This window comes from Pseudosulfitobacter sp. SM2401 (genome assembly GCF_042932805.1).
Lineage (GTDB): Bacteria > Pseudomonadota > Alphaproteobacteria > Rhodobacterales > Rhodobacteraceae > Ascidiaceihabitans.
In genome coordinates, this window is record NZ_CP170633.1 from 1,754,717 (window position 1) to 1,982,657 (window position 227,941).

A 227,941-nucleotide genomic window follows, 5' to 3' on the forward strand; every position below is an offset into this window, starting at 1 on the left:
ACATAGGCATCGCCGACTTTGGCCTTTAGTTGCTCGCCAGTTTTTACCAGATAGTCGCCGGGGTACGTGCCTTCGGGAAACGCGACCTCTTGGCCGTGCGCCTCAAGGTAGCGCAGATAGACCGAGCGCGCCAAAACATCGACCTGCCCGCCGCCATCGTTGATGTAATATTCGCGCGTCACATTGTGGCCGGCGAAATCCAGCAAAGAGGCAAGCGCGTCGCCAAAAACCGCTCCGCGCGTGTGCCCGACGTGCAAAGGACCAGTCGGGTTGGCCGAGACATATTCCACCATCACCTTTTTGCCCTGCCCCATTTCAGAGCGGCCAAAATCAGTGCCAGCTTTTAGTGCTTCTGCGACAACACCTTGCCAAACAGACGGGGCCAAACGCAGGTTCAAAAAACCCGGTCCTGCCACATCAGCCGCGGTAATGCGCGCATCGTTCAGCAGCACAGGGGCCAGAATGTCAGCAATGTCGCGCGGTTTCATCTTTGCGGGCTTGGCCAAAACCATCGCTGCATTTGTCGCCATATCGCCGTGTGACGCATCGCGCGGGGGTTCCACGGCGACGTTGTCAAAGCTGAGACCGTCAGGCAATTGCCCCGCCTTTACCATCGCGTCTAACGCGTCGATCACTTGCACACGGATGTCGGCAAACAGGTTCATCTTTTTGGTCCTATATCGAGTTATCTGCGGTGTACCACAGCGCCGCGCAACGTCAACGTCGTGTCAATCGCTTGCAAAAATACGTAGGTGTTCTTGCAGGGCAAAGCGGTCGGTCATTCCAGAAATATAGTCCGACACCCGCCGCGCGATTGCGGTTTTGTCAGCACCTGCCAATTCGGCCTGCCATTCGCCAGGCAATTGCGCCGGTTCATTCAGAAACAGCGGGAACAGATCGTGGATCACCAGCGTCACTTCGGCGCGTTTTTCCATCACCGACGGGGCACGGTACATTTGGGTGAAAAGAAACTTGCGGATCACTTGCAGATCAGCCCAAAGCCCCGGCGAAAACTGGATCACAGACCGGCCCAGATGGCGCACGTCATCGACACTGTTCACACCACTTTCGGCCAGCAAATCGCGCGACGTGGTGATCACGTCACTGACCATCACACCAAACACGCGGCGCAAGGCTTCGTGCCTGCGTTTGTGCAAATCCAGACCGGGATATTTCACGTCCACTTCGGCGTAGGCAGCCCCCACCATCGGCAATTGCGCGACGTCATCGTCGGTGAACAGCCCGGCGCGCAGCCCGTCGTGCATGTCGTGATTGTTGTAGGCGATGTCGTCTGACAGGGCCGCCACTTGCGCCTCTGCACTTGCATGCGTGGCGAGCTCCAGATCATGCTGCGCGTCATATTCGGCCAGCGCATAGGGCAGATCGCCCAGCACGGGGCCGTTGTGTTTTGCGATCCCTTCCAGACATTCCCACGTCAGGTTCAGCCCGTCAAAATCAGCGTAATGCCGTTCTAAGTCCGTCACAATCTTGATCGCTTGGGCATTGTGATCAAAACCACCGTAGGGGGCCATCAGCTCGGCCAGCGCGTCCTCACCGGTGTGCCCAAACGGCGGGTGCCCCAGATCATGGGCCAAGGCAACGGCCTCTGTCAGCTCTGCGTTCAGACCCAAAGCGCCAGAAATCGTGCGCGCAACTTGTGCGACTTCGATCGAGTGGGTCAGGCGCGTGCGATAATAATCGCCCTCGTGTTCGACAAACACTTGGGTTTTGTGTTTTAGCCTGCGAAATGCGCTGGCGTGAATGATCCGGTCACGGTCGCGCTGAAAACACGTCCTGAAACTCATCTCTTCCTCGACCAAGCGCCGTCCCCGCGCGTGATCAGGATTGGATGCAAATGATGCCTGCATTTTTGTGGCAATCCTTGTGGCCTGTCCTGCCACTCTCTATATTGCAGCTGTGGGGCCAATGAAACCGGCACCTTTTGATTAAATCCGGAGCATGAACGATGAATTTGCCACCCAAAGTCACATCTCGTGCGTTTGAACGTCTGGCCGAAATCGGCGCTGCCAATGACGGGCACGCCTTGCGCGTCGCAGTCGAGGGTGGCGGGTGTTCCGGTTTCCAGTATGAAATCGCATTAGACGCCCCCAAAGACGACGATCTGGTGCTTGAAGGTGCAGGGGAAAAGGTCGTGGTTGATTCCGTGTCATTGCCATTTTTGGCCAACGCCGTCATCGATTTCTCAGAGGAGTTGATCGGTGCGCGTTTTGTCATCGAAAACCCGAATGCAACCAGCGCATGTGGATGCGGAACTTCGTTTTCAATGTAATGGCTTAGCCTGCGATGCTCATGCGGCTGAACCCTTCAAAAAACATCTCGAAATCTGCTGAAGAATCCTGTGCAGCGCGTAGAATTTCGCAGCCTTCAGGGCTAACGGATTGCTCGATAATTCCTTGCATGTGATGCCAATCAGAACTGCGTGCCTCGCGCATTTGATACATACAAGCAGACATGGCGCGCAGTGGCCCGACGGTTGAATTCTTGCGATCAAATCGCATAGGCCCGGTTCGAATTTGCGCGTGCTGAACTGGCCGTTTCGCGCAGAGTGCCATCCAGTTTGCAACAAGAAATTCGTGATAATGATCGTCTGCGGGTACGGCTGATGCCCCCTCAACCGCGAAATCAGACAGGCACTCCGTCACGTGATCTTCCCAAATTTGACTGGGTTGATGCCCTGCAAACCGCAGTGCGATGCAAATTTCGGCCAGTAAATCTGTATTTTGATCAAGATAGGCGAGGATTCCCGCAAACTGCAGCGATCGCACAGCAGCGTTGCCCAACTGAGGGTCTTTACGGCCATATTCCGACAGGTAAAACACAATGTGTGTCAGTTCGTAGGCGGCCTTTTTGTTAGGAACCGCAAAGGTGTCGTTGCGTGAAATGAACCGGTGAAGACGCGCGTTCAGCCCGTTGTCCTCAAATTCCACGCCGCGACGCGCCAATAGACGCTGTGCCTCGCCACGTTGCAAATCAGACAATTCCGCCTGCGCCAACTCTTGCTGCGCCACCCAATTGCACAGCTTTGCACCTTGCGTGCCGGCCATTCCAAGGTCTTCGAGGTCAAGGCAGATCGACACTATAAACCGGTAGTATTGCGGAAAGAACGACAAACGCTGGGGCAAGGTTTCATAAAATTCAGCCAATGGTTCCAGTGCACTGGCGTCCATATTTGTCCCAGAACATTCCAAAATGCTCAGCAGTTCGGCGTTTTCCTTAAGCCAGAAAACATCGTCCGCCCCGCGTCGCTGCGTTGCAAACAGCGAGATCAGCGTGCTGGCCTGATCTTGAAACCCAAGACGCCGTTGCGGCGCGTTAAATGCGATGATGTTGCTCATGTGATCAACCTTTCAAATTTCAAATTCAACGCGCCGCAGCTGTTATTAAGAGCCGGAGGAGAACATCTGTGTGCCTTCACCCGCATCGGTTTTTGCGCCCATTGTCGGCGCCGATCCAGACGAGAATGACCCGCTGAGATCGCCGCTGATCATGTCACTGGAGGTCGGGGCAGAGCTGGTCGAAAACAGTTCCACGTGATCGCCTGAGAACATGTCCAAATCGGATGTTTCGAAGGCGGTATTTTCTTTGCGAAGTACGTTCATTTTTGAAGTCCCATTTCAATTATTTCAGAGACTTCAGCGTTGCGCAGAACGACACGTCGTTAACAGACGGGTTCAAGGTTTTGCCGCGCAAACTCGGGTTATCCACATGAGCATTCGCGCCTAATTATTTGGTCGAAAAAGGGAAGCGCGTTCCGAAAGTTTTTCAAATAAATCTTATCCACACCGCTGATTTTATTGAATAATCGTGAATTAGCCCGATTGGTTAACGCGTACCTAATGGGAATCGGTCGCGTTAACCAATCGGGGGAAAACTTTGGTGCGCCTGTGCAAATTCCCCGGCAAATCAGCCTCGCCCCTTGCCCGCAGCGACCGCTTAAGCGATAGCTGGGCTTAAGAATTCGGAGACGCTTATGAAAATCGCGACGTTCAACATCAATGGCATCAAAGCCCGCATTAACGCCTTGCCCGATTGGCTGGACGAGGCGCAGCCCGACGTGGCCTTGTTGCAGGAAATCAAATCCGTTGACGAAGGTTTCCCGCGCGAGATTTTCGAAGAGCGCGGCTATAACGTCGAAACCCATGGGCAAAAATCGTTTAACGGCGTGGCGATCCTGTCAAAACTACCGCTCGAAGACGTCACACGTGGCCTGCCCGGCGATGATACCGACGAACAGGCCCGCTACATCGAGGCAACAGTGGTTGGCGAACGCGAAGCCCTACGCATTTGCGGATTGTACCTGCCAAACGGCAATCCAGTCGAACTCGACGACGCAGGCACCCCCATCGCGGGCGGAAAATACGCGTACAAACTGGCATGGATGGAACGCCTAAAAGCGCGCGCTCAGGAATTGTTGGTCGAAGAAACCCCGTTTCTCATGGCCGGCGATTACAACATCATCCCGCAACCCGAAGACGCCGCCCGCCCGAATGCGTGGACAGAAGATGCATTGTTTCGGCCCGAAAGCCGCAAAGCATTCCGCGATTTGCTGAACCTCGGGTTGACCGAAGCCTTCCGCGCCCGTGACCAGCGCCCGGCGCAATACTCGTTCTGGGACTACCAAGCAGGCGCGTGGAACAAAAATGACGGCATCCGCATCGACCACTTTCTGCTGAGCCCAGCCTGTGCCGACATGATGACCGATTGTGGGATCGACAAAGACATTCGCGCCCGCGAAAAACCGTCAGATCACGTGCCTGTTTGGGTCAATTTGGACGTCTGACGCCAACCGCACCCGCCCATAAAATATGGAATGCCCGACGCAGTCGGGCGCCTTTGGATCAAGTCCCACTGCCCGTCACGTCATAGCGGTACAGCCAGTCGAACGGCTTGATCATCAGGCTCGGGGTCAGTCGGCTGCCCAAACGCATCACCGCATGCGCCCCAAATCGCACAGGCCCATGACGCAGATGATAGCGCCATGCATTGCCGTTTGCGGTTTTGATGATGCGGCTGACGCGCGCCTTGCGCATCACGGTATAGGCCGCCAATGCGGCATCCCCTTGGTGTGCGTTCAAACAACGCCCTAACGCCCATGCGTCTTCTAATGCCATGTTGGCCCCTTGCGCTAGAAACGGCAGGGTCGGATGCGCGGAATCACCAACTAAAACAACACCTTGTTCGCCCCAATTTGTCGCGACAGGATGGCGAAACAACCCCCAAATTGACACGTCTGTGACGGCGCCGATTGTCTGTGCTGCGTCACCTTGGAACTGGGCAAAACGGGCACGCAACTCTTGTGGATCACCTGTGTGGTTCCAGCCTTCGTCGGCCCAAGCGTCGCGTTCTTCGACCGCAACCAGGTTCAAAAACGCAGAACCACGGATCGGATAGCTGACGATATGTTGGCCCGGCGCCATGTACACGTGCGCCTCGGGCCCTTGGTCAATGACGTTTGGCACAACCGCGCGCCACGCCACTTGTTTGGTGAAAAACGCAGAACTTTGCGGGTTCAGCACGCCGCGCGCCACCGAATGGACGCCATCTGCCGCCACGATCAATTCCGCCCGCCGCGTGGTCCCATCGCTCAGCCGCACTTCGGGCATGTCACCCGGAATAACGTCCGCCACATGCGCGCCCAGCACGATATCTGCGCCAGCGCGTTTCGCCGCCCCTTTGAGCAGATCCAACACGTCGGCGCGGTGCACAAAATAGTAACGTTGATCCGCAGCCAATCGCGCCAGATCAAGCCGCGCGATTTCCCCCGCTCGCTTGTAGTCGCGCAATGATACGGCCTGCGCGCGTACACCGCCGCGTGATTTCAACTCTGTCTCTAGGCTCAAAGCCCGCAGAACCACCATGCCATTGGGGCTGATTTGCAAGCCCGCGCCCACTTCGCGCAGAGCGTCCGCTTGTTCCAGGACGGTCACGGATGCACCGGCACGCCCTAGCACGGCTGCCGTGGCCAAGCCGGCGATCCCGCCGCCGATCACAATTGCGCTGCGCACTGTCATGGCATCCCCAAACGAAAAAGGCGCGGCAGAGTTTCCCCCGGCGCGCCTGATGTCTTTGTGCGTTTCACGTCAAGTTCACTCGTCGCGGTGCACTTTTTCGCGCCGCTCATGCTTTTCCTGTGCCTCAAGGCTCATCGTGGCGATGGGCCGTGCGTCCAGACGTTTCAAAGAAATCGGTTCACCCGTGACCGAGCAATAGCCGAATTCATCTTCGTCGATGCGGCGCAGTGCGGCGTCGATTTTGGACACCAGCTTGCGCTGACGATCCCGCGTGCGCAATTCCAGCGCGCGGTCGGTTTCCTCGGACGCACGATCATTGACGTCTGGAATATTGCGTGTGCCATCTTGCAATGCTTCGATGGTATCGCGGCTGCCTGCGAGCAACTCTGATTTCCAGTCCAAAAGCTTGCGACGGAAATATTCCGTCTGGCGGTCATTCATAAACGGTTCATCATCGGCCGGTCTGTAGTCATCCGGCAAGAATGCTTCCTGCTTCATGTCTTTCCCCTCACTACGGCTTGCGCTTGTCATGCTGGCTTCCTTACAATCCAAAACGGGTCGCCCCCTGCGGGTGCATCTAACGTAGCGTTTGGGAATTGTCACTACACAATCCTGCGCGCTTTGGGCTAAAGGTATTGGTAAATAAATCGCGCCAAATTGAGGTAAAATAGATATGAAATTTCAAGGCACTGACAGCTATGTCGCCACGGACGACATGACAATTGCGGTGAATGCGGCCGTCACACTTGAGCGCCCTCTACTCGTCAAAGGGGAACCCGGCACCGGCAAGACCGAATTGGCCAAGCAAGTTGCCACCTCTTTGGGTCTGCGCATGATCGAATGGAACATCAAATCGACCACCCGCGCGCAGCAGGGTCTGTATGAATATGACGCTGTATCGCGCCTGCGTGACAGCCAGTTGGGCGAGGAAAAAGTCCACGACGTCGCCAACTACATTCGCAAAGGCAAGTTGTGGGAAGCGTTCGAGGCGGGCGAAAAAGTCGTGCTGCTGATCGACGAAATCGACAAAGCCGACATTGAATTTCCGAACGATTTGCTGCAAGAGCTCGATAAGATGGAGTTCTACGTCTACGAGACTGGCAAAACCATCAAGGCGGTGAATCGCCCGATCGTGATCATCACTTCGAACAATGAAAAGGAACTGCCCGACGCGTTTCTGCGCCGCTGTTTCTTTCACTACATCCGCTTTCCAGACATGGAAACAATGCGCGCCATCGTCGAAGTCCACCACCCAGGCATCAAGGAACAGTTGCTGACCACGGCGCTGACCCAGTTCTTTGAGGTGCGCGAACAAGCCGGTTTGAAAAAGAAACCCTCGACCTCCGAAGTGCTGGATTGGCTGAAATTGCTACTGGCCGAAGACATGTCGGCCGAGGATCTGAAATCTGGCGGTGCCTCTGCCTTGCCAAAACTGCACGGTGCCTTGTTGAAAAACGAGCAAGACGTGCATTTGTTTGAACGTTTGGCGTTTATGGCCCGGGGTCAGCAGCGCTAGCGCCAACCTCAGATAGCGGAATTTGGGCCAAGGTCGCAAATTCGTTGCAAAAAAGCCGCGCGGGCCCTCTCGGGCGGCTTTGTTTTTTGCTGAAATAAGGCAGATTTGGACAACTGCCCTACTTCTGCCTTATTTCAAAACAACACACGTAAGACGATGTTTGAATTAAAATCAAATACTTGCGGATCATTAGACGACCCTCGATACGCTCATTTACCGCCCATTTTCATAAAATCTGCCACAAACTTGCCTTAATTGAACCCTAAGAAGGTCGGGTTGAGAGGCGACAAGATCTCCAACTGAGGCGATTAAGTAGGCAGGCAGTATTAAATGATTGGTAACGACGCACTCCAAGTGCGCCCGCTGATTGAGTCCGATAAGGATTCATGGGGCCTACTTTGGACCGCTTATCTTGCGTTTTATAAGACAAGTGTGCCTGCGCAGACGTATGACGTCTATTTTCAGCGCCTGCTTGGCGATGACCCACAAGATTTCAACGGCCTTGTCGCCGTTAAAGACGGCCAGTTGGTTGGTCTCACCCACTACCTGTTTCATCGCCACGGCTGGAAGGTCGAAAACACCTGCTACTTACAAGACCTCTACGCCGATCCATCCGTGCGTGGCCTTGGCATTGGACGCGCCTTGATCGAAGCGGTTTACGCTGCGGCCGACGCGGCAAACGCACCAAGCGTCTATTGGTTAACCCAAGACGACAATACGCAAGCGCGCAAACTTTATGACCGCATCGGGACTCTCACGAACTTTATCAAGTACGGGAGAACATGATGCGCCGCTATGTGCTCCCTCTCGCTTTGATGTTGAACGCGTGTATGCCTGTGACCCCGACGGATACGGCGACGCGGGCCAACATCACCGCCTCGACCTTGCCGCCGATGAAAACCTTTGGGGCCCCGCGCCCATCGCGGCCTGCAAAATCCAACGTCGATCTAACCAATGACTTTATTGATCTGTCTTTCCGGTTGGAAAGCGGTCGTGATCTGCCGCTGTTCACCCGTTTTGAAAACCCGATTTCCGTCCGCGTGACGGGCGCGCCACCTGCGTCCCTCGGGTCCGATCTGAACAAACTGCTGCACCGTTTGCGCACCGAGGCTGGCATCAGCATCAGTCAAACCGCCGCGACACAGCCTGCAAACATCACTATTCAGGCCGTTGGCCGTGCAGAAATCCGCCGCGCCCTGCCCCACGCTGCCTGTTTTGTTGTGCCAAATATCGATGATATTTCGGAATACCGCACTGCCAAACGCACGCCCAAGACGAACTGGGCCATCATGCGCGAGCGCAAGAAACTGGCGATTTTCCTACCAAATGACGCAAGCCCGCAAGAGGTGCGCGATTGCCTGCACGAGGAACTGGCCCAAGCGTTAGGCCCGTTGAACGATCTGTACCGTTTGCCCGACTCTGTCTTTAACGACGACAACGTGCACACAGTTCTGACCGGTTTCGACATGATGATGCTGCGGGCCTATTATTCGCCCGAATTGCGCTCTGGCATGACCCGTGGTCAGGTCAAAGCCAAGTTGCCAGCCATTTTCGGTCGCATCAATCCGGGCGGAAACGGGCGTCAGGCGAAATTTGCATCCCGTACGCCGCGCGCGTGGTCACAGGCCATTCAAAAGGCGCTTGGCCCGGGTGCCACGCCACGCGAACGCGGTGTTGCTGCGGATCAGGCGTTGAAAATTGCCACTGCCATGGGATGGCACGATCACCGCCGCGCCTTTGCACACTACGCAAATGGTCGCATTTTGCTGTCCTCCGATCCCAAAGCCGCACAACAGCATTTCCTTGCTGCTGACCGTTATTACGCTGCAACGCCCGGTGCCGATTTGCACCGCGCCTATGTTGCTACGCAACTGGCGGCCCATGCGATCACCCAAGGCGACGGCGATCGTGCCCTGCTGTTGGTTGGGCCCCACATTGATCGTGCCGCGCGCAATGAGAACGCGATTTTGCTGTCGACTTTGCTATTGTTGCGGGCCGAAGCGCTTGATCTGAATGGACGAACAGCCGAAGCACGTACCGTCAGACTGGACAGTCTTGGATGGGCGCGATACGGCTTTGGACCAGATTGGGCCGTGCGGGCCAAGTTGCGTGAAATCTCGTCTCTCAGCCCGCTGAAAAAAGGCCGCACCTAAGGTTCGGAGCTGAACTATGATCGTGATTATCGCAGCCCTTTTGGGGGCGATTGTTGGCGCATTTACGGCCAAGCGCCGCAAAGGTAACACCTTGGATATACTGCAATATGCCGCGGGTTATGCGATGGCGTTTGTTGTGGTTGGCATGATCGCGACAGTCGTTCTGCACCGCTTGGCGGTCTAACATGTTTCTGCCGTTCTTTGACAACTTGCGCAGCGCCGGTGTCCCCGTTTCGATCCGCGAATTCCTGGCGTTTCTCGAGGGCATGAAAGCCGGTCTTGCGACCTATGATGTTGAATCATTTTACTATCTGGCCCGCGTGTCGATGGTGAAGGACGAGCGTAACATCGACAAGTTCGACCGCGCCTTTGCCGCAGCGTTCGACGGGTTGGAACAGATCAGCATCGAACAAGTTCTAGAGGCCGTCGACATCCCGTCTGACTGGCTGGAAAAACTGGCAGAGAAACACCTGTCCCAAGAGGAAAAAGACGAAATCGAAGCGATGGGTGGCTTCGAGAAATTAATGGAGACGCTGAAACAGCGCCTTGAAGAGCAAAAAGGCCGGCACCAAGGTGGCAACAAATGGGTTGGCACGGCGGGCACCTCGCCTTTTGGGGCCTACGGGTACAACCCCGAAGGTGTGCGGATCGGCCAAAAAGAAAGCCGTCACCAGCGCGCCACTAAAGTCTGGGACAAGCGCGAATTTAAAAACTTGGACGACCAAGTTGAACTGGGCACCCGCAACATCAAAGTGGCGCTGAAACGTCTGCGCAAATGGGCGCGTGACGGGGCGCAAGAAGAACTGGACTTGAACGGCACCATCCGTGCGACAGCTGAAAACGGCTATCTTGACGTAAAAACGCGGCCCGAGCGGCGCAACGCGGTCAAAGTTCTGTTGTTTCTGGACGTCGGTGGATCGATGGATCCGCATATCAAAGTGGTCGAGGAATTGTTCTCGGCTGCGCGCACCGAATTCAAGCATCTTGAGCACTTTTATTTCCACAATTGCCTGTATGAAGGTGTGTGGAAAGACAACCGTCGCCGCTGGGATGCCCAGATGAAAACCGACGACGTTCTGCGCACCTACGGCCCTGATTACAAATGTATTTTTGTCGGCGATGCCTCCATGTCGCCCTATGAAATCGCCTATCCAGGTGGTGCCAATGAACATTGGAATCCCGAAAGCGGCCAGGTCTGGCTGGAACGCACGCGCGATCAGTGGAAATCGAGCTTGTGGATCAATCCGATCCCGGAAAAATACTGGTCCTACACCCATTCAATCACCATGATCCAAGAGATCTTTGGCAAAGACGCGATGGTGCCGATGACCCTTGAGGGACTCAGCCGCGGGATGAAAGCGTTGACCCGCTAGCGCGTTCTAAACGCAGGCAATTATCATTTGGACGGCGCGCGCGTTTCAATCTACGCTCGCCGCATGTCGAACGCCCCAATTACGCATATCGATCTGGCAGAGTTCACCGCCGATCCCTACCCCATTTTGGCCAGTATGCGCGCCAAAACTCCGATCACGTTTGTCCCCGAATTGGCGGCCACTTTGATGGTCAAACGCGACGACATTCACGTTCACGAAAAACGCACGCAGGTGTTTTCATCCGTTCAACCGGACGGTCTGATGGTGCAGTTGATGGGCGAAAATATGATGCGCAAAGACGGCGAGGCACATATGGCCGAACGCCGCGCACTGTTTCCAGCCTTGTCGCCGCGCACCGTGAATGATCATTGGAAAGCAATCTTTGAAACGGCAACGCTGGATCTGCTGGCCAAGCTGCGCAAAACGGGCAAATGCGATCTGGTACGCGATTATGCGATGCCGGTTTCGGCCATGGCACTCAAGGCGATCACCGGGTTGGAATCAATGTCAGACGCGGAAATGGACGGGGTCAGTCAGGCGATGATTGACGGCTGCGCGAATTATGCGGGCGATCCGAAATTGACCAAACGCTGCAACCGCGCGACGGCCTTGATCGACGAACACATCAAATATGCGCGCCAAGCCCCGCCCCGGTTTTCGGCCCTACAGGTCATGCAAGACGCAGGCCTGCCTGACGACAGCCAAAGCGCCAACACCAAACTGATTATTTCAGGCGGGCAAAACGAACCGCGTGACGCGATTGCCGGCACGATCTGGGCGCTTTTGAACCACCCCAGCCAGTTGGCGATGATCCAAGACGGGCGCGCAACCTACGGCGATGCGTTTTCCGAATACGCCCGCTGGATGGCCCCCATCGGCATGTCGCCACGCCGCGTGGCCCAAACCGACACCATCGACGACATCACATTCGATCCCGAAGACCGCGTGTTTTTCATGTTCGGCTCAGCCGGTCGGGACGAAGACCACTTTAGCGCGCCCGACACGTTTGACGTGACCCGCAACACCCAAAGCGCGATCAGCTTTGGCGCAGGACCGCATTTTTGCGCAGGGGCTGCTGCAGCACGGTGCCTGATCGCTGACGTCGCATTGCCACTCGCCTTTGCGCATTTGCCAAATTTGCGCCTGACCGGCCCCGTCCCCTACACTGGCTGGGCGTTTCGCGGACCCACAAAAATGCCTGTGGCGTGGGAAATTTAGCAGCGATGCCCCTTTGCCCTGCGCCCAATCAGGCCCATATGTAGACCATGTTGAAACTGACCCCCATTTTACTGGCGATCCTTTATGGCCTTGCGATGTATCGTTTCTCGGCGTGGCAAACGGCCCGGCGTCTTGATTCACAATCAACCGAGCTGACGGACCCGTTGCTGGGCCACATGAGCATGCAAATGGCAAAAGCGCTGGAGATCGAGCGGATCAAGGTTCACATCTACGAAATCCCGCAGATCAATGGCTTAGCTGCCCCTGACGGGCGAATTTTCATCACCCGCGGATTCTACGATAAATTCAAATCGGGCGAAGTCAGCGCGGATGAATTGGCCAGTGTGATCGCACACGAACTGGGGCACGTGGCCTTGGGGCACTCGCGCCGCCGGATGATCGATTTCTCGGGTCAAAACGCGCTGCGAACCGCCCTTGCGATGGTATTGGGGCGGATCATTCCGGGTGTTGGTGTCTGGGTTGCGGGCATGTTGACATCAATGTTGGCGGCAAAACTGAGCCGCGTCGACGAATACGAGGCGGACGCCTACGCCGCCGCGTTGTTGACCAAAGCAGGGATCGGAACAGCGGGTCAAATTTCGCTTTTTGAAAAGCTCGACGCGCTCAGCCAGTCGGGCGCAAACGGCGCGCCTGCTTGGATGCTCAGCCATCCCAAAACATCCGAACGCATTCAGGCTTTGCAAAAATTGCAGAACGCGTGGACGCCGGTTTCAAAATAGATCTATTGCGACAACGCCTTGGCAATCCGTGGCAAACGCGCCTTTTTGAACAGGGCGCGCATCGTCCAATCTTTGCCCGACAGATCGCGCGCTGTTTGCAAGACGCCGTTGGCAACATCCGTGATCACCTCGGGCGAACTTTGCCAGACCTGATGCAGAAACCCGTCAGGGTCCACACGGCTAAGCCCTTCTTCGGCCAGTATATTTCGCGGAAAATCTTTGGCGTTCAGGGTTATGATCCCATCTGCGGATCCAGCAATCGCTGCGGCCAGAACATGCACGTCATTGGCATCAGGCAACCACAATCGCTGCTCAAGTGCCGCGTTGGGTAACACCTCTGCCCGTGGCCACGCCACGCGCAGCATCGCGATTTCAGAGCGCGCAAACACTTCGGCTTCGGGTCCGATTTTCAGCGTCGCGCGCGCCCATTCCTCAAGCACGCGCGGACTGAATTGTGGCTCGAACACCCCGGCCCGCGCCACGCCCATCAGCATCTCGCGCATGACGGTCGGGTACAGAACGCAGGCGTCCAGAAACATTCTCATAGGCGGAAGAACAACGCCTTGAGGTAACCGCTTTCGGCCAGTTGTGGCAGCAACGGGTGGTCCGCGCCGGCAAACCCGGTGTGGATCAGCGATGCACGACGACCGCCGCGCCCGATCCCACGTACGCAGGCGTTGCGGAATTGCGCCAGATCAGCGGCGTGCGAACACGAACACAGACCCAAAATACCGTCAGGTGCCACCAATTGTGCCGCCAGTCGCGCGACTTTTTCGTAGGCGCGCAGGCCTGCTTCGACCGCTTGGCGTGAGGGTGCGAACGCCGGTGGATCGCAGATGATCACGTCAAATTGGGCCCCTTCGGCGCGCAAGGATGTCAGCACTTCGAACGCATCACCTTGGCGGGTCGAAAACGCACCGGATTTGCCCATCGCAGCCGCCCCTTGGGTCGCCAGATCAAGGGCCGGGGCCGATCCATCAACCGCCAAAGCAGATGTCGCACCGCCAGCCAAAGCTGCCAGACCAAAGCCACCCACGTGGCTGAACACATCCAAAACCCGCGCGCCTTTGGATAGGTTTGCGGTGAACGCGTGGTTCGGGCGTTGATCAAAGAACAGGCCGGTCTTTTGACCGCCCGTCAGGTCCGCCATGTAGGTCGCGCCGTTCATTTCAACGGGCAGCGGCGCGTCAGGTGCGGTGCCGATCACGGCGCGCGACACGTCATCGAGCCCTTCGAGAACCCGCGTGCGGCCAGCGGCATTTTTCAAAACTGTCGTCACGCCAGTGACGTCGGCCAAAGCCGCGCACAGCGTTTCCAGATGCACATCCGCCCACGCAGCGTTGGGTTGCACAACGCAAGTATCGCCAAAACGATCAACGATCACACCGGGCAAACCGTCGGCCTCGGCGTGGATCAAGCGATAGAACGGTGCGTCAAACAGCTGTTCGCGCAGGCGCAATGCGCGCGCGATCCGTGTGGCAAACCAGTCGTGATCCAGTTTGGCATCAACATCGGTGTCGAGGACCCGCGCAATGATCTTGGAATTGGAATTCATCGCCACCAACCCGAGAGGCTGGCGCTTTTCGTCCTGCAGGATCGCAAGGCCGCCAGCGGGGATCGCTTTGGTGCGTCTGTCGGTCACCATTTCATTGGCATAGACCCACGGAAAACCATGGCGGATTGCACGGGCATTGGCCTTGGGGAGCATACGCACCACAGGCAATTCGGAGTTCGGGCTGATATCATCAGAAAAGGGCGCTGTCATAGCGCCCTTCCCTAATCTCAATTTCGCGAAAGCGAAAGGTTAGATCTTGTTCAACTGTTGGATCATGCCAAGCTTTGGGTTGGTGAACCCTTCGGCATTGGACAATTCCTGACGGATCACTTCGGCCAGATGGTCGGTGATGCGCACCTTTTGCGTTTGACCGCGGGCCTCGGCGTTGATGGCTTGCTGGCCACCAAAGGCATCCAGATCAGCGTCAACGATGCGAACCTCACCCAAGGCTTGACCGGATTTTGCATCTCGGATCCACAAGGCAAATTTGATCGAGTGTACGCCGCCGGTTGTATAGCGTGCCTTTTCGGTCAAAGCGTGAAAGCGCAGGACTTTGACGTCGAGACGCAAGCCTGCGTCGCCTGCCATGGCATCTGTGCCTTTGGCGAACCCTGTGTCAAAGATTGCTTTGACTTGGGCGTGACGGTTGCCAATCGGGTCTTCGCGCCACACGATATCACCGCCTGGGTAATAGCTGTTGCGTTCGGATACTTTCAAGGATTGTGGCACCAGCACGTTGATTTGCTGTACGTTGAAGGCCGCGCTGAAGTTCGTTGGCGCCGAGGCCAGGAATTGCTGCGCAGGCAGTGTTTCAAATTGCTGAACTTGCGGCGGCACGGTGTCAAAGCGTGCGTTGCGTGTTGCTGTATCCGTTGTCGCACAGGCCGAAACCATTGCGCCAAGGCCAAGCATCATAATCAGTTTCAAAGTTTTCATGTCGTCCTCCAGCCACTCGTTGGCGGCGTTTCCCACTATCGGTTGAACCAATGTATGCGGGCCAATCTGGGCAGGATTGCGACAATTTAAGTCAATTGTTGTGAAACCTTCGCGGCCTTTGTGCGACGTCGGGTTGTATGAGAGAGCACGATCGTAGCGTCAATCACGGGTGCGCGAACGCCAGCCGCCACGTCTGCGCGGGGCGGCCATACCTGCCAGCCCTTCTTGCATCACTTCGCTCATCGGGTGGTCCGGCGCGCCTTCGCCGTATTGCACCAATAGCGCGCGAATGGTTGTGCCGGTGTCTTGTTCCATCGGCAGGCTCAGCGCCCAATCAAGGAAAATCGTGCGGCACTCGGATTTGGTGATCCCGTCGATCCGGTAGGATTCATAGATCAGACCCTTGGGGTCGTTTGGATTGCCCTTTTTCACGAGACACCTGTTCCTACGGTGGCATCAATGATGGCACCCGCCGCTGCATAAGCCGCATTTAGTTTACGTTCCAGCGCCTCGGCACTGTCGGTTTTCAAAGTTCGGCACACGAAACTCATCGCGCCACTCCCTACGTCGCTTGGGTCCAGCACGTCCGTCGTCAAAAGGCGCGCGCAGATTTGTAACGTCCAACACATCTCATAGGTTTGCAGCAATACCTGTCTGTCCGCGTCACTCAGCAGTCTTGCAGCGACACAAGCCACAAGCCCCTCTGCGATCTGGCGTGGGGCATCGCCGCTGATCAACGCGCCAGCTTGGGCCAGCAGTTCGATGTCTTGCATCCGGCCTGCGCCAATCTTGGGCTCCCACACCGACACCGGTGTTTTGGCATCGGCAATACGGGTGCGCATGGTTGCGACCTCGGCGATGATCTTGGCGCTGTCGCGCGCGTTTTGCAGAATGTCGCAGCGCAGGTTTTCGACTTGTTCCGCCAACTGCGGCGCGCCTGCAATCACCTGTGCACGGGTCAGCGCCAGATGTTCCCAAACCCATGCCTGTGTCCGTTGATAGTTGTCAAAACTGGCCCAACTGGTCGCCACAGGCCCTTTGTTGCCGGACGGGCGCAGACGCATGTCGACCTCGTAGAGCCGCCCTTGGGCCATGGGGACGGTCAGGGCGGTGATCATCGCTTGGGTCAGGCGGGCGTAGTATTGTCGCGCCGCCAAGGGGCGTTTGCCGTCCGACATTTCTACGTCAGCGGGGTCGTAAATCACGATCATATCCAGATCAGAGGCCGGATTAAGCGCCCCTGCCCCCAGTGACCCCATCCCCAAAATCACCGCCCCATTGCCCGGAGGCGGCCCGTGGCGCGTCGAAAACTGTGCCACGACTTCGGGCCACAGCGCCTGCAAAACCGCCCGCGCAAGGTCACTATATTGGGCCCCTGCGTCTTGTGGCGTGATCAAGCCGCGCAGCAAATGCACCCCGATCCGGAAATGCCATTCCTTGGCCCAGCGGCGGGTCATATCCAGCTTGGCTTCGTAATCCGCCTCGCGCGCCAGTTCTTGTTCCAGCCCGGCTTGCAACTGCGCCCCCGGCCACGGGCTAAAGAAATCGCCCCCAATCACCGCATCAAACACCGCCGCATTGCGCGACAGGTGCTGGGCCAACGCAGGCGACGTTGCAACGATGTCGACCAGCAAATCCACCAGCGACGGATTGGCGTCAAACAGCGAAAACAGCTGCACGCCCGCGGGCAACCCCTTCAAAAACCCATCCAACGCCAACAACGCCTCGTTCGGGCGCGGGGCTTGGGCCAATCGGGCCAACAGCGCCGGTTTGATCCGTTCGAATGTTGCAGCACCCCGTTGCGTGCGCAGGGCCGGATAGCTTTGCCAGCGTTCGATCAGGTCTTGATCCAAATCATAGTTGACGGCCTCGGCACTGGCATCCGGGGCAAAGAACCCTTCGGTGGCCTCGTGAACTGCATGCAAGCGGCGGTGCAGGTCCGTGACCAGATCAGCGCGGTCCATATCCATCAACCCGGCCAGGCGGTCAAATCCTGCATCCGTGGTGGGCAACGTGTGAGTTTGCGCATCACGCACCATCTGCAAGCGATGCTCAAACGTGCGGTGCGCGGTGTAGTGATCCGTCAGAACCCCGGCCAATTCCGGTTCGACCCAGCCTTTGTCGGCAAGCGCGCTTAGGCTTTCGCAGGTGCCCCGCAGACGCAGCGACGGATCGCGCCCACCGGCGATCAACTGACGGGTCTGGGTGAAAAATTCGATTTCGCGGATGCCGCCGCGCCCCAGTTTCATGTTGTGACCCGACAGGGTGATCGGCCCGCCCAGCCCTTTGTGTTCGCGGATCGCCAAACGCATGTCGTGGGCGTCTTGGATCGCGGCAAAGTCCAGATGCTTGCGCCACACAAACGGGCGCAGAGTTTCGATGAACGCAGCCCCTGCCGCCAGATCACCCGCCGCAGGACGCGCTTTGATGTAGGCGGCGCGTTCCCACGTGCGCCCAAGGCTTTCGTAATAGCGTTCTGCCGCCTCCATCCCCATGCAAACGGGCGTAACAGCGGGGTCTGGGCGCAGACGCAGGTCGGTGCGAAACACGTAACCATCGCCCGTTAGATCATTCAGCAGGCTGCTCATCTGCCGGGTTGCGCGAATGAAACCAGCCCGCGCCTCGCTAAAATCCGCGTGATCAAATCGGCTTTCGTCGAACAGGCAAATCAGATCGATGTCAGAGGAATAGTTCAGTTCATGCGCGCCCATTTTACCCATGGCCAACACGACCACGCCGCCTGCGGTCTCAACGTCATCCTCGGTCAATCCCGGAATTTTGCCACGTTTGATTTGCGCCGCGATCCCTGCACGCAAAGCGGCAGTGCAGGCCGTATCAGCAAGATCCGTGAGCGTGCTGGTGACTTTGTGCAAATCCCACGCCCCGCCCAGATCAGCGAGCGCAGTCAGCAACGCAATCCGGCGTTTGGACCGGCGCAACTGGCTGGCAACCGCATCATAGGGCGCCGCGAGACAGGCGGAGAGTTCGGATTGAACGGCACCGTCGGCATCCTGCAGGGCAGCGGGCAGCCACGCGGCCTCTTTTTCGATCAATTGCCCCAGATACGGACTGCTCCCTGCGGACCCGTGAACAAGCGCCGTCAATTCCGAAGGTAGATCAGCCAAGGCCGCGACAGCGTCACGTCCGCGATCTTCGTTAAATGCGCGAGGTGTACGGGTAAGGGATTTAGCGAGGTTCATAGTGCCCAATCTCTCTCTGGCACGGCGGCGCGTCAATGGCTCTTGCACATCCAATCACGCCCCTTAATTATTACGTCATGAGCAAAAGTTTAAAACGCGTGCGCGCCGCCCTTGAGGCCGCCGGCACAGAAATCACCATCGTCGAAACACCGCTGGCGCGCACTGCGGCAGATGCAGCGGCGGCTGTTCACTGCGACATCGACCAGATCGCCAAGTCGATCATTTTTCGCGGTGAAACCTCTGGCGAGGCGATCTTGTTTGTCACGGCAGGCGGCAACCGGGTCGACGCAGACAAGGCCGCAGCCCTTGCCGGCGAACCCCTTGGCAAAGCTGATGCGGCACTGATCCGCGCCCAAACAGGGTTCGCAATTGGCGGTGTTTCCCCGATCGGGCACATCAATCCGATCCGTGCCTTTATGGATCCGCGATTGCTGGAATTTGATCAAATCTGGGCTGCTGCGGGCACTCCGCACCATGTTTTTGCGGCAACCGGCATTGAAGTTCAGAAATTAAGTTGCGCGCAAGTATCTGATTTTAAATCACAATAAAAGTAAATGTAAAATACATTTACATTAGGACTTGCAGTTTTCGGCCAAATGCCCATTTTGGATAATGTAAACGGCATTCACATCGCCCGGCACACACTAACAAACGCACAACTTGACCCGACTTTAGAAAGGCACGCATATGAACACCATCTCTCCTCCGCTGTCTGACACAGCCTCCGTTCGCCCGGCTGGCTGGTTTACACGCACCGAACAATGGCTTGACGAAAAAGGCAAAGGGGCCTGGATTGCCGCCATGGTCCTTGGGTTTATCTTTTTCTGGCCCATCGGCCTCGCCCTTCTGTTTTACATGATCTGGAGCAAACGCATGTTTTCAAAATCCTGCAACCGTCCCGTCAACGTCAGCCGTGGCATGAACGCCATGCGCTCGACCGGTAACGCCGCTTTTGACAGCTACAAGGCCGACACGCTGCGTCGTTTGGAAGAAGAGCAGATGAACTTTGAGGCTTTCCTTGAGCGACTGCGCGAAGCCAAAGACAAATCCGAGTTCGACCAGTTTATGGACGACCGTGCGGCCAAAAGCACCGATGACGCGTCTGACGCCTAAATCGTAACGCGACTTGCGGCGGCCCTTGCAAAGGGGGCCGTCTTTTCCTGTTCAGCACAAGAGACCCTAGTTCAATGATCCACCTGCCCGACCCCATTCAGCAACCCGGATTTTACGCTGACGTTCCCGGAAAACGCCTGCTGGCGTGGGTGTTTGATGCGATGTTCATCCTGATCCTATGCCTGCTGATCCTGCCCTTCACCGGCTTTTTGGCGCTGTTTATCTGGCCGATGTGGTGGTTGATTGTCGGGTTCGCCTACCGCACCATCACCATCACCACCGGGTCTGCCACATGGGGCATGCGCATTATGGCGATCGAGCTGCGCAATTCGGCCGGCGCACGCCTGAACCTACCCGAGGCCGCCTTGCACACGCTGGGCTACACCATCAGCATCGGCAGCCTGATCATTCAAGCCGTGTCCGTGGTGTTGATGTGTGCGTCCCTGCGCGGTCAAAGCCTGTCGGACCACGTTTTGGGCACCGTCATGATAAACCGGCGTGCGCGGCACTAACCATTTCCTACGGAAGTCCTTGCACGCTGGCCCCGCTGGGGTATCATCCCCGAACACCACGGGATTTTTCATGCGACACACGCTGCCACTTGCGCCACAGTTTTATGTGACCGCCCCACAGCCTTGCCCTTATCTTGAGGGCCGGATGGAGAGAAAGCTGTTCACAGCTTTGCAGGGCGACAACGCGCAAAAACTGAACGATAGCCTGTCGCAACAAGGCTTTAGACGCTCGCAAAACGTGCTGTATCGCCCGTCTTGTGCTGAATGTTCGGCCTGTTTGTCGGCCCGCATCGATGTGCGGGAATTCCAACCCAGCAAGAGCCAAAAGCGGGTGAGCAAACGCAACGGCTGGCTGGATCGGCGCGCCACGTCGCCTTGGGCCACCGAAGCGCAATACGATTTGTTCCGCACCTATCTTGATTCGCGCCATGCCGATGGCGGTATGGCCGACATGGACGTCTTTGAATTCGCGGCCATGGTCGAGGAAACCCCGATCCGCAGCCGTGTGGTCGAATACACCGACAAAGACAGCAGCGATCTGATCGCCGTCAGCCTGACGGATGTGCTGAGCGATGGGCTCAGCATGGTCTATTCCTTCTTTGATCCTGAATTTACCCGCAATTCTTTGGGCACCTATCTGATCCTTGATCACATCCGCCTCGCCCAAGAGGCCGATTTGCCCTACGTCTATTTGGGGTATTGGGTGCCGGGCAGCCAAAAGATGGGCTACAAATCCAACTTTTCGGGCTTGGAAATCTACCTCGGCAACACCTGGCAAAAGGTGCAAGACCCCAGCGCGTTTTCCGCTGACACGCATCCGTTGTCCACAGACCCGATTGCTGAGCAAGTCGCCAACATCAGCCTGCCCGACATCACGCCTGCGGGCTAGTTTGCGCAGCTGATACCCCCCCAAAAAACACGAACCACCAAATGCAAACGGCCGCCCAAATCTGGACGGCCGTTGTTGGTTTTTGGTGGATCCCGCTTAGTTCGGGATCAGATCCGGGATCAATGTCACGATCGCCGGGAAGAACCAAAGCAGCGCCAAACCACCGACCTGGATCGCCACGAATGGCACGATCCCGCGATAGATATGACCTGTCGTGACCTCTTTGGGGGCGACCCCGCGCAGGTAGAACAGGGCAAAGCCAAAGGGCGGTGTCAGGAATGACGTTTGCAGGTTCACCGCGATCATGATCGTCACCCATTTGGGATCAAACGTACCGCCGTAGATGACCGGCCCGACAATCGGGATCACGATGTAAATGATTTCGAGGAAGTCGAGCACAAAGCCCAAGACGAACAGCACCAGCATCACAATCAGGAACACCGTAATTTCATTGTCGAACGATTTCAGGAACTGTTGGATGTAGTGTTCGCCGCCAAAGCTGATGACCACGAGGTTCAACAATTGCGAGCCGATCAGGATGGTAAAGACCATCGACGTCACCTTGGCCGTTTCGCGCACAACCGGCGTCAGAACGCCCGAGGTCCACAAGATCCAGCACGAGAACAACAGACCGAACATCGCGTACAAATACGCACCGTAGGCCACGAAGAAGGCGAACCAACTCTCGAAGCTGACGCCGCCCTGGTTGTTGATGCGCAGATCGAAATTCACGCCAACAAGGATGCACACGATGATCGCGAGCGTGGACCAGATGATCACCTTGGGTGAACGGTCTGTGTCACGTAGCTTGCGGTAGGCGGCCAGCATAATCGCGCCCCCTGCCCCAAGTGCTGCGGCCGGTGTCGGGTTGGTGATCCCGCCAAGGATCGAGCCAAGCACGGCTACGATCAGGACCAGCGGTGGGAACACCACGCGGATCAGTTCGATCTTGGCGCACATCTTTACGCCATGGAACGCACCGTACAGGATTGCGCAGAACGGCAGGAACATCAGGACCACATACATGCCCGATGACATTTTTGGACCGATCAACAAGATGTCGACCAACAGTGCCAACACCACGCCAACGCCGCCAATGATGATTGGACGGGTTGAAGACGATGGCGACACGCCGCGCGCGGTTGTCAGCACAATGCTGAGCAAGATCAACAGGATTGCGGTGCCGGTGCCAATCGGCGCGGCATTTGCGACCTTGTTGTCAAATGCTTCCTTAAAGGCCTCGACGGACAGGCGTTCGGATTGCTGAACACCGCCTGCGGCTTCGATTGTGGCCTGCTGCGCAATGGCCGCATCCCATGCCGGTTGGCCGTGCAATTCGATCATCGCCGCTTGGCAAGCCTCGGACACGTTGGTGCGCAAAGACGCGCTTTCGCCGATATCAGAGAAGGCAGACACCACAGTTGATTGGTTGCCGATAATGCCCATTTGACCCAGAACAATTGCCCCAACCACGATGGCGATTGGCAGGAATACGAAGTACGTCAGTGCTTCGCCGCGGGTGACGGGTTCTGCATTAGAGGACCCCATGTTCACAGCCGGTGCTTTGGACGGGTTCAGCAGCGCGTAGCCAAACGCGTACAGCGCATACAGCAATGCCAGCATAATGCCGGGCAACAACGCCGCTTGGAACAAGGTACCCACAGACAGAACCGCCGGTTCACCCAGATAGCTTAGCGCATCCGTACAACCGACCGAAATCGCGCGTGCCTCTTGTGCAGAGGAATAGAGATCACCGGCAAGCGTGCCGAGCAAAACAATAACAATCGAGGGCGGAATGATCTGCCCCAGCGTGCCAGAGGCCGCAATGACCCCCGTCGCCAATTCGGGGCTATAGCCGTTGCGCAGCATCGTTGGCAGCGCCAGCAATCCCATGGTCACAACTGTCGCGCCCACAATCCCGGTCGACGCGGCCAAGAACGCGCCCACAACCACAACCGACACAGCCAAACCACCCGGCAATGGACCAAAGACCCGCGCCATGGACGTCAGCAAATCGTTGGCAATCTTGGACCGTTCCAGCGTGATGCCCATCAGAACGAACATCAAAACTGCCAGCAGTGTTTCAATCGATTGGCCTGCCAGAACACGTTCGTTCATACGGTTTACGATGAATGACACATTGCGGTTCATCGCGACTTCCCAGCCTTTTGGGAACACGGGTTCAGCCAGTCGCGGTAAATCGGCGTACCTGAATATACTGATACTGTCGGGCTTGATCCCGCTGTTCACCAGATCGCGATATTGCTGCGAAGATTGGTCAATCGCCTGGTGGATCAGCAGCCCCGCACTGTCGAGCGACGCAATAATCCCAAAGGAAATGATACCCGCACCACCAATGGCAAAGGCCACCGGAAAGCCGGACAAAATACCGCCAAACAGGCAGATAAAGACAATAATCAGGCCAATTTCGACCCCATCAAGACCAAATAACATTAGTGAGTCCCTTCATAGGCTTCTTCGCCTTCGCCAAGTGTGTCGCGGTCCAGATATTTGCCTTCGCTTTCCTCGCCCTCTTTCCATTCCAGGAACGAGCGGTAGAAAAATGCGATGGCGTGGATAAAGACCAGGGCGGTGAAGGTCACCAACAGGATCTTGAATAAAAAGTAGCCGGTGAACCCGTTTGGCGAAAAGCCGATGGTTTCGACGTTCCAGCGCATGGCGCGCGATTTTAACAACAAGCGTTCCAGCGTGTCAGAGGCGGACGGCTTTGGCACAATCAGGTGACGCCACATGAAATACCAGCCATACATCCATGTCAGCACAGCAGCCGGCATCATAAAGATCAGGGCACCGAACATGTCGATGACCTTTTTGGTGCGGAATTTCACGGCCGAATAAACCAGATCGACCCGCACGTGGCTGCCTTGCACGAACGCATAAGTTACGCAAAGGCAGACGACCAAGGCGTTGTAAAGCTTAAGTTCTTCGGCAAACCAGCTGATGTCGAATTGCAGCGGGATACCAAAGCCGATCGAGATGTCAGGGCGCGTAAAGATACGCTGCATGAACACGATCATGATTTGTTGCAGCACCATCAACAGGCCTGCCCATGCGAACAAACGACCCATTCCATTGGCGAACCCTTCAAGCACGCGCACGACGCCCCACAGGAATTCGTTTTTGAAAAATCCGATGATTGTCATGACGACAAAAATCGCGAAAATCACAAAGAAGAACTCGGTCGATCCGCCGTAGTAGACGAACCGCATCACGGCTTCTTTGTTGGTCCAGTCCAGCCACAGCATCGGGTGCGTGATGGCATAGCCCAGGTTGTAAAATGCCATTGCAAGCTCGGTCAGGATCCAGACGATCCCCGATCCCAAGCCAGCGATAGCGTCCCCAAACGAAATTGCGCCTTCATTTTCCATGATGTGCTCCCTCTGTCGCGTCCCGTATGAGGCTGATTTTCAACCTCGCGCTAGACCTCTGTATCTGACGGACATGCCCGTCCGGGTGCAGAGGTTCTTTGATCAAAAGGGCCCCTGAAATCAGAGGCCCTTCCGGTTTTGTAATCAGGCTCTTAGTTGCCCAGAACGCGGTTGCGTTGTGCGACGTAGTAGCCGTCTGATTTGTCGATCCAAGAGGACGAAGACGCCATGGATGCTTCAAATGATGCACGCACTTTTGCGAACAATTCGTCGCCCATGTTTTCGTCCATGACTTCTTTGGAAGCCGCGCCAAACGCGTCCCAAACATCGTCAGAGAACTGCAACGTTTTCACGCCTTGCGCTTGCAGACGGGCCAATGCGGCACCGTTGTTTGCAAGTGTTTCTGCCAACTGAACGTGTGTTGTGGCGCGTGATGCACCTTGCAGGATCGCTTTGTGTGCTGGTGTCAGGTCGTTCCAAACGTCCAGGTTGACGGAAGACGCCAACGCAGAGCCCGGCTCGTGGAAACCAGCTGTGTAGTAGACTTTTGCAACTTCTTGGAAGCCGGCGCGTTCGTCAGCCATCGGGCCAACCCACTCGAGGCCATCCAAAGCGCCAGAAGACAGCGCTTGGTACAGTTCGCCGCCCGGGATGTTTTGAACAGATGCACCCAATTTACCCAGAACTTTGCCGCCCAGACCAGGCATACGGAATTTCAAACCGTTGAAGTCGGCAGCCGAATTGATTTCATTGCGGAACCAACCACCGGATTGCGAACCGGAGTTACCGGACAACAAACCTTTGAGATTAAAGATTTCGCCGAGTTCGTCGTGCAGCTCTTGGCCGCCGCCGTGCTCGTACCAGTTGGTCACTTCTTGGGCGGTGCCGCCGAATGGAACAGCTGTGAAATACGCGTACGCAGGGTGCTGACCGATGTAGTAGTAGTCGGCAGAGTGGTACATGTCGGCTTGACCGGAAGATACCGCGTCAAACACTTCCAGCGCGCCAACCAGCTCGCCCGGGGCTTTTTTGTCTATGGTCAAGTTGCCATCGGACATTTCGCCCACGAATTTTTCCAAATATGATGCAGCATCATCCAGAACGGCAAAACCGCGCGGCCATGATGTAACCATTGTCAGAGTGCGCTTGCCTTGCGCGTATACAGGTGCGGCCAGTGTGGACGCAGCAGCGGCGGTGCCGCCGATGGCAGATGTCTTCAAAAATGAACGACGATCCATAGAATGATCCTCCCAGATATGATGCCCACGCGTGTTTCCCCGCGCGCAGCGGATCGTTTCGAGTGTGCTCACCTTAACGTCAGCGTTAAGATTTGAAATACCTACTACTACTTAGTTGGGGGTTTGATCCTTGATTTGATGGCGCTAACGGCTGTTTGAGGCATCCGTATGAGTGGGTAGATCACCCAAATAGGTCGCCCTACCCCTTTGATTCGGGGTGATTCCCGCGTATCGATTCGCCTCATGCTGCGCCGTCTTCCTTTTTTGCGCCTAACTTATGCGCACAAGCTGTCCCTTGTGGCCGCGCTTCCGCTTATTTTGGCGGTGGCTGCGATTGCGTCCTTGGTCGCGATCCAAAGCCGTGCATTGGCGGAACGCGAGATTCGCGCCCTAGAGGTCCAGCTGATCGAGGCCAAAAAAGCCGAGCTGCGCAATTACGTGACCCAAGCACGCAACGGATTTTATTTTATCTACGGCAATGCCGCCCCCAACGACGAAGATAAAAAACGCCAGGTGTCGCAAATCCTGTCTGCGATGATTTACGGCGATGAGGGGTTCTTTTTTGTCTATGACTACGATGGCACCAGCCTCGTCAGCCCACGCCAGACCGAGATGATCAACGTCAATCACTTGGCACTCAAAGACAGCCGTGGCACCCCGGTTGTCGCAAACCTGATCGACATTGCGCGCCAAGGTGACGGTTATCTGACCCACCTGTGGCCAAAACCCTCAAACGGGCAAGAGGCCGAGATGATCACCTACGTCACCTCGTTTCCGTCTTGGCGTTGGGCGGTGGGCACCGGCGTGTTCATCGATGACGTGCTGGCCACGGTCGCGACGGCCCGCGCCGATGTGGAAACCCGTGTGCGCCGTACCTTTGTTTATATTTCGGTCATTACATTAGCGGCCCTATTGGTCGTGTTCCTGTCGGGCATGCTGATCAACATCCGCGAACGTCGTCTGGCGGATGCCAAGTTGAAACGCCTGACCCAGCGCGTGTTTGACGCCCAAGAAGAAGAGCGCGGGCGTGTGGCCCGTGAATTGCATGACGGGATCAGCCAGATCCTTGTCGGGGTGCGCTTTGCGCTGGATAGCGCGCGCCGTCGGTTGGACAATGGCGCGCCTGATGCCGGAAAATCGCTGGAACAGGGCATCGACAACCTTGGCACCGCCATTTCCGAAGTCCGCCGCATCAGTCGTGATTTACGCCCCGGTGTGCTGGATGATCTAGGCCTTGGCCCCGCGATCAAATCCCTGCGCGATGATTTTGAAACCCGCACCGGCATCGAAACCGCCTTTAGCACTGTGGTGTTTCGCAACCGTCTGGATCAGAATGCCAAGATCGCGCTGTACCGTATTGCCCAAGAGGCGCTGACCAATATCGAACGCCATTCCGGTGCCACGCATGCCTCGATCGATTTGCGCGGTCACAAAAAGGGCGCGACGCTACGCATTTCGGACAATGGCTGCGGCGTTGATCCATCCAGCAAGAACCGTGGCCCCGGCATTGGTCTGCGCAACATGCAAGAACGGGTGGAGCAACTGGATGGCAGCTTGCGAATCCTGTCCGTCAAAGGCAGCACAGGCACCATCATCGAAGCCACCGTGCCGCTGTCACACCTGCTGTCACCCGAAACCAACGACCCATCCCTTAGTCGAGTACAAGTATGACATCCCTTATTCGCGTTTTGATCGTTGACGATCACCCCATGGTCGCCCAAGGCATCCAATCCGTGCTGGAAAGCTACGATGACCTAAAGGTTGTTGGCACCCTGTCCAATGGACGCGAGGTGGTGGACCAGTTAGAGACCATCAACCCCGATGTGATCCTGATGGATCTGAACATGCCGGAAATGAGCGGGCTGACGGCGACCGAACTGGTGCTGGAACGCCGGCCTGAAACGCATGTTCTGGTGCTGTCGATGCATGACAGTCCCGAATACATCTCGTCCGCGCTGAACCACGGGGCCATGGGATACGTGCTCAAGGACGTGCCCACAGACGAGATCAAGCTGGCGATTGATGCCGTGATGCGCGGCGAAAAATACCTGTGCACAGGGGCGGCTGAATCACTGGTGCCAAAACCCGGTGAAACCCGCGAGGCATTGACCGGACGCGAACAGACGATCCTGTTGCAGTTGGCCCAAGGCAAGTCGAACAAAGACGTCGCGCTGGCGCTGGAAATTTCAGTGCGCACCGTGGAAACCCATCGCAAGAACATCAAACGCAAGCTAGGGATTTCATCGACCGCGGGGCTGACCCGCTACGCGTTGGAACACGGCGTGCTGCAAGGCACTGGTTATGCGCTGTGAAAAAGGCCCTGAGACCGGTCAATTTGTAGGAGTTTGTTAGGATTTCATAGTTAACGCTTGGGCATGAACATGAATCCACACGCCACCACCCTGCCCGAGGCTTTCGCTGTTGTGTCCCTTGCTGATGACACATTCGAAGATCGCCGTGATGTTATTGATTTGATCGCCACGATGCGGGCAAGAACGATCCGCGTCGCGCTGTTCGGCACACTGATCCATCGCCCTAATCCCAGCGAACGTGACAACGCCGGACATCAACCGCACCGGTTGGAAATTCTGCGCGAACAAGTCCACGAAATGCAAACCGTGCGTGATTTGATGGCTGGGGAGTATTACCACGACAACTTCGCGAGCAGCATGTGCACCTGGGTCAAAGAGCAGGCGAAACTGTCACCGGACGCGATGCAATCGATTTCGACCATGGTTGAACTCAGCGAAGATGTGTTGCGCGCGGCCTCACATCAAGATCAAAACCTTGCTGAAGCGTTAGATAAACATTTTCGGTTCGGCCGCTCCGGCTTTGCCCAGATCATCACCGAGTTTTGCAATCAGTTGTGGGCGAGTTTGGATGAAAAACGTGCGGCCGACACCGCAAAGGCCAATCAGGCGACAAAAGCTGTAGGCGAAATTTTGACCCGTCTGGAATACATCGGCAAACATGTGCGTTTAGTGTCGCTCAATGCCTCGGTCGAGGCGGCCCGCGCAGGTGACGCAGGTCGAGGATTGGCTGTCATTGCGACCGAATTCAAAACCCTCGCCGAAGAAATTCAATCACTGGCGACCCGCGCACGCGGCCAGATGGACACGATTTAATCCAGGAATAGGTCCAGTTTTGAGGTCAAAATGTCCAAAATTTCAGTACGAGCAACTTGAGCGCAAGAAAATATCAAAAAAATGCCCCAAAGGGACATATTTTTTTACTAATGCGTGTTGACGCCCCCCAAAGGCAGTCATAGTGTCTCTGCAAGCAATCAAAACGCCCTTAGGGTCTAGGAAACGCATGACAAATCTAGTCGTCATTGTCGAAAGTCAGCGCATGGGCCGGTAACGGATCACCATAATGGTACCCATGCGCCCCCGCCAGAACGGGGGCTTTTTTTTGCTTAAATGAAAACGAAACTCTCTCTGAAACAATAGACTTCAGACACGATATGAAAGACGGAGCTAGACAGATGACACGCCAAATGACCGGAGCGAAAATGGTTGTTCAAGCCTTGATTGATCAAGGCGTTGACACAATATTCGGATATCCCGGTGGCGCCGTGCTACCGATCTACGACGAAGTTTTTCAACAAAACAGCATCAAACACATTCTGGTGCGTCACGAACAAGGCGCTGTGCATGCCGCCGAAGGGTATGCGCGTTCCACTGGCAAACCCGGTGTAGCACTTGTGACATCCGGACCCGGTGCGACCAATGCCGTGACAGGTTTGACGGACGCATTGCTCGACAGTATTCCGATCATCGTTTTGACCGGCCAAGTGCCGACATTCATGATTGGATCTGATGCGTTCCAAGAGGCCGATACCGTTGGCATCACCCGTCCCTGCACCAAACACAATTGGTTGGTCAAAGAAACGGATGCTTTGTCGGGCGTTTTACACGAGGCGTTCCACGTAGCGACATCTGGCCGCCCTGGCCCCGTTCTGGTCGACATCCCTAAGGACGTGCAATTTGCCACGGGCCGTTACGATGCGCCGAAACCATCGACTTCGCATTACCAGCCCAAGCTGAAGGGCGACATGGAAGAGATCACTGAGTTGGTCGCCGCTTTGGAAAAAGCCAAACGCCCGTTGTTCTATACAGGCGGCGGCGTCATCAACTCTGGCCCAGCAGCGAGCCAATTGTTGCGCGAACTTGTTGAATCCACAGGATTTCCGATCACTTCAACCTTGATGGGCCTCGGCGCGTACCCCGCGTCCGGCGACAAATGGTTGGGCATGTTGGGCATGCACGGATTGTACGAAGCGAATATGGCGATGCACGATTGTGATCTGATGATCAACATCGGTGCGCGCTTTGACGATCGCATTACAGGTTTGATTTCTGAATTCAGCCCGAAATCGACCAAAGCGCATATTGATATCGACCCCTCTTCGATCAACAAAGTCATTCGCGTCGACATCCCGATTGTTGGTGACGTTGGGCACGTCCTCGAAGACGTGATGAAAGTTTGGAAGTCTCGTGGTCGCAAGACAAATTCAGAAGCCGTTGGCAAATGGTGGGGCAAGATCAAAGAATGGCAGGCAGTCGATTGCCTGAAATTCGAGCAAAAAGGCAAAGTGATTAAGCCACAATATGCGCTGCAACGCCTTGAGGCGCTGACCAAAGATCATGACCGGTATATTACGACCGAAGTTGGCCAACATCAGATGTGGGCCGCGCAGTATTTGAACTTTGAGGATCCGAACCGCTGGATGACGTCCGGTGGTTTGGGGACCATGGGCTATGGTTTTCCTGCGTCAATTGGTGTGCAGATGGGGCACCCCGATGCGCTGGTTATCAACGTTGCAGGTGAAGCCAGCTGGCTGATGAACATGCAAGAGCTGGGAACGGCGATGCAATACAATCTACCGGTCAAGCAATTCATCCTGAACAATGAACGTCTTGGAATGGTGCGTCAGTGGCAAGAGTTGCTGCACGGCGAACGATATTCATCAAGCTGGTCAGAAAGCCTGCCTGACTTTGTTAAATTAGCGGAAGCTTTTGGTGCAAAAGGGATTATTTGTTCTGATCCTGACGATCTGGACGATGCAATCATGGAAATGTTAAACCATGACGGCCCTGTTTTGTTCGACTGCCTGGTCGAAAAGCACGAAAACTGCTTCCCGATGATCCCGTCGGGCAAAGCCCATAACGAAATGCTTTTGGGCGAAGCGAACACGCAAGGCGTGATCGATGCCAAGGGTTCGGTAATGGTCTAACTGATTTGGGCGGTGGCATGCACGCCGTCGCCCAAATGACGCAATAAACACTGTGTCACGTCTGCCAAACGAACAGGTTTGGTCAGAAAATCATCCATCCCAGCGGCTTCACACGCGTCTTTGTCACGTTCAAACGCATTGCCGGTCAACGCGACGATCGGACAATGCGGCATGCCACGTGCAGCTTCGATCGCGCGGATTGCCTTGCACGCGTCCAACCCGTTCATCACCGGCATAGAAATATCCATCAAAACCAGATCAAAGCGGGTGTCGCGAAAGGCGATACATGCTTCTTCGCCGTTGCGTACAAGGGTGATTGTTGCGCCGGTTCGCTCTAGCATGCGACGTACAACCAACTGATTTGTCCGATTGTCTTCGGCGACCAGAACGTGCCTACCGCTGCAATCTATTTGTGCGACGTCCACAACGATGGTTTTGGGCAATTTCAGCGTGCAAGGTTCCAACGGCAAACACAGCGTAAAGACAGAACCACGCCCCTCTTCGGATTGAACCTTCACTGACCCTGCCATTGCCTCGACCAGATTTCGGGTAATGGACAGGCCGAGGCCAGTTCCCTCAAACTCGCGCTGCAGGCCACCGTCAACTTGTTGAAAGGGCGCAAACACTGTGTCGACCTTGTCAGCTGGAATTCCAATTCCTGTATCGTGAACTTCAAAAACTACCGTGTTGTCCGTTGCAAGGAAATTGACGGCTAGGCGCACACCGCCATCCATCGTGAATTTCACGGCATTGCCGAGAAGGTTCAAAAGCACCTGACGTAAACGCAAAGCATCGCCCATGACCGCGCAGGGCACATCCGAAGCGATGGATACATCAAACTCTAACGATTTTATTTGCGCCAAGGGCTGAACCAGCACACACACCTCGCGCACGACATTATGCAAATCAAACGGCACGCATTGCAGCGACACATGCCCGGCTTCAATTTTCGAGAAGTCCAGAATGTCGGAAATCAACATCGTCAGAGCCAGCGCTGAGGTGCGGATCGTTTCAACAAAACCCATCTGATCCTCGTCAAGATCCGTAGCAGCCAACAGATCTGCCATACCGACAACACCGTTCATGGGCGTGCGAATTTCATGGCTCATCGTGGCGAGGAAATTCGATTTAGCGAGGTTCGCAACTTGCGCCTCGTCACGGGCCTGTTCCAACATCATGTTGCGCGTGCGCAAATCTGTGACATCGGTGTGTACAATAACGTAACCGCCAGATGGTCGGTGCGCTGTTTTCACAGAAGTCGCACGGCCAGAGGATTTGATATCAATCAGCCAAGGTTCGCCGCGTTTCAAACGCTCTTGTACCATGGCAAACACTTCGGGGGTTTTGGGCACATCGCTGCGATTTAGGATCACGGAGATCGCGTCATACATTGTCGTGCCGGGCCCGATGTCATCTTCTGAAAGGTCAAATAGGTCGCGATACGCCGGGTTAACGATCATGACTTTGTTTTCAGGGTCGTGCAGGTCGGTTCCGTTGGTGACAATCAACCCCTGCCCCATCGCCTCCACCACTTCGTTCAGCAACTTGTTGCTGGCCTCAAGCTGCGCATTGCGCCGTGACAATTCTTGTTCCAATTCATCCGCCCGCGATTTGAGCGTATAGATCAGACTGGCGGTTTCACTGGCCGTATTTACAGCGTGGGTTAAGTGAAAACTGATACCGCGATAGCCTTTAAATCTGCCAGCATTGTCATAAATCGGTACACCGCTGTCCATCAAAACGACACGCTCGCCGCTTTTTAACAGCTTTTCATAGCAAAAACTGTCGAACGGTTTTCGCGCCCGTAACACATCATGATAGGCACCCAAGCCCAAATTGTTTTTTGCGCTGCCATACCGTTGATCCAAAATACAAACACCCTGCAACATTGCCGGTGTCATACCGGTCACGCGGGTCAAATTATCGCTCAGATACGTCAATTCGTACCGATCATCACAGGCCCAAAACCAGACCGGTAACGTGTCCACCAGAGGAAACCAGGTTGTTTCCGCCAAGCCGAGCAGGTCGTGAAAAGTCGCTTTTGTCTGTTGATCCAAGGGGCTGGGCATAAAACGTCCATTACAAATTCGCACCTCTGGTCATATCCTCAATAAATTAAAAGAAAATGAGCGTCCAAAAGGGTGCAAGCACTGGCCTTAGCCCGTTTGAAACGATAGCCTAGCCCTGCTTAATGTCTTGAAAACTGGAAGTGATATGTCCGCTCTGAAACTGAAAAAAGGCGCGTCTTCAAAGTCCGCCTACAATCTGCGCCCGAATTTTTCTGACGTCATTGAGCGTCACACATTGGCTGTTCTGGTCGAAAATGAACCGGGCGTTTTGGCGCGTGTCATCGGGTTGTTCTCCGGGCGTGGCTATAACATCGAAAGCCTGACAGTCGCCGAAGTTGATCATCAAGGACATTTGTCGCGCATCACAATTGTGACAAACGGCACCCCCCAAGTGATCGAGCAAATCAAAGCCCAGCTGGGCCGCATTGTGACCGTTCACGACGTGCATGATTTGACGGTCGAAGGGCCATGCGTCGAACGCGAATTGGCGATGTTCAAAGTTGCTGGCAACGGTGAAAAGCGGGTCGAAGCCTTGCGTCTGGCCGACATTTTCCGCGCCAACGTGGTCGACAGCACATTAGAAAGCTTTGTGTTCGAAATCACCGGTGCCCCAGAGAAAATCGACGCATTCGCCGATCTTATGCGCCCTCTGGGTTTGGTTGATGTTGCGCGCACTGGTGTCGCTGCTCTTTCTCGCGGCGACTAATTTCGTCGATATAACAATGCGTTATCAGGCAGATTTGTCCTGCGAAGATCGAGCATTTTCGCAGGGTTTCCTTTCTTTAAACGCATCTTTGAATTGAATAATCTCAGCACCGTCAAGCGATGTCCTGGGCTCACAACGGCTTAAGTTGTGCCCTATTTCCGGGCGTGCTTGATCCTGCAAGCGTGATAAATTTTGCACGCCGCGCATATTCTCAAGCATCAAAACATCGAACTCAACAACATCGCCGACATCAAAAAATGCCTGCGTGTCCAGAACGGTTTCCTTGTTATTCAAAAACGCCAGATCGCCCTGATCTTCACACCAAATGACCGCACTGCCGTCATCAGTGTTCTTCCAAAGTACTACCCCAATCATAGTATTTATAGTTCCCCGTTTTGCACCACACGCAATTCGTCCCCCACCTCTATCAGAAACAAAACGAGCGGGTGTTAATATGGTTAAGTCTGCAACTCTATCTTGCTTTTTGTGTCTGGTTGCGTAGTGTATCGACACTATACCGCGTCACTTTCGCCCCTAGTTGGCGTCAATTGATGCAACTGCCCTGTTTTTATGAGTTTTCAACGACGTATTCAGTACCAACCTTGGGTTTACGCGTGTCTTTCGAATGGAGCTTATATGGCCGATCCCTTCCGCAACCCTGCCGAATTGCGCAGTATGTTTGGTTCGAATTTGCGATACCTCGCCAGGGAATACCCGTCGATTTCAGAACTCTCACGCCAATTGGGTATCAATCGCACCCAGTTTAACCGCTATTTGGCTGGCGAAAGCTTTCCACGCCCGGATGTTCTGGCGCGCATTTGCGACTTTTTCGACATCGACGCGCGGGTCTTGTTGGAACCGGTCGAAACCATCACCAGTGGATCAGATCCGCTGTCCAGCCTGTTTCTCAAGGATTTTGTTGGTACTGGGTCGCGTGATCTTTCCGAAGAAACTTTTCCATCGGGGTACTACCGCTTTGCCCGCCAAAGTTTTCTGGACGCCAGTCAGTTTGTCACCTGTCTCGTTTGGGTGACACGCGAAGGGTCAAACACCTACATTCGCGGCTATGAAACCAAACAAGCGCTGGCCTCGCAAGGGTTACCGCCGACGCAAGATGCCCGTGAATTCCGCGGATTAATCCTACAGCAAGAAGAAGGTGTTGCCGGCGTTATTTCACGGCGAAATTCGATGACCTGTTCCTTTACTTATCTGCACCGCGTTGCGTCATTCGAAAACAACTTCTGGGTCGGATATGTATCCCGCACCATAAGCGAAACACCCGCTGGTGAACGCGCCGTTCGAATTGTGTATGAACATCTGGGCCGTAATTTAAGCGCGGCACTCAAGGTCGCGCGCGCATCGGGATATTGCGATGCAAGCGCGCTCAGCCCCTTTGATATTCGCTTGTTGCAGCCAAACCAGCCGTTTCGATAAACTCGATCATGTCGCCTTCAGAAAAGTTAAGTCGCTGATAAACATGCCTGCGTGATCCGCGCTTGTTACCCTCGGAGGAAGATCACCCAGGGGGGCATTCGCATGGATCACGTAACAGAAATCGACGCCGTTCAACGCCCGATCGAGCAGGCAAACGGCCTGCCCAACGCCCATTACATTGACCCCGCCGTCTTTGAGGAAGAGAAAAACGCGCTGCTGTTTTCTGGCTGGTCCGGACTGGGCGTGGCAGCTGACATTCCCGAAATTGGCGATGCGGTGCCCTTAACCTTTTTGGGCATGCCGTTGCTGATGGTACGTGACAAATCCGGCGCTGTGCGTGTGTTCCAAAACACTTGTCGGCATCGCGGAATGATTTTGGTTTCGGAGCCGCGCAAGGTCGAAGGTGCCATTCGCTGCCCCTACCACAGTTGGTGCTATTCCACCGAAGGCAAACTGGTCTCGACCCCGCATGTCGGCGGTCCCGGTCAGAACACCCATGACGGCATAGACCGCGCGTTGCTAGGCCTGTTCGAAATCCGCAGCCACGTGTGGATGGACGTTGTTTGGATCAACGTCTCGGGCGACGCACCCGATTTTGAAGTGGCAAACGCAGACCTGTTGTCGCGGTGGTCTGATTTCGACAAACCGCTGTTTCACGGCGGCCCTGACAGCACATTCCAGCTAGAGATAAATTGCAATTGGAAGCTTGCCGTTGAAAACTACTGCGAAAGCTATCATTTGCCGTGGGTGCACCCCGGGCTTAACAGCTATTCAAAGCTTGAGGACCACTATCACATTGAAAAGGCAGACACTTATGCGGGCCAAGGCACGTATGTGTACCGCCAGTTGACCGACGATCACGGGCAGACTTTTCCTGATTTTTCAGGGATTTCAGACAAATGGGATACGGCCGCAGAATACATCACGGCATTTCCAAATGTCCTGTTGGGCGTGCACCGCGACCATACATTTGCGATCGTGCTGACCCCTGAAGGGCCGGAAAAAACCGTCGAAAACATCCATCTGTATTACGCATCCGACACCACCGATGCGGCTTTGCGTGCAAAGAACACCACGCTCTGGAAAGAGGTGTTTGCCGAGGACGTGTTTGTGGTTGAGGGCATGCAGCGAGGCCGGCATGGACCAAAATTTGATGGCGGGCGTTTCTCACCTGCGATGGATGGTCCGACGCATCTGTTTCATGCTTGGGTTGCGGCGCGGATTGCCAAGCATCGCAGCGCAAACCTTGCAGCTGAATGAACACTCTGGACGCGCAGCTTTTGGCGGCGCATGCCACAAATGACACGGCCCAATTGGTTAACCTGTACACACAAGCAGCAGATGGTGCCGGCGATATCGATACCGCCTGCTTTTACCTAACGCACGCCTATGTGTTTGCGTTGGAAATCGGACATTCAAACACTGAAACACTACGCGCGCGTCTCGTGAAACACGGGCGCGAGCCAGCGACCTAGATCCGGCGCACGTTGGGCCAATCGGTGGCCGCGTGCCACGCATTTGCCAAGCGTAACAACGCAGCATCCGACCCGCGTTTGCCAATCAATTGCAGCCCCATTGGCAGGTTGTTTGGCCCACCAAACCCCATCGGAATGTTAACCACAGGCAGTCCCAAAAGGCTTGGCGCAATCATGACTTCCATCCAACGATGATACGTGTCCATGCTGCGTCCGGCGATTTCCGTAGGGTATTCAACGTCCACGTCAAACGGCCAAACTTGGGCTGAAGGAAGCACCAAAACATCCACGTTTTCAAAAAGTTGCGCTGATGTTTGGAACCATTCAGACCGAATAACACTGGCGCGATGTACCTCTGTTGCGGGCATGTCCAGGTAACGTTCGGCTTCCCAAATTGCCGTGGCCTTGAGCCGGTCTCGCTTTGCGGGGTCTTGCAACATCGGGGCCAAACCACTGCCAACCATGAACGAGCGCAGCGTTGTCCAGCTGTCCCAAATCGCGGCGGCGCTGAACGGCGCAGGCAAATCTTGGACGACGCAGCCCATGTCAGCCATCTGACCAAGAGCAGTCTCGGCAAGCGCTGTGATCCCGTCTTCGTAAACCAGCACGCCGCCCCAATCGCCCAGCCAGCCGACGCGCGTTCCTGCGACATCACCGTTAATTTGCGGCAATGCGGGGGCTTGGCTGGTGCCATGCGGCTGGCGCGGATCAAGGCTGGCCATTGTATCGAGCAATGCAGCCATGTCAGCAGGATTACGCGCCATCGGGCCGTTTGTGGCCATCTGATGGATAAAACTATCGCCCTTGGGTTCGGACGGGATCAGCCCCCAACTTGGGCGCATTCCGTAAACGTTGTTCCACGCCGCAGGATTGCGCAAGGACCCCATCATATCGGACCCGTCAGCAACGCTCAGCATGCCTGTCGCCAACGCAACAGCTGCCCCACCAGAGGAACCGCCAGCCGTTTGGCCATGCCCGTACGGATTGCGCGTCGCCCCGAAAACAGGGTTGAATGTGTGTGACCCAAGGCCAAATTCCGGCGTGTTGGTTTTGCCGATCACAATCGCGCCAGCGTTGCGCAAATTGGCGACAACCAGATCATCGGTCTCGGCCATTTGCCCGGCAAACAACGGTGATCCCATGGACGTTGGTAGGCCTGCCGCGTTGCCCAAGTCTTTGATTGCGATGGGAACACCGTGCAACCAGCCTTTGCGTGGTGTGGTTTCTGCGTCTTTGGCTTCGGCCATCAAATCATCGCCATCGCGCAGTGAAACGATTGCGTTCACATCGCCATTGACCGCCTCAACACGATCCAAAGTTGAACGCATCAGCTCGCGCGCGCTGATGTCGCCACGCTCAAGTTTTTCGGACAGCGCTAAGGCGCTTTCATAGGTAAAATCTGTCATGTCGCGATCAAACCCTGAACGCGGTCAGGACGCAAGCACGGGGTGCATCAAGATGCACCTTACCATGCCAAAAACGACAGCTTAGTTGCCTTGGGCCTCTGCTCGGCTTTTGCCTGCGACGGCCAACGCGAGGGTCGCGCCCATGAGCCCATCTAGATCGCCGTCCAACACGCCCTTGGTGTCAGAGGTTTCATAATTGGTGCGCAAGTCTTTAACCATCTGATAAGGCTGCAAAACATAGGACCGGATCTGGTTACCCCAACCGGCGTCACCCTTGTTTTCGTGCATCTCGTTCACGGCGGCGTTCCGGCGGTCCAGCTCCATCTGGTACAGCCGCGATTTTAGCGCTTTCATGGCGATGTCACGGTTCTGGTGCTGCGATTTCTCAGAAGAGGTTACGACGATGCCGGTCGGGGCGTGCGTGATCCGAACTGCCGAATCCGTGGTGTTCACGTGCTGACCGCCAGCGCCGGATGACCGGTATGTGTCGATGCGGATGTCCGAGGGGTTTACTTCGATTTCGATATTGTCATCGACAACGGGATAAACCCCGACAGACGTAAACGAGGTGTGCCGTTTTGCAGCACTGTCAAACGGCGAAATCCGGACCAATCGATGCACGCCCGATTCCGACTTCATCCAGCCATAGGCGTTCAGGCCGCTGATCTTGTAGGTCGCGGATTTGATCCCCGCCTCTTCGCCCGCACTTTCGGATTGAAGTTCGACCTTGTAGCCCTTTTTCTCGGCCCAACGCACGTACATGCGTGCCAACATCGACGCCCAATCACAGCTTTCTGTTCCGCCTGCGCCCGAGTTGATTTCGAGGAACGTATCATTGCCATCCGCTTCGCCGTCTAACAGCGCTTCCAACTCTTTCTGAGCGGCGGTGATAGCCAGCGATTTCAATGCGTTCTCGGCGTCGGTGATGACCTCTTGGTCCTCTTCCATTTCGCCCAATTCGATCATCTCGACGTTGTCGTTCAGGTCGGTTTTGATGCCCTCATAAGTCCCGATTGCATCAACTAAATTCTGGCGCTCGCGCATCAGTTTTTGGGCTGCTTCGGCGTCATCCCACAGGTTCGGATCCTCAACGCGCGCATTGAATTCTTCCAACCGGAACTGCGCGGTTTCAACGTCCAAACGTTGTGCCAAAAGCTCCAGCGATTTTTCAATCTCTGCGACCGTGTTCTGAACCTCAGCGCGCATCTGCGTGATCCTTAAAAACTATTTAGAATTAGGGTGATAAACCAGCGATGAGGCTGCGGCAAGCGGGTAAGGTGGGCGTGTCGCCCACCACGTGTGCGCTAATACAGGCCGCCCGAGCTTAGCGTGCCAAAGTTTGCTTTTGACCCGACAACCGCTTTTTTGCCCGACGATGTCGTGACTTCCTTGCCGCCAGTTCCACCCTCTTCTCTGAACAGTGGTAAATCTGCGCCCATTGCAAAACCGCCATCAAATGCGATGCCAAAGATCGGTTCTTCGCCGTCACGGAAATACTCAGAGACAACGTTGTCACCGCTCGCACCATCGCCCAAACGTGCGCCGGTAAACCGGTCGATATTGATAAAATGCCCGCCCGGAGGCACATCAAACGCACCACCACCAAATTTCTTGGTCGCTTCTTTCATAAATTGTTGGAACACAGGTCCGCACATTCCACCACCCGACGCCCCCTTGCCCAACGAGCGCGGTGTGTCAAAACCGATGTAACAGCCCGCAACGATATTGCTGGTAAAGCCCACAAACCAAACATCTTTTGAATCGTTTGTCGTGCCTGTTTTACCGGCTGTTGGCACGGATAGGTTCACGGTTTTACGTGCCGTGCCGCGTTCCACAACACCACGCATCATCGACGTCAGCTGATAGGCCGTGATCGGATCCATCACCCGCTCGCGGTCTGAAATAATGCGCGGCCCCAACCCCTGATCCAAAGACGCGACGCGGCAATCTTCGCAAGAGCGTTCGTCATGGCGAAAGATCGTTTTGCCGTAGCGATCCTGAATACGATCCACCAGCGTTGGGCGGATGCGTTCGCCGCCATTTGCAAACATCGCATAGGCTGCAACCATTTGATAAAGCGTGGTTTCTTCTGATCCAAGCGAGTTCGCAAGGAAGCGGCCCATGTTGTTGTAGACCCCGAATTTCTCGGCGTAGGATGCGACCGTGTCCATGCCGACTTCTTCGGCCAAACGGATCGTCATCAAGTTTCGAGATTGCTCGATCCCCGTGCGCAATGGTGTCGGGCCGTAGAATTTGTTCGATGAATTGCGCGGACGCCACAGCCCTTGCGGCGTGTTGATTTCGATGGGCGCATCGACCACAATTGTCGCCGGTGAATAACCACTATCGAGGGCCGCTGCATACACAAACGGCTTAAAGCTGGAACCCGGTTGGCGGCGCGCTTGCGTCGCGCGATTGAACACCGACGCCTGATAGCTAAAGCCACCCTGCATCGCGATCACGCGGCCAGTGTCTACGTCCATCGCGACAAAGCCGCCCTGCACTTCTGGCACTTGGCGCAATGTCCAGCGGATGAAACTGCCGTCCGCATCAGCCGTCATGCGGCGCACGTGTACGACTTCGCCGACCGCGAGCAGATCACCGGCAACTTGGGCTTTGCGCCCCAGCGAACCGTCTTCGAGACGTTTACGGGCCCACTGTACGTCTTTCGCGGAAATCCAGTGGCCGTCAGCGTCATCCTTAACGCCTTCGATACCGATCCGGGCCTCGGTGCTGCCAACCTCAAGAACAACCGCCGGATACCACTGATTTTCCAACGCAATGTCGCGCGCGATTTTCGTTTTGGACAGGGCCGTGCGCCAATTGACCTCACTGTCCAATTGCGCGACCGGAATGGTTTGGCCACTGCCATGCCACACGCCACGACCACGGTCGTAACGTTCCAGTTGGCGCTGCAACGCATCAGCAGCGACAGGCTGCATTTCGTTATCGATGGTGGCACGCACGGTCATCCCGCCAGTGAAAAATTCGCCCTCGCCAAAGTCTTGGCTCAGTTGGCGGCGAATTTCATCGGTGAAATAATCACGCGGCGGCAGGTCTTTTTTAAAGCTGGTGTAGTCTCCGTTTTGCACGGATTTCAGCGGTAACACCCGTTCGCTTTCGTAAACATCCGCGGTGATGTAGCCGTTTTCCATCATCTCTTTGAGCACGAAATTGCGGCGCGATGTCAGCCGGTCTTTGCGGCGTACCGGGTGAAAATCAGACGGCGCTTTGGGCAGGCTGGCAAGCATCGCCGCCTCGTGGGGGGCCAATTCGCTCAGCGTTTTGTTGAAATACGTCTGGCTGGCCGCCGCGACACCAAAGCTGTTTTGACCCAGGAAAATCTCGTTTAGGTACAATTCAAGAATTTGGTCTTTGTCCAGCGTCTGTTCGATCCGTGCGGCCAGAATGATCTCTTGGATCTTACGCTGTGCACGGCGTTCCCCGCCCAGCAAAAAGTTCTTCATCACCTGCTGCGTGATCGTCGAGGCCCCGCGGACATCGCCGCCACGGGTTTTTAGCGCCGTAAACGCCGCCGCCCCGATTTGGCGCAGATCGTAACCGTCGTGTTCGTAGAAATTCTTGTCTTCCGCACTGACAAACGCCTGTTTGATCATAACGGGGATGGAATCTGCTGGTGCAAACAAACGACGTTCTTTGGCGAACTCGTCAATCAAACGCCCTTGGCCAGAATAAATCCGGCTGATCGTGGGCGGTGCGTATTCTGCCAAAGATTCGTGGCTGGGCAAATCGCGCCCATACATCCAGAATATCGCGCCAATGGTTAAGGCCATCATAGCCAAACCCATTGTTATCGTTGTGAAAATTCCGCCGAAAAACGACAGGATGAATCTGAACATCGGCTGCTTTCGCTCTTTATCTGTTCTGCTCTTGGCTTAACTATACTTTACGCGCGCCTGAGGGTCAAAACACGAAGCTGTCGCGCGCTGGCCGAAAGTCGCTGGTTTTACTGGCGCACCAAAGGCCGTGTTGCCAAATCATCCGCGCGCCACGTCAGGATCGCGTCGCGCATCGCTTGCACCATGTTTGCACGCCAAACCGGATCACGCAGATTGGCCAAATCGCGACTGGAACTCATGAAACCAACCTCGACGAGAACCGATGGAATGTCGGCACTTTTGAGCACTGAAAATCCGGCCCGGCGTTGCCGCGTTTTGCTCAGAGGCGCGCCCGAGGCCTCGATGTATTCGATCAACGACACCGCGAGCGCATCGTTGCGTGGTCCGGTTTCTTGACGCGCCAATTCGATCAAGATTTCCGCCACCTGATCATCCGCGCCGGTCAGGTCGACACCGGCGATAATGTCGGCGCGGTTGTGTTGCGCAGCCAGTTGCGCGGTCGCCGCATCGCTGGCCTCGTCCGATAACGTGTAGACCGTGGCCCCGTGCGCTTGCCCGTTGGCGATGGCATCTGCGTGCAAGGACAAAAACAAATCCGCCTTGGCGCGATGGGCCATGCCGACGCGCGCGGGCAGCGACACAAATACGTCTTCGTTGCGGGTCAGATACACGTCGGCCTCGCCGCTGCGGGCCAGTTTGTCCGCCAATTCGCGCGCGAACGTCAGCATCAAATCTTTTTCCGCCATTCCCTCGCGCACCGCCCCCGGGTCAACGCCACCGTGCCCCGGATCAATCACGATCACGAATCTGTCGTCGGGCCCAGCATGCGGCACGGGTGCGCTGGCCTTGGCCTCGCGTTGCGCATCCTCTGGGGCACCGGCGGCGGCGGCAAAGTCGTTGGCCTTAGCCTTTTTCAACTGAATCGTCAGCACGGCGCGGCCCGTTTCAGCATCCACCGGCATCGCCACCTCAAGCGGCAGCATAGGTTCGCTCAAATCCATCACAAGGCGCGACCAACCTGCGCGAAACGGGCCATAGCGCACCGCACTGACACGCCCCGCCTCTGACAAAAGATCGCTATCGCTGACCCCTGTCCAATCCGCCTCGCGAAAATCAACGATCACACGGGCAGGATTATCCAGATGGAAGACACGAAACGGCACACCTTGGCTCAGGTGAATTTCGAGTGTGGTTTTCCCGAACCAGCCGTCCACGATTTGGCTGGCCTGCGCATCGACCCGCGCCACAACCCCGAGGTTTTGCGCATTCGCACTGCTTGCAAAAGCAATCACCACCGCCAAGATTTGAAATACGTACCGCATGTGCCTGCCCTTTTGGTCGAACCTTGCGCGGCTCTGTTGATGCGCAGTCTAGCTGATCGCGCGGCGTAAGGGAATCACAACTCAGCCGCGTTGCGCCATAAATCGAGTGAGACGCATCAGGCCTTCTTCGATGTCGGCTGACTTTCGCGCATAAGAAAAGCGTAGTGTTTGGTGGCCGCGGATCGGGTCAAAATCCAGACCCGGCGTGACGGCGACGCCTGCGTGTTCCAGAATTTCGGCGGCGAGCGTGCGGCTGTCATCGGTGATGTCCGACACGTCGGCGTAGACGTAAAACGCACCGTCCGGGGGCGCGATGTTGGTGAACCCCGCCTTTGGCAAACCGTCTAGCATCAACGCGCGGTTGTGGGTGTACACAGCAAGGTTGGCTTGTAACTCGTCGTCGCAGTCCATCGCAGCATGGGCGGCAACTTGGGACGCATGAGGCGCGCAAATGAACATGTTCTGGGCGATCCGTTCGATAACGCGCACGTGGTCTTCGGGCACAACCATCCAGCCAACGCGCCAGCCGGTCATGGAAAAATACTTGGAAAACGAATTGATCACGTAGGTTTCGTTCGTCAGCTGCAGCGCAGTGACTGCCTTGGCCTCGTATTCGATGCCGTGGTAAATTTCGTCACTAATGAACGACGCATTCTGCGCCTGCGCCCCGTCAATCAAGGCCTGCATGGCGGGTTTGTCCAGCATCGTGCCAGTCGGGTTGGCAGGCGAGGCCACCATCAAACCCGCCAGATCCATCCCCGAAAAATCTGCCGCGACAGGCTGATAGCGGTTTTCCGGGGCTGCGGGCAAATCAACAGGGGTTAACCCCAGACCGTGCAAAATCTGGCGATAACTAGGATAGCCGGGTGCGCCGATGCCAACGCGATCACCGCTGTCGAACAAGGCCGTGAACGCCAGAATGAACGCACCGGATGACCCTGGCGTGATCACGACACGGTTCGGATCCAGATCGACATTGTACCATTCACCGTACATTTGCGCGATGCGGGCGCGCAACGCCGGCAGACCCAACGCGACGGTATAGCCTAGCGGCCCGTCCTCCATCGCGCGGGTCAAAGCGCGGGTTGCAGCCACTGGTGCGCCTGTACCCGGTTGGCCAACTTCCATGTGAATAATGTTGCGACCTGCGTCTTCGGCGCGGCGCGCGGCCTCCATCACGTCCATCACAATGAAGGGATCGACCTCGGCGCGACTTGAAGTTTTCATGCAGACGTTCCTATTGTTGGCCATGGTTTTTCAATCGTTCTTTCATCGCGTCCTGCCCCGCCAGTCAATAGCCGCTGTCATCTGCGGGTTCGCCATGCTGATCGCCTTGCCCGCGCAGGCCCAAAGCTTGCTGCGCGATGCGGACATCGAATTTGGCTTGAAACAAATCGCCGCGCCAGTGTTGCGCGCAGCGGGTCTTAGCCCCAGTCGGGTCAAGATTCTGGTGGTGAACGACAGCTCGCTGAATGCATTTGTGGTCAGCAATGACGCGATTTTTATCCACTACGGGCTGATCAACAAACTGACGCGCGCCAATATGTTGCAAGGCATCATCGCACACGAAGCCGCGCACATTACCAACGGGCACATCACGCGGCGCATCACCAATTTAGGGTCCGCGCGCACGGCCGCCGGCCTTGGTCTGGCGTTGGCAGCAATTGCCGCCGCCGCTGGATCAACAGACGCAGCAACCGGTATCGCCATTGGCACCCAAGGGGCCGCCCAGCGTGCATTTTTGAAACACACACGGGCCGAAGAAGCATCTGCAGATCAATCCGGCGTGCGCTATTTACGGGCGGCGGGCATCCCAGCCCAAGGCCTTGTCGACACGTTGGAAATCTTTCGCGGTCAGGAATTACTGGCCGAAACCCGCCAAGATCCCTACCTGCGCAGTCACCCGTTGTCGCGCGACCGCATTCGCGCGGTGCAGGGTTTCGCAGCCTCGGATAAACCGGTGCAACCCACAGACGCCGATTACTGGTTTGCCCGCGTCAAAGGCAAACTGGGGGCGTACACGCGGTCGCCAAAGTGGACGCTGCGCCGATTGGGCGAGTCCGGATACCAAGACGTGCGCCTGCTGCGTGAAGCGATTGCCAACCACCGAAATTCAAAGACCAAAAAGGCGCTAAGTGCGATCAACCAAGCGATTGCGCTGCGCCCGACCGACCCTTTTTTGTACGACATGAAAGGGCAGATTTTGATCGAAACCCGCCAATTCAGCGCCGCCACAAATGCGTATTCTCAGGCGGTAAAGCTGGCTCCTCGTGAGGGGTTGATCCTGTCAGGATACGGGCGTGCATTGCTGGCGTCTGGCAACGTCAATTCAGCACGCGTCGCGTTGGAAAAAGCCCGCGCAATTGATTTTCGCGACGGTGTCATGCTGCGCGATCTTTCAGTGGCGTATGCAAAATCAAAACAACCCGGAATGGCGTCGCTGGTCACCGCCGAAAGATATGCGCTATCAGGTCGTTTCAAAGACGCTAAAATTCACGCCAAGCGAGCAACAGGATTACTGCCGCGCGGCTCTGGCCCTTGGCAACGCGCGCAGGATGTGTTGATTGCATCTGAACGCGCCGCAAAAAAACGGAGATAGGTTAATGAAGCTTAAAACATGGATCGCAGCCGGCTTGGTCAGTGCCCTCGCCCTGCCCGCAGCAGCGTTGGACATCGCGTCAATGACCGCGCAAGAACGCCAACTGTTTCGCGATGAAGTCCGCGCCTATCTGATGGACAATCCTCAGGTGATCATCGAGGCTGTTAACCTGCTCGAGGATCGCCAAGCCGAACAACAGGCGCAGGCGGACATTAACCTTGTCAGCGACAACGCGGATGACCTTTTTAACGACGGTTATTCCTATGTTGGCGGCAATCCAGACGGTGACATCACGCTGGTCGAATTCCTGGATTACCGTTGTGGCTATTGCCGCAAAGCCCACACCGAAGTCGCTAAGATGCTGGAAACAGACGGTAACATCCGCCTGATTGTCAAAGAATTCCCGATCTTGGGCGAACAATCTGTCATGGCATCGCGCTTTGCTGTGGCTGTGAAACAGGTTGCGGGCAACGAGGCATACAAGAACGTTAATGACGCGATGATGACGCTAAGTGCGGACATCAACATGCCAACGTTAACCCGATTGGCCAACACCTTTGGTCTGGATATGGTGGCAATCGCTGAGGCGATGAATGGTCCGGATGTGGCTGACGAAATCGCCAAAACCCGCGCGCTGGCGCAGAAATTGCGGATTACCGGAACGCCAACTTTTGTACTGCAAGACGAGTTGTTGCGCGGCTATTTGCCCTACGATCAAATGATGCGGGTTGTGAGCGACAAACGTAGTTAAAGAAACGTGTTGTGATAGCGGACCAAGCGTTCGAAATGCGCCTGAAGCGAACGTTTCAGGTGGTCCGCATCCTTCACGATCAACAAGTAGTCCACCAGCAGATTGTACTGCTGAATTTGGCGCGGCAGGCGTTGTGACGGGGTAAGACGGGCAAGCCGCTCGTTTTCCTCGATCACTTGCACCACTTCTTTTTGCGGCACGTCAACGGCATCAACTGTGCCCGCTAACGCCTTGCCATTCATCAAGGATTGCTGCGCGTCGTAGTGCTGAAACAGATGCGCTTCTAGTGGTGCAACGTCCTCTTTTGACGCCACAGGCCACGCCCAAACATAGGCGATTTCCCAGACGTCGATTTGCCGGTTTGCGATCACATCCGAGCGTGCGGAGGTCAAATGACGGCGCACTCGCGTGCGGATACCGTCCACAGATTGCCCCACGTAAATCGGCACCTGATCCAGATCGCACAGGGCGTAAACGCCGATCTCGTTGGTCAATCCACCCAATACTTTGGAGCGGTGATTTTGCGCCTCGCTCATGCGGCGGCCTGTTTGGATTTCGCCAGTAAAATCGCCTGAAACAGATGCTGATCTAGATGCGCGACAATCGGCACGGCAACCCCGTCACCGGCAACTTTGTAGACCTGATTGTAACGCTCTGGCATGATAAAATCATCGGGCAACCCCATCAGGCGGATCGCCTCAAGCCGGGACAGCAGGCGCGCCTTGATCTGATCGCCATCGACAAACATCAGCGTCTGGCGCGACGACCCACCGGCAGGCGTGCGCAGGCAACCGGCAATCCCGTCGAACCGGACCTCGGCGCGTTGATGCACAGCCCCTTTGCCATCGGGACGGCCACGTTTGTAAAGCGTGCCGATCATCGGTGCGCCTTTGGATTTAGCCTCTGCCACACGTTCCAAACTGGGCGGTGACATCATTTTCAGCAGGCGGTTCACCTCGGGTTTGGTCAGCCATTTGGTGTCGGGTTTTTCGTCAATTAAGATCGACAAGGGTGCGCGGTTTGATCCGGCCGGCGGCAATTTCCACCAAACCCAATCACGCTTGCCGGATTTTAGCGTCTCATCGACAAAACGACGCAGTTTGGTCGTGTGAAACCCGCTGTCTGGCGTGCGGCTGACCAGATGCGAAACATCCAAATCCTTGCGCACCGCAATTACAAAAATCCGAGGGCGGCTTTGCGGTAAAAAATGACGTGCATCAATTTCCAACCCGCCGACGACATAGCCCATCGCCGCCAGTGTTTTGACCACATGTTTGAAATCAGCACCGCGATTTCGGGTCACCAGACCCGATACGTTTTCGAACGCAATTATCCGCGGCGCAAAGCCGGCTTCGACCGCGATGCGCACCTTGTCCGCCCATGTTTGAAACACGCCGCTGCGCGATCCTGCTAGGCCTAACCCTTTGCCCGCCAATGAAAAATCTTGACAAGGCGACGAGGCCCAAAACAGATCGATGGGGCGTTGTAAGGCGGCGTCGGGCAGGTTTGCGATGTCTTGTTCAAACAGCCCCGCGCCCCCCCAATTTTCACGGAAAACTGCGCATTTCATCGGATCGTTGTCGTTGGCCAGCACACAATCCCACGCATGACCCAAGGCGGCATGCACCATGCCACCGCCGCAGAAAAATTCGGCATATGTTGGGGTTGATGAACGGGACGCTACCATATCTCTTGATACGAAAGCAGCCCCGCGCTGTCGACAATGAAAATCTACTCAGCCACCAATTCAGCGGCCTCGGCCTCTTGGGTTTCTTTTTCGATTTGGGCGGCGCGGGTTTCGACCTGTTCGACGATGTGTTCCACCATCGACGCGTTGTCTTGTTTGTGGCTTTGCTTGCCCGCTAAATAGACCATGCCGGACCCTGCCCCACCGCCGGTGAACCCAACGTCAGTCATCAGCGCCTCGCCCGGGCCATTCACCACGCAACCGATGATCGACAGCGACATTGGCGTCTTGATGTGGGCCAGTCGGTCCTCAAGGATTTCGACGGTTTTGATCACGTCAAACCCTTGGCGCGCGCAGCTGGGGCAGCTGATAATGTTGACGCCGCGATGGCGCAACCCGAGCGACTTGAGGATTTCGTAACCGACTTTGACCTCTTCCACCGGATCGGCGGACAAGGACACGCGGATCGTGTCGCCAATGCCGTTCCACAGCAGGTTTCCCATGCCGATCGCGGACTTGATTGTTCCCGATGTCAGCCCGCCTGCCTCAGTGATGCCAAGGTGAATGGGCGCGTCGGTGACGTCCGCCAATTGCTGGTAGGCGGCGGCGGCCATGAACACATCAGACGCTTTGCAGCTGATTTTAAATTCATGGAAATCATTGTCTTGCAGGATTTTGATGTGATCCATCCCACTTTCGACCATCGCATCAGGACAGGGTTCGCCGTATTTATCGAGCAGGTGCTTTTCCAAACTGCCAGCATTCACGCCAATGCGGATCGAACAATTGTGATCGCGCGCAGCTTTGATGACTTCTTTGATCCGTCGCTCGTCACCGATGTTGCCCGGATTGATCCGCAAACAGGCGGCACCGGCCTCGGCGGCTTCGATCCCGCGTTTGTAGTGAAAATGGATGTCCGCAACGATTGGCACCGGGCTTTCGGCGCAGATTTCTTTCATAGCTTTGGCCGATGCTTCGTCCGGAACAGAAACCCGCACAATGTCGGCACCCGCGTCATAAGCCGCAATGATTTGTGCCAGCGTCGCTTTGACATCCGTGGTCAGCGTGTTGGTCATCGTCTGCACCGTGATCGGAGCGTCGCCGCCAACAGGCACCTTGCCCACCATGATCTGGCGGCTTTTGCGACGGTAAATATTACGCCACGGACGGATGTGATTTAACGACATGGCAGGCCACCTTTGATCAAGTCTGATGTAAACAAAAATAGACACCCCACCGCAGGCTCGCAACCACGCAGTGCAGAGTTTTTCATCAGAAGTTCAGGATATTTGTCAGTTGGTGACGCAAGGCAGCGCTTTGAGCGGATCAAGCTCTGACAAGTCGGCAACCATCTGGATCAGAACGCTGTCGTCCTGAATTTTGACGGGCTCGTACAGTTCGGCAAGCGCTTGGCGGTGCAGCGGCAAATTCGACGTGACACTGCCGCGCCCGCCCACAGGGCCGTAGCAGCCGTCAGCCATTGCAAAATAAATCGCGCCGCTTTCGCCGGTGCGCAAGACGGGTGGTTCTTCGGTGGCAGGCACCGTCCACGTGTCGCCTTTTTCCATGACAGCCTCAAAGATGGTGCTGCCGTCTGCGGATTTCACGCGGACCCATGATTTATAGGCTGCGACCATTTGCAGATCAGGTACGGGGCCCTCAACAACTTGCGGGATGATCCCTGCCGGCGCGGTGCTGTCTGGAGTTACACCTGCGAGCGTCGGGCTGGTGTCTATCGTTGGCGCGGTAAAGCTGCCAAATGCACCGGGGTCGATGTTGGCGATGGGTGCATCGCGCGGCACCAAAACCGGAACGTCCAATGCTTGCGGGCGATACAAACGATCCAGCGCATCGGCGCGGGGTTCGTTCATCACCTGTGGCGCATCAGAATTAACGTCCGCGCTGGACACGCGCGCGGCACTTTCCAACGGGTCAAGATCAGCCATCACAACAGGCGTTTGATCAACAGGGGCAACTTGCACGCGCTGCACTTCTTGCAACACGCTGTAGCCGCCAAACCCGATTGCGCTGATCAAGGCCAGCAGCACCAAAGACGAGCCGATCGCGCCAGGTTCAACACGCGACCAGATGGAATCACCGGTTGGCACGAACGGCGTGTTCGGGGTCGCAAAGATATCCGCACCCAAGCCACGGCTCAGGCGTTCTTCGCGCGATGGTTTTTTAACAACCGAGGCTTCAGCCGACATGCCGTGCGCGACGGAAAACCCGCTTTCGGCACAAAACACGTCAAAGGCGTGGTCGGGATCCATATTCAGATACCGCGCGTACGACCGCACGTAACCGGCGATAAAACCGGGGGTGTCGAATGCTTCTGGATCGGAATTTTCAATAGCGGCAATATAGCTGGCTTTGATGCGCAATTCGCGTTGCACGTCCAACAGGCTTTTGCCCATGGTCGCACGTTCGCCACGCATCATGTCGCCAAGGCGCAATTCGAAATCATCGAACCCTTTCGGGTCGATTTTCTCTTCTATGATCTTGGAGGATCTCCGCCCGATCATGCCCTGCCCCATGCTCTTGATTATTAACCGAACCGTCCCAAACGATTCGAGTTATGCTTTTCTTAATCGATAGCTAGCACAGCGCAATGCAAATTGCACTACAGGTAGGGCTAAGCGGTTAATTCGGCACGATTCAGCGCACAATGAGACCACAAATCGTCCATTGCTTTCACCAGTGCATCCAATTCGCCAGATCCATGAACCGGCGACGGCGTGAACCGCAAACGCTCTGTCCCGCGTGGCACTGTGGGAAAGTTGATCGGCTGGACGTAAATACCGTGATCCTCAAGCAACTTATCGCTGAGAATTTGGGTGTGAACCGGGTTGCCAACCATCACCGGAACGATGTGCGTGCCGTGATCGATGATCGGCAGACCAAGCCCCTTGAGGCGCAGTTTCAGGATTTTCGCCTGTGTTTGTTGCTCGTCGCGCAAATGCTGCGCGGTTTTCAGATGCCGAACCGATGCCGCAGCACCCGCCGCCACTGCGGGTGGCAAGGACGTCGTGAAAATAAAGCCCGGCGCGTAGGACCGGATTGCATCGCACATCTTTTCAGAGGCTGCGATGTAGCCGCCCATGACCCCGTAGGCCTTGGCCAGCGTACCGTTGATGATGTCGAGGCGGTGCATCAGGCCGTCGCGTTCCGCAACACCTGCCCCGCGTGGGCCGTACATGCCGACGGCGTGGACTTCGTCGATGTAGGTCAGCGCTCCAAAGTCATCCGCCGCATCACAAATCGCCTCGATCGGCGAGATATCGCCGTCCATCGAATAGATCGATTCGAACGCAATCAGCTTAGGTGCGGCAGGATCATCTGCCGCCATCAATGCGCGCAAGTGTTCCACGTCGTTGTGGCGGAAAATGCGTTTGGCACCGCCGTTGCGGCGCACGCCTTCGATCATGGAGGCGTGGTTCAACGCGTCAGAATAGATGATCAGGCCAGGGAATAGTTTGGGCAGTGTGCTTAGCGTCGCGTCATTGGCAATGTAGGCGGATGTGAACAACAATGCCGCCTCTTTGCCGTGCAGATCAGACAGTTCGGCCTCTAGGCGTTTGTGATAGACCGTGGTGCCAGAGATATTGCGCGTGCCGCCCGATCCGGCACCGGTGGCGTCCAGTGCTTCGTGCATTGCGTCCAGCACTACGGGGTGTTGGCCCATGCCCAGATAGTCGTTGCCGCACCAAACTGTGATGTCTTGGGTTTCGCCATCAGGCCGCGTCCAGACCGCATGTGGGAATTGTCCGTTTTGGCGTTCGATGTCGATAAAGGTCCGGTAGCGGCCTTCTTCGTGCAAACGGCCAATCGCTTCATCTAGCTTTGCGGTATAGTCCACGCGGTATCTCCAAATTCGTCAGACGTTTAATTCGTTGCGCCTGCGTTCTTAATTTAGAACGATTATAGGCGCGATGCGAGTCGATCAATGCACAATTATGTGCGCACCTTGTCGCACTTGGCAACACTTTTAACGTGTATCGGTAACATCCGGCCGCGCGAAATGGCTTTGGCACTGGACAGTGGCAGGCACGGGCGTAACCTATGCGCAAATTGAACATATCGGAGCCCCACTTATGAGCCTTGACGCTGTCCTAGCCAAGATCGACGCCGACCTTCCCCAAGCCACGGACCGTTTGCTGGATTTGTTGCGCATTCCATCGATTTCCACCGATCCGGCCTTTGCCGAGCACTGCCAATCGGCTGCGGACTGGTTGGTGAATGACCTGCAAACCCTTGGCGTTGCTGCAGAAAAACGAGAAACACCGGGGCATCCAATGGTCATCGGGCATGTCGAAGGGGCCGGCCCGCATTTGCTGTTTTACGGGCATTACGACGTGCAGCCGGTTGATCCATTGGATTTGTGGGACAACGATCCGTTTGATCCACAGATCGAAGACACCGCCAAAGGTCAGGTCATTCGTGGCCGCGGATCGGCAGATGACAAGGGCCAGTTGATGACCTTTGTAGAGGCCTGTCGTGCGTGGAAAGACGTGCATGGCACCCTGCCCTGCCGCATCACATTTTTCTTTGAAGGCGAGGAAGAATCCGGGTCACCCAGCCTTGTGCCCTTCATGCTTGAAAACGCAGAAGAGCTGAAATCGGACCTCGCGCTGATCTGCGACACCGGGCTTTTTGAATCAAAAACGCCCGCGATTGTGACAATGCTGCGCGGGCTGCTGGGCGAAGAATTCACGATCCAAGGGCCGACATTGGACCTGCATTCAGGCATGTACGGCGGTATTTCGATGAACCCGATCCGGGTAATGGGCAACGTCATCGCCGCCCTGCACGACGACCAAGGGCGCATCACGGTGCCGAATTTTTACGACGGCGTTCAGGATTTGTCAGATGAGCTTGAGGCGCAGTGGCAGGGCCTTGCCTTTGATCACGCGTCATTCTTGGGTGACGTGGGCCTGTCGAAACCTGCCGGTGAACAGGATCGCACGCCACTGGAAATGATCTGGTCGCGCCCGACCTGCGAAGTGAACGGAATTTGGGGCGGCTACACGGGCGACGGTTTCAAAACCGTCTTGCCCTCAGAAGCCCACGCCAAGATCAGTTTCCGTCTGGTCGGAGATCAGGACCCCGACGCCATCCGCGAAAATTTCCGCGCCTATGTCACAGACATGCTGCCAGAAGATTGCACCGTGACCTTCCACGGCCATTCCTCGGGGCGCGCGTCGGTCACGGAAACGATCGACCCCGCCTTCGAAAAAGCCCGCGCGGCGTTAACCACGGAATGGGGGGTACAAGCGGCCTATGTCGGCTGTGGCGGCTCGATCCCGATTGCCGGGCATTTCCAGAACATTTTGGGGACCACGCCGATGCTGATCGGGTTTGGCAAAGACGACGATGCACTGCATTCGCCCAATGAAAAATACGACATGGAAAGCTTTCACCACGGCATCCGGTCATGGGCGCGCATTCTGGACGCACTGACCTGAAGGTGGGTTAAAACCCACCTTACAAAACAAAGGGATTGCGCATGATCAAAGGGTTCGAGCACGGCGTTGCAGGCGTGAATGGGCAGCAGATTGCATATTCCAAAGGCGGGTCTGGACCCGCCTTACTGCTGCTGCACGGTTTTCCGCAAACCCGCGCCATGTGGCATGCGGTGGCCCCGGTTTTAGCGCAGAATTTCACCGTGATCGCCGCAGATTTGCGTGGCTACGGCGACAGCTCGGCCCCGTCCGAAATGTCGGCCTACAGTTTTCATGAAATGGCTGCTGATCAAAGTGCGTTGATGGCCCATCTCGGGTTTGAAACATTTCATTTGGTTGGTCATGATCGCGGCGCACGTACGGCGCACCGGTTGGCACTGGACGCACCAGAGACAGTTAAGTCATTGACCTTAATGGACATCATTCCAACGCACACATTGCTCAGCGATCTAACCCAGCAGGTTGCGCGTGATTATTATCACTGGTTTTTCCTAGCTCAGCCCGCCCCGTTTCCTGAAACGATGATCGGTCACGACCCTGATGCGTACTATCAAAGCTGCCTGCTAGGTTGGGGCAGCGCGGCGCTTGAGGATTTTGATCCAGATGCACTGGCGTCCTATCGTCAAAGTTGGAACAAACCGGAAAACATCCGCGGCATGTGCAACGATTATCGCGCGGCAATCGATATAGACTTCGCATTGGATGCCCAAGATTTGGGGCGCAAGATCACCTGCCCTGCGTTGATTTTATACGGAGCCGACGGGGTCATGGCGCAACGCTATGACGTGCCTGCCACGTGGGCAGAACGATTGTCACACATGCAAAGCGCAGGCATTTCGGGCGGACATTTTTTCGTCGATCAGCATCCGATGGACACGGCGCGGCACCTGTCAGAATTTCTACTGACGCAAGAGCGCGCGCCCTAGATCACCCCGTTGAACCGCTCCGGCAGCACATATTGCGTGCCATGATCCGGTCGATCAAACTGGTAAAACCCAGTGTCGCCGCGGGCGGTAAAAGACCGCTGCATTTTGCGTCGTAGCGGTTTCATATCAAAACCGTCCTGCATTTCGAGTTTGGCAAATTCCTCGAACACATCGCGATCTTCGCCGCGCGCCTCGGCAAACCAATGCCGCCCGATTGAGGCTTCTTTGACGCTGGCGTTCACTTCTTCGGTCACTTGATTGCGGTGATCCATGACGCCCACGTAGGCCCCGAAGTCGCAGAATTTCAGGTGCATCAGATACAGCTGATCCGGTGTGTGCAACTTGGCGTATTGGGTGAAATGTCCGCCGCGCGCGATTTTCACCGGGGCCGAAATAATGCAGGGTTTCGAGTAATGCGGCGCTGGACGCACGTGGCGACGCGGGCCAAGGATCGCATCATCGATCACCTGGTCTTCGACGTCGATACGGTGGATCACCTCTAGGCCTACGGGGGTATAAACGCGGCCCTCTGGCGCATTCTGCAGGAAATCCAACAGGTTACCACCTGCATCGGGATCGACCACAACCAGTTCGTCCACATCACCGACAATCACATGACGATAGTAACGCCGCAAACCGCCCGTGATGTTGTTCAGCAAGCCCCAGCGTTTAACGTCAAAATTCTTGTGCGGATCACCGGGAATACCGATGATGTTGCAGCCCTCGGCCAGCTTGGCGACCTCGTCCCCGCGCCCGTGATTGACGATATAGCAATTTTCGCGCCCGAACATTTCGCCGTAATGACGCAACCACGCCTTTAGAAAAAACGCATCATCGCGCACCATCGTGACCGCTGCTACTGTCTGCATATCGTAACCTACCTGCTCGCCCTTGCGCTTGCCTGCGCTTTGTCTCGCACCCTAGCCGTTCCCCTGCTACAAGAGAATCGTTAATTTACGCATGCGTTCGACAGGAGCCCGACATGTTGCCAAATTCATTCGCAGCGTCAGGCTTTCATGCACGCCCCGTGGTGCACGACATCGCACGGTTTCACGTTTTGGGCGAACGATCGTCCGGGACCAACTTTGTCAAACGGCTGTTGGGGCGCAATACGGCGCTGAAACCAACCGAAGCGTTGGGCTGGAAGCACGCGTTCATGCACATGCGCGCGGTGCCGGTCGATCTGGCGGTGGTTTGTGTGGTGCGCAGCGCCGACAGTTGGGTGCGCTCGATGCATGCCAAGCCGTGGCACACGACGCCTGCCATGCAAAAGCTGGATTTTGAGGATTTCATCCGCGCGGATTGGGACACGGTTATTGATCGCCCGCGCTATTTTGACGACTTGGACCGTCGCACTTTGGGCCAACCGTTGCAGTATGATCGTGATCCCGTCACCGGCAAACGGTTCGAAAACATCTTTGCGTTGCGCACGGCTAAATTGCGCAGCCTGATCAGCATGCTGAACCGTGACTGCGCCTGTGTTCTGCTGCGCATGGAAGGCGCGACAGCCGCCCCCGAAGACACGCTGTTGCATTTGCGCACGAGCCTTGGTCTTGAGCTGAGCACAGATGAATTCCGCCCCGTTATCAAACGCTTGGGGTCAAACTTTAAAGCTGCGATAGACAAACGTCCTGAAACGCCCGACGCCCTAAGCGCAACTGACATCGCGCACATGAAAGCCCACCTCGATCTCGATCTCGAAGCGCAGCTTGGCTATTCTTACTAACCTGGTTTTCCGGCCCATTTTTTGAACAAAATCGCGGTGAAATGCAAAAGGGTCGCTCATCAATTGATGGGCGACCCTTTGTTTACGCAGTGGCGCGGTTGACGGGGCTCGAACCCGCGACCTCCGGCGTGACAGGCCGGCACTCTAACCAGCTGAGCTACAACCGCCCGCTGCGTTTGGGTGTAATATGGCCAGTGCCCTTCCCCGTCAAGCGGCCAAATGCACAAAATCAAAGTTTATTTCGTTGCGCCCTGTCAGGCAGCAAAATGTGCCGCTGTTCCCGAAATACAATGGGACAATCGCATGCGGAATTACGGACACATGGCGCAATCGCATCTTAGCGGTCACCTACAGACATCACCCATTTTTCATAGAAAACCTGGTCATCTTTCACCAGAGTGCGCAGCCGGCCCATCAGCTTTTCATTACTCACAATCGCAGATTTCTCTGTGTGGTAGTCTTTGTAGATATCCTGGGTGACATTGCGCCGGATTCGCTCGGCCGGCAAACCCAAGCGGGCCATAACCAAATCCCAGTGCGGCACCAGATCCGCAAAGTCACCGATATAGTCGAATTGCCCCATATCCACGCTTCGAAAAATGCAGTTGGTGTAGAAATTCTGGATCAAATCAAAATGCGCGAACTCTTCGATTGTTGGCTTTTCAATATGAAACTGCGCGTTAAAGCGGTTGGCGGGATTGGGCTTTGTGCCTTTCCAATAAAAGTAGTTGGACATCATTCGTTCTAGCGGATCACGCAAAATACATGCGCAATTGGCCGCTTGAACCTGGCCATATTTCAACACCGAAAAATGTCCTGCAACAGCCCGCTTGCCTTGCAAATTCTGTGCGTGATCTAGATCAAGAAACGCTTTAAAATCAGCATTATACAATGCGTTCGGATCAACAATCTTGTCCTTGTAGTCCAACAACAGGTCGGCACCATATTTTTTCTTAATGGCGTCAACGATCGATGCGCCGCCCGCTTTGGGGACGTGGACAAAAATGAAGTCGAGATTTGGATTAGACTGCCGCATCACTGCTGTTTTTCTTCCGAATTAGATCATTTGCGCATGCAGACAGTGCAACGCGAACGACCCTAAAGTACAGCAATCATCGGCACTGCAAACCGTGGTGTGTCTTTGAAGACATCGGGGAAAGAATGGTGGGTCGTGAGAGGCTCAACACATGAAGCCAATGACATTCAACAAAAGTCAGCACGCATCAATCCCAGTCATCAGCAATTGCATTCCACAGTGGATTGCGGTGGGTCTCTGGTGGGTTGTTTTTGAACGAAAAGACGAATGATGTGATGACGAAAAAAGTGGGTGGAAGCAGACACAGTTAGCAGCATTGGATAGAGGTCAGAAAGTCACCGCAGAGGAAGGCTTGCGATTTCATAACGGCGGTCGTGGCCGTTGGGAATGCGATCTGCGTGTCTGCGGGGAGCGTCGCCACCCCGGTCTTGGTAAATTTCCGGCTGTTGGCATCAAAGCCGCTGAAACCAAACTAAATCGGCTTCGGCTAAAAGCGGAAAGCGGCATTGATCGTATCGGTAAAGCGTCACCTCCCGAAATGGGAGAAACCCTGCATAGGGCGATCAAAATTGGTAACATTGCCCCGCTATGGTTTGCTGAACATCGTACCACTATGAAAAACGAAGGCGAAAAAACGAGATATTAAGGTGAAGTCGAAAATCATGTCATTGCACCGTTCGGCCACATGGCGCGGATCGATTTAAACCTTGTTCACCTTTCTTTGGCATTCGCTAAGCGCAGGCATGGAAACGGTGACAAGACTGCCTCCGGTGATCCACAGTGGTGCTGTCGTACCGCAATACGGTGACGGGAAAGTTTTACCAATCCGGGTTCAGATTCGAGATGGGCCATAGTGTAATGCGCAATGGAGGAGGAAAAGCCCTGCTATCCGTCAGAGCGGTTCGCAATAGCGGCACAGATATTGCGGTTGCAGCGAATGGCCGGTCTGTTGAATCTGCATCGCAACGCTCGACACTGTCGCGAAGGTCCACAAAGGGCCGTTTGTGTCGATGCAACCTTGTCAGGCCCCCCCATGATGCCGCCAAACGGAGAACGGCAAGAATGAGTCCTCTTTACCGAATTTCGGCAATGCGGCCAATGTCTGCTTCCAAGTTAGATGCAAAAAAATCCAGCAACTGATTGATTTTAAAAAGGTTATGTGGTTTGCGCCTGTTTCACAAATGAGCGTTTCTTGAAGACTTAAATGGCCAATCTGTGGGCTTGGCGACATCTAAGAAAAGCTCGGTCATATGGGCGTAGTCCCTTACGTCGAAGTCAGTTATGTAGGACTAGTAAGTTCTCCATAATGTTACGAGAAACCGCATGAACATTCTAAGCTACCTTGAACAAACGTTGCCTCAGAACTCACAAGCCATCGAGATTGGCGTATTTAAGGGTGGATTTTCCCGAAAGTTTTTGCGGCGTTGCAATCCGGCAAGGCTGATTTTGATCGACCCGTGGGTCAGCGTAGATGACCCTGCACATCGATCAGCGTGGTATCATTCAGAGCGCGGAAACGACATGGAAGCGATATACAACGATATACGCACTCAATTGAGACCTGAAATTGATGCTGGTCGCGTGGAAATTTACCGCTCCACATCTGCCGAGGTTCTTCCTAACCAACCTGACGGCGCATTCGACTTTATTTTCGTGGATGGGGACCATTTGTATGAGCCCGCATTACTCGACCTAAAAGTGTCGTTTCAGAAATTGAAGCGTGGCGGGATCATGCTCATCGACGACTATAAAATGGACGCGAAATTCTGGTGGGGCGATGGCGTTGTTCGAGCGGTTCACGATTTTCTAGCGCAACATTCAAGCAATATACTCCTAGAGAAAGTCACGGACGGGCAGATAGTCGTCAAAAAAATAGGGAGCTAACACTGCCTCTACCCCCGCCACAAACGCCCGTTTGTTGAACGATTTACTCCAAGCCGCCATTGGCGCAGTCGCAGCGAACGGCAGCTTTGTCCCGCACAGCCGCCATCGGCGCTGTCAAATTGCTGCGTATCATCGCCAATGTCGGCTTTCGGGGAAGCTGCACCGCAGCACCGAGCGCTACAACGAATGGCATCTGTGGGTGGCTCCTGCATTGCAAGCGTTTTCTGTCGATATTTGCGGTCATTTTTGTCAGTACTGTCGTCTGTCCGGCCTGTTTATGTTTTGGCATTGCCTCCACTGGCCCTCCCTCTCATCGCTGCAAGCAGCGACTGCCGGGCAGTGGATGAATTCCGCGAGCGAGGTTCCGATCGGCTTATCGACCTCAGAGGGCCGCTGCCATTCCCGGAGTGTCCTTACTCTTGGTTGACTTAATTCCGCATCATCACTTCAACGTCTTGCATCTCTTGGCAGTTGGCGTGGTTAGAACGCTGGCTGCCGATATTCCTGTTTCTTCGTCAGCATGGCCCAGATGATCCGAGCAGCTTTGTTGGCCATGGCTTTTGTCGCCAGCCTGATTGGCTTGCCAGCGATGATCTTTGCGGTCCAAAGGTCTACTTTCTCCGGTGAACGTTTTGCCATCACGGCGCGAGACGTCATGCCAACGACCAGCAATTTGCGAATGTAACGATCACCCTTCTTCGTGATCTTGCGTAAACGTTCTTTTCCGCCGCTCGATTTGTTGAGCGGTGTGAGACCGAGCCAAGCCGCAAAGTCACGCCCGGTTCTAAATGGCTTTGCATCACCGATCGTCGCAATGATCGCAGATGCTGTAATTGGACCAATGCCGGGCATGCGCATTAATCTCCGTGCATCTGTGCTCAGCAAAGCATGCTGCTCGATCATCTTTGAATACCCCGCAATGCGTTCGTTCAAGCCAATGAACTGATAACACTGCATCCCAAGCATTCCATTTGCGATGTCTGGCATATCCGGGTGATCACCATCGAGATGGCGCTTTGCGAACGCAGTGACCGCCTCGACGCCAATTGGCAGAATGTGCCCGAACTCGCGCAACAAACTGCGGATCATATTGGCCATCTGGGTGCGTTGTCGGACTGCCAAATCACGGGTGCGATGGATCGACAAGACAGCCTGTTGATCCTCGGTCTTGATCTCGACAAAGCGCATTGTCGGACGCCTGACGGCTTCGCAAATTGCCTCCGTGTCTACCGCATCTGTCTTTCCGCGTTTGACATAAGGCTTCACATAGTTTGCTGGCATAAGCCTGACGTCATGACCGAGCTTGCGCAACGTACGGCCCCAATGGTGTGAGGATCCGCAGGCCTGCATCCCGATCGTGCAAGGCGGCAAAGTCTCAAAGAACGCCAAGAGCTTTGCACGCTTGATCGCCTTGTTGAAAATCACGCGTCCGTTCTCGGAAATACCGTGAACTTGGAAAACATCCTTGGCCAAATCCAGGCCGATTGTTTTAACTGTCATGAGGTGGCTCCTTTCCTAGCAGTCGATGACAACTGCACTTTGGCACATTCGATGCCGGTGAAGCAGGAGCCACCCACCTCATCCGCTTTCGGGCCGCCCATGCAGGTCCGGGCGAGATCGATCAACGGGATCATTGCAATGCCGCTAACGGCAGGTCTGAGCCCAGATTGACCGATGCTGCACAATGCGTGAATGTCTGCTATCTGAAGCGAAGAAAAGAATGCTGGTGTCTCAACTATGTCTGACAATTGGATGTTACTCGTCCCTAAACTACCAAAACATATTCCTTCGCCGGGCGAAGCTAATGCTGCTTTCGACCTCCTTAGAGAAGCGATGCCCGATGCTGATGAAATCGAAATTGGTCAGAATGAGAGTGTCCAATTTTTCGACTGTGGTGCGAATCTTGAAACGATCGCATGTCCTCACTGCGAGGCTGATGTCGGCTTTGAGTGGTGGGGCGAGACTATGTCTTCAGACTATGACGAAAAAACAGGGTTTCAACTAGATGAATATGAACTGCCGTGTTGTTCGAAATTCGCTTCGCTTGATGAGCTAATTTATGAGTTTCATCAGGCTTTCGGGTGTTTTGCGTTGAGCGCTATGAATCCGAACATAGGGAAAATGTCGGATGATACGGTAAGCAAAATTGAAACGGCAATGGGTTGTGAGGTATCGGTCGTCTATCAACACATTTGAACGCTGCTTTCATAAGCCGACATTCGAGCAAATGCCGCGAAAGCCCTCTTTAAGCAATGCTGCGGGGCGCACGAACGTCGGCTTTGCCGAATAGCCATTTTGAGGTAGCTTCCCCCTATTCGACGGACTGCCGCCATGCGGCTGAAAGGTGCGCCACATGGCAAAGAGCTTTGATCCCCCAAATGTCTGGAGCCCTTTTGGGGCCTTCTCCCAATCTGTAATCTCCGGTGACGGACAGACTATTTACCTTAAGGGACAGGTCGCGCTCGAAAGGGACGGAAAGATTGTCGGTGAGGGTGATATGGCGGCTCAAGTCGCACAAGTTCTCCAGAACATTTCCGACATCCTTGGTGCAATGGGGGGACGGATGAGTGACATCGTATCGCTTCAACAATTCACAACAGATATTCAGGCTTTCATGCGATGCAGCGAGATGCGGATGCGCTTTTTCGAAGCGCCGTATCCTGTGACAACAACTCTGGAAGTTTCGTCGTTGTATGACCAAAGGCTGCTTGTAGAGATCACCGGAATTGCAGAAATTCCAATTGATCGTTTCATTCTGCCTGACACGGCTCAGGAAAAGCATCAATAGGAACGAAATCAACCCGCTCTTGTGTTGAGCCGCCGATCACGCGATGGTCGCCATATATCTTATATCCAGACTATTAGATGTTGGAAATTCAAACAATTATGCTTTTCAGCGCCGCCAGTTTAGCGCTTGCCGTGACGCCAGGGCCTGACATGATCTTGGTTGCAGCAAGAAGCGCGGCTCAAGGGTGGATGGGCGCGATTGTCCCAGATACAGCGGTGGACAGGATAAACGTGCCTTGGCATTGTGCGGCTATCAGGACGACCCCAAGGGCATTGCGCCGCGTGGCAAGCACAAGCAACTATTCGCGGGCAATGGAGTGGGGGTCGATGGGAAGGTCTGCGATCTCTCTCATACTCATCCGGCGAATGCAGGGGTGGGACAGTGGGTCGCGTCTCCATCGCGCGTTGTCTTCTGTGCACTTTGACAGCTTGGCCTGCGCATGGCTGCCAACAAATTTGCAAACGAGTATGTAAATTTTATATAGCATAACTTCAGTAAATCAGAATTTTTCTAACTGAAGAATCGATAAATTGCAGATAGTAGTATAGCATAGCTATATGAGAGAACTGAATGGAATCCATCTTGGCATGCTGCGTTCGGTCGAAGCTGTCGCGCGTCTTGGTAGTTTGCGTATTGCGGCCGATGAACTAGGTGTCACGCCAGGGGCTGTAAGTCAGCAGATAATAAAGGCCGAAGCTCAACTGGACCGGCAGTTGTTCGAACGTCTGCCAAAAGGTCTCGTTCCGACCGCCATTGGACGTCAGCTTGCAGAGCATCTGAACGACGGGTTTCGCGAGATCGAGAAAGGCATTAACGCAATACGGCCCAACGCAACGGATGCAATCACAATTTCAGTCGCACCGGTGTTCGCTGGAAAGTGGCTTGTTTGGCGCTTGAGCCGTTTTTCGGCAGAACATCCGTCCATCCGGGTGCGGATTGATGCCTCAGTCGACGTGATTGACCCACGCGCAAACGCTGTGGACGCTTGCATTCGTGTCGGGTGGGGCGACTGGCCAAATGTTCACACGGAAAAACTGTTCGACCAACGGGTGTTTCCTGTTTGCGCCCCGTCGCTGGCAGACGCCATTGTGGTCCCTTCAGATTTAACAAAAGTTCCGATCATTCAAGAGTCAACATCGATGTTCGGCTGGGACGTATGGCTGGGCCCGAATGATATGCAGGCAAGCCAGCTTGGCGATGGACCAATGTATTCGGACGCGTCGCTATGTCTCGATGCGGCGATTGCCGGTCAGGGGGTGTTTCTTGCATGGGAAACGCTTGCTCAGGATGCGTTGGTGGCGAAACGCCTTGTGGCGCCACTACCGGGACGTTTTCGAACTGGAATTGCGTATTGGTTCGTCGAGCCAGAACGGGCACTCAGGTCCCCCCAAGTAGAAGCCTTCCGCAACTGGTTGTTGAAAGAACTTGCGCAGGCGCGCTCATGAAAGCTCTGCGTTCGATTGCTGTAACAGGTGCGGCTGGCCGGATCGGGCGCGTCATTTGTACTGAAGCGCGCAAAAGAAACATTGACGTGGCTGGCATTGATGCCATCCGGCGTGATGGGGTTTTTCTAGCGGACGTGCGCGACACAAACCAGCTGAGCAGATTGTTTGAAGGCGTTGACTGTGTTTTCCATTGTGCAGGGTTGCATGCGCCACATGTTGGGCTGCAATCCGACGATACGTTCAAATCGATTAATATTGATGGGACTGCAAGCGTTCTACGCGCCGTTGAGATCGCAGGTACAGGTCGTTTCGTGCTGACAAGTACGGCCGCTATTTATGGGGGTGGTTCGGCAATCGGCCTCGCACCCGGCAGGAACGGCTTACACCATCCGCATTGTACCCAATTCTAAAACCTTTGATACAACCAGTAAACAAAGAGAGTTTTTGATGATCTCTCTAAATCGCAAAACACTTAAGCGTTTGATTTAGAGCATATTTTTTCAATGCTATGGTGGGTCGTGAGAGGCTCGAATTCTATGACGAATCATATAAATCAATGACTTACGAGATGAATTGTAACTGTGTAACTGCCTATGCAATGACCGAATGACGTTAGGGCAACTATTTTACCCAACTTCTACCTCAGATATTTTTTTGACAACACCAACAAGCGATCACTCAGTTGTGCTTCAGAGACCAATATGGCAGTTTCGCCGAGACATTTTGAAGAGAAAATATATGGCCGGTAACGAATACAAACTGCATTATGAGCAGCTAGAAGACGTAGTGTTTCCTTCAAAAAAGGGTATGCAACGCTACCTCGCACAAGAAAGCGAAGCGTGGGCTGCGTTTCTAGACTATGTCCAAGACAATCTAGCCACCCCAATTGCAACCAATGGCGGTCAGAACTCAGTTAATGCTGAGAGACTGGCGGCAGCAGCTGACCTGCCCCCCGAAACTTCCCTCGTTTTAATGTAAAGTTTGCTCAACTTTCGAAGGAGCAAACAAATGCGACAGAGTCGTTTTACTGAGGCCCAGATTATTGGGATGATCAAAGAGCAAGAAGCTGGAATGCCAACGGCTGAGGTGTGTCGGAGACATGGCCTGAGCCCTGCGTCGTTCTACAAGTTCAAAGCCAAAGGTGGCATGAACGTTTCTGACACCCACCGCCTTAAATCGCTGGAGGACGAGAACGCCAAGCTGAAGCGTCTTCTGGCGGACACGATGCTCGACAATGTTGTGTTGAAAGATTTGCTGGGAAAGAACTGACGACACCGAATTTGCGACGGGCTGTAGCACGCAAGGCAATGCGGGATCATGATATCTCGCAACGTCGTGCGTGCAGGCTGGTCGGTGTCGATCCCAAGACCGTACGGCGCGACAAGCCGCCGGATAATCCAGAAGTTCGCGAAGAGATGAAGGCGATTGCCAGCAAACGGCGTCGGTTCGGCTATCGCCGGATTGGCGTGCTGTTGGAACGCAAAGGCATGATTATGAACCACAAGAAGCTGTATCGTCTCTACACCGAGGAAAAGCTGGGTGTCAGGCGGCGCAGAGGCCGTAAACGTGCGCGTGGATCGCGGACACCTATGCCCGTGGCTTTGCGCCCGGGCGAGCGTTGGTCGTTGGATTTTGTGTCGGACACGTTTGGTGCGTCTCGCAAGTTCCGCATGCTGGCAGTGAATGACGACTGCTGCCGTGAGAACCTGTGCCTGATGGCCGATACCAGCATCTCTGGCGCTCGGGTTGCCCGTGAATTGGACGCACTGGTGCGCGTCTACGGAAAGCCTGCTTGTATTGTCAGTGACAACGGGACGGAGTTTACCAGTCGCGCGATCCTGAAGTGGGCTGGCGATAGCGACGTGGATTGGCATTACATCGATCCGGGCAAACCGCAGCAGAATGGCTTCATCGAAAGCTTTAATGGCAGCCTGCGAGACGAGCTGCTGAATGAGGAGATCTTCGACACTTTAGATGACGCCCGCAGAAAACTGGCGCTTTGGCGATACGACTACAATCAGGTCAGACCGCACTCGTCTCTCGGGAACAAAACGCCCACTGAAGCGCGCCGGGCGCTTGAGCAACTTGAGGGCTCCGCGCACGACGCGCTTGCCCAAACTGACGATGAAGAATATGAAATCCAAACCCGCAAACTCTCGTTATGAATGAGGGAGCCTCGGGGGGCAGGTCACCTGCGGTTCGCCCTGCGTGGCCTTGGATTGCATCCATCACACGATCAGAGATACCGAGTTCGATACACTGTGTTTTAAGGCGATGCCGCCAAGCGTGGTTCGGTGCCAACCCCTCTGGCCTCAATTCTGCAATCCGCAACCAATCAGCAAGCTGGTTTGAAATTTGCTTCGATTTACGGACGTAGCTGTCTGGTGTCATGCCATTGTGAAACAACGGTCCCTGCCTTGCACCCTTCAAAAAATCTGCAAAACCCTCCGCAATGATTTGTGGATGCAATGGCACATCACGATAGCCGCCAGCCTTAACGCTGCCTGCCTCTGGTGTGATCCTAACGACCCAAGCACCGTCAACTTGCCGAATGTCTTCTTTTCGTAGCTGTGTAATCTCCGAAACCCGCGCACCAGTGAACGCGCAAATGATCGGAACCCAGCGCTTAGCAGAAACCAATTCCGGCTTTTCGCGAACGTATCCGTTTACATCTTCGTTTGGTTCATAGGATCGGGACGCCTTCAAAACCTTCACAGCTTCCGCGTCTGTATAGCCACGTTCACGACTATACACTTTGCGGGGCTTTGGTTGCTTGACTGACAACGCAGGGTTTTCTGGTAATTGATCATTGTCCACGGCCCAAGAAAACAAGGTCCGGACTGCAGACAGGTAAACGTCACTCACGGTTTTTGCCGCTAGTGTTTTCATCAATTCATCGCGCCAATCCAGCACGTTTTTCTTGGTGATCTTACGTGCATCGTCATGTTTCAAAAACTTGCGAAGGCTCTGGACTGCAACGGCCTGACGCTTACCACCATCCTGCATAAATCCGGCCTGTTTGCGGGTTGCGACGTATTCGCTCCAAAGCCGTTTGACACTCAAAGCTTTTTCAGGCTCTTTTAGCGGCTCTGCCTTCACAAGCATTGGCGTGGTAGGCTGGCCGGAATAATCGCCTTCGTCACGCTCTGCGGCCCGCGCCAAGGCTTCTAATTCAGCACTGCACAACGCACGAGCAATCATACGCCATTCATCACTGCCTTTTTGGCAATCAAAGTTCCCTGCCTCGCGAAAGCGTTCCAACTCAAACCCGACAAGCGCCTCTAGTTCGTCGTTATCAGCACGACCAGCAATAGCGTTCCTTAATCGCAACACTAGAACATCATCGATCCCAATCATCGCGTAGCGTGGGTCGTTTCGTAGTTCATCATCAAACGCCAAGCGCCGCGTGTAATGAGCATGTGCCATTTGATCAGGTGCCATTGGATAACGCGGCAGCTCAGAAACATGCCCCGATTTGCGTTCGGCTTCACGAATTTGGATTTGAAGCTGTGCAACTGCGCTAGGTAGCATTTTGAGCGCTTGGCGGTAGTCACCACCTAACGGCGAACGCAATTCCGACTTGCCGATGATTCCACGTAGGTCTTTCGGCACAACCAAACGCGCATGATAGCGCCCAGATCGATTGATTAGGTGTCTAACTTTTCCAACCATGTCGCAGCTCGTTTGTAACCAAAGTTGTAACCTTGAAACGACCTACCGCCCCTGTTTGCAAGGACTATCTTTATTATCAATGGGATAAGGTGGTGGGTCGTGAGAGGCTCGAACTCCCGACATCTTCGGTGTAAACGAAGCGCTCTACCAACTGAGCTAACGACCCGATAACGCGGTGTTTAGACAAACCTCTGGGGCGGCGCAACCCTCAAGTTAAACGTTTTTGTATGCCATCTTTCAGATGATAAACTACACCCTGCCCGCCCGGCATTTCTGCCAGTCCCGGAATCCCCAAACCCAGCACCGTTGCGCGCAACATTCGTGATGTAATGCCGTGCGTTACCAACACGGCTGGTCCGTCCAAATCTGCCAAAAACGACTTGCAGCGGGCTTCGAGTGCGGCAAACCCTTCGCCCCCCGGTGCGCGTTCATAAAGTTCAAGCGCACCGTCCGGCGTGTCTGCGAATTCACCCGGAGCCGCCAAAGTACTGCGAACTTTACCTGACCATTCGCCAACTTCAATTTCGCGCAGACGATCTTCGGTTCGCACAAAAGCCGCGGTCCCCGTCAACGCGATCGCGGCCGTTTCAAACGCGCGTCCCTGCGGACTGGAGAAGGATTGAAACCCATTTAAATCAATTGCCTGCAATATTTCAGCCTGCCGACGTGCTTGTTGTTTGCCCGCCTGCGTTAACGGAGAATTCAAGGCACCTTGCATCCGCCCTTCGGCGTTCCATTCGGTTTCGCCGTGGCGCAAAATATAGAGTTCGGGAAATGTCATCTAGCTCTGATCCATTGGCCGAGAAATCGGCGGTTCTGTCTCAGCTAGAGCAAAAACCGCCCTCTATGCAAGAAGACGGTTTTGAAGTTGGTGTGAAATTTTACCCGAAGCTATTCAGCGGCGCTCGGCAAAGTGTTGGTTCCGCTGGCCTCGGCATTCGCGTCAGACGGCATCGATTGACGAATTTTTGTCACCATAACGCGGCCATTCGGCATTTGTTTAACGCGACGCACTTTTAGTTTGCCCATTGGCTGCAAATTCAACTCGCGACTGTCGCCGATCGCTTCACCCAAGACAGCAAGCGTTGCTTCCACGACAGGTTTGGCGTCTTTCTTTTTGATGCCAGAGCGCTCGACAACCAAATCAATGAGCTCTTTTTTACGCATCATCGGACCGCTGATCACTGGCTCAGGCGCGCCTACCACGACAGGAGTCGCTGCGGTCGGTGATGGGCTGACCGCTGCTGGTTGTGTTGCAGCGGTAGGAGCTTTGGCCGTAGTCGATTTCTTAGCGGTTGCTTTGGTCGCTGTTGTTTTCTTGGCCGTTGTCTTTGGTTTTGTGGTGCTCATCTTTGCCTCGTGGGTCACGCGAGCACTTCGAACGCCCGCTGTTTCTCGATTGGAAACAGTATATTCAACTCTGAAGCAAATATCCAGCGCAGGCTTGACCTTGGCGTTTAAATTACACACGGTCGACGCTGTATTGTAAAAAATCTGGGGAGTAACAATGAAAAATTCACTATATGCAGCGGCCGCACTCATCGCTCTTGGGGCAGCGCCTGCCATGGCAGGATCACTGAGTGACCCGATCGTGACGCCTGTGTTGATCGCGCAAGAAACGACCGCCAGCAGTTCAAGTGCGACCGCGATGGTTGCGATGCTCGCGCTTCTTATGGCAATTCCGGTGCTAGACTGAACTGCAGAAAACACCGTTAAACTGACAAAGGCCGCTCAACCATTTGAGCGGCCTTCTTATTTTCTAAAATCAACGATGCGTCAGTGTGCAGTTGCCGCAGGTTGAACACCTTGGGACGCCGCGGCCGCAGCAGCTGCCGCCTCTTCCGCAGCTTCATCCCATTCGATCGCGTCCGGTACAGAGGTCAGAGCATGCTTGAGTACCTCTGACACATGCGAAACAGGAATAATCTCAAGTCCAGCTTTCACATTGTCCGGAATATCCGGTAAGTCCTTTTCGTTTTCTTCGGGAATCAGAACTGTTTTGATTCCACCCCTTAAGGCAGCTAAAAGTTTCTCTTTAAGGCCCCCGATCGGCATTGCATTGCCACGAAGGGACACTTCGCCGGTCATTGCGATGTCTTTACGCACGGGAATACCCGTCAAAACCGACACAATTGATGTGACCATTGCCAAGCCAGCTGACGGGCCATCTTTTGGAGTGGCACCATCTGGAACGTGCACGTGGATGTCGATTTTGTCGAATTTGGTCGGCTTTACCCCGATTCTCGGGCTGATAGAGCGCACATAAGACGACGCAGCGTCGATGGATTCCTTCATCACATCGCCAAGCTTACCAGTTGTTTTCATTCGCCCCTTACCGGGCAAGTTCAACGCTTCGATCTGCAAAAGCTCTCCACCAACGGAAGTGTATGCCAAACCTGTCACTACACCAATCTGGTCCTCTTTTTCGGCCAAACCATAGCGATATTTTGGAACGCCCAAGAACTCATCAAGGTTGTCGGCAGAAACCGTGACAGATTCCGCTTCCTTTTTGATGATTTTAGTCAACGACTTACGCGCGGTTTTTGCAATTTCACGTTCGAGATTCCGAACCCCTGCTTCGCGCGTGTAGTGACGGATGATCGATGTCAAAGCATCTTCTTGAAGTTCAAATTCGCCTTTTTTCAGGCCGTGGTTTTTAACCTGTTTGGCGACAAGATGCTGTTTTGCGATCTCGCGTTTTTCGTCCTCTGTGTAACCAGCAAGTGGAATGATTTCCATCCGATCAAGCAACGGGCCAGGCATATTGTAGCTGTTGGACGTGGTCAGGAACATCACGTTCGACAGGTCATATTCGACCTCTAAATAGTGATCGACAAACGTACCGTTTTGTTCCGGATCAAGAACCTCAAGCATGGCTGATGCTGGATCGCCACGAAAGTCTTGTCCCATTTTGTCAATTTCATCGAGCAAGATCAGTGGATTAGTCGTTTTCGCCTTTTTCAACGCCTGAATGATCTTACCCGGCATCGAGCCGATGTACGTGCGACGGTGACCACGAATTTCGGATTCATCGCGCACCCCGCCCAATGAAATGCGAATGAATTCGCGTCCCGTTGCCTTGGCAACAGATTTACCTAGCGACGTTTTACCAACACCCGGAGGGCCAACCAAGCACATGATCGGGCCTTTGATCTTGGTCGAACGTTGTTGCACCGCGAGGTATTCCACGATGCGCTCTTTGACCTTGTCTAGACCGTAGTGATCGTCATCGAGGATCTTTTCAGCGCGGCTCAGGTCTTTTTTCACACGGGATTTCACGCCCCATGGAACGCCTAAAATCCAATCTAAATAATTACGCACCACTGTCGCTTCGGCGGACATTGGCGACATATTCTTCAGTTTTTTGACTTCAGCGTCGACTTTTTCGCGCGCTTCTTTGCTCAGCTTGGTCTCGGCGATCTTTGATTCGAGCTCTTCGATCTCGTTTTTGCCGTCTTCGCCGTCGCCCAATTCTTGTTGGATCGCCTTCATCTGTTCGTTCAGATAGTATTCGCGTTGCGTGCGTTCCATCTGGGTTTTGACGCGGGTTTTGATCTTTTTCTCGACTTGCAAAACGGACATTTCGCCCTGCATCAGACCATAGACCTTTTCCAGACGTTCCGAGATCGATAATGTTTCAAGCAGGTCCTGCTTTTGTTCAACTTCGATGCCCAAGTGGCCGGCCACGAGGTCGGCCAGTTTTGCAGGCTCAGTCGATTCACCAACAGCGGCAAGCGCCTCTTCGGGGATGTTTTTCTTGACCTTGGCGTAGCGTTCAAATTCGTCGCCAACCGTGCGCAACAGCGCCTCTGTCGTGGCAACGTCACCCGGCATTTCGGTCAGGTATTCGGCGCGCGCCTCGAAAAAGCTATCGTTTTCAAGGTATTCTGTGATGCGCACACGTGCTTGACCTTCGACCAAGACCTTGACCGTGCCATCAGGTAGCTTGAGCAATTGCAGCACATTGGCCAGCACGCCCGCCTTGTAAATGCCGTCGCTTTCAGGGTCATCTTCGGACGGATCCATCTGGCTCGACAACAGGATTTGTTTGTCGTCTGCCATCACTTCTTCTAGCGCACGCACCGATTTATCACGGCCGACGAACAGCGGGACAATCATGTGCGGGAAGACCACGATATCGCGCAATGGCAATACGGGGTATGATGCGTTCAATGGCTCTTGCATGCTCTTTTCCTTAGTTTGGCAAGACAGCGCGGTCCCTTATTAGGCAACTCTCAGCTGTCTCCTTCTCGGAGTTAACAGATTGTTATCTTGCCTGCCTGTTTCAAGGGTTAGAATGGCCTTCTGGCGCGGTGGGTGCAATGCTGTCTGCCCCAATTGCCCTGATTAATTACAGAAAACTCTTAAGATTGTTTATGCGTCTTCGAAGTTCGCGTAAAAAATGGTCCTGCGACTTCGACCAAAGCGGCGGAAACGATCAATCCGGTGCCCAATGCTTCGCGCAGGCCAAAGGTTTCATCGGTCAGTACCGCGGCCGATATGACCGCCACGACGACTTCGCTCATGAGCAGCACCCCAACCCGTCCCGGCGTTAGATATGCGCAGGGCCAGATCGTCAGGAAGAACATTGGCAGGGTCAAAATGCCGATGACCAAAATCAAAACCCAAGCCGCCTGAATGTCGCTAATTTCGGGTGTTTTGCCCATGATATCGCCGCCCAGCGCCAGCATTAGCGCCGTGACGACCAATCCGCCCACGATAAAGGCGATCATTTGATCGATCGGTGCCACCCGTTGCAATCGGTACAATTGCAGACTGCCGAGCGACCACGCGATGCCCGACAACAGCGCCATCCAATCGCCGATGCCTTGGGGGCGTGGGAACGCGCCGTTTGGTGACAGCACCACGATCAAACCTCCAAGCCCCATGACCAAGGCCAAAACGCGGAACCACGTCAGCCGTTCACCCAAGAACACCAACCCCAGCAGCGTGCCCCAAACGGGTGCGAGGTAGAACAAAAGGATCACGCGGATCACATCGGTGAAATAGATGCTGGTGGCATACAGGCTGAGGGCCGTGCCGGTCAGTGCGCCACAAATCAGCAGGGCTAGCCCCCCTGCCCACAGGCTGCGCGCCCGCATCACGATCACCGGCAACATGATCAGCGCGCTGACGGCATAGATCGAAAACCCGGACCACGCGGCTTGAAACCCCGCCTCGCCCAGCATCCGCAGCGGGATCCAGAACAAACCCCAGATCACGCCGCCGATCACCAGCCACAAAGATGGGGCCAAAGTGCTTTTCACAGGATTGTGCGTTTCATAAGGGTTCTATGTCGCCCTGCGCGCGCCCTGAATGGAAATCAGACTGCCACTGCGTGAACGTGCCAGCGGCGATTGCGTGGCGCATGCCGTCCATAATGTCCTGAAAGTACTGCAGGTTATGCCAGGTCAGCAACATCCCCGAGATCATCTCGTTGCTGCGAAACACGTGATGCAGATAGGCGCGGCTGTAGTTCGAACAGGCCGGACAGCTGCAATTTTCATCCAGAGGGCGCGGATCATCCGCGTGGCGCGCATTCTTGATGTTGACCACACCGGCGCGCGTGAACACCTGCCCCGTGCGCCCTGAACGCGACGGCAGCACGCAGTCCATCATGTCGATGCCACGGGCCACAGCGCCCACAATATCGTCGGGTTTGCCAACACCCATCAAGTAGCGCGGTTTATCGACAGGAAGCTGATCGGGCGCGTAATCGAGGCAATCGAACATCGCCTGTTGCCCCTCGCCCACAGCCAGACCGCCCACCGCGTAACCGTCAAATCCGATGTTCTTCAGCGCCTCGGCTGATTCCTCGCGAAAATCCTGCTCAAGCCCGCCTTGTTGGATGCCGAACAGCGCATGACCGGGGCGATCCCCGAACGCATCCTTTGAGCGTTCAGCCCAGCGCATCGACAAACGCATGCTTTCGGCGATGCGATCACGATCCGCTGGCAGCGCGGGGCATTCGTCAAAACACATGACAATGTCAGAGCCGAGCAGCTTTTGGATGTCCATCGACCGCTCTGGCGTGATCTCGTGCTTGGATCCGTCGATGTGGGATTTGAACGTCACACCTTTTTCGGTCAGCTTGCGCAGGCTGGCAAGGCTCATCACTTGGAACCCACCACTGTCCGTCAGGATTGGGCGATCCCAGTTCATGAACTTGTGCAAGCCCCCCAAACGGTCGATCCGTTCAGCCGTCGGGCGCAGCATCAGGTGATAGGTGTTGCCCAGCAAAATGTCGGCCCCTGTGGCGCGCACGCTTTCGGGCATCATCGCTTTGACGGTGGCGGCCGTGCCCACAGGCATGAACGCAGGCGTGCGGATATCGCCACGCGGCGTTTTGATCACGCCGGTGCGGGCTTTGCCATCAGTGGCGTGTACTTCATAACTAATTTTGGTCATGCCCTCCTGTGGCGCAAAACGCGTCTTGGGCCAAGCCCTGTTGCACGTCTATCGCTTGAAATTTCGCCAAAAATCCCCATATATAGCGGCAATAGTACATTTAAGGATACATATATGCCGTTCGAAGACCTGATACTGGACCTGTTGCAACAAAACGTAATCTACATCCTGCTGGCTTTGCTGTTCATCGTGCTGGTGTTCAAATCGGTCCGCATCGTGTCACAGTCAGAACAGCATGTGATTGAACGCTTTGGGCGGCTGCATTCGGTGCTTGGGCCTGGGATCAACATGATCGTGCCGTTCCTTGATCGGGTGGCGCATAAAATTTCTATTCTGGAACGTCAGCTGCCAACCGCATCCCAAGACGCGATCACGCGTGATAACGTGTTGGTGCAGGTGGACACGTCGGTGTTCTACCGCATTATCGAGCCGGAAAAGACAGTCTACCGTATTCGCGACGTCGACAGCGCCATTTCGACCACCGTTGCAGGTATTGTCCGTGCCGAACTGGGTAAAATGGATCTGGACGAGGTGCAGGCCAACCGGTCTTCCTTGATCGAGACGATCCAAACACATGTGGAAAGCGCTGTTGATGATTGGGGCATCGAGGTGACGCGCGCCGAAATTCTGGACGTGAACCTGGACCAAGCCACCCGCAACGCCATGATGCAGCAACTGAATGCCGAACGTGCGCGTCGTGCGCAAGTGACCGAGGCCGAAGGGTCCAAACGTGCGGTCGAACTGTCTGCCGACGCTGAACTGTATGCGTCCGAGCAAACCGCCAAGGCGCGTCGGGTTCTGGCCGATGCCGAGGCCTATGCCACCCAAGTGGTTGCCACCGCGATCAACGAAAACGGGCTGGAAGCGGCGCAGTACCAGATTGCCCTAAAGCAGGTCGAATCCATCAACAAAATGGGTGCTGGCGCTGGCAGTTCCACAATTCTGATCCCCGCCCAAGCGCTTGAAGCCTTTGGCGATGCGTTCAAACTGTTGAAGGGCAAAGGCTGATGGACATGCTGGTTTCGATCTGGTGGGTCTGGCTTGCCACGGCCTTGGGGTTGGCGGTGCTCGAGGTGCTGTTGCCCGGCTTTATCTTTCTGGGCTTTGCCATCGGCGCTGTGATCATGACAGGTATCATTGCCCTGTTCCCCACCGCCATGACCGCCCCCGTGGCCATCGCCGTGTTCACAGGGTTATCTTTGGTGTCTTGGATCGTCTTGCGGGTGATGTTTCGCAAGCAAAGCAGTGGCGCACGCCGCGTGATGCACGACATCAACGACTGAACTTGAACCAACACACGTATCGCGGCACAGTGCTGATGCAGATCAAAAGGGTGCCGCGATGAACCAGATGCAATCTTGTCCGCTTGTTGATGCCACAGACGCAGATGGCGTGCGCACATTGACCTTGGGGGCCGCCCCCGCGCATCCCTTGTCGCTGGCGATGATCCAAAGCATTCACGCACACCTGCACGATGCCGCGGGTGATCCTGACGTGAACGTCGTGATCCTGTCCGCCCCCGGCCACATCTTTTGCGCAGGCCACGACCTGAAAGAAATCAACCGCCACCGCGCCGCGGATGACCACGGCGAGGCGTTCTTGCATGAACTGTTCGACGCCTGCGCACAGATGATGCAAACCCTCGCTACCTTTGCGAAACCGACAATCGCTGTGGTTGACGGCATCGCCACGGCTGCTGGCCTGCAAATGATGGCGTCCTGTGATCTGGCCTTTGCCAGCCCGCGCGCGCAATTCTGCCTGCCGGGTGTGAACAACGGCGGGTTCTGCACCACGCCTGCCGTTGGTGTCTCGCGCAGCATCGGGCACAAACACCTGATGGAATTGCTGCTGTCGGGCGAAAATAAATCGGCAGATTGGGCGTTGAATGCAGGACTGATCAACGAAGTGATCGCCTCTGATACCTTGTACGAACACGCGCACGGTTTCGCGACCAAGCTTGCCACCCGCAACGCAGGGCCGATCAGCGCCGGCAAAGCCGCCCTACACGCGCATCGCGACCTGCCGCTGGACCAAGCCTACGCGCTCGCCACCCCCGTCATGGTCAGTCACTTTATGGACAAAGGTCGCCTTGCCGCTGAAAAAACCAGCAAGTTCAAAGGTTAACGCCGTTCCTGTTGTGAGGATGCCCAACCCCTGCTAGCCTGAGCGTTCACAGGGGGGAACGACATCACATGGAAAATCTGAATTTCGGCTGGGAAGAATGGATCGCATTGCCCGGCCTGGGGCTTCCTGCGTTAAAGGCTAAAATCGACACCGGCGCGCGCACGTCCGCGTTGCATGCCCATGACATCGAAGTGTTCGGGCCTGCGGCAAAACCCAAAGTGCGGTTTTTGGTGCATCCCATCGCGGGCAACGACCGCGTCACGATCACCTGCTCTGCCGATATTGTGGACCGGCGCGAGGTGACCTCGTCCAATGGCGAATCCGAATTGCGCTACGTGATCGAAGTCGATTTACACGTGGCAGGTCAAAGCTGGCCCATCGAGGTGACGCTGACCAACCGTGCCGGCATGAACAGCCGCATGTTGCTGGGGCGCCAAGCCTTGCAAGACCACATTTCAATCACGGCCTCAGAAAAGCGGCTGCAACCGGACCTGAGCTATGATGTGTACCATTCCGCCGATATGCGTCGCAGTGCCCCCAAACGCGCCTTGCGGATTGCGGTGCTAAGCCGCGAGGCGAACTATTCCACACAGCGTCTGGTCGATGTGGGCGAAGCGCGCGGTCACGTGGTCGAGGTCATCGACACCACCCGCTGCTACATGGCGATCAACGCGATGTCGCCCGAAGTGCACTACGACGGCAAACGCCTGCCCCGCTTTGATGCGGTTGTGCCGCGTATCGGGGCCTCGATCACGCCCTACGGCTGCGCGGTGATCCGGCAGTTCGAAACCATCGGCACCTATTGTGTGAACGGCTCGGCCGGGATCACCGCGTCGCGCGACAAATTACACGCGCATCAGGTTTTAGCCTCTAAACAGATCGGCATGCCGACCACCGCCTTTGCCGCATCCCCCAAAGACACCACCAACCTGATGGGTTTGGTCGGCACAGCGCCCATGATTGTGAAACTGCTGGAATCCACCCAAGGCAAAGGCGTTGTTTTGGCCGAAACCAAAAAGGCCGCCGAGTCTGTCATCGACGCATTCCGTGGCTTGCGCGCCAACTTTTTGGTGCAGGATTTTGTGAAAGAGGCTGCGGGCGAAGACATCCGTTGCTTGGTCGTCGGTGGCAAAGTCGTGGCGGCGATGAAACGCACAGGGGCTGACGGCGATTTCCGATCCAATCTGCACCGCGGCGGATCTGCCAAAGTTGTGCGCATTTCAAAAGAAGAACGCGAGACAGCGTTAAAAGCCGCCCGCGCATTCAATCTGGGCAAGGCCGGCGTTGATCTGCTGCGCTCTGAAACCGGCCCCAAAGTGTTAGAGGTCAATTCATCCCCCGGATTTGAGGGCATCGAAAAGGCATCTGGCAAGGACATTGTCGGCCTGATCTATGACATGATCGAAGAACGCGTGCGCCCGCAACCCGCACGAAAGCGTAAGGTGTAACGCGCCGCCACTGGACGGGGGCCAACGCAAACCCTATATAAACACTCAGGAAACGCCAAAAGACGAATAGACCGGAGCCACAATGTCCAACGAAATGCTAGAAGGCGCACCTTTGATTGTGCCATCAACCACTGATCACCCGATGTATGACGCCGTGGTCGAGGCGTGCCGCTCGGTCTATGACCCTGAAATTCCAGTGAATATTTACGAGCTGGGCCTGATCTACACCATCGACATTAACGCCGACAACGAAGTCAAAGTTCTGATGTCGCTGACCGCACCCGGATGCCCTGTTGCGGGTGAAATGCCCGGTTGGGTCGCTGATGCAGTTGAACCCATTGCCGGCATCAAACAGGTCGATGTGGAATTGGTCTGGGAACCACCGTGGGGCATGGAAATGATGTCCGACGAGGCCCGCCTCGAGCTGGGCTTTATGTAAGCGCGCTGCTTGTGATGCGTATGCAGTGCACCTAACTTAGGATCAAAGGAGCCGATCCATGTTTTCCATTCCCGGTAAAAATGCCGTGTCCATCACGCCAAAAGCGGCCTCGCAAATTGCCAAACTTATGGCGTCTGGCGGGCACAATGGCTTGCGCATCGGCGTCAAAAAAGGCGGCTGTGCGGGCATGGAATACACGATGGATTACGTGGCTGAACGCGATCCCAACGACGAAGTGGTGGAACAAGACGGCGCGCGCGTGTTGATCGCGCCGATGGCGCAGATGTTCCTGTTTGGCACCGAAATTGATTATGAAACCTCGCTGCTGGAATCTGGCTTCAAGTTCAAAAATCCCAACGTGACCGAAGCCTGTGGCTGCGGTGAATCGATCAAGTTCGACGGCATGTAATGGCACTGAGCGACGAAGAAATCGGTTTTGTCACTGACCTCTTCTCGGATTTGGGACCTCTCACAACACGAAAAATGTTCGGCGGTTTGGGTATTTACCTGGACGGCTCGATCTTTGCGTTAATGCGCAGCGACGGGGCGCTTTTGCTAAAGGGCGCGGGCGACATGATCGACATCTACGAGGCCGAAGGCTGGATTCGCTGGACGTATCAGCGCAAGAATGGCGCGCAATCCGCAATGCCCTATTGGGAAATACCGGACGAGCTGCGTGATGACGCATCTGCCGCCTGTGACTGGGCACGAAGCGCAATCGCCCACCTATAAACCGCGCAATTCATTGCCCGCCCTGCCGCCAAGTGTTACCACGTTGAAAATTCAAAAAACGGGGATCAGCAATGCGGCGTAAACTGGCAGCAGGCAACTGGAAAATGAACGGCTCGAGCGCAGCTTTGGCGGAATTGTCGGCACTCGCAGCGCCTGCAGATTGCACTGTCGTCATTTGCCCGCCTGCCCCACTTTTGTTCCGCGCAGCAGAAATCGGTGCTGAAAACAGCCTGCATATCGGAGCCCAAGATTGCCACCACGAGAACGGCGGCGCATTCACCGGTGACGTGTCGGCCCCGATGATTGCAGATGCTGGTGCCAGCTACGTCATCGTCGGCCATTCCGAGCGGCGCGAAGCCTGCAATGAACGCAACCGCGATGTGCGCGCCAAGGCCAAAGCCACTTGGGCCGCAGGGCTCACTGCGATCCTGTGCATCGGCGAAAGCCTTGAGGATCGCGAGGCCGACAACACGCTGGATATCATCGCTGGGCAATTGTCAGGCTCTGTTCCCAACGGCGCAACCGCAGACAATCTGGTCGTCGCCTACGAACCGATCTGGGCCATTGGCACCGGCAAAGTCCCGACGCTGGATCAAATCAAAGAGGTCCATGATTTTATCCGCGCCGAACTCACCGAACGTTTTGGCGCAACGGTCGCAAACGACATTTCCCTGCTGTACGGCGGTTCCGTAAAACCGGGCAACGCTGCCGAAATTTTTCAGGCAGAAAACGTCGACGGCGCATTGGTCGGCGGCGCCAGCCTCAAAGCCGACGACTTCAATCCAATCATCGCAGCCCTCGCCGCATCCTAAGCCTGTCTTGATCCAAAATACTCCGGAGCGCGAGGCAGCGCCTCGCACCCCAGCTATCCTAATTCGTAATGATCTCAGGCCCCATCACCGCGTTCGGAATGAACGTCGAGATGATTGGAATGTAGGTCACCATGATCAGGAACACGAACAGCACGGCCAAGAACGGCAAGGCTGCGCGCACGACTGACATCATTGGCATGCCCGCCACACCGGACGTCACGAACAGGTTCAAGCCAACCGGCGGCGTGATCATCCCGATCTCCATGTTGACGACCATGATGATGCCCAAGTGGATCGGATCAATGCCCAGTTCAATCGCAATCGGGAAAACCAAGGGTGCCACGATCACCAACAAACCCGACGGTTCCATGAATTGCCCGCCAATCAGCAAAATCACGTTAACGAGGATCAAAAACACTACAGGGCCAAAGCCAGCGCTCAGCATCGCCTCGGCAATGTGCTGCGGGATTTGTTCATCTGTCAGCACGTGTTTCAGGATCAGCGCGTTGGCAATGATGAACATCAACGTGACCGTCAGCTTGCCCGCCTCAAACAACGCATCGCGCACGTCACGGTGAAAAAACGCCGTGATGATCGCATGCGGTTTTTGCAGCAGGGTCAGGTTTTTCTCACCCTCGGGGCGGCTCAGCGGGCCCATGTCACGGTAGACAAACACCGCGACGAGGAATGCGTAGACCGACGCCACAGCAGCCGCTTCGGTCGGCGTGAACAGCGCCTTGGTCAGGCCCGGAATGCCGTAAATTCCGACCATGATGATCACGATCAGCATCAGCCCCCAGAACGCGTCGCCAAAGCTGCGTAGCACTTCGCCCCATCCTTGCCATTGGCCTGCGGGCATATTTTTGATGCGCGCCATGATGTAGATGGTGATCATCAGCATCGTGCCGGCCATCAGGCCCGGAATGATCCCTGCCAAAAACATCCGTCCCACAGACACGTCCGTGGCAGAAGCGTAGACCACCATCACGATGCTCGGCGGAATCAAAATGCCAAGCGTGCCTGCGTTCGCAATCACCCCTGCGGCGAATTCTTTGGTGTAGCCCGCCTGCGTCATTGCGGCGATCACGATGGATCCGATGGCAACCACAGTGGCAGGCGAAGAGCCCGACAAGGCTGCAAAGATCATGCACGCAAACACGCCCGCAATCGCCAAACCGCCGCGAAAATGCCCGACGCAGGCGATGGAAAACCGGATGATCCGTTTCGCCACACCACCTGTCGACATGAACGTCGAGGCCAGAATGAAAAACGGGATTGCCAGCAGCGTGTAGTGACCGGCCATCGCCTGAAACAACGTCTGCGCGATAGACGCCAGCGACGTGTCGCTCAGCACCAGCAAAAAGATAATCGATGACATGCCAAGCGAGACCGCGATCGGCACACCGATCAGCATCATGGTGACAACCATGGCGAAAAGAACTGCGACTTCCATAGCTTATGACCCTTGGTTCATGTGTTTGACGGCTTCGACATCGTCTTCGGCCTCGTGGCTGACGATCAGGCTTGTGGCCTCGTCTTTGACCAAACGCACGGTGGCTTGGATAAAGCGGAACAACAGCAAGCCGATGCCAATGGGCAGGATCGCGTAGGGAATAAAGCGTGGAATTTTCTCGTATTCTTCGCCCTCATTCATGATCGGTTCGATCCAGCGCAGCCATTCTGGCAGCGGAATATCGATGACCTCGTACCAGCCGCGATAAGACGAGCGTTTCATTTCCTCAAACCCCGTCGGGAACCAGCGCCCCGTGGTCTGTGGCAGGTTGGCAAAGTTCGCCCAGTAGTCCCACGCGCCTTTTAGAACCAAGCTTGCGTAGACAAGGCAAACAGCGGCGGCAATCAATGCCAACAGTTTGCGGGTGGGTGGTGAAAACAGGTTGATGACGGCGTCGACACCCAAATGGGCCGTGACTTTGACAGCGTAGGACACTCCAAAAAGCACCAACCACGCGAACAGGAAGGTCACCATTTCAAGACCCCAGATCAGGCCAGTGCCAAAGCCGTAGCGCAACACGACATTCGCAAAGGTGATGATGGTCATAGCGCCCAGCAACAGCGCGATCACGGTCTCTTCGAACTCGTGTACAAAGCGCGCCAGCGCCGTTTTGGGTTCATAGCGTTGTGCCACGGACCTGCCCTCCCCGATAAATCTTGGTGTATTTGCAAACTGCGCCCGACCAGTTTGCAAACCGGTCGGGCACGATAACTTTGGCGATTAGTGCTTGGCGTTGATCGCTTGGGCTGCGTCGATGTTTTCTTGGCCAACGTCGCCAACAAACTCTTCCCAAACAGGTTTCATCGTGGACACCCAAACTTCGCGTTGCTCAGCTGTTAGCGTGCGCACAGTGCCGCCCGCATCGATGATCGCTTGCTTGTTGGACGCGTTCACAGAAGACGATTCACCGTTACGCGCGGCTGTGACTTCTTCGATGATGGTGGCCAACTGGTCACGGACATCGTCTGGCAGGCTGTCCCAGAAATCAGTCGAGGTCACCAGCAAATAGTCGATGATGCCGTGATCGGTTTCGGTCACACCGTCTTGAACTTCAAAGAACTTTTTGCCGTAGATGTTGGACCAGGTGTTTTCCTGACCATCCACAACGCCGGTTTGCAAAGCACCGTACACTTCGGAAAACGCCATTGGCTGCGGGGATGCACCCATCGCGGCCATTTGCGCCTTTAGCACGTCAGAGTTTTGCACGCGGAACTTCAGACCGTTGGCATCAGATGGCACGTTCAAAGGCACGTTTGCCGACATTTGCTTCATGCCGTTGTGCCAGAACGCAACGCCCAAAAGACCACGACGTGTCATGGATTCTTTCATTGCCTGACCGGTTTCAGAGTTCTGGAACTCGTCTACAGCGTTGATGTTTTTGAACATGAACGGCAAATCAAAGATGCGGAATTGCTTGGTGAACTGTTCGAATTTGGACAGCGACGGAGCCGCCAATTGAACGTCGCCTTGCAGCATCGCCTCAAGCACTTGGTTGTCATTGTACAACGTCGAGTTCGGGAACACTTCGAGGCAAGCTTTGCCGTTCATTTCCTCGTTCACGCGCTTTTCAAGCAAAGTGGCTGCGATGCCTTTTGGGTGCTTGTCGGTGTTGGTAACGTGGCTGAATTTGATGACGATTTCGCCATCATCACAAGCGGCCTGAACGGCACCTGCACTGACGGACATGGTCAGGGCCACAGCAGCGGCGGTAAAGATTTTCATAAGATGTCTCCTCCCAGAGTTTTCAAAATGTCGTGCGCAGCCTCATTGGGCTTGCGTCGAGCATATTTGATAGGATTTGACAGGACGCGGCAACGAATTGTGTCGGTCGTGCGGAAATCGCATTAATATTTATAAATTACAAAGCGTTGAGGAAGTTCCTCGATGTGCTTGCGCAGCACATCATCGCTTTGTGTGCGGGAATCCGCACAGTGAATACCGCGTTTGTGCGGATTTCCACACGCCTTATCGGCGGAAATCTTCTGGCCGAATCCCGTAGCGCGTCAGCTTGTCGTAAAAGGTTTTTCGCGGTAATTTCAGCGCCTCTGCAGCCTCAATTGCGCGCCCGTTGTGACGCCCCAATGCGGCGACCAACAGTGATTTTTCAACCCGCGCGAGCTGCTCTGACAACCCCATTTCGGCAGCTTGGGTCACGTCCTCGGGCATGCCCAACACAAACCGCATGGCGGCACTCATTAAGGATCGCGCGTTTCCGGGCCAATCTTGGGTCATCAGGGCTGCCGCAAATTGCGGTTTAATTTCTGGCGCAGTCAGCCCCGCCTGTTCGCTCGCTAAGGCCACATATTGGCGGAACAACACGGGAATATCCTCCGGCCGTTCGGCCAAAGACGGAATGCGCACCGGCATCACATCGAGACGGTAGAACAAGTCAGCATTCATTTGACCGGCCTGCACAGCCATCTGCAAATCGCCTGTGCTGCCAGCAAAAAGCCGCGTTTGCGCACCGCGTTCCAGCGCCTCAATCAGGGACAATTGCGTGTCAGCGGGCAGTTGCACGATTTCGTCAATGAACAAGCAACCGGTTGCGGCCTCATCGAAGGCGTCGCTCAAAACCGCGGGCGTCATGCCGGACCCGGCACGTTTCACAAACGGCGCTTTTGAGCGCACGGAACTCAGGTGGATCACCTCGGCCACCTTGGAAATACCCGTACCAGGAGCGCCAGTGATCAGCACCTCAGCGTCCAGTTGCGCGACGCGCCGCACGCGGGCGCGCAGGTTGTCTGACAGTTCAGATTGACCGAACAACATCCGCGCAGCAGGGTCGCCGGTTTCGACCAAATGTTTAAGCCTGCGGTTTTCTAAAATCAGCCCACGAGTCTTAAGCGCTTGTTGAAGAACAGCAAGTAAGTCACTGGGTGCACAGGGTTTTTCCAAAAATCCAAACGCGCCTTGCGCCATAGCTTGGACAGCCATGGGAATGTCACCTTCGCCGGTTAACAAGATCACAGGCAGGTCGGGGTCTTGGGCTTTGGCGTAGTCCAAAAGGTGAAAACCATCCCGCCCTGGCATCCGAATATCCGACAAAATGACACCATCAAAATCGGGTGTGATCCGATCCTTGGCCGCAACAAACGAACTGGCTGTGATCGCCTCAAGCTCGGCCAATTCCAGCGTTTGCGCCACAGCGTCGCGGACGGCAGCGTCATCATCAACCAACAAAACCTGGATGCTCACGTGTTATTCCCTTCATCCCAGCGTTCCAGTTGCACGGTGAACATCGCCCCGCTCGGCGTGTTTGCACCGCGAATTTCGCCACCAAAGCTTTGGACGATGCCATAAGAAATCGACAATCCCAACCCCATACCTTCGGACGCGCCGACCTCTTTGGTGGTGTAAAACGGGTCAAAAACCTTGTCGGGCATGTCAATTCCGGGCCCTGTATCACAGATACTGACGACCAGAAGATCACCTTCTTTGATGCTGATTTCAATGGATTTTTCCACGCTTTGATCCATCGCATCCACCGCATTCGATATCAGATTGATAAACACTTGGCTAAGGCGGACTTCTCCGCCGCGCACCCAAATGGGATGATCCGAGCGGGCGTAATTCAAAACGACACCCGCCTGATCCATGCCCGGTTGCATCAGCTCAAGCGCGCTGTCCAGAACTGCCACCAAATCAACCCGCGACAACGGTTCGCTTTCTTGTTTTGCAAACGCGCGCAGGTTTTTGATGATGCGCCCCATGCGTCGTGCCAGATCGGAAATGCGGATCAGGTTTTCGCCCGCACGCTCCGGCTTGCCCCGCTCCATGAATTGCGCGCCGTTTTCCGCAAACGAGCGGATCGCCATCAGCGGTTGGTTCAATTCGTGGCTGATCCCCGCGCTCATCTGCCCCAACGCGCTAAGTTTGCCAGCCTGCACCAAATCAGATTGCGCGCGCGCCAGTGCGGTTTGGGCTTGTTCGCGTTCTTTGGCCTGTGCGCGCAGTTGCGTGTTGGTGTCTTCCAATTCTGCGGTGCGCGCCGCCACGCGCGCCTCTAGCTGGGCGTTCGCCTCGGCCAAAGTGCGGCGTCGTTCTGTGGCCAAAAACAGCAATGCGCCAAACGCGAGGAAAAGGGCTGCCACAGCCGACGCTTGCAGCCGCGCCAAACGACGTGCAGGTCGCACATCCATCAACACTTCGCCGGTAAATCCGATCACCGGCAGTTCGCGTGTGATATGCAGTGCATTTTGCGGCAAATATGGCCCCCACCCAAGTTGCCAAACCTCGAACCGACCTTGAAAGTAACTATCAAAATCAGGAGCTTGCCCAACAGGAGGCACCAAACCCGCCTGCCCCGCAGGTCTGCGCCAAAACACCAGTTCAGAGCGGTTGGAAATGAACACTTCGCCCGCTTGATCCGTGAAAAACACGGCCGGGTTGCCACCGACCCAATCCCATTCGATGCCCGCAATGTTCGCCGCAACAACCACGGCACCGATCACCTTGCTTTGCCCGTCAAACACCGGTGCCGCGTAGTAATATGCGCGCGCAGCAAGCGGTCGACTTAGTCCGTGCGCCCAACCCAACGCGCCCTGCATCGCGCGGCGTACGTATACGGTTTGGCTCAGATCGGCGCCGGCATCGCTGCGTGCCGCCTGAACGACACGCCCTGTTCGATCCACCAACATTACATCTAACGCGGCGGTTTTATCCGCAATATCAAGCAGTAGTGCTTTGACGGATGCCGCATTCTGCCCGCGAATGGCTTGCGTGACTTCGCCGCGATCCGCCGTCAGCACCGATAGTTCGCGGTAGCGTTGCAACTGCCCTGTCAAACGGTCGCTGGCCAAGGCCAGATCGACAGCGCCCTGCCGCGCCAGTTGGGTCAGCGCCTGCACATATCCATAGCGCCAAACGCCGCCTGACACGGCCGCCACCAGCGCCAAAAACGCCAATACGATCACTAATCTGTTGAAAACACCGCGCCCCATGATCGCATCCTATCAAACTGTGCCTTGCAAATACCAGCGCGCATACGCTTTGGTGGTTGCCATGAAAGAGCTGTCAAAATCACCGACCGATCCTGCGTTTGTGCAAGACCCTTATGCATTTTACGACCACGCCCGCACACAGGGGCCCATCGTGTTTTGGAAAGACTACGGGATGCTTGCCGCCTTTGATCATGCCACGGTTCACGCGCTTTTGCGTGATCGCCGGTTGGGGCGCGAGGTTCCGCTCGATCAGCGCAAGCCTGTGCCGGACCACCTGCAAGCCTTTGATGCGGTTGAGAAACATTCGATGCTAGAGAAAGAAGGTGACGGGCACCGGCGTTTGCGTGGCCTTGTTTTGCGCGCCTTTACCTCGCGCCGGATCGCCGCGCTGCATGATGATGTCACTGAAATCTGCGCCGAACTGATCGCGGATTTTCCTGATGCGCCCTTTGATCTGATCCCTGCCTTTTGTACCCAAGTGCCCGTACGCGTGATTGCCCGCCTTTTGGGGGTTCCCGAGGATCGCAGCGCCGATTTACTACGCTGGTCCAACGCAATGGTCGCGATGTATCAATCCAACCGCAGCCGCCAGATCGAAGACGCCGCAGAAATTGCCGCCCGCGAATTCGCGACGTTTTTGCGCACCTACATCGAAACACGACGTGACGATCCGCGTGACGATCTGATCACCCATCTGATTGCCGCAGAAGAGGATGGCACAAAACTGTCCACGGACGAACTGATTGGCACCTGTGTTTTGCTGTTGAATGCGGGACACGAGGCCACCGTGCATTCGCTGGGCAACGCTATCAAAACGTTGGTGGAACACGGAAAAACAGGTGCCTGCCTGGAACCTGGCCGGATCGCAAACATCGTCGAAGAATTGCTACGCTACGATCCGCCCCTGCATATTTTCACCCGCTATGCCTGTGAAGACATTGACGTTTTAGGTCACACTCTCAGAAAAGGGCAACAGATTGCATTGGTGCTTGGGGCAGCGGGGCGTGACCCTGCGCTTTGGCCAAATGCGGATCATTTTGCCCCCAATCACAACGCCAAAGCACATCTGGCCTTTGGCGGCGGTGTGCATTTTTGTGTCGGGGCCCCTTTGGCGCGGCTAGAGCTGCAGATTGCACTGCCAATGCTGTTTGCGGCATTGCCGGATTTGACGTTCCCCGCCCAGCCAACATTCGCAAACAGCTACCATTTTCACAAATTGGAAACTCTGATTGTGACGCCCTAAAGCGGCAGCATCGTTGTCGATTTGATCTGTTCCATCGACAAAAGCGCCGTGACGTTGTGCACCCGCACTTCTGAAATCAGCGCTTGGTAGAACGCGTCGTACGCCCGCGCATTCTGAACGCGCACCTTCAGAATATAGTCGATGTCGCCGGCCAAACGGTGCGCTTCTTGCACTTCGGGGCGGTCTTGCAGGGCCTTCAGAAACTTCGCCTGCCACTCGGCCTCGTGTTCTGACGTGCGGATCAAAACAAAGAAACACGCCTCGAATCCCAGCGCCTCTGCATCCAGATACACCGTCTGCTGACCGATCACCCCGGCCTCGCGCAATTTGCGGATGCGATTCCACACTGGCGTCTTGGAACTGCCCACAGCTTTGGCGATTTCGTCCAAAGATTGGCTGGCATCGCGTTGCAGCTCCGAGAGGATTTTCCGATCTGTTTCGTCAATACGAACGCTCATTCGCCTGTTCCTTTGATTTCTACGATTTCGTTCCTTTTGACCACTCAATCGGAACAAACATCCTTATCAGCGCCAGCCTATGGCGTATTTGCGGGAATATTTCCTATATTGAGGGTCAAGTCAAACGACATCGAGGCGACACCCATGGACCATTTTCCGATCTTTGTTGCGACATCCGGCCGACGCATTGTGCTGTCTGGTGGTGGCGACGCGGCCTTGGCCAAATTGCGCTTGTTGCTCAAGACCAAGGCGAACATCTCGGTCTTCACCCCAAAACCTGCGTCCGAGATTGTGCAATGGGCCGCTACCGGAAAACTGACTTTGATCAAACGCGCGATGGAACCCGGTGATGCCATGTGCGCCGTGCTGTTTTACGCAGCAGATGAGGATTCGGTCGAGGACGCGCGTACAAGTGCTATCGCAAATGCCGACGGCGCGTTGGTTAATGTGGTCGACAATCTTGCGGACAGCCAGTTCATCACGCCTGCCATCGTTGACCGTGATCCGGTCACCATCGCCATCGGCACCGAAGGGGCTGCACCCGTTCTTGCCCGCGCGATCAAGGCGGATCTCGAAGAACGCCTGCCCGCAACGCTTGGCACACTGGCACGCATCGGCAAAACATTTCGCAAGATGTCGTATTCTCTACCATTCGGGCGCGCACGCCGCGATTTCTGGCGCGACTACTACTTTAACGCCGGTCCAAAGGCGATTGCCGATGGGGTCGATGCCGTGCGCCCTGCCTTGGACGACTTACTGAACGCGCACCTTGCCCGTGACGCCCGCGAAGGTCACATCGCCTTTGTCGGTGCTGGCCCCGGTGATCCCGAATTGCTGACACTCAAGGCCCGCCGCGCGCTGGATGAGGCAGACGTGGTGATCTACGACCGCCTGATCTCCAAAGAAATCCTCGAACTCGCCCGTCGCGAAGCCATCATGCTGGACGTGGGTAAAGAAGGCTTTGGCCCCTCGACATCCCAAGACACAATCAACGATTTACTCGTTGAACACGGCGCAAGCGGCGCACAAGTGGTGCGTTTGAAATCCGGCGATGCGACTGTCTTTGGACGTCTCGACGAAGAACTGGACGCCGTAACCGCGGCAGGGATCGGCTGGCACATTGTGCCCGGTATCACCGCGGCTTCTGCTGCCGTTGCCTCGATCGGGCAAAGCCTGACAAAACGCGGGCGCAACGCCTCGGTCCGCTTTCTGACCGGTCACGACATGCAAGGGTTTGCGGATCACGATTGGGCCGCACTTGCCGCCCCGAACGAAGTCGCCGCAATCTACATGGGCAAGAAATCTGCCCGTTTTGTCCAAGGTCGCCTGATCATGCACGGCGCGGATCAAAACACACCAATCACGGTCATCGAAAACGCCTCACGCCCCAATCAACGCGTATTGTCCACGACGTTGGCGCATCTGCCGACCGATCTGGCCGATGCCAACATGACTGGCCCTGCCCTCACATTCTACGGCCTTGCACCGCGCGACGCATCCGAGGCCGCCGCAACACTCATCACCCGGGAATTTGCATAATGCCAAAGCCGTTCACACCCAAAGTTGTCACCGCAAACGATCTGCTGATCGGCGACGTCATCTATCAAACAATCAGCGGTTGGTCGCGTAATTTGAACGATGCCGAAGTTCTAACTGATGAAGCACACGCCGATCTGCGTAAAATTGAGGCAACCCAACAGATCAACGAAGTCGTTGGGGTTTATTTCATGGACATCGACGCCTCATCCGCCGACGCTTTACAAACGAAACACTTTCGCGAAGCATTCCGCGCCAAGGGCCCCTCCAACTACGCCCACGGCAAGCAAACTGCCCAAACAGAGGTTTCCTAAGATGTATCAATATTCAGAATTCGACACCGACTTCATCGCCTCGCGCAACGCCCAGTTCCGTGCGCAGGTTGAACGCCGTATCGACGGCTCTCTGACCGAGGATGAATTCAAACCCCTGCGTTTGATGAACGGCCTGTATCTGCAATTGCACGCCTACATGCTGCGCGTTGCCATTCCGTATGGCACGCTGAACAGTGCCCAAATGCATGTTTTGGCTGACATTTCCGAAAAGTTCGACAAAGGTTACGGTCACTTTACCACCCGTCAAAACATCCAGTACAACTGGCCTGAGCTGCGCGATGTCCCTGACATGTTGGACGCGTTGGGCGCGGTTGGCATGCACGCCATCCAGACCTCTGGCAACACAATCCGCAACGTAACAGCGGACCATTTTGCAGGTGCTGCGGCCGATGAAATCGCCGATCCGCGCCCGGTGGCCGAGCTGATCCGCCAGTGGTCAACAGATCACCCGGAATTCCAGTTCATGCCGCGTAAATTCAAAATTGCTATCACCGGATCACCAAATGACCGCGCCGTCACGCGCGCCCATGACATTGGGTTGCGCATGGTTGAAAAAGACGGTCTTGCCGGTTTTGAGGTCCTTGTGGGCGGTGGTCTTGGCCGCACGCCGATGATCGGAAAGGTCATCACTGACTTCTTGCCGCAAGAAGACTTGTTGCCTTATCTCGAGGCCATCGTGTCCGTCTGGAACCAGATCGGTCGCCGCGACAACAAGTATAAAGCGCGCATCAAAATCACTGTGCACGAGCATGGCATTGACGAAATTCGCCGCCTTGTGGACGACCGCTTTGCGGTCCTGAAATCGACGTTTACGGGAATCGATCAACAGCTGCTTGCGCATTTTGTTGACCAGTTTGCCGCGCCGGAATTCGTGACAAAGTCCGAAGCGACGTTCAAAGACGCCTATCACCGCGATCCGATTTTCCGGTCTTGGGCCGACACCAACATCACGCCGCACAAGGCCGATGGGTACGCGATTGTGTCGATCAGTCTCAAGAAACACGGGGCCACGCCGGGGGATGCATCTGCGATCCAGATGCGCTTGATGGCAGAGCTGGCCAAACGCTTTGGCCATGACGAATTGCGCATCAGCCACGAGCAAAACGTGATTCTGCCGCATGTCCACAAATCCGATCTGCCGTCGATCCATGCCGCGCTCAAGGCGCAGGATCTGGCGACTGCAAACATCGGCCTGATCAGCGATATTATCGCCTGCCCCGGTATGGATTATTGCGCGCTTGCAACCGCCCGTTCGATCCCGATTGCGCAAGAAATCGCCACACGATTTGACGAACTCAAATTAGAACACGAGATTGGGAATTTGAAAATCAAGATTTCGGGGTGCATCAACGCATGTGGACATCACCACGTTGGGCACATCGGAATTTTGGGTCTCGATCGTGCGGGTGTTGAAAACTACCAAATCACGTTGGGTGGTGATCACACTGAAACCGCCGCCGTTGGCGAGCGTGCAGGACCTGGATTTTCAGCAGACGAGATTATCCCGGCGGTGGAACGTATCGTAACCACCTACCTTGACTTGCGAAATGAGGGCGAAGAATTTCTTGCAACTTACCGCCGTCTTGGTCTCGCCCCGTTCAAGGCTGCGCTTTATCCAGAGGCACAGGCTAATGCTGCATAGACCATCACACCCTTTCAGAGCGTCGGACACTTCACTTGTCGGTTCGCCCTCGGGCCGCCTTCGAGGGCGCATTGCCCGTCTGAACGCGCAATATGCCCATTCGGGCGCAACCGAAGTGTTCACGGCCGCCATGAGTTCTTTCAAAAATCTGGCCATGGTGTCCAGTTTTGGCGCGGATTCGGTCGTTCTGTTGCATTTGGCCGCGCAAATAGACAAGGATATCCCTGTTCTTTTTATCGACACAGAGCTGCTGTTTGACGAAACCCTGCGCTATCAGGTTCGGGTGTCACGGATGCTGGGCTTTACCAATGTGCGCGTGCTGCGCGCATCGGATTTGCACAAAAACGACCCTGGCAACCAGCTGCACAAAACCGATCCGGACGCCTGCTGTCACTTGCGCAAAACCGTGCCTTTGAATGCCGCGCTGGGTGAATTTGACGGTTGGATCAGTGGCCGCAAACGCCATCAATCGGGCACCCGTGCGCGGTTGAACATGTTCGAAGTCGAAGACAGCACGCAGCGGATCAAGGTCAATCCCCTTGCGTTGTGGAACAGCGACGACATGCGCCGCTACATGAACGCCACCCAATTGCCGCGCCATCCGCTGGTGGCAAAAGGCTATCCATCCATCGGCTGTGAACCCTGCACAACGCCTGTAGCCGAGGGTGAAGATCCGCGCGCAGGGCGCTGGCGTGAAACGGAAAAAGAAGAATGTGGCATCCATTTTGTCGATGGCAAAATGGTCCGCTCAGGAGAACCGACATGAGCATTATCGTCAATGACACAGGATTTACCCCCGACACATGGGAGCAAGGTTACGCTGCATTTGGCGACGCTGCCAACGACGTGCAGGCCTTGGACATTCCGTCTGACACGGACCCTGCCGACATCGCTTTGACGCCCTGTTTGCAGATGATCCGCGTGGATTTCCCAAGTTTTGCTGACGGGCGCGGCTTTACCATTGCGCGCATGTTGCGCCTTGCGGGCTACACTGGTCGGTTGCGTGCGCGGGGTCATATCATCTCTGATCAATACGCCATGGCGCGGCGCGCGGGCTTTGACGAGGTTGAAATCACCCAAGACATGGCCGCCCGCCAACCCCAGGCCCAATGGCAATTCCGTGCCAATTGGAAGGCCAATGATTACCAAGCCCGTGTGCGTGGTTAGGTTGCGCGGCTGAACGCCACATCGCTATTTTTCGAAAACCACTGTTCAACAACGTTTGAACAGTCTAAAACTGTTAGTGTACAAACAATGACTGAAGCTTTGCCCGTGAACGATACATCTGCCGTAAAAGTCCCGACCCTACCCGATGCGCAAACCGTAACTGCGGTGAAACATTGGACGGATCACCTGTTTTCATTCCGCGTGACGCGCCCTGCGTCGTTGCGTTTCCGCTCTGGCGAATTCGTGATGATCGGATTGATGGGCGACCCACACCCTGAAACGGGCAAGCAAAAACCACTGCTGCGCGCCTATTCCATCGCCTCGCCCGCGTGGGATGAAGAGCTGGAGTTTTACTCGATCAAGGTCCAGGACGGCCCGCTGACGTCGAAATTGCAGCACATCAAGGTCGGTGACGAGCTGATCTTGCGCCCCAAACCCGTTGGCACATTGGTGCATGACGCGTTGTTGCCCGGCAAACGGATCTGGTTTTTCTCGACCGGCACGGGCTTTGCCCCCTTTGCGTCCTTGTTGCGCGAACCGCAAACCTACGAGGACTACGACGAGGTCATCATCACCCACACCTGCCGCGATGTGGCCGAGCTGGAATACAGCCGTCAGCTGATCGAAAACCTGAAATCAGACGAGCTGATGCAGGAATTGATCGGCCCCGAGAACCTCGCAAAAATCCGCTATTATCCAACGACAACGCGCGAAGACAGCCCAAAAATGGGCCGCATCACCACGTTGTTGCAGGACGGAACCGTGTTCAAAGACCTCGGGATTGACGGCATGTCAGCGGACACAGACCGCGCGATGGTCTGCGGATCGATGGGTTTGAACACCGACATCAAAGTGATCCTCGAAGGCTTTGGCCTAGAGGAAGGCGCGAACTCTGATCCCAAGCACTACGTGGTCGAAAAAGCCTTCGTCGGCTGATTTTAGGCCGGGTCCAAGGGCACGCCTTGAACCGTGATGCGGTGCATCAGGCGGGCGTGTCCTGAATAATCTGCGGTCGCGTAATGCTGCACCAGTCGGTTGTCCCAAATTGCCACCATGCCCGGTTCCCAAACCACCCTTGCCGTGAAAATCGGCTGGGTGACAAAGGCGTAGAGATAGGCGAGCAGCGGCGCGCTTTCCTCAACGCTCCAGCCTTCAAAGTGCGTGGTGAAATCACCGTTGACGTAGACGCACGGCGCGCCTGTGACGGGGTGCTTGATGATTGCTGGATGCAACACGGGATCGCGAAACGCGTCTTGCGCGCTGTCGATCCCGACCTTGCTGTCCGCAAAACTGCCGTCCGAATGCCACGCCTGCACACCGTTCAGCATCTTGCGCAGACCGGGTGACAATGCCGCACAAGCCGCTGACATTGAAGCAAAATGTGTGTCCCCGCCAAAGGGTGGCAGGGTTTGCGTGCTCAGGATCGAACACATCGCAGGTGCTGCGTCATAGGAATGATCGGTGTGCCACGTGCCGCCAATTACCGCCGCCTGCTCGGGCGTTGTACGGACCTCGGCGATCATCGGGTGGGTGGCGACAGGCGTGAAGAAACGGTTCACATCGATGGGCCCGAAAAATTCCGCCAGCGTGATGTGTGCCTCAGGGCTCAGGTGCTGGTCCGGCATAACGATGACGCCGTGTTCGAACAGGGCCGCACGCATCTGTTCCAACGCGCTTTGGGTGGCCGTTTCGAGGCGCACGCCGGTTAAGCGCGCACCGCAATGCCCCGCCATTTTGTCGATGGTCCAATTGGTCATATTCCCCCCCTGCCTACAGGCCCGAAGTTTGGCAAAGAATATCCACCGCGCAAGCAAAAACCGCGCCCCCGTTCTGGGGACGCGGCTTAAATCCTAGCTGGTTGGCGTGGCTTACAGGCCGACGGCCGCTTTGATTTTGTCCAGAACGCCTTGCAGCACTTCAGGATTGTCTTTGGCTTTGTCCAACGCTGTTTTCAGAGCTGTCTTTTGGAACGCGCCCAATTCAGAACCGTCGATCATCTCGGAGACTTTTTCCAAGTTGAAGCCGTCAACTGTCAGCAATTCAGCCATGTCGCCTGTGCCTTCGGTTGCTGCGGCGGTCGCAGTTTCCGCTGTCGCGTCGGCCGCTGCGGTTGCAGTGTCGGTGGCCGCGTCAGTTGTGGCTTCTGCTGCTGCCGTTGCGGTGTCTGTCGCCGCTTCGGTTGTCGCGTCTGCTGCTGCGGTTGCCGTGTCTGTCGCCGCTGTTGTCGTGTCCGTTACAGCGTCGGCGGCTGCCGTTGCGGTGTCAGTTGCGGTTTCAGTCACAGCTTCGGCAGCACTTGTTGCAGTATCAGCTGCTGCGGTTGCAGTGTCTGTCACCGCATCAGTTGCTGCTGTTGCTGTGTCCGTTGCAACGTCGGCAGCCGCGGTGGCTGTGTCGGTTGCCGTTTCGACAGCTGCTGCGGCTGTGTCTGTCGCTGCATCTGCTGTGGCAGAGGCCGCTTCGGTCGCTGTATCAACGGCGGCTGTTGCAGTGTCTGTCGCTGCATCTGCTGCTGCAGTTGCCGTGTCCGTCGCGGTTTCGACTGCGGCTGCTGCCGTGTCTGTGGCCGCGTCAGTTGCTGCTGCCGCTGTGTCGGCAACCGCGTCTGCTGCTGCAGTTGCTGTGTCTGTGGCTGCATCAACCGCTTCGCCTGCGGTTTCAGCAACAGCATCGGCTGCGTCAGCGGCGGTGTCTGCTACTGCTTCGACCGCGTCAGAAGCTGCGTCAACCGCACCCTCAACAGTGCCTTCGGCTGTTTCAACTGCGGCGCCTACGGCGTCAGATGCGCTTTCCAGAATTTCTGGTGCTTTGACAGCTTCGGCCGCATCATTCATGACTTCTTTTGGGCTTTGGCCCGAATACAACATGTAACCGCCACCTGCGACTACGGCTGCAACTACAATCCACAACAGATTTTTCATCAATTTGTCCCCTCAGACTGGATCAAAGGCAATCAAACGCCTCTGTTTCTTCTCCTGTGTCAGATGCGCCGCGCAATCGGAAGGTGCAAGGGGGAAAATCACGCAAATCAGCGCATCCTAGCTGATTTTGCCGCTTGCGCAGTGTGTTAGGTCAGTTTAACTTGCCTTCTCGATATATGCCAATAACCAAAGGACGAAAGCCATCGCTCGCAGACCTCATAACGCGCCGCCACAACGTGATACCGGCCCGCGCATCAACGATAAAATCCGCAACGCCGAGATCCGCCTGATTGGCGCAGATGGCGAAAATGTCGGTGTCGTAACGCCAACCCGTGCTATGGAAATGGCAGAAGAAGCCGGACTTGATCTGGTTGAAATCTCGCCCAACGCCAACCCGCCCGTATGCAAAATCATGGACTTTGGCAAGTACAAGTACGAGACGCAAAAGCGCGAATCCGAGGCCCGCAAGAAACAGAAGATCATTGAGATCAAGGAAGTAAAATTCCGTCCGAACACGGACACCAATGATTACGAAGTCAAGATGCGCAACGTCTACAAGTTCCTGGAAAACGGCGACAAGGTAAAGATCACCTTGCGGTTTCGTGGCCGCGAAATGGCGCACCAGAACTTGGGTCGCGAACTGCTAGAGCGGGTTGCCGAGGACACCAAAGAGGCCGGCAAAGTGGAGAACTTTCCAAAGATGGAAGGCCGCCAGATGGTCATGCTGATTGGGCCGTTGCCAAAATAAGTAAGCGCCGAAATCATCACATAATTTGATACAAAAAAGGCCCCGCGATTTTCGCAGGGCCTTTTTTCGTTTGTGTTGATGACCTTAGCCCGCAGCGTTTACCGCCCGTTTGGTCATCACAGCACACAAATGCGCGCGGTAGTCGCCCGATCCGTGCAGATCACCGATCATGCCGTCACCGGGCAGGCTCAGACCGTCAAGTGCGGAGGCTGCGAAGTTTGCAGACAAGGCCGCTTCGGCGTCGGTCCAGCGGAATACGCCGCCCTCGGATGCACCCGTGATCGCCACGCGCACGCCGTCGGCGTATTTTGCGACAAACACACCCACAAGCGCAAAGCGCGACGCAGGTTGCACGAATTTCTGGTAATTCGCGGCTTGTGGCACAGGGAAACGCACCTCGGTGATGATCTCGCCTTCGTTCAAGGCCGTGTCGAACATGCCTTGGAAATAGTCGTCTGCCACGATTTCGCGCGTGTTGGTTTTGATGACCGCGCCCGAGGCCAAGGCCGCAGCCGGATAGCACGCAGACGGGTCGTTGTTCGCCAATGATCCGCCGATTGTGCCGCGATTGCGCACCGCAGGATCACCGATATGGCTGGCGAGGTCCGCCAGTGCCGGATAGACACCCGCGCCCGCAGCCACTGCGCCGTGGGTTGTCGCACCGCCGATGCACAGCGATCCGTCATCGCCGGTGCAGATGCCCTGCATTTCGGAAATACCCGTCAGGCTGACCAATGTCGCAGGGCTCGCGAGACGTTGTTTCATCGTCGGGATCAGCGTTTGACCGCCGCCCAACGCTTGGGCCTCTTCGCCGCCCAATGCCGCAACCGCATCCGCGATCGTGTCCGGCTTTTCAAATTCAAAGTTGTACATTTTGTTGTCCTTTCGTCAGCACATCAAAAACGGTTCCGTTTTCTAGAGTGCCAAATAATCCTTGGAGGCCCGAGAGTTACCCCTCGGACGCACCGTTACTCAGGCGTTGTTGATCGCATTCCAGACGCGGTCCGGCGAAAGCGGCATGTCGATGTGTGCCACCTTTTTGCCGCCCGAATTCAACGCATCAATCACCGCATTCACCACCGACGGAGGTGAGCCAATCGCGCCCGCCTCGCCGCAACCTTTGACGCCCAACGGGTTGTGCGTGCAGGGTGTTTGGCAGGAATGATCGACCGCATAGAACGGCAAATCATCCGCGCGCGGCATGGCGTAATCCATGTAAGACCCCGTCAACAATTGGCCGTTGTCGTCGTACGAACAGCCCTCGAGCAGGGCTTGGCCCACGCCTTGGGCGATGCCGCCGTGCACTTGGCCAGACACGATCATCGGGTTGATGACGTTGCCAAAATCATCTGCCGCCGAGAACCGTTCGATCGTGACTTTGCCAGTGTCTGGATCAACCTCGACCTCGCAGGCATAGGCCCCTGCGGGGTAGGTAAAGTTGGACGGATCGTAGAACGCGGTTTCTTCTAACCCCGGTTCGATTTCTTCCAGCGGGTAGTTGTGCGGCACGTAGGCGGCCAATGTCACGTCACCCCAAGCGACGGATTTATCCGTGCCAGCAACGCTGAAAACGCCGTCCTTCAGTTCCACATCCATGTCGGATGCTTCCATCAAATGCGCCGCGATTTTCTTGGATTTTGCGATGATTTTTTCCGTCGCGCGCACCATGGCAGAGCCACACACCGCGAGGCTGCGTGATCCGTAAGTGCCCATTCCGAAAGGGATTTTGGACGTGTCGCCGTGCACGATGTCGATCTGATCCTCTGGGATACCGATCATTTCAGCGACAACTTGCGGAAAGGACGTCTCGTGCCCTTGCCCGTGGCTGTGTGCGCCAACCATCACCGAAATCGAGCCTGTCGCGTTCACACGCACAGTGGCCGCGTCGTACAGACCAGCGCGCGCACCAAGCTGCCCGACCAGGTTCGACGGCGCGATGCCGCAAGCCTCGATGTAGTTGTTGATGCCAAGGCCACGCCATTTGCCTTTGGCCTCGGATGCTTTGCGGCGGGCGTCAAAGCCTGCGAAATCACCGATTTCGATCAGCTTGTCCATTGTCGCATGGTAGTCACCGGTGTCGTATTCCACGGCCACAGGTGTCGCGTAAGGGAATTCAGTGACGTAGTTTTGACGACGCAAATCAATCGGATCAACACCCAATTCGCGCGCGGCCATGTCGATGACACGCTCGATCTGGTAGGTCGCCTCGGGGCGCCCAGCGCCGCGGTAGGCATCAACCGGAACCGTGTTGGTGAACACCGCTTTGACGTTCACGTAGATCAGCGGCGTTTTGTAGTTGCCGGCCATCAGCGTGCCATGCAGCCACGTGGGAACCGACGATGCGAAGGTCGACAAATACGCGCCCATGTTGGCGTGTGTGTCTGTGCGCAGAGCGACAAAATTGTTGTCCTTGTCCAGCGCCAATTGGATCGTGGTGACGTGGTCACGGCCATGGGCGTCTGACATGAAAGCCTCTGAACGCGACGAGGTCCATTTGACCGGACGATTGCAGGCTTTGGCGGCGAATGTGCAGAACGCTTCTTCTTGGTAGTGAAAGATTTTGGTGCCAAAACCGCCGCCCACATCGGGAGCAACCACACGCAGTTTATGTTCAGGAATGCCCAGAACAAACGCGCCCATCAGCAGGCGAATAACGTGCGGGTTTTGCGAAGTTGTGTACAGCGTGTGCTGATCGTCCGCGCGGGAATAATCGCCCAGCGCCACGCGTGGCTCCATCGGGTTGGCAACCAGACGGTTGTTCACCAGATCAAGGGTCGTGACGTGATGCGCAGTTTCAAACGCAGCGTCTGTGGCGGCTTTGTTTTCTTCAACAAACCCCCAATCGTAGCATAGGTTCGATGTCAGATCGTCGTGGACCTTGGTGGCCCCGTCTTTGAGCGCGTCCTTCATGTTTACGACGGCCGGTAGCTCGGAAATATCCACAACGATGGCTTCGGCGGCGTCGCGGGCCTCTGCTAGGCTTTCGGCGACAACGGCTGCGATCGGTTCGCCGACGTGGCGGACTTTGCCTTCGGCCAGAACCGGATGGCGGGGTTCTTGCATCGGCGCGCCGTGCTTGTCGGTGACTTCCCAACCGCACGGAATTGACCCAACGGCTTCGAAATCAGCGCCGGTAAAGATCTGCACAACGCCGGGCATGGATGCCGCAGCAGAGGTGTCGAGGGAATTGATTGTTCCGTGTGCAATGTCCGAGCGCAGGAAGAACACGTGGGCCTGGCCGCGCATGTTCATGTCGTCTGTGTAATTGCCGGCTCCGGTTAGAAACCGAATGTCTTCGCGCCGCTTGCTGCTGGCGCCGATACCGCTTTTGATGTCACCGTCTTTTGGCATGGTTTTGCTCCCTATGTCGGGTGGATCAAGATCCACCTTACAGTTTGGTCTGGCTCAAGGCGGCCGAAACGCCGCCTTTCCATGATGTCGGATGTTGCTGCGGCGGACCAAGGTCCACCTTACCCTCCCCAGGGTTTGAACGTGGCTGGATTATTCTGCGGCGAGCGCAGTTACGTCCTGACCAGAGGCGGCCAAAATAGCCTTGATGATGTTGTGATAGCCTGTGCAACGGCAAATATTGCCCTCGAGGTGCTCACGAATTTCTTGCTCTGATGGCTTGGGGTTGTCTTTCAACAACGCCGCAGTTGTCATCACCATTCCCGGTGTGCAGAACCCGCATTGCAGGCCGTGGTGATCTTGAAACGCCTGCTGGATCGTGTTTAGCGTGCCATCCGGCGCGGCTTGTCCTTCGATGGTTGAAACCTCAGCGCCTTCCGCCTCGGCTGCCAGCATCGTGCAGGATTTCACCGCAACGCCGTCTACGTGCACAACGCACGCGCCGCATTGGCTGGTGTCGCACCCAACGTGCGTCCCCGTCAGAAATAGGCTGTCGCGCAGAAAGGATGACAACAGCGTGCGCCCTTCGACCTCTCCGGACGCGGCTTTGCCATTCACGGTCATTTTGACCTGAGCCATAGTTCTCTCCCTTGTTATTTTTAGACTTCTTGATCAGAGTTAAGCATGGCAATGCGCACATGAGAACCAAAAACTTCGCTGTTTAAGCGAGTTGTTACTTTATCCCGCTCTTGCGCCGCTACGTCACGGATGTGCTGCGCGGTTGCGGACGCGTCGGGATTTCCTTGAGCAGACCACCCACGCCCATGGCCGCGATGTCGCCTTGGGTCAGGGTCAAACCGCAGATCAACCGCTCTAGCACCCAGTCAGCCCCATTGAGCGCAGGCGAGCGTGCGCAGCCCGGCAATCCGATCACAGGTTTGTCGCCTAAGGTGCCGAAAAACAGCAGGTTTCCAGGATCAACAGGCATGCCGAACCCTGTAACAGTGCCCCCCGCCTCGCGCAGCGCCTGCGGCCCCACGTCTAACGGATCTGAGGTGGCCGAGGCGGTCAGCACAAAGATCACCTCGCCAACGGCGTCCCTGATCGCCTGCGCCAAAGGCTGTTCGCTATGCGCCGTCACACAGCGATCCGACAACACCAGCCCCATACGATGCAGTCGCCCCGTTAGCGCGTTGCGCCCCTTTTCTGAAGGGCTGTCAGTGCCAACTTGTGTTTCGATCAACGTCGCTGACCCAAATGTCGGGGCCTGCACGCGGATCGCATTGCGGGCCGCTGTTTGCGCCGTTTGCAAAGCGATCTCAGCCACGCCGTAGGCGATGATCTTGATCGTGGCGATCATGCTGTTGGCGTCCGTGCGATGGAACGGTGCAACGGTGGCGATGGTGATCATCGGGTCAACCGCGTTCAGCGCGTGGATCGCAGCCTCGTCAAGAACACAGACCCCTGCATGCAACGCATAGAGGTTCACGCGCCCTGCCCCGGCGGCTGAAATCCGCAGCCCCAATGCGGCCGCGTCAGGTGCGATGGCATGGGCAAGCCGCGTGGCCGCTTCGTTTTCTTCGACGTCGCCGTGTTCAAGCTGCGCCACCACAATTGTGTCATGCCCGCCCCGCGCCAAATCACGCAGGTGAGCGGCCTTTAGCACCGTACCTTTGGGCACACGGTAGTGCGCATCGCCCGTCGCGGTCATGGAATGTGCTAGAATGGTGCCTGCAGCCTCGGCAATCGGCACCGCGCCGAATTTCATGGCATTTGCCGCAGGGTCTGGATCATCGCGCCAAGTATCGACACTGCGATTTCTTGGGGGCTGCTGGCACCGATGTCTAAACCAACGGGGCCGTTGATGCGCGCAAGTGTGGCGGCCTCGAACCCGTCCGCGGCAAGCCGTTCCAGTCGCTTTGCGTGGGTCCGTTTTGACCCCAAGGCACCGATGTAAAACGCACCCGACCTTAGGCCAACGTGCAGGGCCGGATCGTCCAGTTTTGGATCATGGGTCAGCAACACCAAGGCGGTGCGCGCATCAAGACCAAAGGTCGCTAAGGCGTCGTCCGGCCAATCCTCGATCACGGTTTCACCGGGAAAACGCGCCTGCGCGCCAAAAGCCCCGCGCGGGTCGATCACAACCGGATCAAAGCCAGCGATACGGGCCATGGGCATCAACGCTTGGGCGATGTGAACGGCGCCGACAATGGCAAGGCGTAGCGGCGGATTGTGGATCGCAACAAAAGTTTGGCCATCTTCTTCAAAGCCCGAGCGGTCCTTGGCGAAGCGTTCGGTGTAGCCGTTTTCAACCAAACGACGCGCGCCTGTGGCGATGTTGACCTCGTAGGCGGACGGCGTTCGGGTTGCGCGGGCGGCCACCAGATCGGCCAGCATTTGCTCAGGCATCCCGGCACCAACGGGTTCAACGTAGATTTTGATCGTGCCGCCGCAGGCCAGACCAACCGCAAAGGCGTCACCGTCACTAATCCCGTATTCCAAAACGCGCGGTTTGCCGTCTTGCAACGCCTCGATCGCCTCGACAACCACGGCACCCTCGACGCAGCCCCCTGAAACGGAGCCTTGCATTTGCCCTTCGGCGTTCACCACCAATTGCGCGCCTACGCGTCGCGGCGCGCTGCCCCACGTCTGAATGACTGTGGCCAACGCCGCACCTTTGCCCGCGCGGTGCCAGCCCAGTGCGTGTTCCGGTATGTTTTCGAACAGATCCATGGTGTGGTGCCCCCTTGCGCCCCACCTTAAAGGTCATTCAAAGCGGCGCAATGGTCCAACTGACTTGCACAACGGCCAAAGCCCGCCTAAATCTGTCAGGCAATTCCAATGACCGGAGCACCTCAGCCCATGCCGATGCAGGCCCACGACATCGAAGCCCTGATCCGCGAGACGTTCCCGTCCGCAAAGATCACCATCACGGACCTTGCCGGCGACGGCAATCACTATGCCGCCGAAGTGATCGACGACAGTTTCAAAGGCAAAAACCGGGTGCAACAACAACGCGCGGTCTACGCCTCGCTTAAGGGCAAAATGGACGGCGCACACGGCGAACTGCACGCACTGGCCCTGACTACAAAGGCGCCGGACTGAACGGCCCGCGCCAAACGCATATTTTATTCAAGGAACACCCACATGACCGACGCTGCAACCCAGATCAAAAACACAGTCACCACCAACGATGTCGTGCTGTTTATGAAAGGCACAAAAGAGATGCCGCAATGTGGCTTTTCCAGCCGCGTGGCTGGTGTGCTAAACTATATGGGCGTTGAATTCGCTGACGTGAACGTGTTGGCAGACGACGCGCTGCGCCAAGGGATCAAGGATTATTCCGACTGGCCAACAGTGCCGCAGCTGTACGTCAAAGGCGAATTTGTTGGTGGCTGCGATATCATCACAGAAATGACGTTGTCAGGCGAGTTGGACACTCTGTTCACGGACAACAGCGTCACGTTTGATCAGGACGCTGCGGATAAAATTCGCGAAGCCAACGGCTAATCAACGGGGTTTGGGGCTTTGCCCCTCGCGCGTTCCGCGCTCACCCCAGAGTATTTGTGATCAGAACAATGGCAATGGTAAGGTGCGGGTGTCCCGCACCTTTTCGCGTTTTAGGTCGATGTTTTCTCGTCAACTTCTGCGGCCAGTGCTTCGGCACGTGCTGCGATTTCGGCCAGCGTGTCTGTGACAGCATCTGGCACCACCGGCACTTCGATACGCAGTGGTTCCGGCGCTGCCGCGTTTTTGAGGCCTTCAAGTTCAGCCTCGCGTTCGTTCAATTTACCGCGCACTTCGTTCACTTGATCCTCAAAGCTTGCGGTTTTATCCGCCAGCATCAGGCCTGCCATCAGCAGCATCCGTGCCTCTGGCATCCGGCCCACTTGGTCTGACAGCACTTGAGCTTCGTCGTCCAGCATTTTGGCAGCGGAGTGCAAATAGTGCTCTTCGCCTTCTTGGCAGGCAACTTCGAACTGGCGGCCACCAATGGTGATTGTGATTTCTGGCATCAGGCATCCTCCCCTGTTGCTGCGCTGTTAACCAAGGGGGTCAGAGCGTCGATAATTACGTTGGTTTCAGACACATCTGCGGCTCGTATGGCGCGTAGGGCTTCTAGTTCGGCCATCATCGATTTGTTGATCAAATGCGGCTCGCCCACACCTGCCTCGTTGGCGGCGCGCAGGGCTTGGTTCGATTGGCGCAGCTCAGCGTTGGCTTTGCGCAGCCTCTGCAGTTCCAAATCGAGTTCTTGGGTGCGTGACGCTGTCGTCTCGGTCGCCTCTTTCAGCGTGCCCAGCTCCTGTTCCTGGCGATCGGTCAAGACCCGCATCCGTTCGGACAGTTGGGCGTTGGCCAATTTCTCATCCTCAAGGGCGCGCGTGACCTCGGCCACATCGCCGCTTGCTGCTCCTGACAACTGCTCCAGCCCGTAGGCCACCCGGTCCATCGCCGCCGTGATCCGGCGCTGAAGCTCTTCTATGTCGTTCATGCTCAATCCTTCGTATCCGTCGCAGCGCCTTTTGGGCACCGCTGCCGCGGGCCATGCGAATCGCCGCGCTTGCGTGTATTTAACCAAGTCTACCTAGATGTATAAAAAATTGCGCCCCCTTTACGATCAACGACTTGGCGCGGGATGCTCATGTAAGGCATGATATCGCGCACGCTGCGACGCCCAGTTCGACTTGATCTTTGGGGCAGCACTGGTATGCAGCCCTAAATGACGCCCAATTTTGCCAAAGGAAGCTGCCCCGTGGATTTAACTGCCCTTCGCACCGCCCATCCTGAACACTGGTCCAAAGCCACAGCCATTCGCGCCCTGACGCTGGATGCGGTTGCGGCCGCCAATTCCGGTCACTCTGGCATGCCAATCGGTATGGCCGATGTTGCTACGGTTCTGTTTGAAAAGCACCTGAAATTTGATGCATCCGCCCCGCATTGGCCAGATCGCGACCGCTTTATTCTGTCTGCCGGTCACGGGTCGATGTTGCTGTATTCGCTGCTACATCTGACGGGCTACGAAGACATGACGTTGGAGCAGATCAAGAATTTCCGCCAGTGGGGTGCAATCACTGCGGGCCACCCTGAATACGGCCACGCGACTGGCATCGAGACAACCACCGGTCCGTTGGGACAAGGTATCGCGAACTCGGTTGGCTTTGCCATGGCCGAAGAAATCCAGCGCGCCACTTACGGCAAAAAAGCTGTCAATCACTACACCTATGTCATTGCTGGCGACGGTTGCTTGATGGAAGGCGTCAGCCAAGAAGCGATCACATTGGCAGGCCGCCACGCGCTGAGCAAACTGATCGTGATGTGGGACAATAACAACATCACCATCGACGGCACAGTTGAATTGTCGGACCGCACAGATCAGGTTTCGCGTTTCAAATCAGCCGGTTGGGCCGTCCTTGAAATCGACGGGCACGATCCTGTCGCCATCGACGCGGCGTTGACCCAAGCCAAAAAAGGCAACAAACCGACGATGATCGCCTGCAAAACCCACATCGCTTTGGGCCACGCAGCGCAAGACACATCCAAAGGCCACGGCGCTTTGACCGACCCCGATCAAATGGCCGCCGCCAAGGCCGCCTACGGCTGGACAACAGACCCGTTTGAGGTGCCTGCAGACGTAAAGTTTGCGTGGGAAGCCATCGGCGCGCGCGGCACTGAAGCCCGCAAAGCATGGGAAGCAGATTTCGAAACCCTGCCCCGTTCCAAGCGCGAAACCTTCGAGCGCGCCTATGCGTTGGACGCCCCGAAAAAGCTGTCGGCCACCGTTAAAGCGTTCAAAAAACAGATGTCCGAAAGCGCGCCGAAACTGGCGACACGAGCGTCTTCTGAAAAGGTTCTCGAAGTTCTGAACCCGATCCTGCCAGAGACCGTTGGCGGTTCTGCTGATTTGACCGGGTCTAACAACACCAAAACATCCGATCTGGGCGTGTTCGACATCGACAGCCGCGATGGCCGCTATGTTTACTGGGGCATTCGCGAACACGGCATGTCGTCCGCGATGAACGGCATGGCCCTGCACGGTGGCATCCGCCCTTACGGCGGCACGTTCATGTGTTTCACCGATTATGCGCGCCCTGCTATGCGTTTGGCAGCCCTGATGAAGATCCCGACAGTGTTCGTGATGACCCACGATTCTATCGGTCTCGGCGAAGATGGCCCAACCCACCAACCGGTTGAGCATTTGGCAATTTCACGTGCGACGCCAAACACTTATGTGTTCCGTCCTGCCGACACGATTGAAACAGCCGAGGCGTGGGAAATCGCGCTGACGACCAAAGAAACGCCGTCTGTTTTGTCCCTGACCCGCCAAGGTTTGCCGACGGTCCGCACCGAGCACAAAACCAAGAATCTGACCGCCCAAGGTGGCTATGTTCTGGCCGACGCAGAGGGTCGCCGTCAGGTGATCTTGATGGCCTCAGGGTCCGAGGTTGAAATCGCCCTTGCCGCGCGTGATCTGTTGCAGTCTGAGGGCATCGGAACCCGCGTTGTTTCAATGCCTTGCATGGAATTGTTCGCCGAACAAGAAGAGACATTTCGCAAGCGCGTTCTGCCCGGTGGTCCCGTGCGTGTCGCCGTTGAAGCGGCCGTGCGTCAAGGTTGGGATCAGTGGTTGCTGGGCGAGCGCGGCAAATCCAACAAGGCAGATTTTGTCGGCATGAGCAGCTTTGGGGCGTCTGCCCCTGCAGGCGAATTGTACGAAAACTTTGGGATTACAGCGGCGAATGTCGCGGCCAAAGCCAAAGCCCTGCTTTGACAAAGGCGAAATGCTGCGCTGTTGGTATCGCCCGACAGCGCAGCAAATATTTTAAAACTTACAACGTTTCTTTTTAGCCAATGCTACAAGAACTTCGTTGCGCTTGTTTGCCGCTTCCAAAGCTTGCTTGGCGTTCTGATAGTTCCCGATCACAGCCGGCCAAAAAATAATGGCTGCAGCGACGTTGGCACCCGAGGCTGTCTGGCCCTTTGCGGCCTGCGCTCGGATTTCTTCCAATTGCGTCAATTGAACTTTGATTTGTTCGCAACTTAACCCGTCGTCTGCCACTGTGCTTGTCTGCACCACCGCAGGAGAAACACAACCTGCCAATAAAACTGCAAGTATTGCAAACGCGCCGCTTGTTCTTTTCATATTCATTCCGCTCCAATTAAGTTCAATCGTTTGTTACAAACCAAGACATTACAAAAAAAATTTAATTTAAAAACAATGCCCTGCACCTATACTGGACCCGTATTCTACCTGACACTAATTGTGTCAAGTGAAATTAGCCTACCCCAAGTTAGTTTCTGCAAAGACTGCACGTCAGATTAATGCAATGGATTTTCTTTTTTGCAGACCCAAAGTCGACCACTATTCCAACACGAAAGGCATTAAGCATTGCGCCCAGCGAACTGCGTCACTCGCAGACGGTGCCTTTGGGCGACAAGATTTGGCAGGGTATCAAACCCTAGCGAACAAACGCTTTGCGCCACAGCGGCGTGATGATTTTTTCGCCCAGCGGGATCAGGGTCAGCCCCAAAGCGACGCCAAATACGCCATCCAATGCCGCTGTGATCACCCATTCGCCAAAGCCAATGAACGCGTCGGGCAAGGTGTGACCGACGGCGTAGGCGATCCTGTGGATTAGGTCATAAACCTGTCCAAATCCCAGCACATCAAGCCCGTGGATGATGATAGATCCGCCGACCCACAGCATCGCGGTGGTGCCGATGACGGTCAGCAGCCACATCACTTGCGGCATCGCCTTGACGACACCGCGCCCCAAGGATCGTGTCGCACCGAGACGCCCATGCGCGGCCATGGCCAGCCCCAGATCGTCCATTTTCACAATCAACGCTACAGCACCGTAGACTGCAAAGGTGATCATGACGGCGACGGCGGCGAGGGTCGCGGCTTCCATCCAGAAATTGCTTTGCGGAATGGCGGCCAGCGCGATGGTCATGATTTCGGCAGACAGGATAAAATCGGTTTTGATCGCGCCCTTGGCTTTTTCTTCTTCCAGATGTGCGGGGTCTTCAACGGTTTCTTCCGCATGCGGATAATCGGTGTGCCCGTGCCCGCCGATCCCGACCGCGTGGGCGATTTTTTCGGCGCCCTCGAAACACAGATAGGCCCCGCCGATCATCAGCAATGGCGTGATCGCCCAAGGCGCAAAAGCAGACAGCGCAAGGCCGGCAGGCAGCAGATACACCAGCTTGTTTTTCAGTGATCCTTTGGCGATGCGCCAGATGATTGGCAGTTCACGATCCGCAGAAAACCCTTGGACGTATTTGGGCGTCACGGCGGCATCATCAATCACCGCCCCTGCCGCTTTGGCCCCGGCTTTGGCCGCCTGCCCGATCACGTCGTCGACCGAGGCTGCCGCCACTTTGGCAATCGCTGCCACGTCATCAAACAATGCCAAAAGTCCGCTCATGCCTGCCCCCTTGTTTTGGTGTTATGTTCAAGGCTAGCACGCAGATCCGCCGAAACAACCAAACTGTTAGCGCCAACGTTAAAATTGCCCACAGGTTTATCGCTAACAGTTTGAAACTGCGCGGGTTTCCCTCTTTCTTGTTCATCACCACGGGTCTAAGGACACCTTAACGGGGACACGGGTTCTGTAGGAGTTCAGACATGACGATCAAAGTGGGTATCAACGGTTTTGGACGGATCGGGCGCTGCACCCTGTCGCATATTTCGCAAACAATGCGCGACGACATCGAGGTGATCAAGGTCAACGCAACCGGCCCGCTGGACACGGCCGCGCATCTGATCAAATACGATTCTGTGCATGGGCGCTATCCGCTGGATGTGACTGTTGGCGACAAAACGCTGGATCTGGGCCGTGGGCCGATGCAGATGTTTTCGACCTACAAAATGGAAGAACTCGACTGGTCCGGCTGTGACGTTGTGCTGGAATGTACCGGCAACTTTAACGACGGCCTAAAGGCGAACAAACACCTTGAGCAGGGCGCGAAAAAAGTTCTGTTGTCCGCCCCCGGCACCAACGTCGACAAGACCATCGTGTTTGGCGTGAACGACGAATTGCTGACCGCCTCTGACATCATGGTGTCGAACGGATCCTGCACCACCAACTGCCTTGCGCCTTTGGCCAAAGCGCTGGATGACGGCATCGGGATCGAGCGCGGCATCATGACCACGATCCACAGCTACACCGGTGACCAGCCAACGCTAGACCGTCGCCACGACGATCTGTACCGCGCGCGCGCAGCGGCGATGTCGATGATCCCGACCTCGACGGGTGCGGCCAAAGCCTTGGGTGACGTGTTGCCAAACCTGAAAGGTCGTTTGGACGGCTCTGCGATGCGGGTGCCAACGCCTAATGTGTCCGCCGTGTTCCTGACATTCGAGGCCAAGCGCGAAGTTACGGTTGAGGAAATCAACGCCCACATGGCCGCCACAGCCGCAGGTCCGATGGGCCGCGTTTTGGCCTACGACGAAGAGAAAAAAGTCTCGGTCGACTTTACCCACACCGAACACAGCTGCATCTTTGCGCCGGACCAAACCAAGGTTGTTGGCGGCCGCTCTGTGCGGGTTCTGGCGTGGTACGACAATGAATGGGCGTTTTCTGTGCGCATGGCGGACGTGGCCGTGGCGATGGGCCAATTGGGCTAAGCGCTGCTTTTCAAACCAAACTCTTGCGACATCGGGGCAAGGCTGGCATATCAGTCTTGCCCCTTATTATTTGTTGCAGGCGGATCAATGACCAACCCTATCGCAGTCGTTCTTGGCCTGATCCTGATCGGTATGATCATCGGTGACGTCATCGTGTTTGATGCCGCCAACCTGCTGTTTCTGGGCAAAAAGCTTGCTGATTTGATCGAATGGATCGCTTTCTGGCGATAAGCTGGGTTTTGATTGATGGTTGACAATATCGCCAAAATGCAATTGTTAGCGTTAACATTACATCAAAAAGGACCAGATCATGACACTTAACGTAGGTATTAACGGATTTGGTCGCATTGGGCGCAACGTACTGCGCGCGCTATTGGAATCCGGACGCGATGATATTCGCGTGGTGGCGATCAACGATCTGGCCCCGCTTGAAACCAACGCGCACTTGCTGGAATTTGACTCGGTCCATGGACGTCTGCGCGCACCGATCACGCTGGGCGAAAACACGCTGGACGTGGGCACCGGCCCGATCCGCGTGAGCGCAGAACGTAGCCCCGACAAACTGGCATGGGACGACGTTGATGTGGCGCTGGAATGCACCGGCATTTTCCGCAGCACCGACGCCGCCGAACTGTACCTGAAAGCGGGCGCCAGTAAGGTGCTGATGTCAGCTCCGTCCAAATCCGAAGGCGTCAAAACCATCGTGTTCGGGGTCAACGACGATATCCTCGCGGACGGGGATCGCATCGCTTCAAACGGGTCGTGCACGACGAACTGTCTGGCCCCTGTCGCCAAGGTTTTGGACGATAATTTCGGTATTTTGCGCGGCACGATGACGACAGTGCACGCCTACACCGGCGGGCAGCCAACCCATGACCGCGCCAATTCTGATTTGGCCCGCGGTCGTGCAGCAGCAATGTCGATGGTTCCAACATCCACCGGTGCGGCCAAGGCCATCGGTCTGGTGATGCCGCATTTGGCAGGCAAGCTGTATGGCACGTCGATCCGCGTTCCAACGCCGAATGTATCCTGCGTAGATCTAACAGTTGAAGTCAAAACAGCCACCACCATTGACGCGGTCAACGCAGCGTTTTCCGCCGCTGCAAACGGTCCGATGGATCGTATTCTGGCCGTCGAATCCCGCCCTCTGGTGTCGGTTGATTTCAACCACGACCCGCACAGTTCGACCGTCGCGCTGGACGGCACCCACGTTCAGGACGGCACAATGATCCGTGTGATGGCATGGTACGACAACGAATGGGGGTTCTCGAACCGGATGCTGGATACGGCTGCTAAACTGGGTAGGTGCCTGTAAAAAATGTGGGTAAGGTGGGCGTGCCGCCCACCACGCTGGTGTCGCCCACCACGCTGGTGTCGCCCACCAATGCCCTAACTAGCCAAGCCGCTTTTTCAGTTCTTCATTCACCAGTGGCGTCACGAATTTACTGACGTCACCGTCAAGGCGCGCGATCTCTTTCACCAGCTTTGACGCAATCGCCTGGTGCTTGGCTTCGGCCATCAAAAACACCGTCTCGATGCTGTTGTCCAACGCACGGTTCATACCAACCATCTGATATTCGTATTCAAAATCAGCAACCGCCCGCAGACCGCGGATGATCAGCGACGCATTCACGTCTGCGGCACATTTGATCAGAAGGTTCTCGAACGGATGCACGACGATCTCGGTGCCCGTCTGTTCAGACAGTTTGGCGCATTCCGCCTCGATCATCGCCACCCGCTCTTCAAGGTTAAAAAGCGGCCCCTTGTCGCGGTTGATCGCGACCCCGATCACCAGTCGATCTACCAGCGCACTGGCGCGACGAATGATGTCGATATGGCCCAAAGTGATGGGATCGAAGGTTCCGGGATATAGGCCGACGCGCATGGGTATGCTCCGAGTTCTAAAGACGTTAATGCAAACCACCATTTTGCGTTACGAAATGCAAGCAGGTGTTCCGCAGCGTCGTTAGTGCCCCATGATCATGCCTTGCAGCGCGTCTTTTTCCATTGAAAGTTCGCTCAGCCGCGCCTTGACCACGTCGCCCAACGTGATCAGCCCGATCATCACGCCGTCTTCGATCACCGGCATGTGGCGAAACCGTCCTTCGGTCATTTTGGCAAGGATCGCGTCAGCCCGGTCACTGCGCTGGCAGCTGACCAGCTTGGACGTCATGTAGGCGTCGACGGTTTTCTCAAGGCAGCCAGCCCCCTGCTTGCCGATTTCGCGCACGATGTCGCGTTCTGACAAAATGCCCTGCGCCTCGCTGCCGTCAGGCGAAATCACCACCGCCCCGATCCGTCGTTCCCCAAGGATTTTTGCCGCATCCGACATCGACGTGCCGGGCGTTACGGTGACAACGGCATCATCGGATTTCGATTTCAGGATTTGGTGGACTTGCATGGCTGACCTCGTGAATTGTGATGTGGTCCCCCCAGCCTCGCCGCAAAGGGTCGATCAAGTCAAGGTTGCCGCTTGTAATTTTGCAACCTCCGCGCGCACCCCTGCCCCCAGCTCAGCCGCAAATCGCGCAAGTTTTGCGTTCTGGCGGTCATCCTCGTGACGGATCAGGTAAAAGCTGCGGGTGAGGCTGATATGATCCATCAGGATGCGTTTGACTTTCGGCGCCGAGGGCAGCGCGAAATCGTGCACAATGCCAACGCCGCCGCCGTGGCGCAGCAGGTTCAGCTGGACAGAGACGGAATTGCTGGCCAGCGGCACCCGCCCAACGCCGATGTCAGCAAGGTAGTCCAGTTCGCGGTCAAAAATCATGTCGGGGATGTAGCCGACGATGCGGTGCGCCCTGAGGTCTTCGATGGTTTTGATGGGCGCATGCCGTTTCAGATAGCTTTGCGCGGCGGCCAGATGCAGGGAATAATCGGTGATTTTCTGCACAGTCAGCCGCCCTGCGGTGGGTGCGCTGACGCCAATCGCCAAATCCGCCTCGCGCCGCGACAGGTTAAACACACGCGGCAGCGCGACGATCTGGATATCTAGGTCGGGGTGGTCCTGCGCCAGGGCCGCGCAAACTTGCGGCAAGATGTAGTTCGCACAGCCATCAGGCGCACCGATGCGCATCTGCCCCTTTAGGCTTTCGCTGTGATCCGGCAGGCTAGCGGTGGCAAGGCGCATCGCAGCCTCAGCCGTTTCAGCACGCGCGAGCAGTTCTGCCCCCGCTTCGGTCAGCGCGTAGCCTTGGGGTGATTTCACGAACAGTCCCGCGCCCACGGCGTCCTCGAGCCGCGCCATGCGTCGCCCCAATGTTGCCGGGTCAAGGCGCAGCAGTTTGCCTGCCGATGACAGCCCACCCTCGCGCGCGACGGAAAGAAACAGGCGCAGATCATCCCAGTTGGTGTGCATGTGAGGCTCCCGTTCATTTTGCGAAAATGCAAAACGACTTTGGTATCTTTCCTCTGTTGCCTGCGTTTTTGCAAGGGTACTGTGTGGCAAATTCCAAAGGGAGACCTCCATGCAAGAACTCACACACTTTATCAACGGCGAACACATCAAAGGCACATCCGGCCGTTTTGCCGACGTCATGAACCCCGCCACGGGCGAAGTTCAGGCGCAATGCCCGCTCGCATCTGCTGCTGAAATGGACATTGCGGTGCAACACGCCACCGCCGCACAACCAAAATGGGCCGCAACAAACCCACAACGCCGCGCCCGCGTAATGATGAAATTCGTCGGCCTGCTGAACGACAACATGGATAAACTGGCCGAGGCCTTGTCGCGCGAGCACGGCAAAACCTTACCAGATGCGGCCGGTGACGTGCAGCGCGGGCTGGAAGTGGTCGAATATTGCATCGGCGCGCCTGAGCTGCTGAAAGGTGATTACACCGACAGCGCGGGTCCCGGCATCGACATGTATTCCATGCGCCAAGCCTTGGGTGTCACCGCTGGCATCACGCCGTTCAACTTTCCGGCAATGATCCCGATGTGGATGTTTGCGCCAGCCATCGCCTGTGGCAACGCGTTCATCCTGAAACCGTCCGAACGTGATCCGTCTGTGCCGCTTATGCTGGCCGAATTGATGCTGGAAGCGGGCCTGCCAAAAGGCATCCTGCAAGTCGTAAACGGTGACAAAGAAGCGGTCGACGCAATCCTGCACCACGACGTGATCCAGTCGGTTGGCTTTGTCGGATCGACCCCAATCGCCGAATACATTTATGCGACGGGCTGTGCGAACGGCAAACGCGTGCAGTGCTTTGGCGGCGCGAAAAACCACATGATCATCATGCCAGACGCGGACATGGACCAAGCAGCAGACGCGCTGATTGGTGCGGGCTACGGTGCGGCAGGCGAACGCTGCATGGCGATTTCGGTGGCAGTTCCGGTTGGTGACGACACGGCAGATCGTTTGATCGACAAACTGGTGCCCCGCATCGAAGCGCTAAAAGTCGGGCCATACACCTCAGGCAATGACGTCGATTACGGGCCCGTTGTGACGGCGGCGGCTAAGGCCAACATCGAACGTCTGGTGCAAACCGGTATCGATCAAGGCGCGGAACTGGTTGTGGACGGGCGCGATTTCTCGTTGCAAGGCTATGAGGATGGTTTCTTTGTCGGGCCGCATTTGTTCGACAAAGCCACCAAAGACATGGACATCTACAAGCACGAGATTTTCGGCCCCGTTCTGACCTGCGTGCGCGCGCAAAGCTACGAAGAAGCGATTGGTTTGGCGATGGACCACGAATACGGCAACGGCACCGCGATCTTTACCCGCGACGGCGACGCAGCGCGTGATTTTGCCAACCGGATCAACGTCGGCATGGTCGGTATCAACGTGCCAATCCCTGTGCCACTGGCGTATCACACGTTTGGCGGTTGGAAAAAATCGGTGTTTGGCGATTTGAACCAGCACGGACCGGACGCGTTCAAATTCTACACGCGCACCAAAACTGTGACCGCGCGCTGGCCTTCAGGCATCAAAGAAGGTGGCGAATTCTCAATTCCAGTCATGGAATAATCGCACCAGACTAAACGGTAAAACGCCGCCGCAGGAGTGATCTTGCGGCGGCGTTTTCGTTAGGTCGCAACAGATGCCGAATGCAGCACGTTACCGGCTTTGCCGTGGAAATCGACGGCCCACGCGCCGGTCTTTGGTGTGATGATCCCAAAGCTGAAATCATACGACGTGAAAAACGTGCCGGTGTTACCGCCAAGGCTGGTTACGATGTTGCCAACTTTGGCATGCAGCGACCCGTCCGCCTGTTTCAGGCTAGGATCACGGCTGGTGCCGCCGTTGCCAAACACCAATTGCGTCGGGCGCCCGTTGTCCAGATCCTTCTGCTGGGCGAGGTGAATGTGCCCTGCCATCGTCATCTTGATCTGCGTGGGCAGTTTTTTTCAAACGCTGGCGGCCAAGGCCTGTTGCAGGGTTTTGTCCGTTGCGCCAAAGCTTGGGTAGCTGGGATTACCCCAGCTGGCGACGGCCCAGAATGGACGGTGCGTGACCAGCCACGCAGGCTTGGTCCCTCCCTCTTTGGCGATCAATTCGACGCCACTGAATTCGGCAGTGTATTGTTTGACCATCGCGGGATCAGGGGTCTGATGCCTGTCACGATCAATGCGCGATGTGTCCATGACAATGACCTGAAAACCATCGAACACCACAGGATACGGCAGCGTATAGTTCCAATCGTTGCCACCTGCATCCACTGGCGTGTTGGGCTGGCTGCTTTGGCCCAGCGTGCCCGGACATGTGGTGGGCCAATCACCTGTCAGCTCAATCGGGTTCGGATCCAGCAGGTCAAACCAGCCGTTCCACGCGCGGCTGCAGTCTTCGTGATTGCCACGCACAGGGATCATTGGGGCCGCTGCGAACAGTTTTTTGGAGGGGGCGAAAGAGTCAGCCTGCCAGTTGATCCAGCTGTAGCCAACCGTGCGCTGATCGCACTTTGTGCTGCAATATCCGTATTCACGGTAGTGCATGTCGCCCACGTGGATCAGCAAATCGGGGGACTGGGCGGCGGTCGCATTGGCGAGGCCCACGTAGTCCCAAGGCGGGCGCACGAGGGTTAAATCCTCTGAGGTATCAGTGGCTTAGGGCGTGGCTTTGGCAGCCTTCAGCCCATCACAGTCTTGCACATCGCCGCCTTTGACGCGGCAGCCTGTGTCCCCGACCACCGCCACTTTTTGTGGTGATGAGGTTGGCGTGGGCAAGCTGATGCCTGCCACAGTCAGGTTCGCCATGCTGGCGTCAACCGCACCAACACACACGCGGATTTCGTCGAAATTAGCGGGGGCCATATCGCTGCGCAACGTCAGTGAAACTGTGCCTGCGTCATGCGTGAGATCGGGGCACATCGTGGCCCCGTTTGCGCCCTTGGGTACAATCAAACGCGCCTGCGTTTTGCCCAAACCGTCGTATTGAACCCAAGCGTGCTGCGCCGTCGCCCCTGCACTGCCCAGGCCTGTCAGCGCAAACGCGGCAAGCATCGTTTGAAATACTTTCATCAAATGTTCCTTAAAAAGGGATCCAGCGGAAATATGCGCCCCGAAATACAAACTTAACTTATGCGCGACGCCTTGCATGTGTGCTTTGGGCTTGCAACATTCTCGAAACTTTCAGAATTTAACACATGTTCAATTCGACACATTCCTACCGCGAGGCACCCAAATGGATTTTGCACTAAGCGAAGAACAAACCGCGATTTTCGACATGGCCCACAGTTTTGGCCAAGACAACATCGCGCCTTTTGCACGCCAATGGGAGGCCGACGGTACGATCCCCAAAACGCTCTGGCCAGAGGTTGGCGCATTGGGATTTGGTGGGCTTTACGTGTCCGAAGACGGCGGCGGCGCGGGGCTGTCACGCCTCGACGCAACGATGGTGTTCGAGGCCTTGTCGATGGCTTGCCCGTCGGTCGCCGCGTTCCTGTCGATCCACAACATGTGCGCCAAAATGATCGACAGCTTTGGCAGCGATGAATTGAAATCACGCGTTATGCCCGACGTTTTGACGATGAAAACCGTGCTCAGCTATGCGCTGACCGAACCGGGGTCAGGCTCTGATGCGTCTGCGTTGAAAACCCGCGCGGCCCGCACAAACGAAGGCTACACGCTGAACGGTACCAAAGCATTTATTTCCGGTGGCGGTTATTCGGACGCCTACGTTTGCATGGTGCGCACCGGCGAAGATGGCGCAAAAGGCGTGTCTGCGATGTTGGTCGAAGACGGTGCAGCGGGCCTGAGTTTTGGCGCGCTAGAGGACAAAATGGGCTGGCGGTCACAACCCACAGCGCAGGTCCAATTTGACGACTGCCAAATCGATGCTGCGAACCTGATCGGCGACGAAGGCCGCGGGTTCAAATACGCAATGATGGGGCTGGATGGGGGTCGCTTGAACATCGCCGCCTGCTCGATTGGTGCCGCGCAAACCGCGTTAACCACGACGTTGGCCTACATGGGCGAACGCAAAGCCTTTGGCCAATCCATCGACCAATTCCAAGGGCTGCAATGGCGCCTTGCTGACATGGAAATTGAACTGCAAGCCGCCCGTACCTTTCTGCGCCACGCCGCATGGAAACTGGACACCGGCGCGCCCGATGCGACGAAATTCTGCGCGATGGCCAAGAAATTCGTGACCGACGCAGGCAGCAAAATCGTTGATCAATGCCTGCAATTGCACGGCGGTTATGGCTACCTTGCGGATTACGGGATCGAAAAACTGGTGCGCGATTTGCGAGTACATCAAATCCTTGAAGGCACCAACGAAATCATGCGCGTGATCGTCGCCCGTGACATGCTAAAAAACCGCTAAGGAACCGACAGGATGAGCGATATTTCAATCCGTATAACCGGTCACGCCGGTCGGATCACGTTGCAGCGCCCCCAAGCGTTGAACGCCATGACCTACGAGATGTGCCTCGCGATCGAGGCCGCGCTGGACGCATGGCGCGATGACGATGCGGTTCGCGTCGTGGTTTTGGACGCCGAAGGCGACCGCGCGTTCTGTTCCGGTGGCGACATTGCAGACCTGTACGCGACGGGACTGAAGGGCGATTTCAGCTATGGGCAGACGTTTTGGGCGGATGAATACCGCCTGAACGCCAAGCTGTTTGAGTACCCGAAACCGGTGGTCAGTTTCCTGCAAGGGTTCACCATGGGTGGCGGCGTTGGCATTGGCTGTCACGGATCGCACCGCGTGGTCGGCGACACCAGCCAGATCGCGATGCCCGAGGTTGGCATTGGTCTGGTGCCTGATGTCGGTGGGTCTTTGATGCTGGCGCTGGCCCCCGAGCGGCTTGGCGAATACCTTGGCACAACGGCGTCGCGCATGAATGCATCGGATGCAATTTTTGCAGGCTTTGCAGACCTCTACATACCAGAGCTAAAGTGGCCCGCATTGATCGAGGCGCTTGAGACAACTGGTGATGCTGACATTCTGATCGGGGAGACTCCCGCCGAAATTGGCCCGATCCAAGCCCAGATGGATGACATAAATCGCCACTTTCACGGGGCGACGCTTGGCGATGTGCTGACCACTTTGCAAAGTGATGACAGCGACTTTGCAAACAAGACGCTGAAGGCCATGCGCCGCAACAGCCCTCTATCGATGGCCTGCACATTCGAAATGCTCAGCCGCCTGCGTGGTCAGTCGATCAGCATGGCAAAAGCGTTGGACCTTGAATACCGGTTCACCGCCCGAGCGATGGAACATGGTGACTTTATCGAAGGCATCCGTGCCGCTATCATTGACAAAGATCGCAAGCCCAAATGGCAATTCGCAGATGGGAACGTGCCACCGATGGCCGTGTCCAAAATGCTGATGCCTCTGGGTGATTTGGCGCTTGAATTAAAAGGAAACGGCATGAACATCGGCTTTATCGGGTTGGGCAACATGGGCGCACCAATGGCGGCCAATTTGGCAGCAGCAGGGCACAACGTCAGCGGCTTTGATCCAGCAGGCACAACGGCGCAAGGCGTCACCGTCGCGGCGAATGCGGTCGAGGCGGCAGCCGGCGCGGATGTTGTCATCACAATGCTGCCAAATGGCGCGATCCTGCGATCCGTCGCAGCCGAAGTGATCGCGGCAATGCAAGCGGGCGCGACCTTGCTCGACTGTTCAACCGTTGATGTGGAAAGCGCGCGCGCTGTAGCCACAGACGCGGCGGCCGCCGGTTTGTTGGCGGTCGATGCCCCTGTGTCAGGCGGCATTGGCGGCGCGGCAGGTGGGACGTTAACCTTTATGGCCGGTGGGTTCGACGCGGGCTTTGCCAAGGTGCAGCCATTGTTTGAAATCATGGGGCAAAAGGCCGTGCATTGCGGTGACTCCGGCGCAGGCCAAGCTGCAAAGATCTGCAATAACATGATCTTGGGCGCAACGATGATCGCAACCTGCGAGGCATTCTCTTTGGCTGACAAGCTGGGGCTGGACCGTCAAAAGATGTTCGACGTTGTGTCGACATCCTCTGGTTACAGCTGGTCGATGAACGCCTACTGCCCTGCCCCGGGTGTCGGGCCAAACAGCCCTGCGGACAACGATTACACCCCCGGCTTTGCCGCTGAGTTGATGCTAAAAGACCTTGGGTTAAGCCAACAAGCGGCAGAGGCTGCCAACGCGGACACGCCCATGGGCGCGCTGGCACTGGCGCTGTACAAACAGTTTGTCGAAAACGAAGGCGGATTGGGCAAGGATTTCAGCGCGATGCTGCCGCGCTTTGAGGCCCGAGATCGCGGATGAACCTTAGGTTGCAATCACCCATGTCGATTGTGGCAATACAGGTTTAAAGATGTCAAAATCAACACAATGGGCCTGCTGAGCGCCCATTTTTTGCTTTCAGTCAGGTGACGATTCCTTGAAAAACCATTTAATTTCAAAACACTAAATCTATTGTTGCGAAAAACCCGACAATACGGACAGTTTTCGATAAATGTTCACAATCTGATCCCAGCCTTGCCCGATTGATCAGGCAATTTCGACCTCGAACGCCGTTTATGTGGCGATGAATTTGAGGTTAAGATGCCGACAGCGACAGAACTACCCATCGACAGCACAGCTGATGCCATGGCTATGGCCAACGAGATTTTCGGCGACGGGATCCTTGTGGACTCAGCCTCCTACACGGGCGATGCGCTGTCCTCGGGTATTTACACGAACGGCGATGCGATCTCGAACGAGGCCACGCCGGGCGACACTGGTGTGATTTTGTCGACCGGATATGTCGCTGATTTCACCAATTCGGATGGCACTACGAACACCAACCAGAACACCGGCACCAGCACAAACACTGCGGGCAACACAGATGGGGATTTCACCACCTTAGCCGGTGCGGCGACAAACGATGCGGCCTTTCTTGAGGTCGGTTTTTACCCAACAGGCGACACGATCACCATCGATTTTGTACTGAGTTCCGAGGAATATCCGGAATTTGCCAACTCGCAGTACAACGACGTGATCGGCGTTTGGGTTAACGGGCAACTGGCCCAGGTCAGCGTCGGCGACGGCACAGCATCGATCGGTAACATCAACGGCGGCGAAACCGAGAACATCTATCTCGACAACACAGGCGACGCCTACAATACCGAAATGGACGGGTTCACTGTCACATTAACCTTTGTGGCCACCGTCATTCCAGGCGACCTGAACACCCTGAAAATCGGCGTCGCGGATGTGGGTGACAGCAACTACGACACCAACCTGCTGATCGCCGGCGGATCGGTCCAATCCACGATTGTTGCCCAAGATGACAGCGTCAACATGGGCCATAACGACACCAAAATCCTCGATGTGCTGGACAACGACAGCTCGACTGGCGGTCTGTTGACAGTGACCCACATCAACGGCACGCCTGTTGTCGTCGGCACCACGGTGACCTTGGCGACAGGCCAGCAGATCACATTATTGGCCGATGGCACGTTCGAAATTGTCGGGGATGCGAATGCGGAAACCGTCTATTTCAACTACTCGATCGAGGATGAAATTGGCAACACGGACACGGCTTTGGTCGAGGTTAATCAAGTGCCCTGCTTTGCTAAGGGTACGTTGATCGAAACCACAGAAGGCTTTGTTAAGGTTGAGGATTTGCACACAGGATCGCTGATTTTGACGCGTGATGATGGCCCCCAACCGATCCGTTGGATTGGCAATCGATCGGTGCGCGCAGCAGCTGATCATCAGCCGATCCGCCTGCGCAAAGGACAGTTTGGAGCAACCCAAGATTTGCTTTTGTCGCCCCAGCATCGCATTTTGGTCGAAGGCTATTGGTCAGAATTATTGTTTGGCGAACTTGAGGTTTTGGTCAAAGCCAAGGACCTTTTGAACGACCTAAGCGTGCGCCCGGACACTACGCTGACCCGCGTCACCTATTATCACATGATGTTTGATCGCCACCAAATCGTGTGTGCAAACGGGGTGGAATGCGAAAGCTATCTGCCGGGGCCCAGCACGATGAAAGGGTTTGATCGGCAAACCCAGGCCGAAATCCTACAGCTGTTCCCGAAAATGGCACCAGACGGATCAGGGTACAGCCAAGCGGCGCGCGCGATTATCAAATCACGCGAAGCGGCCCCGTTGTTGGCCGCCCTCGCCGCTTAGGCTAAGTTACTTTGCTGCGACCTTTTTCTTGGGCTTCAGCATTTCTTTGAGATAGCGGCCTGTGTGGCTTGCCTCGACTGTCGCGACCTTTTCAGGCGTGCCGGTTGCAACCACTGTGCCGCCGCCATCGCCGCCTTCGGGCCCGATGTCGATGATGTGGTCCGCGGTTTTCACAACGTCCAGATTGTGTTCAATCACGATCACCGAATTGCCCTGATCGACCAGTTCGTGCAGCACCTCAAGCAGCTTGCGCACATCCTCAAAATGCAGGCCCGTGGTCGGTTCGTCCAAGATGTACAACGTGCGTCCGGTGGACCGTTTGGCAAGCTCTTTGGACAGCTTGACGCGCTGCGCTTCGCCCCCCGAAAGGGTCGTCGCCTGTTGCCCGACTTTGATGTAGCCGAGGCCCACACGCATCAACGCATCCATCTTGTCGCGGATCGATGGAACAGCGGTGAAAAACGTCTGCGCGTCCTCGACTGTCATGTTAAGAACGTCTGCTATGCTTTTGCCTTTAAAGCGAACTTCAAGCGTTTCACGGTTGTAGCGCGCGCCCCGACAGGTTTCACATTCGACGTAAACATCGGGCAAAAAGTGCATCTCGATTTTGATGACGCCGTCGCCCTGACATGCCTCGCAACGCCCACCTTTGACGTTGAAACTAAAGCGACCGGGCTTGTAGCCACGCGCCTTGGATTCCGGCAGGCCCGCGAACCAATCGCGGATCGGCGTGAAGGCCCCGGTGTAGGTCGCAGGATTGGATCGCGGCGTGCGCCCGATGGCGCGTTGATCGATGTCGATCACCTTATCCAGATGTTCGAGCCCCTTGATGGTTTCGCACGGCGCCGGCGTCTGGCGTGCGCCGTTCAGGTTCATCGACGCGGTCTTGAACAACGTCTCGATTGTGAGCGTGGATTTGCCCCCGCCCGAAACGCCCGTGACGCACACAAACTGCCCTAGCGGGAATTCCACAGTCACTTTTTTCAGGTTATTCCCAGTGGCTTTGACAACTTTGACCGACTTTTTCTTGCCTTTGCGACGGGTCGCGGGGATTGGAATTTCACGCGTACCTGTCAGATATTGACCCGTCAGCGAATTGGGGTCGTTGGCGACCACATCAGGCGTGCCGTGGCTGACGACCTGACCGCCGTGCACACCGGCTCCGGGACCAATGTCGAACACGTAATCTGCCTCGCGAATGGCTTCCTCGTCATGCTCAACCACGATCACCGTGTTGCCTTGGTCGCGCAGGTTTTTGAGCGTCTCAAGCAGGCGGTCATTGTCGCGTTGGTGCAGGCCGATGGACGGCTCATCAAGGACGTAAAGAACGCCTGTTAGGCCAGAGCCAATCTGACTGGCCAAACGGATACGCTGGCTTTCGCCACCACTTAACGTGCCACTTGCACGTGACAACGTAAGATACTCTAAACCAACATTATTTAGAAACCCAAGACGTTCGCGAATTTCCTTGAGAATGGCTTTTGCGATCTCGTTTTTCTGTGCACTCAGATGCTCTGGAACCGTGTCGCACCAGTCAGCTGCATCACGGATCGACATCTTGACGACGTCGCCTGCGTGCAAGCCTGCGATCTTGACGGCCAAGGCCTCTGCGCGCAGGCGATTGCCTTCGCAGGTGCCGCAATGACGGTTGTTTTGGTAGCGCTCGAACTCTTCGCGAATCCAGTTGCTGTCGGTCTCGCGATAGCGCCGTTCCATGTTGGGAATGACCCCTTCAAAGACGCGAGTGACTTCGTAAACGCGGCCCCCTTCGTCATAGCGGAACGGCAATTCTTCGTCACCAGAACCGTAGAGAAACACCTGTTGCACATGGGCTGGCAGGTCTTTCCATTTGGTTTGCGGATCGAATTCGTAATGCTTGGCGATGGCCTCGATGGTTTGCAGGAAATACGGGCTTTTACCTTTGCGCCATGGGGCAAGTGCGCCGTCATAAACCTTGAGCGTTTGGTCAGGAACAACCAACCGTTCGTCGAAAAACAGCTCGACCCCTAACCCGTCGCAATCAGGGCATGCGCCAAACGGGGCGTTAAACGAGAACAGGCGTGGCTCGATCTCGGGGATGGTGAAGCCGCTGACCGGGCAGGCAAATTTCTCGGAAAACGTCGTGCGAACGGGGTCACCTTCAGCCGGAGCAGTTTCGATAATCGCAATGCCATCGGCCAGATCAAGGGCGGTGCGCAGGCTGTCAGCCAGCCGCGTTTCCAGCCCTTCACGCACCACAATACGGTCCACAACAACGTCGATGTCGTGGCGGAATTTCTTGTCCAGCGTCGGTGGCTCGTCCAGATCGTAGAATTCGCCGTCAACTTTGACACGCTGAAATCCTTGTTTGCGCAGCTCAAGAAATTCTTTGCGGTACTCGCCTTTGCGATCGCGAATGATCGGAGCCAGCAAAAAGGCGCGCGTTCCGTCCTCCATCGTCATGGTACGATCGACCATGTCCTGGACTTGTTGCGCCTCAATCGGCTTGCCTGTCGCGGGCGAATACGGCGTACCAGCGCGCGCAAACAACAGACGCATATAGTCGTAAATTTCGGTGACTGTACCCACAGTCGAGCGCGGGTTTTTTGACGTAGTTTTCTGTTCAATCGAAATTGCCGGCGACAATCCACTGATGTGATCCACGTCAGGTTTCTGCATCATATCAAGGAATTGACGGGCATAAGCCGACAGAGATTCAACGTAGCGACGCTGCCCTTCGGCATAGATCGTATCAAACGCGAGGCTCGATTTTCCGGATCCCGACAAGCCCGTAATCACCACCAATTGATCGCGTGGAATGTCCACATCGATGTTTTTCAAATTGTGCTCGCGTGCACCGCGCACTTCGATATTTTTCAGCTCAGCCATCAGACGCCCCCATTAACGGTTTAGACATAGTTTGGTCTGTAGGATTCTCCAATGGAAAAATGAGAACACATCGCGAACATCACCCGGTTTTGCGCATCTGCCCCAAGGCAAGGTGTACACAAAGTCCTGCGATCAGCGCGATGCCCACAAAGATCGGCAAGGCCGCGTAACCCAGCAATGCCAATGCGGCGACCATGATCGGAGTGCCGATGGTATTGCCGAGGTTGCCCATCTGCGCCATTGCGCCGTTGGCCTGCGCTTGGGATGAGGCGCTGTCGTTCAACTGCGGCACAGCGGCGAAACTGGCCCCCTGGATCAATCCCAAACAGGCAGCCAAGGCGACGCATGCAAATGGCGCACCGGGGTTAATCCACAGCCACACCATACACAGCGCGCTGCTGGAAAAGCCAATGATGACAACGCGAACAGCCGTCACATGCCGTAACAAATAAACCCCCAATGTCATCGAACTGACGATGGATGCCAAGGGCATCGCCCCCATGACCCAAACGCGGGATTCTTCTGGGATGAACGGCGGCAGAACAGTTAAAACCGAAACGAAACAGAAGGTGTAAAACAGCCATCCAAGGCCGGGTGCCGCGATGCTGGCAGATTTGTATATCACCGCATGGCGCTTGAGGATCGCAGAAAAAGAGACCGGATCAGGTTGCGCGCCTCCGATTCCTTTGGTCAGTACAAGCGACAAAATGCTTGCAAAAACAGCCATATAGATCGCGTGTGCGGCGAATAGTGCTGGTACGCCTAACGCATCGACCAAGGGCAACCCGGCCCATGCCAGCACAGCGAACGCGACACCAAAGAATGTCCCCCAAAGGGTTAACGTGAACCCGCGATCCTTTGGCGCGCTAAGTTGGGCGATCAGAGTTGGGGCCGCGACGACCATGGCCAAATGCGACAAACCTTCGATTGCGCGCGAGACCAGGAACCACTCGAACGGCGGCACGAACGCTTGTACAGCGGACACAGCAGCGCCCAGCCACAACGCGCAAATCAGGGCACGCCGATACCGGATTTGGGCCACGAGCACCCCGGCGACAACACCAAAAATAATGCCCAAAAACCCGACCAATGACACCGCAAAACCGATCAGCGCACCTGCGTTCGGGTAAAGCTGCGGCAGTTGGTCAAAAACCACGCTGACTTTGGCGTATTGCGCGGCCGCACCCAATCCCGCCCCCCACAACAAAAAGATCAACACAAAAGGTGTTCTTTCAGAGGTCATGTTTTTCGTGCCATCGCCCAAGAACAGATTGGCATTTTGGGATCATTGTCCAACACATCTCTTTTTGCTTCAAAATCAGGGGGCCAGGGACGTTCCAGATTGCGCGCAGCGGTTTCGCGGTTGCCCCATTGCTCCGCGACAATCGCGTCTTCGGCAAAGCCTGCCTCGATCAACAAGTTCTTTAGCCCGCGTGCGGACCAGCGTGAATTGTCCATTGGGGCTGCGTGAAACGGCACAAAAAATGGCACTGCGATCCAGAAATGCCCGCCCTTTTTTAACATCCGGCGCACATTTTTGACGGCACCGTAGGGGCGATCAAGATGTTCCCACACTTGATTGGCCATAATTAAATCAAATTTTAGCGGCTTGCCGTCGTCATCCAGATACGGGCCCGTGCAGATGTCGTGTTTGGGGTACAAAAAGCGTCTGTAGCTTTTGAAATTGAACACCTGCCCCCATTTGCCCGAAACTTCCGCCACATCCAGTGATGGTGGGTCCAGCTCTTGGATCATTTGGCGGCTGGATCGTTGCATCACGATGCGGTTCAGGCTCGGCATGGGGCGCGTCTTTCGTTGCGCCCCGAACCGATCACATGTGAATCACACGATCGTAAGCATCCAGAACGCTTTCGTGCATCATTTCAGAAAGCGTCGGATGCGGAAAGACCGTGTTCATCAGATCTTCTTCTGTTGTCTCGAGCTGGCGGCCCACAACATAGCCTTGGATCAGTTCAGTGACCTCGGCCCCGATCATGTGCGCGCCCAAAAGTTCGCCGGTTTTGGCATCAAAGATGGTTTTAACCAGCCCTTCGGGTTCGCCCAAAGCGATGGCCTTGCCGTTGCCTATAAACGGGAAACGACCGACTTTGATGTCGTACCCAAGCTCTTTCGCGCGGGCTTCCGTGTAGCCCACGGACGCGACTTGGGGGTGGCAATAGGTGCAGCCGGCGATGGTTTCCGGTTTGACTGGGTGTGCATGTTTTCCGGCGATCAAATCGGCGACCATGACGCCTTCGTGGCTGGCTTTGTGCGCGAGCCACGGGGCCCCGGCGATGTCGCCGATGGCATACAACCCGTCGACGCCTGTGCGACAGAATTCATCCGTTACAACATGCGTGCGATCCAATTTGACACCCAATTCCTCGAGCCCCAGTCCTTCTACATTTCCAACAATTCCGACGGCAGAAATGACCGTATCAAAGTCCATTCTTTCAATTTTACCATCTTTTTCGATATGTGCGGTGACTTTACCTTTGGCGCGGTCAAGCTGTTTGACCATCGCTTTTTGCATGATTTTCATGCCTTGTTTTTCGAAAGATTTCTTGGCGAAGGCGCTAATTTCTGCATCTTCAACAGGCAACACGCGGTCCATGACTTCGACCACAGTCGTGTCGGCGCCCAGCGTGTTATAGAAACTCGCGAATTCGATTCCGATGGCACCAGAGCCGATCACCAGCAGCTTTTTAGGCATGCGAGGCGGGGTCAGCGCGTGTTTGTAGGTCCAAACCAAATCGCCGTCCGCCTCGAGCCCCGGCAACTCGCGGGCACGTGCGCCGGTTGCCAACACGATGTTCTTGGCGGTCAATTCCTCGGTACCTTTGTCGGTCTTTACCGTTACTTTGCCTTTGGCAGGGATTGAGGCCGCGCCCATGAACACGGTCACTTTGTTCTTTTTCATCAAATGACCAATGCCGCCTGATAACTGCCCTGCGACTTGACGCGAGCGTTTCACAACGGCGTCCAGATCGTAGTTAATGTTGTCAGCGCTGAGGCCAAATTCCTTGGCGCGGTGCATCAAATGGAACACCTCTGAGGATCGCAGCATCGCTTTGGTCGGGATACAACCCCAGTTGAGGCAAATGCCGCCTAGATGTTCACGTTCAACGATGGCCACGTTCATGCCAAGCTGAGCGCCGCGAATAGCGGCAACATAGCCACCCGGCCCTGCCCCGATTACAATCAAATCAAAGGATTTCGACGCCATTATTTAGCCCTCGCGCAGTGGTGTTTCAAAAGTAGTTTACCATTAAACTAAATTTCCATGCAGCGCAATTACAGCCGTGCGCGACATTTGGACACCGTTTTATCTGCGCAATCAACGCATGATTTTGGCGGCTATGCAAACGCACAAACCGCCAAACAGTTCAAATTGAGGATAGTTTATGGATCAAGCTGCTTTGGCCTGCATGTCCCGAACGGTATAGCCGTAGCCACCAGCAGCAATGTAATCCAGTTCAGCCTGTGTCGATTTACGCCCAAGGGCTGCGTTGCGATACGGGAAACGGCCAAATTGGCGGATCACTTGGCGATGCGCGCGCGCATGTAGCAGATTGCTAGAGTCCGAGGCCAAGCGGTCACACATCAGGCGCACGCAGCGATCCTGATCACACAAGTTTTCGGAATGCATCAGCGGCATGTAGAAAAACTGGCGGGCGGGTTCGTCGATGCGCATGTCCCAGCCTTTGTCGATGGCAGATTTTGCCGCTGCGAGGGCGGCGCGGTCCGTTGAAAACGCATCGCCACTGTCGCGGAACATGTTGCGCGAAAACTGGTCTGTCAAAATGATGTAGGCCAAGGCCCCGTTCGGGTAGGTTAACCAGAGTGAGAATTTGCCAGTTGCGGCAGCTTTCCATGTATCTAGAAACGTGTCGCTAATCTTTTTATCAACCGCATCGTCCTGCATGTACCAATCAGATGGACTACACTCATCCAACCAAAACTCTAAGACTTCCTCGGGGCTTACCAGTGTCTCTGCCGTCATCGCAACCATTGTGCACTCTCCACTTTACACGAGCTGTTACCCTACTGTTACCTGAGGTTAATCCAATCTCCAGTCACGAATTACGACAGTTGCGTCACATTATGCGCCGGGTGTGTCGCTTTCATCCTCCAACTCGGATTCAAGTTCGGTTTCGATCGCATATTCCTGCGCAATTTCCATAGCCACCGGGGTCGCAGATTGCGTCATATAGACGTACGCGCCGGTGTCTTCGATCGCGATTGTGGAACGCTGGGTGGCGCGGTAGGTCGCATAAATCACCAAAACCGCGTTCAGCACTGCGATGAAAATGTAGAAACCGGATGGTCCGAATTGCCCCATCATCCAGCCTGTGATCAGAGGGCCGGAAATTGCCCCGAGCCCGTTAATAAAAATCAAACCACCGGACGCCGCAGCCATATCATCGTGGTCCAGATAGTCGTTGGTGTGCGCAAGCAGCAGCGAATACAGCGGATTTGAAACGCCGCCCATCACAAAGGCAGACGCCAGGATCATGTTAAAGCTGCCGCCCGAAAAATAACCGATCAGCGCGCCGACCACGCCAATTGCCGCAGTCACAACAACCAAAGCGCGACGGTCAAACCGGTCAGACACCCACCCGATCGGGTATTGCAGCAGCATTGCACCGACAAAAAACATCGCCACAAAAGTCGAAATTTGCCCAACCGACAGCCCGATCAACGCGCCATAGACCGACGACATGCCAAACTGCGCAGAAAACACGCCTCCAAGCAAAAACATCCCGATGCAGCCCAATGGGGACACATTGAACAGCGCACGCAGGCTCATGGGTTTGGTGGTGTCAAAAGCCGGTGTCGGACTGATCGATAACAAAATTGGCGTAATTGCGAGACTAACAAGGATCGACGGGATCACAAAAAGCACGTAGCCGGAGGGGTCTGCCGTGACCATCAACACCTGCGCAATCACGATGCCGCCGGTTTGCACAATCATATAGAGAGACAGCGCTTGGCCGCGGTTTTCATTGCTGGCCGCGTCGTTCAGCCAGCTTTCTGCGGTGACGTAAACGGCAGAAAAACAAAACCCGATCAGAACCCGGCCCATCATCCAAACCCAAGGGTCTGTGATCGTCGGATACAAAATCATGACGGCGGAAATAAGCGAGGCCAGCGCTGCAAAAACCCGAACGTGACCAACGCGCCGGATCATCCGAGGAGCCGTCCGCGAGCCGCCCAAGAAACCGACAAAATACGCCGACATCACCAATGACATTTCGAATGTGCCAAACCCTTCGATCTGGCCGCGCACCGCCAAAAGCGTGCCTTGCATGCCGTTGGCAACCATCAACAGCCCCATCCCGAACAGCAACGCCCACGCGCTGGAAAGTACCTGAATCATGACATGCTCCGTCGTTTAATCTGGGGGTGGTTTTGATGGAATCAGCGGGTCGGCTATTGTCTTTGTCGTCTCATAACGCCGCGCCCACGTCCGCACCATGCGCGACATTTTATCGGTCGAATTCGCCTACCGTGATCGATTTGGGATCAGCAGCGACGAATCTCCATAACTGAAAAACCTGTATTTTTCGTCAATCGCATGGGCATAGATGTCGCGGATTTCCTGTTGCCCCATCAAGGCAGACACCAACATCATCAGCGTCGATTTCGGCAAATGGAAATTGGTCATTAGCGCGTCGGCCACGTGGAATTCGAACCCTGGATAAATAAAAATGTCCGTGTCCCCTTCCCACGCAGTGATCACGCCCGAGCGCGCAGCGGTTTCAATCAATCGCAACGCTGTTGTGCCCACAGGAATGATGCGCCCGCCGGCAGTTTTGGTGGCTTGGATTTCTGTGGCCGCATGCGCGCTGACACGGCCCCATTCGGCGTGCATTTTGTGGCTTAGCACGTCGTCGACCTTGACCGGGAGGAATGTACCCGCGCCGACGTGCAGAGTAACCTCGGTAAAGGTCACGCCCATGGCTGCAAGTTGTTCCAACAATTTCTGGTCAAAGTGTAGGGAGGCTGTAGGCGCGGCAACAGCGCCAGAATGTTGTGCAAAAACAGTTTGGTAGTCGATGTGATCCTGAGCGTCCGCAGGTCGTTTTGCGGCAATGTAGGGTGGCAAAGGCATCGCACCTGCGGCAGCCAAAGCGTTATCGAACGCATCGCCTTTGACGTTAAATTGCAAATGCGCCTGCCCGTCTTGGACGTGTTCCAAGGTCGCGGACAGATCGGGGGAAAACACGATTTCCTCGCCCAGTTTCACCTTTTTCAACGGCTTCAACAAGGCGGCCCACGTGCCGTTTGCTTGGGGTTCCAGCAGGGTCACTTCGATGCGTGCTGTGGTGTCGCCTTGGGCCGATGTGCGCGCCCGTGTGCCGGACAAACGAGCGGGAATAACTTTGGTGTTGTTCAGCACCAAACGGTCGCCTGCGCGCAACCAATCGGGCAAATCGTGCACGTGGTTGTCGGTGATCGTATCGCCTTGTGCCACCAGCAAACGCGCGGACGTGCGCGGCACCGCGGGGCGGGTTGCGATCAGATCGTCGGAGAGGTCAAAATCAAAGTCGGATAACTGCATGCCCGCGCCATACCTGCCTGCTTAGCGATCTTCAACATTGCTGTTTTGCCGGATTTTGGGTTCCGGGGTTTCGCTGGCTTCGGGCAGCAGTGCTTTGGGTGCTGTGGGTGTGGCAATCCCATCCGCTGTTGCGGGCAATTTCGGTGCTGGCGCGCGGAACAAATCACGAAACATCCCCGGTGTAAGAGCGGACAGCGGATTGACCCGCACGGTCGGATTTTTCGCAGCCCCCGTCAGTGAATAGTTGAAACCGATCAACCCTTCGCCTTTGCGCGTCAGAATGCTGCCGATGCCGTTCAGCAGGTAGATCGGAGAAATCACTCCTTGCATGTTCACCGTCCCCTGATCGACCGAATAAATCCCATCCATCGAAATGCCCATCGAGGGGCCGACAGCACTTGCTTCGGTCAAAGTCATCGTCGAGGGGGTCAATCGAAAGGCGGCTTCGACCTCGTTAAAGTGGATGCCAGAACCACCCATTTGTTCAAGCAAGCCGACGATGCTGAGCGCGTTCAACAAGGCCGCAATCGCGGGCGCGTCTTTGATACGGGTGTCTTGCACGTTAAGTTTGCCGTCGAACGCGCCGTCTTTGCCGACGGGCAAAAGGGTCAGCGACAAGGCACCACCGCGCGCCTGTTTCAGCAATCCGGCAGAGGCAAAAATGCCGCCCGCGTCCTGAGAGGTGATGCGCACAGCGCTGCGCCCGTTTTGGGGCAACACGCGGCCTGACACTTGCGTGCCGCCATTCAGCGCGCCACTAAAAGAGCCGTCCAGCCCCGATTTTGTAGTGAATTCGCCGCGCATGTTGTTCAGCGCCAACGTGTCGGTGATTTGCAACCTGTCCAGACGGATGCGCATCGGCCCACCGGCCTCAGCATTGCCACCAGCCGACCCACCGGCCCCGAATTCCGCGCGGCGTAGATCTAGCGTACCACCGGAAACTTCGATCGCGGGTGCCGCCCCTTTTCCACGCCCGACCAAGGTCACTGGTGCGTCCAGCCAATTGCCAACTTGCACACGACCAAACGTCGCACGCTCTAGCCCGCCAGCCGCCGTGGTTGTGATGTTTCCGCGCGCCTTTAGGCCGGCCGCATCCAACGTCATCTCATCAACCGTGACCGCACCACCAAGGCGCGCCGTTAACTTTAGAGACCCGACTTGATTGGCGTTTTTGGACCAGCCTAGCGGCGCAAATCGCATCTGTAAGCCGCGCAAATTCGAGGCCAGCGTCAATTTTGGCGGCCCGTCTTTGGGCAACTCGACCGTCACGTCGCCGCGACCGGAACCGGTAATAAATCCTGTTGGCAGGCCGATGTTGAATTCATCAATCGTGCGTTCCGACAGCTCGACTGTGCCGCGTACAACGCTGTTTCCGGACGCGGTTGTGCCGATGTCTTGTGCCCATGTCGCGTCAAATGGCAACTGCCCGATGCGCCCTTGGCCACCGATTTTCACGCCGGAGTTTGAGGCTTGAACTTGTAAAACATCCGAGGCCAGGGTTTTGCCCGGCACCAGCGCTGACGTGCGCACGGCGCGCAATTCGCCCTGCACGTCGTATTCGATCTCGTCGCGCGCGATCTGCTTTTTCAAGGGCAGCGCCAATGTGCCGGTCAGAACCGCGCGCCCGTCAGCCAGCGCAACGTCGAGCCCGGCTTTGTCCATGATTTCCAGCTTTTCCTGATTCAAAAGCGACAAAGCAGCGGTAACTGTGCTGTCGGATCGCAGGCGCGCTACGCTGGGGGCACCACCTTTGACCGTGATATCGGGAATGCTGAACGTCGATCCCGCCACATCAATCGCACCACCTTGCGGGGCCACAATGCGCCCACCATCCACGGCCACAACAAAGCGGTTGTCCAACATGCTCGCCTGCCCGCGCGCCTTGGTGACAGGCGGCATGGTTTTGATCAGTCGCACGGTGGCATCCGCATAATCGAAACTGAAGAATGCGCTGACCGGAGTGTTGGGCGTTTTGCGCAGCGCAACCTCTGCATTGTGCAATGATCCAGCCAGAATATTCATGTCGATCCAGTTGCGCGTGCCGCTTGCAAAACGATCCGGCCACAGCTGCAAAAGTCGTTCGGGTGCCAGCGTGTCGATCTGACCGTCAACGGCGAAACGCCAGCCTTCGGGGGCCGCACGCACATCACCACCAAAGCGCATGGTTTGCCCTTGGTCGTAGATCAGCATTTGGCCGACGCGCAGCACAAACGGGTCCAGTTGCAGCTGAAAATCCATGTCAGCACCGTCAAGTTGGCGTGGCTCTTCGTACAGGTTGCTGGGATTGATACCAAGGCCGGTCAATTCAAACTGGCCCGTCAAATCACTTAGCTTGCCGCTGTCGAGCCCCCCCAGAAATGCCTGTCCTTCGGCGCGGGTGGTGATCCATTCGCTTTTGACAAAAACCTCTGCAAAATCAATCGTCTGGGATGCCGCATCGTAGGTAAAGTAACTGCGCGCGGATTGAAACGGGATCGGTTTTGTTGCTTGCGTCGGTTGCACCACACCGGCCCCGATTTGCAACGTCGCACTGAGCGGTGCAAGGGTGCCATCGCTGTCAACGCCGCCGCGCAAAGCCCCCGAAATCGGGGCGCGCAGCACATCAAGCCACGCCAAAGCCAGGCTTTGGGCCGCAATGTCTTTGGCGGCAACATCGGCAATGTTGATCCCGAATTCAGCCGCCGCATCACCGATCTGGCTGGTGTAATTCGCCTCAACAGTGGCCACGCCCGCCCCCCCGCTAAGCACAGCAAGATCCGCGGACAGTCGCAGTTCCTCACCATCGCGGTTCAGACGCAGCCGGCCCCCGTCGACCACCCAGGCTTGTTCGGTGCGCACGTCCTCGAATTGCAAGGTCAGCGCCTGAATGTCCGCAGATCTGAAATTGCCAAGCGCCGGCGTTTCAAAGGCCGCATCCAATCGTTCAATCAAGTCCGGCAGGCTGATAAAATTCTGCTCAGAGCTGCTCAGTTCAGTGCCGCCGCGCAGGATGATCTGACCGTCTTTTTCGCGCTGCATCGACACGACAACGCCGGTCAGTAGCATCGTTTTCAGCTTGGCTTGACCCTGAAAGAGCGCGCGTTTGGACAGGTCCGCCTCAAATTCCGAGAACGACAACATGTTTGCGCCTTGGTCATCCAACAGATTGACGTTTTGCAGGCGCACGTGTGGCTGCCAGCCATCGCGCAGCGTAAATTGCACATCGCCAAATTGCAGGTTCATGCCCGGCAATGCCTCAGCGGCGCGCTGTTCGATGCGCGCCCGCGCCCAATCTGGCGCAGTCAGCGTCTGACCCGTCACCGCAATCACGCAAAGACCGATGACAATTGCCACCCCCATGATCCCGCTTAGCAACCACGCACAAAAGCGGCGCAAAAGACGCCGTTTGGGTTTGATCCCAATAGGGTCGACGGGTGTGTCGGCCTGAATTTCGGTCGGGGTCGCCATGTTTTTGGTCGTGTCTGCTTTCTCTTTGGCTTTATTGTTGGGACGTTAGCCCTAAATTGCCCATTCACATACGGGTGCGCCACGTTTACGACGAAATCGTGAAAATCCCATCACACAAACACATTTCCTCATGAGGTTCTTATGATCGAAGTCTCTGCCCCTGCCCCTGATTTCACATTGCCGCAAACGACGGGCGAAGATGTGACCCTGTCGGCCCTCAAAGGGCACGCTGTGGTTCTTTTTTTCTATCCGCGCGATGATACGCCGGGCTGCACCAAGGAATCCATCGCATTTTCCGAGCACTTGCAAGAGTTTGCCGATGCAGGCGCGCTGGTGTTCGGGGTCTCAAAGGACAGTGTCGCAAAACACGGGAAGTTCACCACCAAACATGATTTGACGGTGCCGTTGCTGTCGGATGAACATGGAACTGTGTGCGAAGATTACGGCGTTTGGAAAGAAAAGAACATGTACGGCAAGGTCTACATGGGAATTGAGCGGACAACTGTTTTGATTGGTGCGGACGGTGTGATCGCGCAGATTTGGCCAAAGGTTAAGGTGCCGGGCCACGCCGAGGCGGTTCTTACGGCTGTAAAGGCGCTGTGATGTTGCCACTGGCGCAAATGGCGGTGAATGTTTTAACGACGGCGGATGGTCGCGAGAAAACGGCGTTGTCGCGCAAGTACGCGGCGGAGTGGCAAGCCGCCCGCGCCCGTGGCGAAACGCCCGGGATTGGCCGCGCGGATCCACCGATGCAGCCTGCGCGCCCTGAAAAACCTGAATTGCTGTCGCCGCGTGATGTGCCACATCGCAAGCCTGGCACCCCTGAGGGGCGCATCGCGTTGCTGCATGCGGTCGCGCATATCGAGTTGAACGCGGTGGACCTGCATTGGGACATCATTCCGCGCTTTGCCCACGTCAAAATGCCGATGGGATACTACGACGATTGGGTGAAAGCTGCAGATGAAGAATCCAAACATTTCAACCTGATGGCAGACTGTCTTGAGGAAGTTGGCAGTCACTATGGGGCGCTTCCTGCCCACGCCGGCATGTGGCGCGCAGCCGAGGATACGGCGGATGATTTCATGGGGCGCTTGGCTGTAGTGCCGATGGTTCTTGAGGCCCGCGGGCTAGACGTGACACCCAACATGATCCGCCTGTTCAAACAGGCCAAAGCAACCAGTGCCGTCGCCGCACTTGAAACCATCTACTCAGAAGAGGTCGCGCATGTGGCCTATGGATCAAAGTGGTTTCACTTTTTGTGCGGGCGCAACGATCTTGACCCGAAACAAGCCTTTCACGAATTGGTCCAGACGTATTTTCACGGTGCGCTGAAGCCGCCCTTCAACGAGGAAAAACGGGCCGAGGCCGGTATCCCCCCGGATTTCTATTGGCCGCTTGCTGTTTCAACCTGAGAGGTAGCGCACAAGCCCTTTTGAATAGGCGGTTTTTTGCCAATATGCCACAATCCCGCCTAGGGATTCGAATCGGGTGATCAAGAGGGTTGCCCGATGCCGCCCCACTGTCTATTCCAATATCTTATGCGCGCGCGGGCTTTGACTGCGTCGTGATGAGTGGGATGGGAAAAGGGTACGCTGCGTGCGAACACGTCTAGGAGCAAAACTGCATATTGTTCTGGAACGCTATTTTCCAGAACGTCGTGTCTTTCTTAAATCAGACACTGACACACGATTTATTCGCCTGCGTCCGGGCACCCAGCTGATCGCCTATGCGGGTGGTGCGCTGTTGGTTGCATGGGCTATTGTTGCGACAGCCATCATCCTGATGGACAGCATCGGGTCGGGCAATTTCCGCGAACAAGCGAAACGCGATCAAAACAACTATCAGGCGCGCCTGAATGAATTGTCTTCGCAACGTGACAGCCGTGCGACCGAAGCTGTCGCCGCCCAAAACCGGTTTAACGCCGCCCTCGCCCAGATTTCCGTGATGCAATCCGAACTGCTGGATTCCGAAACCCGCCGTCGCGAGCTGGAAACCGGTATCGAGGTGATCCAATCGACCTTGCGTGGCACGATGAAAGATCGTGAGGCTGCGCGCAGCAAACTGGCTGATGCCCAGGAACAGCTGAATGGTGGTGCCGGAACCGCGCTGGCCAGTGCTGGTGCGGGTGCCTCGATGGGGTTTGTCGCCGAAGCCTTGGCCAAAACCGCTGCCGAACGCGATCAGGTCATTCTGGATTCCCAAGACGCCCTGTTGGCCGCCGACGAAATGGCGCAGCAAATCTCGGTCATGAAAGAACAAAACGACGCAATTTTCCGCCAGTTGGAAGACGCGATGACAGTCTCTGTCGCCCCGCTTGATAAAATGTTCCGCGCCGCTGGCATGCCTACCGACCGGATTATCGAACAGGTGCGCCGTGGTTATTCAGGTCAAGGTGGCCCGCTGACGCCGCTGTCGTTCTCGACCCGTGGTCAGGAACCGACGGCCGACACGCTGCGTGCCAACCGTTTGTTGGACCAAATGGACCGCTTGAACCTTTACCGGATCGCCGCGCAAAAAGCGCCGTTTGCGAATCCTGTGAAGGACGCGTTCCGCTTTACTTCGAAATTTGGCCCGCGACGTGACCCGAAAACCGGCGGGCGTCGTATGCACAAAGGCGTCGATTTCGCCGCCGCGAATGGCACCCCGCTGTATGCCACAGCGGACGGTGTTGTGACTCACTCCGGATGGTCCTCAGGATATGGACGTCTGGTTAAGATACAGCATGAATTTGGCATCGAAACACGCTACGCCCACATGAGCAAACTTCGCGTAAAAGTTGGTCAAAGGGTATCGCGTGGACAACGCATTGGTGATATGGGAGCCTCAGGACGCGTTACCGGTGTCCATCTCCATTACGAAGTGCGTGTAGGTGGTAAAGCTGTGAATCCAATGATCTATATCAAGGCTGCAAACGATGTTTTCTAAGAGCAAAATCAACGAACCTGGCCCCAAAGACGACGCGGCGCCATCAAAACCAGCGGCACCTGCAGCCCCAGCGGCAGCAACCTCCGCCCCTAAACCCAACGAATTCAAGGCAAGCGCCCCCAAGGCCAAGCCTGCTGCCTCAGTGCTGTCCACTGACCTGCACGTCACAGGCAACATGAAGACAACCGGCGACATCCAAGTCGAAGGCACAGTAGAGGGCGACATTCGCGCGCACCTGCTGACCATCGGTGAGACCGCAACAATCAAAGGCGAAGTGATTGCCGATGACGTTGTGATCAACGGCCGTATCGTTGGCCGTGTGCGTGGCCTGAAGGTCCGTCTGACATCAACTGCGCGGGTCGAGGGTGACATCATTCACAAGACCATCGCGATTGAATCCGGTGCCCATTTCGAAGGCTCCGTGCAACGTCAGGACGACCCGCTGAACACAGGCTCTTCCAAGCCTATTCCAGCAGCAGCGCCAAAGCCTCAGCAAGGCTAAGCGTCTCACAATAGAAATTCAGAAAGGCATCGCGGGAAACTGCGGTGCCTTTTTTGATATTCGCGCCAGGAACAATCTCGCCAGCCGCCCCCACTTGCAGCTCAAGCCCGCCGCTGTTATCCAGACAGCATGCTTGGCAATACAGCCGGGCAATGGAGTTTTTATGTTTACGATTGCGGGAAACCGCTAAGTCCTGAATGCCAGGACACCCTAGCCAAATAGAACCTGCGCATTGCGTGTCAGGTTCGCTTTTTTGCATGGCTCGTGAACGCTCAGTATTCCACAGCAATGAGTGATTTAGATGCGGGTTTATGCGCCCGTTGCACTGCGCAATATTGGCGCGTGTGACGATACTGAGAAAGACGAAAGACCGATGAAAATACGATCAACAAAGCACGACGATATCGCCGCCTTGCAGGAGGTGCTTGACGGCACCGCGCTTTTCCCAAGTGAAATGCTGCCTGACATGGTGGGCGGTTTTCTATCTGAAAATGACAGCGCCGATATCTGGCTGACATGCGAGGCTGACGGCAAGCCCGTCGGGTTTTGCTATGCAGTTCCGGAAGAGCTGGCTGACGGGGCGTGGAACATGCTCGCCATCGCTGTCTTGCCAAGCGCGCAAGGCAACGGCTGCGGCTGTGCGATCACGGCACATCTGGAAACAGAGCTAAGGGAACGCGGAGCACGCATCCTGATCGCTGACACGTCAGGAACGGATGAATTCGCGCAAACCCGCGCATTCTATCAAAAGAACGGATACAGCGAAGAGGCCCGTATTCGAGATTTCTGGGCACCGGGAGACGACAAAGTCGTCTTTTGGAAGTCGCTGGCCTAAATCGGACACAAAGTCCTGGCCCGCCGAGTGTGCGCGGGCCAGTGACAGGTTTATGCAAGCCCGTAAGGTGCGCGTGTCGCGCACCCCGCCAGTTTACTTGATTGCAGTGACCTTTTTCATAACATCCGGTGCCCCTATCATGGCACCGTTTGGACCCAAGCCGCGCTTGATTTTATCCACGACATCTTGGCCGCCTGTCACTTTGCCAACGACAGTGTACTGCCCTGACAATGACGGGTACGGGCCAAACATGATGAAAAACTGGCTGTTGGCGCTGTTCACGTCTTGCGAGCGTGCCATGCCAACAATGCCTGCAGCATCATATTGGATGTCAGAGAATTCCGCGTCGATCTTGCCCATTTCGGACCCGCCGCGACCAGCAAGACGGATATCACCATCCATGTTGCCGTATTGCACGTCGCCTGTTTGCGCCATAAAGCCGTCGATCACGCGGTGGAACACCACGCCATCGTACTGCCCGTCTGTGGCCAATGCGGTAATACGCTCGGCGTGATTTGGGGCGATGTCCTCGAACAAATCGATCGTGATGGTGCCATTGGCCCCTTCACCTTCGACTTCGATCTGGATGCCAGAGGCAACCGCTGGACTGGCCAGCAGCGCCACAGCAAATGCGAGCTTACTCAGCATCTGCGGCCACTTTCACGCTGATCATGCGATCAGGTTCCGCTGGTGGCTCGCCGCGCGTCAACGCATCGACATGTTCCATGCCGCTCATGACTTGGCCATAGACTGTGTACTGGCCGTTCAGGAATGCGTTGTCACCAAAGTTGATGAAAAACTGGCTGTTGGCGGAATCAGGGTTGGCAGAACGTGCCGCGCCAATGGATCCACGTGCGTGTGGCACTTTGGAAAATTCGGCTGGCAGATCATCGTAGGAGGACCCACCGGTGCCAGCCATGCGGATGTTAAACCCGTCTTCCATGTCGCCGTGCTGTACGTCGCCTGTTTGCGCCATAAAGCCGTCGATTACGCGGTGGAATGCGACGTTGTCGTACTCGCCTGCGCGCACCAGCGTTTTCATACGCTCGACGTGTTTCGGGGCGATCTTTGGCAGCAATTCGATGGTGACGGTGCCACCTTTCAGCTCCATCAGGATCGTGTTTTCGGGATCTTTAATATCGGCCATTTGGCTCTCCTGTCATCTGTCTGGGATGTTACCTAAAGCGCGCGGGACCAATTGCCAAGGCAAGCCCGCACACATCTGGGCGAGATGATTGACCTTCGGCCCGTTTCAGGCAACACAACGCCTAGAATTGGGTAAAAAAGGATCGCGCAAGATGGGCTGGAAATCACTGGATGATATGGAGCTTGCGGGCAAACGGGTGCTGGTGCGCATTGATATTAACGTGCCCGTGGAAAACGGTCTGGTGACAGATGCGACGCGGATAGAACGTATTGCGCCGACGGTTGCGGATATTTTGGCCAAAGGTGGTCGCCCGATTTTGCTGGCGCACTTTGGTCGCCCAAAAGGCAAAGTCGTCTTGGATCTGTCCCTGCGCGTATGCTTGCCCGCTTTGGAAAAAGCGTTTGGCCAGTCGGTGTCTTTGGTGGAAACCCTTGAAGGGGCCGAGGCGCGCACCTCAGAGGACGAAAACGCCAGCATCCTATTGCTGGAAAACATCCGCTTTTATCCCGGCGAAGAGGCCAATGACCCGGAATTTGCCGCCCGCATTGCCGCATTGGGTGACGTTTACTGTAACGATGCGTTTTCTGCAGCCCACCGCGCGCACGCGTCCACCGAAGGGTTGGCGCAATTGTTGCCATCCTGTGCCGGTCGTTTGATGCAGGCGGAATTGTCAGCGCTTGAGACCGCTCTTAGCACCCCAACCCGCCCTGTTGGCGCGGTTGTCGGCGGCGCAAAAGTGTCGACCAAGCTGGATTTGCTGGCCAATCTTGTTGGCAAACTGGATGTTCTGGTGATCGGCGGCGGCATGGCGAACACATTTCTGGGCGCGATGGGCGCTGATTTGGGCGCATCCCTGCAGGAACCCGATTTGCACGACACCGCCCGCGACATCATGATAAAGGCCGAAACCGCAGGCTGTCGCATCATCCTGCCCGTCGATGGCCGCGTGGCCCGTGAATTCAAAGCAGGTGCTGCCTACGACATGGTAACGCTGGATCAAAACACCGTCCTTGCAGCCGACCAAATGGTACTGGATGCCGGTGACGCCGCGGTTGATGTGATCTTGGATGAATTCAAAACGCTCAAGACTTTGATCTGGAACGGCCCGCTGGGCGCATTTGAAATTGAACCGTTCGACATTGCCACGATGAAAGCTGCCAAAGCCGCAGCGCATGCCACACGCGCAGGCGCGCTGGTGACGGTTGCGGGTGGTGGTGACACCGTCGCGGCGTTGAACTTGGCGGGTGCAGCCGACGATTTCACCTATATTTCCACCGCAGGTGGCGCGTTTTTGGAATGGATGGAGGGCAAAACCCTGCCCGGTGTTGCAGCCTTGGGTGGGTAACACGCTTCTGTTTTGCCACGCCTGTCGGTTTGCGGCTACCCTGCAGCTTAGTTAGACGAGTGTCAGGAGCGTTACATGGAAAACTGGACCTTAATCACCGGAGCCTCCGAAGGATTGGGCGCTGAATTTGCCCGGATCGCCGCCAAGGGCGGGCGCAACATTATCCTGACAGCGCGGTCCGAAGATAAGTTAAACATGCTTGCCAATGATTTGCGCGCGGGCGGCGTTAAAGTGGTCGTTATCCCTGCGGATCTAAACGATTTGGCCGAAGTCGAGCGGTTGTGGGCCACCGCAGTTGAAGGCCGCACCATCGATTTTCTGGTGAACAACGCAGGGCTTGGTCGCAATGGCCCCTTTGTAGATGACGGATGGGAGCGCGAGCTGGCCAGCATCAACGTCAACATCCTCGCCCTGACCCGCATGATGAAATTGGCGGTTGCGCACATGAGCGAGACCGGATCGGGGCGCATCTTGAACGTCGCATCGACCGCGGCGTTTTTGCCGGGCCCGAACATGGCAGTTTATCATGCAACCAAGGCCTATGTTTTGTCCCTGTCCGAGGCCGTCGCCGAAGAATTGCGCGGCAGTCGTGTGACCATCACCGCCCTGTGTCCCGGGGCCACCGCCACCAGTTTTTTCGACGCGGCAGACATGCATGACGTTCGCATTTTGAAAATGGGATTGGTTGGCGATGCGCATCAAGTCGCCAAAGCAGGTTGGGCCAAGGCCTTGGGCGGCGGGCGTATTTCGGTGCCGGGTCTGGTGAACAAAATCTTTGCGTTCTTTCCGCGCGTTGCCCCACGTTCACTGGTCACATGGTCCACCAAAATCATCATGGGCAAGTCCTAGGCCGTTTTGGACTGCTGTGCGAATCAGGGGATTCACAAACCGAATCGCCTGTGGCATAACCATCCCATCCGCCCATCAAGAGGCGGCATGAGGCAGACCCATATGAACCGCATCGCACGTCCTGCGTTTGGCACTTTTGCATTTTTCGCCGTCGCCTTTTCTTTGGGCGTCTACTTCACCTTTGCCGCTGTGCAGGGGGATTATGGGTTGTTCCGGCGCGTAGAAATTACCGCCGAGGCCGAAGATTTGCAAATGCAGTTGCTGCGCGTTCAGGCGGATGTGGCGCGGATGGAAAACCTGACCAAACGTCTGTCCGACGACTATCTAGATCTTGATTTGCTCGACGAACAGACCCGCAAGGTTCTGGGCATGTTGCGCGCGGATGAGATTGTCATTCGCTAACGCGCTGGCCTGACACCCCATAACCCCTTAATATCTTTAATTTATGTGGATTTTGATCTGCGCGACATATTGACTCTCGCGCTTTGAACACGAATCCTGTAAAAGATAGTTTAACGCTAAACTATCTTTGTTAGGTCCTGCGACACTGACCTTTCACAAGACGCTTCTTAACGTGGAGGATGCCGCATGGCCGCGCGCAAAACGACGAAACAGACCAACGCTTCAGCCGAAGAGTTAAAAGCCTATTACAAAGACATGCTGTTGATCCGCCGCTTTGAAGAAAAAGCCGGACAATTGTATGGAATGGGGCTGATTGGTGGATTTTGCCACCTCTACATCGGACAAGAAGCCGTTGTTGTTGGCCTAGAGGCCGCTGCCGAAGAGGGCGACAAGCGTATCACATCCTACCGCGATCACGGCCACATGTTGGCCTGTGGCATGGACCCCAACGGCGTCATGGCCGAGCTGACAGGCCGCGAAGGTGGCTATTCCAAGGGCAAGGGTGGCTCCATGCACATGTTCAGCAAAGAGAAGCATTTTTATGGCGGCCACGGCATTGTTGCCGCGCAGGTGCCCCTGGGTGCCGGCCTCGCGTTTGCTGACAAATACAAAGACAACGGGCGCGTATCGTTCACCTATTTTGGCGATGGCGCTGCGAACCAAGGCCAAGTTTATGAAACGTTTAACATGGCCGCGTTGTGGGGGTTGCCCTGTATCTTTGTGATCGAAAACAACCAATATGCGATGGGGACGTCACAGCAACGATCAACTTCTTCTGCCGAAATCTACGAACGTGGTTTGGCGTTCGGGATCAAAGGCGAAGCGGTTGATGGCATGGATGTTTTGGCGGTCAAAGCCGCGGGCGAAACTGCTGTTGCGCACTGCCGCGCGGGCAAAGGCCCCTACATTCTGGAAATCAAAACCTACCGCTATCGTGGTCACTCGATGTCGGATCCTGCAAAATACCGGACCCGCGAAGAGGTCCAGAAAATGCGCGACGAACGTGACCCGATTGAACAGGTCCGCGAGCTGTTGTTGACCGGCAAACACGCCACTGAGGATGACCTGAAGGCCATCGACAAAGACATCAAGGCGGTTGTGAATGCTTCTGCTGAATTCGCCAAAAACAGTCCGGAACCAGCTCTTGAAGAGCTGTGGACCGACATTTACGCATAAGGAGAGATTGAAATGGCAACTGAAATTCTCATGCCCGCGCTCTCTCCGACAATGGAAGAAGGCACGTTGGCCAAGTGGCTCGTCAAAGAGGGCGACACTGTAAAATCCGGCGATATCATGGCCGAGATCGAAACCGACAAAGCAACGATGGAATTTGAAGCCGTCGATGAAGGTGTGATTGGTAAAATCCTGATCGCCGAAGGCACCGAAGGCGTCAAAGTGAACGTGGCGATTGCGATTTTGGTCGAAGATGGCGAAAGCGTCGACGACATCGCGGCCCCTGCCCCAGTGGCCGCAGCACCGGCCCCCGCCGCCGCAGCGCCTGTCTCCGAGGCACCTGCCGCGCCCCAAGTCGACGAAACGCCCGACTGGCCAGAGGGCACCAAGCTGAAACAGCAGACAGTTCGCGAAGCTTTGCGCGACGGTATGTCCGAAGAAATGCGCGCCAACGACGATGTGTTTTTGATGGGCGAAGAGGTCGCAGAATACCAAGGGGCTTACAAAATCAGCCAAGGCATGCTCGACGAATTCGGATCGCGCCGCGTGATCGACACACCGATCACCGAGCACGGTTTTGCCGGTATCGCGACTGGTGCAGCATTTGGCGGATTGCGCCCGATTGTTGAATTCATGACCTTCAACTTTGCGATGCAGGCGATTGATCACATCATCAACTCTGCGGCCAAGACGTTGTACATGTCAGGCGGCCAAATGGGCGCGCCCATGGTGTTTCGTGGACCGAACGGCGCTGCGGCACGTGTTGGTGCACAACACTCGCAAGACTACGCGGCGTGGTACATGCAAGTGCCCGGTTTGAAAGTCGCGATGCCATATTCTGCATCCGACGCCAAAGGTCTGATGAAGACTGCAATTCGCGACGACAACCCTGTGATATTTTTGGAGAACGAAATTCTCTACGGCCAAAGTTTCGATGTCCCCGACATTGACGACTACACAGTGCCGTTTGGCAAGGCGCGCATTTGGCGCACAGGCACGGATGTCACCATCGTGAGCTTTGGTATCGGGATGAAATACGCCCTGGAGGCTGCTGACAAACTGGCCGAAGACGGCATCAGCGCCGAGGTCATCGACCTGCGTACACTACGTCCGATGGATACGCCCGCGATTATCAAATCTGTCATGAAAACAAACCGTTGCGTGACCGTTGAAGAAGGTTGGCCACAAGGCTCCGTCGGCAGTTATATCAGCTCTGTGATCATGCAAGAGGCGTTTGACTACCTTGACGCACCGGTGATCAATTGCACCGGCAAGGACGTGCCAATGCCCTACGCCGCCAACCTTGAACGCCACGCGCTGATCACAACCGACGAAGTGATCGCCGCTGTGAAACAAGTCACTTACAAGTAAGGAGCATCCACAATGACAATCGAAATTCTGATGCCCGCGCTTTCTCCGACGATGGAAGAAGGCACACTTGCAAAATGGTTGGTCAAGGAGGGGGACACGGTGCAATCCGGCGACCTGTTGGCCGAGATCGAGACAGACAAAGCGACGATGGAATTTGAGGCCGTCGATGAAGGTGTCGTCGGGAAAATCCTGATCGCTGAAGGCTCTGAAGGTGTCAAAGTGAACACAGTGATTGCGATGATGCTGGAAGACGGCGAAAGTACGAGCGATGTAACTGCACCAAGTGCACCTGCTGCTGACGCGGCGCCCGCATCCGCTCCGGCTGTGGCCGCACAGGCCCCTGCCCCGACAGCACCGGTCGCTGCCAGTGGCGAACGCGTTTTTGCCTCACCTTTGGCACGACGCATCGCAGCACAAAAAGGCCTGGACCTAAACGCGATTGCTGGCTCTGGCCCACGCGGTCGCATTGTCAAAGCGGACGTTGAGGATGCAACTGCGCAACCCAAATCCGATGTATCGCCGGCCCCTGTCGCAAGCGCATCTGCCGCACCGGCTATTGCTGCGGGCCCATCGGCCAGCGCGATCGCCAAAATGTACGAGGGGCGCGAATACGAAGAAGTACCGCTGGACGGGATGCGCAAGATCATTGCCGCGCGCCTGACCGAAGCCAAACAGACCGTGCCGCATTTCTACTTGCGCCGCGACATTCAATTGGACGCATTGCTTACGTTCCGTGGCACGTTGAACAAACAGCTTGAAGCACGCGGCGTAAAATTGTCGGTAAACGATTTCATCATCAAAGCCTGCGCTTTGGCATTGCAGACAGTTCCAGACGCAAACGCTGTTTGGGCAGGTGACCGGGTATTCAAATTGAAGCCATCCGATGTTGCCGTGGCCGTGGCCATCGAGGGTGGCCTGTTTACGCCAGTGCTAAAAGATTCGGAAATGAAATCGCTTTCGGCGCTGTCTGCCGAAATGAAGGACCTCGCGTCCCGTGCGCGTGATCGCAAGCTTGCGCCGCACGAGTATCAAGGTGGCAGCTTTGCGATTTCTAACCTGGGGATGTTCGGGATCGACAACTTTGATGCTGTGATCAATCCGCCGCACGGAGCCATTCTAGCGGTTGGGGCTGGCAAGAAACGGCCTATCGTGGGGCCAGATGGCGATCTGAGTGCGGCAACGGTAATGTCCGTGACCCTCAGCGTTGATCACCGTGTGATTGACGGCGCGCTGGGTGCTCATCTGCTCAACGCGATTGTCGAGAACCTCGAAAATCCGGTCGCGATGCTCGCCTAAGCCTCTTAGCTTGCGAACGCTGACCTGAAACAAAAAAAGCCGAGGCATCAGCCCCGGCTTTTTTAATTCTGTGGTGAGTTTAGTCCTGTGGACCCAACATGTGGTTCATGGAAACAGACGGCTGATCGCATCCGGCCTCGCCGACAATCCGCGCCGGAATCCCGGCAACTGTCTTGCAGGACGGCACTTCTTCGAGCACGACAGAGCCCGCTGCAATCCGGCTGCAGTCTCCGACTTTGATGTTCCCAAGCACTTTGGCACCCGCCCCAATCAGCACGCCGTTGCCGATTTTGGGGTGACGATCTTCTTCTTCTTTGCCGGTTCCACCCAATGTCACCGAGTGCAGCATCGACACGTTGTCACCGACAACAGCCGTTTCACCGATCACGATAGAATGTGCGTGGTCGATCATAATGCCACGACCCAAACGGGCAGCAGGGTGAATGTCGACGCCAAAAATTTCTGACACACGCATTTGTACAAAATACGCAAGATCGCGATGGCCTTGCGTCCATAAGTGGTGGCCGACACGGTAGGCTTGGATTGCTTGATACCCTTTGAAATACAGGATCGGCTGCAACAACCGGTAACAAGCAGGATCACGTTCAAAAATCGCGACCAAATCAGCACGGGCCGCTGCTACCAATTCCGGGTCGGCGGCATATGCCTCTTCTACAATCTCACGAACCACAACCATCGACATCTCATTGGATGCCAATTTGGCGGCTATCCGGTAAGACAGTGCTTTTTCCAGTGACTTGTGATGTAAAATACAAGCATGCACAAATCCACCGATCAACGGTTCGTCCGATACGGCCTGTCGAGCCTCAGTGGTGATCCGTTCCCAAACCGGGTCAAGGGCGGCGATATTTCGTTGCGCTTCAGCCATGGTCAACCTCTCAATGTCCTTACTTAGAATAGTCATCTAAGTGACAAATTGCCAAACGCAAACCTGTGATGAGACATATTTCCATTTTGAATGACCCAATTTTTGCCGACCCCTGCGGAGTAAGGCGTTCAAAACTCACCCACTTAGAATGTTACTGCTTTCGCAATCCCAAGTGCATCAATGGCGATTGCGATGCGCCACTAAGCCATCCAAGACAAGCGTCAAACAAGCGCAATACTCAGGTACGCTAAGGCCGGGTTCGTCCGCTAAAGGATATTGGCGCGCCGCAGCGCCCAGTGTGCCATTGCCCCATTCCGGATGCGGTTTGCCCAACCGGCGTGTAAAACGGTCTGCGCAATCGGCTTGCTTTACCAGTTGCGCGATCATCAACGGCCGCTCGGCTGCGTCCAATGCGAATAAAACCCGAGCGGCCGTTATGACGTCACTGTGTAAGACTGATCGCATCACACAACTTCGATTGAGCGGAACAAGCCGGTACCAAAGCGCGCCGACACTTGCGCCACCTCGAATGAGTACAAGCCCGCAATCCCGTCGTCGCCCCTGTCTGCAACCGCGTAAATCCAATTGGGTGTATCTACGATATCTTCGCGCAAAACAGCTCCCGCGACAGAGACACGGACTTGATAACGTTCGGTTTCTTCGTTCAGTGGCACATCCAGTGCATCCCAATCATCACCGTCAAAACGTGTCCGGCGGGTCCATTCAAACCCGTGATCCCCCGCCCCCAAATTGGCGCGCACATGCACCGGTGCGTACGGGCGCAGGCCATTGCCCGCAAACGCATGCGATTGTTTAAGGTATGACGGATCATCATAAGACCGGCGCGCAGGGCCAATAAGAAAGTTCTGCTCTACATTGCGCAAATTCGACGCCAGATTGATCTGCTGAGGCAAACCATTCAGCAACACGAACCAAGAGTTTTCCGGCCAGGCATCTGGCATCAACCCGTCAGTCCCCAATTGCCCCCGCAAACGATGCCGCAGCGCATAAGTCCCCGGCGCGACAATTTCGGCGTCACGGAATTGGAACACCTCCCAACGCCCCGTGCTCCCATCACCAATGGCCGCCAGATTGCCACCAGCGAGCATCGCGTTTTGCGTAATAGAAGACAGCGCACCAAACGTCAGCTTCACTTGCAAATCAGCGCCATGATCAATGATACTGGAACAGGCCGAACCCATCGCATTTTGGGTCAATCCCATTGTTGAGCGCGCCGAGAGCACTGAATTCAAAACATAATCTTCATCCGTAGAAGACTGGTACACAGCCACGTCACCGGGCCACGTCACCCCCGTTGCCGCGATGTAGGGCGCATGCACGGTTTCGCTGCCTGTTATCAACGGCAAATCCAAGAACAATGGCACCACAGGCACCGGTGCGACAAAGGCCTCTACCCGCGCCAGTTCTTCTGAGATATCAGATGGCACATACACTTCGGGTTCGATGCGCACTGCATCAATCAACTGCGACGCCCCGTGTTCCACTCGATCCACGCGGTACAAAGACGACCCTTCATTGCCATCAGCAGACAGTCGAACGACATCCCCTGCCCCCACGTTGATTTTGGAGAGCGGCAACGCCATGCGCACCATGTCGCGGGCAAGGCGCGATTCCGTCAACCAACGCTCAGAGACCTGACGTCCTTCGGCGCGTGTGAGGGCTAAGGGCACCTGACTTGAGGACACAGCGTGCGTTGCGTCATCAGACAAGACTGCTTCTTCGCTTACAGCCTCGAAATTCGCATCCGCTTGCACAAATTTTACACGAACCCGCCCAGCCAAGTCTGCTTCGGAATCGCGGGTTTGTTCCAGTGATCCATCCAGATCACCACTAAGCGCAAGAAAACCGCGATCAAGATCCACGGCGTTGTGACCGTCGCGCATCACAAAATACAACACGCCATCGCGTTCAATCGCGTCAAACGCATACCGGAGCATCAACGGCTGCAAAGACGCGCGTGCCTCACCGGTTTGAGTGTTCACATACCCCCGCACGTATCCGTACAGACCTGAAATATCATAGTGTTTCAGCCCGGCGCGATCACAAATCTCGCTGACAACTGACGCCAAACTCCGAGAAGACGTGCGCCCATTAATCCAGTGCCCACGTGCATAGTTTTCGCCATCGCTCCAAACGGCCAGATTGTTGGGAAAGAACGGATAGGGGCGCGTGTCCCATGCCCAGACAAACGCACGGGTCATGTCGATCATGCGCCCGTCATACAGCTCTGAGGTCGGATTGTTCGCATCAGAATTCCAATGCGTCGCCATCGCACGCAAATACTGCTTTTGGATCAAATCATCCCGCGCGCCAGTCGAGTGCTTGGGCAGGCTGCTTTCAGACGATTTCTGGTCCAGAAATTTGTTCGGCTCGTTGGTGCCTTTGTCGATGGCCGCACAACCCATTTCAGTAAACCAGATCGGTTTTGACTGCGGCTCCCAAGCGGTTGGGGCAAGCATACGCACCCCGGCTATGCGCTCGTGATGCACCAGGCTCCAGAAACTGCGCAAATCCTTATAGCGATAGACCCAGGGTTCGGATTCAGCGCCGTCCGTGATCGGTGTGCGGATTTGCGCGGCCTCGGCGTCGACAGAATGGTAGTACCAGTCATAGCCTTCGCCGCCCTCAATGTTGCTAGTCAGATACTCAAGATTGTAAATATCACCGAACACAGCGTCCGTGTGGTTCTGCCCTTCTCGCCAATCCGACAGCGGCATGTAGTTGTCGATGCCAATGAAATCGATGTTCGGATCTGACCACAACGGATCCAGATGAAAGAACCGATCGCCGGTTCCATCCTGCGGTTGGTAGCCAAAATACTCCGACCAATCAGAGGCATAGCTGATTTTGGTGTTTGGCCCGACCAGTGCGCGCACTTCACCCGCCAATGCGATTAACCGCGTGACGGTGGGAAAGCTGTTCGCCTCACCGCGAATTTGCGTCAGCCCGCGCATTTCAGAGCTGATGCAAAATGCGTCAACACCACCCGCCGCGGCACACAGCGCTGCGTAGTGCAAAATAAAGCGCGACAGACTCCATTCTTGCGGTCCGGAATACGTGACAATGCCAGCGCCAATTGAAAAATCCGCAGCCGTGGCGGTGCCAAAGAACGCATCGACTTCGCTCTGCGCTGCTGCCGTTCCATCAACGGATCCATCAATGCCCGCGGCTTTACTGGTTGTAATACGCCCACGCCACGGCAGGTTTGGCTGCGTATCAGCATCAGAATACGGATCCGGCAAAGTGTTCCCATCAACCTGATCCATCAGGATAAACGGGTAAAACATGACCGCTTTCTGGGCTGCGTTCATCGCTTTGATCGCTTCAATCACAGAAGCATCAGACGGTGTGCCCCCGTAGATCGGACGTCCCTCTGCTTGCGCAATTTCAGACACTTGCGCACGATTCATACCCGACACGGACCACGGCATGTTCTGACCTTCGATGTCTTTACGCTCGACCTTTGGGCGCAACGTACAATTGCCGCACCGCAAATCATCCCCAAACCATGAAACGATCAACGACGCCGCTTCGCAATTTGGCAGTTCTTCGCCCAGTGATTCAACAGACAATGCAAAATCAGACTTGCCGGCTGGCGAATTTACATTTGCACTCCACCGACCCGTTGAGCCATCGGTGTAATAAACAGGCGTCGTCGCCAACGCATATTCACCGGTACCCGGCATCAACGCGACCGCTTTGATCGCGCGGGTCATTTCATTTTCGGCACCCTCTTCGTCTGGCTGCTCGGGACGGATTACTTCAAACGAAAACTGCGGGACCCGATTGCCAAAAATCTGCAATGCAAGGTCTTCCATGACGACATAAGCGGTGCCACGATACGCAGGAACAGACCCTGTGCCTTCAATGGCCTCCATCGCTGGATCGGGCAGTTGATCAAGATTGCCGGTGTAAACCCGCATATTCAAATCATCCGGCGCGATCTCTTCTCCGTCGGCCCAAACGCGGCCAATGCGCACGATTTCACCCTCGCAGATCGCAATCGCGAGGCTGACCGAATAGCTGTATTCCTTGGTCGTCGGTTGGCTGGGCCCACTTCCTTTGCCGCCGCCACCGGTAACCGTCGTTGTTTCCCGAAAATCCGAGGCCCAAATGATTTGCCCGCCAATGCGCATGCGGCCATAGACTTGCGCGATCGGCTCGCCTTCGCCGGCATTGGTCAAACGGAACCGGTCCACCTGCCCGCTTTCCACCACGTCAGAGCCTTGGCCCATTAGACGTTGATCAACCACTTTGCCCAGCGTCGCACCAATGGCGCGCCCGATCACTGCTTTGGACAACCCCGCAAAGGTGCCCCCAATCGAGCCGCCAACCGCCGCGCCCGCTGCCGATAGAAGTACCGTAGCCATCAGTTACTCTCCTGTTGGAAATTCAAAACGCGCCACAATGCGGCGTCGCCACGGGGCACTCAGCGGGCTTTCGACCACGCCGTGCCCGCTGTAGGCATGAATAAAAGTCGAGGACGCGCCGGTTTCAGCAGCGATCCCCAAATGTTTGGCCACGCCTGTGCTGCGCATACGAAACAACAGCAGATCGCCACCATGCTCAGCGTCTGTTTCTTTGGGTTTAAGATGGCGCAAGGCCGCAGCCCACAACCGTTCTTCGCCTTGCGGTTCAGACCAATCCATCGTGTAGGCTGGCGGCGTTTCAGGTTCCGCACCCAACACTTCGCGCCACACACCGCGCAACAGGCCCAGACAATCACTGCCGGCTCCGCGCACAGAGGCTTGATGCACATAAGGCGTACCAATCCAGCCACGTGCCGCTGTGATAACACGCCCGTTCATCGACGGCTTCCGCCGCTGTTTACACCGCTGGATTTCGGGCTGACCATCAGCCAGTCTTCGCCTGGCAAATCTGGGAACCCTTGAAAATTAACGATATTTGAAAATTTCGTGCGGCAAGTTTCGAAACGTTTGTCGCAGCCTGCGATTAGTCGCACAACTGTACTTGCGCTAACATCACCACGTAACGGCTCCCACAATTCCACAATACGTGTGGTTCCATCAAAACGATCGTCCTTGATGCTGCCCCACAGGCCTGTGCCATCGCCGCTTAGAATTTCCAAGCGTCCGCGCTGGAACCATTGCGGGTCAAAATCGCTAAAGCCTTCCCAGCGGAAAACACGTCGGCTTTCGACCTCGACAACTTCGATATCGGTAAAAAAGCCCGGGCTAAGCGCATCAAACCCACAGCTGTTATCCCCAAAAACAGCCGTACACGGTTTTTGATAAATGCGGCCCAACGGGCGGTTCAACGCTTCTGTTAGTCCGCGCAATTCAGCATGGAAGGCACCACCAGAACGGCGCATTTCCCCGATTGTGCCGCGAAACTGCAGCCAGCGTTCTGACACATCGGCCCAGTTGACCATCCACGCGCGCACTTCTGCACCATCAAAACGCCCCGCTTCGATATCTTCTTCGCGCACCGATGCATCCGTCAACGCGCCCAGCGCTTCGGTGTTGTCCACAGACAGCCCTGTGCTTTGCGCCAATGCCGCCGCACTTAAACCCGTTTCCGCCTTGAACGTCATGTCTTCAAACGACAAATCCAGATCGTGATCGGTAAACCCATAGGCCACACCATCCGTCCGCTCGATCGCCCAAGCGCGACTGAATGTCGTGTGCCCGGTCGCTGCATGCGCCAAAAATGCTTCTGATTGACCGACCATCACACACGTACCTCCAGGATCGGCACATTCGGTGCTTCGCCCGCCTGAAAACTGGCAACGCTGGTGTAGATCTGATCCGTGTCAAAACGCACCGGCACGTCAAATTCATAACCCGCCGTGATCTGCATCGCCTTGTCGGGCGGATGCGAAAACGTGACCAATCCAGTGGTTTCATCCACCTCGTAGTCGATGCTTTCTTGCATCTCGTCCTGTTCAATCCCGATCCGCACCGTGCCAACCACCGGTTTGGTGATCGGACGCACGTATTGGCTAGGACCGGATCGATAGGTTTTCACCAGCGGAAACACCGCCGTGACCCCGTCGCCAAGCGCCAATTCCTGATCCCCAAACGCAGGCCCACGCGAGGCGCGACAAGATTTGAAATCCGCCCAGTCCTTCCAGCGGAATGCGTGCTTTTGACCCAAGCGGGCTTCGAAAAACGCGATCACCAATTCCATGTCGTCCAAAGACCGCATACCAAGACCGGCGTCATAGCGACGTTTGGAATGGGCCCAAGGGCTGTTGCGTTCCTCATGGCCATTGGCCAGTGTGACCACCTCGGTGCGTCGTTCTGGTCCGCCCAATGCGCCAAAGCTTAGCGAGGTCGGAAATCTGACTTCGTGAAAATCCATTGCTCTTCTCCCTGTCGCGTTAACGGTTGCGGCTGCCACGCCCAAGTGCGCGGCTCATCTGTGCGGCAATCTGGTTTTGCGAGCGTTTGAAACCCTGCACATCCGGCGTTGTGATGTTGAACACGACGTTGCCAGAGCCACCGCCCGCACCGCGCACACCCAATTTGCCGTCAGGACCACGGGCCAGCGGCATGATCGCCTCTGGTCCGGCTTCGCCCATCACGCCCATGCCGCCGCGCATCCCAAAGGGCGTGGCACTACTGACAATGCCGCCTGTGGCAAAGGGCATCACGCGGCCCTGACTGAACGGTGCACCATCTGCGAAGGGCAAAATGTTCCCCACCAGATTACCAACCCCTTGTGACAACAGCCCACCAAAGTGGTTGGTCACGGGTTTCATCGCCGCGTTGTAGGTGGTGGTAATCAGTGACGTGGCCACCGTGCGCAGTGCATCCGACATGGACGAGCTGCCAAAAACCACGCCGTCAAACGCTTTGCGCAGACCGCCTGACAGGCCCCGTTCCAATGTTGCAACATCCTGCCCGGTTGCGGCCAACGTGCTGCGCATACGAGACAATTCACCGCTGAACACGCCGACCATCGACACGGCTGATCCGACACTGTCGCTCAGTTGGTCTGCGGCATTGTCCAAGCTACCGTACCCTTCATCTTCACTCATTGTGATGTTCCTCTTGTTTGTCCGGATAGGCGGCCATCAAAGCATCCAGACCCGTGCTCAGCAGTGGTGCCTTGGCCCCAAAATCGCCCAGCATGATCTGTAATTCCGCCGGGGTCAGCCGCCAGAATTCATCCGGCGGCATGCCCAAACCTTGCAGACCAGCCCGCATCAGCGCGGCCCAATCCAGTTTTGGATGCGCTGTGCTCATGCCGGATCAGGCACAACAAACGCTCGGGCCAACAACTCTGCTGCCGCGCGGGCTGCCCCCATCGGGCCACCCGCGATGTCCGCGTTTGCCAGCTCGTCCGGCGTCAGTGCACAGCCACCGCCCTGCAAGCCCGCCTGCAACAACGCCAAAACGTCAGCCACAGAAAACGCGGTGCTTTCAAAACGCTCCACCAGATCCACAAGTGATCCAACCTCCAGCTCAGCTTCCAAAGACGCAAGCGCGCCCAAGGTCAGCCGCATGATCTGACGCTCGCCATTGATGACCAGCGCCACATCGCCCCTCCAAGGATTGGTCATGTGATCAAAGTGCCGTAAAGTTCAGCAAGCCGGCGCTGGCCAGAGACACCTCGTAGGTCGCCTCGCCGTTGTGGCTGCCGCTGTATTCCAGCGCCGTGACCTGAAACGGGCCCTCGATGATCCCGAAATCGGGGATGATCACCTGGAAATCAGGCGTTTCACCGTCAAAGAACAACTGGCGCGCGCGTTCGTCCGTGCCTTCGTCTTTGAACACACCCGACCCCGAAATCGAGGCAGAGCGCACACCCGCACCGCCTAGCAGTTCGCGCCATCCGCCTTCGCTCTCGAGCGAGGTCACATCGACCGTTTCCGCATTAAAGCTGACGCGTGTCGCACGCAGACCAGCAATTGTTTCGAATTGACCGTCCGCGGTCATGTCTACTTTGACCAACAGGTCCTTGCCGTTTTGAGCACCCATGAGGAAGCCTCCTGAAATTTTAGGGGTTAATCGTCTTCGACACGCGCCCGAAAGCGCAGATCAATCTTGCGACCCGTGGCACCATCGATACGGCTGGCCACTGCACGTTCAAATAACAATGACACCAAACGCCCGCGTGACAGGGTCAGTGCGCCGTCGTGCAAAATGTCGCTGACAGCGGCGGCGGCCTCTTTGGCGGCAGCAAACCCGGGTGCGTCGGTGATGACGCTGATCGTGAACTGGTGCACAGCCCCCGACCCGGTCTTGTCCGATGCGTCCTGAACCGTTTCGGGCCCCAAAGTCACGTAAAGCGGCGGCAAAGTGCCCGAAGGAATGGCGTCGTAAATTGCCGGACCAACAAGCGTCATCAGATCGTTATCATCGCTTAGGGCTTGATACACAGCCGCCTGAAGCGGCGCAGACAAGGCATAACTCATGTCGCCACCTCTTCATCCACAAAGCAGGTCAGATAACGGCTCTGCGCGTCCCGCTCGACCACCGCCTGGATGGCGAAAATCCGAAGACCTGCGCGAAACCGCTGCTCTGCCATTGGACGACGCGGATCACCCTGCGGCGCACCGCGTACGGTGATTTTGTAGCTGCCCGTGGACACTGGCGCGTTGCCCAGCACCGTTGCCCGCCCCGAACGCCCGATCAATTCGGCCCACATTTGACCAACCGGCGTCCATGTTTCGGTGTAACCGCCCGCACCATCCGATTGGTGCATCGGCGATTCCAGCGTCATCTGGTGATTTAGCTGAGGGATGCTCATCTTACACCACCCGTCCAGACACGCAGCACTTTGTAGCGCTCGATCAGGCTGCTGACACCAAATGGCATGCACCCGTCACTAAGCGACGTTTCGTTGCGGTATTCGTAGTAATGCGCCGCCAGCAACATGACCGCCTGCCCCAGATCCGCCGGAATGTCAGACCAGTTCTGGCCGTAGCCTGCGTTAAAACTGACCTTGACGGATCCCGCTTGTGGGATGTGCGGCAGCATTGCACCAGAGGCGCGCAGACGTGGGCGGTGGGTGTCTTGTTCCAACCAATAAACGTCGGACAAGACTGGTACAGACACACCATCACTGCCGATCAGACTAACCTGATTGATCGCGCCAATCGGGGCCACAGGCAATGCTTGTGCACGCACATCGCGCCACATGGTCAACGTCCAGCTGAACCCGCGCTCAAGCAAAACCTTGCCGGTGCGCGCCTCGATCGCTGCCAAAGCAGCGCGTAAAAAACTATGCAACACGCCGTCTTGCAACGTGTCAGGGGCAAAACCTGTGCCCAAGCGCAAATGCGCCTTGAATTCTTCAACTGGGAGAGCCGCCTCAGGCACCGCAGTTTCTTCGATCAACATCATGGAAAATCTCCAGTATTACCCTGCTCTGGCCCCATCGCAGGAACCACAAAAAGGACCGGGCACACGCCTGCCTGCGTTGCTCGGACAGAGGGGAGCAGCTAGACAACGCACGCATTTGTGACACGCGCCCGGCCTGGAGGAAGCCTATGAAGCCTCCCCCAGCACTCACGAGCTGCTGTTAAGCAGTCGCGAATTTCAGCAACTTGATCGCTGCGAAATCGCTGACATCGCCGCCAACACGTTTTGTGGCATAGAACAGGACGTGTGGTTTGGCGCTGAACGGGTCACGCAAGACGCGCAGATCAGGACGCTCCGCAACCGTGTAACCGGCAGAGAAATCACCAAATGCGATGGAGGTTGAATCCGTTGCCGCATCTGGCATGTCTTCGGCGATCAGAACCGGATAGCCCATCAGAACCGCAGGTTGGCCAGCCGCCAAACCATCAGCCCACAAGAAACGACCGTCGTTGTCTTTCAGCTTGCGCACCAGACCGGCGGTTTTCGAGTTCATGACGAACGTGCCGTTGGCGCGATATTCTGCACCCAGCGCATAGACCAAATCAACAATCGCATCACCCGTGACGTCGCCGTCAGCGCCCGATGGCACGTAGCCCAAGTTGCCCCAGGCCCAAACGTCATTGTCCACTGTGGCGTGTGCAAGAAAGCCCTTTGGCTTGTCGATGCCGTCACCGTTGATGAACGCAGATGCCTCGGCGCGGGCGAATTTGTCGGCGATACGACCGGCCAACCAGCCCTCGATGTCGAATGCGCTGTCATCCAGCAAACGCTGGGATGCTTTTGGCAACGCGGACAGCTCGTGCAACGGGACCGTGATGCGGTCGATCGTTGGCGTGCCACCTTCGTTCACAGATGCAGCTTCGGTCGCCCAGCCGCTTTCCACGTCAGAGTGGTCAACCAAAACGTCATAAGATGTCGCTTCGACATGCACAACAGAGGCGATTGCACGGATAGACGCCGTGGCATTCAACACCGATTTCACGGTGTCGGATGTTTGTGGATCTACCAAATAGCCACCATCGCTGTTCACAGCTGTGGACAGGCCTTTGACGTCGACTTCAAGGCCACGCAGGCCATCATCTTCGCCGGAACGCAAGTAAGCGTTAAAGGCTTTTTGGTGTGGCGCGCCCACGTCTGTGGCACCTGCCAAAGGTGTGCGCATTGCAGTATTTGATTTACGGTCCAGCATGGTCAATCGCTCTTCTGTTTGTTGAAGTTTTTTCTGAATGTCGGCTTGGAAGCCTTTGAAGTCAGTTACAAAACCAGTCATGGCCTGGCTGACATCTTGGGCTGCGGTCATAGCTCCGCCAGCCCGAGAATTGCTCTCAGTCTTGGTCATAGGCACGTCCTATCGTTGGTTGAAAATAAGGCGCTTAGCTGCGCGCCAATTCGGTGCGCGCAGCCTCAAAGGCCACCGCCATCGCCCGCAAAGCATCATCATCGGCTGTGTTTACAGCGTCCGATTTTGCAGCAACCGCATCCTGTATGCGGGCACTGGGCAGCATCGGGAATGTGACTAACGACACCTCCCAAAGCTCCAGTTCACTCAAGAGCCGTTGGCCCTTGTCGTTCTTTGAGGCGCGCACGGTGCGATACCCGATCGACAGGCCGTCAATGGCCCCTGCCTCGATCAAAGCTGCCGCTTCGCGCCCTTTTGCCACGGTGTCCAGCAGACGCCCTTTGACCCAGAGGCCTTTGGCGTCTTCGCGGACCTCGTCCCAAATTCCGATGGGGTGTGCAGGGTCATGCTGCCATAGCATTTTGACCTTGCCACCACGGGCTGTCAGAGCGCTGAGCGATCGCGCGTAGGCCCCCGTCACAACCACGTCGCCGCCCTGATCCGCTGCGCCAAACAAGCTGGCGTAGCCCTCGATCACCAGACCGTCTTCTTGCACCTGCAAGCCGTCACCAAATCGGGCGAACTTGCGTTCTAAACTCGTGTCCAATTCCATTGGTCACTCCTATCTGTTGTGTGAAAATCCAGCGCGCCTAGCCCGGCACAGCCACCATGAACGATTGAAATGCCTGCGCCAAAATCACCGCCAACACGCCGTAAACCGTTAACCACAAACGCTTTTCCAGCCGTTCCATCATCTCTTCGAGCCGGTCAAGACGACGGTCGATGTTGGTGTAATGCAGCTCTGCCATTTTCTCATGCGCCTGTAATCGCAAGCCTGGCGCGCATTCAAACCGCTCAAACATGCGTGGATCATCCATCCGCACCGTCCTTAAGGTCATCTTCTGCTTGTGCAGGCAAACCCAACAAGCTGCGTTTTTCTGCCAAGGTCAGGAATGACGCATCCGCGACGCGTTTCCACTGTGCATCGCGTTCCGCAGACAAGGCCGGCACCTGATCTTGATCCGGCTTCAGCTCGACCGGTTCTCCGGAATAGGCACTCAGCCAATCGGCCAAGGCGGCCGTAACCCGCGTTGCCAGCGGCAAAACCGTCAGACGGTAAAACGCGCGGTTGGCTTCCTGGTAGTTGGAATAGGTCGCATCGCCCTGAATACCCAGCAACATTGGCGGCACCCCAAAGGCCAACGCGATCTCACGCGCGGCAGATTCTTTGGTTTTCTGGAATTCCATGTCGGATGGGGAAAAGCCCATCGGTTTCCAATCAAGACCACCCTCAAGCAGCATTGGACGGCCCGCATTGCGCGCGCCCTGATGATGGCTTTCCATTTCGCTGACCAGACGATCGTATTGATCACTGGACAAAGACCCTTGGCCCTCGGCCCCTTTGTAAACAATCGCACCGGACGGACGGGCCGCGTTATCAAGCAACGCTTTGGACCAGCGGGACGCACTGTTGTGCACATCCACGGCCATCGCAGCGGCCTGCATCGGGCTGAACCCGTAATGGTCATCTTGAGGGTGAAAGCTCTTGATGTGGCAGATCGGAGAAACCACACCACGTGCATCAAAGCGATGCTTGCGCCCCGACACGGCATATTCATAGCCCACCGGCCAGCCATCAGACCCCGGTACAACCGACATCCGGTCAGAGCGCAAAACATGCAGCTCTGCTGGTGCTGCGTCTTCGGTCAAGACGGCCTCGATGTAGCCGTTGCCTGACAGTAAAATCTGACCATACAGCGCCTCAAGCAATTCAGCGCGACCCTGCGCTGCATTCGGGCGGTTCACCAGTTGCAACAACGGGTGCACATCGTAACGGCGCTCGCGGTCTTGCATCACCAATGGCAATGCGGCGGCGGCCTCTGCGATCAATTTGACCGAGCGAAACCCGACCGGATTGCTCGAAAAACCTGTGCGCGTCAAAGACACCGTGTCACGCGGGCTCCAGGCCACGCGGCCGGATGTTTGGTGGGCCACAATCGGGCCCGTAGCGCTGGCCTTTTGCTCTGGCGTTTGTGCTTGAGCCCCAACCTGAGCCCCAACTTGGACCCCAGCCCCACCGCGCCGCAAAAAATCAAAAACCATGACTGTCGCTCCTATCCATTTTCAGACAGCGCCCCAATGGATGCCGCCAAAACAAAAGGACGCCGCCAGACTGGCATGCGCCCTTTCTTCAACATTTCTACTAAATTCCAGCTCTAAAACCGGTTAACCGACCGTACGGTGCTATAACGAACGCACACCGGGTTGGCGCCACTTGGCCGCAGGATCGATCATCAGATCGTGCAACGCCCACACCAACGCATCAACGCGGTCAGGCGATCCAGAACCATCATAGCCCCCAGATGTCATCTTGTTCATCTGCGCCTCAAGCTGTGCGAGACCGCCCGTCACGTGTTTCACGCGACCTTGTTCATAAAGCGCTGCAATCGGTTCGGCCCGCGCAACTTTGCCACGTGTGGCATGCACCGCGCGGTACGGTACCATCGGATCAACTTGGCGAATGACTTCGGCAACCATCTGGCCGCCTTGGTTCACTTCGGCCACCAACCGGTCCGCACCGAATTGTTCCATCGCTGAAATCGCCGCCTGCGCCCATTCTGCCGGACGCGCGCCTTTGATAGTGCAGTCGGCCAGAACGTAGGCCTTCCAGTCTTGCGGCGGGCCTTTCAGATGCGCGCCGACAACAACGATGCCGCATTCATCCGAACTGGATCCGCTGGTGATCGCCGGATCAAGGGCCACAACAATGCGGTCCAAATCGCTCGGTGCTTTTTCGACCTGCGCGCCTTCGATCAACTCGTTTGGCCACAGCGTGCCTTGCGTGTCCATCAACAGCTCGCCGTCCAATTCTTGGCGGGCAAGACGGGTACCGGCATAACGGCGACGCACTTCTTCCAAAAACGGACCCGCCAGATTGGCAGCATTCGCTTCGGTTGGCGCGTGGGTCATCACCGTTGTCGACGCCCCCAAAAGATTCTTGAGAACATCCACGTTGCGCGGCGTTGTCGTCACGCAAACCTGCGGCAAATCCCCCAAGCGCAGCGCAAATTGCAATTGGTCCCAGGTTTCCTGACCGCGTTTCCACTTGGCCAATTCATCGACCCAGGCCGCATCGAATTGCGGACCACGCAGCCCTTCGGGATCTTGCGCGGTGTGAACCGTTGCGACCGCGCCGTTTGGCCATTCCAGCCGCTTGCGCGAGGCACGCCATTCAGGACAGCGATCCGGCGGCGAACAGGCAATGATACCGCTGTCCCCGAAAATCATCACTTCACGCACCTGCTCGATGGTTTCACCGACCAAGGCCACACGCGAACATTCCCCCGCATCCAGCGGCAATGCGCCCTCAACTTTGGATCTGACCCATTCCGCACCAGCACGGGTTTTACCGGCACCACGGCCGCCCATGCTGACCCAGGCACGCCAGTCACCTTCGGGGGGTAACTGATGTTCCATCGCCCAAAATTCAAACAAAAAAGGGAGAGCCATCAGGTCCCCCTCATCCAGATCATTCAGAAACATTTCCTGAACATGGTCGTCTTCGCAGCTTATCCAATTGGCACCCAATTTTAGACCGCGCCTTTTCAAGGTCGAGTGCGTAGGTTGCGTTTGGCGCAATGCCGGCTTGTTTACGTTTACATTCCGCAAGATTCGTCTCCAATTTCTGACAGAGTGCCAGCTGCATGGTTAATTGCCCCGCCGCACTTTTTACCGTTGTCGCGGTGACGTCGCCCCCCGCGCTGATCTTTGTGCTGATATCTTGAAATTCGCGCCTGAGGGCGCGAACGGATTCGAACACAGAAGTCAGCAACTCCTGAAGCTCGGTGATATCCCTATCTGGGGTGATCAATGTCATGTATGTTCGTTTACCTCTCGCGTGATGTGATCTCCGCACGGGCGAAACGAAAAAACGACCGGTCAGGTTACCCCGACGGTCGCTTGCCCACTTCTTCTAGCATGCCACAAGGTGTACCTTGGAGCGTTCGCAAAGTCAAGGTAAATCGCGTCTTAGGATTTGTCTAAGCGTACGGTATCATTAACAAATTCTTAATTTCAGAGCATTTTCCCAGTGTCGAAAAATACGCGCCTAACGCGAAAAAATCTTCGCTTTCAGGTACTTCACAACACCACCGGCGATCAGGCGAAAACTGTATTCGCTGCGGATCAAGGCGACAACCTCGCGCTCAGACAAGCGTGACAGACGACGCACACTGCGGTCCCACTGGGCGGCGTCATATTTTGCGATCCGTTGATTGGCGGCGTATCCAAGGCGGTAGTTGCGCTCAAACCGTTTGGCGCATTTTCGTTCGTATCGTTTTAGCGGGGCCGCCCGGCCGGTCTGAACCGCCTTGCCCAATTCGTCGCCCAAGACCCGCCCGAACTCGATGGCCATGCGAATGCCTTCGCCCACAGTCGGTGTTGCAAAATTCGCTGTGTCCCCGACACGGATCACCCGGTCAAACACCAGCTTGCGGTCATAGGGTTCTGACGGGATCACGCCTGCGTTCACGTGCACGCGCGTGCCAAGGCGCAACCCTTGGTCGTACAGAAACCCGCTGGCGTGCAATTGATCCATCAAGGTGCGCGGCGAAACGTCTGTGTCAGGACTGATCACGCCAACCCCGATGCGCACACGGTTGTGCGGCGCGGGAAATATCCAGCCATAACCGACCAAAACGGCCGTGCCGACGAACAGGACCGCCTTGTCGCGATCGCCGTCTAACATCTCGTATTCGTATTCAATGCCGACGCCTGTGCGCTGCGGGGCATCCGCCAGCCCGAGGGCCGCAACAACTGCATTCGCATTGCCTGAGGCATCAACGACATACCGCGCGCGCACACGGCCCTCGGACCGATCAGCAAAGCGGATCGTCGCGAGGTAACCCGCCCCGTCACGCACGCACGCAAGCATCTTGGTCCACACATGCACGTCACAGCCGTTGGCAACAGCCGCACGCCCCAACCACTGATAGAGGCCCGTGATGTCCAAAACCGCCAGCGTCTGGCTTTTCATTGCGTGGGTTGCGACCACGTTGTCGGAGCGGAATTCAAGCGTGTTCATCGCCACGTACAAATCGTCCGGCACGCCAAGCGCGCGCATGTCCGACACCCACGTCCCGCCACTGGTGCGCACGGGGCGGCCGATTTCAGCGTCTTGATGCACGAGGATCGAACTGACCCCGTCTGGCAACCGCGCGGCCACGGACAGGCCCGCAGGCCCGCCGCCGACAATCAAAACATCCGCTTGCAGCTCTGTCATGGCTTGAATCGCCCCGCAACTTGGATCAGTCGTTTGCCCGTTCCGCTTCGATTTTGCGCCATTTGGCAACGTTGCGGTTGTGTTCATCCAGGGTTTCGGCAAAGGCGTGACCGCCAGTCCCGTCAGCCACAAAGAACACGAATTTTGTGTTCTCTGGCTGGCCCGCAGCCATCAGGCTGGCGCGTCCTGGATTGGCAATCGGGGTCGGTGGCAACGCAGGGATCACGTATGTGTTCCACGGCGTTTCTGCGCGCAGTTCAGAGCGGCGCAGGCCACGGCCCAAGACGCCCTGCCCTTTGGTGATGCCATAAATCACAGTCGGATCGGTTTGCAGCTTCATGCCCCGGTTCAAGCGGTTCACAAAGACACTGGCGACCTGTTCGCGTTCAGATGAAACGCCGGTTTCCTTTTCGATGATCGAGGCGAGGATCAGCAATTCCTCCGGGTTTGCCAGTGGGATATCCGCATCGCGGGCTTCCCATGCGGCGGCCAACAGCGTCTCTTGGGCTGTGGCCATCCGCGCCAAAACGCTGGCACGATCGTCACCCGGCGACACTTCGTAGCTGTCGGGGGCCAACGCACCTTCGGCAGGAACGTCCGCAACCGTGCCGTCCAGCACATCCATGCCCTTGAGGCTTTCAGTGACTTGCCAACTGGTCACACCTTCGGCCAAGGCAACACGGAAACGGGTGTCGGATTTGGCTTTGGTCTGCACGTACAGCTCTGGCACGTCATCCACGGCAGGATTGAACTGCGCCTTTTCAACGTAGCGGTTGGTGCTTGGGTCCAACTCACGGACCTGAACGCTCAGGCGGTTGATGCCGATGCGGTAAACCACTTCGGTGCCGCAGGTGCTTGCGCCGCCTTTGGTGACGATGTCGATGATGCCTTCCATCGACGCGTTGGCCGGCACCAAATAGCTGCCCGCCTTTAGCTTGTCTGTTTTGTCGACGTAATCCGCACTGATGCGAAAGATCGCACCGCTGCTGACCGCACCTTGGTCTTGCAACTGCCCGCTGACGCGACGCATGTTCGATCCACGATCCACTTGCAGGCAGATCGCCTGATCCAGCGGACCTTCGGCGGTATATTGGCTCTTGCCCCACAGGACCATACCGCCAAGCAAAAACAAGCCCAGCGCCAGAAATGTCACAGCATTAGACGCAAGATGTCGCCACATCAGCGGATTTTCCCAAACACAACAGAGGCGTTGGTGCCGCCAAAGCCGAACGAGTTGCTGAGCGCGACCTCGACTTTGCGTTCACGTTTCGCATTTGGGGCCAAATCGATCGATGTTTCGACAGCGAGGTTGTCCAGATTGATTGTCGGCGGGCAGACCTGATCACGGATCGCAAGGATGCTAAAGATCGCCTCGATCGCGCCGGCAGCGCCCAACAAGTGGCCGGTTGCGGATTTGGTCGACGACATCGTCACATCGCCCGCAGCATCGCCCAGCATCCGCTCAACAGCGCCCAGTTCGATCGTGTCGGCCATGGTCGAGGTGCCGTGCGCGTTGATGTAGTCGATGTCGGATGGCTCAAGCCCTGCGTTCTTTAAGGCCGCACGCATTGACCGCTCGGCCCCGTCGCCATCCTCGGAAGGTGCCGTGATGTGATAGGCATCGCCGGACAGGCCGTAGCCCAACACTTCGGCGTAGATTTTCGCACCGCGCGCTTTGGCGTGTTCGTATTCCTCAAGCACCACAATGCCCGCACCCTCGCCCATGACAAAACCGTCACGGTCGTCGTCATAGGGGCGTGATGCCTTTTTCGGATCGTCAGCGCGTTTGGTCGACAAGGCTTTGCAGGCGTTGAACCCGGCAATGCCGATTTTGCAAATCGATGCCTCGGCGCCACCAGCAACCATCACATCCGCATCACCAAACATGATCAAACGGGACGCATCACCAATCGCGTGCGCACCCGTGGAACAGGCCGTCACAACCGAGTGGTTCGGGCCGCGAAAGCCGTATTTGATCGACACCTGACCAGAGATCAGGTTGATCAACGCGCCGGGCACAAAGAACGGGCTAACGCGGCGAGGGCCTTTTTCGGCCATCATCACAGCAGTGTTCGCGATAGAATTCAAACCACCAATGCCCGATCCAATCAGCACGCCGGTGCGATCCAGATCTGCGCGGTCCTCGGGCATCCAACCTGAATCCTCGACCGCTTGTTGGGCGGCGGCCAGACCGAACTTGATGAATGTGTCGACCTTGCGCTGCTCTTTTGGTTCCATGTAGGCGTCAGCGTTGAACGTGTCATCGCTGCCGTCGCCCAAGGGCACTTCGCAGGCATAGGTGGTTGCCAAACCTTCGGTGTCAAAGCCGGTGATCGGCCCCGCGCCAGACTGGCCGTCCAAAATACGGCTCCAGCTTGCTTCAACGCCGTCAGCCAGTGGTGTGACCAGCCCCAAACCTGTAACAACTACTCTGCGCATAAATCTCGTGCCCCTAAACATTTCTAACTTCGTCCTTATCAAGGCTTGGGGCACCTGTTCAAGAGTGCACGCATCTTTCACCCGAACGTCAACGAGGTGGCTTGGGGCGGGTCATCAGTTGCGCCGGATCACCATCAAAGTCCGCAATACGCAAAGGGGTGTAGCCCAAGCCGTCTGCCACCGCGCGCGAGGCGGTGTTTTCGGGCGACAAGATGCACACCACAGGGCCGGTAATGACGCGATCAAACCAGTCGTGCGCAGCTTGGGTCGCCTCACGGCCATAGCCTTTGCCTTGCGCATCCGGCGTCAAAATCCACCCCGCCTCGGGGCAATGATCAAAGTCGTCCCCCAGATCGCGCGTGCCGTGAAAGAACCCCGTTTGCCCGATCATCTGCTTGCTGGATTGCTCGACGATGGACCACTGCCCAAATCCGGTGACCTGCCATTGCCCGGCGTTGTGCAAAAACGAAGACCACGCCTGCCCGCGGCTTTTGGGTTGGCCACCGACGTAGCGCACGACCTCTGGCATGGCCCAGATTTCGGCAAAGCGGCCAAAATCCTGCGGCTCCATCGCGCGCAGGGTCAAACGACTGGTATTGATCGTGGGAATAACACGCGACATTGGGGCCTCTAATGTTCTGGTTTTCCACCAAAAGCCCTACTTTGCCTGTCACTTGCAAATGCCAAATATTCGCGCCGCCTAAAACAGCGATTTTCCGCACGGTTTTAAGGCGCGGCAAACACTTTGTTCAGAATATCCGCCAATCGCTTGCCGCCCTGATACAAGCGCTGCTTCAGCAGTTCGTCCTGACGGGCCACGTATTCATATCCAAGGCGTGGCACGTTATCGGCGCTGTCCGTCCCAAATCGATAGATATCAGCGCGGTAACTGACAGATTCCTCGGCCCATGTGACAGGTCCCTCGCCAAAGCCCGCGATATCTGTCTTGCCAAATCGTTGCTCCAGAAACGCGGCGTATTCGGTGTAGCTCAGCTTTTCACCGTCAATCATCGCCTCGTCCCAGACCTCGTGCAGCTTGAGCGGCGCACCGAACCAATCCACCGTTATCGTGTTGCCACCGCGATCCTTTGCTTTGCCCACGTGCAGCGGCTGATGCACGTCGCCCACCAGATGCACCAGCAACGCCAGCGCGGTGGCTTGGAGTGTACCGTTGTAGGCGGAAACCTGCATGTCATTGATCGCCCAATTCAGGCTTTCAAAATTGACCGGTGCCGTATCGATAACGTCTTCGCGCAGCATCGCACTTAGAAATTCGATCGCATCAACCACATTGGTCGGCAGATTGTGTTTCTCGTAGATGGCCATGTCGCAGGTCCCGGCGGGTGCGGGTGGCAGTTTGCGGGCCTCTTGCACCGTGCGCCCGTCCACCGTCAGGAAATGCCAAGGCTTGAAACAGTCGTATTTCGGCAAAGAGCGGATGAAATCAGGCCATGTCGCCATCAGCGCCAGCGATTCACCTTTGGCGATAGATTCGACCCATTGTGCGGCGTTTTCATCCAGATTGGCTTGTGCAACTTGCGCGGTGATCCGGTGCCCGTTGGGCCCCCACGCCAATGCCGTTTGCGTGTTCAACGCAATCGCAAACATCGTTAATAAAAAGTACCGCATCAAACTGTGTCCTTGCAAAATTTTTATCAAAATATGCAGGTAGTTTAACGGGGAAACTGATCCTGTGGGAAATGTTTCGTGTGCGAAACAAAAACGGCGCCCCGCAATGTGCAGGACGCCGTTTTTTAAATTTTAGACCTCAACCAATCCGAAACGGATCAGGAAGCTTTCGTAATAAAGCCAACGGCATCGCCGAAGCTTTGGATTGTTTCAGCTGCGTCATCAGGGATTTCGATGCCGAATTCTTCTTCGAACGCCATGACCAGCTCAACTGTATCCAAGCTGTCAGCGCCCAGATCGTCGATGAAAGACGCGCCTTCGACGACTTTGTCTTCTTCAACACCCAAGTGCTCTACAACGATCTTTTTAACGCGTGCTGCGATGTCGCTCATATCTCAATTCCTCATTCGTGCGGATCTAAAGTGATCCAAGTTGTGGCCCCCAACGTTGGGAAACCCTGCTTTGCCCCGAAGGGCGCTCAGGCCCTGCCAACGGCAAGGGCCGATCGTCAAACACAATGTTTAGCGATCAATTCTGCGCCGCCTATAACATAGTCGACGCACTTGGCAAATGTTTTGCACATCCGGCGGTAGACCCGCGCCTACAACATGGCCATGCCACCGTTGACGTGCAAGGTGGTGCCTGTGACATAGCCCGCCTCTGGTGAGGTTAAGTACAAGACAGCGCTCGCTATTTCCGCCGGGTTCCCCATCCGATTTGCCGGGATTTGCCCAAGGATTGCAGCCTTTTGGTCATCCGTCAATTTGTCTGTCATCGCAGTGGCAATAAAGCCGGGCGCGACCGCATTTACTGTGATTCCCCGCGACGCGACCTCGTAGGCGAGCGATTTTGACATGCCGATCATGCCTGCCTTGGACGCCGCATAGTTCGCCTGACCGGGGTTGCCGGTGGCTCCGACGATGGATGAAATGTTGACGATCCGGCCCCAACGCGCCTTCATCATGCCGCGCATCACGCCTTTGCACAGCTTGAAAATGGCTGTCAGATTGACGTTCAGAACCGAATTCCATTCATCATCAGACATCCGCATAAACAGATTATCGCGGGTGATACCCGCGTTGTTGACCAGGATATCGACCGATCCCATCGCTTCGGCGGCTTGTTTGGGCAGCGCCTCGACCGCGTCCATGTCGGACAGGTTGCACGGCAAAACATGGGCGCGTTCACCCAGTTCAGCGGCCAATGCCTCAAGCGGTTCAACCCGTGTGCCACTTAGGCCAACTGTTGCGCCTGCTGCGTGCAGCGCGCGCGCGATATCCGCACCAATGCCGCCTGATGCACCGGTGACCAGTGCGTTTTTACCTGTCAAATCAAACATATCGTTCGTTCCTCATTTTTCTTATCTTATACGTGCGGGGCACGTTCGCCCAAGATGTAACGCGCCACATCCACAAAATCAAAGGCCAGCGAAATCGCGATCACGCCCATGACCACAAACATGATCCGGCGCGGCCACGCGGGCATGTCCGGACGTTTGGTTTGGAAATACAAGAACACCAGCAGCGGCGTCCAAAAGATCAGATGCGGCAGCCCCAGTAGTTTGACGTAGCCCATGCTGTTGAACAGCATGTTGATCGACATGCCCGCAATCGCGCTTGCCAAAAGGGTCAGCAGACCTGCGACCCGGCTTTGCCTCCAGATCAGCAGCGCTAATGGCAAAATGAACGCGCCGAGCAGCAGAATGTTTATCCAGACCATCAACCACGCGGGCTGCAACGCCATGGCATCGTTTAGGGTCATGGTGTCGGTCATTGTGCCTCCAGCAGGGCTGCGATGTCGGCGGATGCACCGATGTTGCGCGACGTGATGGAACGATCAATGCGGCGGATCATGCCGGACAAGGCTTTGCCCGCGCCGATTTCCCACATTTCTGTGACGCCTTCGCCGGCCATCCACGACACGCTTTCGCGCCAGCGTACAGACCCTGTGACCTGCTGTACCAACAAATCGCGGATGTCTGCGGGGCTTGTCACCGCTTCGGCCCGCACGTTTGCGACCAAAGGGACCGCAGGTGCGTTGATGTCAACGCCGCCCAGTGCATCGGCCATGACACGGGCTGCGGGCTCCATCAAAGCACAGTGGAACGGGGCCGACACCGGCAGCATCACGGCGCGCTTGGCCCCTTTGGTTTTGGCAATCTCGATGGCGCGTTCAACCGCCCCCAAATGACCCGAAACCACAACCTGACCGGGGTCATTGTCGTTGGCTGCCTGGCAAACTTCGCCCTCAGCTGCTTGTGCTGCAACATCGGCGGCCGTGGCAAAATCCAAGCCCAATAGGGCGGCCATTGCGCCAACGCCAACCGGAACCGCCTCTTGCATGGCTTGGCCACGGGTGCGCAACAAACGCGCCGTATCAGCCACAGAAATCGCGCCAGCCGCAGCCAGAGCGGAATACTCGCCCAGCGAATGCCCCGCGACAAAGGCTGCTTTTTCGATCGTGATCCCTTCGGCCTCTAGCGCGCGCATCGCGGCCAAAGACGTCGCCATCAAGGCAGGTTGGGCGTTTTGGGTCAGGGTCAGTACGTCTTGCTCGCCCTCCCAGATCAGCGTGCTTAGCTTTTCGCCCAGCGCGTCATCGACTTCTTCGAACACAGCGCGTGCGGCTGGATAGGCGTCGGCCAGATCGCGGCCCATGCCGATGGTCTGTGCCCCTTGGCCCGGAAAGACAAAAGCGACTGTCATGATAGTAATCCCCAGATGTGTTGGTCGTTGTTATCGGGTGTAGCCCGCAGGCCAGAGCCACACAAGATGCCACTAAGGGCGACACACAAAGATGCAGATGATCTGTGCAAGGATGCAAAGACCGCACACTTGTAACTTTTTCCCCGGATGAAAAGATGGTGTAACGAATGAAACCACCGTGTCACGTGTTAAAGACGGAACACTCGCGTAAAAAGGATCATCACATGTCGCTCGCCAACACGTCCCACAGTTATGGCAGTATCGCCAAAACCTTTCACTGGCTGACGGCCCTGTTGATCCTGACGCTGATCCCGCTGGGAATTATTGCCAACGGGATGGAATACGAAACGTCCGAGCAGCTGGCGCGCAAAGCGTGGTTGTTTTCATTGCACAAAACCCTTGGGGTGACGGTGTTTTTTGTCGCTTTGGCCCGCATTGGCTGGGCGATCAAGCAGGCAAAACCGGGTGGTTTGCATCCTGAGCGGAAAATGGAGAGCTGGCTGGCCGAGACAATCCACTGGTTGCTTTATGGCTCGCTGGTGCTGGTGCCACTGTCGGGATGGGTGCATCATTCTGCGACCACCGGCTTTGCGCCAATCTGGTGGCCGTTCGGTCAATCCCTGCCGTTTGTGCCCAAAAGCGAAAGCCTCGCGGCGCTAACTGCCGGCTTGCACATCGTGTTTGAGCGGGTTTTGGCTGCGTCCATTTTGCTGCACATCGCAGGCGCGCTGAAGCACCACTTTGTCGACAAGGACGTGACCCTGCGCCGGATGTGGTTTGGCAAACCCGCCCTGCCCGACACAAAACCTGCGCACCACAGCGCCTTGCCTTTGGCCAGTGCGCTGGTCGCTTGGGCGGCTGCGTTGATGATCGGCAGCGCGATTGGCGTGTTTTCGCATCACGAGACCAGCGCGCAGGCCGCCGAGTTGGGCGACGTGCAATCGGACTGGACCGTTCAGGACGGCACCATCGACATCACAATCACGCAATTTGGCAATGAGGTTACGGGGCAATTCGAGGATTGGACCGCTGCAATCACCTTTGACCCTGAAACCGGCACTGGCACGGCTGAGGTAAACATCTCGATCGGGTCACTGACACTGGGGTCGGTCACCGCGCAAGCCATGGGGCCGGATTATTTTGACAGCACCACATTCCCAACCGCTGTGTTCACGGCCGACATCGCGCCCATCGTCGACGGGCACATGGCCACCGGGACGCTGACGGTCCGGGACAAGACCGTACCGATTGAAATGCCGTTTTCCCTGAATGTGCAGGATGACACAGCACAGATGAGCGCGACACTCACGCTGGATCGCAGGGATTTTGATGTGGGGAACAACATGGCGGATGATTCCAGCCTGAAATTTCCGGTCAACGTGCAGATCAACCTGACGGCACAGCGCTAAACGAAAAATGTGCGGGCTAAACGAAAAATGTGCGGGCTAAACGAAAAAAGGTGCGGGACACCCGCACCTTACGATCTGGTAAGGTGGGCGTGTCGCCCACCTTTTTTATTCAAAAAGCTTATTCGGCTTTCATCGCCTCAACCGAGATCATCACCTGAACTTCGTCACTCACGAAGGGTGCGAATTTGCCAAGGCCGAACTCGGAGCGGACCAAAGTGGTCGTGCCGTCAAAGCCAGCCCAAGGTTTGCCCGCCATCGGGTGATCGCCCATTTGGTTCAGCTTGGACGCCAAAACAACTGATTTTGTCACGCCGTTCATCGTCAGATCGCCGGTGATGTTGGCTGTGCCCTCGCCTGTCACTTCGATGGATGTGGACGAGAACGTGACCATGTCACCCTCTGCCGCGCCAAAGAAATCGTCGGACATGAAATGCCCGTCACGCTTTTCCCAGCCGGTGAACATGCTCATCACTGGCATAGAGACGTTGACCGAAGAGTTGGTCGCGTCGTCTTGATCGAACATGATCTCGCCTTCAAAGCCCGAAAACATGCCGTAGGTCGTGGAAAAGCCAAGGTGGTTGTAAGAAAACACAACCTGGCTGTGGCTGGAATCGAGGACGTATTTGTCAGCAGCGGCGGCGAAAGTTGCAGAAGACGCCAGTGCGGCGGCGAGAATAAGGGATTTCATGTTATGCTCCATGTTGTTGTCATGGTGCATAATGTGGGTCGCGCGCGCGAAACAGCAACTGCGCACCATTCAACAAGTTGTGCGCGCTCCTGAACAGAAGCGCGCACGCATAGAATGGCTGCCTGAGGTGTTGGGGTCTCGAAAGGCTTATAATTTACCGGCTTGCATCATCGCCGACGTCAGGCTGCGGCGGATATTCGGGTCGCTCATTGCGACTTCGGCCAGCATAACATCTCCCTTTGCCCACAAGATCATATGGGCACCAAGTAGCTCAGCACGTTCCAAATCGGCAAATTTATGCGCACTTAGCATTTGATCACCGGCCTCGTTGCGGCGCATCACGCGCACTTCGCGGCGGATCGTATCGATTTCGATTTCGGGGGTCTTTGCCCGGTTTGGCGTGTGCAGCATCGCAATGCCACCCAGCACCATCATCAAAGACAGAACCAATTTGATCAGCAGCAAATCACCGGACCAATCGGCCCCCGGCATGGCCCACAACCCGACAGCTGCCAAAATCAGAACCGCACCGATAAACGCTTGTGTGGCCCGGACAACCAAACGGCTGCCATCCAGCGCATGGGCCGGCGCGCTTTGAACACCAAACGTGTCTGCCCCAAGAGGCGTGCTTTGCGTCGGCATAAATTCTGAAGTTGCTGTCATTGTTCTGTTTCCCACTCATCTGTTGTCCCGAATTAAGGTTAACAAAACGACCACAATGAGGCAGATGACGGGCAATGCAGGGGCAATCCCTTGACGATGCAGGGGCATAGGCCCCCCCAAAACCCGCAGCGCGCGCCTATATCCTTGCGCACCCCCCAAAACCCTGTATACGCAGCCAATCCTTTGCAGATTTGCATAACCGCGCAGTCTCTCGTGACGACCCCGCAAAGGTTCATTTGGGTCCGTCTTTGAAATGCGCCTTGATATAAAGTGGAGCAAACATGCCTTTGTATGAGCATGTCATGATCGCCCGCCAGGACTTGTCTAATACGCAAGCCGAGGGTCTGATCGAACATTTTGGCACCGTACTGTCGGACAACGACGGTAAACTCGTAGACAGCGAGTATTGGGGCGTCAAAACAATGGCCTATAAGATCAACAAGAACCGCAAAGGCCACTACGCCTTTTTGCGTTCAGATGCACCAGCCGCAGCCGTCCAGGAAATGGAACGTCTGATGCGCTTGCATGATGATGTTATGCGCGTACTGACCATCAAAATGGATGAGCACAAAGACCTGCCATCCGTTCAAATGCAAAAACGTGACGAGCGCCCAGAGCGCCGCGAACGTCGCTGATTTAGCTGTAGGAAAGGACGTAAACCATGGCCGCAAAACCATTTTTCCGCCGTCGCAAAGTCTGCCCATTCTCTGGCGACAACGCACCGGCAATCGATTACAAAGACACACGCCTTCTGCAACGCTACATCTCTGAGCGTGGCAAAATCGTGCCGTCCCGTATCACTGCAGTCTCTGCGAAAAAGCAACGCGAATTGGCCCGTGCCATCAAACGCGCACGCTTCCTCGCCTTGCTGCCATACGCTGTTAAGTAAGGAGAACCTGACATGAAAGTTATCCTTCTAGAACGTGTCGCCAAGCTGGGCCAAATGGGCGACGTCTGTGACGTCAAACCAGGCTTTGCACGCAACTATTTGTTGCCACAGAAAAAAGCCCTGTCCGCTTCCGAGCGTAACATTGCTGATTTCGAGGCTCGCAAAGTTCAGCTTGAGGCACAAAACCTCGAGACCAAAGCCGAAGCCGAAACAATGGCAGCAAAACTTGACGGACAGCAGTTCGTTGTGATTCGCTCTGCCTCTGACGCCGGTGCGCTTTACGGGTCCGTCACAACACGTGACGCCGCCGAATCCGCAACAGCCGAAGGTTTCACTGTCGATCGCAAACAAGTCGTTCTGCTCGCCCCGATCAAGTATCTGGGTCTGCACGAAGTCTCTGTTGTTCTGCACCCAGAAGTCTCTGCCACAATCGAGATGAACGTTGCACGTTCGGTCGAAGAAGCCGAGCTTCAAGCCGCAGGCAAATCGATCCAGGAATTGGCCGCTGAAGAAGAAGCAGCAGCCGAATTCGAAATCGCCGAGTTGTTCGAAGATATCGGCGCTGCCGCATCTGACGACGACGATCTGGCAGAATCTGCAGGCATCGAAGTTGCCGCAGACGACGCAGGCGAAGAAGAAACACCTGCAAGCTAAGCCGCTTACAGTTGAATTCGAAAAGGCCGCTCAGAGATGGGCGGCCTTTTTGTTTGTCAGATGGCTTGATGGAATTGCGCGCTAAAACTGTGATCGCGAGTACCCCGCCACGTGAATCCCCGCAGCGCCCAATTATTAGTCAAGTGGCGTGAAAATTTAGGCATTTGCGCCCAAATTTGCCTCACATCGCGCGACTGCCGCACAATCCTTGCGACCCTGCCCCGGTCTGTCCAGACAGTTTTCCAGAGGTAGGAGTTTGAAAAGCGGTGGCAAGGAGTGCTCAGTTAGCGTCGCAGGTGGGGTTCCAACGCGCGGTTGGAAAGGTGTCGTTGCGCGTGGCAGCTGACGGATCCGGTGTTACCCGCCTCAAGGATTTGCGACAAGAAGGATCGATGCGGGCCGTTTTTCCGAATTCAGCCGCTCAGAACGTTGAGGCTGTGTTTTTGAACACGGCTGGCGGCGTCACCGGCGGCGATCATTTTTCCATCGACGCGCAGGTGGGCGCGCAGGGGCGTTTGTCGCTGACGACGCAGGCCGCTGAACGCATTTATCGCGCTGTCGGCACAGATTTTGCCACGGTTCAAAACACCCTGAGTGTCGAACAAAATGCGCAGCTGTTTTGGTTGCCACAAGAAACGATTTTGTTTGACGGGTGCCGGTTAAAACGTCGTTTGGACGTCGAGATCGCGCAATCCGCGCGTTTTTTGATGCTGGAACCTTTGGTGTTCGGTCGTGAAGCATCGGGCGAAGATCTCAAATCCTGTGCGTTCAGTGATCGTGTCACGCTGACGTGCGAAGGGCACCCGATTTATGCGGATGGCATCCAGTTGAACGGCAACATCACGGAAACGCTGCGGCACGTCGCGATTGGCAACACCGCCCGCGCGCTTGCAAATATTGTGCTTGTTGATCCCAATCCAGGACCCCTGTTGGACCACCTAAGACAGCTGTTGCCGCCCACGTCCGGTGCCAGCCTGGTGGCGCAGAATGTGTTGGTTGTGCGCCAGCTCGCGGCGGACAGTTTTGCGTTGCGCCAAGCCCTGCTGCCGATCCTCACCCTGTTAACAAACGACGCTGTACCAAAGAATTGGAGGCTTTAGTCCATGAAACTCACCCCGCGTGAAAAAGACAAATTGCTGGTGGCGATGGCGGCCGAAGTGGCCCGCAAGCGGCTCGCCCGTGGTGTCAAGCTGAACTACCCCGAAGCTATTGCACTGATCACCGACGCTGTTGTCGAGGGGGCGCGCGACGGGCGATCAGTCGCCGACATGATGGAGGCTGGCGGCCGTGTCGTCACCCGCGCCCAATGCATGTCTGGCATCCCCGAAATGATCCACGACGTGCAGGTCGAGGCGACCTTTCCTGACGGCACCAAGCTGGTCACCGTTCACAACCCAATTCGCTAAAGGAGGCCCAAGATGATCCCCGGAGAACTGTTTCCCGCAAGTGGAATGCTGACCTTGAATGAGGGCGCGCCGTCGCAAACGCTGATGGTCGCGAACACTGGCGATCGCCCGGTCCAGATCGGCAGCCATTACCACTTTGGCGAGGCAAACGCGGCACTGGAATTTGACCGCACAGCCGCGCGCGGCATGCGTTTGGACATCGCCGCTGGGACCGCCGTGCGTTTCGAACCCGGCCAACGCCGCGAGGTGCAATTGGTGCCCGTATCGGGCGCGCGCCGCATTTTTGGTTTTAACCAGCAAATCATGGGGGATCTTTAGATGCCCGTGCAAATCAGTCGCGCCGACTACGCCGCCATGTTTGGCCCCACCACCGGTGACAAGCTGCGCCTTGCGGACACCGACCTGATCGTTGAAGTCGAAAATGACCTGACTACCTACGGCGAAGAGGTCAAATTCGGCGGCGGAAAAGTCATTCGCGACGGCATGGGCCAATCCCAAGCCACCCGCGCGGACGGGGCCGTGGATACCGTCATCACCAACGCGCTGATCATTGATCACAGCGGCATCTACAAAGCCGACGTTGGCCTGCGCGGCGGACGCATTCACAAGATCGGCAAGGCCGGCAACCCTGACACGCAACCGGGCGTCGACATCATCGTGGGTCCCGGCACCGAGGCGATTGCAGGCGAAGGCCGCATTCTGACCGCAGGCGGGTTTGATTCACACATCCATTTCATCTGTCCCCAGCAGATCGAGGACGCGCTGCATTCTGGTCTGACCACGATGCTCGGCGGTGGCACTGGCCCCGCGCACGGCACGCTGGCCACCACCTGCACGCCCGGTCCGTGGCACTTGGAACGGATGTTGCAGGCGGCTGATGCGTTTCCGATGAACCTCGCGTTTGCAGGCAAAGGCAACGCCAGTCAGCCTGCCGCCTTGGTGGAAATGGTCAATGCCGGGGCTTGCGCGTTAAAATTGCACGAGGATTGGGGCACGACCCCGGCCGCGATTGATTGCTGCCTGTCTGTGGCCGATGACATGGATGTTCAGGTGATGATCCACACCGATACGCTCAATGAATCGGGCTTTGTCGAGAACACAGTCAGCGCCATGAAAGGCCGCACGATCCATGCCTTTCACACCGAAGGTGCCGGCGGCGGCCATGCGCCCGATATCATCAAAATCTGCGGCGAAGAACACGTGCTGCCGTCCTCGACCAACCCGACGCGCCCCTACACGGTCAACACTCTCGAAGAGCATCTCGACATGCTTATGGTCTGTCACCATCTGGATAAGTCCATCCCCGAGGACGTCGCATTTGCCGAAAGCCGTATCCGGCGCGAAACCATTGCCGCCGAAGATATTCTGCACGACATGGGCGCGTTTTCGATCATTGCGTCCGACAGTCAGGCGATGGGGCGTGTGGGCGAGGTGCTGATCCGCACCTGGCAAACTGCTGACAAGATGAAGAAACAGCGCGGACGCTTGCCCGAGGAAACCGGTGAAAACGACAACTACCGTGTGCGCCGCTACATTGCCAAATACACGATTAACCCCGCGATTGCCCACGGGATCAGCCACGAAATCGGCAGCATCACCGAAGGCAAACGCGCTGATCTGGTGATGTGGGATCCCGCATTCTTTGGGGTCAAACCCGAGATGGTTCTGCTGTCCGGCACGATTGTTTCGGCGCAAATGGGCGATCCGAATGCGTCGATCCCGACGCCGCAACCGGTCTATTCGCGGCACATGTTCGGGGCCTTCGGGCGCTCTGTTGAACGCTCGGCTGTGACCTTTGTTTCGCAGGCCGCACATGCGGACGGGATTGGGTCCAAGCTGGGTTTGGCCAAAGACACGGTGGCCGTGCGCAAGACCCGTGACATCGGAAAATCGGACCTGATTTTGAACACTGCACTGCCCAAAATTGACGTGAATCCCGAAACATACGAGGTGCGCGCGGACGGTGAATTGCTCACCTGTGAACCGGCAACAGAGTTGCCCATGGCCCAAAGGTATTTCTTGTTCTGATGACTGATTACAAATGTTTTGAGGTCCGCCGCGCGGGCAGTTGGTCGGGCGCCTTTGATCTGTGCGTGATGCGCTATGATGACCGGTTTTTGCGCCGCAAGGTTGTCACGACTGTGCACGATGAAACGGTGCTGATTGATCTGGAACACACCACGTCTTTGGATCACGGCGATGCGCTGGTGCTCGAGGACGGTCGTTTTATCGAGGTGATCGCAGCAGAGGAACCTTTGCTGGAAATCTCCGGCGCTGACCTTGTTAAACTGGCGTGGCACGTGGGCAATCGCCACACGCCCTGCCAGATCGAAACGCAGCGGTTGTTGATCCAGGCGGATCCGGTGATCGGGCATATGCTGGAACACCTCGGGGCCACGGTGAATGCGGTGTCAGAGCCGTTCACACCCGAGGGCGGGGCCTATGGTCACGGGCGCACCCACGCCCACGAACACGTCCACACCGCGCATGATCACGCCCACGGCCATGACCACTAGCGCCGACACGCTCACTTTGGTGCAGCTGCTGTCCCCGTCCTTTCCGATCGGGGCCTTTGCCTATTCGCATGGGTTAGAAAGCGCGATCGAAAGCGGGCTGATCACAACGGCGGACGATCTAGAGGATTGGCTTTGGTGTTTGTTGACGGCTGGTGGTGCCCGCGCTGACGGCGTTTTGCTGAATGTTGCCTACTGCGCTGAGGGTCCGGATGTGTCCCGCCTTGATGCCCTTGCCCGCGCTTTTGCAGCGTCAAAAGAACGGTTGCAGGAAACCGACCTTCAGGGGGCGGCGTTTTGCGAAACGGTTGGTGCGGTCTGGCAGATCGCCCTGCCTCGGCTGACCTACCCGGTTGCTGTTGGCCGTGCTGCGCGCGCGTTGGGATTGGACCTGGAACTGACCAGCGCGATGTACCTACAGGCCTTTGTTGCCAATCTGTGCGGGGCCGCGATGCGCCTTGTGCCACTTGGGCAAACTGACGGGCAGCGCGTTCAGGCCGCGCTTAAACCGGTTGCGCTGACGGTCGCGTCTGGACTGGTGGGGGCGACGCGCGACGATCTGTATTCCAACACGTTCATGTCAGACATCGCAGCGATGCGTCACGAAACCCAATATTCCCGCGTTTTTCGCACCTAAAGGAGCCATTTCATGTCAAAACACGGTCCACTGCGCATCGGTATCGGCGGCCCCGTTGGTGCAGGGAAAACAACACTGACAGCAGCACTTGCGCGTCTGTTGCATCCGCAGCTGTCCATCGGGGTCATCACCAACGATATCTACACCCAAGAGGACGCAGAAGCGTTGATGCGGATGCAAATCCTACCCAAAGACCGGGTGATTGGCGTTGAAACCGGCGGCTGTCCGCACACGGCCATTCGCGAGGATGCCTCGATCAACCTCGCAGCTATTGCCCAGATGCGCGCCCGCCATCCAGAGGTCGAAATCGTACTGATCGAAAGCGGCGGCGACAACCTGTCGGCCACCTTTAGCCCTGAACTGGCGGATTTGACGATCTACGTGATCGACGTTGCCGCCGGCGAAGAAATCCCGCGCAAAGGTGGCCCTGCGATCACCAAATCCGACATTCTGGTGATCAACAAAACCGACCTTGCACCCTACGTCGGGGCCTCGTTGGAGGTTATGGATCGCGACGCCGCGCGCATGCGCTCGGCCAAGCCGTTTGTGTTCACCAGCTTGCGCCACGGGACCGGCGCGGATCAGGTTTTGGCGCTACTGTCTGAACTTGGCGGGTTTGTCAGCCCTGCGGATTAAACCAGCACCTGTTGATACAATTCATCACGCGACAGGGTTTCGGCGCGCTTGTTGAAAACGACTTCGCCGCGTTTAAGAACGGTAAATTCCGACCCCAGATCATAGGCGAAATCAAAGAACTGTTCGACCAGCACAATTGCCATGTCGCCTTGGTCACACAGGGTACGGATCACGCGCCCTATTTGTTGAATAATGTTGGGCTGGATGCCTTCTGTCGGCTCGTCCAGCAGCAGCACTTTTGGCCGTGTGATCAGCGCGCGCGCAATCGCCAGCTGTTGTTGTTGCCCGCCTGACAGATCACCACCGCGCCGTTCGATCATGTCGTTGAGCACGGGAAACAGATCAAAGATGTGATCGGGAATGGTGTGATCCGCCTTGGGTAAGCAGGCGAACCCGGTTTGCAGGTTTTCACGCACGCTCATCATCGGGAAAATTTCGCGCCCTTGAGGAACATAGGCAATGCCTGCGCGCGCGGCGGCAAACGGGGTTGGGTGCATCAGGTCCGCCCCGTCCAAAGCCATGGTGCCGCCAGCATACGGATGACGCCCGGCAATCGCCTTGAGCAGGCTGGTCTTGCCAACGCCATTGGTGCCCATGATTGTGGTGACTTCGCCGACGGCAGCGTTCAAATTGACGCCATGCAAAATCTGGCTTTGGCCATATTTCAAGGTAAGATTTTCAACGTGCAACATGTTTAGCGCCCCAGATAAACGTCAATGACGTCTTGGTTTTGGGTCACGTGATCCAGCGACCCTTCGGCCAGCATCGACCCTTGATGCAACACCGTGACCTTGCAATTCAGCCGGCGGATGAATTCCATGTCGTGTTCGACCACCACCACGGCGCGGGTTTTAGCGGCGCGCACCAGCAATTGCGTGGTGTGTTCGCGCTCTGACGGGGTCATGCCCGCGGCGGGTTCGTCGACCAGTAACAGGCGCGGATCCTGGGCCAACAACATGCCGATTTCCAGCCATTGTTTTTGCCCGTGGCTCAGCGCGCCTGACACCTGATCCAATGCGTCGCTCAGTCCGATTTCGTCGCTGATGGCACGCACGCGGTCTTCTTGATTATTGGCACGGCCCCTGAACAGAACATCCAGCGGGCCACGCAAATCCCTGACGGCCAGAACAATGTTTTCCCGCACAGTTTGTGCCTCGAAAACGGTCGGTTTCTGGAACTTGCGGCCAATCCCTTGCTGGGCAATCTGGCTTTCGTTCATACCGACCAAAGAGATCGAATTTTCACCCCAAATGACGCGGCCCTCGTCGGGTTTGGTTTTGCCGGTCACGATGTCCATGAACGTGGTTTTGCCTGCGCCATTGGGGCCGATCACCGCGCGCAATTCTGGTTCCGCAATTTGGATCGACAGGTTGTTGATCGCTTTGAACCCGTCAAAACTGACGCTGACGCCTGACACTTCGAGCAAGGTATTCATGTCTGATCCTTGTTTTTAGAGGGCAGCAGATCGAACAATCCGCCGATGCCTTTTGGCAGCAACAAAGTGACGGTCACAAAGCCGAGCCCAAGCAAGACCAGCCACCAGTCTGTCCATTTGATTTCGTAAAATCCAAGGTTGATGTCGGGCGCGCTGCCACCGGTGAACCACGACGACAACAGCGACACGACGGCCGCGCCGATCACCGCGCCGTACAGCCGCCCACGCCCGCCAATCGCGACCCAAACCGCCAGATAGATCGACGCGATGGGCGCAATTTCGGCTGGGTTGATGATGCCTGCTTGGGGGTAGTACAGCACGCCTGCGATCCCTGCGACCATCGCCGTGAGGGTGAACACAAACAGTTTGTAGCTTTCGACGTGGTAGCCGAGAAACCGCACGCGGGCCTCATTGTCGCGCACCGCGCGGATCACCGATCCGAATTTGCCCGAGGTGACCCAAGCGAACAAAACATAGCCCGCGCCCAGCGCAATTGCAGAGGCCCAAAAGAACCACAGCGACAACGTGGCTTGGGGTGTTGATTGAAATCCGGGGATGTTTTGCAGCCCCGACAACCCGTTGTTGCCGCGCAGGCCAGTGTCGTTCTGAAAGAAATACAGCGCCAATGCCAAAGTCATCGCTTGGGTCAAGATCGACAGGTAAACACCTGTGACGCGGCTGCGAAATGCCAACCACCCAAAGACCAAAGCCAACAGCCCCGGCACCACCACTGCCGCCAAAAGTTGTAGTGGCAAGGAGTGCGAGAACGCCCAGATCATCGGGAATTCGGAACTGCCGACAACGCCGAATATTTGCCCGCCCACCGCGCTGGTGATTTCATCCGGTGTTGGCGGGATCACGCTGGACGCCAGTGACGTTTCGACAAGGGCGCGCGTGCGTTCATACATCAGCCACATGCCGATGGCGTAACCGCCGATGCCGAAAAACGCGAAGTGCCCAAGGCTTAGGATGCCGCAATATCCCCACACCACGTCCATCGCGATTGCGACCAGACAAAGGCACAATGTTTTGCCCAGTGTTTTCAGAAAAGACGTTGAAACGACGGTGGCCCCTGTGGCCTCGCTCAGCACTGTGACGGCCACGGTAAAGACGGCCAGCGACAACAAGAACCACAACACAGACGGGTTTCGGGCGATGAATGTGCGCTGCATGGTCAGTCTCCTGCTGCGCGGCCTTTGAGGGCGACAATGCCCTTTGGCCGGAATTGAATGAACAGAATGACAAACAGAATAATGTAGGCCTGCGCCGCTAACGTGTTGGAAGGATTGAGCCATTCAATGCCTTTTTGCCCGAACCCGATCAGAACAGCGCCCGCAAGCGTGCCCCAGACATTCCCGACGCCGCCAACAACAACGGTCATAAAGCTTTGAACGATGTAATCGGACCCCATTTCCGAGGTCACCTTGGCGTACAACCCGATCGACACCCCCGCGATGCCGGCAATGCCCGACCCCAACCCAAAGGTCAGCATGTTGATGCGGTCCGGATTGATCCCCATCGAGGCCGCCATGCCAGAGTTTTGCGTGACCGCCCGCACCTCAAGCCCGAGGCGCGTGCGTTTCAGAATGTACAGGATCAGCCCCAAAAAGATCAGCGCCAACACAAAGATCGCGATGCGGATGTAACTGATCTGGATCACGTCATTCATCACCCACGCGCCGGCCAGCCATTCGGGCGAGGTCAAAGGTCGTGCTTGGGTTCCAAAGATGTTCTTGGCCAATTGTTGCAAGGCCACCGAAATGCCGAATGTCGCCAAAAGCGTCTCAAGGGGGCGATTGTACAGCCACCTGATCACCAACCTCTCCATCACGACGCCGGCCAAGAATGTAACGGCAAAGGCGACGGGCAGCGCCACGATGATCGAGACGGTGTAATTCGGGATAATCTGTTGCACCACGTAACCGGTGTAGGCCCCCATCATGATGAATTCGCCGTGCGCCATGTTGATCACGCCCATGACCCCGAACGTGATCGCAAGACCGATGGCGGCCAGAAAAAAAATCGAGGCCAGCGACAGCGCATCAAGCGTCAGATCGATGGTTTGGGCCGTGGCCACCCGCGTTTCAACCGAGGCCAATGCCGTTTCAGCAGCGGTCGTGATGATCGGGTCATCTTCTTTATACAGCTCGAAAAACACATGATCGCTCAAGATTTCGGCGCGCTGATCTGCACTCAGCAACGCGGGGACCAGCCCCTGATCCACAAGGGCCGCGTAGGCTTTGATCCGCGCCGCAGGGTCTGACAACTGCGCCAGCGGCAGGCCCCCAACGCGCCCCTCGACGATATGTGCGACGAGCGTTTGACGCATGTCGTTCGGGCTCACTAGGGGCGCGGCAAGGTTTGCGGCGACCAGTTCTAGATAGGCCGCATCAGGATTGGCATTCGGATCACGGATGCGCGCAATGTTTCCATCAGGCGTCGTTGTCGCAACACCAGTAGTGCGGCCAAGGATCTGGTTCAAAACCGCGCGCGCCTCGACCGAGGTGCCCCCTGCCAAACTGTCGATTGCAGATATCCGGTCTGCTGGTTCATCGGCAAATCGGGCGGTCAGGAAATTGGCCAATTGCGTTTTGCGGGCTTTCAGATCGGGATCAACCTCGCCCCCAATCGAGGCTGTAAGGGGGGCAAGTTGGCTGGCGTCAGGACGGCGCGCAATCGAGGCAACCGCGGTTTGGCGGCGGATCAGATCGGGATCAGACAGTTGAAATTGCACCAATGCCGTTGCGATCAAACGTCGAACGCCGCCATTTGGCTTTAGCTGCTTGAAACTGCTTTTGTCGCCTGTGCCGGTTTCGTCGGTTTCCAGATCGCTCCAGGTCAGTGTTTGCCCCGCTGCCGCCCCTTGAACAAACCGCCCGTCGCTGCGTTGCCAGATGTTCTTCTGCGCCCATTGCTCAAGAAAAACCGGGACTTCGGGTACCCCAGACGTCGCCAGACTGTTCAGAACCTCGCCCACAGATCCGCGCGACGGTTTGGCCAATTCGGCAGAATAGGTTTGAAGCAAAGGTTGGAGGTCTTGCGCCGGTGCAGCAACGACACTGCACAGAAACAACACGCAAGCAGACATAAAGCGGCGCATATTTATCTTTCAGGGATCAAAAAATGACCGGCGCAGAGATCAAAAGATCGCCCCCGCGCCGGTCGGTCAGGTTAGTAATTCGACGTCAATTGCACGCAGGTCGCGGTTTGGGTGTTGTACATACCGCAGCCCAGTTCCTTCCAATCCGATTTCAGAATGGAGGACGCGGGCAGGAAATCAGTCCACGCGTCACCGGGCACTTCGCTGGTTTGGCTGACAATATCGAACTGGCCGTCTGCAGTGATTTCACCGATCAACACCGGCTTGGCCAAGTGGTGGTTTGGCAACATCACGGCTGTGCCGCCGGTCAGGTTCGGGAATTCTTGACCGTACATTGCTGCGCGCACCGCATCCACGTCAGTTGATCCCGCATCCGTCGCCGCGTTCACCCACATGTTGAACCCGATGTAGTGGGCCTCCATCGGGTCGTTGGTGACGCGTTCGTCGCCTGCAAACGCTTTCCACGCCGCAATGAAATCTGTGTTTGCGTCACTTTCGGCGGATTGGAAATAATTCCACGCGGCAAGGTGACCGACAAGGTTGGTTGTGTCCAAACCGGACAGTTCTTCTTCGCCAACCGAAAAGGCCACGACCGGAATATCATCTGCCGAAATGCCAGCTGCCGCCAGTTCTTTGTAAAAACCGATGTTGGCATCGCCGTTGATGGTCGAAATCACGCCAACCTGTTTGCCGTCTTCGCCCAGCGCCACGACGTCTGCGACGATTGTGGCCCAGTCAGAGTGACCAAACGGCGTGTAGTTCACAAAAATATCGTCGGCGGCAATGCCGTTGTCTTTCAGGTATTGTTCCAGAATGTTGTTGGTCGTGCGCGGATAGACGTAATCCGTTCCCAACAGCGCGAATTTTTCGACGCCCAGTTCTTCGAGAAAATAATTCACGGCAGGAATTGCCTGCTGATTAGGCGCAGCCCCGGTGTAAAACACGTTTTTAGAGCTTTCTTCGCCTTCATATTGCACAGGATAGAAAAGCAAACCGTTCAATTCTTCGATGACCGGCAGCACCGATTTGCGCGACACGGATGTCCAGTTGCCAAAGATGACATCGACGTCATGGACGCTCAAAAGCTCGCGGGCTTTTTCTGCAAACAGCGGCCAGTCAGATGCCGGGTCCACCACGACAGCCTCGAGTTGACAGCCCAGAACACCGCCGGCCGCATTTTGCTGCTCGATCAGCATCAGCATCGTGTCTTTCAGTGTCGTTTCAGAAATGGCCATGGTGCCCGACAGCGAATGCAAAACGCCAACTTTAATGGGTGTTGCGCACTCAGCAAGTGCGGCACCGGCGGTGACAGACAGCGCCAGAGCGGACAGAGACGTGAGTAAAGTGTTACGAATGGTCAAAGGAAAACCCCCTAGGTTCCACTGCGCTCTTGGCCTTTTGGGTGCTGGGCAACCATAGGTCAGAGTGATAGTCAGGGACCGCAGCTTTGTTGTTGCAGCCTTGCGAGGGTCGTTATCTGCCAGGATTGCACCCTCGCTTGGCATTGAAGTGCCCCGAGCGGGACACTCGAAAACTTCGATTTATTGCGCGCGAAACGAAAGCTGTCGGCGGGTGTCGCGATGGTGAAAAACACGGTTGTGCTGATTTTTTCATCGCTGATCCAAGGGTTGCCCAAAACAACCGCACAGAAATATTTCTGCGCGCGCAAGATTGCGCCGATGGTCTGGTCGGTTCGGATTAAAGGTGGACCGGTTTGGTTCAATCGCGTTTCATCGTGACAGCTTGGTCAAGCAGTTGAAAATAGGGAGTTATCTGATTGGAACCGGACATGGCTTGCGATCCCGAGGACATATCCCATTTCGATCTTGGGTCCGGTGTTTCGCGCTGGCTTGTCATTGATTTCATGCGCTTTGCACGCCATGCCCACTGTCACACGCCCTGCCCGACACCTAAAACTGTGCGCGCTTTAATTTCCGACTAAATTTGTCAGGTTGACAATTCTTATGGTTTTAGTCAGAATTAAATCTCGTCAAGCCACCCCGAATCTTACGCAGGGCAAGCCCGACACGTGGAACATGTGAGGACTTCCCGAATGCAAGATTCTGACAAGACATCAAAGCGGCCAAAAGCCGATTACCGCACGGCCCCCTGTACACACGCGCTGGCGCTTGACCTACTGGCATCAGAAGCAAACCCCGAAGGGTTATGTGTGGAATGGGTGCTTGAACGCGCTCAAACAGTCGAAAGGCATGCATCATGAGCTTTCACACCGCACGCCCGAAAATGGTGTCAGAGACGGTGCCACAAACCAATGTTTTGCCCACTTATTTGGCCAAAGACCTGACGGATGGCGGCGATCTTGCCCGTATCGTTCTGGACGAGCAAACCTACACCCTGCGCATCACGCGGGCCGGCAAATTGATCCTGACAAAATGACCGATGCACAGTCAAAACGCGGCGGTGCAGCTGTTGGTTTCATCACCGATCTGGACGGGCTTCAGGCTGCAACGGTGATTTACTTGCGCATGTGGAACAATGGGCCGGATGGTCAAACCAACGTCTGGAACGACTTTGCGTCAGGCCTTGGGGTGGTTCAGGGCAAAAAGGCGCTGCAATCCTTCGAAGACTTATGCCGGTTTTGCACCGACCATGGACGCAGGCCGCTAATGCGCCATGGGATCGATTGCAAATGCCTTGGCTCGGACGAAGCCTGTTTCGCGAATTTCATCGCAACAGCGGCCACAGGCGAGCGTGAAGACGCGCTGTTGATCGCGACACTGTTGGTGCGTCCTGATGTGGCCCCGTTGATTGTGGCCCTTGCCACTGATTTCGGGCTGGCGTTGAAGCGGATGAACCTATGCGCCCCTAAGGATTTAGGTCTAGCGGTTGCCCCGACGCGCCCGGCGAACACGACCCTTCACTAAAGGGGCGGCCACCCCCCTGTTTTGGAACCAAACCATACGAAATATGGTTGGTTCCATCAGAAAAACTATCGCTCGCCCGCCCAAGCCCATTGATTTTTAAAATCCAATGCGCGTATTCCGAGATGAATTGATACAATTTGTTTCGTAATGAGGGTAATTTGATGAAGCTGAGCCTAAAACAGCTCCAGGCGTTCTTGTGGGTGGCCGACCTTGGCAGTTTTCGCAAAGCCGCCGACCGGTTGAACACCACGCAGCCGAATATCTCGTCACGGATATCGCTGTTAGAAGCGCAGCTGAACACGTCGCTGATGGACCGTGATGCCGGGTCAGTTCGATTGACGCCAAAGGGGCTGCAATTGTTGGATCACACGCGCAAAGTCCTGCGCGCGGTGGATGATTTGGTTGATGCATCCGGCGAAACCGATCTGATTGACGGCACCCTGCGTCTTGGCGTTACCGAAATGATTGTGCACACATGGCTTAGCCAGTTCCTGAAGGTGCTCAGCGACACTTACCCCAAATTGCACGTCGAACTGACCGTCGATCTGTCTGTGAACCTAGAGGCGGAATTGGCCGCGCGTAGCATTGATCTGGCGCTGCAAAACGGCCCCTTTAACCGGCATGTCACGGGCGAGCACGCGTTGGGCAATTATCCTCTGGTTTGGGTGGCCTCGCGCACTTTGGGGCTGCACGACATCGACACACCCGGCGTCGAGCATTTGGCCAAACACCCGATCCTGACCCATGCCCGCGACACGCAATTGTTTTTCGAAACCTCGACGCATTTTGATCAACACAAAGGGATAAACGCGCGCCTTGTCCCCTCTAGCAATCTGGCCGCCTGTTTGCACATGACGCTGAATGCGATGGGCGTGGCCACCCTGCCCGCTGCGATGGTGGCTTTGGAATTGGCAAAAGGTGATCTGGTGCAAATCGACTACAACTGGCATCCAAAGCCGCTTGAATTTTACGCCCGTTTTGATGCCGCACGTGCACCGCTGTATGTACAAGACGCCGCCCAAATTGCCCGATCGATTGCGCAATCGTTTGCCACAGCTTAGCGCGCCGCGATCAATCAATTAAATTTATCCTATTCATCGAATTTAAAAATTTGCCCTGATCCAACATCAGGCATTAGGCTGATCCCAAAGACACATTCTTTTTAGGGATATGCGATCAGCATGGGCAAAGATTCAATTCGTATGGGCGTTGATATCGGCGGCACGTTCACCGACGTGGTGCTCGAGGTCGACGGAGCCACGTTTTCAACCAAGGTTCTGACAACCTACATCGCGCCCGAAAACGCGATCATTGATGGCATGCATCAAGTCTGCGCCAAAGCTGGCGTGACACCCAACGACGTGGGCCAGATCATTCACGGCACGACGTTGGCCACCAATGCGCTGATCGAACGGCGTGGTGCCAAGACGGCCCTGATTACCACCAACGGTTTTCGTGATGTCATCGAAATGCGCACCGAAAGCAGGTTTGAGCAATACGACCTGAACCTTGAACTGCCCGAGCCACTGCTACCCCGCCAAAGCCGTTTCACGGTGACCGAACGCATGGATGCCACCGGCGCTGTGCTGATTGCGCTGGACCGGTCCGAGGTCGAAACCTTGGTCGATCAAATCGCCGCGGCAGGCTATCAAAGCATCGCGGTCGGGCTGATCCATTCCTACTTGAACCCCGCCCACGAACAAATGGTGCGCGATGTGATCGAGGCCAAGATGCCGGATGCGATGGTGTCCCTGTCGTGCGAAGTGTCGCCGCAGATGCGCGAATATGAACGCTTCAACACCGTTGTTGCGAACGCCTACATCAAGCCGTTGATGAAGTCCTATCTGGGGCGCCTCAAGGGCCGGCTCGAGGACGAAGGCGCGACCTGCTCTGTGTTTTTGATGCACTCGGGCGGCGGCATTATTTCGATCGAAAGTGCGGCGGATTTCCCCGTTCGGTTGGTCGAATCCGGTCCTGCGGGCGGTGCGGTTTTTGCCGCCAACATCGCGGCGCGCTACGGTCTTGATAAAGTTCTAAGCTTTGACATGGGCGGCACCACCGCCAAAATTTGCCTGATCAAAAACCAGACTCCAAAAACGTCGCGCGTGTTCGAAGTGGCGCGCACCTATCGTTTCAAAAAAGGCTCTGGCATGCCCATCTCGATCCCTGTGATTGACATGGTTGAAATCGGCGCAGGCGGTGGATCGCTCGCGCATGTCGATGCCATGCGCCAAATCCGCGTGGGACCAGAAAGTGCCGGATCAGAACCCGGCCCTGCCTGTTATGGTCGTGGTGGCGAAAAGCCCGCAGTCACGGACGCCGATCTGGTTTTGGGAAAACTGGACCCCGACAATTTCGCCGGTGGTTCGATCCAGTTGCACGAAAAAGACAGCCGCGCGGCACTCGAAAATGTGCTTGGCAAAACGCTGGACATGGACGCACGCACGGCGGCGTTTGGTTTGGCCGAAGTTGTCGATGAAAACATGGCCAACGCCGCACGCGTCCATGCGGTTGAAAACGGCGAGGACCTGTCCAACTACACCATGATCGCCTTTGGCGGCGCGGCCCCCCTGCACGCCGCGCGCCTGTGTGAAAAGCTGGGTATTGATCGCTGCCTGATCCCGCCAGGTGCCGGTGTTGGCTCTGCCATCGGATTTCTGCGCGCGCCGTTCAGCTTTGAGGCGAACCGTTCTGCCTACATGACCCTTGGCTCGTTTGACACAGGCGCGATCACAACCCTGCTCAGCGATCTTCAGCAGGAATCAACGGCCTTTGTGCGCAATTGCGATGCCACCTGCGAGATCTTGTCAGAGTTCAAAGTCTACATGCGCTACACCGGTCAAGGCTGGGAAATCCCGATCATCTTGACCCAAGACCAGGCGATGAACCCCGACGCGGCCACGTTCCTGAAACTGTTCGAGGCGGATTACGCCAAGTTATTCGGCCGCACCGTTGAGGGCCTTGATATTGAAATCACCGTCTGGTCGGTCAACGCCACAACCCCACCAGAACAGGTCGCCCGTGTCGCACAAAACAGCGACAGCAGCGTTGCGGTGATTGACGGCAAATGCAGCTTTTTTGATGCCGCAAAGGCCGAATTTGTGTCCGCCTATCGCCATGATCGCGTCAACATGAAACCCGGATCAACAGCCGCAGGCCCCATCATCATCACCGAAGACGAGACAACAATTATTGTGCCCAGCAGCCGCAACACGCTGTGCCAACCCGACGGCTGCATCGACATGACCGCCAAAAAGGAAACGCCATGACACACTCAAACGTCGCCTACCAAGTCATGTGGAACCGGTTGATTTCGGTCGTCGAAGAACAGGCCCAAGCCCTTGTGCGAACAGCGTTTTCTACGTCTGTGCGCGAGGCAGGTGATCTATCCGCGGGCGTTTATGACACGGATGGCCAAATGCTGGCCCAAGCTGTCACAGGTACGCCGGGACACGTCAATGCGATGGCGGACGCGGTTGGGCATTTCATCCGCCGGATCGGGCGCGGCAACATCTTTGAGGGCGACGTGTACATCACCAACGACCCTTGGGAGGGCACCGGCCACTTGCACGACATCACCGTTGTCACGCCGTCGTTTCACAAGGGCGCGCTGGCGGGGTTCTTTGCCTGCACAGCCCATATTGTCGACATCGGCGGGCGCGGTTTTGGTGCGGATGCGGCCAGCGTCTATGAGGAAGGTTTGTACATTCCGATCATGAAACTGGCAGAGCGCGGCGCGGTTGATCAAACGTTGATCCGCATCGTGCGCGGCAATGTGCGTGAACCTGATCAATTGGTCGGCGACATCTACGCGTTGACCACCTGCAATGAAATCGGTCACCGCCGCCTGATCGAAATGATGGAGGAATTCGCGCTTGATGACCTGAACGGCATCGGCGATTTCATCCTCGAAAATTCGCGCCGCGCCACGCTGGAGCGGATCAATGCGCTGACACCCGGCCAAGCGACCGGCGAAATGACCGTCGATGGCTTTGCCGCCCCGATCACTTTGAAGGTCAAGCTGAGCATCGAAAAAGACCGCATCCTGTCGGATTTCGCAGGCTCTTCGGGTCTCGACAAAAAGGGCATCAACTGCCCGCTGGTCTACGCCAAAGCCTACGCGTGCTACGCTTTAAAATGTGCGATCGCGCCAGAAATTCCGAACAACGCGGCATCGCTGGCACCGTTTGAAATCAGCGCGCCGGAAAACACAATCGTCAACGCATTGCACCCGGCCCCTGTGGCGTTGCGCCATATCGTGGGCCACTTTGTGCCTGACACGATCTATGCAGCGCTCGACAAATTACTGCCCAACACGGTCCCTGCCGAAGGGGCTGGCTGCTTGTGCAACTTTCAGGTGTCATTGCGACCGCGCACCGATGCCCCTGCCCCGCCAAATGCGCGCCGCGCCGAGGTTTTGACGTTCAATTCGGGCGGCGCAGGGGCCCGCCCCGCTGTTGACGGGCTGAATGCGACGGCCTTTCCATCAGGCGTGATGACCATGCCAATCGAGGCCACAGAACACACCGGTCCCGTCATCATCTGGCGCAAAGAACTGCGCCCTGACAGCGGTGGTGCCGGCCAATTCCGAGGCGGATTGGGCCAGTACATGGAGGTCGGCGCCCGCGAAGGTCATGAATTTGATTTCCAAGCGATGTTTGACCGTGTCGATCACCCTGCCCGCGGCCGCATGGGCGGTCAAAATGGCGCACCCACAACCATCGCCCAGGACGATGGCCACGAAATGCAGGGCAAAGGCAAACAGTTCGTCGCACACGGACGACGTGTCATGCTCGCCTTTCCGGGCGGTGCTGGCTACGGCGACCCTGCCTTGCGCGATCCCGAGCTGGTAAAACGGGATTTGGCGCGCGGTTATATCTCTGCCAAGGTCGCAAAAGATGACTACGGCCTGACCGATGCAACAATCAAAAACGTGCTGGACGCAGTGCAAAACGGGGAGAACGTCTGATGCAGACTCCAAAACAAACTTCATACGATGTGGTCATCGTCGGCGGCGCAATGTTGGGCTCATCCGTGGCATGGTTCACGGCCTCCAACCCGGATTTTGACGGCAAAATTCTGGTGGTCGAAAAGGACCCGAGCTACGAATTCACCTCGACCGTGCACACCAATTCCTGCATGCGCCAGCAGTTTTCAAACGAAGTGAACATCCGTGTCAGCCAGTTTGCCGCCGAGTTCGTCAAGAATTTCCGCGACTTTATGGGCGGTGACGCACGCGTGCCGCAACCCGTGTTGCAAAGCTACGGCTACATGTATCTGGCCGACAATGACGATTTTGCGCAGACTCTAAAAGAAGCGCAACAGATCCAACAAATCCTTGGCGCGGGCACCAAACACATGAGCCGCGACGAGATCGCCCGCGATTATCCATTCTACCATCTCGACGACATTGTCGGGGCCAACCACAACCTCAAGGACGAAGGTTATTTCGACGGCAACACCCTGTTTGACTGGTGGAAACGATCAGCACGCGAGCACGGCGTCGAATACCTGACCAACGAAGTTGTCGCGATGACCAAATCCGCAGACGGCACCCGCGTCCAAAGCGTCACTTTGGCGTCGGGCGACGTGGTGTCATGCGGCACGGTTGTGAACTGCTCTGGGCCACGCGCCGCACGTACCGCCAAAATGGCGGGCATCGATATTCCCGTGGAACCGCGCAAGCGCTACACCTTTATCTTTGACGCCGCAGAACCGCTCGATCGTGATCTGCCGCTGACGATTGACCCATCCGGCGTGCACATGCGGTCCGAGGGGACGTATTATCTGGCCGGATGCCCACCCGATGATGACCCCGCCGTCGATTTTGATGACTTTGTGCAGGACCATTCCATCTGGGAGGAAAAAGTCTGGCCAATCATCGCCACCCGCGTGCCTGCGTTCGAGCGGGTCAAGCTGATCAATTCGTGGGCGGGGCATTATGCATTCAACACGCTTGATCAAAATGCAATCATCGGGCCGCATACAAAAGTCAGTAACTTTCTGTTTGTGAACGGTTTCTCGGGGCATGGGTTCCAGCAATCGCCTGCCATGGGACGTGGAATTTCCGAACAGATCATCTACGGCGAATATCGTGCGCTTGATCTGTCGCCCTTTGGCTATGGCCGCATTGAACGGGGTGAAAAATTCGTTGAAAAGGCTGTGATCTGATGCAGCTTAAGCCAAACCCGTTCACCCACGCGATCGCAAAAGGCACCAAACAGATCGGGCTGTGGTGCAGCCTGTCGTCCAACTTTGCCGCCGAAGTCGTCGCCCCGACAGGCTACGACTGGGTGCTGGTCGACATGGAACATTCGCCCAATGATCTGAATTCGGTCATGGCGCAATTGCAGGTGTTTGCCGACAGCGACACCACGGCGATTGTGCGCCCCGATTGGAACGATACCGTCGCGATCAAACGCTTGTTGGACGCGGGCGCACAGGGCCTGCTGATCCCGATGGTTCAATCGGTTGAAGAGGCCGAAAAAGCCGTCGCGGCCACCCGCTATCCGCCCCACGGTGTGCGCGGTGTTTCAGGATCGACACGGGCCAATAAATTCGGGCGGGTGACGGATTATTTTGCGAAAATTCAGGCAGAAACCACCCTGATTTTGCAGCTAGAAACCCAAGCCGCTGTCGCACAAGCCGTTGAGATCGGAACCATCGACGGTGTCTCTGGTATCTTTTTTGGCCCCGCAGATATCGCGGCTGACATGGGGCTGTTGGGCAAACCGATGGACGCCGCCGTTTGGGATTTGATCATGCCTGCTGCGCGCGCGTTGATGGCCCAAGGCGTGCCCGTTGGCACCTTGGTCATGGACCCGGTTTTTGCCGCAAAACTGCTGAACGAAGGTTTCACATTTGTGGCCTGCGGGTCGGACACAGGCTTGCTCGCCAAAGCCTCGGACGCTCTGTACGCGCAAGTCAAAGGCGACATCGCGTGATCTATGCCGCAACGCGCCTAAACGTCGTTCAGCCCAGCGCATCAGCCGCCGTGAGCCAAAATGCCAAAGCGCTTAAGGCTGCGGGTCACGACGTCATTGATCTTGGCTTGGGCGAGCCCGATTTCGACACCCCCGCCCACATTGTCGAGGGCGCGTTTGCCGCGGCCAAAGCCGGCGACACACGCTATCCCCCGACGGATGGCACCGCAGCCCTGAAATCAGCCGTTTGCGAAAAATTCAAACGTGACAACGGGTTAGAATTTGCCGCACGTGAAATCATTGTCTCGAACGGGGCCAAACAGGTGATCTTTGATGCCTTCATGGCAACCCTCGAACCGCAATCAGAAGTCATCCTGTGCGCCCCCTACTTTGGCCAGTACAAAGACATGGTTTTGATCCTTGGCGGCGCGCCAGTGGTCGTGAAATGCCCCGCAGAAACCGGGTTTCGCCTGACACCAGACATGCTCGCGGCGGCGATTACGCCGAACACCAAATGGCTGTTGTTGAACCTGCCGTCAAACCCGTCTGGCGCGTCGTATGACGGTGATCAACTGCGTGCGTTGGGTGACGTTATTCGCGCCAATCCGCATGTTTTGGTGATGGCGGATGAAATCTACGAACACATCACGTTTGACAGCACACCTTTCACCTCGTTTCTGACCGCCAACCCCGATCTGCGTGATCAGGTTTTGATCGTGAACGGCGTGTCCAAAGCCTATGCAATGACCGGCTGGCGCATCGGATACGGTGCCGGCCCTGCGGGTTTGATCAAGGCAATGACCACGGTGCAAAGCCAAATTTCGTCTGGCGCATGTTCGATCGCACAGGCCGGCGCAACCGTTGCCCTGAACGGCCCACAGACCGAAGTTTCGCGGTTTTGCGCAGCCTTTGAGGCGCGCCGCGATTTGGTTGTGAACCGGGTCGCGGACATCGAGGGCCTGACGCTGGCCCCTCCTGACGGCGCATTTTACGCCTACATCGGGTGCGCGGACTACATCGGCGCAACGGCCCCGGACGGCAGCGAAATTTCTGACGACATTGCCTTTACGGCCTACCTGCTGAGCGAGGCCAAGATCGCCGCAGTCCCAGGCAGCGCCTATGACTTGTCGCCATTTTTCCGCATCTCGACCGCCACAACCGAAGCCATTTTGAACACCGCCATGGACCGCATCACGACCGCCTTGGCCAAGCTGACACCCAAAGGGAAACTCACATGAAGAAAATCGTTTTAACCGGCGCCGCAGGGCGTCTTGGATCCTACTTGCGCGAACCGCTGAGCAAGCTGGCGGACACGCTGGTATCGACGGATTTGGCCGAAAACGTCGGGACGCTGTATGACGGCGAAACCTACGTCAAAGCCGATCTTACCAGCTTGGATGCGATGATCGACGTGTTGCAAGGCGCTGATATGGTTGTGCATTTTGGTGCCTACGGTGACGAGGCCTCCTTTGACACCATCCTTGGCCCCAACATCATCGGGGCCTACAACGTTTGGGAAGCCGCCCATCGCAATGGCGTGCGCCGCGTCGTTTATGCCTCGTCCATCCATGCGGTCGGCATGCACCCGAAAAACGAATTCATCGGCACAGATGCGCCGCACCGCCCCGACACATTCTACGGTCTGGCCAAGTGTTTTTCCGAAGACCTCGCATCGCTGTATTGGGACAAGCGTGGCATCGAATCCGTCTGCATGCGCATCCTTTCAGCCGCCAACGTCGGCAACCCGCGCGCTGTTGGCAGCTGGCTGTCGTATGACGACCTGATCCAGCTGGTCACCCGCGCCATCGACACGCCGGTCACGGGATTTACCGTCGTTTACGGCGTTTCCAACAACGACCGCGCGCCAGTGGACAACGCCAAGGCCAGTTTTCTGGGCTATCGCCCCAAGGACAACGCAGAACAGGTCGCGGCAGAGGTGTTTGCCGAGGGCGGCGTTCTGGACCCGCAAGACCCCGGAAACATGTGCCACGGCGGGCCATTTGCGTCCGTCGAGCTGGGCAATTCAGGTGTTGCGACAATGAACATCGTCAACGACACCAAGAAAACATAAGGGATTGGAAGCATGACAAAACCAGTAGCAATGATTGTCGGCGGCGGCTCTGGCATCGGGGCAGACAGCGCGCGTAAAATGTCTGAAATGGGCTATGACGTCGCGGTTCTGTCGTCCTCTGGCAAGGGCGAGGCGTTGGGCAAAGAGCTTGGCGGTTTGGGGTTTACCGGATCCAACCTTGTGGTCGCGGACCTAGAGGCGTTCGTCGCCCAAACCATGGATAAATTCGGGCGGATTGATGCGGTGATCAACTGCGCAGGTCACGGCCCCAAAGGCCCGATCATGGAAATCAGCGACGACGATTGGCACCTTGGCATGGACTACTATTTCATGAACGTGGTGCGGGTGGCGCGCATCGTGCTGCCGGTCATGCAAGCGCAGGGCAAAGGATCGATCGTTAACATTTCGACCTTTGCGGTGTTTGAACCCGACCCCGATTTCCCGACCTCTGCCGTGTTTCGCGCGTCCCTCGCGACCTACACCAAGCTGTTCAGCACGAAATACGCGGGCCAAGGTATCCGCATGAACAACATCCTGCCCGGTTTTATCGACAGCCTGCCGGAAAAAGAGGATCGCGTCGCGCGTATCCCAGCGGGGCGCTATGCTGCGGTGCGCGAGTTGTCGGAAACGGTGGCGTTCATGGCCTCTGATGCGTCCAGTTACATCACTGGTCAAAACCTGCGGGTGGATGGTGGGCTGACGGCCTCGGTTTGATATTTCGATTTTAAAACAAGAGCTAAGGCAACAACACTGCCTTACGCTCAAAACTGGCTTCTTGTGTTGTGAGGTCATCAAACGTCAATTTCACGCTCAGGTCCTGAACTGAATTCAGATCAAACGTGCGATACGGCGCGCCATCGCTGTCCGTGATCCCGTTGGGTTGGGCTGTATCCACGTGACACGGTGGCAGCGGCCAGATTTCAAAAGCGCTGTCGTTGATGCTGACTTCCATCTGCGCCAAACCGCAGCGCCACGCCCAAAGATGGGTGACATAGATCAGGTCCTGCCCTTCCCATTCGCGCACGGCGACCCAGCTGGATTCGGTCATCGCGATGATCGGTTTCACTTCGGTCGCAGTGGTGAATTTGCCGGTTGGCGTTTGATCTTCGGCGATTAATCCGGCCGGTGCGGGCGACGCCGCAACCACGTTTTGACCCTCAGACGGCGCGCCAGATGCCGCCATCGCGACAAACACAAAAAACACATCCCACATGAAAAAACCTTTATCGTTGAAAAAGTTAAAAGCCGACTTTTGCGACGGCGTCATCCGCTCTATACTATCTTAAAACCAAAGCCCGAGTACAAAGGCAGTCGCAATATGGCACGCAAACCGGCCAAAAAACAGCATTTCAACGTCGTGATCGTCGGGCAATCGGGCCGTTTGGGGTATGAGGCGCTGTTGTTTGTCGCCTCGTTGCGCCACTCTTGCCCCGATTTTGCGGGGCGTGTGTTAGTCGCCGAACCGCAACCCGGCGATCTGTGGCCCAATGATCCGCGCATGAAAGACGACGTGCGCCAGGCGATCGAGGCCCTGGGTGCCGAGATTTTACCATTTCACAGCCAGCATTTCGGCCATGCCTACGCCTATGGCAACAAGATCGAGCTGCTGAGCGCGCTGCCCAAGGGCGAGCCGTTTGTGTTCTTTGATTCCGACACATTGGTGACCGGTGACTTGGCAAAAGTACCGTTTGATTTTGATCGCCCCGGTGCGTCGCTGCGCCGTGAAGGCACGTGGCCAAATCCGCCGCTTTATAGTGTCGGCTACGGTGAGATTTGGAAATCGATGTATGACCGGTTTGGTCTGGATTTTGAATCCAGTCTCGATCTGTCGGAACCTGATGAATACTGGCAGCGGTATTTGTATTTTAACGCGGGCTATTTCTACTACAAATGCCCGCATGAATTTGGCGCGCGGTTCCTGGAATACGCTTTGTCGATCAAGCGCGATGTGCCACCGCAGTTGGCGTGTCAGTCGCTGGATCCGTGGCTGGACCAAGTTGTGTTGCCTTTGGTTATCCATTCCTTTGGCGGTGGGCGTGATGCGCTGCCAACGGGCTATCTGGATGGTGACACCACCTGCCATTACCGCGTGTTTCCAATGCTTTACGCCCGCGAAAGTGCCGCTGTGATCGAAACGTTGGAAACTGTGGCAGCCCCCAACAAGATCAAAAAAGTGCTCAAGGGGTATGATCCGATCAAGCGGAACGTCTATCAAGGGCGCGGCGAAAAGGTGCGGGCCTTGTTTGATCAAGACAACCTGCCCCGTCGCGAACAAATGATCCGCAACCGTATTAAGTCCGAAGGGTTTTGGATGCGTTAGGCTGTGGTTTGCAGGACATTTGTTCTTGTGACCCTGCCTCAAACGCGCCGCCACTTGTGCGCTGCGAACGCATCCCTTACCCATACGCCCAATAATTGCTGCATATTTAAGAGGAATTCGATATGACCGACGGCCCAACTTATGGTTTTGACACGCTTCAGGTGCATGCAGGTGCCAAACCTGATCCAGCCACAGGCGCGCGCAACACGCCGATCTACCAAACCACAGCGTATGTTTTTCGCGATGCGGATCACGCAGCGGCGTTGTTTAACCTGCAAGAAGTTGGATTTATCTATTCCCGCCTGACCAACCCGACGGTTGCGGTTTTGCAAGAACGCATTGCCACACTCGAGGGCGGCGTTGGCGCGGTTTGCTGTTCGTCCGGTCACGCAGCCCAGATCATGGCGCTGTTCCCACTGATGGGTCCGGGCCTGAATATCGTCGCCTCGTCGCGCCTTTATGGCGGCACGATCACCCAGTTTAGCCAGACGATCAAACGTTTCGGCTGGTCCTGTACCTTCGTCGATTTCGACGATCTGGACGCGGTCAAAGCCGCCATTGACGACAACACCCGCGCTATTTTCTGCGAAGCGATCGCCAACCCCGGCGGCTATATCACCGACCTTGATGCGATTTCTGCAATCTCTGACGACGCCGGCATTCCGTTGATTGTCGACAACACGTCGGCCACGCCGTACCTGTGCCGCCCGATCGAACACGGCGCGACGTTGGTTGTGCATTCAACAACCAAATACCTGACCGGCAACGGCACTGTCACCGGCGGTTGCGTCGTGGATTCTGGTAAATTCGATTGGTCCGCCAACGACAAATTCCCATCCCTTAGCCAGCCCGAACCGGCCTACCACGGTCTCAAATTCCAAGAGACATTCGGCCCGCTTGCCTTCACCTTCCACGGCATTGCAATCGGCCTGCGTGACCTTGGCATGACCATGAACCCACAAGCCGCGCACTACACTTTGATGGGCACCGAAACCCTGTCACTGCGCATGGATCGCCACGTTTTGAACGCTGAAAAGGTCGCGGGTTGGCTCGAAAATGATCCGCGTGTTGACTATGTCACCTACGCCGGTCTGAAATCGTCCCCCTACCATGACCGCGTCGCCAAAATTTGCCCACGCGGTGCCGGCGGCCTCTTCACCATCGCGATCAAAGGCGGCTATGACGCGTGTGTGAAACTGGTCAACGCGCTGGAAATTTTCAGCCACGTGGCCAACTTGGGCGACACGCGTTCGCTGATCATCCATTCGGCATCGACCACCCACCGTCAGCTGACGATTGAACAACAACGCGCCGCAGGGGCCGCCCCCGAAGTTGTGCGTATTTCCATCGGTATCGAGGACGCAGACGATCTGATCGCCGATCTGGACCAAGCATTGGCAAAAGCCAGCAGCTAAGCAACTATGTGCCTTCGTCTTGTGGATCACACAGGCGGAGGCAACCATTCAAGCACCACTTAAAGAACATCGATCAACACGCGGAAATCAGTTACTTTAGTGCCATCCGCATTTGTGCGTTTTTGCGAAATACTGCCCCAATTCGGCGGTAAAATCACGATACACGCGCAACCCTTCCCATACCGCCATTCCTGCACTATCTTAGCCACAAATGAACCACGCGTCTTTGGCGCGCCGATCACTGTGGAAACGACCTCGCATGAAGCCGACCTTCGCGCTTTCGCTCTCTTTTGAAGGCATACGCCTGCTGCACCGCGCAGCGGATGGGTGGCGTGTGGTGGGCGATGTCGCGTTGGACACGGCCGATTTGCACGCTGATTTGGCCGCGCTGCGCGCTACGGCTGACGGGTTGGAACCGGACGGAATTGCGACAAAACTGATCGTTCCAAACGACCAGATTCGCTATCTCAAGCTTGAAACCGGTGATGTTTCAAATGGTGATCGACGCGCTGCGGCCGAAATCGGGCTGAATGGCGCGACGCCCTACCCGATCGAAGAACTGGCCTATGACATCAGCATTGATGGTCCGACGACCTACGTTGCCGCTGTTGCGCGCGAAACTTTGGCCGAGGCCGAAGCATTCGCCGCAGAGCACCAGTTTAACCCGCTAAGCTGCGTGGCCATCCCCGAAAACGATCGCTTTGTTGGCGAACCTTTCTTTGGTCAAACCAAGGACGCGCCCGCAGATGTGGAACGCGACACCGCAGCAATCGTGATTGTCGCCGGTGATCCGATACCGAATGTGGTAGAACCGGAGCCGGTTGCAGAAATAGCTGTCAAAGACCCTGAAACGGTTGCGCCAGTGAAGCCCGCCGCAGAACCGCAAGGTCCTGTGGTTCCGGTTGTCCCACCTGCTGACACCAAGCCCGTCGTTGAACCGACGCCCTCTGTCGGGTTTGCCAGTCGACGCGCGCCAGACAATCAAGACGCGAAACCGGCCCCGAAATTGTCCGGTGCCTCGCGCACGAACGCACCTGAAATTGCATCGACGCCCGTCACCACGGTGTCAGCACCCAGCCTGCCCGTTGATCCCGATGCCGCGCCGCCAATCGTTGCGATGGCAGCACCGCCAGAGGCACAATCGCACCCCGATGCCAGCGTAGACGGTGCCCCCGAACCAAGCATCACAGCAGGCTTTTTAAGCCGTCGCAAAACGCCCGGAACCGTCAAAGCTGCGGGGCCGATAAAAACCGCACCAAAAACCGAAGCGCAGCGCATGACCATCTTTGGTGCGCGCAAATCCGACACTGTTGCGGTGGGTGGCAAGCCCCGGTTCTTGGGCCTGATGTTGATGGCCGCGTTGCTGGTCATGCTGGCAGGCGTCGCGGCCTGGGCCTCTGTATTCATGGACGAAGGGTTGGCGCGTTTCTTTGGCCCCAGCCGCTCGGAACAGGTCGCCACAGCGCCAGAATCCCTGCTGCCGGACACGTCCGGCGAAAACGCAGCGACGTTCACAACCGCGTCGCTTGGCACAGGTCTTAGCCCCGAAGATCAGGCGGTTCTGGATGCCTTGCGCAACCCGATCGCCGAACCTCAAACCGATTTGCCGCAGCTAAGCCAGACCGAGCTGGAAAGCCTCTATGCCGTGACGGGCATTTGGCCAAAAGCGCCGCAAGTCCCTGTTCCCGCAGCACTTGTGCCGCTTGATGATTTGTATGTCACCGGCATTGATCCGGTCAGCTCTGCCAATGATGCGGTCGCGCTGCCCGATGCAGAATCCTATGCCACGGACCGTGTGCCGGGCGCGTTGGCAGCCCCCGCCGCTGCCGGAACCGCGTTTGCGCTGGATGATCGCGGGCTGGTTATTCCGACGCCTGAAGGTGCGGTTAGCCCCGACGGCGTTGTCGTTTATGCTGGTCGCCCGGCGTCGGTGCCGCCCAAGACCCCGACGCGGTTTGAACAAACGCCTGATCTGAATGCCGAAACCCGGGAAATTGCAAAAATCCGGCCACGCGATCGCCCCGGTGATCTGGTTGAGCGTAATGAACGGTCCAACCTTGGTGGGTTAACCCGCACCGAATTGGCCGAACTGCGCCCGCGCCTGCGCCCTGCTTTGGAAAACGCCGAAGAAGAAAAAATTGAGGACGAAAAAGCGGTTCAGACACCGAACCCGCAAGCCGTTGTGGCCTCGCGCCGTCCTGACGGGCGTCCGCGCAATTTTGCCCGCATCGTGGACCGCGCGATCAAGGCGAAACCGCAAGAAACCGAAGCGACCCGCGTGGCGGCCGTCGCCCCCCGCACCGTCACCCCAAAAATTCCGACCAAAACCAGCGTCGCCAAAGAAGCGACCGTGCGAAATGCCATCAAATTCGGGCGCGTGAACCTGATCGGCGTTTACGGCAAACCCTCGAGCCGGCGTGCCTTGGTGCGTTTGGCAAACGGGCGCTATCAAAAGGTCCAAGTGGGTGATCGTATCGACGGCGGGCGCGTGTCAGCCATCGGTGACAGCGAGCTGCGCTACAAAAAGGGCAGCCGCAATCTGGTGTTGAAAATGCCAAAGGGCTGACGCATCGCCAGCCCATCGCGCCGTTTATTTTCAATCAGTTAGCTGGCTTTCAATTCGCCAGAATTAATTTGCTCTTGCTCGATGCTCTCGAACAACGCTTTGAAATTGCCCTCGCCAAAGCCATCGTCGCCTTTGCGCTGGATAAATTCAAAAAAGATCGGGCCGATCACGGTTTTTGAAAAGATTTGCAGCAAAATCTTGGTCTCGCCGCCTTCGTCTACACCCTCACCATCGATCAGGATGCCGTGTTTTTTCATGCGATCCAGCGGTTCTTCGTGCCCGACAACGCGGGTTTTGGACAGGTCGTAATACGCCTCTGGCGGGCCCGGCATGAATTTCAGGCCATTGCCGGCAATCGTGTCGGTGCTGTCGTATAAATTGTCCGAACCTACGGCGATGTGCTGGATGCCTTCGCCGTTGTATTTTTTCAGATAGGCCACGATTTGACCAGTTTCACCGCGATCCTCGTTGATCGGAATGCGGATGCGGCCACAGGGGGACGTCAACGCACGGCTGCGCAACCCGCTGTGTTTGCCTTCGATATCAAAGAACCGGATTTCGCGGAAATTGAACAGATCGCCGTAGAACTTGAACCACTTGTCCATGTTTCCTTTGTGCACGTTGTGCGTCAGGTGATCGAGGTAAAAGAAGCCGACGCCGCGCGGTTTGGATTGCACAATCCAGTCGAAATCTGCGTTGTAAGGCGACGTGTCAAAATACTGATCGACGAAATACAAAAGCGAGCCGCCGATGCCTTCGATCGCCGGCATATCCAGCGTTTTGTCAGCCCCGGTGTAGGGCACGCCGCCCTTTGCCACCGCATGATCAAACGCTTTTTGCGCATCCGCCACACGCCAGCCCATGGACGGGGCGCAAGGCCCATGTTCATCGACAAAGCGCGCCGCAAAGCTGTCGGAATCAGCGTTCAAGATATAGGTCACATCGCCTTGCTGCCACAGCTCGATTTGTTTGACCCTGTGATTGGCCACATGCGCGTAGCCCATTTTTGTGAACACGTCGCGCAGCGCTTGGGGGTCAGGATGCGCGAATTCGACAAATTCAAACCCGTCGGTGCCTGCCGGGTTTTCAGCCGTGATTTCAGCGCGCGGTGCGTTATGCGGGAAAGGGCCCATCGATATCTCCAGATTCTATGATTTCGTGTAGATTACCCGCAATCAAACGCGCATATCGCGCATTGTGACGCACGCGGATTGCAATTTGCGCGTGCTTTGTGCAAAATCAGGCAATTCACGCAAGGAACACGCACCATGTTGGATGCCACCGACACCCGTCTGCTTGCCGCCTTGCAAAAGGATGCGCATCTGACCTCGCAACAACTGAGCGAACAATTGAACCTATCGGCTAGCCAAGCTGGTCGGCGCCGGCAACGTCTTGAGGCCGAAGGCTACATCGAAGGCTACACCGCGCGCCTGAACCCTACCCGCCTTGGCCTTGCTGTGCAGGGGTTTGTGCAGGTGCATCTGTCCACCCACGGCCCCGAACATTCTGCCAGCTTTGCGCGATTGGTGAAAACCCAGCCTCAGATCACGAGCGCGTGGACAATGACCGGCGATGCGGACTATCTATTGAGGGTGTATTGCGCTGATCTTGGCGCGCTTCACCAATTGATCCACGACGTGTTGCTGCCCCATGTGGCCGTGGCCCGTGTGCACAGTCAAATTGTGATGGACCAGTTGAAGCGCGACAGTCCGCTGCCCACATAGATTCAGCCGCCGAACCAACAGGAGCCTCGCTTGGAAAGTTTTCTCTATCAAGCTTCGATCTACCTTGTCGCCGCCGTGATCGCGGTTCCGATTGCTGCACGTTTGGGGCTGGGATCGGTTTTGGGGTATCTCGCGGCCGGGATCATCATTGGTCCGGTGCTGGGTCTGGTCGGAACCGAGACGCAGGATTTGCAGCATTTTGCTGAATTTGGCGTGGTGATGATGCTGTTCCTGATCGGGTTGGAGCTGGAACCACGCGCCCTTTGGGACATGCGGCATCGGCTGTTGGGCCTTGGCGGCATGCAGGTGGTCCTAAGTGCTGCGGCCCTCATGGGGGTCGCGCTGGCCTACGGGCAACCTTGGGGCACATCCTTGGCAATTGGTCTGACGCTGTCGCTTAGTTCGACGGCTATCGTGTTGCAAACGTTGAATGAAAAGGGATTGATGCAAACCACTGGCGGGCGATCCGTGTTTTCGGTGTTGCTGACCCAAGACATCGCGGTGATCCCCATCTTGGCGTTTTTGCCGCTGCTGATCGTGACGCTGCCTGTCACGGTTTCCGAAAACGGAGCACTGCAGCGGGTCAGTGATGCGGCCCACGGCGATGGGCATCACGCCATGAGCCTGGTTGAGGGCTTGCCTGCCTGGGGCGTGACGCTGGTCACAATCGGGGCGATTGCCGCGATCATCTTTGCCGGTATTTTCCTGACCCGTCCGGTGTTTCGGTTCATCCACGCAGCGCACCTGCGCGAGATGTACACGGCCCTTGCCCTGCTGATCATCGTGAGCATTTCGTTCCTGATGATGCTGGTTGGTCTGTCCCCGGCGTTGGGCGCGTTTCTGGCTGGTGTGGTTTTGGCCTCAAGCGAATTCAGGCACGAGCTGGAGTCGGATTTGAACCCCTTCAAGGGGCTGCTGTTGGGGCTGTTTTTCATCACCGTGGGTGCCGGCATCAACTTTACCCTGCTGTTTTCAAACATGCCCGCGATCATCTCGATGGCGGTGCTGGTGATCACGATCAAAGGCGCCGTTCTTTGGTTCTTGGGACGCGCATTCAAGCTGAAGGGGCGCGATCAATGGCTGTTTGCGCTGGGGCTGGCGCAGGCTGGCGAGTTCGGATTTGTGCTGGTGTCGTTTTCCGTCAGCCAAGGGGTGATTGCAAAAGACGTGGCCGAAACGCTGTTGCTGGTGATTGCGCTGTCGATGCTGATCACGCCGCTGTTGTTCATCGTCTACGAGCTGATTTCGCGCAAATTGGGCGAGCCTGGCGTGCAACACGAACCGGACGAAATCGACAGCGAAGGACCGGTGATCATCGCGGGCATTGGCCGCTTTGGGCAGATCGTGAACCGACTGGTTCGCGCCAGCGGTTTTGAAACTGTGGTGTTGGACCACAACATGGAAACGATCCAGTTGATGCGCCGCTTTGGCGTAAAGGGGTTCTTGGGCGATCCGACGCGCTTGGACATTTTGCACGCCGCAGGTCTGGACACCGCCCGGGTTTTGGTTGTCGCGTTGGATGACAAGGATGCGGCTATCCGGTTGATCAAGACGGCGCGAAAAGAGCGCCCGGATTTGCACATCGTCGCGCGCGCGTATGACCGCACGCACACCTATCGACTGTTTCAGGCGGGCGCGAATGACATTGTGCGCGAACTGTTCGACAGCTCACTGCGTGCAGGGCGTTACGTGTTGGAAAATGTCGGCCTCAGCGAATTTGAAGCGGCCGAGGCCGAGCGGGTTTTCTACCATCATGACCGCGATTCCGTGAAGGAATTGGCGCAGTTGTGGGATCCGTCCTTGCCCGCCAGCGAAAACGCACCCTATGTGGCACGTGCCCGCGAGCTGCAAAACGAGTTGGAAACCGCGATCTTGTCGCAGGTTGAAACGCGCAAATCGGCGTAGGCTGCGGTGGTGGGCGACACGCCCACCTTACCCGTCTGAAACGCCTGCTTCGGCAAAGGTCGCCATGCCTGAGTGACATGCGATCGCACCTTGCAACACACCGATTGCCAAGGCACCACCTGATGCTTCGCCCAAGCGCAGACCAAGCTGTAACAGCGGCTCTTTGCCCAATGCGCTTAGCATCCGTGCGTGCGCACCTTCAGCGCTTTGGTGGCCAGCGACGGCATGATCCAGCGCGCCTTTGTGGGCTACTTCAAGACAGGCGGCAGCGGCGCAACAGATAAATCCGTCCAGAATGACCGGAATGCGCAGCACGCGTGCCCGTAGGATCGCGCCCGCCATGCCTGCCAATTCGCGCCCGCCAAGGGCCGCCAGAACATCTAGCCCGTCGCCTTTGCCACCGTGCAGCGCGACACCCTCCGCGACGACGTTGGTTTTGGCCTGCAATGCGGCATCGTCAACGCCAGTGCCCCGCCCTGTCCAGTCAGACGCAGCGCCGCCAAACAGCGCCATGCCGATTGCCGCCGCAGAGGTCGTGTTGCCAATGCCCATTTCGCCGGTCACCAGCAGATCAGCACCCGCGTCAACGGCGTCCCAACCGGTGCGCAGGGCGTCGATCACTTCGGCCTCGCTCATGGCGGTGGATTGGGTGAAATCAGCGGTCGGCGTGTCCAAGGACAAGGCGTGAACGTCCATTTTAGCGCCGAACGCCTTGGCCAACTGATTGATCGCCGCGCCCCCGTGTTGGAAATTCAGCACCATCTGTTCCGTAACTTCTGGCGGGAATGCAGACACGCCTTTGGCCGCAACGCCGTGATTGCCCGCGAACACGATGATCTGCGGGGCGCTGAGCGACGGGCGGTCAGTGCCGCGCCATCCAGCGTACCAGATCGCGAGGTCTTCGAGCCGGCCCAGCGCGCCGGGCGGTTTGGTCAGCTGGCCGTTGCGCGCCGTCGCGCCCACCGTTGCATCCGCATCCGCATCAGGCAGGCCTGCCATGATCGCGCGCACGTCGTTCAATGTGTTGAAAGCTGGTTGCGTCATGTCTGTACCCTATCCGATGCCACTGGCGTCTCTTGTCAGACGCCTCGCGCCTGTTTACCCAATGCATGTCGCACTGCAAGACAAGAAAAAGGCGCTGAAATGAATAAAAACGACCCATTCCAACCCTCGGCTTGGGATTTGATTGTCGCGGCTGCGCTGCTGACGCGCCTGCCCTTGCCACACGCCCCGAAACAGGCGTTCGAAAATCAGGCGCGCGCGGTCTGGGCCTTTCCGCTGGTTGGTTTGCTGATTGGCGCATTGATGTGCGTGGTTGGGGCCCTTGCGCTGGCTTTGGGTCTAGAGGCTGGCATTGCTGCCGGACTGATGCTGGGTGCGTCTGTCGTCGCGACCGGTGCGATGCACGAAGACGGTCTTGCGGACTGCGCCGACGGGTTTTGGGGTGGCTTTGCCCCTGCCCGCCGATTGGAGATCATGAAAGATAGCCAGATTGGTACCTACGGTGTTCTGGCCCTGATCATCGTGATCGGCTTGCGATGGATGGCCTTGGCAACGTTGATTAATTTCGGCTGGGGTGCGGTGATTTGCGCCGCAGTTCTGTCACGCGCGATGATGCCGATTGCGATGAATACGCTGCCGTATGCCCGCGAAAACGGGTTGGCACACAGCGTCGGCAAACCATCAAGCCGGGTTGTGCAAATCGCTGTAATCACAGGCGTAGTCCTTGCATTGCTGGCCGCTGGATGGTCCGCGTTGGTCGCGCTGCTGGTCGCCCTTGCCTGCGCGGCACTCGTTCGGTTGATCGCCAAGGCGAAAATCGGTGGTCAGACCGGGGATGTTCTGGGGGCGACGCAAATCATCAGCGAAACAGCGGTTTTGATCACGCTGGCGATCGTTTAAACGAAGACCGCGCGCATCCCTGAGGACACGCGCGGTGATTTTCACAAACGTTTAAGTGGTTTAGGCGGCCGCGATACGGCTGCTCAGAACGTCACCGATTTGCTGGGCGGCACCCAACTCGTCACCACTGTTCACGGCGGCAACTTCGCGTGTCAGACGCTCAAGAGCGGCTTCGTACAATTGACGCTCGGAATAGCTTTGCTCGCGCTGGTCATCGGTGCGGTGCAAATCACGGACCACTTCGGCAATTGCGATCAGATCGCCCGAGTTGATCTTTTGTTCGTACTCTTGCGCACGACGTGACCACATGGCGCGCTTGACCTTGGCCTTGCCCTTAAGCGTTTTCATCGCATGCGCGATCACGTCAGGCGACGACAGCGACCGCATGCCAATGTCCGTCGCTTTGTTTGTCGGGACCCGCAATGTCATCTTGTCTTTTTCAAACGCAATGACGAACAGCTCGAGCGTGAGCCCTGCGACTTCTTGTTCCTCAACCGAGACGATTTGGCCAACGCCATGCGCTGGGTAAACCACAAATTCATTGGGGCGGAAGTCGAGCTTTTTCGATTTGGTCATTCAATATCCTCGTTGCACGAATGTGCAGTGTCATTCACGCGCATCTGCACGCAGTTCATTTAGAGCGCGGGCCTGTGGTTCACCCATTTTTCGACAGTCAAAAACGCATGATACGGGGCGCACAGTGTGCCTCGTTTCAGATGCGTTTGATCAGAAGTTAATAGGTCCCGATCCTTGGTGAATGCGGGAGATGTACAGGTCCGTCACGTTTCATGTGTGTCCACACCATATCACAAAAATGACCCTTTCGAAAGTTTCCGAGAGGTCAATTTAAGCGAAATACTACGAAATCATCGGAATTATTGACGAATCCAGAGTATTTTTTCCTGCCAAAACCGAAAAATGATTCGGTTTAACCGCCTTCACCCGGCGCTTCGGAGAAGTATTTCTCGAGCTTGCCAGTTTCACCGTCGCGTTCTTCGGCCTCGGGCAGCTGGTCTTTTTTCGTGATGATGACCGGCCAAAGTTCTGAATACTTGCGGTTGAATTCAACCCATTTTTCCATGTCCGGTTCGGTGTCTGGACGGATCGCATCTGCTGGACATTCAGGTTCGCACACACCGCAGTCAATGCATTCATCAGGATGAATGACCAACATGTTTTCACCCTCGTAAAAGCAGTCCACAGGACAGACTTCGACGCAGTCAGTGTATTTGCAAGCAATGCAGGAATCGTTGACGATATAGGTCATAAATGCGCTCGTTGTGAAACGTGTTGATCACTAGCTAAATCAGGCGGACCAATCATTCAAGCGGATCACTGTTCGTATCGTCGAATAGCGAATGATAAAGATCGCGTTGACGGCGATTGCGCTTGGTCGGGCGACCTTTTCCTTCAAAGCTGGGATTGGTGGGTGGTTTGTCCTGTTTTGCCGGCGCGGGCGGGGACAAATCAGTATAAAGTGTTTGCGCTTCGGGGGCCGGGCCGCGGCGTTTTCCGATGTCATCGATCTGGATTACGCGAACTTGATCGCCAATCGCAAAGGTCACGATATCTCCGGCACTGATCTGTGTTGCGCGCTTTGTCACCCGCTCGCCGTTCAGGCGCAGGCCACCGCCAGTCACACAGGCGGCAGAAATCGAGCGGGATTTGAAAAAACGGGCGAACCACAGCCATTTGTCTAGCCGCAGTTTCGCCCGTGGATCAGTGTGATCCGGCAATTATTTACCGTCTTTGAGCCCCATAAGGGCTGCTGCAAACGGATTGTCCGGGTCGATCTTTTTCTCAGGCTTGGCAGGACGCGCAGAGAAGGATTTTGACTTATCCTCCCGCGGTGCTTTTTTGCCGCGCGGACCACCTTGCGGTTTGCCTTTGCCGCGTGGCTTGTTGCCATCAGCGCGGGCTGGGCGCGTGTTGGCGCGCGCAGGACGCGCCCACGTAAAGGTGTAAAACACCTCGGTTTCCGGTGTCGCCGCTTCGACAGGTGCAGTTTCAGCAGGTGCGTCGGCAGCAGGTGTTTCGGCAGGTGTTTCGGTGACTGCTGCTTCCGCAGGTGCGTCTTCAGCCGTGGTTTCGGACGCAGGCGCATCCGCAACAGCCTCGGGTGCTGCAACAACCGCTTTGACTTTGGGCCGCTCGCCTTTTTCAGCGTTGTAGCCCAAGCCTGTCATCAAATCAGCAAACTGTTCCAGCGTCATGCCGGTGATCGACAGCATGTCGGCCTTGGCCTCAAAGCCCGAGCGCGAATTTTCAGACCGCAGCATGTCAGCCAGACGTTCCAGCATGTCGATGCGGATTGCACGCGTGCCGGCCAAACGGTAGCCCGCCATCGTGTCCGACCCTTCAGCGGCGCCCTGCTCGGCCGGAATTGTAACTAAACCGGGCGGTGGGCTTTCGGGGAAAACATCGAGACCTTTGGCCAATGACCACAAAACCAGACGCAAACGCGTCGGTGCGGGCTTCAAAAGCAGCGGCATAAAGATGGTGAACTGGCCAAACCGGATACCGTGTTTGCGCAGCGCGCTGCGAGCGTCTTGATCTAGTGCTTTGACGTCTTCGGCAACAGCCGAGCGTGGCAAAACGCCAAGGTTTTCGACCATCTGAAAGGCAAAGCCACGGGCAAGCCCCGTCAGTTCTTCGTCGCGGCCAAGGTTCAACAAAGGTTCGAACAATGCGGCCACTTTGCGATCAATGAAATGCTGCAAGCGACGTTGCACTTTTTGCGCCACATCGGGGCCGGCGACGTCATCGACGAAGACCTCAACCTGTGGCTTCATTGCATCAGCGCCAGCCACCAATTTGCCCACAGCGGACGCGCCCCACATCAGGCCGCCCTGTTCTGTGAAATCAATTTCGGTGTCTGGGGCGTTATAGAATCGGTCTGCGCGCAGGTGGAACTGCGGGCCCAATGCTTGCAGCGCGGCAGACTTGATCGTCTTTGCCTCGGCCACACCAGCGCCCTTGTCTTGGCTAAAGCGGAAACCATCCAACTTGCCAATAAATTCGCCTTCTACGGTCACTTCACCTGCGTCGTTTACTTCGGCCACTATGGCTTCCTTCTGTCCCAATCGGCGCAAAAGCACGGACGTGCGCCGATCTACAAATCTTTGGGTCAGACGCTCGTGCAGCGCATCCGACAGGCTGTCTTCTACGACACGTGTTTGCTCTCGCCAATGGTTTTCGTCATCGCACCAGCCTTTGCGCTGAGAAACGTAGGTCCAGGTGCGGATAAACGCGAGCCGTTTGGACAGCGCGTCGATGTCACCGTCCGTGCGATTGATGCGGTTGATCTTGCCTGCCAGCCATTCATTCGGCAGGCTGCCGCGCTGGTGCAGATAGTTGAAAATTGTGGCGGCCAGATCGGCGTGTTCACCGTGACCGATGCCGCGAAAATCGGGCACACGGCAGACATCCCACAGCAGCTTGATCGACGGGCCGTCTGTGGCACGCGCCTCGACCTCGGCGATCTGCGACAGCGACTTCAGCGTTTGCAGATCGTCCGCCTCGCGGGCGCGCACCAGCATCTCGTGATCGGGGGGGGCCTCAAGTGTTTCGATCAGCCGTTTGACCGATCCAAATTGCAGCGCGTGATTGCGGTAGTTCAGTTTCTTTTGGGGCGTGAACCGATGATCCATGATCGCCTGCGCGACCCCGTCATCCAGCGGATACGCATCGCCTGTGACGCCAAACGTGCCGTTCTTCATGCCCCGCCCGGCGCGCCCGGCAATTTGCGCCAATTCATTGGGGGCCAAGGCGCGCATCCGCCGCCCGTCAAATTTGGTGGTCGCCGAAAATGCTACGTGATCCACATCCAGATTTAGGCCCATGCCGATGGCATCCGTGGCGACCAGATAGTCGACCTCGCCGTTCTGGTACATTTCGACTTGGGCGTTGCGCGTGCGCGGGGATAGCGCGCCCATGACCACGGCCGCACCGCCCTTTTGACGGCGGATCAATTCGGCAATCGCGTAGACATTTTCAACGGAAAACCCAACAATTGCGCTGCGTGGCTTCATCCGAGAGATCTTCTTGGGGCCGGAATACGTCAGCTCGGACATCCGCTCGCGGCGCATGAAAGTTGCCTCAGGCACCAGTTCTGCGATGGCGCTGCGCATCGTGTCGGCCCCAAGAAACTGCGTCTCTTGCAGGCCACGTGCGCGCAGCAAACGGTCGGTGAAAATATGGCCACGCTCGGGGTCGGCGCACAGCTGGATTTCGTCGATGGCAAGGAAATCACAGCCCATGCCTTCGGGCATCGCCTCGACCGTGCAAACCCAGTACTGCGTGCGTGGTGGCACGATGCGTTCTTCGCCTGTGACCAGCGCCACGACAGAGGGTCCGCGCAGTTCGACAATCCGGTCATACACCTCGCGCGCAAGCAGGCGCAGCGGCAGGCCGATGATACCTGTGCGATGTGCGAGCATCCGCTCGATTGCATAGGTGGTTTTACCTGTGTTGGTCGGGCCCAAAACGGCCACAACACGCCCAGCAGTTAACACTATTTTTACCCCGCGGTCTCACGCCTAAAGCGTGCGGCCAATCCCCTGACGTTCCAACTGCTCTAGCGCCTTGGTCGCGCTTTCATGGGTGGGATGCAAGCGCAGAACGTGGCGGAATGCTTTATCCGCCAAAGTCAGTCGGTCCAGATCCATCATCATCGCGCCAAGGCCAAAGATCGCCTCGTAGTGATCCGGGTTCAGCGCCAAAGTGTGTTCCAGATCGGCCAACGCAGGGCCATGCAATCCGGCCCGAAAATAGGCGGTCGCGCGGGCATGCCAGCCTTCGGCGAAATCTGGCGCATGATCGGTCAGGGCGGTGAAATGGTCGATGGCGGCGGGCCAGTCTTCGACCTCCATCGCGTCACGACCACGGCGCAACAACAAATCCATCGCCGTAGATCCGGATTTGGACCACACCAGCTTGATCGCGCGCTCGATCGGCGCGACCTCGCTGGGTTCGGCCGATTTTAGCTGTTCCAACAAGTCATTTACGTCTTGTTCAGCAGATAAGGGTAAGGAATTCACGACTATCAGCGCGATTGCCCCTACGGTAAGTTTGAGGTTCTGAATATTGATGCCCATAGTGTAGATGTATCAGGACACAGCACCTTTTCCAGTGGTCTGTGGCTCACAATTTAAATTCAGGCCGAAAAGGGCACACGCACCATGAGCGATATCATCGACCAAGCCGTTGTAGCATTGAACGAAAAACTTGCTGGCAGCAATTTTGACGGCTCTGCCAAATTCGACATCCAAGGCGAAGGCGGCGTGATCATCGACGGCGACGGTGCGCGTGCATCGGATGAAGACGCAGACGTGACATTGTCGGCTGACGTCGAAACATTCCAAGGTATCCTGTCTGGCGACACCAACCCGACAAGCGCCTTTATGACCGGCAAGCTGTCGGTTGACGGCGACATGGGCATGGCGATGAAACTGGCGTCCGTTCTCGCGTAATGACCCTTCAAATGACCACCGCACCCGCCCCGCTGTTCACCGATGTTTGCCCTGGCCCCGAAACGGGCGCTGCCTATTGGGCCACAGCATCTGACGGCGTGCGTGTGCGGCTGGGCGTTTGGCCAAAAGATGACGCGCGGGGCACGGTTCTGCTGTTTCCCGGGCGCACCGAATACATCGAAAAATACGGGCATACGGCTGGCGAATTCGCCGCGCGCGGGCTTGCAACGATTGCAATTGATTGGCGCGGACAAGGGCTGGCTGACCGGCTGCTAGACGAACCACGCACCGGTCATGTCGTTGATTTCCTTGACTATCAACGCGATGTGGCCGCGATGGTTGCCCTTGCTGCTGAACTGGATTTGCCGAAACCTTACTTTCTCGTGGCGCATTCCATGGGCGGTGCTATTGGCCTGCGGTCACTGGTCGATGGATTGGATGTTCAGGCCGCGGCCTTTACCGGCCCGATGTGGGGCATTCGGATTGCACCACACATGCGCCCCCTCGCGTGGGCCATGGGACGGATTATGCCGGCGATTGGCAAAGGTCATGAATTGCCGCCGACTTTGACGCTCGATTCATACGTCGCCACCGCGCCGTTTGATGACAACATGCTGACGACCGATCCGGACATGTATCAGATGATGCGCGATCAACTTGCCGCACACACCGAATTGTCCTTGGGCGGGCCCAGCTTTGTCTGGTTGAACAAGGCGCTCGAAGAGACCGCGAATTTAGCCGCGCGCCCTGCCCCAAGCGTTCCTTGTGTAACGTTCCTGGGTACGAACGAACGCATCGTCGGCATACCGCGGATCAAAACCCGCATGGCCGGTTGGGCGAACGGCGAATTGGTGATGGTGCAAAACGGCGAACACGAAGTCTTGATGGAAACGCCTGAATTACGCGCACCGATATTTGACAAAATCATGTCGGTGTTTCTGGGCGACTGACCTCGCCCCTTTGAATTGCAGCGCGCCGTGCTAGAATCACTTGCATGACGCGCCCCCCTGTTCTGACGTTCACCCCCAACGGCATCTATTGCCCTGCCGGCGATTTCTATATCGATCCGTGGCGCCCGGTTAAGCGGGCCTTGATCACGCATGGCCATGCCGATCATGCGCGCGCGGGGCATGAACATTATTTATGCACCGATCTTGCTGCGCCCGTGATGCGACATCGGTTGGGGTCGATTGATGTGGAAACCGTGGCCTACGGGCAGGTTTTGACCATTGGTGACGCGCAAGTGTCGTTCCACCCCGCCGGGCACGTCCCGGGCAGCGCGCAAATCCGCGTCCAAGTTGGCGGTGAAATCTGGGTCGCATCAGGGGATTACAAAATCGAAGACGACGGCCTCTCGACCCCGTTTGAACCGGTGAAATGCCATCATTTCATCACCGAAAGCACCTTTGGCTTGCCGGTGTTCCACTGGCAGCCGCAATCCGTGATCGCCGCACAAATCAACGCGTGGTGGGCCAGTTGTGCCGCCAATGGCCAGACCGCGTTTCTGGGTGCCTATGCCTTGGGCAAAGCGCAGCGTTTGCTGAGCATGTTAAACCCAGACATCGGTCCGATCCTGACACACACCGCCATCGAAAACACCAACGTGATCTTGCGAGGGCAAGGGATCATTTTGCCGGACACCACTTTGGCCGACGGATCTATCGATCACAAAGCGTACAAGGGCGCGTTGGTTCTCGCGCCGCCTTCGGCCTTGGGCAGTGCGTGGGCGCAGAAATTCGGGGCGCAACAAACGGCGTTTGCGTCGGGTTGGATGCAAATGCGTGGTGTGCGCAGACGGCGTGCTGGGGATCGTGGGTTTGTCATTTCCGATCATGCCGATTGGAACGGATTGCTAAGTGCAATCAAAGACACCGGTGCGGAAAATATATACGTAACACACGGTTACACGGATATCTTTGCGCGTCACTTGAATGACATCGGTTTGAATGCGCAAGTTGTCCCGACGCAATTTGAAGGCGAAACCTTAGACGCCAGCGAGGACGCATGAAGCAATTTGCCACCTTGTTCGCGCAACTGGACCAAAGCACAAAGACCAACACAAAAGTCGCCGCATTGGCCGACTATTTCAGCACAGCCGCACAGGAAGACAGGCTTTGGACCGTCGCCTTGTTTTCCGGCCGTCGCCCCAAACGCAGCATTACAACCACAAAATTGCGCAAATGGGCCGCTGAACTGGCAGAGATTCCCGACTGGTTGTTCGACGAATGCTACCCGATTGTCGGCGATTTGGCAGAAACGATTTCTCTAATCTTACCGCCGCCACAACGCCTGTCAGATCACAGTTTGTCGTTTTGGATCAAGCACCTAAAATCTCTAGCTGAAGTCGATGAAATAGATCGCAAAACCGCCATTTTGAACGCTTGGGATCAATTGGACACGGCGCAAAGGTTCCTGTTCAACAAGCTGATCACCGGTGGGTTTCGCGTCGGGATCAGCCAAAAACTGATCACCCGCGCGCTCGCGAAATCCACAGGCCAGAGCGAAGCGGAATTGGCGCATCGCCTGATGGGCAAGTGGGATCCGACGACAACAACGTGGCACGATTTGATCGAAGCCGAGGATGCCTCGGCTGATGCATCGCGGCCCTATCCGTTTTGTTTGGCGCATGGCCTCGACGGTGACGCGGCGGATTTAGGCCCACCGGCAGACTGGCAGGCCGAATGGAAATGGGATGGCATTCGGGGACAATTGATCCTGCGCGACGGGCAATATTTCGTCTGGTCGCGGGGCGAAGAATTGATGACAGATCGCTTTCCAGAGTTGTCGCGCGCCATCGATTATGTGCCTTCAGGCACCGTTCTGGACGGCGAACTGCTGGTCTGGCGCGATGGACACCCGCAATCGTTTAACGCGCTGCAAAAACGGATCGGGCGCAAAACTGTACCCAAGAAACTGCTGAACGATGCGCCAGTGATCTTGTACGCTTATGACCTGCTGGAATGGGGTGGTGTTGATCTGCGCGCGCATCCGTTGCAATACCGTCGTGCCCTTTTGGAACGGGCCTGCGCCGATCTACCCGATGACGCGCCGGTGCGTTTGTCCCCGACTATCCCTTTCAATTCATGGAAAGATTTGGCAGAAACCCGCTGTGATGCCCGCCATCAACAGGCCGAGGGATTGATGCTGAAGCGTGGCGAAAGCCCGTACCGCGTAGGTCGCAAAAAAGGCGATTGGTGGAAATGGAAGCTGGACCCGCTGAGCATTGACGCCGTGATGATCTACGCACAATCGGGTCACGGGCGACGCGCGAACCTGTTCACCGATTACACATTTGCGGTCTGGAATGGCAACGATCTGGTCCCCTTTACCAAAGCTTATTCCGGCCTTTCGGACGAGGAATTCCGCAAGATCACCGCATGGGTCAAAAAGAACACGCTGCAACGTTTTGGCCCTGTGCGCCAGGTCACGCCGCACCACGTCTTCGAAATTGCGTTTGAAGGCATCCAAGCGTCTTCTCGCCACAAATCGGGCGTTGCGTTGCGGTTTCCGCGTATGGCCCGTTGGCGACAAGACAAATCCGTGCAAGATGCCAACACACTTGATGATCTGAACGAGATGCTCGCGATTTATGGATAAACCCGATGCTCTGATGCCGCCTGCGCCGCGCGGCCCCTCAAAACCCCTGCCAAAGGGGGCCTGTGATGCGCATGTCCACCTTGTGGCAGGCCTCGATGAATACACCTTATGGGAGGGGCGCGTTGAAAACCCAGCGCCCGGTCCGGACTTTGCCCAGTGGATGAACCTGTACCGTCAACACCTTGAAACTATGGGGTTTGAGCGCGGAGTGATTGTTCATTCGATCCTTTATGGCACAGACAATTCGGTCACCGTCGAGGCCGTGCGTCAGATGGGTGACGGGTTCAGGGGCGTCGGTCTTTTACCCGATGATGCCGACGAAAGCGCGCTTGACCAGTTTGCCCGATGGAACATGTGCGCAGTGCGTTTGAACTACGTGCACGGCGGCGTTTTGTCGTGGGACGGCGCCAAAACAATGGCCCCTGCGCTGGCGGACCGGAACTTGCACATTCAAATGCTGTGCCACGCAGATCAGCACATGGACCAGTTGGCAGATGACATCTGCGCCCTGCCCGTGCCCGTAGTGTTTGATCACATTGCATGGCCAAGCGGGCCGTTGTCTGCGCACGCCGCTGGCATCGATACGCTGTGCGCGTTGTTGGCCGAGGGTCATGTTTGGGTAAAATTGTCGGCACTTTACCGGATGTGCGAGGCCCCCTACACAGACGCCGCCGAACTGGTTGCGCGACTGGTCAAAGCCAATCCGGAACGCTGTCTTTGGGGCTCGGATTGGCCGCATTTGATGCTGAACGGGGCGAGCATGCCGCACGCCGCCGATCTGCTGGATGCGCTGGGCGCCGTGGTCAGCGACGCGGATCGCCACGCCATTCTGGTCGACAATCCCGCCCGGCTGTTCGGCTTTTGACACGCCGCGCAATTGCCGCTTGTCCTAACCCCGCACCGACCATACCTATGAGCCAACAAACATGAGGTTTTTATATGTTCCAACTGCCCTTTCCCGTCCATGATGCCAACGCGAACACCAAAGGCGAGCCCTTGGGCAACCTGCCGGAATGGAATTTGGATGACCTTTACACGGGTGAAAATGCGCCTGAGCTAAAGCGGGATTCAGATTGGCTCGAAGAGGCCTGCGCGTCTTTTGCCCGTGATTACGAAGGCAAATTGGTGACATTGGACAGCGACGGTCTGCTGGATTGTGTTCTGCGCAACGAAAAGATCAATCAGGTTGCCGGGCGCATCATGTCCTACGCCGGCCTGCGCTATTACCAGATGACAACGGATGCGGGTCGCGCCAAATTCATGTCCGATTCCCAGGAAAAAATCACCAATTACACAACGCCGCTGGTATTTTTCACGTTAGAGCTCAACCGCTTGGACGACACCCACATGGAAGGGCTGCTGGCCGCCAACGCCAAACTCGCCCGCTACAAACCGGTGTTTGATCGCATTCGCGCGATGAAAAAATACCAGTTGTCCGACGAGCTAGAGAAATTCATGCACGATCTGGGCGTTGTTGGCGATGCGTGGGAACGGCTGTTTGATGAAACCATCGCCGGCTTGGAATTTGAAATCGACGGCGAACAGCTGAACATCGAAGGCACGCTGAACTTCCTGACAGATCCGGACCGCGCCAAACGCGAGGCGGCAGCCCGCGAGTTGGCGGATGTTTTTGGCAGCAATATCAAAACCTTCGCCCGAGTCCACAACACCCAAGCTAAAGAAAAAGAGATCATTGATCGCTGGCGTGGCATGGAAACGCCGCAAACCGGTCGCCACTTGTCAAACGACGTAGAACCCGAAGTGGTGCAGGCCCTGCGCGATGCCGTTGTTGCCGCCTACCCCAAGCTAAGCCACCGATATTACGAACTAAAACGCAAATGGCTTGGCCTTGACGTGATGCAGGTCTGGGACCGCAACGCGCCCCTGCCAATGGAAGATCCGACAATCGTAAACTGGGATCAGGCCGAAAAAACCGTGATGGATGCCTACACCGCGTTTGATCCGCGCATGGGCGAAATTGCCAAGCCGTTCTTTAGCGACGGCTGGATTGATGCTGGCGTGAAACCAGGCAAAGCACCGGGCGCATTTGCGCATCCGACAGTCACCGATGTGCACCCCTATGTGATGCTGAACTACCTTGGAAAACCGCGTGATGTCATGACTTTGGCCCACGAATTAGGCCACGGTGTGCATCAGGTTCTGGCCGCCGGACAAGGCGAAATGCTGTCCTCAACCCCGCTGACTTTGGCCGAAACAGCATCTGTGTTTGGCGAAATGCTGACCTTCCGCAAGATGCTGGATGGGGCCGAAACCAAAGCCCAGCGCAAGATCATGCTGGCGGGCAAAGTCGAGGACATGATCAACACCGTGGTGCGCCAAATTGCATTCTATGATTTTGAGTGCAAACTGCATGCCGCGCGCGCCGGAGGCGAGTTAACCCCCGAGAATGTCAATGAAATCTGGATGAGTGTTCAGGGCGAAAGCCTAGGCCCAGCCTTTGAATTCATGGACGGCTACGAGACATTCTGGGCCTACATTCCGCACTTCGTCCACTCGCCATTTTACGTCTATGCCTACGCGTTTGGCGACGGTTTGGTGAACGCGCTTTACGCCGTCTACGCCGAAGGCGACGAGGGTTTTGAGGACAAGTATTTCGATATGCTGAAGGCCGGCGGATCCAAGCACCACAAAGAACTTTTGGCCCCTTTTGGTCTTGACGCCTCGGACCCGAAATTCTGGGACAAAGGGCTGTCGATGATCTCAGGCTTCATTGATGAATTGGAAGCCATGGAGGAATGAGCGTAACGCTTGCCCCTCTTGCACGCACCGATTTGCCACGCGTCGCCCATCTGCGCGTGGCCCCCGACCAAATCCGGTTTTCCGGCACAGTGGCCGAGGCATTTGAGACCAATGAAGCAGATGTGGATTTCCACGCGATCGAGATAAATGGCACGGCAGTCGGTTTCTTCAAAATCGACAGAAGTTTTCCAGATCGCTATCCGTTTGCATCCAAAGGCGACCTTGGTCTGCGGGCGTTTCTGATAGATTTGGGACACCAGGGCAAAGGGTTCGGCGCACAGGCCTGTCGCGCGTTACCGACCTATTTGCGTGAGCACTACCGCGATGCAAAATCGGTGTTTCTGACGGTCAATGTCATCAACCTGGCCGCCGTACGCGCCTACGCCAAGGGTGGGTTTTCAGATACGGGTGAAATCTGGCCGCACGGCAATGCCGGACCACAGCATGTCCTGCGCCTTGGCCTCGTCACATAATTCACTTCAGCTGACTGTCTTTGGATCCACGCCGGTTGATGCCACCGCGCGCCTGTTGCACACTGTCGCGGTCCTGGGCGCATTCAATACAAATCTTGACGCCGGGGATCGCGATGCGACGCGCCTCTGGGATCGGTTCCTCGCATTCAGCGCAATGGGTTAAACTATCACCGACGGGCACTTTGCGTGCCTTCAATCGGGCCAATTCATCGCTGATTGACGCCTCGATTTGTTCCGAAACCGCGCCATCACGCGCCCATCCACCGGCCATGTCACCTCTCCCAAAGTCACGCGGGTAAGGTGCGCCTGTGGCGCACCCTTTGGCTTATTTTAGCGCGTCAGCGCAGCGTCCGCAAATGCCGTCCGTTCCATGGGCACCGACGTCCGGCAGCACTTTCCAGCAGCGTTGGCATTTATCGCCTGCCGCCTTGTCAAAGACCACGGCAACGCCGTCCGTTTCGGGCAACGTAAACGCGCCGTCTGGGGCCGCGTCGCCTGACACAACAATCGAAGACGTGATGCAGATGTCGTCAAACGGCATCTCACCCAGCGCTGTGCGCAAAGCGTCATCCGCCACGTAAACCATTGGTCCTGCTTCCAAAGACGCGCCGATCACCTTGTTCGTGCGCTGCACTTCTAGGGCTGCAGTCACGACGCGGCGGGCGGCGCGAATGCCAGCCCACTTAGCGGCCAAATCGTCGTTGCGCCACGCATCCGGTGTCTCTGGCATGTCGACCAAGTGGATCGAACTGCCCGCATCGCCAAACCGTTCCAGCCAGACTTCTTCCATCGTGAACACCAAAACCGGTGCCAACCACGTGGTCAAACGATGGAACAGAATGTCCAGAACTGTGCGTGCAGCCCGACGTTGCGCCGTGTCACCGTCGCAGTACAGCGCATCCTTGCGCACGTCGAAATAAAATGCGCTCAGATCAACCGTTGCAAAGGTGAACACCGCCTGGAAAACGCCTTGGAAATCGAACGCAGCATAGCCATCGCGCACCACCTGATCCAGTTCGGACAAACGGTGCAAGACCCACTGCTCCAGCTCTGGCATGTCTGCGGCTTCTACCCGGTCCGCCTCGCTAAAGTCGTTCAGCGACCCCAGCATAAAGCGCAGCGTGTTGCGAAGACGGCGATAGCTGTCAGCCACCCCTTTAAGGATTTCATCCCCGATGCGTTGATCCGCAGTATAGTCGGTTTGGGCCACCCAAAGGCGCAGGATGTCCGCGCCGTATTGCTGCACGATTTTCTCGGGCACGATGGTGTTGCCGATGGATTTGGACATCTTCAGGCCCTTGGCATCCAGCGTGAATCCGTGCGTTACGACGTTGCGGTACGGCGCGCGGCCCGTGGTGCCAACCGATTGCAACAGCGATGAATGGAACCAGCCGCGGTGTTGATCCGTGCCTTCCATGTAGACATCTGCGATACCATCCTCAGTGCCGTCTTCGCGGTCACGCAAAACAAAGGCGTGGGTTGATCCGGAATCAAACCAAACGTCCAAGATATCAAAGACTTGGTTGTAGGCTTCGGGATCAACGATGCCGCCAAGAAAGCGGTCTTTGGCCCCGTCTTCGTACCATGCATCTGCGCCTTCGACCTCGAATGCCTCGACGATCCGCGTGTTCACGGCCTCATTGCGCAACAAGAAATCCGCGTCCGTCGGCAATGCGCCAACCTTGGTAAAGCACGTCAGTGGCACACCCCATGCCCTTTGGCGTGACAGCACCCAATCGGGTCGTGCCTCCATCATGGCATGCAGGCGGTTGCGCCCGGATTGCGGGGTCCATTTGACGTTGTCGATTTCGGTCAAGGCGCGTTCGCGGATGGTTAACCCGTGCGTGTCCTGGCCATCACCGACCGGTTTGTCCACGGCTGCGAACCACTGCGGTGTGTTGCGATAGATGATCGGAGCCTTAGAGCGCCACGAGTGTGGATAGCTGTGCTTGATCTTGCCACGTGCGAGCAGTCCGCCAACTTCGACTAGCTTGTCGATCACGGCCTTGTTCGCGTCGCCCTCGCCGCCTTTGCGGTTCAGGATGTACTTGCCACCGAAGAACGGCAGATCCGCGCGGAACCCACCATCGTCCATGACGTTGTAGGTGATAACCTGTTGCAGCATGTTGAGGTCGCGATACAGTTCGTATTCTTCCATCCCGTGGGACGGCGCGCAGTGCACAAAGCCCGTGCCTTCGGTGTCGGTCACGAACTCAGCGGCGCGGAAATCGCGGATGTCATCCCATTCGCCGTTTGATCCTTCGGCCCCGAACAACGGGTGCTTAAGGCCAATTTTCTCAAGCTGTTCGTTGGTCACGTCGCACACGCGGGTGTACATCGTGTCGTCCAAACGCGCACGGCCCAAAACGTCGCCAGCCAATGCATCTGCCAACAAGAACCGCTCACCAACGTCGGCCCAGCATTCGTCAGGGCGCGCTGTGACTTCGTACAAGCCGTAGGAAATATCCTTGCCGTACACGACCGCTTTGTTGGACGGCATGGTCCAAGGCGTAGTCGTCCAGATCACAACTTTGGCGCTGTCCAGTGTGGCGTCACCTGTGCCGGTGACTTGGAACTTCACCCAAACGGTAAAGCTTTCCTTGTCGTGGTATTCGACCTCGGCCTCGGCCAATGCGGTTTGTTCAACCGGCGACCACATCACTGGTTTCGATCCTTGATACAGCGTGCCGGTCATCAGGAACTTCTGGAATTCCTCCGCGATCACGCGCTCGGCGTGGAAGTTCATCGTCAGGTACGGGTTGTCCCAATTGCCGGTGATGCCGAGACGTTTGAATTCGTCGCGTTGGATATCGACCCAACCGGCTGCAAACTTGCGACATTCGGCGCGAAATTCGTTGATCGGCACCGCGTCCTTGTTCTTGCCCTTTTTGCGATATTGCTCTTCGATTTTCCATTCGATCGGCAGGCCGTGGCAATCCCACCCGGGGATGTAGCGCGCGTCAAAACCCATCATTTGATGGGAACGCACGATCATGTCTTTGATGGTTTTGTTCAGCGCGTGACCGATGTGCAGATGGCCGTTGGCATAGGGCGGACCGTCATGCAGCGTAAAGGGCGTGCGGCCAGTTTTTTCGCGCAGGCGGTCGTAAACACCAATGTCTTCCCAGCGGGCCAGCCATTCGGGTTCGCGTTTTGGCAGTCCTGCGCGCATCGGAAAATCGGTTTTGGGCAGGTTCAGCGTGTGTTTGTATTCAGGGGTGTCGGCGCACATGGGGGGCGTCCTTTGGATCAAATCTGGGGGAATGGTTCAGGGGTCGCAGCGCATGGCTCAAACACCTCGGGCCCGGCGTCTCAAATGTTCAGAGCGCCGGGGATATAATTCGAATAGTGATCAGGTGACCAAACATGAGTGCCTTATAGGCAAGCCCGCTATGGCTCACAAGGCCCCAGCGTGGCCCGCCCTATAATCACGCGTCGTTTTTGTTGGTGTCTTGCACTTGCGCCCAACGGTTTAGCCACGCAAGGCCCGCCAAGGACAGCCCCAACACCAGCAGTGAGAAGACGCGCGTCAGCCCCTCAAGTCCTGAAATATCGATCAGGAACACCTTGGCCACGGCAAGGCCAATCACGGCCAGACCCGCCTTGCGCATCACCGATGATTTGCGGGCAAGTGATTGATAAAACAGCCCCGCCCCCGCGATCAAAAGCGCGATAGTGTAGCTGTAAAGCTCAGGCTGCGACATGCCACGATCCAGCGGCATCGCTCCGGCGCCCTGCCAGAAATGGCGGATCACGCTGAATATCCACAGGATGGTTAAGCCACCGGCCAGCCCCTTCATCGCCAAGGACAAAAGTCGTGGCAGGGTTTGCAAACGCCAGACCCCAATGGCCAGCACCACAGCCGGCAACAGCAATGAAACCGCAAGTGTGTTGAACACGGGTGCCCCTGCGACCTTGCCAAAGTAGCTCGATAACAGGGGCGAGAACACGATGACGCCCAGCGCCAAGGCCCCAAGGCCAATCAGCCCGAACACAGCCCCCAAAACAACGCGCACCATCCACATCAGACGGTGGCCTTGAATATCCAGACGCTGCACTTGGGCCAGCGCCAATCCCAACCAGATCGCCGCGTAAATGCCCATCGCCCAATGCGAAAGCGTGCCCTGCTCGCCCAGCGCAGCATCCAGATAGCGGAACAAAAGAATGCTGATCAAAATGCCGCCCGCCGACCATGCCGCACTGTCCAGCATGATCCGCGCGGTGATGCGGTTGTTGCGTGGCAGGATGAACAGCGCCGCAACAAAGGTCGCAACTGCGCCGCCGTGGGACAACAACAATTCCCACAGTGCGGTATCGAACGCCCAGTCCAATCCGGGGTCCGCGACCAAACGGTAGCCGATGGTGACCACGCCCGCCGCGATAAAATACGACATCGCTGGCAGGTTGAATTTGCGATCCAAGGCCGCTGCGACCACGACCGTGACAGCCAACGCCGCTGTCAGTGCCGCCGCGCTAAAGATCATCACCAGCGCAAAACTGATGCACGACAAAGCCGACAACACGAACAACGACATGCGCAGGCGCTTTTCGGGGCTGTCCTTGCGAGCAAACCGTTCGGCCCAAAACACCATCATCGCGGCAAGGGCAGCGCCGTGCAGCGCCCATGGATAGGCTCCGATGACGGTGGATGGTTTCCACGTGACTTCGACGATAATCGCAAGCGCCGGTGCTGTCAGGGCCGCTGCCGCTGCCCAGCCTACCCCGAAAATTCCCGGTTTTTGCGCCCGCCACGCGGCCAAGCAACTGACCGCAGCACCCAGCACCACAAGGGTCGTGACCGTCCACGGAAACGGGGACTCAGGCGCGGCAAATTTATAAGACAGGAATTTCGAATAGGCGTCGCCCCGGTTCAGAGCATGCCATGCCACCATTGCGATCAACGCCAAAATCGGCGCGATTGCCTGATCTTGCAACGCCTGTGCGCGCACGGACCAACACAACAGCGCGCTGGCCAACAGGGTTGCACAGATCACCGCGATCCAGAATTCGGCTTGGCCATTTGCTGTCACATACACCAAACCAAGCGATGCAGCCGCCACAGTACCTGCGGCCAACAACGTCGGAAACTGAGGGCGTTCTTCGGCTTTGAAATGCCCTATCGCAAACGATACCAGAGCCGCGCCGCCGTGATCCGGCCACACAGAACGCGCAGGAATGGTCACCGCCAAGATCGCCAAAACCGTGACGTATAGCGCAAATGCCCCTTGCACATTGTGACCAGAAACCATCAGCACAAAGCCCATCACAAAACCCAAAACCAACGCCAACACAGACACCCACGCCCAGCGCCGCAGCGTGTCCATACCCAAACCGGCGGCCGCAACGATGGCAAAATAGCCGAACAACGGCGTCGGATCAGAATTCGATCCGCCCAAAACCATCGGCGCGCCAAACGCACCGATCAGGCCAACAGCAGCGAGCAGTGGGCCGTAAAACCAGCCTAAAATCAACGCGATCAGCGCCACAGCTATCATGCCGACAAGGGCCGCTTCGGGGCTGATCAGGCCGTACAGCATCTCGGCGGACAGGACGCTGCCGAACAGCGACACGATGCCTGCCCCCGCAAAAACGGACGGCAAATATTCAGTTGTGCTGTCACGCGCCTCGCCAAATCTGCGGCGAATGTATTCGCCCGCACCAATCAACGCGGCCCCGAAGGCAAGCGCACACAACACCCGCGCTGTTGGCGGCAACAACCCGTTTTCCATCCCGTATTGCACAAGAAACAGCCCAGCCAAAGCCAAGGACAACGCCGACACCGCGTAAAACCAATTCATCTGCAACCATGCAAACAAGCGTTCTGCCGTGTTTGGCTCTCGGGGCTGTGGCGGTGTGGCGGCCACGGTTGGCTCTGCCGGTTTGACGATACGCATAGGTTCTGGGCGCACAGATTCCGTGCGCTCGGGTTCCGGCAGGGTTTGCGCCTTGGTTGTCTGTTTTGGAACAGGCTTTGCCGTGGTTTTTTGCGTGTCTTGCGCCGTGTCATTGTCTGGTTTTCCCAGACGCTTGACGGCGGTTTCAAGCTGCGCCAGCTTGGATTTCAGCGTTGAATTGCTGACCAAAAGATAGATGACTGCCACCGGAAGGCCGATGACCCAAAGGCCCGCCAACACACCCAATCCAACCACAGCTGTCCCCTTTTGCTCAGAACGTTACGCTCAATTTAACCAATTGCGCGCAGACACAACAGTGCGGAAAACCTGACCGTTCAGGTCTTGTTTTGGAACAATCCGACAAGCGCGCGTTTGACGATGCCGCTGGAACGCGGAGGTTTAGTGGCATGAAACGGCAACGGGCGGCACACTTCGATTGCGGCGACACCAACGCGGGCCGTCAGCGCACCATTCACGACGCCCTCGCCAAAGCGGCGCGACAATTTCCCGAGGATCGATCCACCGAGGATCGGCTCTAGCATGTCATCACCAACGGCCACAGCGCCCGTCGCGACAAGGTGGGTCAACACTGCACGGGTCAGCCGCCAGCTGCCCCACAACCCCGATCGCCCACCATAGATTTCGGCAATCCGCCGGATCATCCGCAAGTTGGATGTGAGGGCCGCGGCCACATCCGCCAAAGCCAATGGCACCAGCGCTGTAACTGTCGCGACCTGACGTGCTGCGGCCTCGACCTCGCGTTGGGCGGCCTTGTCCATCGGGCCCAGAATTTCGGTTTCAGCCAAGGACAGCAAGCCGGTGCCGTCCAATTGATCCCCCGCAAGATCGGCAAATCGATCGCGTCCCCAGCGGGTGTCTTCGCGCCCTTTGTAAAGGCGAACCAGGCGATCCGTCACGGCGCGCGCAGCAGTCAAGTCATTGCTTTCGTGGGACTCTGCTGCGGAATGGCGCAACCCATCTATGCGCGACAACCGGCTAAGGGCGGCAAGTTCACGCAGCGCCATCAACAGCAACATGACGATGAAAACGACCATCAAGCCGGTGACGAGCAGCCCCAACACGGGCAACCGGGCGATCAAACCGTTGGCGAAATCCCACGCAGCGACGGATATCACCGCCCCCAACAAGGCAATGGTCACCGCCCAAAACAGGCGCGCCACAAACGACGGTTTACGCGCGACAACGCGGGCAGCAATCTGCATCGCGCTGTTTTGCTCTTGCGCCAAAATAGAACCTTCAAGGGCAATTTCCGGCACAGGCGGGGCCACGTTCACGTCCGTTTTTGCGCCACGATCTGTGTCCGCGTCGAGTTCGATCAAAACCGGTCCCTTGGCCATCAGATATCCTTTCTGTGCCAGACGAGCTGAATGTCAGGCAATTTTTCGTCGTTGCCGGCCCCGTCGGTGCGCGACACTTCGCTAAATCCGTGGCGCTGATAAAACCGTTGCGCGCCTGAATTGGCCTGAAATGTCCATAAATCCAGAGCGTTTACGCCGGTTTTAGCGTGTTCCAACAACGCCGTACCAACCCCGTGATCGCGGGCCGATTGGGAGACATAAAGCGAATTCAATTCACACTCGTCACGTGCGGCGAACCCGATAATCTGTTCGTTTTGCAGCGCGACTGTGACCCACCCGAGTTCGATCATGCGTGCGGCGTGGGCTAAATCTTCGGCTCTGGTGTGAACGCGCGGCATCCACGCGGTTGTGTCGATAAACTCGGACAAAATTGCGCCAACAGCACCAGCGTCCATCGAATTGGCGGGCCGCAACGACATCACAACCGATCCCCGATCAGAAATTGCGCGGCGCGGTCCATCCAAATATGTGGCGGCCCATCGCCGGGGTTCAGCGACAAACGCGCAGGGGAAAACCGCATGACCTGATAATCCTGATCGAGCCAGACTTCTGCCCCGTCGCGCGCCGCCCCCAACAAATGATTGGGGTCTTTTGGCAAATCACCGGGGTAAAACGCTGCCTGTTTGCCGCTGTCCAGCAACGTGCCGCGCACGACGTTCAGGGGCGCGCCATCGTGTGTCATCGTGTCTTCGGTCGTGGCGCGCAATGCGGCAATCGACAGGGCCGAGGTCTGCGCACCGGCAAAGCGCGCCTTGTCGCGGGCATCGCGGGTCAAGGCCTCCATGATCGCGGTCATTTGCGGGTGCTGGGCGTGGTGCAGATGATCTGCTTTGGTTGCTGCAAACAGGATTTTCTCGACCCGCTTGCCCAACACCAACTTGCTGAGGAACGCGTTGCGCCCTGGTCGAAAGCTCGACAAAATCTCGGTCATCGCGCCGCGCATATCCTCGACCGCGCGCGGACCATTGTGGATCGCGCCGAGCACATCAACCAGCACAACTTGACGGTCGATGCGCGAGAAATGATCACGGAAAAAAGGTTTCACAACTTGTGATTTATACGCCTTGTAGCGTCGCTCCATCTCGCGGATCAGGGATTTGCGCGGGGCAGTGCCACCCTTTGGCAAAGGCGCGAACGTCAAGACGGGGGAACCAGCCAAATCACCGGGCAACAAAAACCGCCCCGGTGTGCAGTCGTAAAACCCATCGTCGCGTGCGGCGTTTAAATACCCTGCAAAATCAGCGGCTAAGGCTTGGGCGACAGGTTCATCCAGCTTGGCCTCAGGATCGGTGTTTTGGACGCGTGCGAGGTACTCTTTGGCCTGCGAACGATCCGCAATCCGGTCCAAAACTTGGGACGACCATTCACCATAACTTAGATCAAGTAGCGCCAAATCCAGCAACCATTCGCCCGGATAATCAACGATATCAATGTGGATCGTGCGCGGGCCTTGCAAGCCGGCCAACAACCCCTTGGGGCGCACACGCAATGACACGCGCAACTCGCTAATCGCACGGGTGCTGTCGGGCCACGTCGGCGTCGATGAGCTGAGCGCGCTCAGGTGTGCCTCGTAGTCGAAACGCGGAACGGTATCGTCCGGTTGTGGTTGCAAAAACGCCGCATCAATGCGCCCCTCTTTTGCAGCCAGCAGATGTGGCATGCGTCCGGAATTTAGCAAATTCGCAACCAAAGACGTGATAAAGACCGTCTTGCCAGAGCGCGCCAACCCGGTCACGCCCAGCCGGATCACAGGCTCAAAAAAGAGACCATTTACCGTGTCGGAAACGTTTTCGGCACTGCGCATCACGCCGTCAGCCAGTCTAGAAAGTACCACGCGCGCCCTCGCCCTATGTTTACGACCCTTAACATAGGCAGCCCGTAGGGATTGCCCAAGGGGAAAAGCCGCGATAGGGCTGCGTTATGCCTCGTTTCGCGC

At 56.4% G+C, this 227,941-nt stretch carries 225 protein-coding genes, 2 tRNA genes and 2 pseudogenes (2 of these 229 cut by a window edge); 109 read left to right on the forward strand and 120 right to left on the reverse strand.

What is annotated here, in order from left to right:
• Both argS and ACFIO0_RS08670 read right to left on the reverse strand, forming a co-directional pair.
• A protein-coding gene (gene argS, locus ACFIO0_RS08665; protein WP_390914947.1) for an arginine--tRNA ligase crosses the window boundary here: on the reverse strand, positions 1-665 show its 5' end (the start). It extends 1,078 nt beyond the left edge of the window; the window shows 665 of its 1,743 coding nt (coding positions 1-665); it begins with the start codon at positions 663-665; the stop codon falls past the left edge of the window.
• Positions 666-728: 63 nt separating this feature from the next.
• A complete protein-coding gene (locus tag ACFIO0_RS08670) occupies positions 729-1,880 on the reverse strand; it encodes a deoxyguanosinetriphosphate triphosphohydrolase (protein WP_390915306.1) in 1,152 nt (383 codons plus the stop codon).
• 86 nt (positions 1,881-1,966) lie between these two features.
• Between ACFIO0_RS08670 and ACFIO0_RS08675 the strand changes: the two genes are divergently transcribed.
• Complete coding sequence (locus ACFIO0_RS08675; RefSeq protein WP_390914948.1) at positions 1,967-2,290, forward strand: iron-sulfur cluster assembly accessory protein; 324 nt, start codon at positions 1,967-1,969, stop codon at positions 2,288-2,290.
• Between the two features lie 4 nt (positions 2,291-2,294).
• Here the strand turns inward: ACFIO0_RS08675 and ACFIO0_RS08680 are convergent, their stop codons facing one another.
• Positions 2,295-3,356 carry a DUF6902 family protein gene (locus ACFIO0_RS08680; RefSeq protein ID WP_390914949.1) on the reverse strand — a complete coding sequence of 354 codons (1,062 nt, stop codon included), beginning with the start codon at positions 3,354-3,356 and terminating at the stop codon, positions 2,295-2,297.
• A gap of 45 nt (positions 3,357-3,401) precedes the next feature.
• A complete protein-coding gene (locus tag ACFIO0_RS08685; protein WP_390914950.1) occupies positions 3,402-3,620 on the reverse strand; it encodes a hypothetical protein in 219 nt (72 codons plus the stop codon).
• A gap of 371 nt (positions 3,621-3,991) precedes the next feature.
• On the opposite strand from ACFIO0_RS08685, the gene xth reads away from it, so the two are divergent.
• Complete coding sequence (gene xth / locus ACFIO0_RS08690) at positions 3,992-4,801, forward strand: exodeoxyribonuclease III (protein WP_390914951.1); 810 nt, start codon at positions 3,992-3,994, stop codon at positions 4,799-4,801.
• 58 nt (positions 4,802-4,859) lie between these two features.
• Here the strand turns inward: xth and ACFIO0_RS08695 are convergent, their stop codons facing one another.
• Positions 4,860-6,032, reverse strand: a complete 1,173-nt coding sequence (locus ACFIO0_RS08695) for an FAD-dependent monooxygenase (protein WP_390914952.1) — start codon at positions 6,030-6,032, stop codon at positions 4,860-4,862.
• Positions 6,033-6,107: 75 nt separating this feature from the next.
• Positions 6,108-6,530, reverse strand: a complete 423-nt coding sequence (gene dksA / locus ACFIO0_RS08700) for an RNA polymerase-binding protein DksA (protein ID WP_390914953.1) — start codon at positions 6,528-6,530, stop codon at positions 6,108-6,110.
• A 175-nt stretch (positions 6,531-6,705) separates the two neighbouring features.
• Between dksA and ACFIO0_RS08705 the strand changes: the two genes are divergently transcribed.
• From ACFIO0_RS08705 to ACFIO0_RS08735, 7 genes are all read left to right on the forward strand, one after another.
• Positions 6,706-7,548: an AAA family ATPase gene (locus ACFIO0_RS08705; protein ID WP_390914954.1), complete on the forward strand. Its 843-nt coding sequence runs from the start codon at positions 6,706-6,708 to the stop codon at positions 7,546-7,548.
• A 330-nt stretch (positions 7,549-7,878) separates the two neighbouring features.
• The gene (locus ACFIO0_RS08710; RefSeq protein WP_390914955.1) at positions 7,879-8,334 is read left to right on the forward strand and encodes a GNAT family N-acetyltransferase; all 456 of its coding nucleotides are present in this window, start codon (positions 7,879-7,881) and stop codon (positions 8,332-8,334) included.
• Complete coding sequence (locus ACFIO0_RS08715) at positions 8,334-9,701, forward strand: DUF2927 domain-containing protein (RefSeq protein WP_390915307.1); 1,368 nt, start codon at positions 8,334-8,336, stop codon at positions 9,699-9,701. The genes ACFIO0_RS08710 and ACFIO0_RS08715 overlap by 1 nt, the downstream gene beginning before the upstream one ends.
• A gap of 16 nt (positions 9,702-9,717) precedes the next feature.
• Positions 9,718-9,885 carry an apolipoprotein acyltransferase gene (locus tag ACFIO0_RS08720; RefSeq protein WP_390914956.1) on the forward strand — a complete coding sequence of 56 codons (168 nt, stop codon included), beginning with the start codon at positions 9,718-9,720 and terminating at the stop codon, positions 9,883-9,885.
• A gap of 1 nt (position 9,886) precedes the next feature.
• Positions 9,887-11,074, forward strand: a complete 1,188-nt coding sequence (locus ACFIO0_RS08725) for a VWA domain-containing protein (RefSeq protein WP_390914957.1) — start codon at positions 9,887-9,889, stop codon at positions 11,072-11,074.
• 63 nt (positions 11,075-11,137) lie between these two features.
• Positions 11,138-12,292: a cytochrome P450 gene (locus ACFIO0_RS08730; protein ID WP_390914958.1), complete on the forward strand. Its 1,155-nt coding sequence runs from the start codon at positions 11,138-11,140 to the stop codon at positions 12,290-12,292.
• 47 nt (positions 12,293-12,339) lie between these two features.
• On the forward strand, positions 12,340-13,032 hold the full coding sequence (locus tag ACFIO0_RS08735; protein ID WP_390914959.1) for a M48 family metalloprotease: 693 nt from the start codon (positions 12,340-12,342) through the stop codon (positions 13,030-13,032).
• Positions 13,033-13,034: 2 nt separating this feature from the next.
• Here the strand turns inward: ACFIO0_RS08735 and ACFIO0_RS08740 are convergent, their stop codons facing one another.
• From ACFIO0_RS08740 to ACFIO0_RS08760, 5 genes are all read right to left on the reverse strand, one after another.
• Positions 13,035-13,577 (reverse strand): RSP_2648 family PIN domain-containing protein, encoded by a 543-nt coding sequence (locus ACFIO0_RS08740; RefSeq protein ID WP_390914960.1) that lies wholly within the window; start codon positions 13,575-13,577, stop codon positions 13,035-13,037.
• Positions 13,574-14,797, reverse strand: coding sequence for an RSP_2647 family RNA methyltransferase (locus ACFIO0_RS08745; protein WP_390914961.1), 1,224 nt, complete (start codon positions 14,795-14,797; stop codon positions 13,574-13,576). Before ACFIO0_RS08745 ends, ACFIO0_RS08740 begins: the two co-directional genes overlap by 4 nt.
• Positions 14,798-14,836: 39 nt before the next feature.
• Positions 14,837-15,523, reverse strand: a complete 687-nt coding sequence (locus ACFIO0_RS08750; RefSeq protein WP_390914962.1) for a DUF6778 family protein — start codon at positions 15,521-15,523, stop codon at positions 14,837-14,839.
• A gap of 159 nt (positions 15,524-15,682) precedes the next feature.
• Entirely contained in the window at positions 15,683-15,955 is a 273-nt protein-coding gene (locus ACFIO0_RS08755) for a hypothetical protein (protein ID WP_390914963.1), read from the reverse strand.
• Positions 15,952-18,723, reverse strand: a complete 2,772-nt coding sequence (locus tag ACFIO0_RS08760; RefSeq protein ID WP_390914964.1) for a glutamine-synthetase adenylyltransferase — start codon at positions 18,721-18,723, stop codon at positions 15,952-15,954. The genes ACFIO0_RS08755 and ACFIO0_RS08760 overlap by 4 nt, the downstream gene beginning before the upstream one ends.
• A 77-nt stretch (positions 18,724-18,800) precedes the next feature.
• On the opposite strand from ACFIO0_RS08760, the gene ACFIO0_RS08765 reads away from it, so the two are divergent.
• The 4 genes from ACFIO0_RS08765 to ACFIO0_RS08780 all read left to right on the forward strand — a co-directional run bounded on the left by ACFIO0_RS08765 (position 18,801) and on the right by ACFIO0_RS08780 (position 21,237).
• Positions 18,801-19,271 (forward strand): YbaK/EbsC family protein, encoded by a 471-nt coding sequence (locus ACFIO0_RS08765; RefSeq protein WP_390914965.1) that lies wholly within the window; start codon positions 18,801-18,803, stop codon positions 19,269-19,271.
• A 139-nt stretch (positions 19,272-19,410) separates the two neighbouring features.
• Positions 19,411-19,836, forward strand: coding sequence for a DUF2852 domain-containing protein (locus ACFIO0_RS08770; RefSeq protein WP_390914966.1), 426 nt, complete (start codon positions 19,411-19,413; stop codon positions 19,834-19,836).
• A 74-nt stretch (positions 19,837-19,910) separates the two neighbouring features.
• The gene (locus ACFIO0_RS08775) at positions 19,911-20,348 is read left to right on the forward strand and encodes an RDD family protein (protein ID WP_390914967.1); all 438 of its coding nucleotides are present in this window, start codon (positions 19,911-19,913) and stop codon (positions 20,346-20,348) included.
• A gap of 70 nt (positions 20,349-20,418) precedes the next feature.
• Entirely contained in the window at positions 20,419-21,237 is an 819-nt protein-coding gene (locus ACFIO0_RS08780; protein ID WP_390914968.1) for an arginyltransferase, read from the forward strand.
• Positions 21,238-21,333: 96 nt separating this feature from the next.
• On the opposite strand, the gene ACFIO0_RS08785 is transcribed toward ACFIO0_RS08780, so the two are convergent.
• The 3 genes from ACFIO0_RS08785 to ACFIO0_RS08795 all read right to left on the reverse strand — a co-directional run bounded on the left by ACFIO0_RS08785 (position 21,334) and on the right by ACFIO0_RS08795 (position 25,864).
• Positions 21,334-23,691, reverse strand: coding sequence for a TRAP transporter large permease subunit (locus tag ACFIO0_RS08785; protein WP_390914969.1), 2,358 nt, complete (start codon positions 23,689-23,691; stop codon positions 21,334-21,336).
• The gene (locus tag ACFIO0_RS08790; RefSeq protein ID WP_390914970.1) at positions 23,691-24,626 is read right to left on the reverse strand and encodes a TRAP transporter small permease subunit; all 936 of its coding nucleotides are present in this window, start codon (positions 24,624-24,626) and stop codon (positions 23,691-23,693) included. The genes ACFIO0_RS08785 and ACFIO0_RS08790 overlap by 1 nt, the downstream gene beginning before the upstream one ends.
• 152 nt (positions 24,627-24,778) lie before the next feature.
• The gene (locus ACFIO0_RS08795; protein WP_390914971.1) at positions 24,779-25,864 is read right to left on the reverse strand and encodes a twin-arginine translocation signal domain-containing protein; all 1,086 of its coding nucleotides are present in this window, start codon (positions 25,862-25,864) and stop codon (positions 24,779-24,781) included.
• A 243-nt stretch (positions 25,865-26,107) separates the two neighbouring features.
• On the opposite strand from ACFIO0_RS08795, the gene ACFIO0_RS08800 reads away from it, so the two are divergent.
• The 4 genes from ACFIO0_RS08800 (at position 26,108) to ACFIO0_RS08815 (ending at position 31,100) form a co-directional block, all read left to right on the forward strand.
• The gene (locus ACFIO0_RS08800) at positions 26,108-27,535 is read left to right on the forward strand and encodes a cache domain-containing protein (RefSeq protein ID WP_390914972.1); all 1,428 of its coding nucleotides are present in this window, start codon (positions 26,108-26,110) and stop codon (positions 27,533-27,535) included.
• Positions 27,532-28,176 (forward strand): response regulator, encoded by a 645-nt coding sequence (locus tag ACFIO0_RS08805; protein ID WP_390914973.1) that lies wholly within the window; start codon positions 27,532-27,534, stop codon positions 28,174-28,176. The genes ACFIO0_RS08800 and ACFIO0_RS08805 overlap by 4 nt, the downstream gene beginning before the upstream one ends.
• Before the next feature lie 69 nt (positions 28,177-28,245).
• Complete coding sequence (locus ACFIO0_RS08810) at positions 28,246-28,989, forward strand: methyl-accepting chemotaxis protein (RefSeq protein WP_390914974.1); 744 nt, start codon at positions 28,246-28,248, stop codon at positions 28,987-28,989.
• Between the two features lie 359 nt (positions 28,990-29,348).
• The gene (locus ACFIO0_RS08815) at positions 29,349-31,100 is read left to right on the forward strand and encodes an acetolactate synthase 3 large subunit (RefSeq protein ID WP_390914975.1); all 1,752 of its coding nucleotides are present in this window, start codon (positions 29,349-29,351) and stop codon (positions 31,098-31,100) included.
• Here ACFIO0_RS08815 and ACFIO0_RS08820 read toward each other — a convergent pair.
• Entirely contained in the window at positions 31,097-33,115 is a 2,019-nt protein-coding gene (locus ACFIO0_RS08820) for an ATP-binding protein (RefSeq protein ID WP_390914976.1), read from the reverse strand. The two genes, ACFIO0_RS08815 and ACFIO0_RS08820, sit on opposite strands and share 4 nt — an antisense overlap.
• Positions 33,116-33,314: 199 nt before the next feature.
• On the opposite strand from ACFIO0_RS08820, the gene ilvN reads away from it, so the two are divergent.
• A complete protein-coding gene (gene ilvN / locus ACFIO0_RS08825; protein ID WP_390914977.1) occupies positions 33,315-33,875 on the forward strand; it encodes an acetolactate synthase small subunit in 561 nt (186 codons plus the stop codon).
• 24 nt (positions 33,876-33,899) lie between these two features.
• Here the strand turns inward: ilvN and ACFIO0_RS08830 are convergent, their stop codons facing one another.
• Positions 33,900-34,250, reverse strand: a complete 351-nt coding sequence (locus ACFIO0_RS08830) for a hypothetical protein (RefSeq protein WP_390914978.1) — start codon at positions 34,248-34,250, stop codon at positions 33,900-33,902.
• A gap of 261 nt (positions 34,251-34,511) precedes the next feature.
• On the opposite strand from ACFIO0_RS08830, the gene ACFIO0_RS08835 reads away from it, so the two are divergent.
• The 3 genes from ACFIO0_RS08835 to ACFIO0_RS08845 all read left to right on the forward strand — a co-directional run bounded on the left by ACFIO0_RS08835 (position 34,512) and on the right by ACFIO0_RS08845 (position 36,784).
• The gene (locus tag ACFIO0_RS08835; protein WP_390914979.1) at positions 34,512-35,309 is read left to right on the forward strand and encodes a helix-turn-helix domain-containing protein; all 798 of its coding nucleotides are present in this window, start codon (positions 34,512-34,514) and stop codon (positions 35,307-35,309) included.
• Between the two features lie 102 nt (positions 35,310-35,411).
• A complete protein-coding gene (locus tag ACFIO0_RS08840; RefSeq protein ID WP_390914980.1) occupies positions 35,412-36,569 on the forward strand; it encodes an SRPBCC family protein in 1,158 nt (385 codons plus the stop codon).
• The gene (locus ACFIO0_RS08845; RefSeq protein ID WP_390914981.1) at positions 36,566-36,784 is read left to right on the forward strand and encodes a hypothetical protein; all 219 of its coding nucleotides are present in this window, start codon (positions 36,566-36,568) and stop codon (positions 36,782-36,784) included. The genes ACFIO0_RS08840 and ACFIO0_RS08845 overlap by 4 nt, the downstream gene beginning before the upstream one ends.
• Here ACFIO0_RS08845 and ACFIO0_RS08850 read toward each other — a convergent pair.
• From ACFIO0_RS08850 to ACFIO0_RS08870, 5 genes are all read right to left on the reverse strand, one after another.
• Positions 36,781-38,190, reverse strand: a complete 1,410-nt coding sequence (locus ACFIO0_RS08850; RefSeq protein ID WP_390914982.1) for an amidase — start codon at positions 38,188-38,190, stop codon at positions 36,781-36,783. The genes ACFIO0_RS08845 and ACFIO0_RS08850 overlap by 4 nt on opposite strands.
• A gap of 81 nt (positions 38,191-38,271) precedes the next feature.
• Positions 38,272-39,396, reverse strand: coding sequence for a peptide chain release factor 2 (prfB, locus tag ACFIO0_RS08855; RefSeq protein WP_390914983.1), 1,125 nt, complete (start codon positions 39,394-39,396; stop codon positions 38,272-38,274).
• Positions 39,397-39,494: 98 nt separating this feature from the next.
• Positions 39,495-42,050, reverse strand: a complete 2,556-nt coding sequence (locus ACFIO0_RS08860; protein WP_390914984.1) for a PBP1A family penicillin-binding protein — start codon at positions 42,048-42,050, stop codon at positions 39,495-39,497.
• Between the two features lie 107 nt (positions 42,051-42,157).
• Positions 42,158-43,372, reverse strand: a complete 1,215-nt coding sequence (locus ACFIO0_RS08865) for an N-acetylmuramoyl-L-alanine amidase (RefSeq protein ID WP_390914985.1) — start codon at positions 43,370-43,372, stop codon at positions 42,158-42,160.
• 81 nt (positions 43,373-43,453) lie between these two features.
• Positions 43,454-44,599, reverse strand: coding sequence for an aminotransferase class I/II-fold pyridoxal phosphate-dependent enzyme (locus tag ACFIO0_RS08870; RefSeq protein WP_390914986.1), 1,146 nt, complete (start codon positions 44,597-44,599; stop codon positions 43,454-43,456).
• Here ACFIO0_RS08870 and ACFIO0_RS08875 point away from each other — a divergent pair.
• A complete protein-coding gene (locus ACFIO0_RS08875; protein ID WP_390914987.1) occupies positions 44,598-45,971 on the forward strand; it encodes a M48 family metalloprotease in 1,374 nt (457 codons plus the stop codon). The genes ACFIO0_RS08870 and ACFIO0_RS08875 overlap by 2 nt on opposite strands.
• Before the next feature lie 4 nt (positions 45,972-45,975).
• Positions 45,976-46,722 (forward strand): DsbA family protein, encoded by a 747-nt coding sequence (locus ACFIO0_RS08880; protein WP_390914988.1) that lies wholly within the window; start codon positions 45,976-45,978, stop codon positions 46,720-46,722.
• On the opposite strand, the gene ACFIO0_RS08885 is transcribed toward ACFIO0_RS08880, so the two are convergent.
• The 5 genes from ACFIO0_RS08885 to hemA all read right to left on the reverse strand — a co-directional run bounded on the left by ACFIO0_RS08885 (position 46,719) and on the right by hemA (position 52,265).
• Positions 46,719-47,258, reverse strand: coding sequence for a GIY-YIG nuclease family protein (locus ACFIO0_RS08885; RefSeq protein WP_390914989.1), 540 nt, complete (start codon positions 47,256-47,258; stop codon positions 46,719-46,721). The genes ACFIO0_RS08880 and ACFIO0_RS08885 overlap by 4 nt on opposite strands.
• Positions 47,255-48,409: a DNA (cytosine-5-)-methyltransferase gene (locus ACFIO0_RS08890; RefSeq protein WP_390914990.1), complete on the reverse strand. Its 1,155-nt coding sequence runs from the start codon at positions 48,407-48,409 to the stop codon at positions 47,255-47,257. Before ACFIO0_RS08890 ends, ACFIO0_RS08885 begins: the two co-directional genes overlap by 4 nt.
• Before the next feature lie 44 nt (positions 48,410-48,453).
• On the reverse strand, positions 48,454-49,596 hold the full coding sequence (gene ispG / locus ACFIO0_RS08895) for a flavodoxin-dependent (E)-4-hydroxy-3-methylbut-2-enyl-diphosphate synthase (protein ID WP_390914991.1): 1,143 nt from the start codon (positions 49,594-49,596) through the stop codon (positions 48,454-48,456).
• Between the two features lie 105 nt (positions 49,597-49,701).
• Positions 49,702-50,931: a RodZ domain-containing protein gene (locus tag ACFIO0_RS08900; protein ID WP_390914992.1), complete on the reverse strand. Its 1,230-nt coding sequence runs from the start codon at positions 50,929-50,931 to the stop codon at positions 49,702-49,704.
• Positions 50,932-51,041: 110 nt separating this feature from the next.
• On the reverse strand, positions 51,042-52,265 hold the full coding sequence (gene hemA / locus ACFIO0_RS08905; RefSeq protein ID WP_390914993.1) for a 5-aminolevulinate synthase: 1,224 nt from the start codon (positions 52,263-52,265) through the stop codon (positions 51,042-51,044).
• 235 nt (positions 52,266-52,500) lie between these two features.
• On the opposite strand from hemA, the gene ACFIO0_RS08910 reads away from it, so the two are divergent.
• On the forward strand, positions 52,501-53,871 hold the full coding sequence (locus tag ACFIO0_RS08910; RefSeq protein WP_390914994.1) for a M20/M25/M40 family metallo-hydrolase: 1,371 nt from the start codon (positions 52,501-52,503) through the stop codon (positions 53,869-53,871).
• A 41-nt stretch (positions 53,872-53,912) separates the two neighbouring features.
• Entirely contained in the window at positions 53,913-54,794 is an 882-nt protein-coding gene (locus ACFIO0_RS08915) for an alpha/beta fold hydrolase (RefSeq protein WP_390914995.1), read from the forward strand.
• On the opposite strand, the gene ACFIO0_RS08920 is transcribed toward ACFIO0_RS08915, so the two are convergent.
• Positions 54,791-55,663: a glycosyltransferase family 2 protein gene (locus ACFIO0_RS08920; protein WP_390914996.1), complete on the reverse strand. Its 873-nt coding sequence runs from the start codon at positions 55,661-55,663 to the stop codon at positions 54,791-54,793. The two genes, ACFIO0_RS08915 and ACFIO0_RS08920, sit on opposite strands and share 4 nt — an antisense overlap.
• A 113-nt stretch (positions 55,664-55,776) precedes the next feature.
• Between ACFIO0_RS08920 and ACFIO0_RS08925 the strand changes: the two genes are divergently transcribed.
• Entirely contained in the window at positions 55,777-56,520 is a 744-nt protein-coding gene (locus ACFIO0_RS08925) for a hypothetical protein (RefSeq protein ID WP_390914997.1), read from the forward strand.
• Positions 56,521-56,610: 90 nt separating this feature from the next.
• Here ACFIO0_RS08925 and ACFIO0_RS08930 read toward each other — a convergent pair.
• Together ACFIO0_RS08930 and ACFIO0_RS08935 are read right to left on the reverse strand one after the other, a co-directional pair.
• A tRNA-Asp gene (locus tag ACFIO0_RS08930) sits at positions 56,611-56,687 on the reverse strand.
• 170 nt (positions 56,688-56,857) lie between these two features.
• Positions 56,858-57,556, reverse strand: a complete 699-nt coding sequence (locus ACFIO0_RS08935; RefSeq protein WP_390914998.1) for a hypothetical protein — start codon at positions 57,554-57,556, stop codon at positions 56,858-56,860.
• 352 nt (positions 57,557-57,908) lie between these two features.
• Between ACFIO0_RS08935 and ACFIO0_RS08940 the strand changes: the two genes are divergently transcribed.
• Together ACFIO0_RS08940 and ACFIO0_RS08945 are read left to right on the forward strand one after the other, a co-directional pair.
• Positions 57,909-58,202 carry a hypothetical protein gene (locus ACFIO0_RS08940; protein ID WP_390914999.1) on the forward strand — a complete coding sequence of 98 codons (294 nt, stop codon included), beginning with the start codon at positions 57,909-57,911 and terminating at the stop codon, positions 58,200-58,202.
• A gap of 677 nt (positions 58,203-58,879) precedes the next feature.
• Complete coding sequence (locus tag ACFIO0_RS08945) at positions 58,880-59,440, forward strand: class I SAM-dependent methyltransferase (protein ID WP_390915000.1); 561 nt, start codon at positions 58,880-58,882, stop codon at positions 59,438-59,440.
• Positions 59,441-59,920: 480 nt separating this feature from the next.
• On the opposite strand, the gene ACFIO0_RS08950 is transcribed toward ACFIO0_RS08945, so the two are convergent.
• Positions 59,921-60,940 carry an IS110 family transposase gene (locus tag ACFIO0_RS08950; RefSeq protein WP_390911032.1) on the reverse strand — a complete coding sequence of 340 codons (1,020 nt, stop codon included), beginning with the start codon at positions 60,938-60,940 and terminating at the stop codon, positions 59,921-59,923.
• A 237-nt stretch (positions 60,941-61,177) separates the two neighbouring features.
• On the opposite strand from ACFIO0_RS08950, the gene ACFIO0_RS08955 reads away from it, so the two are divergent.
• From ACFIO0_RS08955 to ACFIO0_RS08980, 6 genes are all read left to right on the forward strand, one after another.
• Positions 61,178-61,636, forward strand: coding sequence for a hypothetical protein (locus ACFIO0_RS08955; RefSeq protein ID WP_390915001.1), 459 nt, complete (start codon positions 61,178-61,180; stop codon positions 61,634-61,636).
• Positions 61,637-61,793: 157 nt separating this feature from the next.
• On the forward strand, positions 61,794-62,228 hold the full coding sequence (locus ACFIO0_RS08960; RefSeq protein ID WP_390915002.1) for a Rid family hydrolase: 435 nt from the start codon (positions 61,794-61,796) through the stop codon (positions 62,226-62,228).
• Positions 62,229-62,785: 557 nt separating this feature from the next.
• Complete coding sequence (locus tag ACFIO0_RS08965; RefSeq protein WP_390915003.1) at positions 62,786-63,673, forward strand: LysR substrate-binding domain-containing protein; 888 nt, start codon at positions 62,786-62,788, stop codon at positions 63,671-63,673.
• Positions 63,670-64,083: an NAD-dependent epimerase/dehydratase family protein gene (locus ACFIO0_RS08970; protein ID WP_390915004.1), complete on the forward strand. Its 414-nt coding sequence runs from the start codon at positions 63,670-63,672 to the stop codon at positions 64,081-64,083. Before ACFIO0_RS08965 ends, ACFIO0_RS08970 begins: the two co-directional genes overlap by 4 nt.
• Before the next feature lie 328 nt (positions 64,084-64,411).
• A complete protein-coding gene (locus tag ACFIO0_RS08975; protein ID WP_390915005.1) occupies positions 64,412-64,651 on the forward strand; it encodes a hypothetical protein in 240 nt (79 codons plus the stop codon).
• 30 nt (positions 64,652-64,681) lie between these two features.
• Positions 64,682-65,838 (forward strand): IS3 family transposase gene (locus ACFIO0_RS08980; RefSeq protein ID WP_390910992.1). Its coding sequence is split into 2 segments (ribosomal slippage): positions 64,682-64,928 and positions 64,928-65,838, totalling 1,158 coding nucleotides; the frame shifts between segments, so codons are not numbered across the junction.
• Positions 65,839-67,165: 1,327 nt separating this feature from the next.
• On the opposite strand, the pseudogene ACFIO0_RS08985 reads toward ACFIO0_RS08980, so the two are convergent.
• From ACFIO0_RS08985 to ACFIO0_RS09000, 4 genes and pseudogenes are all read right to left on the reverse strand, one after another.
• A pseudogene (locus ACFIO0_RS08985) lies at positions 67,166-67,345 on the reverse strand (DUF6538 domain-containing protein); the annotation flags it as partial.
• A 90-nt stretch (positions 67,346-67,435) separates the two neighbouring features.
• Positions 67,436-67,511: transfer RNA gene (locus tag ACFIO0_RS08990), tRNA-Val, on the reverse strand.
• A 42-nt stretch (positions 67,512-67,553) separates the two neighbouring features.
• Complete coding sequence (locus ACFIO0_RS08995) at positions 67,554-68,126, reverse strand: histidine phosphatase family protein (protein WP_390915006.1); 573 nt, start codon at positions 68,124-68,126, stop codon at positions 67,554-67,556.
• A 110-nt stretch (positions 68,127-68,236) separates the two neighbouring features.
• Positions 68,237-68,815: an HU family DNA-binding protein gene (locus tag ACFIO0_RS09000; protein ID WP_390915007.1), complete on the reverse strand. Its 579-nt coding sequence runs from the start codon at positions 68,813-68,815 to the stop codon at positions 68,237-68,239.
• Positions 68,816-68,852: 37 nt separating this feature from the next.
• On the opposite strand from ACFIO0_RS09000, the gene ACFIO0_RS09005 reads away from it, so the two are divergent.
• Complete coding sequence (locus ACFIO0_RS09005) at positions 68,853-69,041, forward strand: hypothetical protein (RefSeq protein ID WP_390915008.1); 189 nt, start codon at positions 68,853-68,855, stop codon at positions 69,039-69,041.
• Positions 69,042-69,121: 80 nt separating this feature from the next.
• On the opposite strand, the gene lon is transcribed toward ACFIO0_RS09005, so the two are convergent.
• From lon to tgt, 3 genes are all read right to left on the reverse strand, one after another.
• Complete coding sequence (gene lon, locus ACFIO0_RS09010) at positions 69,122-71,530, reverse strand: endopeptidase La (protein ID WP_390915009.1); 2,409 nt, start codon at positions 71,528-71,530, stop codon at positions 69,122-69,124.
• A gap of 179 nt (positions 71,531-71,709) precedes the next feature.
• Complete coding sequence (locus ACFIO0_RS09015; RefSeq protein ID WP_390915010.1) at positions 71,710-72,612, reverse strand: EamA family transporter; 903 nt, start codon at positions 72,610-72,612, stop codon at positions 71,710-71,712.
• A gap of 13 nt (positions 72,613-72,625) precedes the next feature.
• Positions 72,626-73,753, reverse strand: a complete 1,128-nt coding sequence (gene tgt, locus ACFIO0_RS09020; RefSeq protein ID WP_390915011.1) for a tRNA guanosine(34) transglycosylase Tgt — start codon at positions 73,751-73,753, stop codon at positions 72,626-72,628.
• 114 nt (positions 73,754-73,867) lie between these two features.
• Here tgt and ACFIO0_RS09025 point away from each other — a divergent pair, with 114 nt between their 5' ends.
• The 8 genes from ACFIO0_RS09025 to tpiA all read left to right on the forward strand — a co-directional run bounded on the left by ACFIO0_RS09025 (position 73,868) and on the right by tpiA (position 79,308).
• Complete coding sequence (locus ACFIO0_RS09025) at positions 73,868-74,761, forward strand: SPFH domain-containing protein (RefSeq protein WP_390915012.1); 894 nt, start codon at positions 73,868-73,870, stop codon at positions 74,759-74,761.
• On the forward strand, positions 74,761-75,036 hold the full coding sequence (locus tag ACFIO0_RS09030) for an NfeD family protein (protein WP_390915013.1): 276 nt from the start codon (positions 74,761-74,763) through the stop codon (positions 75,034-75,036). Before ACFIO0_RS09025 ends, ACFIO0_RS09030 begins: the two co-directional genes overlap by 1 nt.
• Positions 75,037-75,094: 58 nt before the next feature.
• Positions 75,095-75,877, forward strand: a complete 783-nt coding sequence (locus ACFIO0_RS09035) for an enoyl-CoA hydratase-related protein (RefSeq protein WP_390915014.1) — start codon at positions 75,095-75,097, stop codon at positions 75,875-75,877.
• 68 nt (positions 75,878-75,945) lie between these two features.
• Positions 75,946-77,325: a 30S ribosomal protein S6--L-glutamate ligase gene (gene rimK / locus ACFIO0_RS09040; RefSeq protein WP_390915015.1), complete on the forward strand. Its 1,380-nt coding sequence runs from the start codon at positions 75,946-75,948 to the stop codon at positions 77,323-77,325.
• Positions 77,326-77,407: 82 nt separating this feature from the next.
• Positions 77,408-77,764: an SUF system Fe-S cluster assembly protein gene (locus ACFIO0_RS09045; RefSeq protein WP_390915016.1), complete on the forward strand. Its 357-nt coding sequence runs from the start codon at positions 77,408-77,410 to the stop codon at positions 77,762-77,764.
• 58 nt (positions 77,765-77,822) lie between these two features.
• Positions 77,823-78,173 carry an iron-sulfur cluster assembly accessory protein gene (locus ACFIO0_RS09050; protein ID WP_390915017.1) on the forward strand — a complete coding sequence of 117 codons (351 nt, stop codon included), beginning with the start codon at positions 77,823-77,825 and terminating at the stop codon, positions 78,171-78,173.
• Entirely contained in the window at positions 78,173-78,496 is a 324-nt protein-coding gene (locus tag ACFIO0_RS09055; protein WP_390915018.1) for a TfoX/Sxy family protein, read from the forward strand. The genes ACFIO0_RS09050 and ACFIO0_RS09055 overlap by 1 nt, the downstream gene beginning before the upstream one ends.
• Before the next feature lie 71 nt (positions 78,497-78,567).
• Positions 78,568-79,308 (forward strand): triose-phosphate isomerase, encoded by a 741-nt coding sequence (tpiA, locus tag ACFIO0_RS09060; protein WP_390915019.1) that lies wholly within the window; start codon positions 78,568-78,570, stop codon positions 79,306-79,308.
• 58 nt (positions 79,309-79,366) lie between these two features.
• On the opposite strand, the gene ACFIO0_RS09065 is transcribed toward tpiA, so the two are convergent.
• The 5 genes from ACFIO0_RS09065 to ACFIO0_RS09085 all read right to left on the reverse strand — a co-directional run bounded on the left by ACFIO0_RS09065 (position 79,367) and on the right by ACFIO0_RS09085 (position 85,761).
• A complete protein-coding gene (locus ACFIO0_RS09065) occupies positions 79,367-80,761 on the reverse strand; it encodes a TRAP transporter large permease subunit (RefSeq protein WP_390915020.1) in 1,395 nt (464 codons plus the stop codon).
• Positions 80,762-80,764: 3 nt separating this feature from the next.
• On the reverse strand, positions 80,765-81,454 hold the full coding sequence (locus tag ACFIO0_RS09070; RefSeq protein WP_390915021.1) for a TRAP transporter small permease subunit: 690 nt from the start codon (positions 81,452-81,454) through the stop codon (positions 80,765-80,767).
• A gap of 87 nt (positions 81,455-81,541) precedes the next feature.
• Positions 81,542-82,543 (reverse strand): DctP family TRAP transporter solute-binding subunit, encoded by a 1,002-nt coding sequence (locus tag ACFIO0_RS09075; protein ID WP_390915022.1) that lies wholly within the window; start codon positions 82,541-82,543, stop codon positions 81,542-81,544.
• Between the two features lie 243 nt (positions 82,544-82,786).
• Positions 82,787-84,016: a response regulator gene (locus ACFIO0_RS09080; RefSeq protein ID WP_390915023.1), complete on the reverse strand. Its 1,230-nt coding sequence runs from the start codon at positions 84,014-84,016 to the stop codon at positions 82,787-82,789.
• Positions 84,013-85,761, reverse strand: coding sequence for an ATP-binding protein (locus tag ACFIO0_RS09085; RefSeq protein WP_390915024.1), 1,749 nt, complete (start codon positions 85,759-85,761; stop codon positions 84,013-84,015). The genes ACFIO0_RS09080 and ACFIO0_RS09085 overlap by 4 nt, the downstream gene beginning before the upstream one ends.
• Before the next feature lie 61 nt (positions 85,762-85,822).
• On the opposite strand from ACFIO0_RS09085, the gene ACFIO0_RS09090 reads away from it, so the two are divergent.
• Positions 85,823-87,004, forward strand: a complete 1,182-nt coding sequence (locus tag ACFIO0_RS09090) for a cytochrome P450 (RefSeq protein ID WP_390915308.1) — start codon at positions 85,823-85,825, stop codon at positions 87,002-87,004.
• Here ACFIO0_RS09090 and ACFIO0_RS09095 read toward each other — a convergent pair.
• Entirely contained in the window at positions 87,001-87,462 is a 462-nt protein-coding gene (locus ACFIO0_RS09095; RefSeq protein WP_390915025.1) for an Lrp/AsnC ligand binding domain-containing protein, read from the reverse strand. The genes ACFIO0_RS09090 and ACFIO0_RS09095 overlap by 4 nt on opposite strands.
• Before the next feature lie 144 nt (positions 87,463-87,606).
• Here ACFIO0_RS09095 and cysG point away from each other — a divergent pair, with 144 nt between their 5' ends.
• The 6 genes from cysG to ACFIO0_RS09125 all read left to right on the forward strand — a co-directional run bounded on the left by cysG (position 87,607) and on the right by ACFIO0_RS09125 (position 93,078).
• Positions 87,607-89,001 (forward strand): siroheme synthase CysG, encoded by a 1,395-nt coding sequence (cysG, locus tag ACFIO0_RS09100; RefSeq protein ID WP_390915026.1) that lies wholly within the window; start codon positions 87,607-87,609, stop codon positions 88,999-89,001.
• Positions 89,001-89,312 carry a DUF2849 domain-containing protein gene (locus ACFIO0_RS09105; protein ID WP_390915027.1) on the forward strand — a complete coding sequence of 104 codons (312 nt, stop codon included), beginning with the start codon at positions 89,001-89,003 and terminating at the stop codon, positions 89,310-89,312. The genes cysG and ACFIO0_RS09105 overlap by 1 nt, the downstream gene beginning before the upstream one ends.
• A gap of 1 nt (position 89,313) precedes the next feature.
• On the forward strand, positions 89,314-90,975 hold the full coding sequence (locus ACFIO0_RS09110) for a nitrite/sulfite reductase (protein ID WP_390915028.1): 1,662 nt from the start codon (positions 89,314-89,316) through the stop codon (positions 90,973-90,975).
• Complete coding sequence (locus ACFIO0_RS09115; protein WP_390915029.1) at positions 90,965-91,741, forward strand: phosphoadenylyl-sulfate reductase; 777 nt, start codon at positions 90,965-90,967, stop codon at positions 91,739-91,741. Before ACFIO0_RS09110 ends, ACFIO0_RS09115 begins: the two co-directional genes overlap by 11 nt.
• Entirely contained in the window at positions 91,738-92,142 is a 405-nt protein-coding gene (locus tag ACFIO0_RS09120) for a DUF934 domain-containing protein (RefSeq protein ID WP_390915030.1), read from the forward strand. The genes ACFIO0_RS09115 and ACFIO0_RS09120 overlap by 4 nt, the downstream gene beginning before the upstream one ends.
• A gap of 87 nt (positions 92,143-92,229) precedes the next feature.
• The gene (locus ACFIO0_RS09125) at positions 92,230-93,078 is read left to right on the forward strand and encodes a ferredoxin--NADP reductase (protein ID WP_390915031.1); all 849 of its coding nucleotides are present in this window, start codon (positions 92,230-92,232) and stop codon (positions 93,076-93,078) included.
• A gap of 2 nt (positions 93,079-93,080) precedes the next feature.
• Here ACFIO0_RS09125 and ACFIO0_RS09130 read toward each other — a convergent pair whose 3' ends face one another.
• On the reverse strand, positions 93,081-93,899 hold the full coding sequence (locus tag ACFIO0_RS09130; protein WP_390915032.1) for a TauD/TfdA family dioxygenase: 819 nt from the start codon (positions 93,897-93,899) through the stop codon (positions 93,081-93,083).
• A 111-nt stretch (positions 93,900-94,010) separates the two neighbouring features.
• Positions 94,011-95,063 carry a translation initiation factor 3 gene (locus ACFIO0_RS09135; protein WP_390915033.1) on the reverse strand — a complete coding sequence of 351 codons (1,053 nt, stop codon included), beginning with the start codon at positions 95,061-95,063 and terminating at the stop codon, positions 94,011-94,013.
• Positions 95,064-95,265: 202 nt separating this feature from the next.
• On the opposite strand from ACFIO0_RS09135, the gene infC reads away from it, so the two are divergent.
• Positions 95,266-95,811 (forward strand): translation initiation factor IF-3, encoded by a 546-nt coding sequence (gene infC, locus ACFIO0_RS09140; protein WP_390915309.1) that lies wholly within the window; start codon positions 95,266-95,268, stop codon positions 95,809-95,811.
• 84 nt (positions 95,812-95,895) lie between these two features.
• Here infC and ACFIO0_RS09145 read toward each other — a convergent pair whose 3' ends face one another.
• The 5 genes from ACFIO0_RS09145 to ACFIO0_RS09165 form a co-directional block, all read right to left on the reverse strand.
• Positions 95,896-96,684: an FAD binding domain-containing protein gene (locus ACFIO0_RS09145; protein ID WP_390915034.1), complete on the reverse strand. Its 789-nt coding sequence runs from the start codon at positions 96,682-96,684 to the stop codon at positions 95,896-95,898.
• 99 nt (positions 96,685-96,783) lie between these two features.
• Positions 96,784-99,162, reverse strand: coding sequence for a molybdopterin cofactor-binding domain-containing protein (locus ACFIO0_RS09150; protein ID WP_390915035.1), 2,379 nt, complete (start codon positions 99,160-99,162; stop codon positions 96,784-96,786).
• 150 nt (positions 99,163-99,312) lie between these two features.
• The gene (locus ACFIO0_RS09155; RefSeq protein WP_390915036.1) at positions 99,313-99,798 is read right to left on the reverse strand and encodes a 2Fe-2S iron-sulfur cluster-binding protein; all 486 of its coding nucleotides are present in this window, start codon (positions 99,796-99,798) and stop codon (positions 99,313-99,315) included.
• A gap of 118 nt (positions 99,799-99,916) precedes the next feature.
• On the reverse strand, positions 99,917-100,927 hold the full coding sequence (locus tag ACFIO0_RS09160; RefSeq protein ID WP_390915037.1) for a molybdopterin-binding protein: 1,011 nt from the start codon (positions 100,925-100,927) through the stop codon (positions 99,917-99,919).
• Positions 100,924-101,892 (reverse strand): XdhC family protein, encoded by a 969-nt coding sequence (locus ACFIO0_RS09165; RefSeq protein WP_390915038.1) that lies wholly within the window; start codon positions 101,890-101,892, stop codon positions 100,924-100,926. Before ACFIO0_RS09165 ends, ACFIO0_RS09160 begins: the two co-directional genes overlap by 4 nt.
• Positions 101,893-102,021: 129 nt before the next feature.
• Between ACFIO0_RS09165 and ACFIO0_RS09170 the strand changes: the two genes are divergently transcribed.
• Both ACFIO0_RS09170 and grxD read left to right on the forward strand, forming a co-directional pair.
• Complete coding sequence (locus ACFIO0_RS09170; RefSeq protein WP_390915310.1) at positions 102,022-102,264, forward strand: BolA/IbaG family iron-sulfur metabolism protein; 243 nt, start codon at positions 102,022-102,024, stop codon at positions 102,262-102,264.
• A gap of 42 nt (positions 102,265-102,306) precedes the next feature.
• Positions 102,307-102,669, forward strand: a complete 363-nt coding sequence (gene grxD / locus ACFIO0_RS09175) for a Grx4 family monothiol glutaredoxin (RefSeq protein WP_390915039.1) — start codon at positions 102,307-102,309, stop codon at positions 102,667-102,669.
• 110 nt (positions 102,670-102,779) lie between these two features.
• On the opposite strand, the gene ACFIO0_RS09180 is transcribed toward grxD, so the two are convergent.
• Positions 102,780-103,175, reverse strand: coding sequence for a cell division protein ZapA (locus tag ACFIO0_RS09180; protein WP_390915040.1), 396 nt, complete (start codon positions 103,173-103,175; stop codon positions 102,780-102,782).
• Positions 103,175-103,654, reverse strand: coding sequence for a hypothetical protein (locus tag ACFIO0_RS09185; RefSeq protein ID WP_390915041.1), 480 nt, complete (start codon positions 103,652-103,654; stop codon positions 103,175-103,177). The genes ACFIO0_RS09180 and ACFIO0_RS09185 overlap by 1 nt, the downstream gene beginning before the upstream one ends.
• Before the next feature lie 261 nt (positions 103,655-103,915).
• On the opposite strand from ACFIO0_RS09185, the gene tkt reads away from it, so the two are divergent.
• A complete protein-coding gene (gene tkt / locus ACFIO0_RS09190) occupies positions 103,916-105,931 on the forward strand; it encodes a transketolase (protein WP_390915042.1) in 2,016 nt (671 codons plus the stop codon).
• 51 nt (positions 105,932-105,982) lie between these two features.
• Here the strand turns inward: tkt and ACFIO0_RS09195 are convergent, their stop codons facing one another.
• Both ACFIO0_RS09195 and ACFIO0_RS09200 read right to left on the reverse strand, forming a co-directional pair.
• Complete coding sequence (locus tag ACFIO0_RS09195; protein ID WP_390915043.1) at positions 105,983-106,303, reverse strand: hypothetical protein; 321 nt, start codon at positions 106,301-106,303, stop codon at positions 105,983-105,985.
• 316 nt (positions 106,304-106,619) lie between these two features.
• The gene (locus ACFIO0_RS09200; RefSeq protein WP_390915044.1) at positions 106,620-107,588 is read right to left on the reverse strand and encodes a DUF808 family protein; all 969 of its coding nucleotides are present in this window, start codon (positions 107,586-107,588) and stop codon (positions 106,620-106,622) included.
• Between the two features lie 200 nt (positions 107,589-107,788).
• On the opposite strand from ACFIO0_RS09200, the gene gap (ACFIO0_RS09205) reads away from it, so the two are divergent.
• The 3 genes from gap (ACFIO0_RS09205) (at position 107,789) to gap (ACFIO0_RS09215) (ending at position 110,105) form a co-directional block, all read left to right on the forward strand.
• On the forward strand, positions 107,789-108,790 hold the full coding sequence (gene gap / locus ACFIO0_RS09205; RefSeq protein ID WP_390915045.1) for a type I glyceraldehyde-3-phosphate dehydrogenase: 1,002 nt from the start codon (positions 107,789-107,791) through the stop codon (positions 108,788-108,790).
• 87 nt (positions 108,791-108,877) lie between these two features.
• Positions 108,878-109,021: a hypothetical protein gene (locus ACFIO0_RS09210; protein ID WP_390915046.1), complete on the forward strand. Its 144-nt coding sequence runs from the start codon at positions 108,878-108,880 to the stop codon at positions 109,019-109,021.
• Between the two features lie 79 nt (positions 109,022-109,100).
• Complete coding sequence (gene gap, locus ACFIO0_RS09215; protein ID WP_390915047.1) at positions 109,101-110,105, forward strand: type I glyceraldehyde-3-phosphate dehydrogenase; 1,005 nt, start codon at positions 109,101-109,103, stop codon at positions 110,103-110,105.
• Positions 110,106-110,183: 78 nt separating this feature from the next.
• Here the strand turns inward: gap (ACFIO0_RS09215) and coaD are convergent, their stop codons facing one another.
• From coaD to ACFIO0_RS09230, 3 genes are all read right to left on the reverse strand, one after another.
• Positions 110,184-110,675, reverse strand: coding sequence for a pantetheine-phosphate adenylyltransferase (gene coaD, locus ACFIO0_RS09220; RefSeq protein ID WP_390915048.1), 492 nt, complete (start codon positions 110,673-110,675; stop codon positions 110,184-110,186).
• 81 nt (positions 110,676-110,756) lie between these two features.
• Positions 110,757-111,191 carry a CBS domain-containing protein gene (locus ACFIO0_RS09225; RefSeq protein WP_390915049.1) on the reverse strand — a complete coding sequence of 145 codons (435 nt, stop codon included), beginning with the start codon at positions 111,189-111,191 and terminating at the stop codon, positions 110,757-110,759.
• Positions 111,192-111,245: 54 nt separating this feature from the next.
• Entirely contained in the window at positions 111,246-112,148 is a 903-nt protein-coding gene (locus tag ACFIO0_RS09230; RefSeq protein ID WP_390915050.1) for a LysR substrate-binding domain-containing protein, read from the reverse strand.
• A 109-nt stretch (positions 112,149-112,257) separates the two neighbouring features.
• Here ACFIO0_RS09230 and ACFIO0_RS09235 point away from each other — a divergent pair, with 109 nt between their 5' ends.
• Positions 112,258-113,757, forward strand: a complete 1,500-nt coding sequence (locus ACFIO0_RS09235) for a CoA-acylating methylmalonate-semialdehyde dehydrogenase (protein ID WP_390915051.1) — start codon at positions 112,258-112,260, stop codon at positions 113,755-113,757.
• A gap of 59 nt (positions 113,758-113,816) precedes the next feature.
• Here the strand turns inward: ACFIO0_RS09235 and ACFIO0_RS09240 are convergent, their stop codons facing one another.
• From ACFIO0_RS09240 to ACFIO0_RS09250, 3 genes are read right to left on the reverse strand one after another with little or no spacing between them, the layout of a single operon-like run.
• A complete protein-coding gene (locus ACFIO0_RS09240; protein ID WP_390915052.1) occupies positions 113,817-114,113 on the reverse strand; it encodes a hypothetical protein in 297 nt (98 codons plus the stop codon).
• 24 nt (positions 114,114-114,137) lie between these two features.
• Positions 114,138-114,803, reverse strand: coding sequence for a metallophosphoesterase (locus ACFIO0_RS09245; RefSeq protein ID WP_390915053.1), 666 nt, complete (start codon positions 114,801-114,803; stop codon positions 114,138-114,140).
• 30 nt (positions 114,804-114,833) lie between these two features.
• The gene (locus ACFIO0_RS09250; protein WP_390915054.1) at positions 114,834-115,247 is read right to left on the reverse strand and encodes a hypothetical protein; all 414 of its coding nucleotides are present in this window, start codon (positions 115,245-115,247) and stop codon (positions 114,834-114,836) included.
• Positions 115,248-115,410: 163 nt separating this feature from the next.
• On the opposite strand from ACFIO0_RS09250, the gene ACFIO0_RS09255 reads away from it, so the two are divergent.
• The 4 genes and pseudogenes from ACFIO0_RS09255 to ACFIO0_RS09270 all read left to right on the forward strand — a co-directional run bounded on the left by ACFIO0_RS09255 (position 115,411) and on the right by ACFIO0_RS09270 (position 120,330).
• Positions 115,411-116,553, forward strand: a complete 1,143-nt coding sequence (locus ACFIO0_RS09255) for an acyl-CoA dehydrogenase family protein (protein ID WP_390915055.1) — start codon at positions 115,411-115,413, stop codon at positions 116,551-116,553.
• Between the two features lie 12 nt (positions 116,554-116,565).
• Positions 116,566-117,513: pseudogene (locus ACFIO0_RS09260) on the forward strand (enoyl-CoA hydratase/isomerase family protein); the annotation flags it as partial.
• A 90-nt stretch (positions 117,514-117,603) separates the two neighbouring features.
• Complete coding sequence (mmsB, locus tag ACFIO0_RS09265) at positions 117,604-118,476, forward strand: 3-hydroxyisobutyrate dehydrogenase (protein ID WP_390915311.1); 873 nt, start codon at positions 117,604-117,606, stop codon at positions 118,474-118,476.
• A gap of 279 nt (positions 118,477-118,755) precedes the next feature.
• On the forward strand, positions 118,756-120,330 hold the full coding sequence (locus ACFIO0_RS09270; protein WP_390915056.1) for a Hint domain-containing protein: 1,575 nt from the start codon (positions 118,756-118,758) through the stop codon (positions 120,328-120,330).
• 6 nt (positions 120,331-120,336) lie between these two features.
• Here the strand turns inward: ACFIO0_RS09270 and uvrA are convergent, their stop codons facing one another.
• From uvrA to ACFIO0_RS09310, 8 genes are all read right to left on the reverse strand, one after another.
• Positions 120,337-123,198 (reverse strand): excinuclease ABC subunit UvrA, encoded by a 2,862-nt coding sequence (gene uvrA, locus ACFIO0_RS09275; protein WP_390915057.1) that lies wholly within the window; start codon positions 123,196-123,198, stop codon positions 120,337-120,339.
• Between the two features lie 79 nt (positions 123,199-123,277).
• Positions 123,278-124,441 (reverse strand): MFS transporter, encoded by a 1,164-nt coding sequence (locus ACFIO0_RS09280; RefSeq protein WP_390915058.1) that lies wholly within the window; start codon positions 124,439-124,441, stop codon positions 123,278-123,280.
• Positions 124,438-124,998, reverse strand: a complete 561-nt coding sequence (locus ACFIO0_RS09285; protein ID WP_390915060.1) for a methyltransferase domain-containing protein — start codon at positions 124,996-124,998, stop codon at positions 124,438-124,440. The genes ACFIO0_RS09280 and ACFIO0_RS09285 overlap by 4 nt, the downstream gene beginning before the upstream one ends.
• 31 nt (positions 124,999-125,029) lie before the next feature.
• Positions 125,030-126,424, reverse strand: a complete 1,395-nt coding sequence (gene lpdA / locus ACFIO0_RS09290; protein WP_390915061.1) for a dihydrolipoyl dehydrogenase — start codon at positions 126,422-126,424, stop codon at positions 125,030-125,032.
• Between the two features lie 183 nt (positions 126,425-126,607).
• Positions 126,608-127,186 (reverse strand): DUF924 family protein, encoded by a 579-nt coding sequence (locus ACFIO0_RS09295; RefSeq protein WP_390915312.1) that lies wholly within the window; start codon positions 127,184-127,186, stop codon positions 126,608-126,610.
• Positions 127,187-127,300: 114 nt separating this feature from the next.
• On the reverse strand, positions 127,301-128,578 hold the full coding sequence (locus ACFIO0_RS09300) for an MFS transporter (RefSeq protein ID WP_390915062.1): 1,278 nt from the start codon (positions 128,576-128,578) through the stop codon (positions 127,301-127,303).
• Positions 128,579-128,704: 126 nt separating this feature from the next.
• The gene (gene queA, locus ACFIO0_RS09305; protein WP_390915063.1) at positions 128,705-129,763 is read right to left on the reverse strand and encodes a tRNA preQ1(34) S-adenosylmethionine ribosyltransferase-isomerase QueA; all 1,059 of its coding nucleotides are present in this window, start codon (positions 129,761-129,763) and stop codon (positions 128,705-128,707) included.
• A 21-nt stretch (positions 129,764-129,784) separates the two neighbouring features.
• Positions 129,785-133,210, reverse strand: coding sequence for an AsmA-like C-terminal region-containing protein (locus ACFIO0_RS09310; RefSeq protein WP_390915064.1), 3,426 nt, complete (start codon positions 133,208-133,210; stop codon positions 129,785-129,787).
• A 141-nt stretch (positions 133,211-133,351) separates the two neighbouring features.
• Between ACFIO0_RS09310 and ACFIO0_RS09315 the strand changes: the two genes are divergently transcribed.
• From ACFIO0_RS09315 to ACFIO0_RS09330, 4 genes are all read left to right on the forward strand, one after another.
• Complete coding sequence (locus ACFIO0_RS09315; RefSeq protein ID WP_390915065.1) at positions 133,352-133,813, forward strand: redoxin domain-containing protein; 462 nt, start codon at positions 133,352-133,354, stop codon at positions 133,811-133,813.
• On the forward strand, positions 133,813-134,622 hold the full coding sequence (locus tag ACFIO0_RS09320; protein ID WP_390915066.1) for a DUF455 family protein: 810 nt from the start codon (positions 133,813-133,815) through the stop codon (positions 134,620-134,622). Before ACFIO0_RS09315 ends, ACFIO0_RS09320 begins: the two co-directional genes overlap by 1 nt.
• 184 nt (positions 134,623-134,806) lie before the next feature.
• Positions 134,807-136,135: a DUF5930 domain-containing protein gene (locus ACFIO0_RS09325; protein WP_390915067.1), complete on the forward strand. Its 1,329-nt coding sequence runs from the start codon at positions 134,807-134,809 to the stop codon at positions 136,133-136,135.
• Complete coding sequence (locus tag ACFIO0_RS09330; protein ID WP_390915068.1) at positions 136,125-136,637, forward strand: polymer-forming cytoskeletal protein; 513 nt, start codon at positions 136,125-136,127, stop codon at positions 136,635-136,637. Before ACFIO0_RS09325 ends, ACFIO0_RS09330 begins: the two co-directional genes overlap by 11 nt.
• Here ACFIO0_RS09330 and ACFIO0_RS09335 read toward each other — a convergent pair.
• Positions 136,600-136,896 carry a hypothetical protein gene (locus tag ACFIO0_RS09335; protein ID WP_390915069.1) on the reverse strand — a complete coding sequence of 99 codons (297 nt, stop codon included), beginning with the start codon at positions 136,894-136,896 and terminating at the stop codon, positions 136,600-136,602. The two genes, ACFIO0_RS09330 and ACFIO0_RS09335, sit on opposite strands and share 38 nt — an antisense overlap.
• 114 nt (positions 136,897-137,010) lie before the next feature.
• Here ACFIO0_RS09335 and ACFIO0_RS09340 point away from each other — a divergent pair, with 114 nt between their 5' ends.
• Positions 137,011-137,472 carry a GNAT family N-acetyltransferase gene (locus ACFIO0_RS09340; RefSeq protein ID WP_390915070.1) on the forward strand — a complete coding sequence of 154 codons (462 nt, stop codon included), beginning with the start codon at positions 137,011-137,013 and terminating at the stop codon, positions 137,470-137,472.
• A 93-nt stretch (positions 137,473-137,565) separates the two neighbouring features.
• Here the strand turns inward: ACFIO0_RS09340 and ACFIO0_RS09345 are convergent, their stop codons facing one another.
• Both ACFIO0_RS09345 and ACFIO0_RS09350 read right to left on the reverse strand, forming a co-directional pair.
• On the reverse strand, positions 137,566-138,117 hold the full coding sequence (locus ACFIO0_RS09345; protein ID WP_390915313.1) for a peptidylprolyl isomerase: 552 nt from the start codon (positions 138,115-138,117) through the stop codon (positions 137,566-137,568).
• Positions 138,110-138,619, reverse strand: a complete 510-nt coding sequence (locus tag ACFIO0_RS09350; RefSeq protein WP_390915071.1) for a peptidylprolyl isomerase — start codon at positions 138,617-138,619, stop codon at positions 138,110-138,112. The genes ACFIO0_RS09345 and ACFIO0_RS09350 overlap by 8 nt, the downstream gene beginning before the upstream one ends.
• 151 nt (positions 138,620-138,770) lie before the next feature.
• On the opposite strand from ACFIO0_RS09350, the gene ACFIO0_RS09355 reads away from it, so the two are divergent.
• The 6 genes from ACFIO0_RS09355 to ACFIO0_RS09380 all read left to right on the forward strand — a co-directional run bounded on the left by ACFIO0_RS09355 (position 138,771) and on the right by ACFIO0_RS09380 (position 145,055).
• Positions 138,771-139,964 carry a phosphoglycerate kinase gene (locus ACFIO0_RS09355; RefSeq protein WP_390915072.1) on the forward strand — a complete coding sequence of 398 codons (1,194 nt, stop codon included), beginning with the start codon at positions 138,771-138,773 and terminating at the stop codon, positions 139,962-139,964.
• A gap of 75 nt (positions 139,965-140,039) precedes the next feature.
• A complete protein-coding gene (locus ACFIO0_RS09360) occupies positions 140,040-140,813 on the forward strand; it encodes an SDR family NAD(P)-dependent oxidoreductase (protein WP_390915073.1) in 774 nt (257 codons plus the stop codon).
• 102 nt (positions 140,814-140,915) lie between these two features.
• Positions 140,916-141,215, forward strand: coding sequence for a septum formation initiator family protein (locus ACFIO0_RS09365; protein ID WP_390915314.1), 300 nt, complete (start codon positions 140,916-140,918; stop codon positions 141,213-141,215).
• Positions 141,216-141,401: 186 nt separating this feature from the next.
• Positions 141,402-142,391 carry a pyruvate dehydrogenase (acetyl-transferring) E1 component subunit alpha gene (pdhA, locus tag ACFIO0_RS09370; RefSeq protein WP_390915074.1) on the forward strand — a complete coding sequence of 330 codons (990 nt, stop codon included), beginning with the start codon at positions 141,402-141,404 and terminating at the stop codon, positions 142,389-142,391.
• Positions 142,392-142,403: 12 nt separating this feature from the next.
• A complete protein-coding gene (locus ACFIO0_RS09375) occupies positions 142,404-143,759 on the forward strand; it encodes a pyruvate dehydrogenase complex E1 component subunit beta (RefSeq protein ID WP_390915075.1) in 1,356 nt (451 codons plus the stop codon).
• 12 nt (positions 143,760-143,771) lie between these two features.
• Positions 143,772-145,055: a pyruvate dehydrogenase complex dihydrolipoamide acetyltransferase gene (locus ACFIO0_RS09380; protein ID WP_390915076.1), complete on the forward strand. Its 1,284-nt coding sequence runs from the start codon at positions 143,772-143,774 to the stop codon at positions 145,053-145,055.
• Positions 145,056-145,134: 79 nt separating this feature from the next.
• Here ACFIO0_RS09380 and cysE read toward each other — a convergent pair whose 3' ends face one another.
• The 28 genes from cysE to fabD form a co-directional block, all read right to left on the reverse strand.
• The gene (cysE, locus tag ACFIO0_RS09385; RefSeq protein ID WP_390915077.1) at positions 145,135-145,944 is read right to left on the reverse strand and encodes a serine O-acetyltransferase; all 810 of its coding nucleotides are present in this window, start codon (positions 145,942-145,944) and stop codon (positions 145,135-145,137) included.
• A 177-nt stretch (positions 145,945-146,121) separates the two neighbouring features.
• Positions 146,122-146,409, reverse strand: a complete 288-nt coding sequence (locus ACFIO0_RS09390) for a hypothetical protein (protein WP_390915078.1) — start codon at positions 146,407-146,409, stop codon at positions 146,122-146,124.
• Complete coding sequence (locus ACFIO0_RS09395) at positions 146,409-150,335, reverse strand: glycoside hydrolase TIM-barrel-like domain-containing protein (RefSeq protein ID WP_390915079.1); 3,927 nt, start codon at positions 150,333-150,335, stop codon at positions 146,409-146,411. Before ACFIO0_RS09395 ends, ACFIO0_RS09390 begins: the two co-directional genes overlap by 1 nt.
• 3 nt (positions 150,336-150,338) lie before the next feature.
• Complete coding sequence (locus tag ACFIO0_RS09400; protein WP_390915080.1) at positions 150,339-150,773, reverse strand: NlpC/P60 family protein; 435 nt, start codon at positions 150,771-150,773, stop codon at positions 150,339-150,341.
• Positions 150,770-151,657: a DUF2163 domain-containing protein gene (locus ACFIO0_RS09405; RefSeq protein WP_390915081.1), complete on the reverse strand. Its 888-nt coding sequence runs from the start codon at positions 151,655-151,657 to the stop codon at positions 150,770-150,772. Before ACFIO0_RS09405 ends, ACFIO0_RS09400 begins: the two co-directional genes overlap by 4 nt.
• Positions 151,657-152,289, reverse strand: a complete 633-nt coding sequence (locus ACFIO0_RS09410) for a TIGR02217 family protein (RefSeq protein WP_390915082.1) — start codon at positions 152,287-152,289, stop codon at positions 151,657-151,659. Before ACFIO0_RS09410 ends, ACFIO0_RS09405 begins: the two co-directional genes overlap by 1 nt.
• 19 nt (positions 152,290-152,308) lie before the next feature.
• Entirely contained in the window at positions 152,309-152,968 is a 660-nt protein-coding gene (locus ACFIO0_RS09415) for a phage tail tape measure protein (protein ID WP_390915083.1), read from the reverse strand.
• Positions 152,961-153,176 (reverse strand): rcc01693 family protein, encoded by a 216-nt coding sequence (locus ACFIO0_RS09420; protein ID WP_390915084.1) that lies wholly within the window; start codon positions 153,174-153,176, stop codon positions 152,961-152,963. The genes ACFIO0_RS09415 and ACFIO0_RS09420 overlap by 8 nt, the downstream gene beginning before the upstream one ends.
• Positions 153,173-153,493: a GTA-gp10 family protein gene (locus ACFIO0_RS09425; protein ID WP_390915085.1), complete on the reverse strand. Its 321-nt coding sequence runs from the start codon at positions 153,491-153,493 to the stop codon at positions 153,173-153,175. Before ACFIO0_RS09425 ends, ACFIO0_RS09420 begins: the two co-directional genes overlap by 4 nt.
• A gap of 4 nt (positions 153,494-153,497) precedes the next feature.
• Positions 153,498-153,911 (reverse strand): phage major tail protein, TP901-1 family, encoded by a 414-nt coding sequence (locus ACFIO0_RS09430; protein WP_390915086.1) that lies wholly within the window; start codon positions 153,909-153,911, stop codon positions 153,498-153,500.
• Positions 153,912-153,937: 26 nt separating this feature from the next.
• Positions 153,938-154,348: a DUF3168 domain-containing protein gene (locus tag ACFIO0_RS09435; RefSeq protein ID WP_390915087.1), complete on the reverse strand. Its 411-nt coding sequence runs from the start codon at positions 154,346-154,348 to the stop codon at positions 153,938-153,940.
• A complete protein-coding gene (locus ACFIO0_RS09440) occupies positions 154,345-154,683 on the reverse strand; it encodes a head-tail adaptor protein (RefSeq protein WP_390915088.1) in 339 nt (112 codons plus the stop codon). The genes ACFIO0_RS09435 and ACFIO0_RS09440 overlap by 4 nt, the downstream gene beginning before the upstream one ends.
• A complete protein-coding gene (locus ACFIO0_RS09445) occupies positions 154,680-155,279 on the reverse strand; it encodes a head-tail connector protein (RefSeq protein ID WP_390915089.1) in 600 nt (199 codons plus the stop codon). The genes ACFIO0_RS09440 and ACFIO0_RS09445 overlap by 4 nt, the downstream gene beginning before the upstream one ends.
• Positions 155,280-155,457: 178 nt before the next feature.
• Positions 155,458-156,636, reverse strand: coding sequence for a phage major capsid protein (locus tag ACFIO0_RS09450; protein ID WP_390915090.1), 1,179 nt, complete (start codon positions 156,634-156,636; stop codon positions 155,458-155,460).
• A 34-nt stretch (positions 156,637-156,670) separates the two neighbouring features.
• Entirely contained in the window at positions 156,671-157,249 is a 579-nt protein-coding gene (locus ACFIO0_RS09455; protein WP_390915091.1) for an HK97 family phage prohead protease, read from the reverse strand.
• A 37-nt stretch (positions 157,250-157,286) separates the two neighbouring features.
• Positions 157,287-157,514, reverse strand: a complete 228-nt coding sequence (locus tag ACFIO0_RS09460) for a hypothetical protein (protein ID WP_390915092.1) — start codon at positions 157,512-157,514, stop codon at positions 157,287-157,289.
• Positions 157,507-158,739 (reverse strand): phage portal protein, encoded by a 1,233-nt coding sequence (locus ACFIO0_RS09465; protein WP_390915093.1) that lies wholly within the window; start codon positions 158,737-158,739, stop codon positions 157,507-157,509. The genes ACFIO0_RS09460 and ACFIO0_RS09465 overlap by 8 nt, the downstream gene beginning before the upstream one ends.
• Before the next feature lie 141 nt (positions 158,740-158,880).
• Entirely contained in the window at positions 158,881-160,146 is a 1,266-nt protein-coding gene (locus ACFIO0_RS09470; protein WP_390915094.1) for a terminase large subunit domain-containing protein, read from the reverse strand.
• Between the two features lie 19 nt (positions 160,147-160,165).
• Positions 160,166-160,513: a hypothetical protein gene (locus tag ACFIO0_RS09475; RefSeq protein ID WP_390915095.1), complete on the reverse strand. Its 348-nt coding sequence runs from the start codon at positions 160,511-160,513 to the stop codon at positions 160,166-160,168.
• A gap of 231 nt (positions 160,514-160,744) precedes the next feature.
• Entirely contained in the window at positions 160,745-161,917 is a 1,173-nt protein-coding gene (locus ACFIO0_RS09480; RefSeq protein ID WP_390915096.1) for an FAD-dependent monooxygenase, read from the reverse strand.
• Between the two features lie 25 nt (positions 161,918-161,942).
• Positions 161,943-163,097: an endolytic transglycosylase MltG gene (mltG, locus tag ACFIO0_RS09485; RefSeq protein ID WP_390915097.1), complete on the reverse strand. Its 1,155-nt coding sequence runs from the start codon at positions 163,095-163,097 to the stop codon at positions 161,943-161,945.
• Positions 163,097-164,356 (reverse strand): beta-ketoacyl-ACP synthase II, encoded by a 1,260-nt coding sequence (gene fabF, locus ACFIO0_RS09490; protein WP_390915098.1) that lies wholly within the window; start codon positions 164,354-164,356, stop codon positions 163,097-163,099. The genes mltG and fabF overlap by 1 nt, the downstream gene beginning before the upstream one ends.
• Positions 164,357-164,444: 88 nt before the next feature.
• Positions 164,445-164,978 (reverse strand): GNAT family N-acetyltransferase, encoded by a 534-nt coding sequence (locus ACFIO0_RS09495; protein WP_390915099.1) that lies wholly within the window; start codon positions 164,976-164,978, stop codon positions 164,445-164,447.
• A 104-nt stretch (positions 164,979-165,082) separates the two neighbouring features.
• Complete coding sequence (locus ACFIO0_RS09500; RefSeq protein ID WP_390915100.1) at positions 165,083-165,985, reverse strand: S1/P1 nuclease; 903 nt, start codon at positions 165,983-165,985, stop codon at positions 165,083-165,085.
• Between the two features lie 158 nt (positions 165,986-166,143).
• A complete protein-coding gene (locus ACFIO0_RS09505) occupies positions 166,144-166,377 on the reverse strand; it encodes an acyl carrier protein (protein WP_390915101.1) in 234 nt (77 codons plus the stop codon).
• A gap of 209 nt (positions 166,378-166,586) precedes the next feature.
• A complete protein-coding gene (gene fabG, locus ACFIO0_RS09510; protein WP_390915102.1) occupies positions 166,587-167,324 on the reverse strand; it encodes a 3-oxoacyl-[acyl-carrier-protein] reductase in 738 nt (245 codons plus the stop codon).
• A 26-nt stretch (positions 167,325-167,350) separates the two neighbouring features.
• Positions 167,351-167,758 carry a hypothetical protein gene (locus ACFIO0_RS09515; protein ID WP_390915103.1) on the reverse strand — a complete coding sequence of 136 codons (408 nt, stop codon included), beginning with the start codon at positions 167,756-167,758 and terminating at the stop codon, positions 167,351-167,353.
• Positions 167,755-168,690: an ACP S-malonyltransferase gene (gene fabD, locus ACFIO0_RS09520; RefSeq protein ID WP_390915104.1), complete on the reverse strand. Its 936-nt coding sequence runs from the start codon at positions 168,688-168,690 to the stop codon at positions 167,755-167,757. The genes ACFIO0_RS09515 and fabD overlap by 4 nt, the downstream gene beginning before the upstream one ends.
• Before the next feature lie 224 nt (positions 168,691-168,914).
• On the opposite strand from fabD, the gene ACFIO0_RS09525 reads away from it, so the two are divergent.
• The gene (locus ACFIO0_RS09525; RefSeq protein ID WP_390915105.1) at positions 168,915-170,099 is read left to right on the forward strand and encodes a cytochrome b/b6 domain-containing protein; all 1,185 of its coding nucleotides are present in this window, start codon (positions 168,915-168,917) and stop codon (positions 170,097-170,099) included.
• 118 nt (positions 170,100-170,217) lie between these two features.
• Here ACFIO0_RS09525 and ACFIO0_RS09530 read toward each other — a convergent pair whose 3' ends face one another.
• Positions 170,218-170,787, reverse strand: coding sequence for a YceI family protein (locus tag ACFIO0_RS09530; RefSeq protein WP_390915106.1), 570 nt, complete (start codon positions 170,785-170,787; stop codon positions 170,218-170,220).
• 147 nt (positions 170,788-170,934) lie between these two features.
• On the reverse strand, positions 170,935-171,450 hold the full coding sequence (locus tag ACFIO0_RS09535) for a hypothetical protein (RefSeq protein ID WP_390915107.1): 516 nt from the start codon (positions 171,448-171,450) through the stop codon (positions 170,935-170,937).
• A gap of 281 nt (positions 171,451-171,731) precedes the next feature.
• On the opposite strand from ACFIO0_RS09535, the gene rpsF reads away from it, so the two are divergent.
• The 10 genes from rpsF to ureG all read left to right on the forward strand — a co-directional run bounded on the left by rpsF (position 171,732) and on the right by ureG (position 178,185).
• Positions 171,732-172,085 (forward strand): 30S ribosomal protein S6, encoded by a 354-nt coding sequence (rpsF, locus tag ACFIO0_RS09540; protein WP_390915108.1) that lies wholly within the window; start codon positions 171,732-171,734, stop codon positions 172,083-172,085.
• A 26-nt stretch (positions 172,086-172,111) separates the two neighbouring features.
• Positions 172,112-172,339: a 30S ribosomal protein S18 gene (rpsR, locus tag ACFIO0_RS09545; protein ID WP_005852865.1), complete on the forward strand. Its 228-nt coding sequence runs from the start codon at positions 172,112-172,114 to the stop codon at positions 172,337-172,339.
• Between the two features lie 12 nt (positions 172,340-172,351).
• Positions 172,352-172,993 (forward strand): 50S ribosomal protein L9, encoded by a 642-nt coding sequence (rplI, locus tag ACFIO0_RS09550; protein WP_390915109.1) that lies wholly within the window; start codon positions 172,352-172,354, stop codon positions 172,991-172,993.
• A gap of 335 nt (positions 172,994-173,328) precedes the next feature.
• Positions 173,329-174,093 carry an urease accessory protein UreD gene (locus ACFIO0_RS09555; protein ID WP_390915110.1) on the forward strand — a complete coding sequence of 255 codons (765 nt, stop codon included), beginning with the start codon at positions 173,329-173,331 and terminating at the stop codon, positions 174,091-174,093.
• 3 nt (positions 174,094-174,096) lie between these two features.
• Positions 174,097-174,399, forward strand: a complete 303-nt coding sequence (locus ACFIO0_RS09560) for an urease subunit gamma (RefSeq protein WP_390915111.1) — start codon at positions 174,097-174,099, stop codon at positions 174,397-174,399.
• 12 nt (positions 174,400-174,411) lie between these two features.
• Positions 174,412-174,717: an urease subunit beta gene (locus ACFIO0_RS09565; RefSeq protein ID WP_390915112.1), complete on the forward strand. Its 306-nt coding sequence runs from the start codon at positions 174,412-174,414 to the stop codon at positions 174,715-174,717.
• Complete coding sequence (gene ureC, locus ACFIO0_RS09570) at positions 174,718-176,427, forward strand: urease subunit alpha (RefSeq protein WP_390915113.1); 1,710 nt, start codon at positions 174,718-174,720, stop codon at positions 176,425-176,427.
• A complete protein-coding gene (locus ACFIO0_RS09575; protein WP_390915114.1) occupies positions 176,427-176,915 on the forward strand; it encodes an urease accessory protein UreE in 489 nt (162 codons plus the stop codon). Before ureC ends, ACFIO0_RS09575 begins: the two co-directional genes overlap by 1 nt.
• On the forward strand, positions 176,905-177,549 hold the full coding sequence (locus ACFIO0_RS09580; protein WP_390915115.1) for an urease accessory UreF family protein: 645 nt from the start codon (positions 176,905-176,907) through the stop codon (positions 177,547-177,549). The genes ACFIO0_RS09575 and ACFIO0_RS09580 overlap by 11 nt, the downstream gene beginning before the upstream one ends.
• Before the next feature lie 12 nt (positions 177,550-177,561).
• Positions 177,562-178,185 carry an urease accessory protein UreG gene (gene ureG, locus ACFIO0_RS09585; RefSeq protein ID WP_390915116.1) on the forward strand — a complete coding sequence of 208 codons (624 nt, stop codon included), beginning with the start codon at positions 177,562-177,564 and terminating at the stop codon, positions 178,183-178,185.
• Here ureG and urtE read toward each other — a convergent pair.
• The 5 genes from urtE to urtA form a co-directional block, all read right to left on the reverse strand.
• Positions 178,182-178,877 carry an urea ABC transporter ATP-binding subunit UrtE gene (urtE, locus tag ACFIO0_RS09590; protein ID WP_390915117.1) on the reverse strand — a complete coding sequence of 232 codons (696 nt, stop codon included), beginning with the start codon at positions 178,875-178,877 and terminating at the stop codon, positions 178,182-178,184. The two genes, ureG and urtE, sit on opposite strands and share 4 nt — an antisense overlap.
• Positions 178,878-178,879: 2 nt before the next feature.
• A complete protein-coding gene (urtD, locus tag ACFIO0_RS09595) occupies positions 178,880-179,620 on the reverse strand; it encodes an urea ABC transporter ATP-binding protein UrtD (RefSeq protein WP_390915118.1) in 741 nt (246 codons plus the stop codon).
• The gene (urtC, locus tag ACFIO0_RS09600) at positions 179,617-180,792 is read right to left on the reverse strand and encodes an urea ABC transporter permease subunit UrtC (protein WP_390915119.1); all 1,176 of its coding nucleotides are present in this window, start codon (positions 180,790-180,792) and stop codon (positions 179,617-179,619) included. Before urtC ends, urtD begins: the two co-directional genes overlap by 4 nt.
• A gap of 2 nt (positions 180,793-180,794) precedes the next feature.
• Positions 180,795-182,720: an urea ABC transporter permease subunit UrtB gene (gene urtB / locus ACFIO0_RS09605; RefSeq protein WP_390915120.1), complete on the reverse strand. Its 1,926-nt coding sequence runs from the start codon at positions 182,718-182,720 to the stop codon at positions 180,795-180,797.
• A 71-nt stretch (positions 182,721-182,791) separates the two neighbouring features.
• On the reverse strand, positions 182,792-184,081 hold the full coding sequence (gene urtA, locus ACFIO0_RS09610) for an urea ABC transporter substrate-binding protein (protein WP_390915121.1): 1,290 nt from the start codon (positions 184,079-184,081) through the stop codon (positions 182,792-182,794).
• 183 nt (positions 184,082-184,264) lie between these two features.
• Here urtA and ACFIO0_RS09615 point away from each other — a divergent pair, with 183 nt between their 5' ends.
• From ACFIO0_RS09615 to ACFIO0_RS09665, 11 genes are all read left to right on the forward strand, one after another.
• Complete coding sequence (locus ACFIO0_RS09615; RefSeq protein WP_390915122.1) at positions 184,265-184,459, forward strand: hypothetical protein; 195 nt, start codon at positions 184,265-184,267, stop codon at positions 184,457-184,459.
• Positions 184,460-184,937: 478 nt separating this feature from the next.
• Positions 184,938-185,117, forward strand: a complete 180-nt coding sequence (gene hemP / locus ACFIO0_RS09620) for a hemin uptake protein HemP (RefSeq protein ID WP_390915123.1) — start codon at positions 184,938-184,940, stop codon at positions 185,115-185,117.
• A complete protein-coding gene (locus ACFIO0_RS09625; RefSeq protein WP_390915124.1) occupies positions 185,114-185,605 on the forward strand; it encodes a hypothetical protein in 492 nt (163 codons plus the stop codon). The genes hemP and ACFIO0_RS09625 overlap by 4 nt, the downstream gene beginning before the upstream one ends.
• A gap of 161 nt (positions 185,606-185,766) precedes the next feature.
• Positions 185,767-186,666 (forward strand): LysR substrate-binding domain-containing protein, encoded by a 900-nt coding sequence (locus tag ACFIO0_RS09630; protein ID WP_390915125.1) that lies wholly within the window; start codon positions 185,767-185,769, stop codon positions 186,664-186,666.
• Positions 186,667-186,786: 120 nt separating this feature from the next.
• The gene (locus ACFIO0_RS09635) at positions 186,787-188,874 is read left to right on the forward strand and encodes a hydantoinase/oxoprolinase family protein (RefSeq protein ID WP_390915126.1); all 2,088 of its coding nucleotides are present in this window, start codon (positions 186,787-186,789) and stop codon (positions 188,872-188,874) included.
• A complete protein-coding gene (locus ACFIO0_RS09640) occupies positions 188,871-190,574 on the forward strand; it encodes a hydantoinase B/oxoprolinase family protein (RefSeq protein WP_390915127.1) in 1,704 nt (567 codons plus the stop codon). The genes ACFIO0_RS09635 and ACFIO0_RS09640 overlap by 4 nt, the downstream gene beginning before the upstream one ends.
• Entirely contained in the window at positions 190,574-191,776 is a 1,203-nt protein-coding gene (locus ACFIO0_RS09645; protein WP_390915128.1) for an FAD-dependent oxidoreductase, read from the forward strand. Before ACFIO0_RS09640 ends, ACFIO0_RS09645 begins: the two co-directional genes overlap by 1 nt.
• The gene (locus ACFIO0_RS09650; protein ID WP_390915129.1) at positions 191,776-192,549 is read left to right on the forward strand and encodes an aldolase/citrate lyase family protein; all 774 of its coding nucleotides are present in this window, start codon (positions 191,776-191,778) and stop codon (positions 192,547-192,549) included. Before ACFIO0_RS09645 ends, ACFIO0_RS09650 begins: the two co-directional genes overlap by 1 nt.
• Positions 192,546-193,766 carry an aminotransferase class I/II-fold pyridoxal phosphate-dependent enzyme gene (locus ACFIO0_RS09655; RefSeq protein ID WP_390915130.1) on the forward strand — a complete coding sequence of 407 codons (1,221 nt, stop codon included), beginning with the start codon at positions 192,546-192,548 and terminating at the stop codon, positions 193,764-193,766. The genes ACFIO0_RS09650 and ACFIO0_RS09655 overlap by 4 nt, the downstream gene beginning before the upstream one ends.
• The gene (locus ACFIO0_RS09660; protein ID WP_390915131.1) at positions 193,763-194,599 is read left to right on the forward strand and encodes an NAD-dependent epimerase/dehydratase family protein; all 837 of its coding nucleotides are present in this window, start codon (positions 193,763-193,765) and stop codon (positions 194,597-194,599) included. The genes ACFIO0_RS09655 and ACFIO0_RS09660 overlap by 4 nt, the downstream gene beginning before the upstream one ends.
• A 12-nt stretch (positions 194,600-194,611) precedes the next feature.
• Positions 194,612-195,313: an SDR family oxidoreductase gene (locus ACFIO0_RS09665; protein WP_390915132.1), complete on the forward strand. Its 702-nt coding sequence runs from the start codon at positions 194,612-194,614 to the stop codon at positions 195,311-195,313.
• Between the two features lie 22 nt (positions 195,314-195,335).
• Here ACFIO0_RS09665 and ACFIO0_RS09670 read toward each other — a convergent pair whose 3' ends face one another.
• Positions 195,336-195,812: a hypothetical protein gene (locus tag ACFIO0_RS09670; RefSeq protein ID WP_390915133.1), complete on the reverse strand. Its 477-nt coding sequence runs from the start codon at positions 195,810-195,812 to the stop codon at positions 195,336-195,338.
• 105 nt (positions 195,813-195,917) lie between these two features.
• Between ACFIO0_RS09670 and ACFIO0_RS09675 the strand changes: the two genes are divergently transcribed.
• The 3 genes from ACFIO0_RS09675 (at position 195,918) to ACFIO0_RS09685 (ending at position 200,900) form a co-directional block, all read left to right on the forward strand.
• On the forward strand, positions 195,918-196,919 hold the full coding sequence (locus ACFIO0_RS09675) for a hypothetical protein (protein WP_390915134.1): 1,002 nt from the start codon (positions 195,918-195,920) through the stop codon (positions 196,917-196,919).
• A 122-nt stretch (positions 196,920-197,041) separates the two neighbouring features.
• Positions 197,042-198,334 (forward strand): aminotransferase class I/II-fold pyridoxal phosphate-dependent enzyme, encoded by a 1,293-nt coding sequence (locus ACFIO0_RS09680; RefSeq protein ID WP_390915135.1) that lies wholly within the window; start codon positions 197,042-197,044, stop codon positions 198,332-198,334.
• Between the two features lie 259 nt (positions 198,335-198,593).
• A complete protein-coding gene (locus ACFIO0_RS09685; RefSeq protein WP_390915136.1) occupies positions 198,594-200,900 on the forward strand; it encodes a hypothetical protein in 2,307 nt (768 codons plus the stop codon).
• A gap of 38 nt (positions 200,901-200,938) precedes the next feature.
• Here the strand turns inward: ACFIO0_RS09685 and hppD are convergent, their stop codons facing one another.
• Positions 200,939-202,033 carry a 4-hydroxyphenylpyruvate dioxygenase gene (gene hppD, locus ACFIO0_RS09690; RefSeq protein ID WP_390915137.1) on the reverse strand — a complete coding sequence of 365 codons (1,095 nt, stop codon included), beginning with the start codon at positions 202,031-202,033 and terminating at the stop codon, positions 200,939-200,941.
• Between the two features lie 135 nt (positions 202,034-202,168).
• Here hppD and ACFIO0_RS09695 point away from each other — a divergent pair, with 135 nt between their 5' ends.
• Entirely contained in the window at positions 202,169-202,624 is a 456-nt protein-coding gene (locus ACFIO0_RS09695) for an Lrp/AsnC ligand binding domain-containing protein (RefSeq protein WP_390915138.1), read from the forward strand.
• A gap of 30 nt (positions 202,625-202,654) precedes the next feature.
• The gene (locus ACFIO0_RS09700; RefSeq protein WP_390915139.1) at positions 202,655-204,529 is read left to right on the forward strand and encodes a monovalent cation:proton antiporter-2 (CPA2) family protein; all 1,875 of its coding nucleotides are present in this window, start codon (positions 202,655-202,657) and stop codon (positions 204,527-204,529) included.
• A 27-nt stretch (positions 204,530-204,556) separates the two neighbouring features.
• Here ACFIO0_RS09700 and cobT read toward each other — a convergent pair whose 3' ends face one another.
• The gene (gene cobT, locus ACFIO0_RS09705) at positions 204,557-205,573 is read right to left on the reverse strand and encodes a nicotinate-nucleotide--dimethylbenzimidazole phosphoribosyltransferase (RefSeq protein ID WP_390915140.1); all 1,017 of its coding nucleotides are present in this window, start codon (positions 205,571-205,573) and stop codon (positions 204,557-204,559) included.
• Between the two features lie 99 nt (positions 205,574-205,672).
• On the opposite strand from cobT, the gene cobS reads away from it, so the two are divergent.
• Positions 205,673-206,431, forward strand: coding sequence for an adenosylcobinamide-GDP ribazoletransferase (cobS, locus tag ACFIO0_RS09710; protein ID WP_390915141.1), 759 nt, complete (start codon positions 205,673-205,675; stop codon positions 206,429-206,431).
• Positions 206,432-206,491: 60 nt separating this feature from the next.
• Here the strand turns inward: cobS and ACFIO0_RS09715 are convergent, their stop codons facing one another.
• The 5 genes from ACFIO0_RS09715 to ACFIO0_RS09735 form a co-directional block, all read right to left on the reverse strand.
• Positions 206,492-207,007: a CarD family transcriptional regulator gene (locus ACFIO0_RS09715; protein WP_390915142.1), complete on the reverse strand. Its 516-nt coding sequence runs from the start codon at positions 207,005-207,007 to the stop codon at positions 206,492-206,494.
• A gap of 352 nt (positions 207,008-207,359) precedes the next feature.
• Positions 207,360-207,698, reverse strand: a complete 339-nt coding sequence (gene fdxA / locus ACFIO0_RS09720) for a ferredoxin FdxA (RefSeq protein ID WP_390915143.1) — start codon at positions 207,696-207,698, stop codon at positions 207,360-207,362.
• A 52-nt stretch (positions 207,699-207,750) separates the two neighbouring features.
• On the reverse strand, positions 207,751-208,167 hold the full coding sequence (locus tag ACFIO0_RS09725; protein ID WP_390915144.1) for a S4 domain-containing protein: 417 nt from the start codon (positions 208,165-208,167) through the stop codon (positions 207,751-207,753).
• Positions 208,168-210,924: a helicase-related protein gene (locus ACFIO0_RS09730; protein WP_390915315.1), complete on the reverse strand. Its 2,757-nt coding sequence runs from the start codon at positions 210,922-210,924 to the stop codon at positions 208,168-208,170. It lies immediately after the preceding gene.
• A 45-nt stretch (positions 210,925-210,969) separates the two neighbouring features.
• Positions 210,970-211,527 (reverse strand): tetratricopeptide repeat protein, encoded by a 558-nt coding sequence (locus tag ACFIO0_RS09735; protein WP_390915145.1) that lies wholly within the window; start codon positions 211,525-211,527, stop codon positions 210,970-210,972.
• Positions 211,528-211,611: 84 nt separating this feature from the next.
• On the opposite strand from ACFIO0_RS09735, the gene ACFIO0_RS09740 reads away from it, so the two are divergent.
• The 7 genes from ACFIO0_RS09740 (at position 211,612) to ACFIO0_RS09770 (ending at position 218,732) form a co-directional block, all read left to right on the forward strand.
• On the forward strand, positions 211,612-211,902 hold the full coding sequence (locus ACFIO0_RS09740; protein WP_390915146.1) for an SCP2 sterol-binding domain-containing protein: 291 nt from the start codon (positions 211,612-211,614) through the stop codon (positions 211,900-211,902).
• Positions 211,903-211,913: 11 nt separating this feature from the next.
• Positions 211,914-212,852, forward strand: coding sequence for an alpha/beta fold hydrolase (locus ACFIO0_RS09745; protein WP_390915147.1), 939 nt, complete (start codon positions 211,914-211,916; stop codon positions 212,850-212,852).
• Between the two features lie 44 nt (positions 212,853-212,896).
• Positions 212,897-213,910: a ligase-associated DNA damage response exonuclease gene (locus ACFIO0_RS09750; RefSeq protein WP_390915148.1), complete on the forward strand. Its 1,014-nt coding sequence runs from the start codon at positions 212,897-212,899 to the stop codon at positions 213,908-213,910.
• Positions 213,907-215,499, forward strand: a complete 1,593-nt coding sequence (locus tag ACFIO0_RS09755) for an ATP-dependent DNA ligase (RefSeq protein ID WP_390915149.1) — start codon at positions 213,907-213,909, stop codon at positions 215,497-215,499. The genes ACFIO0_RS09750 and ACFIO0_RS09755 overlap by 4 nt, the downstream gene beginning before the upstream one ends.
• A complete protein-coding gene (locus tag ACFIO0_RS09760; protein WP_390915150.1) occupies positions 215,492-216,364 on the forward strand; it encodes an amidohydrolase family protein in 873 nt (290 codons plus the stop codon). The genes ACFIO0_RS09755 and ACFIO0_RS09760 overlap by 8 nt, the downstream gene beginning before the upstream one ends.
• 74 nt (positions 216,365-216,438) lie before the next feature.
• Entirely contained in the window at positions 216,439-218,259 is a 1,821-nt protein-coding gene (locus tag ACFIO0_RS09765) for a M3 family oligoendopeptidase (protein ID WP_390915151.1), read from the forward strand.
• Entirely contained in the window at positions 218,256-218,732 is a 477-nt protein-coding gene (locus tag ACFIO0_RS09770; RefSeq protein WP_390915152.1) for a GNAT family N-acetyltransferase, read from the forward strand. The genes ACFIO0_RS09765 and ACFIO0_RS09770 overlap by 4 nt, the downstream gene beginning before the upstream one ends.
• Before the next feature lies 1 nt (position 218,733).
• Here the strand turns inward: ACFIO0_RS09770 and ACFIO0_RS09775 are convergent, their stop codons facing one another.
• The 6 genes from ACFIO0_RS09775 to ACFIO0_RS09800 all read right to left on the reverse strand — a co-directional run bounded on the left by ACFIO0_RS09775 (position 218,734) and on the right by ACFIO0_RS09800 (position 227,839).
• On the reverse strand, positions 218,734-219,003 hold the full coding sequence (locus tag ACFIO0_RS09775; protein ID WP_390915153.1) for a DksA/TraR family C4-type zinc finger protein: 270 nt from the start codon (positions 219,001-219,003) through the stop codon (positions 218,734-218,736).
• Between the two features lie 54 nt (positions 219,004-219,057).
• Positions 219,058-221,964, reverse strand: coding sequence for an isoleucine--tRNA ligase (gene ileS, locus ACFIO0_RS09780; protein ID WP_390915154.1), 2,907 nt, complete (start codon positions 221,962-221,964; stop codon positions 219,058-219,060).
• A 196-nt stretch (positions 221,965-222,160) separates the two neighbouring features.
• Positions 222,161-224,881 (reverse strand): DUF2339 domain-containing protein, encoded by a 2,721-nt coding sequence (locus tag ACFIO0_RS09785; protein ID WP_390915155.1) that lies wholly within the window; start codon positions 224,879-224,881, stop codon positions 222,161-222,163.
• Between the two features lie 80 nt (positions 224,882-224,961).
• On the reverse strand, positions 224,962-225,984 hold the full coding sequence (locus ACFIO0_RS09790) for a TIGR01620 family protein (protein ID WP_390915156.1): 1,023 nt from the start codon (positions 225,982-225,984) through the stop codon (positions 224,962-224,964).
• Entirely contained in the window at positions 225,984-226,424 is a 441-nt protein-coding gene (locus ACFIO0_RS09795) for a GNAT family N-acetyltransferase (protein WP_390915157.1), read from the reverse strand. The genes ACFIO0_RS09790 and ACFIO0_RS09795 overlap by 1 nt, the downstream gene beginning before the upstream one ends.
• Entirely contained in the window at positions 226,424-227,839 is a 1,416-nt protein-coding gene (locus ACFIO0_RS09800) for a YcjX family protein (RefSeq protein WP_390915158.1), read from the reverse strand. The genes ACFIO0_RS09795 and ACFIO0_RS09800 overlap by 1 nt, the downstream gene beginning before the upstream one ends.
• Before the next feature lie 86 nt (positions 227,840-227,925).
• On the opposite strand from ACFIO0_RS09800, the gene truA reads away from it, so the two are divergent.
• A protein-coding gene (truA, locus tag ACFIO0_RS09805) for a tRNA pseudouridine(38-40) synthase TruA (RefSeq protein WP_390915159.1) crosses the window boundary here: on the forward strand, positions 227,926-227,941 show its 5' end (the start). Its footprint extends 752 nt past the window's final position; only the first 16 of its 768 coding nucleotides appear in the window; its start codon is at positions 227,926-227,928; the stop codon falls past the right edge of the window.

Excerpts from the sequence above, each read along its gene's own strand:
- ACFIO0_RS09355 (WP_390915072.1), top strand. The coding sequence starts at position 138,771 with ATGGGCTGGAAATCACTGGATGATATGGAGCTTGCGGGCAAACGGGTG.
- ACFIO0_RS09560 (WP_390915111.1), top strand. The coding sequence starts at position 174,097 with ATGAAACTCACCCCGCGTGAAAAAGACAAATTGCTGGTGGCGATGGCG.
- ACFIO0_RS09155 (WP_390915036.1), bottom strand. The coding sequence starts at position 99,798 with ATGGCTCAGGTCAAAATGACCGTGAATGGCAAAGCCGCGTCCGGAGAG.
- ACFIO0_RS08680 (WP_390914949.1), bottom strand. The coding sequence starts at position 3,356 with ATGAGCAACATCATCGCATTTAACGCGCCGCAACGGCGTCTTGGGTTT.
- ACFIO0_RS08695 (WP_390914952.1), bottom strand. The coding sequence starts at position 6,032 with ATGACAGTGCGCAGCGCAATTGTGATCGGCGGCGGGATCGCCGGCTTG.
- ACFIO0_RS09230 (WP_390915050.1), bottom strand. The coding sequence starts at position 112,148 with ATGCACACCAACTGGGATGATCTGCGCCTGTTTCTTTCCGTCGCGCGC.
- ACFIO0_RS08730 (WP_390914958.1), top strand. The coding sequence starts at position 11,138 with ATGTCGAACGCCCCAATTACGCATATCGATCTGGCAGAGTTCACCGCC.
- ACFIO0_RS09380 (WP_390915076.1), top strand. The coding sequence starts at position 143,772 with ATGACAATCGAAATTCTGATGCCCGCGCTTTCTCCGACGATGGAAGAA.
- ACFIO0_RS08910 (WP_390914994.1), top strand. The coding sequence starts at position 52,501 with ATGAGCCTTGACGCTGTCCTAGCCAAGATCGACGCCGACCTTCCCCAA.
- ACFIO0_RS09065 (WP_390915020.1), bottom strand. The coding sequence starts at position 80,761 with ATGGAAGTCGCAGTTCTTTTCGCCATGGTTGTCACCATGATGCTGATC.
- ACFIO0_RS09685 (WP_390915136.1), top strand. The coding sequence starts at position 198,594 with ATGAAGCCGACCTTCGCGCTTTCGCTCTCTTTTGAAGGCATACGCCTG.
- ACFIO0_RS09250 (WP_390915054.1), bottom strand. The coding sequence starts at position 115,247 with ATGAAAGTATTTCAAACGATGCTTGCCGCGTTTGCGCTGACAGGCCTG.
- ACFIO0_RS09030 (WP_390915013.1), top strand. The coding sequence starts at position 74,761 with ATGGACATGCTGGTTTCGATCTGGTGGGTCTGGCTTGCCACGGCCTTG.
- ACFIO0_RS09055 (WP_390915018.1), top strand. The coding sequence starts at position 78,173 with ATGGCACTGAGCGACGAAGAAATCGGTTTTGTCACTGACCTCTTCTCG.
- ACFIO0_RS09755 (WP_390915149.1), top strand. The coding sequence starts at position 213,907 with ATGAAGCAATTTGCCACCTTGTTCGCGCAACTGGACCAAAGCACAAAG.
- prfB (WP_390914983.1), bottom strand. The coding sequence starts at position 39,396 with ATGCGCGCTGAGGTTCAGAACACGGTCGCAGAGATTGAAAAATCGCTG.
- tpiA (WP_390915019.1), top strand. The coding sequence starts at position 78,568 with ATGCGGCGTAAACTGGCAGCAGGCAACTGGAAAATGAACGGCTCGAGC.
- ACFIO0_RS09255 (WP_390915055.1), top strand. The coding sequence starts at position 115,411 with ATGGATTTTGCACTAAGCGAAGAACAAACCGCGATTTTCGACATGGCC.
- ACFIO0_RS09765 (WP_390915151.1), top strand. The coding sequence starts at position 216,439 with ATGTTCCAACTGCCCTTTCCCGTCCATGATGCCAACGCGAACACCAAA.
- ACFIO0_RS08850 (WP_390914982.1), bottom strand. The coding sequence starts at position 38,190 with ATGACAGATTTTACCTATGAAAGCGCCTTAGCGCTGTCCGAAAAACTT.
- ACFIO0_RS09350 (WP_390915071.1), bottom strand. The coding sequence starts at position 138,619 with ATGGCCGATATTAAAGATCCCGAAAACACGATCCTGATGGAGCTGAAA.
- ACFIO0_RS09740 (WP_390915146.1), top strand. The coding sequence starts at position 211,612 with ATGAGCGATATCATCGACCAAGCCGTTGTAGCATTGAACGAAAAACTT.
- ACFIO0_RS08875 (WP_390914987.1), top strand. The coding sequence starts at position 44,598 with ATGCAGACGTTCCTATTGTTGGCCATGGTTTTTCAATCGTTCTTTCAT.
- ACFIO0_RS09425 (WP_390915085.1), bottom strand. The coding sequence starts at position 153,493 with ATGACCAATCCTTGGAGGGGCGATGTGGCGCTGGTCATCAATGGCGAG.
- ACFIO0_RS08995 (WP_390915006.1), bottom strand. The coding sequence starts at position 68,126 with ATGACATTTCCCGAACTCTATATTTTGCGCCACGGCGAAACCGAATGG.
- rpsF (WP_390915108.1), top strand. The coding sequence starts at position 171,732 with ATGCCTTTGTATGAGCATGTCATGATCGCCCGCCAGGACTTGTCTAAT.
- ACFIO0_RS09535 (WP_390915107.1), bottom strand. The coding sequence starts at position 171,450 with ATGACAGCAACTTCAGAATTTATGCCGACGCAAAGCACGCCTCTTGGG.
- ACFIO0_RS09285 (WP_390915060.1), bottom strand. The coding sequence starts at position 124,998 with ATGCCGAGCCTGAACCGCATCGTGATGCAACGATCCAGCCGCCAAATG.
- ispG (WP_390914991.1), bottom strand. The coding sequence starts at position 49,596 with ATGTCGTTAAATCACATCCGTCCGTGGCGTAATATTTACCGTCGCAAA.
- ACFIO0_RS09435 (WP_390915087.1), bottom strand. The coding sequence starts at position 154,348 with ATGAGTTATGCCTTGTCTGCGCCGCTTCAGGCGGCTGTGTATCAAGCC.
- mltG (WP_390915097.1), bottom strand. The coding sequence starts at position 163,097 with ATGTGGCGACATCTTGCGTCTAATGCTGTGACATTTCTGGCGCTGGGC.
- xth (WP_390914951.1), top strand. The coding sequence starts at position 3,992 with ATGAAAATCGCGACGTTCAACATCAATGGCATCAAAGCCCGCATTAAC.
- ACFIO0_RS09420 (WP_390915084.1), bottom strand. The coding sequence starts at position 153,176 with ATGAGCACAGCGCATCCAAAACTGGATTGGGCCGCGCTGATGCGGGCT.
- ACFIO0_RS09575 (WP_390915114.1), top strand. The coding sequence starts at position 176,427 with ATGACTGATTACAAATGTTTTGAGGTCCGCCGCGCGGGCAGTTGGTCG.
- ACFIO0_RS09500 (WP_390915100.1), bottom strand. The coding sequence starts at position 165,985 with ATGCGGTACTTTTTATTAACGATGTTTGCGATTGCGTTGAACACGCAA.
- fabG (WP_390915102.1), bottom strand. The coding sequence starts at position 167,324 with ATGTTTGATTTGACAGGTAAAAACGCACTGGTCACCGGTGCATCAGGC.
- ACFIO0_RS09090 (WP_390915308.1), top strand. The coding sequence starts at position 85,823 with ATGAAAGAGCTGTCAAAATCACCGACCGATCCTGCGTTTGTGCAAGAC.
- ACFIO0_RS08915 (WP_390914995.1), top strand. The coding sequence starts at position 53,913 with ATGATCAAAGGGTTCGAGCACGGCGTTGCAGGCGTGAATGGGCAGCAG.
- ACFIO0_RS08720 (WP_390914956.1), top strand. The coding sequence starts at position 9,718 with ATGATCGTGATTATCGCAGCCCTTTTGGGGGCGATTGTTGGCGCATTT.
- cobS (WP_390915141.1), top strand. The coding sequence starts at position 205,673 with ATGAATAAAAACGACCCATTCCAACCCTCGGCTTGGGATTTGATTGTC.
- ACFIO0_RS09715 (WP_390915142.1), bottom strand. The coding sequence starts at position 207,007 with ATGACCAAATCGAAAAAGCTCGACTTCCGCCCCAATGAATTTGTGGTT.
- ACFIO0_RS08885 (WP_390914989.1), bottom strand. The coding sequence starts at position 47,258 with ATGAGCGAGGCGCAAAATCACCGCTCCAAAGTATTGGGTGGATTGACC.
- gap (WP_390915045.1), top strand. The coding sequence starts at position 107,789 with ATGACGATCAAAGTGGGTATCAACGGTTTTGGACGGATCGGGCGCTGC.
- ACFIO0_RS08800 (WP_390914972.1), top strand. The coding sequence starts at position 26,108 with ATGCTGCGCCGTCTTCCTTTTTTGCGCCTAACTTATGCGCACAAGCTG.
- ACFIO0_RS09365 (WP_390915314.1), top strand. The coding sequence starts at position 140,916 with ATGAACCGCATCGCACGTCCTGCGTTTGGCACTTTTGCATTTTTCGCC.
- ACFIO0_RS09315 (WP_390915065.1), top strand. The coding sequence starts at position 133,352 with ATGATCGAAGTCTCTGCCCCTGCCCCTGATTTCACATTGCCGCAAACG.
- ACFIO0_RS09375 (WP_390915075.1), top strand. The coding sequence starts at position 142,404 with ATGGCAACTGAAATTCTCATGCCCGCGCTCTCTCCGACAATGGAAGAA.
- ACFIO0_RS09795 (WP_390915157.1), bottom strand. The coding sequence starts at position 226,424 with ATGTCGTTGCGGCCCGCCAATTCGATGGACGCTGGTGCTGTTGGCGCA.
- ACFIO0_RS09095 (WP_390915025.1), bottom strand. The coding sequence starts at position 87,462 with ATGAGCGTTCGTATTGACGAAACAGATCGGAAAATCCTCTCGGAGCTG.
- pdhA (WP_390915074.1), top strand. The coding sequence starts at position 141,402 with ATGGCCGCGCGCAAAACGACGAAACAGACCAACGCTTCAGCCGAAGAG.
- ACFIO0_RS08860 (WP_390914984.1), bottom strand. The coding sequence starts at position 42,050 with ATGTTCAGATTCATCCTGTCGTTTTTCGGCGGAATTTTCACAACGATA.
- ACFIO0_RS08960 (WP_390915002.1), top strand. The coding sequence starts at position 61,794 with ATGGCAAAGAGCTTTGATCCCCCAAATGTCTGGAGCCCTTTTGGGGCC.
- fdxA (WP_390915143.1), bottom strand. The coding sequence starts at position 207,698 with ATGACCTATATCGTCAACGATTCCTGCATTGCTTGCAAATACACTGAC.
- ACFIO0_RS09450 (WP_390915090.1), bottom strand. The coding sequence starts at position 156,636 with ATGACCAAGACTGAGAGCAATTCTCGGGCTGGCGGAGCTATGACCGCA.
- ACFIO0_RS09460 (WP_390915092.1), bottom strand. The coding sequence starts at position 157,514 with ATGGATGATCCACGCATGTTTGAGCGGTTTGAATGCGCGCCAGGCTTG.
- ACFIO0_RS08785 (WP_390914969.1), bottom strand. The coding sequence starts at position 23,691 with ATGTTATTTGGTCTTGATGGGGTCGAAATTGGCCTGATTATTGTCTTT.
- ureG (WP_390915116.1), top strand. The coding sequence starts at position 177,562 with ATGTCAAAACACGGTCCACTGCGCATCGGTATCGGCGGCCCCGTTGGT.
- ACFIO0_RS08975 (WP_390915005.1), top strand. The coding sequence starts at position 64,412 with ATGGCCGGTAACGAATACAAACTGCATTATGAGCAGCTAGAAGACGTA.
- hppD (WP_390915137.1), bottom strand. The coding sequence starts at position 202,033 with ATGGGCCCTTTCCCGCATAACGCACCGCGCGCTGAAATCACGGCTGAA.
- ACFIO0_RS09170 (WP_390915310.1), top strand. The coding sequence starts at position 102,022 with ATGCCGATGCAGGCCCACGACATCGAAGCCCTGATCCGCGAGACGTTC.
- ACFIO0_RS09335 (WP_390915069.1), bottom strand. The coding sequence starts at position 136,896 with ATGCAAAAAAGCGAACCTGACACGCAATGCGCAGGTTCTATTTGGCTA.
- ACFIO0_RS08750 (WP_390914962.1), bottom strand. The coding sequence starts at position 15,523 with ATGAAAACTTTGAAACTGATTATGATGCTTGGCCTTGGCGCAATGGTT.
- queA (WP_390915063.1), bottom strand. The coding sequence starts at position 129,763 with ATGCAGTTATCCGACTTTGATTTTGACCTCTCCGACGATCTGATCGCA.
- ACFIO0_RS08890 (WP_390914990.1), bottom strand. The coding sequence starts at position 48,409 with ATGGTAGCGTCCCGTTCATCAACCCCAACATATGCCGAATTTTTCTGC.
- ACFIO0_RS09235 (WP_390915051.1), top strand. The coding sequence starts at position 112,258 with ATGCAAGAACTCACACACTTTATCAACGGCGAACACATCAAAGGCACA.
- ACFIO0_RS09410 (WP_390915082.1), bottom strand. The coding sequence starts at position 152,289 with ATGGATTTTCACGAAGTCAGATTTCCGACCTCGCTAAGCTTTGGCGCA.
- ACFIO0_RS09045 (WP_390915016.1), top strand. The coding sequence starts at position 77,408 with ATGTCCAACGAAATGCTAGAAGGCGCACCTTTGATTGTGCCATCAACC.
- ACFIO0_RS08685 (WP_390914950.1), bottom strand. The coding sequence starts at position 3,620 with ATGAACGTACTTCGCAAAGAAAATACCGCCTTCGAAACATCCGATTTG.
- ACFIO0_RS09120 (WP_390915030.1), top strand. The coding sequence starts at position 91,738 with ATGAGCATTATCGTCAATGACACAGGATTTACCCCCGACACATGGGAG.
- ACFIO0_RS09465 (WP_390915093.1), bottom strand. The coding sequence starts at position 158,739 with ATGGTTTTTGATTTTTTGCGGCGCGGTGGGGCTGGGGTCCAAGTTGGG.
- ACFIO0_RS09650 (WP_390915129.1), top strand. The coding sequence starts at position 191,776 with ATGCAGCTTAAGCCAAACCCGTTCACCCACGCGATCGCAAAAGGCACC.
- ACFIO0_RS09330 (WP_390915068.1), top strand. The coding sequence starts at position 136,125 with ATGTTTTCTAAGAGCAAAATCAACGAACCTGGCCCCAAAGACGACGCG.
- ACFIO0_RS08955 (WP_390915001.1), top strand. The coding sequence starts at position 61,178 with ATGTCTGACAATTGGATGTTACTCGTCCCTAAACTACCAAAACATATT.
- ACFIO0_RS09105 (WP_390915027.1), top strand. The coding sequence starts at position 89,001 with ATGCCAAAGCCGTTCACACCCAAAGTTGTCACCGCAAACGATCTGCTG.
- ACFIO0_RS09035 (WP_390915014.1), top strand. The coding sequence starts at position 75,095 with ATGAACCAGATGCAATCTTGTCCGCTTGTTGATGCCACAGACGCAGAT.
- ACFIO0_RS08740 (WP_390914960.1), bottom strand. The coding sequence starts at position 13,577 with ATGAGAATGTTTCTGGACGCCTGCGTTCTGTACCCGACCGTCATGCGC.
- ACFIO0_RS08810 (WP_390914974.1), top strand. The coding sequence starts at position 28,246 with ATGAATCCACACGCCACCACCCTGCCCGAGGCTTTCGCTGTTGTGTCC.
- ACFIO0_RS09200 (WP_390915044.1), bottom strand. The coding sequence starts at position 107,588 with ATGAGCGGACTTTTGGCATTGTTTGATGACGTGGCAGCGATTGCCAAA.
- ACFIO0_RS09390 (WP_390915078.1), bottom strand. The coding sequence starts at position 146,409 with ATGCGATCAGTCTTACACAGTGACGTCATAACGGCCGCTCGGGTTTTA.
- ACFIO0_RS08790 (WP_390914970.1), bottom strand. The coding sequence starts at position 24,626 with ATGGAAAATGAAGGCGCAATTTCGTTTGGGGACGCTATCGCTGGCTTG.
- ilvN (WP_390914977.1), top strand. The coding sequence starts at position 33,315 with ATGTCCGCTCTGAAACTGAAAAAAGGCGCGTCTTCAAAGTCCGCCTAC.
- ACFIO0_RS09770 (WP_390915152.1), top strand. The coding sequence starts at position 218,256 with ATGAGCGTAACGCTTGCCCCTCTTGCACGCACCGATTTGCCACGCGTC.
- ACFIO0_RS08950 (WP_390911032.1), bottom strand. The coding sequence starts at position 60,940 with ATGACAGTTAAAACAATCGGCCTGGATTTGGCCAAGGATGTTTTCCAA.
- ACFIO0_RS09160 (WP_390915037.1), bottom strand. The coding sequence starts at position 100,927 with ATGAAATTCGGCGCGGTGCCGATTGCCGAGGCTGCAGGCACCATTCTA.
- ACFIO0_RS09300 (WP_390915062.1), bottom strand. The coding sequence starts at position 128,578 with ATGATTCAGGTACTTTCCAGCGCGTGGGCGTTGCTGTTCGGGATGGGG.
- ACFIO0_RS08705 (WP_390914954.1), top strand. The coding sequence starts at position 6,706 with ATGAAATTTCAAGGCACTGACAGCTATGTCGCCACGGACGACATGACA.
- ACFIO0_RS09210 (WP_390915046.1), top strand. The coding sequence starts at position 108,878 with ATGACCAACCCTATCGCAGTCGTTCTTGGCCTGATCCTGATCGGTATG.
- ACFIO0_RS08865 (WP_390914985.1), bottom strand. The coding sequence starts at position 43,372 with ATGCGGTACGTATTTCAAATCTTGGCGGTGGTGATTGCTTTTGCAAGC.
- ACFIO0_RS08795 (WP_390914971.1), bottom strand. The coding sequence starts at position 25,864 with ATGGATCGTCGTTCATTTTTGAAGACATCTGCCATCGGCGGCACCGCC.
- gap (WP_390915047.1), top strand. The coding sequence starts at position 109,101 with ATGACACTTAACGTAGGTATTAACGGATTTGGTCGCATTGGGCGCAAC.
- ACFIO0_RS09790 (WP_390915156.1), bottom strand. The coding sequence starts at position 225,984 with ATGGCCAAGGGACCGGTTTTGATCGAACTCGACGCGGACACAGATCGT.
- ACFIO0_RS09225 (WP_390915049.1), bottom strand. The coding sequence starts at position 111,191 with ATGCAAGTCCACCAAATCCTGAAATCGAAATCCGATGATGCCGTTGTC.
- ACFIO0_RS09665 (WP_390915132.1), top strand. The coding sequence starts at position 194,612 with ATGACAAAACCAGTAGCAATGATTGTCGGCGGCGGCTCTGGCATCGGG.
- ACFIO0_RS08965 (WP_390915003.1), top strand. The coding sequence starts at position 62,786 with ATGAGAGAACTGAATGGAATCCATCTTGGCATGCTGCGTTCGGTCGAA.
- cysE (WP_390915077.1), bottom strand. The coding sequence starts at position 145,944 with ATGGCTGAAGCGCAACGAAATATCGCCGCCCTTGACCCGGTTTGGGAA.
- ACFIO0_RS08735 (WP_390914959.1), top strand. The coding sequence starts at position 12,340 with ATGTTGAAACTGACCCCCATTTTACTGGCGATCCTTTATGGCCTTGCG.
- ACFIO0_RS09395 (WP_390915079.1), bottom strand. The coding sequence starts at position 150,335 with ATGGCTACGGTACTTCTATCGGCAGCGGGCGCGGCGGTTGGCGGCTCG.
- ACFIO0_RS08775 (WP_390914967.1), top strand. The coding sequence starts at position 19,911 with ATGATCCACCTGCCCGACCCCATTCAGCAACCCGGATTTTACGCTGAC.
- urtE (WP_390915117.1), bottom strand. The coding sequence starts at position 178,877 with ATGTTGCACGTTGAAAATCTTACCTTGAAATATGGCCAAAGCCAGATT.
- grxD (WP_390915039.1), top strand. The coding sequence starts at position 102,307 with ATGACCGACGCTGCAACCCAGATCAAAAACACAGTCACCACCAACGAT.
- ACFIO0_RS09640 (WP_390915127.1), top strand. The coding sequence starts at position 188,871 with ATGACACACTCAAACGTCGCCTACCAAGTCATGTGGAACCGGTTGATT.
- ACFIO0_RS09645 (WP_390915128.1), top strand. The coding sequence starts at position 190,574 with ATGCAGACTCCAAAACAAACTTCATACGATGTGGTCATCGTCGGCGGC.
- ACFIO0_RS09180 (WP_390915040.1), bottom strand. The coding sequence starts at position 103,175 with ATGCCAGAAATCACAATCACCATTGGTGGCCGCCAGTTCGAAGTTGCC.
- coaD (WP_390915048.1), bottom strand. The coding sequence starts at position 110,675 with ATGCGCGTCGGCCTATATCCCGGAACCTTCGATCCCATCACTTTGGGC.
- ACFIO0_RS09125 (WP_390915031.1), top strand. The coding sequence starts at position 92,230 with ATGACTGAAGCTTTGCCCGTGAACGATACATCTGCCGTAAAAGTCCCG.
- ACFIO0_RS08675 (WP_390914948.1), top strand. The coding sequence starts at position 1,967 with ATGAATTTGCCACCCAAAGTCACATCTCGTGCGTTTGAACGTCTGGCC.
- rplI (WP_390915109.1), top strand. The coding sequence starts at position 172,352 with ATGAAAGTTATCCTTCTAGAACGTGTCGCCAAGCTGGGCCAAATGGGC.
- ACFIO0_RS08710 (WP_390914955.1), top strand. The coding sequence starts at position 7,879 with ATGATTGGTAACGACGCACTCCAAGTGCGCCCGCTGATTGAGTCCGAT.
- ACFIO0_RS09340 (WP_390915070.1), top strand. The coding sequence starts at position 137,011 with ATGAAAATACGATCAACAAAGCACGACGATATCGCCGCCTTGCAGGAG.
- ACFIO0_RS09630 (WP_390915125.1), top strand. The coding sequence starts at position 185,767 with ATGAAGCTGAGCCTAAAACAGCTCCAGGCGTTCTTGTGGGTGGCCGAC.
- ACFIO0_RS09515 (WP_390915103.1), bottom strand. The coding sequence starts at position 167,758 with ATGACCGACACCATGACCCTAAACGATGCCATGGCGTTGCAGCCCGCG.
- mmsB (WP_390915311.1), top strand. The coding sequence starts at position 117,604 with ATGAACATCGGCTTTATCGGGTTGGGCAACATGGGCGCACCAATGGCG.
- ACFIO0_RS09185 (WP_390915041.1), bottom strand. The coding sequence starts at position 103,654 with ATGAACGACATAGAAGAGCTTCAGCGCCGGATCACGGCGGCGATGGAC.
- tgt (WP_390915011.1), bottom strand. The coding sequence starts at position 73,753 with ATGACCAAAATTAGTTATGAAGTACACGCCACTGATGGCAAAGCCCGC.
- ACFIO0_RS09085 (WP_390915024.1), bottom strand. The coding sequence starts at position 85,761 with ATGGGGCGCGGTGTTTTCAACAGATTAGTGATCGTATTGGCGTTTTTG.
- urtD (WP_390915118.1), bottom strand. The coding sequence starts at position 179,620 with ATGAATACCTTGCTCGAAGTGTCAGGCGTCAGCGTCAGTTTTGACGGG.
- ACFIO0_RS09240 (WP_390915052.1), bottom strand. The coding sequence starts at position 114,113 with ATGACGATGGCAGGGCACATTCACCTCGCCCAGCAGAAGGATCTGGAC.
- ACFIO0_RS09470 (WP_390915094.1), bottom strand. The coding sequence starts at position 160,146 with ATGGCTCTCCCTTTTTTGTTTGAATTTTGGGCGATGGAACATCAGTTA.
- ACFIO0_RS08945 (WP_390915000.1), top strand. The coding sequence starts at position 58,880 with ATGAACATTCTAAGCTACCTTGAACAAACGTTGCCTCAGAACTCACAA.
- ACFIO0_RS09115 (WP_390915029.1), top strand. The coding sequence starts at position 90,965 with ATGCTGCATAGACCATCACACCCTTTCAGAGCGTCGGACACTTCACTT.
- rimK (WP_390915015.1), top strand. The coding sequence starts at position 75,946 with ATGGAAAATCTGAATTTCGGCTGGGAAGAATGGATCGCATTGCCCGGC.
- ACFIO0_RS08870 (WP_390914986.1), bottom strand. The coding sequence starts at position 44,599 with ATGAAAACTTCAAGTCGCGCCGAGGTCGATCCCTTCATTGTGATGGAC.
- ACFIO0_RS09625 (WP_390915124.1), top strand. The coding sequence starts at position 185,114 with ATGACCGATGCACAGTCAAAACGCGGCGGTGCAGCTGTTGGTTTCATC.
- ACFIO0_RS09505 (WP_390915101.1), bottom strand. The coding sequence starts at position 166,377 with ATGAGCGACATCGCAGCACGCGTTAAAAAGATCGTTGTAGAGCACTTG.
- ACFIO0_RS08920 (WP_390914996.1), bottom strand. The coding sequence starts at position 55,663 with ATGCAGACAGTAGCAGCGGTCACGATGGTGCGCGATGATGCGTTTTTT.
- ACFIO0_RS09270 (WP_390915056.1), top strand. The coding sequence starts at position 118,756 with ATGCCGACAGCGACAGAACTACCCATCGACAGCACAGCTGATGCCATG.
- cysG (WP_390915026.1), top strand. The coding sequence starts at position 87,607 with ATGGACCATTTTCCGATCTTTGTTGCGACATCCGGCCGACGCATTGTG.
- ACFIO0_RS09050 (WP_390915017.1), top strand. The coding sequence starts at position 77,823 with ATGTTTTCCATTCCCGGTAAAAATGCCGTGTCCATCACGCCAAAAGCG.
- ACFIO0_RS09635 (WP_390915126.1), top strand. The coding sequence starts at position 186,787 with ATGGGCAAAGATTCAATTCGTATGGGCGTTGATATCGGCGGCACGTTC.
- ACFIO0_RS09760 (WP_390915150.1), top strand. The coding sequence starts at position 215,492 with ATGGATAAACCCGATGCTCTGATGCCGCCTGCGCCGCGCGGCCCCTCA.
- lpdA (WP_390915061.1), bottom strand. The coding sequence starts at position 126,424 with ATGGCGTCGAAATCCTTTGATTTGATTGTAATCGGGGCAGGGCCGGGT.
- ACFIO0_RS09280 (WP_390915058.1), bottom strand. The coding sequence starts at position 124,441 with ATGACCTCTGAAAGAACACCTTTTGTGTTGATCTTTTTGTTGTGGGGG.
- ACFIO0_RS09430 (WP_390915086.1), bottom strand. The coding sequence starts at position 153,911 with ATGGGTGCTCAAAACGGCAAGGACCTGTTGGTCAAAGTAGACATGACC.
- ACFIO0_RS09165 (WP_390915038.1), bottom strand. The coding sequence starts at position 101,892 with ATGGATCTGTTCGAAAACATACCGGAACACGCACTGGGCTGGCACCGC.
- ACFIO0_RS08925 (WP_390914997.1), top strand. The coding sequence starts at position 55,777 with ATGTTGCCAAATTCATTCGCAGCGTCAGGCTTTCATGCACGCCCCGTG.
- ACFIO0_RS09075 (WP_390915022.1), bottom strand. The coding sequence starts at position 82,543 with ATGAAAATCTTTACCGCCGCTGCTGTGGCCCTGACCATGTCCGTCAGT.
- ACFIO0_RS09130 (WP_390915032.1), bottom strand. The coding sequence starts at position 93,899 with ATGACCAATTGGACCATCGACAAAATGGCGGGGCATTGCGGTGCGCGC.
- ACFIO0_RS09135 (WP_390915033.1), bottom strand. The coding sequence starts at position 95,063 with ATGAAAAATCTGTTGTGGATTGTAGTTGCAGCCGTAGTCGCAGGTGGC.
- ACFIO0_RS08805 (WP_390914973.1), top strand. The coding sequence starts at position 27,532 with ATGACATCCCTTATTCGCGTTTTGATCGTTGACGATCACCCCATGGTC.
- ACFIO0_RS09150 (WP_390915035.1), bottom strand. The coding sequence starts at position 99,162 with ATGCCAAAAGACGGTGACATCAAAAGCGGTATCGGCGCCAGCAGCAAG.
- ACFIO0_RS09025 (WP_390915012.1), top strand. The coding sequence starts at position 73,868 with ATGCCGTTCGAAGACCTGATACTGGACCTGTTGCAACAAAACGTAATC.
- ACFIO0_RS09670 (WP_390915133.1), bottom strand. The coding sequence starts at position 195,812 with ATGTGGGATGTGTTTTTTGTGTTTGTCGCGATGGCGGCATCTGGCGCG.
- ACFIO0_RS09750 (WP_390915148.1), top strand. The coding sequence starts at position 212,897 with ATGACGCGCCCCCCTGTTCTGACGTTCACCCCCAACGGCATCTATTGC.
- ACFIO0_RS09360 (WP_390915073.1), top strand. The coding sequence starts at position 140,040 with ATGGAAAACTGGACCTTAATCACCGGAGCCTCCGAAGGATTGGGCGCT.
- ACFIO0_RS08765 (WP_390914965.1), top strand. The coding sequence starts at position 18,801 with ATGAGCAAAAGTTTAAAACGCGTGCGCGCCGCCCTTGAGGCCGCCGGC.
- ACFIO0_RS08935 (WP_390914998.1), bottom strand. The coding sequence starts at position 57,556 with ATGCGGCAGTCTAATCCAAATCTCGACTTCATTTTTGTCCACGTCCCC.
- ACFIO0_RS08725 (WP_390914957.1), top strand. The coding sequence starts at position 9,887 with ATGTTTCTGCCGTTCTTTGACAACTTGCGCAGCGCCGGTGTCCCCGTT.
- ileS (WP_390915154.1), bottom strand. The coding sequence starts at position 221,964 with ATGTGCGCCGACACCCCTGAATACAAACACACGCTGAACCTGCCCAAA.
- ACFIO0_RS08780 (WP_390914968.1), top strand. The coding sequence starts at position 20,419 with ATGCGACACACGCTGCCACTTGCGCCACAGTTTTATGTGACCGCCCCA.
- ACFIO0_RS09680 (WP_390915135.1), top strand. The coding sequence starts at position 197,042 with ATGACCGACGGCCCAACTTATGGTTTTGACACGCTTCAGGTGCATGCA.
- ACFIO0_RS08835 (WP_390914979.1), top strand. The coding sequence starts at position 34,512 with ATGGCCGATCCCTTCCGCAACCCTGCCGAATTGCGCAGTATGTTTGGT.
- ACFIO0_RS09405 (WP_390915081.1), bottom strand. The coding sequence starts at position 151,657 with ATGGTCGGTCAATCAGAAGCATTTTTGGCGCATGCAGCGACCGGGCAC.
- ACFIO0_RS09475 (WP_390915095.1), bottom strand. The coding sequence starts at position 160,513 with ATGACATTGATCACCCCAGATAGGGATATCACCGAGCTTCAGGAGTTG.
- ACFIO0_RS08815 (WP_390914975.1), top strand. The coding sequence starts at position 29,349 with ATGACACGCCAAATGACCGGAGCGAAAATGGTTGTTCAAGCCTTGATT.
- urtC (WP_390915119.1), bottom strand. The coding sequence starts at position 180,792 with ATGCAGCGCACATTCATCGCCCGAAACCCGTCTGTGTTGTGGTTCTTG.
- ACFIO0_RS09495 (WP_390915099.1), bottom strand. The coding sequence starts at position 164,978 with ATGTCGCGTGTTATTCCCACGATCAATACCAGTCGTTTGACCCTGCGC.
- ACFIO0_RS09480 (WP_390915096.1), bottom strand. The coding sequence starts at position 161,917 with ATGACAGAGCTGCAAGCGGATGTTTTGATTGTCGGCGGCGGGCCTGCG.
- fabD (WP_390915104.1), bottom strand. The coding sequence starts at position 168,690 with ATGACAGTCGCTTTTGTCTTTCCGGGCCAAGGGGCACAGACCATCGGC.
- fabF (WP_390915098.1), bottom strand. The coding sequence starts at position 164,356 with ATGCGCAGAGTAGTTGTTACAGGTTTGGGGCTGGTCACACCACTGGCT.
- hemP (WP_390915123.1), top strand. The coding sequence starts at position 184,938 with ATGAGCTTTCACACCGCACGCCCGAAAATGGTGTCAGAGACGGTGCCA.
- ACFIO0_RS09530 (WP_390915106.1), bottom strand. The coding sequence starts at position 170,787 with ATGAAATCCCTTATTCTCGCCGCCGCACTGGCGTCTTCTGCAACTTTC.
- ACFIO0_RS09005 (WP_390915008.1), top strand. The coding sequence starts at position 68,853 with ATGAAAAATTCACTATATGCAGCGGCCGCACTCATCGCTCTTGGGGCA.
- ACFIO0_RS09440 (WP_390915088.1), bottom strand. The coding sequence starts at position 154,683 with ATGAGCATCCCTCAGCTAAATCACCAGATGACGCTGGAATCGCCGATG.
- ACFIO0_RS08830 (WP_390914978.1), bottom strand. The coding sequence starts at position 34,250 with ATGATTGGGGTAGTACTTTGGAAGAACACTGATGACGGCAGTGCGGTC.
- ACFIO0_RS09455 (WP_390915091.1), bottom strand. The coding sequence starts at position 157,249 with ATGGAATTGGACACGAGTTTAGAACGCAAGTTCGCCCGATTTGGTGAC.
- ACFIO0_RS09195 (WP_390915043.1), bottom strand. The coding sequence starts at position 106,303 with ATGAAAAGAACAAGCGGCGCGTTTGCAATACTTGCAGTTTTATTGGCA.
- ACFIO0_RS09580 (WP_390915115.1), top strand. The coding sequence starts at position 176,905 with ATGACCACTAGCGCCGACACGCTCACTTTGGTGCAGCTGCTGTCCCCG.
- ACFIO0_RS09415 (WP_390915083.1), bottom strand. The coding sequence starts at position 152,968 with ATGAGTGAAGATGAAGGGTACGGTAGCTTGGACAATGCCGCAGACCAA.
- uvrA (WP_390915057.1), bottom strand. The coding sequence starts at position 123,198 with ATGGCTGAGCTGAAAAATATCGAAGTGCGCGGTGCACGCGAGCACAAT.
- ACFIO0_RS09525 (WP_390915105.1), top strand. The coding sequence starts at position 168,915 with ATGTCGCTCGCCAACACGTCCCACAGTTATGGCAGTATCGCCAAAACC.
- ACFIO0_RS09745 (WP_390915147.1), top strand. The coding sequence starts at position 211,914 with ATGACCACCGCACCCGCCCCGCTGTTCACCGATGTTTGCCCTGGCCCC.
- ACFIO0_RS08760 (WP_390914964.1), bottom strand. The coding sequence starts at position 18,723 with ATGAACCTCGCTAAATCCCTTACCCGTACACCTCGCGCATTTAACGAA.
- ACFIO0_RS09110 (WP_390915028.1), top strand. The coding sequence starts at position 89,314 with ATGTATCAATATTCAGAATTCGACACCGACTTCATCGCCTCGCGCAAC.
- ACFIO0_RS08745 (WP_390914961.1), bottom strand. The coding sequence starts at position 14,797 with ATGACAGCGCCCTTTTCTGATGATATCAGCCCGAACTCCGAATTGCCT.
- ACFIO0_RS09675 (WP_390915134.1), top strand. The coding sequence starts at position 195,918 with ATGGCACGCAAACCGGCCAAAAAACAGCATTTCAACGTCGTGATCGTC.
- ACFIO0_RS08845 (WP_390914981.1), top strand. The coding sequence starts at position 36,566 with ATGAACACTCTGGACGCGCAGCTTTTGGCGGCGCATGCCACAAATGAC.
- ACFIO0_RS09695 (WP_390915138.1), top strand. The coding sequence starts at position 202,169 with ATGTTGGATGCCACCGACACCCGTCTGCTTGCCGCCTTGCAAAAGGAT.
- ACFIO0_RS09145 (WP_390915034.1), bottom strand. The coding sequence starts at position 96,684 with ATGTACAACTTTGAATTTGAAAAGCCGGACACGATCGCGGATGCGGTT.
- rpsR (WP_005852865.1), top strand. The coding sequence starts at position 172,112 with ATGGCCGCAAAACCATTTTTCCGCCGTCGCAAAGTCTGCCCATTCTCT.
- dksA (WP_390914953.1), bottom strand. The coding sequence starts at position 6,530 with ATGAAGCAGGAAGCATTCTTGCCGGATGACTACAGACCGGCCGATGAT.
- ACFIO0_RS08840 (WP_390914980.1), top strand. The coding sequence starts at position 35,412 with ATGGATCACGTAACAGAAATCGACGCCGTTCAACGCCCGATCGAGCAG.
- ACFIO0_RS09735 (WP_390915145.1), bottom strand. The coding sequence starts at position 211,527 with ATGGGCATCAATATTCAGAACCTCAAACTTACCGTAGGGGCAATCGCG.
- ACFIO0_RS09660 (WP_390915131.1), top strand. The coding sequence starts at position 193,763 with ATGAAGAAAATCGTTTTAACCGGCGCCGCAGGGCGTCTTGGATCCTAC.
- ACFIO0_RS08880 (WP_390914988.1), top strand. The coding sequence starts at position 45,976 with ATGAAGCTTAAAACATGGATCGCAGCCGGCTTGGTCAGTGCCCTCGCC.
- ureC (WP_390915113.1), top strand. The coding sequence starts at position 174,718 with ATGCCCGTGCAAATCAGTCGCGCCGACTACGCCGCCATGTTTGGCCCC.
- ACFIO0_RS09320 (WP_390915066.1), top strand. The coding sequence starts at position 133,813 with ATGTTGCCACTGGCGCAAATGGCGGTGAATGTTTTAACGACGGCGGAT.
- ACFIO0_RS08715 (WP_390915307.1), top strand. The coding sequence starts at position 8,334 with ATGCGCCGCTATGTGCTCCCTCTCGCTTTGATGTTGAACGCGTGTATG.
- ACFIO0_RS09775 (WP_390915153.1), bottom strand. The coding sequence starts at position 219,003 with ATGGCCGGTGGATGGGCGCGTGATGGCGCGGTTTCGGAACAAATCGAG.
- ACFIO0_RS09310 (WP_390915064.1), bottom strand. The coding sequence starts at position 133,210 with ATGGCGACCCCGACCGAAATTCAGGCCGACACACCCGTCGACCCTATT.
- ACFIO0_RS09400 (WP_390915080.1), bottom strand. The coding sequence starts at position 150,773 with ATGAACGGGCGTGTTATCACAGCGGCACGTGGCTGGATTGGTACGCCT.
- ACFIO0_RS09445 (WP_390915089.1), bottom strand. The coding sequence starts at position 155,279 with ATGATGTTGATCGAAGAAACTGCGGTGCCTGAGGCGGCTCTCCCAGTT.
- ACFIO0_RS09565 (WP_390915112.1), top strand. The coding sequence starts at position 174,412 with ATGATCCCCGGAGAACTGTTTCCCGCAAGTGGAATGCTGACCTTGAAT.
- ACFIO0_RS08770 (WP_390914966.1), top strand. The coding sequence starts at position 19,411 with ATGAACACCATCTCTCCTCCGCTGTCTGACACAGCCTCCGTTCGCCCG.
- ACFIO0_RS08900 (WP_390914992.1), bottom strand. The coding sequence starts at position 50,931 with ATGATCGGGCGGAGATCCTCCAAGATCATAGAAGAGAAAATCGACCCG.
- urtB (WP_390915120.1), bottom strand. The coding sequence starts at position 182,720 with ATGCGCCGCTTTATGTCTGCTTGCGTGTTGTTTCTGTGCAGTGTCGTT.
- ACFIO0_RS08970 (WP_390915004.1), top strand. The coding sequence starts at position 63,670 with ATGAAAGCTCTGCGTTCGATTGCTGTAACAGGTGCGGCTGGCCGGATC.
- cobT (WP_390915140.1), bottom strand. The coding sequence starts at position 205,573 with ATGACGCAACCAGCTTTCAACACATTGAACGACGTGCGCGCGATCATG.
- lon (WP_390915009.1), bottom strand. The coding sequence starts at position 71,530 with ATGCAAGAGCCATTGAACGCATCATACCCCGTATTGCCATTGCGCGAT.